The 227426-nt window shown below is 66.3% G+C and carries 206 protein-coding genes and 1 pseudogene (2 of these 207 cut by a window edge); 109 read left to right on the top strand and 98 right to left on the bottom strand.

The features are described from left to right. The 3 genes from AC3FKH_RS11425 to AC3FKH_RS11415 form a co-directional block, all read left to right on the top strand. Positions 1–282 carry the end of a response regulator gene (locus tag AC3FKH_RS11425; RefSeq protein ID WP_488675556.1) on the top strand. Its footprint begins 339 nt before the window's first position, so the window shows 282 of its 621 coding nt (coding positions 340–621); its start codon lies off the left edge, out of view; its stop codon occupies positions 280–282. A gap of 198 nt (positions 283–480) precedes the next feature. Then, a complete protein-coding gene (locus tag AC3FKH_RS11420) occupies positions 481–2223 on the top strand; it encodes a PQQ-dependent methanol/ethanol family dehydrogenase (protein ID WP_488675554.1) in 1743 nt (580 codons plus the stop codon). Positions 2224–2305: 82 nt separating this feature from the next. Beyond that, positions 2306–2629 carry a c-type cytochrome gene (locus tag AC3FKH_RS11415; protein WP_488675552.1) on the top strand — a complete coding sequence of 108 codons (324 nt, stop codon included), beginning with the start codon at positions 2306–2308 and terminating at the stop codon, positions 2627–2629. A gap of 224 nt (positions 2630–2853) precedes the next feature. Here AC3FKH_RS11415 and pqqE read toward each other — a convergent pair whose 3' ends face one another. Genes pqqE through pqqC form a run of 3 tightly spaced genes read right to left on the bottom strand, consistent with a single transcriptional unit; the run spans position 2854 to position 4953 of the window. Beyond that, positions 2854–4020 carry a pyrroloquinoline quinone biosynthesis protein PqqE gene (gene pqqE, locus AC3FKH_RS11410; RefSeq protein WP_488675550.1) on the bottom strand — a complete coding sequence of 389 codons (1167 nt, stop codon included), beginning with the start codon at positions 4018–4020 and terminating at the stop codon, positions 2854–2856. Beyond that, positions 3992–4264: a pyrroloquinoline quinone biosynthesis peptide chaperone PqqD gene (pqqD, locus tag AC3FKH_RS11405; protein ID WP_488675549.1), complete on the bottom strand. Its 273-nt coding sequence runs from the start codon at positions 4262–4264 to the stop codon at positions 3992–3994. Before pqqD ends, pqqE begins: the two co-directional genes overlap by 29 nt. Then, on the bottom strand, positions 4261–4953 hold the full coding sequence (gene pqqC / locus AC3FKH_RS11400; protein ID WP_488675548.1) for a pyrroloquinoline-quinone synthase PqqC: 693 nt from the start codon (positions 4951–4953) through the stop codon (positions 4261–4263). Before pqqC ends, pqqD begins: the two co-directional genes overlap by 4 nt. Positions 4954–5042: 89 nt before the next feature. On the opposite strand from pqqC, the gene AC3FKH_RS11395 reads away from it, so the two are divergent. Continuing rightward, entirely contained in the window at positions 5043–6095 is a 1053-nt protein-coding gene (locus AC3FKH_RS11395; RefSeq protein WP_488675547.1) for an RNA-guided endonuclease InsQ/TnpB family protein, read from the top strand. Positions 6096–6108: 13 nt separating this feature from the next. On the opposite strand, the gene pqqB is transcribed toward AC3FKH_RS11395, so the two are convergent. Next, on the bottom strand, positions 6109–7026 hold the full coding sequence (gene pqqB, locus AC3FKH_RS11390) for a pyrroloquinoline quinone biosynthesis protein PqqB (RefSeq protein ID WP_488675546.1): 918 nt from the start codon (positions 7024–7026) through the stop codon (positions 6109–6111). Positions 7027–7191: 165 nt separating this feature from the next. Next, positions 7192–7266 (bottom strand): pyrroloquinoline quinone precursor peptide PqqA, encoded by a 75-nt coding sequence (pqqA, locus tag AC3FKH_RS11385; RefSeq protein ID WP_009277446.1) that lies wholly within the window; start codon positions 7264–7266, stop codon positions 7192–7194. Positions 7267–7351: 85 nt separating this feature from the next. Here pqqA and AC3FKH_RS11380 point away from each other — a divergent pair, with 85 nt between their 5' ends. After that, the gene (locus AC3FKH_RS11380; RefSeq protein WP_488675545.1) at positions 7352–8299 is read left to right on the top strand and encodes an alpha/beta fold hydrolase; all 948 of its coding nucleotides are present in this window, start codon (positions 7352–7354) and stop codon (positions 8297–8299) included. Between the two features lie 23 nt (positions 8300–8322). Here AC3FKH_RS11380 and AC3FKH_RS11375 read toward each other — a convergent pair whose 3' ends face one another. Then, entirely contained in the window at positions 8323–10365 is a 2043-nt protein-coding gene (locus tag AC3FKH_RS11375; RefSeq protein ID WP_488675544.1) for a sigma-54-dependent Fis family transcriptional regulator, read from the bottom strand. A gap of 298 nt (positions 10366–10663) precedes the next feature. On the opposite strand from AC3FKH_RS11375, the gene pedF reads away from it, so the two are divergent. After that, positions 10664–11137 (top strand): cytochrome c-550 PedF, encoded by a 474-nt coding sequence (pedF, locus tag AC3FKH_RS11370; protein ID WP_483734545.1) that lies wholly within the window; start codon positions 10664–10666, stop codon positions 11135–11137. 102 nt (positions 11138–11239) lie between these two features. Further along, positions 11240–12124 (top strand): substrate-binding periplasmic protein, encoded by an 885-nt coding sequence (locus tag AC3FKH_RS11365; protein WP_488675543.1) that lies wholly within the window; start codon positions 11240–11242, stop codon positions 12122–12124. A gap of 43 nt (positions 12125–12167) precedes the next feature. On the opposite strand, the gene AC3FKH_RS11360 is transcribed toward AC3FKH_RS11365, so the two are convergent. Beyond that, entirely contained in the window at positions 12168–13295 is a 1128-nt protein-coding gene (locus AC3FKH_RS11360) for a porin (protein WP_488675541.1), read from the bottom strand. A 958-nt stretch (positions 13296–14253) separates the two neighbouring features. On the opposite strand from AC3FKH_RS11360, the gene AC3FKH_RS11355 reads away from it, so the two are divergent. The 10 genes from AC3FKH_RS11355 (at position 14254) to AC3FKH_RS11310 (ending at position 24566) form a co-directional block, all read left to right on the top strand. Beyond that, positions 14254–15291: a cytochrome D1 domain-containing protein gene (locus AC3FKH_RS11355; RefSeq protein WP_488675540.1), complete on the top strand. Its 1038-nt coding sequence runs from the start codon at positions 14254–14256 to the stop codon at positions 15289–15291. Then, positions 15278–15874 carry a cytochrome b gene (locus AC3FKH_RS11350; RefSeq protein WP_488675539.1) on the top strand — a complete coding sequence of 199 codons (597 nt, stop codon included), beginning with the start codon at positions 15278–15280 and terminating at the stop codon, positions 15872–15874. The genes AC3FKH_RS11355 and AC3FKH_RS11350 overlap by 14 nt, the downstream gene beginning before the upstream one ends. A 477-nt stretch (positions 15875–16351) precedes the next feature. Beyond that, positions 16352–17362 (top strand): thiamine pyrophosphate-dependent dehydrogenase E1 component subunit alpha, encoded by a 1011-nt coding sequence (locus AC3FKH_RS11345; protein ID WP_483734540.1) that lies wholly within the window; start codon positions 16352–16354, stop codon positions 17360–17362. Between the two features lie 31 nt (positions 17363–17393). Beyond that, positions 17394–18467 carry an alpha-ketoacid dehydrogenase subunit beta gene (locus tag AC3FKH_RS11340; protein WP_488675538.1) on the top strand — a complete coding sequence of 358 codons (1074 nt, stop codon included), beginning with the start codon at positions 17394–17396 and terminating at the stop codon, positions 18465–18467. Further along, positions 18464–18715: a lipoyl domain-containing protein gene (locus AC3FKH_RS11335; RefSeq protein ID WP_488675537.1), complete on the top strand. Its 252-nt coding sequence runs from the start codon at positions 18464–18466 to the stop codon at positions 18713–18715. The genes AC3FKH_RS11340 and AC3FKH_RS11335 overlap by 4 nt, the downstream gene beginning before the upstream one ends. Continuing rightward, the gene (locus AC3FKH_RS11330) at positions 18712–19428 is read left to right on the top strand and encodes a dihydrolipoamide acetyltransferase family protein (protein ID WP_488675536.1); all 717 of its coding nucleotides are present in this window, start codon (positions 18712–18714) and stop codon (positions 19426–19428) included. The genes AC3FKH_RS11335 and AC3FKH_RS11330 overlap by 4 nt, the downstream gene beginning before the upstream one ends. Next, positions 19428–20207: a lipoate--protein ligase family protein gene (locus tag AC3FKH_RS11325; RefSeq protein ID WP_488675534.1), complete on the top strand. Its 780-nt coding sequence runs from the start codon at positions 19428–19430 to the stop codon at positions 20205–20207. The genes AC3FKH_RS11330 and AC3FKH_RS11325 overlap by 1 nt, the downstream gene beginning before the upstream one ends. 75 nt (positions 20208–20282) lie before the next feature. After that, entirely contained in the window at positions 20283–20858 is a 576-nt protein-coding gene (locus AC3FKH_RS11320) for a gluconate 2-dehydrogenase subunit 3 family protein (RefSeq protein ID WP_488675532.1), read from the top strand. A 31-nt stretch (positions 20859–20889) separates the two neighbouring features. Beyond that, positions 20890–22470, top strand: a complete 1581-nt coding sequence (locus AC3FKH_RS11315) for a GMC family oxidoreductase (RefSeq protein ID WP_488675530.1) — start codon at positions 20890–20892, stop codon at positions 22468–22470. Positions 22471–22610: 140 nt separating this feature from the next. Further along, positions 22611–24566: a sigma-54-dependent Fis family transcriptional regulator gene (locus AC3FKH_RS11310; RefSeq protein WP_488675528.1), complete on the top strand. Its 1956-nt coding sequence runs from the start codon at positions 22611–22613 to the stop codon at positions 24564–24566. Positions 24567–24684: 118 nt separating this feature from the next. Here AC3FKH_RS11310 and AC3FKH_RS11305 read toward each other — a convergent pair whose 3' ends face one another. The 6 genes from AC3FKH_RS11305 to AC3FKH_RS11280 all read right to left on the bottom strand — a co-directional run bounded on the left by AC3FKH_RS11305 (position 24685) and on the right by AC3FKH_RS11280 (position 31369). Beyond that, positions 24685–25335 carry a phosphatase PAP2 family protein gene (locus AC3FKH_RS11305; RefSeq protein ID WP_488675526.1) on the bottom strand — a complete coding sequence of 217 codons (651 nt, stop codon included), beginning with the start codon at positions 25333–25335 and terminating at the stop codon, positions 24685–24687. 679 nt (positions 25336–26014) lie between these two features. Then, positions 26015–27823 carry an alpha,alpha-trehalase TreF gene (treF, locus tag AC3FKH_RS11300; RefSeq protein WP_488675525.1) on the bottom strand — a complete coding sequence of 603 codons (1809 nt, stop codon included), beginning with the start codon at positions 27821–27823 and terminating at the stop codon, positions 26015–26017. 13 nt (positions 27824–27836) lie between these two features. Next, on the bottom strand, positions 27837–28604 hold the full coding sequence (locus AC3FKH_RS11295) for an SDR family NAD(P)-dependent oxidoreductase (protein ID WP_488675523.1): 768 nt from the start codon (positions 28602–28604) through the stop codon (positions 27837–27839). A gap of 241 nt (positions 28605–28845) precedes the next feature. Continuing rightward, complete coding sequence (locus AC3FKH_RS11290; protein ID WP_488675521.1) at positions 28846–29706, bottom strand: c-type cytochrome; 861 nt, start codon at positions 29704–29706, stop codon at positions 28846–28848. A gap of 310 nt (positions 29707–30016) precedes the next feature. Continuing rightward, positions 30017–30307, bottom strand: coding sequence for a nucleotidyltransferase family protein (locus tag AC3FKH_RS11285; RefSeq protein ID WP_483734490.1), 291 nt, complete (start codon positions 30305–30307; stop codon positions 30017–30019). 147 nt (positions 30308–30454) lie between these two features. Continuing rightward, on the bottom strand, positions 30455–31369 hold the full coding sequence (locus AC3FKH_RS11280) for a LysR family transcriptional regulator (RefSeq protein WP_488675519.1): 915 nt from the start codon (positions 31367–31369) through the stop codon (positions 30455–30457). Positions 31370–31517: 148 nt separating this feature from the next. Here AC3FKH_RS11280 and AC3FKH_RS11275 point away from each other — a divergent pair, with 148 nt between their 5' ends. The 5 genes from AC3FKH_RS11275 to AC3FKH_RS11255 all read left to right on the top strand — a co-directional run bounded on the left by AC3FKH_RS11275 (position 31518) and on the right by AC3FKH_RS11255 (position 37629). Next, positions 31518–32966, top strand: coding sequence for an N-acyl-D-amino-acid deacylase family protein (locus AC3FKH_RS11275; RefSeq protein ID WP_488675645.1), 1449 nt, complete (start codon positions 31518–31520; stop codon positions 32964–32966). A gap of 48 nt (positions 32967–33014) precedes the next feature. Continuing rightward, entirely contained in the window at positions 33015–34379 is a 1365-nt protein-coding gene (locus AC3FKH_RS11270; RefSeq protein WP_488675517.1) for an MFS transporter, read from the top strand. Continuing rightward, positions 34379–35791 carry an AtzE family amidohydrolase gene (locus AC3FKH_RS11265; protein ID WP_488675515.1) on the top strand — a complete coding sequence of 471 codons (1413 nt, stop codon included), beginning with the start codon at positions 34379–34381 and terminating at the stop codon, positions 35789–35791. Before AC3FKH_RS11270 ends, AC3FKH_RS11265 begins: the two co-directional genes overlap by 1 nt. 253 nt (positions 35792–36044) lie before the next feature. Next, positions 36045–37103 (top strand): beta-keto acid cleavage family enzyme, encoded by a 1059-nt coding sequence (locus AC3FKH_RS11260; protein ID WP_483711645.1) that lies wholly within the window; start codon positions 36045–36047, stop codon positions 37101–37103. Between the two features lie 97 nt (positions 37104–37200). Further along, complete coding sequence (locus tag AC3FKH_RS11255) at positions 37201–37629, top strand: nuclear transport factor 2 family protein (protein WP_488675513.1); 429 nt, start codon at positions 37201–37203, stop codon at positions 37627–37629. Between the two features lie 75 nt (positions 37630–37704). Here the strand turns inward: AC3FKH_RS11255 and AC3FKH_RS11250 are convergent, their stop codons facing one another. The 8 genes from AC3FKH_RS11250 to senB all read right to left on the bottom strand — a co-directional run bounded on the left by AC3FKH_RS11250 (position 37705) and on the right by senB (position 45548). After that, positions 37705–39075, bottom strand: coding sequence for an MFS transporter (locus AC3FKH_RS11250; protein WP_488675511.1), 1371 nt, complete (start codon positions 39073–39075; stop codon positions 37705–37707). Between the two features lie 608 nt (positions 39076–39683). Further along, the gene (locus tag AC3FKH_RS11245; RefSeq protein WP_488675509.1) at positions 39684–40112 is read right to left on the bottom strand and encodes a PRC-barrel domain-containing protein; all 429 of its coding nucleotides are present in this window, start codon (positions 40110–40112) and stop codon (positions 39684–39686) included. An 81-nt stretch (positions 40113–40193) separates the two neighbouring features. Then, on the bottom strand, positions 40194–40949 hold the full coding sequence (gene phnE / locus AC3FKH_RS11240) for a phosphonate ABC transporter, permease protein PhnE (protein WP_488675508.1): 756 nt from the start codon (positions 40947–40949) through the stop codon (positions 40194–40196). A 36-nt stretch (positions 40950–40985) separates the two neighbouring features. Then, complete coding sequence (locus tag AC3FKH_RS11235; protein WP_488675506.1) at positions 40986–41807, bottom strand: PhnE/PtxC family ABC transporter permease; 822 nt, start codon at positions 41805–41807, stop codon at positions 40986–40988. Continuing rightward, positions 41804–42637 carry a phosphonate ABC transporter ATP-binding protein gene (locus tag AC3FKH_RS11230; protein WP_488675505.1) on the bottom strand — a complete coding sequence of 278 codons (834 nt, stop codon included), beginning with the start codon at positions 42635–42637 and terminating at the stop codon, positions 41804–41806. Before AC3FKH_RS11230 ends, AC3FKH_RS11235 begins: the two co-directional genes overlap by 4 nt. Positions 42638–42647: 10 nt before the next feature. Continuing rightward, positions 42648–43505, bottom strand: coding sequence for a putative selenate ABC transporter substrate-binding protein (locus AC3FKH_RS11225; RefSeq protein WP_488675643.1), 858 nt, complete (start codon positions 43503–43505; stop codon positions 42648–42650). Continuing rightward, entirely contained in the window at positions 43483–44538 is a 1056-nt protein-coding gene (gene selD / locus AC3FKH_RS11220) for a selenide, water dikinase SelD (protein WP_488675503.1), read from the bottom strand. Before selD ends, AC3FKH_RS11225 begins: the two co-directional genes overlap by 23 nt. After that, positions 44535–45548, bottom strand: a complete 1014-nt coding sequence (gene senB / locus AC3FKH_RS11215) for a selenoneine biosynthesis selenosugar synthase SenB (RefSeq protein WP_488675501.1) — start codon at positions 45546–45548, stop codon at positions 44535–44537. The genes selD and senB overlap by 4 nt, the downstream gene beginning before the upstream one ends. On the opposite strand from senB, the gene senA reads away from it, so the two are divergent. The 13 genes from senA to glmS all read left to right on the top strand — a co-directional run bounded on the left by senA (position 45547) and on the right by glmS (position 61006). Then, positions 45547–46746, top strand: coding sequence for a selenoneine synthase SenA (senA, locus tag AC3FKH_RS11210; protein WP_488675499.1), 1200 nt, complete (start codon positions 45547–45549; stop codon positions 46744–46746). The genes senB and senA overlap by 2 nt on opposite strands. A gap of 49 nt (positions 46747–46795) precedes the next feature. Then, positions 46796–47860 carry a VWA domain-containing protein gene (locus AC3FKH_RS11205; protein WP_488675498.1) on the top strand — a complete coding sequence of 355 codons (1065 nt, stop codon included), beginning with the start codon at positions 46796–46798 and terminating at the stop codon, positions 47858–47860. Positions 47861–48103: 243 nt separating this feature from the next. Further along, the gene (locus AC3FKH_RS11200; protein ID WP_488675497.1) at positions 48104–49096 is read left to right on the top strand and encodes a YihY/virulence factor BrkB family protein; all 993 of its coding nucleotides are present in this window, start codon (positions 48104–48106) and stop codon (positions 49094–49096) included. A 651-nt stretch (positions 49097–49747) separates the two neighbouring features. Next, positions 49748–50113, top strand: coding sequence for a hypothetical protein (locus AC3FKH_RS11195; RefSeq protein WP_488675655.1), 366 nt, complete (start codon positions 49748–49750; stop codon positions 50111–50113). A gap of 22 nt (positions 50114–50135) precedes the next feature. After that, complete coding sequence (gene wecB, locus AC3FKH_RS11190; protein WP_488675641.1) at positions 50136–51368, top strand: non-hydrolyzing UDP-N-acetylglucosamine 2-epimerase; 1233 nt, start codon at positions 50136–50138, stop codon at positions 51366–51368. Beyond that, positions 51365–51685 carry a hypothetical protein gene (locus AC3FKH_RS11185; protein ID WP_488675495.1) on the top strand — a complete coding sequence of 107 codons (321 nt, stop codon included), beginning with the start codon at positions 51365–51367 and terminating at the stop codon, positions 51683–51685. The genes wecB and AC3FKH_RS11185 overlap by 4 nt, the downstream gene beginning before the upstream one ends. 163 nt (positions 51686–51848) lie before the next feature. Beyond that, positions 51849–53618 carry a polysaccharide deacetylase family protein gene (locus tag AC3FKH_RS11180; protein ID WP_488675639.1) on the top strand — a complete coding sequence of 590 codons (1770 nt, stop codon included), beginning with the start codon at positions 51849–51851 and terminating at the stop codon, positions 53616–53618. 250 nt (positions 53619–53868) lie between these two features. Further along, positions 53869–55239 (top strand): glycosyltransferase family 2 protein, encoded by a 1371-nt coding sequence (locus AC3FKH_RS11175; protein WP_488675494.1) that lies wholly within the window; start codon positions 53869–53871, stop codon positions 55237–55239. Positions 55240–55254: 15 nt separating this feature from the next. Continuing rightward, complete coding sequence (locus AC3FKH_RS11170; protein WP_488675492.1) at positions 55255–56331, top strand: bactofilin family protein; 1077 nt, start codon at positions 55255–55257, stop codon at positions 56329–56331. Between the two features lie 142 nt (positions 56332–56473). Beyond that, the gene (locus AC3FKH_RS11165) at positions 56474–57328 is read left to right on the top strand and encodes a hypothetical protein (protein ID WP_488675490.1); all 855 of its coding nucleotides are present in this window, start codon (positions 56474–56476) and stop codon (positions 57326–57328) included. 153 nt (positions 57329–57481) lie between these two features. After that, on the top strand, positions 57482–58273 hold the full coding sequence (locus tag AC3FKH_RS11160; RefSeq protein ID WP_488675489.1) for a YaiO family outer membrane beta-barrel protein: 792 nt from the start codon (positions 57482–57484) through the stop codon (positions 58271–58273). A 2-nt stretch (positions 58274–58275) separates the two neighbouring features. Further along, positions 58276–59079: a hypothetical protein gene (locus AC3FKH_RS11155; protein ID WP_488675487.1), complete on the top strand. Its 804-nt coding sequence runs from the start codon at positions 58276–58278 to the stop codon at positions 59077–59079. A gap of 88 nt (positions 59080–59167) precedes the next feature. Then, the gene (gene glmS, locus AC3FKH_RS11150) at positions 59168–61006 is read left to right on the top strand and encodes a glutamine--fructose-6-phosphate transaminase (isomerizing) (RefSeq protein WP_488675485.1); all 1839 of its coding nucleotides are present in this window, start codon (positions 59168–59170) and stop codon (positions 61004–61006) included. 919 nt (positions 61007–61925) lie between these two features. Here glmS and AC3FKH_RS11145 read toward each other — a convergent pair. Further along, complete coding sequence (locus tag AC3FKH_RS11145; protein ID WP_488675483.1) at positions 61926–62300, bottom strand: hypothetical protein; 375 nt, start codon at positions 62298–62300, stop codon at positions 61926–61928. Between the two features lie 428 nt (positions 62301–62728). On the opposite strand from AC3FKH_RS11145, the gene AC3FKH_RS11140 reads away from it, so the two are divergent. Both AC3FKH_RS11140 and bcsZ read left to right on the top strand, forming a co-directional pair. Beyond that, positions 62729–64978 carry a glycosyltransferase gene (locus tag AC3FKH_RS11140; RefSeq protein ID WP_488675481.1) on the top strand — a complete coding sequence of 750 codons (2250 nt, stop codon included), beginning with the start codon at positions 62729–62731 and terminating at the stop codon, positions 64976–64978. A gap of 129 nt (positions 64979–65107) precedes the next feature. Continuing rightward, positions 65108–66268, top strand: coding sequence for a cellulose synthase complex periplasmic endoglucanase BcsZ (bcsZ, locus tag AC3FKH_RS11135; protein WP_488675479.1), 1161 nt, complete (start codon positions 65108–65110; stop codon positions 66266–66268). Positions 66269–66363: 95 nt separating this feature from the next. Here bcsZ and AC3FKH_RS11130 read toward each other — a convergent pair whose 3' ends face one another. The 3 genes from AC3FKH_RS11130 to AC3FKH_RS11120 form a co-directional block, all read right to left on the bottom strand. Then, positions 66364–67893 (bottom strand): argininosuccinate lyase, encoded by a 1530-nt coding sequence (locus AC3FKH_RS11130; protein ID WP_488675478.1) that lies wholly within the window; start codon positions 67891–67893, stop codon positions 66364–66366. Between the two features lie 146 nt (positions 67894–68039). After that, a complete protein-coding gene (locus AC3FKH_RS11125) occupies positions 68040–68165 on the bottom strand; it encodes a hypothetical protein (RefSeq protein ID WP_488675476.1) in 126 nt (41 codons plus the stop codon). A gap of 64 nt (positions 68166–68229) precedes the next feature. Further along, entirely contained in the window at positions 68230–68694 is a 465-nt protein-coding gene (locus tag AC3FKH_RS11120) for a response regulator (protein ID WP_488675475.1), read from the bottom strand. 401 nt (positions 68695–69095) lie between these two features. Here AC3FKH_RS11120 and AC3FKH_RS11115 point away from each other — a divergent pair, with 401 nt between their 5' ends. The 4 genes from AC3FKH_RS11115 (at position 69096) to AC3FKH_RS11100 (ending at position 71638) form a co-directional block, all read left to right on the top strand. Further along, positions 69096–69557, top strand: coding sequence for a fumarate hydratase (locus AC3FKH_RS11115; protein WP_488675474.1), 462 nt, complete (start codon positions 69096–69098; stop codon positions 69555–69557). Between the two features lie 206 nt (positions 69558–69763). Then, entirely contained in the window at positions 69764–70261 is a 498-nt protein-coding gene (locus AC3FKH_RS11110; protein ID WP_488675473.1) for a hypothetical protein, read from the top strand. Positions 70262–70513: 252 nt separating this feature from the next. Then, positions 70514–70672: a hypothetical protein gene (locus tag AC3FKH_RS11105; RefSeq protein ID WP_488675471.1), complete on the top strand. Its 159-nt coding sequence runs from the start codon at positions 70514–70516 to the stop codon at positions 70670–70672. Between the two features lie 177 nt (positions 70673–70849). Further along, positions 70850–71638 carry a COG4705 family protein gene (locus tag AC3FKH_RS11100; protein WP_488675469.1) on the top strand — a complete coding sequence of 263 codons (789 nt, stop codon included), beginning with the start codon at positions 70850–70852 and terminating at the stop codon, positions 71636–71638. Positions 71639–71661: 23 nt separating this feature from the next. Here AC3FKH_RS11100 and AC3FKH_RS11095 read toward each other — a convergent pair whose 3' ends face one another. From AC3FKH_RS11095 to phbB, 3 genes are all read right to left on the bottom strand, one after another. Next, entirely contained in the window at positions 71662–73002 is a 1341-nt protein-coding gene (locus AC3FKH_RS11095) for a type II toxin-antitoxin system HipA family toxin (protein WP_488675467.1), read from the bottom strand. Positions 73003–73007: 5 nt separating this feature from the next. Further along, the gene (locus tag AC3FKH_RS11090) at positions 73008–73256 is read right to left on the bottom strand and encodes a helix-turn-helix domain-containing protein (protein ID WP_488675466.1); all 249 of its coding nucleotides are present in this window, start codon (positions 73254–73256) and stop codon (positions 73008–73010) included. A 181-nt stretch (positions 73257–73437) separates the two neighbouring features. Then, complete coding sequence (gene phbB / locus AC3FKH_RS11085; RefSeq protein WP_488675464.1) at positions 73438–74181, bottom strand: acetoacetyl-CoA reductase; 744 nt, start codon at positions 74179–74181, stop codon at positions 73438–73440. A 385-nt stretch (positions 74182–74566) separates the two neighbouring features. Here phbB and AC3FKH_RS11080 point away from each other — a divergent pair, with 385 nt between their 5' ends. Continuing rightward, complete coding sequence (locus AC3FKH_RS11080) at positions 74567–75586, top strand: J domain-containing protein (RefSeq protein WP_488675462.1); 1020 nt, start codon at positions 74567–74569, stop codon at positions 75584–75586. A 108-nt stretch (positions 75587–75694) separates the two neighbouring features. On the opposite strand, the gene AC3FKH_RS11075 is transcribed toward AC3FKH_RS11080, so the two are convergent. The 4 genes from AC3FKH_RS11075 to AC3FKH_RS11060 all read right to left on the bottom strand — a co-directional run bounded on the left by AC3FKH_RS11075 (position 75695) and on the right by AC3FKH_RS11060 (position 80595). After that, positions 75695–76750 carry an alkene reductase gene (locus AC3FKH_RS11075; RefSeq protein WP_488675460.1) on the bottom strand — a complete coding sequence of 352 codons (1056 nt, stop codon included), beginning with the start codon at positions 76748–76750 and terminating at the stop codon, positions 75695–75697. 97 nt (positions 76751–76847) lie between these two features. Next, the gene (locus tag AC3FKH_RS11070) at positions 76848–77201 is read right to left on the bottom strand and encodes an ArsR/SmtB family transcription factor (RefSeq protein WP_488675459.1); all 354 of its coding nucleotides are present in this window, start codon (positions 77199–77201) and stop codon (positions 76848–76850) included. 84 nt (positions 77202–77285) lie between these two features. After that, positions 77286–78770, bottom strand: coding sequence for a Fic family protein (locus AC3FKH_RS11065; protein ID WP_488675457.1), 1485 nt, complete (start codon positions 78768–78770; stop codon positions 77286–77288). Positions 78771–79026: 256 nt separating this feature from the next. Next, positions 79027–80595 carry a fatty acid--CoA ligase gene (locus AC3FKH_RS11060; protein ID WP_488675455.1) on the bottom strand — a complete coding sequence of 523 codons (1569 nt, stop codon included), beginning with the start codon at positions 80593–80595 and terminating at the stop codon, positions 79027–79029. A 314-nt stretch (positions 80596–80909) separates the two neighbouring features. On the opposite strand from AC3FKH_RS11060, the gene AC3FKH_RS11055 reads away from it, so the two are divergent. From AC3FKH_RS11055 to AC3FKH_RS11045, 3 genes are all read left to right on the top strand, one after another. Beyond that, on the top strand, positions 80910–81233 hold the full coding sequence (locus AC3FKH_RS11055; protein ID WP_488675454.1) for a thioredoxin family protein: 324 nt from the start codon (positions 80910–80912) through the stop codon (positions 81231–81233). A gap of 210 nt (positions 81234–81443) precedes the next feature. Beyond that, entirely contained in the window at positions 81444–82577 is a 1134-nt protein-coding gene (locus AC3FKH_RS11050; RefSeq protein ID WP_488675452.1) for a response regulator, read from the top strand. Positions 82578–82580: 3 nt separating this feature from the next. Then, a complete protein-coding gene (locus AC3FKH_RS11045; RefSeq protein WP_488675451.1) occupies positions 82581–86429 on the top strand; it encodes a response regulator in 3849 nt (1282 codons plus the stop codon). Positions 86430–86460: 31 nt separating this feature from the next. Here the strand turns inward: AC3FKH_RS11045 and AC3FKH_RS11040 are convergent, their stop codons facing one another. From AC3FKH_RS11040 to AC3FKH_RS11030, 3 genes are all read right to left on the bottom strand, one after another. Further along, positions 86461–86838 carry a bleomycin resistance family protein gene (locus tag AC3FKH_RS11040; RefSeq protein ID WP_488675449.1) on the bottom strand — a complete coding sequence of 126 codons (378 nt, stop codon included), beginning with the start codon at positions 86836–86838 and terminating at the stop codon, positions 86461–86463. Positions 86839–86918: 80 nt separating this feature from the next. Continuing rightward, positions 86919–87113: a hypothetical protein gene (locus AC3FKH_RS11035; protein WP_488675448.1), complete on the bottom strand. Its 195-nt coding sequence runs from the start codon at positions 87111–87113 to the stop codon at positions 86919–86921. 71 nt (positions 87114–87184) lie between these two features. Continuing rightward, positions 87185–87529, bottom strand: coding sequence for a hypothetical protein (locus AC3FKH_RS11030; RefSeq protein WP_488675446.1), 345 nt, complete (start codon positions 87527–87529; stop codon positions 87185–87187). 351 nt (positions 87530–87880) lie between these two features. On the opposite strand from AC3FKH_RS11030, the gene AC3FKH_RS11025 reads away from it, so the two are divergent. Further along, positions 87881–88861 carry a helix-turn-helix domain-containing protein gene (locus tag AC3FKH_RS11025; protein ID WP_488675444.1) on the top strand — a complete coding sequence of 327 codons (981 nt, stop codon included), beginning with the start codon at positions 87881–87883 and terminating at the stop codon, positions 88859–88861. 28 nt (positions 88862–88889) lie between these two features. Here the strand turns inward: AC3FKH_RS11025 and AC3FKH_RS11020 are convergent, their stop codons facing one another. The 12 genes from AC3FKH_RS11020 to AC3FKH_RS10965 form a co-directional block, all read right to left on the bottom strand. Then, entirely contained in the window at positions 88890–90530 is a 1641-nt protein-coding gene (locus AC3FKH_RS11020) for an amidase (RefSeq protein WP_488675443.1), read from the bottom strand. A gap of 46 nt (positions 90531–90576) precedes the next feature. Then, positions 90577–92076: an aldehyde dehydrogenase family protein gene (locus tag AC3FKH_RS11015; protein WP_488675441.1), complete on the bottom strand. Its 1500-nt coding sequence runs from the start codon at positions 92074–92076 to the stop codon at positions 90577–90579. 32 nt (positions 92077–92108) lie between these two features. Then, positions 92109–92528 (bottom strand): c-type cytochrome, encoded by a 420-nt coding sequence (locus AC3FKH_RS11010; protein ID WP_488675440.1) that lies wholly within the window; start codon positions 92526–92528, stop codon positions 92109–92111. A gap of 1 nt (position 92529) precedes the next feature. Next, on the bottom strand, positions 92530–92985 hold the full coding sequence (locus AC3FKH_RS11005; protein ID WP_488675438.1) for a c-type cytochrome: 456 nt from the start codon (positions 92983–92985) through the stop codon (positions 92530–92532). Then, positions 92982–93497, bottom strand: coding sequence for a methylamine dehydrogenase light chain (locus AC3FKH_RS11000; RefSeq protein ID WP_488675436.1), 516 nt, complete (start codon positions 93495–93497; stop codon positions 92982–92984). Before AC3FKH_RS11000 ends, AC3FKH_RS11005 begins: the two co-directional genes overlap by 4 nt. Positions 93498–93516: 19 nt before the next feature. After that, positions 93517–94104 (bottom strand): methylamine dehydrogenase accessory protein MauD, encoded by a 588-nt coding sequence (gene mauD / locus AC3FKH_RS10995; RefSeq protein ID WP_488675434.1) that lies wholly within the window; start codon positions 94102–94104, stop codon positions 93517–93519. Between the two features lie 33 nt (positions 94105–94137). Then, positions 94138–94701, bottom strand: a complete 564-nt coding sequence (locus AC3FKH_RS10990) for a MauE/DoxX family redox-associated membrane protein (protein ID WP_488675432.1) — start codon at positions 94699–94701, stop codon at positions 94138–94140. Beyond that, on the bottom strand, positions 94698–95897 hold the full coding sequence (locus AC3FKH_RS10985) for an amine dehydrogenase large subunit (RefSeq protein WP_488675430.1): 1200 nt from the start codon (positions 95895–95897) through the stop codon (positions 94698–94700). The genes AC3FKH_RS10990 and AC3FKH_RS10985 overlap by 4 nt, the downstream gene beginning before the upstream one ends. Before the next feature lie 263 nt (positions 95898–96160). Beyond that, positions 96161–97624, bottom strand: coding sequence for an efflux transporter outer membrane subunit (locus AC3FKH_RS10980; RefSeq protein WP_488675428.1), 1464 nt, complete (start codon positions 97622–97624; stop codon positions 96161–96163). Beyond that, complete coding sequence (locus AC3FKH_RS10975; RefSeq protein ID WP_488675426.1) at positions 97621–98505, bottom strand: efflux RND transporter periplasmic adaptor subunit; 885 nt, start codon at positions 98503–98505, stop codon at positions 97621–97623. The genes AC3FKH_RS10980 and AC3FKH_RS10975 overlap by 4 nt, the downstream gene beginning before the upstream one ends. Then, a complete protein-coding gene (locus tag AC3FKH_RS10970) occupies positions 98502–98711 on the bottom strand; it encodes a DUF1656 domain-containing protein (protein WP_483711596.1) in 210 nt (69 codons plus the stop codon). Before AC3FKH_RS10970 ends, AC3FKH_RS10975 begins: the two co-directional genes overlap by 4 nt. Continuing rightward, a complete protein-coding gene (locus tag AC3FKH_RS10965; RefSeq protein WP_488675424.1) occupies positions 98701–100713 on the bottom strand; it encodes an FUSC family protein in 2013 nt (670 codons plus the stop codon). Before AC3FKH_RS10965 ends, AC3FKH_RS10970 begins: the two co-directional genes overlap by 11 nt. A 179-nt stretch (positions 100714–100892) precedes the next feature. Between AC3FKH_RS10965 and AC3FKH_RS10960 the strand changes: the two genes are divergently transcribed. Continuing rightward, entirely contained in the window at positions 100893–101801 is a 909-nt protein-coding gene (locus AC3FKH_RS10960; protein WP_488675422.1) for a LysR family transcriptional regulator, read from the top strand. A 50-nt stretch (positions 101802–101851) separates the two neighbouring features. On the opposite strand, the gene AC3FKH_RS10955 is transcribed toward AC3FKH_RS10960, so the two are convergent. Then, the gene (locus AC3FKH_RS10955; protein WP_488675420.1) at positions 101852–102493 is read right to left on the bottom strand and encodes a DUF1109 domain-containing protein; all 642 of its coding nucleotides are present in this window, start codon (positions 102491–102493) and stop codon (positions 101852–101854) included. Next, positions 102490–103062: a sigma-70 family RNA polymerase sigma factor gene (locus tag AC3FKH_RS10950; RefSeq protein ID WP_488675418.1), complete on the bottom strand. Its 573-nt coding sequence runs from the start codon at positions 103060–103062 to the stop codon at positions 102490–102492. The genes AC3FKH_RS10955 and AC3FKH_RS10950 overlap by 4 nt, the downstream gene beginning before the upstream one ends. Positions 103063–103353: 291 nt before the next feature. On the opposite strand from AC3FKH_RS10950, the gene AC3FKH_RS10945 reads away from it, so the two are divergent. The 3 genes from AC3FKH_RS10945 to AC3FKH_RS10935 all read left to right on the top strand — a co-directional run bounded on the left by AC3FKH_RS10945 (position 103354) and on the right by AC3FKH_RS10935 (position 105159). Beyond that, positions 103354–103656: a pentapeptide MXKDX repeat protein gene (locus AC3FKH_RS10945; RefSeq protein WP_488675416.1), complete on the top strand. Its 303-nt coding sequence runs from the start codon at positions 103354–103356 to the stop codon at positions 103654–103656. Between the two features lie 80 nt (positions 103657–103736). Next, positions 103737–104363, top strand: coding sequence for a cytochrome b/b6 domain-containing protein (locus AC3FKH_RS10940; RefSeq protein WP_488675414.1), 627 nt, complete (start codon positions 103737–103739; stop codon positions 104361–104363). A gap of 19 nt (positions 104364–104382) precedes the next feature. Further along, positions 104383–105159, top strand: coding sequence for a molybdopterin-dependent oxidoreductase (locus AC3FKH_RS10935; RefSeq protein WP_488675412.1), 777 nt, complete (start codon positions 104383–104385; stop codon positions 105157–105159). A gap of 16 nt (positions 105160–105175) precedes the next feature. On the opposite strand, the gene AC3FKH_RS10930 is transcribed toward AC3FKH_RS10935, so the two are convergent. The 7 genes from AC3FKH_RS10930 to argC form a co-directional block, all read right to left on the bottom strand. Then, positions 105176–105697 (bottom strand): hypothetical protein, encoded by a 522-nt coding sequence (locus AC3FKH_RS10930; RefSeq protein WP_488675410.1) that lies wholly within the window; start codon positions 105695–105697, stop codon positions 105176–105178. A gap of 120 nt (positions 105698–105817) precedes the next feature. Next, entirely contained in the window at positions 105818–106540 is a 723-nt protein-coding gene (gene pgl / locus AC3FKH_RS10925) for a 6-phosphogluconolactonase (protein WP_488675408.1), read from the bottom strand. Positions 106541–106850: 310 nt separating this feature from the next. After that, on the bottom strand, positions 106851–107192 hold the full coding sequence (locus AC3FKH_RS10920; protein WP_483714358.1) for a cupin domain-containing protein: 342 nt from the start codon (positions 107190–107192) through the stop codon (positions 106851–106853). Positions 107193–107316: 124 nt separating this feature from the next. Beyond that, the gene (gene adeC / locus AC3FKH_RS10915) at positions 107317–108786 is read right to left on the bottom strand and encodes an AdeC/AdeK/OprM family multidrug efflux complex outer membrane factor (RefSeq protein ID WP_488675406.1); all 1470 of its coding nucleotides are present in this window, start codon (positions 108784–108786) and stop codon (positions 107317–107319) included. Beyond that, on the bottom strand, positions 108783–111935 hold the full coding sequence (locus AC3FKH_RS10910; protein WP_488675404.1) for an efflux RND transporter permease subunit: 3153 nt from the start codon (positions 111933–111935) through the stop codon (positions 108783–108785). The genes adeC and AC3FKH_RS10910 overlap by 4 nt, the downstream gene beginning before the upstream one ends. 27 nt (positions 111936–111962) lie before the next feature. Further along, positions 111963–113141 (bottom strand): efflux RND transporter periplasmic adaptor subunit, encoded by a 1179-nt coding sequence (locus tag AC3FKH_RS10905; protein ID WP_488675403.1) that lies wholly within the window; start codon positions 113139–113141, stop codon positions 111963–111965. A gap of 598 nt (positions 113142–113739) precedes the next feature. Then, a complete protein-coding gene (argC, locus tag AC3FKH_RS10900) occupies positions 113740–114663 on the bottom strand; it encodes an N-acetyl-gamma-glutamyl-phosphate reductase (protein WP_488675401.1) in 924 nt (307 codons plus the stop codon). 135 nt (positions 114664–114798) lie between these two features. Between argC and AC3FKH_RS10895 the strand changes: the two genes are divergently transcribed. Further along, the gene (locus tag AC3FKH_RS10895; protein ID WP_488675400.1) at positions 114799–115683 is read left to right on the top strand and encodes a LysR family transcriptional regulator; all 885 of its coding nucleotides are present in this window, start codon (positions 114799–114801) and stop codon (positions 115681–115683) included. Positions 115684–115803: 120 nt separating this feature from the next. Then, entirely contained in the window at positions 115804–116307 is a 504-nt protein-coding gene (locus tag AC3FKH_RS10890) for a hypothetical protein (protein WP_488675398.1), read from the top strand. Positions 116308–116358: 51 nt separating this feature from the next. Here AC3FKH_RS10890 and AC3FKH_RS10885 read toward each other — a convergent pair whose 3' ends face one another. Genes AC3FKH_RS10885 through AC3FKH_RS10875 form a run of 3 tightly spaced genes read right to left on the bottom strand, consistent with a single transcriptional unit; the run spans position 116359 to position 117233 of the window. Continuing rightward, a complete protein-coding gene (locus tag AC3FKH_RS10885) occupies positions 116359–116619 on the bottom strand; it encodes a hypothetical protein (protein WP_488675396.1) in 261 nt (86 codons plus the stop codon). A gap of 44 nt (positions 116620–116663) precedes the next feature. Beyond that, positions 116664–116924: a hypothetical protein gene (locus AC3FKH_RS10880; protein WP_488675395.1), complete on the bottom strand. Its 261-nt coding sequence runs from the start codon at positions 116922–116924 to the stop codon at positions 116664–116666. A gap of 48 nt (positions 116925–116972) precedes the next feature. Next, positions 116973–117233: a hypothetical protein gene (locus tag AC3FKH_RS10875; RefSeq protein WP_488675394.1), complete on the bottom strand. Its 261-nt coding sequence runs from the start codon at positions 117231–117233 to the stop codon at positions 116973–116975. A gap of 309 nt (positions 117234–117542) precedes the next feature. Here AC3FKH_RS10875 and AC3FKH_RS10870 point away from each other — a divergent pair, with 309 nt between their 5' ends. Further along, entirely contained in the window at positions 117543–117941 is a 399-nt protein-coding gene (locus tag AC3FKH_RS10870; RefSeq protein ID WP_488675392.1) for a DUF1801 domain-containing protein, read from the top strand. 110 nt (positions 117942–118051) lie between these two features. Continuing rightward, positions 118052–118255, top strand: a complete 204-nt coding sequence (locus tag AC3FKH_RS10865) for a hypothetical protein (RefSeq protein WP_488675390.1) — start codon at positions 118052–118054, stop codon at positions 118253–118255. A gap of 30 nt (positions 118256–118285) precedes the next feature. Here the strand turns inward: AC3FKH_RS10865 and AC3FKH_RS10860 are convergent, their stop codons facing one another. From AC3FKH_RS10860 to AC3FKH_RS10845, 4 genes are all read right to left on the bottom strand, one after another. Continuing rightward, positions 118286–120202 (bottom strand): PAS domain-containing hybrid sensor histidine kinase/response regulator, encoded by a 1917-nt coding sequence (locus AC3FKH_RS10860; protein ID WP_488675388.1) that lies wholly within the window; start codon positions 120200–120202, stop codon positions 118286–118288. 405 nt (positions 120203–120607) lie between these two features. Continuing rightward, entirely contained in the window at positions 120608–121735 is a 1128-nt protein-coding gene (locus AC3FKH_RS10855; protein WP_488675386.1) for a DUF3300 domain-containing protein, read from the bottom strand. Then, a complete protein-coding gene (locus AC3FKH_RS10850; RefSeq protein WP_488675385.1) occupies positions 121732–122598 on the bottom strand; it encodes a DUF2950 domain-containing protein in 867 nt (288 codons plus the stop codon). Before AC3FKH_RS10850 ends, AC3FKH_RS10855 begins: the two co-directional genes overlap by 4 nt. A gap of 96 nt (positions 122599–122694) precedes the next feature. Beyond that, on the bottom strand, positions 122695–124137 hold the full coding sequence (locus AC3FKH_RS10845) for an anion permease (RefSeq protein ID WP_488675383.1): 1443 nt from the start codon (positions 124135–124137) through the stop codon (positions 122695–122697). 110 nt (positions 124138–124247) lie between these two features. Between AC3FKH_RS10845 and AC3FKH_RS10840 the strand changes: the two genes are divergently transcribed. From AC3FKH_RS10840 to AC3FKH_RS10815, 6 genes are all read left to right on the top strand, one after another. Next, positions 124248–124886, top strand: a complete 639-nt coding sequence (locus AC3FKH_RS10840; protein WP_488675637.1) for a 2Fe-2S iron-sulfur cluster-binding protein — start codon at positions 124248–124250, stop codon at positions 124884–124886. Between the two features lie 12 nt (positions 124887–124898). After that, positions 124899–126548, top strand: coding sequence for an FAD-binding protein (locus AC3FKH_RS10835; RefSeq protein WP_488675381.1), 1650 nt, complete (start codon positions 124899–124901; stop codon positions 126546–126548). A 19-nt stretch (positions 126549–126567) separates the two neighbouring features. After that, entirely contained in the window at positions 126568–127812 is a 1245-nt protein-coding gene (locus AC3FKH_RS10830) for a complex I 51 kDa subunit family protein (protein WP_488675380.1), read from the top strand. 106 nt (positions 127813–127918) lie between these two features. Then, positions 127919–129133 (top strand): monovalent cation:proton antiporter-2 (CPA2) family protein, encoded by a 1215-nt coding sequence (locus tag AC3FKH_RS10825; protein ID WP_488675378.1) that lies wholly within the window; start codon positions 127919–127921, stop codon positions 129131–129133. 322 nt (positions 129134–129455) lie between these two features. Then, complete coding sequence (gene aspA, locus AC3FKH_RS10820) at positions 129456–130883, top strand: aspartate ammonia-lyase (protein ID WP_488675376.1); 1428 nt, start codon at positions 129456–129458, stop codon at positions 130881–130883. Positions 130884–131028: 145 nt separating this feature from the next. Next, positions 131029–131799: a ferredoxin--NADP reductase gene (locus AC3FKH_RS10815; RefSeq protein ID WP_488675375.1), complete on the top strand. Its 771-nt coding sequence runs from the start codon at positions 131029–131031 to the stop codon at positions 131797–131799. A 68-nt stretch (positions 131800–131867) separates the two neighbouring features. Here the strand turns inward: AC3FKH_RS10815 and AC3FKH_RS10810 are convergent, their stop codons facing one another. Beyond that, the gene (locus tag AC3FKH_RS10810; RefSeq protein WP_488675373.1) at positions 131868–132788 is read right to left on the bottom strand and encodes a LysR family transcriptional regulator; all 921 of its coding nucleotides are present in this window, start codon (positions 132786–132788) and stop codon (positions 131868–131870) included. 220 nt (positions 132789–133008) lie between these two features. Here AC3FKH_RS10810 and AC3FKH_RS10805 point away from each other — a divergent pair, with 220 nt between their 5' ends. Both AC3FKH_RS10805 and AC3FKH_RS10800 read left to right on the top strand, forming a co-directional pair. Beyond that, positions 133009–134295, top strand: coding sequence for an MFS transporter (locus tag AC3FKH_RS10805; RefSeq protein ID WP_488675371.1), 1287 nt, complete (start codon positions 133009–133011; stop codon positions 134293–134295). A 116-nt stretch (positions 134296–134411) separates the two neighbouring features. Next, entirely contained in the window at positions 134412–135161 is a 750-nt protein-coding gene (locus AC3FKH_RS10800; protein ID WP_488675369.1) for a creatininase family protein, read from the top strand. Positions 135162–135238: 77 nt separating this feature from the next. Here the strand turns inward: AC3FKH_RS10800 and AC3FKH_RS10795 are convergent, their stop codons facing one another. Together AC3FKH_RS10795 and AC3FKH_RS10790 are read right to left on the bottom strand one after the other, a co-directional pair. Continuing rightward, positions 135239–136225 (bottom strand): Bug family tripartite tricarboxylate transporter substrate binding protein, encoded by a 987-nt coding sequence (locus tag AC3FKH_RS10795; RefSeq protein WP_488675367.1) that lies wholly within the window; start codon positions 136223–136225, stop codon positions 135239–135241. A gap of 112 nt (positions 136226–136337) precedes the next feature. After that, positions 136338–137798, bottom strand: coding sequence for an amidase (locus AC3FKH_RS10790; RefSeq protein WP_488675366.1), 1461 nt, complete (start codon positions 137796–137798; stop codon positions 136338–136340). Between the two features lie 129 nt (positions 137799–137927). Here AC3FKH_RS10790 and AC3FKH_RS10785 point away from each other — a divergent pair, with 129 nt between their 5' ends. Then, positions 137928–138851 (top strand): LysR family transcriptional regulator, encoded by a 924-nt coding sequence (locus tag AC3FKH_RS10785; protein WP_488675365.1) that lies wholly within the window; start codon positions 137928–137930, stop codon positions 138849–138851. 19 nt (positions 138852–138870) lie between these two features. Here AC3FKH_RS10785 and AC3FKH_RS10780 read toward each other — a convergent pair whose 3' ends face one another. Continuing rightward, complete coding sequence (locus AC3FKH_RS10780) at positions 138871–139305, bottom strand: VOC family protein (RefSeq protein ID WP_483714326.1); 435 nt, start codon at positions 139303–139305, stop codon at positions 138871–138873. Between the two features lie 143 nt (positions 139306–139448). Between AC3FKH_RS10780 and AC3FKH_RS10775 the strand changes: the two genes are divergently transcribed. After that, positions 139449–140324: a LysR family transcriptional regulator gene (locus AC3FKH_RS10775; RefSeq protein WP_488675363.1), complete on the top strand. Its 876-nt coding sequence runs from the start codon at positions 139449–139451 to the stop codon at positions 140322–140324. A gap of 102 nt (positions 140325–140426) precedes the next feature. After that, positions 140427–140933, top strand: coding sequence for a peptide-methionine (S)-S-oxide reductase MsrA (gene msrA / locus AC3FKH_RS10770; RefSeq protein ID WP_488675361.1), 507 nt, complete (start codon positions 140427–140429; stop codon positions 140931–140933). A 50-nt stretch (positions 140934–140983) separates the two neighbouring features. Here msrA and AC3FKH_RS10765 read toward each other — a convergent pair whose 3' ends face one another. Beyond that, a complete protein-coding gene (locus AC3FKH_RS10765; RefSeq protein ID WP_488675635.1) occupies positions 140984–142210 on the bottom strand; it encodes an NRAMP family divalent metal transporter in 1227 nt (408 codons plus the stop codon). 79 nt (positions 142211–142289) lie between these two features. Continuing rightward, entirely contained in the window at positions 142290–144158 is a 1869-nt protein-coding gene (locus AC3FKH_RS10760) for a RecQ family ATP-dependent DNA helicase (RefSeq protein WP_488675359.1), read from the bottom strand. Between the two features lie 131 nt (positions 144159–144289). Between AC3FKH_RS10760 and AC3FKH_RS10755 the strand changes: the two genes are divergently transcribed. Then, entirely contained in the window at positions 144290–144568 is a 279-nt protein-coding gene (locus tag AC3FKH_RS10755) for a hypothetical protein (protein ID WP_488675357.1), read from the top strand. Between the two features lie 30 nt (positions 144569–144598). On the opposite strand, the gene AC3FKH_RS10750 is transcribed toward AC3FKH_RS10755, so the two are convergent. From AC3FKH_RS10750 to AC3FKH_RS10730, 5 genes are all read right to left on the bottom strand, one after another. Then, positions 144599–146221, bottom strand: coding sequence for an AAA family ATPase (locus AC3FKH_RS10750; protein WP_488675354.1), 1623 nt, complete (start codon positions 146219–146221; stop codon positions 144599–144601). Positions 146222–146269: 48 nt separating this feature from the next. Then, positions 146270–146947 (bottom strand): alpha/beta hydrolase, encoded by a 678-nt coding sequence (locus AC3FKH_RS10745; protein ID WP_488675352.1) that lies wholly within the window; start codon positions 146945–146947, stop codon positions 146270–146272. Between the two features lie 93 nt (positions 146948–147040). Then, a complete protein-coding gene (locus tag AC3FKH_RS10740; RefSeq protein WP_488675350.1) occupies positions 147041–147352 on the bottom strand; it encodes a hypothetical protein in 312 nt (103 codons plus the stop codon). 111 nt (positions 147353–147463) lie between these two features. Next, entirely contained in the window at positions 147464–148288 is an 825-nt protein-coding gene (locus AC3FKH_RS10735; protein WP_488675348.1) for a CDP-diacylglycerol diphosphatase, read from the bottom strand. 99 nt (positions 148289–148387) lie between these two features. Beyond that, complete coding sequence (locus tag AC3FKH_RS10730) at positions 148388–148636, bottom strand: CDP-diacylglycerol pyrophosphatase (protein WP_483714314.1); 249 nt, start codon at positions 148634–148636, stop codon at positions 148388–148390. Positions 148637–148799: 163 nt separating this feature from the next. Here AC3FKH_RS10730 and phnC point away from each other — a divergent pair, with 163 nt between their 5' ends. The 5 genes from phnC (at position 148800) to AC3FKH_RS10705 (ending at position 152624) form a co-directional block, all read left to right on the top strand. Beyond that, positions 148800–149651 (top strand): phosphonate ABC transporter ATP-binding protein, encoded by an 852-nt coding sequence (phnC, locus tag AC3FKH_RS10725; protein ID WP_488675346.1) that lies wholly within the window; start codon positions 148800–148802, stop codon positions 149649–149651. Between the two features lie 75 nt (positions 149652–149726). Next, the gene (gene phnD, locus AC3FKH_RS10720; RefSeq protein WP_488675343.1) at positions 149727–150707 is read left to right on the top strand and encodes a phosphonate ABC transporter substrate-binding protein; all 981 of its coding nucleotides are present in this window, start codon (positions 149727–149729) and stop codon (positions 150705–150707) included. A gap of 79 nt (positions 150708–150786) precedes the next feature. Next, complete coding sequence (gene phnE / locus AC3FKH_RS10715; RefSeq protein ID WP_488675341.1) at positions 150787–151599, top strand: phosphonate ABC transporter, permease protein PhnE; 813 nt, start codon at positions 150787–150789, stop codon at positions 151597–151599. 36 nt (positions 151600–151635) lie between these two features. Next, positions 151636–152172: a phosphonate degradation HD-domain oxygenase gene (locus AC3FKH_RS10710; protein WP_488675339.1), complete on the top strand. Its 537-nt coding sequence runs from the start codon at positions 151636–151638 to the stop codon at positions 152170–152172. Continuing rightward, a complete protein-coding gene (locus AC3FKH_RS10705) occupies positions 152169–152624 on the top strand; it encodes a GNAT family N-acetyltransferase (protein ID WP_488675337.1) in 456 nt (151 codons plus the stop codon). The genes AC3FKH_RS10710 and AC3FKH_RS10705 overlap by 4 nt, the downstream gene beginning before the upstream one ends. Before the next feature lie 18 nt (positions 152625–152642). Here AC3FKH_RS10705 and phnN read toward each other — a convergent pair whose 3' ends face one another. The 4 genes from phnN to phnF all read right to left on the bottom strand — a co-directional run bounded on the left by phnN (position 152643) and on the right by phnF (position 155985). Then, on the bottom strand, positions 152643–153197 hold the full coding sequence (gene phnN, locus AC3FKH_RS10700) for a phosphonate metabolism protein/1,5-bisphosphokinase (PRPP-forming) PhnN (protein ID WP_488675634.1): 555 nt from the start codon (positions 153195–153197) through the stop codon (positions 152643–152645). Positions 153198–153205: 8 nt separating this feature from the next. Then, positions 153206–153925: a DUF1045 domain-containing protein gene (locus AC3FKH_RS10695; RefSeq protein WP_488675335.1), complete on the bottom strand. Its 720-nt coding sequence runs from the start codon at positions 153923–153925 to the stop codon at positions 153206–153208. Continuing rightward, positions 153922–155139 (bottom strand): alpha-D-ribose 1-methylphosphonate 5-triphosphate diphosphatase, encoded by a 1218-nt coding sequence (locus AC3FKH_RS10690; RefSeq protein ID WP_488675333.1) that lies wholly within the window; start codon positions 155137–155139, stop codon positions 153922–153924. The genes AC3FKH_RS10695 and AC3FKH_RS10690 overlap by 4 nt, the downstream gene beginning before the upstream one ends. A gap of 111 nt (positions 155140–155250) precedes the next feature. Continuing rightward, entirely contained in the window at positions 155251–155985 is a 735-nt protein-coding gene (gene phnF, locus AC3FKH_RS10685; RefSeq protein WP_483714306.1) for a phosphonate metabolism transcriptional regulator PhnF, read from the bottom strand. Positions 155986–156219: 234 nt separating this feature from the next. Between phnF and phnG the strand changes: the two genes are divergently transcribed. The 7 genes from phnG to AC3FKH_RS10650 are packed head-to-tail and all read left to right on the top strand — an operon-like array spanning position 156220 to position 162125. Further along, positions 156220–156705 (top strand): phosphonate C-P lyase system protein PhnG, encoded by a 486-nt coding sequence (gene phnG / locus AC3FKH_RS10680; protein WP_488675330.1) that lies wholly within the window; start codon positions 156220–156222, stop codon positions 156703–156705. Between the two features lies 1 nt (position 156706). Further along, on the top strand, positions 156707–157324 hold the full coding sequence (gene phnH / locus AC3FKH_RS10675; RefSeq protein WP_488675328.1) for a phosphonate C-P lyase system protein PhnH: 618 nt from the start codon (positions 156707–156709) through the stop codon (positions 157322–157324). 1 nt (position 157325) lies between these two features. Then, positions 157326–158462 carry a carbon-phosphorus lyase complex subunit gene (locus AC3FKH_RS10670; RefSeq protein WP_488675326.1) on the top strand — a complete coding sequence of 379 codons (1137 nt, stop codon included), beginning with the start codon at positions 157326–157328 and terminating at the stop codon, positions 158460–158462. Next, positions 158459–159355: an alpha-D-ribose 1-methylphosphonate 5-phosphate C-P-lyase PhnJ gene (locus AC3FKH_RS10665; protein WP_488675324.1), complete on the top strand. Its 897-nt coding sequence runs from the start codon at positions 158459–158461 to the stop codon at positions 159353–159355. Before AC3FKH_RS10670 ends, AC3FKH_RS10665 begins: the two co-directional genes overlap by 4 nt. After that, positions 159352–160128: a phosphonate C-P lyase system protein PhnK gene (gene phnK / locus AC3FKH_RS10660; RefSeq protein ID WP_483714299.1), complete on the top strand. Its 777-nt coding sequence runs from the start codon at positions 159352–159354 to the stop codon at positions 160126–160128. The genes AC3FKH_RS10665 and phnK overlap by 4 nt, the downstream gene beginning before the upstream one ends. A 2-nt stretch (positions 160129–160130) precedes the next feature. Then, positions 160131–160859, top strand: a complete 729-nt coding sequence (gene phnL, locus AC3FKH_RS10655) for a phosphonate C-P lyase system protein PhnL (protein WP_488675321.1) — start codon at positions 160131–160133, stop codon at positions 160857–160859. Positions 160860–160901: 42 nt separating this feature from the next. Then, on the top strand, positions 160902–162125 hold the full coding sequence (locus tag AC3FKH_RS10650; RefSeq protein ID WP_488675319.1) for an alpha-D-ribose 1-methylphosphonate 5-triphosphate diphosphatase: 1224 nt from the start codon (positions 160902–160904) through the stop codon (positions 162123–162125). A 65-nt stretch (positions 162126–162190) separates the two neighbouring features. On the opposite strand, the gene ppk2 is transcribed toward AC3FKH_RS10650, so the two are convergent. Together ppk2 and AC3FKH_RS10640 are read right to left on the bottom strand one after the other, a co-directional pair. After that, the gene (ppk2, locus tag AC3FKH_RS10645; protein ID WP_488675632.1) at positions 162191–162958 is read right to left on the bottom strand and encodes a polyphosphate kinase 2; all 768 of its coding nucleotides are present in this window, start codon (positions 162956–162958) and stop codon (positions 162191–162193) included. 369 nt (positions 162959–163327) lie between these two features. After that, on the bottom strand, positions 163328–163843 hold the full coding sequence (locus AC3FKH_RS10640; protein ID WP_483714294.1) for a hypothetical protein: 516 nt from the start codon (positions 163841–163843) through the stop codon (positions 163328–163330). 357 nt (positions 163844–164200) lie between these two features. Here AC3FKH_RS10640 and AC3FKH_RS10635 point away from each other — a divergent pair, with 357 nt between their 5' ends. The 4 genes from AC3FKH_RS10635 to gabD all read left to right on the top strand — a co-directional run bounded on the left by AC3FKH_RS10635 (position 164201) and on the right by gabD (position 169294). Continuing rightward, on the top strand, positions 164201–166444 hold the full coding sequence (locus AC3FKH_RS10635; protein ID WP_488675317.1) for an NADP-dependent isocitrate dehydrogenase: 2244 nt from the start codon (positions 164201–164203) through the stop codon (positions 166442–166444). A 244-nt stretch (positions 166445–166688) separates the two neighbouring features. Further along, entirely contained in the window at positions 166689–167078 is a 390-nt protein-coding gene (locus tag AC3FKH_RS10630; RefSeq protein WP_488675315.1) for a hypothetical protein, read from the top strand. Between the two features lie 273 nt (positions 167079–167351). Further along, on the top strand, positions 167352–167555 hold the full coding sequence (locus AC3FKH_RS10625) for a DUF3079 domain-containing protein (RefSeq protein WP_488675313.1): 204 nt from the start codon (positions 167352–167354) through the stop codon (positions 167553–167555). Between the two features lie 290 nt (positions 167556–167845). Next, positions 167846–169294 carry an NADP-dependent succinate-semialdehyde dehydrogenase gene (gene gabD / locus AC3FKH_RS10620; RefSeq protein ID WP_488675311.1) on the top strand — a complete coding sequence of 483 codons (1449 nt, stop codon included), beginning with the start codon at positions 167846–167848 and terminating at the stop codon, positions 169292–169294. Between the two features lie 21 nt (positions 169295–169315). On the opposite strand, the gene AC3FKH_RS10615 is transcribed toward gabD, so the two are convergent. The 4 genes from AC3FKH_RS10615 to AC3FKH_RS10600 form a co-directional block, all read right to left on the bottom strand. Next, entirely contained in the window at positions 169316–170173 is an 858-nt protein-coding gene (locus AC3FKH_RS10615) for a hypothetical protein (RefSeq protein ID WP_488675309.1), read from the bottom strand. A 91-nt stretch (positions 170174–170264) separates the two neighbouring features. After that, complete coding sequence (gene flhC, locus AC3FKH_RS10610; protein WP_488675307.1) at positions 170265–170897, bottom strand: flagellar transcriptional regulator FlhC; 633 nt, start codon at positions 170895–170897, stop codon at positions 170265–170267. Further along, positions 170894–171211 carry a flagellar transcriptional regulator FlhD gene (gene flhD, locus AC3FKH_RS10605; protein ID WP_488675306.1) on the bottom strand — a complete coding sequence of 106 codons (318 nt, stop codon included), beginning with the start codon at positions 171209–171211 and terminating at the stop codon, positions 170894–170896. Before flhD ends, flhC begins: the two co-directional genes overlap by 4 nt. Then, positions 171198–172121, bottom strand: coding sequence for a helix-turn-helix domain-containing protein (locus tag AC3FKH_RS10600; RefSeq protein ID WP_488675304.1), 924 nt, complete (start codon positions 172119–172121; stop codon positions 171198–171200). The genes flhD and AC3FKH_RS10600 overlap by 14 nt, the downstream gene beginning before the upstream one ends. A gap of 432 nt (positions 172122–172553) precedes the next feature. Between AC3FKH_RS10600 and AC3FKH_RS10595 the strand changes: the two genes are divergently transcribed. Both AC3FKH_RS10595 and AC3FKH_RS10590 read left to right on the top strand, forming a co-directional pair. Beyond that, complete coding sequence (locus tag AC3FKH_RS10595) at positions 172554–173762, top strand: EAL and HDOD domain-containing protein (RefSeq protein WP_488675302.1); 1209 nt, start codon at positions 172554–172556, stop codon at positions 173760–173762. A gap of 139 nt (positions 173763–173901) precedes the next feature. Then, positions 173902–174876 carry a tripartite tricarboxylate transporter substrate binding protein gene (locus AC3FKH_RS10590; RefSeq protein ID WP_488675300.1) on the top strand — a complete coding sequence of 325 codons (975 nt, stop codon included), beginning with the start codon at positions 173902–173904 and terminating at the stop codon, positions 174874–174876. A gap of 21 nt (positions 174877–174897) precedes the next feature. On the opposite strand, the gene AC3FKH_RS10585 is transcribed toward AC3FKH_RS10590, so the two are convergent. Together AC3FKH_RS10585 and AC3FKH_RS10580 are read right to left on the bottom strand one after the other, a co-directional pair. Further along, positions 174898–175737, bottom strand: a complete 840-nt coding sequence (locus tag AC3FKH_RS10585) for an IclR family transcriptional regulator (protein ID WP_488675299.1) — start codon at positions 175735–175737, stop codon at positions 174898–174900. Continuing rightward, positions 175734–176528, bottom strand: coding sequence for an IclR family transcriptional regulator (locus AC3FKH_RS10580; RefSeq protein WP_488675297.1), 795 nt, complete (start codon positions 176526–176528; stop codon positions 175734–175736). The genes AC3FKH_RS10585 and AC3FKH_RS10580 overlap by 4 nt, the downstream gene beginning before the upstream one ends. 330 nt (positions 176529–176858) lie before the next feature. Between AC3FKH_RS10580 and AC3FKH_RS10575 the strand changes: the two genes are divergently transcribed. The 4 genes from AC3FKH_RS10575 to AC3FKH_RS10560 all read left to right on the top strand — a co-directional run bounded on the left by AC3FKH_RS10575 (position 176859) and on the right by AC3FKH_RS10560 (position 181294). Further along, positions 176859–177818: an MBL fold metallo-hydrolase gene (locus AC3FKH_RS10575; protein ID WP_483714281.1), complete on the top strand. Its 960-nt coding sequence runs from the start codon at positions 176859–176861 to the stop codon at positions 177816–177818. A 56-nt stretch (positions 177819–177874) separates the two neighbouring features. Continuing rightward, on the top strand, positions 177875–179599 hold the full coding sequence (locus AC3FKH_RS10570; RefSeq protein ID WP_488675295.1) for an FAD-dependent oxidoreductase: 1725 nt from the start codon (positions 177875–177877) through the stop codon (positions 179597–179599). A gap of 31 nt (positions 179600–179630) precedes the next feature. Then, positions 179631–179867, top strand: coding sequence for a DUF2783 domain-containing protein (locus AC3FKH_RS10565; RefSeq protein ID WP_488675293.1), 237 nt, complete (start codon positions 179631–179633; stop codon positions 179865–179867). Positions 179868–179971: 104 nt separating this feature from the next. Then, complete coding sequence (locus AC3FKH_RS10560) at positions 179972–181294, top strand: MFS transporter (RefSeq protein ID WP_488675291.1); 1323 nt, start codon at positions 179972–179974, stop codon at positions 181292–181294. A 53-nt stretch (positions 181295–181347) separates the two neighbouring features. On the opposite strand, the gene AC3FKH_RS10555 is transcribed toward AC3FKH_RS10560, so the two are convergent. Continuing rightward, entirely contained in the window at positions 181348–181656 is a 309-nt protein-coding gene (locus AC3FKH_RS10555; RefSeq protein ID WP_488675290.1) for a hypothetical protein, read from the bottom strand. Positions 181657–181840: 184 nt separating this feature from the next. Between AC3FKH_RS10555 and AC3FKH_RS10550 the strand changes: the two genes are divergently transcribed. Beyond that, on the top strand, positions 181841–182065 hold the full coding sequence (locus tag AC3FKH_RS10550) for a DUF2188 domain-containing protein (protein WP_488675288.1): 225 nt from the start codon (positions 181841–181843) through the stop codon (positions 182063–182065). A gap of 58 nt (positions 182066–182123) precedes the next feature. Here AC3FKH_RS10550 and AC3FKH_RS10545 read toward each other — a convergent pair whose 3' ends face one another. Next, entirely contained in the window at positions 182124–182684 is a 561-nt protein-coding gene (locus AC3FKH_RS10545) for a BON domain-containing protein (protein ID WP_488675286.1), read from the bottom strand. A gap of 247 nt (positions 182685–182931) precedes the next feature. Here AC3FKH_RS10545 and AC3FKH_RS10540 point away from each other — a divergent pair, with 247 nt between their 5' ends. Genes AC3FKH_RS10540 through AC3FKH_RS10530 form a run of 3 tightly spaced genes read left to right on the top strand, consistent with a single transcriptional unit; the run spans position 182932 to position 184156 of the window. Beyond that, the gene (locus AC3FKH_RS10540) at positions 182932–183564 is read left to right on the top strand and encodes a DUF421 domain-containing protein (protein ID WP_488675285.1); all 633 of its coding nucleotides are present in this window, start codon (positions 182932–182934) and stop codon (positions 183562–183564) included. Positions 183565–183566: 2 nt separating this feature from the next. Beyond that, positions 183567–183797 carry a hypothetical protein gene (locus AC3FKH_RS10535; RefSeq protein WP_488675284.1) on the top strand — a complete coding sequence of 77 codons (231 nt, stop codon included), beginning with the start codon at positions 183567–183569 and terminating at the stop codon, positions 183795–183797. Next, positions 183794–184156: a hypothetical protein gene (locus AC3FKH_RS10530; protein ID WP_488675282.1), complete on the top strand. Its 363-nt coding sequence runs from the start codon at positions 183794–183796 to the stop codon at positions 184154–184156. The genes AC3FKH_RS10535 and AC3FKH_RS10530 overlap by 4 nt, the downstream gene beginning before the upstream one ends. A gap of 62 nt (positions 184157–184218) precedes the next feature. Here AC3FKH_RS10530 and AC3FKH_RS10525 read toward each other — a convergent pair whose 3' ends face one another. After that, the gene (locus tag AC3FKH_RS10525; RefSeq protein WP_488675280.1) at positions 184219–184494 is read right to left on the bottom strand and encodes a hypothetical protein; all 276 of its coding nucleotides are present in this window, start codon (positions 184492–184494) and stop codon (positions 184219–184221) included. A 388-nt stretch (positions 184495–184882) separates the two neighbouring features. On the opposite strand from AC3FKH_RS10525, the gene AC3FKH_RS10520 reads away from it, so the two are divergent. From AC3FKH_RS10520 to treY, 8 genes are all read left to right on the top strand, one after another. After that, positions 184883–188233: an alpha-1,4-glucan--maltose-1-phosphate maltosyltransferase gene (locus AC3FKH_RS10520; protein ID WP_488675279.1), complete on the top strand. Its 3351-nt coding sequence runs from the start codon at positions 184883–184885 to the stop codon at positions 188231–188233. 51 nt (positions 188234–188284) lie between these two features. Then, on the top strand, positions 188285–191662 hold the full coding sequence (treS, locus tag AC3FKH_RS10515; protein WP_488675276.1) for a maltose alpha-D-glucosyltransferase: 3378 nt from the start codon (positions 188285–188287) through the stop codon (positions 191660–191662). Next, entirely contained in the window at positions 191659–193911 is a 2253-nt protein-coding gene (gene glgB / locus AC3FKH_RS10510) for a 1,4-alpha-glucan branching protein GlgB (protein WP_488675274.1), read from the top strand. Before treS ends, glgB begins: the two co-directional genes overlap by 4 nt. A 2-nt stretch (positions 193912–193913) precedes the next feature. Then, positions 193914–196124, top strand: a complete 2211-nt coding sequence (glgX, locus tag AC3FKH_RS10505; protein WP_488675630.1) for a glycogen debranching protein GlgX — start codon at positions 193914–193916, stop codon at positions 196122–196124. Then, complete coding sequence (gene malQ / locus AC3FKH_RS10500; RefSeq protein ID WP_488675273.1) at positions 196121–198328, top strand: 4-alpha-glucanotransferase; 2208 nt, start codon at positions 196121–196123, stop codon at positions 198326–198328. The genes glgX and malQ overlap by 4 nt, the downstream gene beginning before the upstream one ends. 25 nt (positions 198329–198353) lie before the next feature. Beyond that, entirely contained in the window at positions 198354–200900 is a 2547-nt protein-coding gene (locus tag AC3FKH_RS10495; RefSeq protein WP_488675271.1) for a glycogen/starch/alpha-glucan phosphorylase, read from the top strand. 193 nt (positions 200901–201093) lie between these two features. Beyond that, positions 201094–203070 carry a malto-oligosyltrehalose trehalohydrolase gene (treZ, locus tag AC3FKH_RS10490; RefSeq protein WP_488675270.1) on the top strand — a complete coding sequence of 659 codons (1977 nt, stop codon included), beginning with the start codon at positions 201094–201096 and terminating at the stop codon, positions 203068–203070. Beyond that, on the top strand, positions 203045–205741 hold the full coding sequence (gene treY / locus AC3FKH_RS10485) for a malto-oligosyltrehalose synthase (RefSeq protein ID WP_488675268.1): 2697 nt from the start codon (positions 203045–203047) through the stop codon (positions 205739–205741). The genes treZ and treY overlap by 26 nt, the downstream gene beginning before the upstream one ends. 18 nt (positions 205742–205759) lie before the next feature. Here the strand turns inward: treY and AC3FKH_RS10480 are convergent, their stop codons facing one another. Further along, a complete protein-coding gene (locus AC3FKH_RS10480) occupies positions 205760–206335 on the bottom strand; it encodes a malto-oligosyltrehalose synthase (RefSeq protein ID WP_488675266.1) in 576 nt (191 codons plus the stop codon). Between the two features lie 388 nt (positions 206336–206723). Between AC3FKH_RS10480 and AC3FKH_RS10475 the strand changes: the two genes are divergently transcribed. From AC3FKH_RS10475 to AC3FKH_RS10465, 3 genes are read left to right on the top strand one after another with little or no spacing between them, the layout of a single operon-like run. Further along, a complete protein-coding gene (locus tag AC3FKH_RS10475; protein ID WP_488675265.1) occupies positions 206724–207095 on the top strand; it encodes a BON domain-containing protein in 372 nt (123 codons plus the stop codon). 14 nt (positions 207096–207109) lie between these two features. Further along, positions 207110–207328 carry a hypothetical protein gene (locus AC3FKH_RS10470; RefSeq protein ID WP_488675263.1) on the top strand — a complete coding sequence of 73 codons (219 nt, stop codon included), beginning with the start codon at positions 207110–207112 and terminating at the stop codon, positions 207326–207328. Positions 207329–207361: 33 nt separating this feature from the next. After that, positions 207362–207766 carry a hypothetical protein gene (locus AC3FKH_RS10465; protein ID WP_488675261.1) on the top strand — a complete coding sequence of 135 codons (405 nt, stop codon included), beginning with the start codon at positions 207362–207364 and terminating at the stop codon, positions 207764–207766. Between the two features lie 68 nt (positions 207767–207834). Here AC3FKH_RS10465 and AC3FKH_RS10460 read toward each other — a convergent pair whose 3' ends face one another. From AC3FKH_RS10460 to uvrA, 3 genes are all read right to left on the bottom strand, one after another. Next, the gene (locus AC3FKH_RS10460; protein WP_488675259.1) at positions 207835–208533 is read right to left on the bottom strand and encodes a BON domain-containing protein; all 699 of its coding nucleotides are present in this window, start codon (positions 208531–208533) and stop codon (positions 207835–207837) included. Positions 208534–208636: 103 nt separating this feature from the next. Beyond that, entirely contained in the window at positions 208637–208999 is a 363-nt protein-coding gene (locus tag AC3FKH_RS10455) for an endonuclease (RefSeq protein ID WP_488675257.1), read from the bottom strand. 172 nt (positions 209000–209171) lie between these two features. Then, the gene (uvrA, locus tag AC3FKH_RS10450) at positions 209172–215045 is read right to left on the bottom strand and encodes an excinuclease ABC subunit UvrA (RefSeq protein ID WP_488675255.1); all 5874 of its coding nucleotides are present in this window, start codon (positions 215043–215045) and stop codon (positions 209172–209174) included. 318 nt (positions 215046–215363) lie between these two features. Here uvrA and AC3FKH_RS10445 point away from each other — a divergent pair, with 318 nt between their 5' ends. Both AC3FKH_RS10445 and AC3FKH_RS10440 read left to right on the top strand, forming a co-directional pair. Further along, positions 215364–215828 (top strand): helix-turn-helix domain-containing protein, encoded by a 465-nt coding sequence (locus tag AC3FKH_RS10445; protein ID WP_488675253.1) that lies wholly within the window; start codon positions 215364–215366, stop codon positions 215826–215828. Then, positions 215825–216001 (top strand): annotated as a pseudogene (locus AC3FKH_RS10440) (PIN domain-containing protein); the annotation flags it as partial. The gene AC3FKH_RS10445 and the pseudogene AC3FKH_RS10440, both read left to right, overlap by 4 nt. Positions 216002–216102: 101 nt before the next feature. Here the strand turns inward: AC3FKH_RS10440 and ribA are convergent. Together ribA and AC3FKH_RS10430 are read right to left on the bottom strand one after the other, a co-directional pair. Next, complete coding sequence (gene ribA, locus AC3FKH_RS10435) at positions 216103–216699, bottom strand: GTP cyclohydrolase II (protein WP_483714250.1); 597 nt, start codon at positions 216697–216699, stop codon at positions 216103–216105. A gap of 154 nt (positions 216700–216853) precedes the next feature. After that, a complete protein-coding gene (locus AC3FKH_RS10430) occupies positions 216854–217324 on the bottom strand; it encodes an Lrp/AsnC family transcriptional regulator (RefSeq protein WP_488675251.1) in 471 nt (156 codons plus the stop codon). A gap of 153 nt (positions 217325–217477) precedes the next feature. Between AC3FKH_RS10430 and AC3FKH_RS10425 the strand changes: the two genes are divergently transcribed. Continuing rightward, on the top strand, positions 217478–217798 hold the full coding sequence (locus AC3FKH_RS10425; RefSeq protein ID WP_488675249.1) for an AsnC family transcriptional regulator: 321 nt from the start codon (positions 217478–217480) through the stop codon (positions 217796–217798). Between the two features lie 9 nt (positions 217799–217807). On the opposite strand, the gene AC3FKH_RS10420 is transcribed toward AC3FKH_RS10425, so the two are convergent. After that, positions 217808–218725 carry a LysR family transcriptional regulator gene (locus AC3FKH_RS10420; protein WP_488675247.1) on the bottom strand — a complete coding sequence of 306 codons (918 nt, stop codon included), beginning with the start codon at positions 218723–218725 and terminating at the stop codon, positions 217808–217810. A 135-nt stretch (positions 218726–218860) separates the two neighbouring features. Here AC3FKH_RS10420 and metE point away from each other — a divergent pair, with 135 nt between their 5' ends. Both metE and AC3FKH_RS10410 read left to right on the top strand, forming a co-directional pair. Next, positions 218861–221230, top strand: coding sequence for a 5-methyltetrahydropteroyltriglutamate--homocysteine S-methyltransferase (gene metE / locus AC3FKH_RS10415; protein ID WP_488675246.1), 2370 nt, complete (start codon positions 218861–218863; stop codon positions 221228–221230). 160 nt (positions 221231–221390) lie between these two features. Further along, positions 221391–223487: a TonB-dependent receptor family protein gene (locus AC3FKH_RS10410; protein ID WP_488675244.1), complete on the top strand. Its 2097-nt coding sequence runs from the start codon at positions 221391–221393 to the stop codon at positions 223485–223487. 78 nt (positions 223488–223565) lie between these two features. Here the strand turns inward: AC3FKH_RS10410 and AC3FKH_RS10405 are convergent, their stop codons facing one another. After that, positions 223566–224981, bottom strand: a complete 1416-nt coding sequence (locus AC3FKH_RS10405; protein ID WP_488675242.1) for a DUF1254 domain-containing protein — start codon at positions 224979–224981, stop codon at positions 223566–223568. Positions 224982–225240: 259 nt separating this feature from the next. Further along, positions 225241–225615: a short-chain fatty acid transporter gene (locus AC3FKH_RS10400; protein ID WP_488675240.1), complete on the bottom strand. Its 375-nt coding sequence runs from the start codon at positions 225613–225615 to the stop codon at positions 225241–225243. A 226-nt stretch (positions 225616–225841) separates the two neighbouring features. Here AC3FKH_RS10400 and AC3FKH_RS10395 point away from each other — a divergent pair, with 226 nt between their 5' ends. Further along, positions 225842–227426, top strand: partial view of an MBL fold metallo-hydrolase gene (locus tag AC3FKH_RS10395; protein WP_488675238.1) — the 5' portion only. Its footprint extends 107 nt past the window's final position; the window shows 1585 of its 1692 coding nt (coding positions 1–1585); it begins with the start codon at positions 225842–225844; its stop codon lies off the right edge, out of view.

Here is a 227426-nt window from a genome sequence, read left to right as displayed (position 1 = left end):
GTGGACGCGGTACGCAGGATCGCCGCAGGGCAGCAAGTGCTGTCCGATGACATCGCCGGCCTGGTCGACATGGGCGCGCAGCCGCCGCACTTCGCGCTGTCGCCGCGCGAATTCGACCTGTTCCGGCAGTTCGCGCGCGGCACCGCGATCGAGGACGTCGCCGCGCATTTCTGCCTCAGCACCAAGACCGTGGCCAACTACCAGACGCTAATCCGCAAGAAGATGGGGCTGGCCAACCGCGTCGAGATGCATCGCTATGCGGTGGCGCACGGATTTGGCTGATGGCGCGGCCACTGCAGGTTGTTCAGTTCTGGAGCAGATGCAACGCAATGTTGCGTGCTGACACGGCCGCCACGCCGCCATGCGGCGGCAATCGGCGGACTGGCGCGCAAATCCGATTGGCATGGGAATTGCCAACTGCGTCACTGGTTGCGGCGCAGTGGCGCACCGGTGGAAACGGAAAATAAAGAGGAGAAGACAATGAGGACCTTACGAGTAGTGGTGGCAGCCGCGGCTGCCGTGGCCACGCTGGCCGCGCAGGCGGCGGTGACCGATGCCATGATCGAGAACGATGCCAAGAGCCCCGGCGATGTGTTGTCATGGGGCATGGGGCCGCAAGGCCAGCGCTATTCCGGGCTGACGCGCATCAACGCCAAAAATGTCGGCAACCTGGTGCCGGCATGGTCGTTCTCGTTCGGTGGCGAGAAACAGCGCGGGCAGGAAGCCCAGCCGCTGATCCACGACGGCAAGATGTTTGTCACGGCGTCGTACTCGCGCATCTACGCGCTCGACCTGAAGACCGGTGCGAAGTTGTGGAAGTACGAGCAACGGCTGCCGGAAGGCATCATGCCGTGCTGCGACGTGGTCAACCGCGGCGCGGCGCTCTACGACAACCTGGTGATCTTCGGGACGCTGGATGCGCAGCTCGTGGCGCTTGATCAGAAGACTGGCAAGGTGGTTTGGAAGGAAAAGCTGGCGGACTATGCCGCGGGCTATTCGTACACGGCGGCGCCGCTGATCGTCAAGGGCATGGTGCTCACCGGCATTTCTGGCGGCGAATTCGGCGTGGTCGGCCGGGTCGAGGCGCGCGATGCCAAGAGCGGGCAGCTGGTGTGGTCGCGTCCGGTGGTCGAAGGCCACATGGGCTACAAGTACGACAAGGACGGCAACAAGACCGAGAACGGCGTGACCGGCACCGAGAACGCCAGCTGGCCCGGCGAGACCTGGAAGACCGGCGGCGCCGCCACCTGGCTCGGCGGCACCTATGATCCGTCGACGGGGCTGGTCTACTTCGGCACCGGCAACCCCGGCCCGTGGAACAGCCATATCCGCAAGGGCGACAACCTTTACTCGGCGTCGACGGTGGCCATCGATCCGGCCACCGGCAAGATCGTCTGGCACTACCAGAACACCCCGAACGATGGCTGGGACTTTGACGGCGTCAACGAGTTCGTGACCTTCGACCTGGACGGCAAGCGCATGGGCGGCAAGGCCGACCGCAACGGCTTCTTCTATGTCAACGACGCGACCAACGGCAAGCTGGTCAATGCGTTCCCGTTCGTGAAGAAGATCACCTGGGCCAGCGGCATCGACCTGAAGACCGGCCGGCCCAACTATATCGACGAAGGCCGCCCCGGCGACCCGGCCAGCGGCACCGACCCGAAGAAGGGCAAGTCCGTGCTGGCCGCGCCCGGCTTCCTGGGCGGCAAGAACCAGCAGCCGATGGCCTACAGCCCGCAGACCGGCCTGTTCTACGTGCCGGCCAACGAGTGGGCCATGGATATCTGGAACGAGCCCGTCAGCTACAAGAAGGGCGCCGCCTACCTCGGCGCCGGCTTCACCATCCATCCGCTGAACGAGGACTACATCGGCGCGCTGCGCGCGATCAACCCCAAGACCGGCAAGATCGTCTGGGAGGTCAAGAACAACGCGCCGCTGTGGGGCGGGGTCATGACCACCGCCGGCGGCCTGGTGTTCTGGGGTACGCCCGAAGGCTTCCTGAAGGCCGCCGACGCCAAGACCGGCAAGGAGCTCTGGAAGTTCCAGACCGGCAGTGGCGTGGTGGCGCCGCCGGTCACCTGGGAAGACAACGGCGAGCAATATGTGGCCGTGGTATCGGGCTGGGGCGGCGCCGTGCCGCTGTGGGGCGGGGAAGTCGCCAAGCGCGTGAACTTCCTGGAGCAGGGCGGTTCGGTGTGGGTGTTCAAGCTGCATAAGGGCTGAATCCGGGCCGCTTGATGGCTAGACAAGGGCGTCGCCACGGCGACGCCCTCTTACTTGCAACGTGATAGAGCGGGGAAGCGGTATGAAGAAGCAATGGATGGTATGCGTAGCGGCTTCGCTGCTGCTGCCTGGTGTGGTTCTGGCGGGCACGGCGGCCGATATGCAGCCCCTGGCGGACAAGAACGGATGCTTCGCCTGCCATGGCAGCCAAACGAAGCTTGTGGGTCCCGGCTTTGCGGAGGTGGCGGCCAGGTACAAGGGGGACAGCGAGGCGGCCGAGCGGCTCGGCAAGAAGATCCGCGAAGGCGGCAAGGGTGTGTGGGGGCCGGTTCCCATGCCGGCGCACGGCAACCTGGGGGAGGCGGATGCCAGGAAACTCGCGGAGTGGGTGCTGAGCGTTGGCTAGTGTCCTGAGTCAGAAATTCGTTGAAGAAATAAGTCTGCCGAGAAGGCGTGCGAGGCCAGGAGCCAAGCGCAGCAAGGCTGAAGCCTTGCGAGCATTGGCGACGACGCATCGCGCGACTTATCGGCTGACTGATTCAACGAATTTCTGCACCAGGACACCAGGTAAGGATTAGCGTGGGTTGTGGCACTACATCCGTAGTGCCAGCCCAGCCGGGGACCGACCCATCATTCGTTCCCGCGGCTCAGTCGCAGTGAATTGCCATCGCTGCGAAACACCATCGGCTGCAATTCGGTGTTCGGTTGCAAGGCTGCGAGCCGGCCCTGCAGCACGATCTCCCGGACCCTGCCATGTTCGCCGGAGCGCTCGCACACCGGATCGGTCGCGGCGGGGTCGCCGGTCAGCAATAGCGCCTGGCAGCGGCAACCGCCATGGTCTTCCTCGCGATGGTCGCATGACTTGCAGGGCTCCTGCATCCATCCGGTGCCACGGAAGCGGCGGAACGCCTCGCTGTCATGCCAGATCTCCCGCAGTCCGTGCGTGGTGACATTGGGCAACGCCAGGCCCGGCAGCATCCGCGCCGCATGGCACGGCAGCGCCGTCCCATCGGGCGCCACGCCAAGGAAGGTCGTGCCCCAGCCGTTCATGCACTTCTTGGGCTTGCCTTCGAAGTAGTCGGGCACCACGAACAGGATCTGGCACTGCCTGCCGATGCGCGCGCGGTATTGCCTGACCACGGACTCCGCTTCCAGCAATTGCTCCTGCGTCGGCATCAGCGCCAGGCGGTTGTGCCAGGCCCAGCCGTAGTACTGCGTGTTGGCCAGCTCCAGGTACTCGGCGCCCATCTGCAGCGCCATTTCGATGATGGTGCCGACATGCGGGAGGTTGTGCCGATGCAGCACGCAGTTCATCACCATCGGATAGCCGTGCGCCTTGATCAGCTTTGCCACGCGCTGCTTCAGGTCGAAGGTGCGGGTGCTGGACAGGAAGTCGTTGAGCTCGCGGGTGGAATCCTGGAAGGACAGCTGGATATGGTCCAGGCCCGCGTCGCGCAGCGCGGCGAGCCTGGCGTCGGTCAGGCCCACCCCGGAAGTGATGAGGTTGGTATAGAAGCCCAGGCCGTGCGCATGCCGCACCAGTTGTTCCAGGTCCTTGCGCAGCAGCGGCTCGCCGCCGGAGAAGCCGAGCTGCACCGCGCCGAGCGCGCGGGCCTGGGTGAAGACGTCGCACCATTGCGCAGTGTCGAGTTCAGCCGTGTGCCGGGCATAGTCGACCGGGTTGGAGCAGAACGCGCAGTGCAGCGGGCAGCGGTAGGTCAGCTCGGCCAGCAGCCACAGCGGCGGGCCGGGCTGCGCGGCAGGCCGATCAGACCAGCCAGCCGCGTTCGGTTGCATGTTTGACAAAGGCATGTACCTCCGGGGCGATGCCCTGCACGCCGAAAGCGGCCTGCAGGTCGTCGATCAGCATATCCAGCGTATGGCCGCCGTCGCAGCGCTGCAGGATCGCGGCAGCGCTGTCGTTGAGGGTGACCATGCCTTCCGGATACAGCAGCACCCATCTCTGCTGGGCGTCTTCCCACTGCAGGCGGAAGGTCCGGTGCAGGACGGGGCGGGCGAGTTCTGGCGGATTGGCGGTCATGGGCTGGCGAGCTGGATGGCGTCGAGCATCGACCAGAGTATGTCGAGCTTGAACTGCAGGATATCGAGGGCGCGCTGCTGTTGCTCCGGGGTGCGGAAGTAGCCCAGCGTCACGCGCAGGCCATGGTCGACATCGCGCTGCGCGAGCGGGATGCGCGAGCGGAAGTAATCCAGCCCGGCGGCCTCGATCCACGGGTAATGCGTGGGCCAGCCGGCCAGCCGCTCCTTGTGGATCTCGGGCGCGAACATCTCGGTGAGCGACGAGCAAACAGCTTCCTGCCACGGTGCGCGCCGCGCGAAGTTGACATAGGCGTCGACGGCGAAGCGCACGCCCGGCAGCACATGCCGATGGTCGAGCAAGGCCTCGCGCTCGAGCCCTGTGGCCTGCCCCAGCCGCAGCCAGGCCTCGATGCCACCGGGCTGTGTGTCGGTGCCGTCGTGGTCGAGGATGCGCACCACCCACTCGCGGCGCGTGTCGTGCTCGGGGCAGTTGGACAGGATGGCAGCGTCCTTCAGCGGGATATTGGCCTGATAGTAGAACCGGTTGGCGACCCAGGCGCGGATCTGTTCGGGCGAGCACTGGCCGGCCGCCATGCGCCGGTTGAAGGGGTGGTGGATGTGGTATCCGCTTTCCTTGGCGCGCAACCGGGCCTCGAACTCTGCCGGGCTTGATGCGGTGGAAGGTGTCATCAGATATGCTCCGAGAAACCCCGCCATGAATGGCGGGGAGTGAAAGGAGGGCCGCCGCCAGGCGGCATTCCCACGATAGAATTAGCGGCATGATTCTTGTCTATCGCTACAGGGTGAAGTCGCTCAGCGGTCTGCTCAACAAGCAGAGCCGGGCGGTGAACTACGTCTGGAACTTCTGCAATGACACGCAGAAGCACGCGCTCAAATGGGGCAGGAAGTGGCCGAGCGGGTTCGATCTGAACGTGCTGACCACCGGCAGCAGCAAGGAACTCGGCATCCATTCCGGCACGGTCAACGCGACTTGCGAGCAGTACGCGAAATCGCGCAGCCAGCATCGTCGTCCTTACCTGCGATACCGCGGCAGGAAGTGCCTCGGATGGGTGCCCCTGAAGGGCCGCGATCTGAAGCGGGAGGGCGAGGCGTTTCGCTTTGCCGGGAATACCTTCCGCGTGTTCAATAGCCGTCCGTTGCCCGAAGGCAAGATCAAGGACGGCACAAACTTTGCGCGGGATTCGCGCGGGAACTGGTTTCTCAACATCGTAATAGAAGTTGCCGAGGTGCCGGCACGTCCGATTCGAACCGGCGTCGGCATCGACCTTGGCCTGAAGGACTTCGCAACACTCTCGACGGGCGAGAAACTTCCCAATGACCGGTTTGGTCGGCATGCCGCCGAAAGACTGGCTAAAGCGCAGCGTGCACGCAAGCATAAGCGGCATATTGCGAAGCTGCATGCCAAGGTGGCGAATGCCCGCGCCGACTTCCAGCACAAGCTCGCGCTCGATCTCGTCCGGCGCTTCGACTACATCGCAGTCGGCAACGTGTCGGCTTCGAAACTCGCCAGGACCAGGATGGCGAAGAGCGTCTACGACGCATCCTGGTCGTCCTTCCGGGACAAGCTCCGCTACAAAGCGATTGCGCACGGGGCCACGTTTGAGGAAGTGAACGAAAGCGGTTCTACCCAGTCCTGCTCGGCGTGCGGTTCGAAAGACAGCACGGCGAGGCCGAGAGGTATCGCAGGACTGCGAATAAGAGAGTGGACCTGTAGTAGCTGTGGTGCCGTTCATGACCGTGATACCAATGCTGCGCTGAACATTCTCCGATGCGGACGTGCATCGCCAGGTGTGGGAATCCACTGCCTTTAGGCAGGGGAGGACGTCAAAGTGCGATCTCCATGCCGTCGTACGCCAGTTCGATGCCGTGCCGTGCCAGCACGGCGCGCTCCGGCGAGTCGTCCACCAGCACGGGATTGGTATTGTTGATGTGGATAAGGATCTTGCGGCTCGCGGGCAGCCGGTCGAGGACCTCGATCATGCCGCCGGCACCCGACAGCGGCAGGTGGCCCATGTCGGCGGCGGCCTTGGCGGAGAAGCCGAGCGACTGCATCTCGTCCTCGCGCCAGAACGTGCCGTCGACCAGCACGATGTCCGCGCTGCGCAGTTCGGCGAAGACGTGGTCCTCCACGCTGCCGAGGCCAGGCGCATAGAAGGCGCGGCGGCCGCTGCGCCGGTCCTCGATGCGCAGGCCGATGTTGTCACCCAGGCGCGGCGCATGGCGGCCGGGCGAGTAGGGCGGTGCCTTGCTCTGGAGCGGCACCGCGGTCAGCACGATGTCGTCCAGCTGTGCCAAGGAAAACGGCGTGCCGTCGCAGGGCAGGGTATGCGTCTGCAAGCCGCAGTAGTGCGACAGCAGGCGGGTCAGCGGGAACGCGGTGCCGAGGTCGTCAAGCACCGCGGCGGTGGCATAGAGCGGCAAGGCCTGACGGTGCTCGCGCAGCATCAGCAGGCCGGTGACGTGGTCGATCTGCGCATCCATCAACAGCACCGCGGCGATCGCCGTATCGCGCGGCGCGCGTGCCGGTTGCAGCGCGGGCGTCTGGCGCAACTGCTGCAGGATGTCGGGAGACGCGTTGACCAGGATCGAATCCGGTCCGTCGCCGGACAGCGCGATCGACGACTGCGTGCGCGGCGTGGCCCGCACGGTGCCGCGGCGCACGCCATCGCAGTTGTGGCAGTTGCAGTTCCACTGCGGAAAGCCGCCGCCGGCGGCCGAGCCGAGTACCCGGATGGTGGTCATGGCGCGAGCGAGTTGGGGTGGATCATGGTCGCAAGGGGCAGGCGCGCCGACCGTGCAGCCGGAGCCGATGCCTGCCCGGCTTCACGGTGTGGCGCCTGCGTACCGTGCGCCTGCGATCGCGGCGGTCATGCCGGGACGTTGACATGTCGCCGCGCGCAGCGCGCTTCAGCGGTTGGCGATATACATCGTGATTTCGAAGCCCAGCCGCAGCTCGGTATAGGCAGGCGTGGTCCAGTTCATGTCTCTCTCCTTGGTTGGCATGTTTAGTGATAATTCCTGTCTTGGCGCGGCAGGCTGGCTGCCGCCTCCCTGCAAGGCAACATCCATGCCCGACGTGCCGCTCGCATCCGACTGCTTCTACCTGCGTACAGCCGATGCGCAGCGCCTGCATGTGCGGCTGGCCGGGCCACCGGATGGCGAGCCATGGCTGGTCCTGCACGGCGGCCCCGGCAGCGGTTGCTCGGCGGCCATGGCGGGGTGGTTCGATCGGCAACGGCACCGGGTGGTGATGCCGGACCAGCGCGGTGCGGGCCAGTCGCGGCCGACGGGCTCCCTGCGCCGCAATAACGTGAGCGCGCTGCTTGCCGACCTGGAACAGCTGCGCCGGGCGCTGGGCATCAGGCGTTGGGGCGTGGTCGGTGGCTCCTGGGGAGCGGCGCTGGGGCTGGCCTATGCGGCAAAGTACCCGGACGCGGTAGCAGCGCTGGTATTGCGGGGGGCGTTCCTGACCGGACGCGATGACATCGGCAACCTGTTTGCGCCGCGCCGTGGCGGTCGCCGCATGCTGCAATGCATCAAGCCGTGCGGCGAGCGCGTGCCGGATGCCCGGGCCGGCCTGCTCACTGTGTCACGACTGTTGCAAAGTGGAACACCTGTCCAGAAACGGGACACCGCCGCGGCGTGGCGCGACAGTGAACGCGCCTTGCTGGGCCTGTCCGCGCGGCGGCAGTGGCGCCGCCAGCCGCTGCGCGGGCGCGAGGCGAAGGCAATGATCGCCAAGTACCGCATCCAGGCGCACTACCTGCGCAACCGGGCCGGGCTGGGCAAGCCGGGCCTGCTGCGGGCGGCACGGACGATTGCCGCGCAGGGCCTGCCGGTGACCCTGCTGCACGGACGGGCCGACGCGGTCTGCCGTCCCGCCAATGCCCGGCGCCTGCAGGCTGCCATGCCTGGCGCGCGCCTGGAGTGGGTCGACGGCGGGCACCTTGCCACAGGCGCACTGGGCAAGGCACTGGCCGCCGCGATCGCAGCGGCGCGCTGGCAGCCAGGGTGACGGCGGCGCGGAAATCGAAGGAATCAGCCTGGAGCTTGCGGCAGCCCGCGCGCCTCTTCCATCTTCCGGTACACCGTATTGCGCGAGATGCCCAGCGCCTTGGCCGCTGCCGAGATATTGCCGTGGTGCGCCTTGACGGTGGCGACGATGACCTGTGCCTCGACCTCGGCCAGCCGCGTCGGCTGCGTGGCCAGCTGCCCGCCCGGGCTAGCCGCGGACACCGTCAACCCCCGCATCATCTGCCCGCCCGGCGCCAGTCCCTCTTGCCGCTCGCGCAGGTCGTCCAGGAAGTCGTCGGGCAGGTGGTCCTCGGTGATCTCGGCTTCGCCTTCCGCCATCAGGCGCGCCGTGCGCAGCAGGTTGCCGAGCTGGCGCATATTGCCCGGCCAGTGATAGCGGCGGAACAGTGCCATCACCGCATCGCCGATCCGCGGTGGTTCACCGCCGCCCTGGCCCTGGTCCTGGCGCAGCAGCTTGCCCGCCACCACGTCGAGGTCGCTGCGCTCGCGCAGCGCCGGCAGGCGCACCACGAGCCCGTTCAGGCGGTAGTACAGGTCTTCGCGGAACTGGCCGCCGGCGACCATCTCGCGCAGGTTGCGGTTGGTGGCGCACACCACCAGGACATCGACCTGGATCACCTTGCTGCTGCCCAGCGGCTGGACCGCGCGTTCCTGCAGCGCGCGCAGCAGCCGCCCCTGCAGGTGCAGCGGCATGTCCCCGATCTCGTCGAGGAACAGGGTGCCGCCGTTGGCCAGCAGCATCTTGCCGATGCCGCCCTTCTTGCGGGCGCCGGTAAAGGCGCCTTCCTCGTAGCCGAACAGCTCCGACTCGATCAGGTTTTCCGGGATCGATGCGCAGTTCACTGCGATGAAAGGCCCCGCGTGCCGCGGGCTGTCGGCGTGGATGGCGCGTGCCATCAGTTCCTTGCCGGTGCCGGTCTCGCCCAGCACCATCACCGGGATGTCCTTGCCGATGACCTTGCGCAGCTTGCCGATCACGGTCCGGATCTGCGCGTCGCCGGTGTCCAGGTCGGCCAGCCCCTCGGGCCGGGCCGGCGCGGCATAAAGGCGGCGCGGCTCCGGGATGGCATTGGCGCTGCTTGCCGCGGCCGCGGCCGCGCCGGGCATCGAAGCGGCGCTGGACTTCCATTCCACGCGCGCGCTGACCTTGACGCCGCTCGGCAGCTGCAACTGCACGATGCCGGCCGGGGCGCCGCGCACCGCATCGAAGAGCAGGGACATCGGCATGCCGAACAGCGACGAAAAGGTATGCGCCTGCAGCGCCGCATTGGACAAGCCGAGCTGGAACTGGCCACTGCGGTTCGAGGACAGGAAGCGCCCGCCTGGCGTGAACGAGACGATGCCCTCGACCAGCGTGCCAAGGAACTCCGCGCGCGAATGGAAGCGGATGCACACCATGTCGCGGAACGCGTTGCCGAACAGCTGGTTCTCGATCATCTGCGCCGACATCCGCACCAGCGCCATGGTGTGCTTGTGGAAGCCACGCTGGTCGCCGGTCACATCGAGCGCGCCCACGGTCTTGCCGTAGGGGTCGAGGATAGTCATGCACGAGCAGGTCAGGAACTGGTTGGCCTCCAGGAAATGGTCGGCGCCGTGGACCAGCGTGGCGCGGTTTTCGGCCAGTGCGGTGCCGATGGCATTGGTGCCGCGACTCTCTTCCGACCAGTCCGCGCCCGCGCGCAGCGCCACCTTGTCGGCCCGGGCCAGGAAATCGTCGTCGCCCAGCGAGTGCAGGATCAAGCCGTCGGCGTCGGTCAGGATCACCATGCTCTGCGTGTTCACGATCTGGTCGTAGAGCGTTTCCATCACAGGCAGCGCGTAGGTGAACAGGGACTGGCTGCGTTCGATCCGCGTTTTCAGCTCGCTTTGCAGCACCGGGCAGAAGTCCGGCGACTCATAAGGGCGCAGGCCATACGAGGCGGAACGCTGGTGGGCCAGGGCAATCAGTTCGGCGCGCTCGGGCTGGCCGGCCAGATCGCCGGTAGGGGCGGTATTGCCGATATTGCCGGACTCGGCAGGTCGAACCGGCTCCGCTGGGATGGTCATGTCTGGGTCTCCTGTTGATAGTCGCCCGCGATCTGTTGCGCGGGTCGCTGTCGGCGCCTTCATCGCCATGCCCTGGCGTGCGCTCGACAGTGTTGCGCCATGTAGCAAAACGCTTGCCAGTGTGTGGCATTCCGGGACACCGCCGTGGCGATGGTGCACTGCACTCGCCCCAGGGGGTGCCGGAAAGCCTGCTGCCGGGCGGTATGGTAGCCCGCTACACCGTGCTACGGCCCGCTGGTATGGCTCTTGCGGAAATGGTGCCAAACAAAAACCCCATCCACCACTGTAGGAGACATCCATGAAAACGCAGCGCCGCCTGCTTGCCTTGTTCTCGCTCTGCGCCTTGCTGGGCGCCGCCCCGGCCGCATGGGCCCACGGCGATGTCACGCCGCAAGCGGTCGACACCAAGTCCTTACCACAGCTTGGCGACGAATGGCGTCCGGACAATCCCTATCGCGCCGGCGCCGAACAGCAGGAGGCCCAGCGGATCGGCAGCTCCGCCTATAACCAGAACTGCGCGCGCTGCCATGGCCTGGAAGCGGTGTCCGGCGGCATCGCCCCCGACCTGCGCAAGATCGACGGCGATTGCCTGTCGCTGGCCGACGCCAAGAAGAAGCAGGCCTGCATCAGCGAGATCTCGCAGTACTTCACCACCACCGTGCGCAAGGGCCGCACGCGCGACGGCCGTGTCTACATGCCGCCGTTTGACGGCGTGCTGAGCCAGGAGGCCGTGTGGGCGATCAAGACGTACCTGGAATCGCGGCGCGAGTAAGCCGGCGCGGTCCCGGCCGGCGAGCCGCTGGCGACCCCCTTTTCCACTTTTCCCCTTTTCCCTTTTTCAGCTTCCTTGTCCTTCAAGTTCAGGAGAGACCCCATGTCCCCGAGGCCCTGTCCGACCCCTGCCGAACCAACCGACATGCGGCGCAGGCTGTGCGGTGCCTTGCTGGCGGCCGGCGCGCTGCTGTGCGCCCCGCCGGCGCTGGCGGACCTGGCCAGGATCCGTCAGAACGGTACGCTGAAGGTGGCGGTCTACAAGGGTTTGCCACCGTTCTCGGCGGTCGCGGGCAGCCAGTACGCCGGCATCGACGTGGCCTTGGCCAGGGCCCTGGCCAGCGAGCTGGGTTTGCAGGTCTCGCTGTTGCCGTTCGATGCCGGCGATGACATGGCGGATGACCTGCGCTCGATGGTATGGCGCGGGCATTACCTTGGTTACGGCCCCGCGGACGTGATGTTGCATGTGCCGGTCGACCGTGCCTTCATCCGTGCCAATGACCAGGCCCTGATCTTCGCGCCTTATTACCGCGAAACGTTCGTGCTGGTGCGCGACCGCGAGCGCGTGCCGGACGTGCGCGGCCTGGAAGACCTGGCCGGCCAGGCCACCGGCGCAGCCGCCGGCTCGGCTGGCGCCAACGCCTTGTTGTCCGGCGCGGGCGGTGCGCTGCGTGACAAGGTCAGGATCTACCCCGAAGCCGACGACGCGCTGCGCGCGCTGTTTTCCGGTGACATTGCCGCTGCCATGGTGACCCGGGCGCAGTACGAGAGCGCGTTGAAAACCGCAAACCAGTCCACGTCGCGCTTTGCCACGGCAGACATCAGCTCACCGCTGTTGCCGCCGCGCGGATGGGCCGTCGGCATGGCCATCAAGGCGGGCGACAAGGCACTCGCCGAATCGCTGGAGGGTGCCATGGCGTCGCTGCGGCGCAAGGGAGAACTGGCCCGCATCTTCGCCAGCCATGGGGTGACCTTGCAGGAGCCATAGGAGCGGGCGGCCCGCCAGAGGCGCGGGCCGCGTCAAATGCCGGTCAGAACGAATGCTTGAGGCCGGCACCGGCCAGGAGGGTCTTCGCACCTGGCGCGGTACCGCCCGCGACGATGGAGGTCTTCAGGCCCTCGAGCGCATCGGCGGTCCCCACCGAGCCGGCATCGACATACGCCAGTTGCAGATACAGGGTGGTGCGCTTGGAGAACGAATAGTCGTTGCTCAGCACCACCGACCGGGTCGAGCTGTTGTGCGCGTCGCTCTTGTAGTGGCTGTAGTACCCGGCGAGCGTTGTCGTATTGTTGCCGTTCCAGCTGTAGTCGATCCCGGCGCCGCCCGACTGTACGTTGGAGATCCGGCCGCCGCTGGTTGAATTGTTGGTGACATCGATGTAGTTCAGCCTGCCGTTGAAGGCACCGCCGAACGGCACCGCGACGCCCGCGCTCCACAGACGGCTGACGGTCGCGCCGCTGGCGCTGTCCTTCATTGCCTGATAGCCGAGGGCAACGGTGGCGGGGCCGGAATAGGTGGCGCCGAGCGAGATCTCGTTGCCCTTGTTCATGCTGCCGGGGATCTCGCCGAACGAGTAGGCGGCGGCCACCCAGACCGGGCCGAAGTTGTTCGCGTATTGCACGGCGTTGCCGATGAACACGCCGACATCGTTGCCGCTGTTCGAACCCGCGTTCAAGGCATTGCCGGGGGAGGACAACTCGTTGTAGGCCCACACGTACAGGTTGGAGAACTGCTCCTTGAAGCCGCGCGCTTCGGTGCCGATGACACCGAGCAGGGCCGGGCTGTATTGGCGGCCCAGCGTGATCGTGCCCCAGTTGCCGGCGAGGCCGACGTTGGCCTCGCGACGGAAGAGTTCCGAGCCAAAGCCGGGTCCGCTGGTCAGTTGTCCGGTATCGCTGCTGAAATGGCCCTGGAGGTTGAAGGTGGCTTTCATTCCGCTGCCCAGGTCTTCGACGCCCTTGAGGCCCCAGATGCTTGGGCTGATGCCACCGGACCTCAACTCCGTGAGGCTGCCTGCGTTGTCTGCGCTTTTGTTGCGGAACTGGAGTCCGGAGTCGACGACGCCGTAGAGCGTCACCGAGGATTGCGCCATGGCCGTGCTGGCGGCACAGCTCATGATTGCGGCGGACAGGTATTTCTGAATGTCATTGCGCTGCATGAAGTCTCCTTTTTTGTTGAGACCGGGTGGGTCTCTATTGGTCTGAGTCGAGGTGCCAACGGCTTGATGCGATCGGCACCGGGGCGGGACTCAGCAATGTGCGTACCAAGGGGGGATTGAAGGCATGCCGGCTGCGTTTGCTCACGGCGTGAGGCGTGAAACGACGCGGTTCCCGGGCATGCGGTGGCGCAAGGGGTGTCGCTTTTTCATGCGACATTCGTCGCGCGCGAAGGTGGCAGGGGTGTCGCGTGGTGGAGCAGCGGGGGCGATGGGTGTTCTGTATTGAGACAGGGGGGCGGCGGCGCGTAGGCGGCAGGGGGGGGCTTCGGGGATGACTGGCTCGTCGCTCTTGGCATGCGCTGCTGTTTCGCCGGCGTAGCCGGCGACCTACTTTCTTGTCCGAGCGACAAGAAAGTAGGCAAAGAAACGCGTTTACTTGTCCTAGCGGACGAATATTGATCGTAGCGTGCGAAGAATTTCGTACGGGTACTCGCTTCAGAGCGTGCCCGGCTGCCTGCCGCGTGGAGCGCGTCCGTATGCAGGCTCTCCAACAATGATTGAACCAGCCCCGAAACTGTCCGTGGCCCGACACTGCCCGCGTTATCGCATCATCGCCTTCGGCTGCTGCGCGGCTCAGTAGTCGGTTGGTCAGGGGCATCATCGGCACTGGTGCCGGTGCTTCCGTATCTTCTCTTCTCTTCTCTTCTCTTCTCTTCTCTTCCCTTTCCCCGGTTTTCACTGAGTGCGCGCAGCGCAGCCGTAGGCATCCTTCCGATGGCGTGGTTGGAAGAGGCCACCAAACAATGGCCCGCTTTTTGCTGACAACGCATCGACACGCCACACCAAGATAAACGCGTGGTGCGGGCTGTCGGCACGCAAGTCCGCCAAAAAATGTCCTGATGAATCTGCCAAACAAAAAGCGAGCGACACCGTGAATTTCCTGATCCGTTGCATCGGCATGGCGGCTCTGGCCGGCCTCAGCGTGGGACCGGCATGCCAGGCGTATGCCGCCGAAGGCGAAGTTGCCTATGTCACCAATCAAGGGGGCGGCGTGACCGTGCTGGACATGGGCACGTTGAGGCCAGTCGCCGACATCGAGGTCGGACCAGATCCCCGCGGGCTGGCGGTTTCACCCGATGGCCGCTGGCTACTCACCGCCAACCAGGGGAGCTCCGACCTGTCGGTGGTCGACACCGGCACACGCAAGGAAGTCAGGCGCATCGCCATCGGCAAGAATGTCGAGTTCATGCGCATCTCCCCTGACGGCCGCCGCGCATTCGTGACCTACGAGCCCGCGTCGCGCGGCGGCCCCCAGGGCAGCGAGCGCAAAACCGGGAAGGAGGAAGCACCGGACGAAATCCCGGCCGAAGTGGCCGTCGTCGATCTCGGCCAATGGCGCATAGTCGGCCGCATCAAGGCATCCCGCGAAACCGAAGGCATCGAGTTCTCGCCGGACGGAAAACTGCTGGTGGTGGCCAACGAAGGCGACAATACGCTGGTCGCTTATGACCTCGCGACGTTTGAAAAAATCCGCTCGATCGATGTTTCACCGTTTGGCAGCCGGCCGCGCGGCATCAAGATGGCGCCCGATGGCAAGACCTATGTCGTCACGATGGAAAACTCGAACAACCTGCTGCTGCTGGACACCGCCTTCAGACCCATCAAGACGATACCGACCGAACGCGGCCCCTATGGCGTCGCCTTCGACCGCGACGGCCGTTATCTCTGGGTCGCCGCCAGCCGCGCCGACCGCCTGCAGGTCTTCGACGCCCGAAGCCTGGCCCCGGTCGCGGTGATTCCGGTTGGCAAGCGCTGCTGGCATTTCAGCTTCACCCCCGATGCGCAGAAACTGCTGCTCGCCTGCGGGCGCTCGAACAGCCTGCAGGTGATCGACCCGAAGCGCTATGAGGTCGTCGATACGCTGCAGGGCTACAAGATGCCGTGGGGCGTGGTCACCTATCCCATCTCGGTCGGGAGCCTCGATGCGCCACGCTAGCCGGGCAGGGGACGCGCACCGGGACGGCCCTGCCACGGCGCCGCGCGCATATGCGGCCGTTCAGATCGCCCTGCATTGGATCAATGCCCTGCTGCTGTTTGCCCTGGTTCCGCTGGGCTACTACATGACCAGCCTGGCGCGGGGAACGCCCGGAAAGGCCGAATGGGTGAATCTGCATAAATCGTTGGGGCTCACGGCCGCCCTCGTGATCGCATGGCGCATCATCGAGCGGATCCGGCGGCCCGTGCCGCGTCCCATGCCGGGGCTGCGCTGCTGGGAAGCGGAAGTCGCGCGCATCACGCACCGCGTGCTCTACATGTGCCTGGTCGTCATGCCGCTATCCGGCTATCTGGGATCGTCGTTCAACCAGTACGGCACACGCTTCTGGGGCTTGCCTCTGCCCCGTTGGGGCTGGGTCGACCCGACGCTGCAACACCTGTTCTACACGGTGCATGCCACGACTTCATACCTGCTGCTTGGGCTGGTCGTCCTGCATGTGGCTGGCGCGGTCAAGCACCAGTGGCTCGATGCGCTGGCGTGCACCCAGCGCATGCTGCCCGGCAGGCGCGATGCTTCCCGATAGGCCGCTCACGCCGGTCGGGTCGCTGCAACGCTAGATCGCGCCGACCGGAGCGTCGCGTTCCTCGAAGCCGCATTCGACGCGATCGGCCTTCGCCTGCGTGTGATAGTGGTCTGCCGGCCCATTCCGATAGCACCCATCTCCGTTCGCCTTGACGGATGCCAGCTTCACGGCGCGGCGGACCGCGTCCCTTTCCACAGACTTGATCGCAGTACCGGGCGCGCGTCATCCGATGCGGGCGAACTGAGACAAATGTCTCGCTGACCGCGACGTCTGTCTCGTCTCGCGGCTCGCCATCGCGGCCATCCGGCACGCCCCGCGAGCTGGGGTCGGATGGCTGCAATGCCTTGTCCAGCAACGGTTTGCAGGCGTTCCGGAGCACGCTGGGACGCCTCTGTTTGCTGCTGGCACCGCTCTTGCACTTATAGGCTATCCGGCACATCGGCCGGACACCGATACGAGAGCAAGAGGAGACATCGCATGGACCCCACACCGCAACATCTTCTGTGGATGTACGAGAAGATGATCGAGATCCGGCAGTACGAAGAGACCATGGCCAAGGTGTATCTGGAGGGCAAGCTGCCGCCGAAGATCCAGAAAGGCCTGGCTTTTGACATCGGGGCCGGCCCGGTTCCCGGCGAGATGCACCTGTCGGCCGGGCAGGAGCCGGTGGCCGTCGGCGTCTGCGCCCATCTGCGGCAGGAAGATACGGTGGTCGGCGCGCACCGCTCGCACCACTTTGCCATCGCCAAGGGCGTGCCGCTCGACGCGATGACGGCCGAGATGTTCGGCAAGGCCACCGGCCTGGGCCGCGGCAAGGGCGGCCATATGCACCTGTTCCATGCCGGGACCAAGTTCTCGTGCAGCGGCATCGTCGGCGCGAGCTCGCCCCAGGCCTGCGGCGCCGCACTGGCCGCGCGCAAGCTCGGCAAGGACTGGGTGGCGGTGTCCTTCTTTGGCGAGGGCGCCGCCAATCAGGGTTCTTTCCATGAGTCGCTGAACCTGGCGGCGCTGTGGAAACTGCCGGTGATCTTTGTCTGCGAGGACAACAAGTACGGCATCTCCGTGGAGAAGAGCGCCTCCACCGCCGTGCCGACCAACGAGATCCGGGCGGCCGGCTATGGCATGCCGGGCGTGCTGGTCGAACGCAATGACGCGGTAGCCGTCTACCGGGCGGCCGGCGAGGCGATTGCGCGCGCACGGCGCGGCGAAGGCCCCACGCTGATCGAAGTCAAGACCGACCGCTATCTGGGCCACTTCCAGGGCGACCCGGAAACCTATCGCCCGCGCGACGAGGCCAAGACCTTGCGCACCCATGACCCGATCCAGGTTCTCGGCGACGCCCTGCGCGCCGGCGACCTGCTCGACGCAGCGACCGAGGCCGGCATGCGCGCGGCCGTCGCCGCCCGGATCGAGGCCGCCTATGAATTCGGCCGCAACAGCCCCTACCCGGCCCCCGGCGACGCCCTGCAGCACGTCTTCGTGCAGTAAGCCGCGCCCCCCAACAAGACAGGAGACCACTATGCAAACGGCACAAGACGCGGGCCAGGGCACGCGCACGCTGACCATGGCCCAGGCCATCGCCGAGGCCATCGGCCAGGAGATGGAGCGCGATTCGCGCGTCTTCGCGATGGGCGAGGACATCGGCAAGTACGGCGGCATCTTCAGCGCCACCACCGGTCTGCTGGACCGCTTTGGCCCGGAGCGCATCATGGATACGCCGATTTCCGAAACGGCTTTCATGGGCGCGGCGATCGGCGCGGCCGCGGAAGGGCTGCGGCCGATCGCGGAGCTGATGTTCGTCGATTTCTTCGGCGTCTGCTTCGACCAGATCTACAACCACCTGGCCAAGAACACCTACATGTCCGGCGGGCGGATGGCGCTGCCGGCGGTAGTGATGACCGGCATCGGCGGCGGATACAACGATGCGGCCCAGCACTCGCAGTGCCTGTACGCCAGCTTTGCCCACATGCCGGGCATGAAGGTGGTGGTGCCGTCCAACGCCTATGACGCCAAGGGCCTGATGATCCAGGCCATCCGCGACGACAACCCGGTGGTGTTCTGCTACCACAAGGGCATCATGGGCCTGTCGTGGATGTCGTACTTCGAGGGCAGCACCAACGCGGTTCCCGAAGCGGCCTACGCCATTCCCTTCGGCCAGGCCCGCGTGGCCCGCAGCGGCCGCGACGTGACCATCGTCACGCTGTCGCAGATGGTGCAGAAATCGCTGCTGGCGGCCGAGCAGCTCGCCGCCGAAGGCATCGAGGCCGAGGTGATCGACCTGCGCACCATCGTGCCGCTTGACCGCGAAACCGTGCTGCGCTCGGTGGCCAAGACCGGCCGCCTGCTGGTGGCCGATGAGGACTATCTCAGCTTCGGCTTGTCCGGCGAGATCGCCGCCATCGTGGCCGAGAACCTCGACAGCGTGGCGTTGCGGGCCCCGGTGCGCCGGCTGGCCGTGCCCGACGTGCCGATCCCGTTCTCGCGCCCGCTCGAGCAGTTCGTGATTCCGCAGGTCGACAGCATCGCCGCCCAGGTGCGCGCGCTGGTGCAGCACCAACCCGTTTCCTATTCACTCAAGCGAGAAGCAGCATGATCGACGTACTGATGTCTGACGCCGTCTGGCAGGACGTGGAAGAGGGCACCGAGGCCCTGTTGCAGGAATGGTCGGTCCAGCCCGGCGACACCGTCGGCGCGGGCCAGGTGCTGGGCGTGGTCGAACTGGTCAAGACCACCCATGAGATCACGGCGCCGGCCGATGGGGTGGTTGCCGCGCTGGCCGTGGCGGCGCAGGACACCTTCGGCCGGGGCACCGTGCTGGCCCGGCTGGAGTCGGCATCATGAACCACAGCCTGGCTTCCGCCGCGGATGCCGGCGAGCGCCGCGTCGTCGCGCTCGCCGGCCTGCGCGGCGCCATCGCGCGCAGCATGGGCGCCGCGTGGCAGGTGCCGCGCGTGGCACAGTCGATCGAAGTGGACGCGACCCGGCTGGAGCTGGCGGTAGCGGCCCTGCAGCAACGTCTCGGACCCCAGTGCAAGGTCACGCTGACCGCCTTCGTGCTGCGCGCGGTGGCACTGACGCTGCGCGAGCACCCGCGCCTGAACGCCCGCGTGCTGGAGAAGGAGAAGGCGATCGATGTGCTGCCCGACATCAACATCGGCCTCGCCGTCAGCCTGGACGAAGGGCTGATGGTGCCCGTGCTGCGCAACGTGGATGCCATGCCGGTCGCGGACATTGCCGCGCAAAGCCGCCGCCTGGCGGAGGGCGCGCGCGCCGGCACGCTGTCGGCCGGCAGCTACCAGCACGGTACCTTCACCGTCACCAACCTGGGCATGACCGGCGTCGACAGCTTCACGCCCATCATCAACGTGCCGCAGGTCGCGATCCTGGGCGTGACGCGCGTCGCCAGGCGGGCGGTGGTCAGGGACGACAGCATCGCGATCGCACCGATGATGGGGCTGCACCTGGTGTTCGACCATCGCGCGGTGGACGGCTACCCCGCCGCGCGTTTCCTGACCGACCTGAAGACGCGGCTGGAAGCCGTCGAAGGCCTGTGATGCTCGCCCCCGCCTTTCTCGCCGACGGCATTCACTGTGCGCAGGAGCAGGACTGGAACCGCGCGCAGCTGGCGGTGCCTGTGCTGCGGCCGGCCGTACGCCTGTGGACCTATGCCGCCCCGGGCATTGTGCTCGGCCGCGCCCAGGCTGCCCTGCACCCACGGCTGGCGGGCGGCGCTGCGCCGGTGGTGGTGCGCGAATCCGGGGGCGGCGCGGTGCTGGCCGGGCCCTGGATGCTGTCCGCCTCGATCGTGCTGCCCGCGGATCACCCGCTGGTGGGAACCGGCACGGTCTCCAGCTATCGCTGGCTGGGCGTGCTGTACGCGGGGCTGTTGCGCGACCACGGCATTGCCGCCTATGCGGTACCGCCCGAGGAACTGCAGATGGCGCCGCCCGACCCGTCGCTCAAATGGGCTTGCTTCGGCTCGTTGTCGCCGTGGGAGGTGGTGGTCGGGCAGCGCAAGATCGTCGGGCTGGCGCAGGTGCGGCGGCGCACGGGTGTGCTGCTGACCTCGGGCACGCTGATCGCGCCGCCGGACTGGCCGCTGCTTTGCGCCATGGTCCAGGCGCCTCCCGCCGATGCCGAGCGCCTGCGCGCCTGCACGACGTCGTGTGCCGAGCAACTGGGCGCGCCACTGATGGCAACCGTGCTGGCCGAGGGCCTGCACCACATGCTGACTGACGTGCTCGGCGAGCATGAGGATTCGGGCCAGTCGCGGCGTCCACGCCAGGCGCCGCGTGCGGCGCCGGCCATCCTGTCCGCCACTGCGGGCCCGTGAGTCCGCATGACCACGCTGTGCAATTCAACAAAACAAGGCACGCCATGCGCGCGCCAGGATATGGAGACATCCAATATGAAACCCATGCCACCCGCCGGCTCCGCCATGCGCGTACTCGACAAGCGGCCCAAGGTATCGCGCCGGGGCTTTCTGCGCGGCAGCGGCCTGGCCGCGATCAGCGTCACGGTGATTCCCACCGCCGGCCTTGCGGCCACCGCGGATGTGGCGGCCCGGCAGAGCTTCCGCAGCCTGGGCGCCGCCACCGGCAACACCCTGGTACGCATGGCGCGCGACATCTATCCGCACGACAAGCTGGCCGACAAGTTCTACATCGAGGCCGTGGCGCCCTATGACGCGGCCGCGGCCGAGGACCCGGCGGTGCACACGCTGCTGACCGGAGGCGTGCAGAACCTGAACCAGCGCGCCAGGCAGCGCTACGGCGTGCCCTATGCCGAGGTGAAGACCGAGAACGAGCGCGTGGCGCTGCTCAGGGACATCGAGGCCACCCCGTTCTTCAAGAAGATCCAGGGCGACCTGGTCACCGGTCTCTACAACAACAAGAAGCTGTGGCCGCTGTTCGGCTACGAGGGCTCGTCATGGGAGCAGGGCGGCTACCTGCACCGCGGCTTTGACGATATCGACTGGCTCTGAGCCTCGGCATACAGAAAAGGAGACAAGCATCATGGCAGATCAGGCAAGGTTTTCTCTCGACGACGACAGCGTCGTCGTGATCGTGGGTTCGGGCGCGGGCGGCGGCACGCTGGCCAACGAGCTGGCGCAGCGCGGTGTCAAATGCGTGGTGCTGGAAGCGGGCAAGCACTATACGCAGGCCGATTTCGAGAACGACGAATGGGCGATGTTCAACAAGATTTCCTGGCTGGACAAGCGCATTTCGGCCGGCGGGTGGCACCACACCAGGACGTACCCGAATCTGCCGGCCTGGATCGTCAAGGCGGTGGGCGGCTCGACGGTGCACTGGTCCGGTGTTGCGCTGCGCTTCCAGGAGCACGATTTCCACACCAGGACCACCTATGGCGCCATCCAGGGGGCCAATGTGCTCGACTGGCCGATCACGCTGGCCGAGCTGGAGCCCTATTACGAGCTGGCCGAGAAGAAGATGGGGGTGTGCGGTACCAAGGCCAGCGGCCTGCCGCCCATGCCGCCGAACAACCACTACAAGGTGATCGAGGCGGGCGCGAGGAAAGTGGGCTACAAGCGCATCGTGCGTCCGGCCGCGTCGAACTCCCAGCCCTACGATGGCCGGCCCGGCTGCCAGCAGATCGGGTTCTGCATGCAGGGCTGCAAGATCGGCGCGAAATGGTCCACGCTCTACACCGAGGTGCCGCGCTCCCAGGCCACGGGCAAGGTCGAACTGCGGCCCGAGTCGATGGTGCTGCAGATCCAGCACGACAGGAAGGGGCGTGCGAATGGCGTGCTGTACGTCGACAGCAAGGGCCGCAAGCAGTTGCAGAAGGCGCGCGTGGTGTGCGTGGCGGGCAACTCGATCGAGTCGCCCAGGCTGCTGCTGAACTCGGCATCGGCCATGTTCCCCGACGGCCTGGCCAACTCATCGGGCCAGGTGGGCCGGAACTACATGAATCACGCCACCGCGGCGGCGGTGTCGATCCACAAGAAGCCGGTCTACATGTATCGCGGCTTCGATATCGCGGCGGTGGTGGCGGACGAGGTGCCGCTCAATACCAGGCGCGGCTTCGTCGGCGGCTATTACCTGGAAGGCCTCGCGATTCACCTGCCGTACACGGCCGCGTTCATGAAGCCGGGCGGCTGGGGGCGCGATTTCACCTCCGCCATGGAAATGTACGATCACATGAGCTGCGTCTGGGTCTGCGGCGAAGACCTGGCGCGCGAGCAGAACTCCATCACGCTGCATCCCACCGAGAAAGACCAGTACGGCCTGCCCGTACCCATCGTGACCAAGACCTACCACGAGAACGACGACAAGATCACGGCCCACGGCCTGGTCCAGTGGCGCAAGCTGTCCGAGGCGGTGGGCGCCACGCGCGTGATCGACATGCCGGCCTATCCGGCCAGCCACAATATGGGCACCAACCGCATGAGCGCGAAGGCCGGCGACGGCGTGGTCAACCGCTGGGGACAGGCGCACGACGTGAAGAACCTGTTCATTTCGGACGGCAGCCAGTTCACTTCCAGCTCGGCGGCCAACCCCACGCTCACCATCGTGGCGCTGGCAATCCGGCAGGCGGAGTACATTGCCGGGGCCCTGAAGCGGCAGGAGATCTGATCAGGCCCGTGCGGCCGCCGCACGTTGCGGCGGCCGGGCAAATGGATTAGCGTAGGGCCGCAACGGGCCCGCGCCAGGCCGGCAGCAGACCGGCCGCGCCGGCCCTGGACCCTTCCAACGCGGCGAACAAGGAGACAGTCGTGCAGCAAAAAGCACACCGCGACCATATCGAGCGGCTGCTCGCCTTTTCGCAGCAGCCGGGCGAAGCCCATGGCACGATCGAGCGCTCATGGCGGCGCTGCCTGGACGACTATGGCCGCGACCCCAGCCGCCCCGTGCCTGCCTATATCGTGGAGGCGGGCCGCCTGCGCGAGCACAAGGACCAGATCGAGGATTTCCTGAGCGTCGCCCGCGCCGGCATGGAGCAGCTCTACAAGCGCGTATCCGGCCTTGACTACGTGCTGCTGCTGACCGATGCCTGCGGCGTCGCGGTGGACTTCATCGGCAACGACCACCTGGACCGCGAACTCAAGCGCTCCGGCCTCTATCTGGGCGCCGACTGGAGCGAGGCGCGCGCCGGCACCTGCGCGGTCGGCACCTGCATCGTCGAGCAGGCGCCGGTAACCTGTCACCAGACCGACCACTTCGACGCCTGCCACATCACGCTCACCTGCAACAGTGCGCCGCTGTTCGATCCCACCGGTGGCTTCCTGGGCGTGCTCGACGTATCGGCGCTGACGGCGCCGGCGCCGCGGGAAGGGCAGCACCTTGCGCTGCAGATGACCGCCATGTACGCGCAGATGATCGAGGATGCGAACTTCCTGCGCTATTTCCGCGACCAGTGGATCCTGCGGCTCGGTTCCACCTGGTCGCTGGTCGACGTCGACAGCGAAATCATGGTGGCCTTCGACGCCGACGGCGTGATCCGCGGCATCAACAGCGGCGGGCGGCGCAAGCTGCGGCTCGAAAGCGATGCGCGGGCCGATGTGCGCGGCCACCTGCTGACCGAGGTGTTTCGCGAGGACATGAGCGAGCTGTGGCGCATTGCGCGTGCCGGCACGTCGTCCGAGCGCACCGCGGTACGGATGTTCGACCACGGTCTGTACTACGCAACGGGGATTCCGCCGCGCGGCGCGCCGGGCAAGCCGTCCATGCCGTCCGCCACGGCGGCGCAGGCGGCGCTGCCGAGCGCCGAGGCCAGCGCCGCCCTGGAAGCCCTGGGCGCCGACGACCCGCAGATGCAGCGGCTGATCCTGCAGGCCAAGCGTCTTGCGAACAAACCGCTGAATATCCTGGTGCAGGGCGAGACCGGTACCGGCAAGGAAGTCCTGGCCAAGGCCCTGCACATGGCCAGCGAGCGCCGCGGCAAGGCCTTTGTCGCCGTCAACTGCGCCGCGATTCCCGAATCGCTGATCGAGAGCGAACTGTTCGGCTACATGCCGGGCACCTTTACCGGCGCGCGTACCAAGGGCATGCGCGGCCTGATCGCGCAATCGGATGGTGGCACCTTGTTCCTCGACGAGATTGGCGACATGCCGCTCCACCTGCAGAGCCGGCTGCTGCGCGTGCTGTCGGAGCGCGAGGTCATGCCACTGGGCTCGGAGAAGCCGATCCCGGTCGACCTGCGCGTGATTGCCGCCTCATACCGCGACCTGCGCCAATTGATTGCCGAGCAGCGCTTCCGCGAGGATCTCTACTACCGGCTGTGCGGCGCCACCTTGCACCTGCCCACGCTGCGCGAGCGGCGCGACAAGGACTACCTGATCGCGCGCATTGTCGAGGACGAGGCGCGCCAGCTCGATATGCGCGTGGAACTGGCGCCCGCCGCGCTCGCGTTGTTGCGAAACCATTCATGGCACGGCAATGTCCGGCAATTGCGGAACGTGCTGCGCTTTGCGCTGGCCATGAGCGACAACGGTCTGATCGACATCGATGCATTACCGCCGGAAATTCTGGAGAGCACGAGGGACAGCACCGCAGGCGTGGTTTTAGCCACGGACGATGTCCCGCCGGCCAATGAGCGTGAAGCCCTGCTGGCAGCCCTGCGCCGCAACAAGTGGCGGATTACCCAGGTTGCCACGGATCTCGGCATCGCGCGCGCCACCGTCTATCGCCAGATGGAACGCTTCGGCATCGTCGCTCCGAACCGCCAGTAGGGCTGCATGTGCTAGCGCGTTGGCAGCAGCACGAACTCCCGGGGGCGGCGAAGCCCAATGCGTTCCGTTGACCAAGTAATAGGTGAACAGACTGTGGCTAGCGAGGTTACTTTAGGCCTTAAGCAACATTGGAATCCGAGGTACGTAAAACAGGACTCGCAACGTGGGTTTCAGGTAAAGAACGCTTTTGGAGGCGTTGCGCACCGATTCCAGACAGCAGACCCAGCAGCATGCCGGCGCTCAAGTCCAGAGCCACATGTTGTCGAACCTGGATGACCGTATAAAGGATGGCCAGACCCCACACAAAACCAGCAAGTGTGACCCAAACGTTCTTCGTTTTCGACAACGCCCACACGCACAAAACGGTCAGGGCGGCATGCAGAGAGGGCAGGCAGTTGCAACGGCTGTCCCATGTTTGCATCCAGACCAGGAGCTGCGCACTGATGGTTTTGTCAACGATAGTTGGGTAATGTAGCGTCGTGGGCCACAGCAAGAATATGGTTCCTGCAACCACCCCGCTGGCCTGCAGGGCACGAGTCAGCCAGCGCAGGGTTGGTGTGTCAACGACCAGGTAGGTCAGTGGAACCATAATAAAGAATGACAGGTATATCCATACACCTGCTGGATTGAACGGAATGGCCCTGTCCAGGAACGTTTCCGGCAGCACCGTTTGTGACGATGGGGTGAAAGTACATAGCAGGATGTACAGTAATCCAACGGGCCCCCAGCCCCGCAGCTGCTGAATTAAGCGACTGCGCAAGTCAATCATGTCATCTCCTTTGCTGGAACAATTCATCGACGTTTTGTTGAGGTAATGTATTTTGGTCGGCTCCCGATCCATCGATAATCGGTCCAGTTGTTCGCTATTTGTGGCGACTATTTCGCAATGATAATCCACTGGGCGAAGTCGCCACTGTCCATCTGAGCCCGGGAATCCTTGTCGTTGCACCAGATTTGACCAGGGTGCTTCGGCAACGCGTGATACGGCCAAACCGATCTATTTCAGCGAATCAATCCAGCCAGGGATTGGCCAACACATTCCGGTAGATCCGGTGATCGCGGCTGCTCGACGCGCGCATGTAGCTCCAGTCGAGCGTCGCAGAACGCTGACGTAAACGGTCTGCCCAGGCCGCCAATGGCGGGCGGTTTGCTGAGCGCGCGCCGCAGGATCTCGCACACCTTTTCCCCATCGAGTGCCCGTGCTGGGCGGCTTCGATCCGCAGTCGTGCCTTGAACCGAAATCGGGAGACTCCCAAGTCGGTGCGAGGCGGAAGTCACGATGTCCATCCATTGAACTCTATAAACATAAGCTTAATTATGTCTAAAATTATGTATCGATAGTTAGATATACAATGGTTTACGTAGTAATATTTGTAATCGTTCGGTGAGATGGGCCGCGGAACTTGCAGGCTGCGCGCAAAGCCCGCCAGTCCCACGAGTGAAGCAATCTATTCCCCCCTCTGACCTCTGTCGCCGTCGTTCCCGCACTTGACCGCGCACATCCCCGCTGCGGGATGAACTGCATAGTCCCGCAGCAGCGCGCCAACCACGCCGTTCGTCCAACCGAATCCATCCTGCAGGGGATACTCGCCGCCGCTGCCGCCCACCACGCGCGGGCCCAACCTGTTCAGACGGTATTTCTCCACGAGCTTGCATTCGCGCGAGTACAGGTCCCCGACGGTGTGCAGCCAGCGGGAGGCGATATCGTCGGCCAGTTCCGTGTGGCCGTAGCGGCGCAGACCTTGCACAGCGATCCACTGGAGCGGCGCCCAGCCGTTGGGACGATCCCATTGCTGGCCGGACGCGTGTTCAGTGGTCGCGATGCCGCCCGGCGCGAGGAGCCGGGAAGCGATGGTGTCGGCCACGCGGGCCGCACGGTCCGGGTCGGGCAGACCGAGGTAGAGCGGCATGGCCGTCGCGGCGGTGAGACGGCTGGAGCGAGCGTTGCGCTGCCAGTCGTAGTCGAACCAGGCGCCGGCGGCGTCGTCCCACATGGTGGCATCGATGGCGGCTCGACGAGCGTCGGCCATGGACTGGTAACGATGGGCGGCGGCAGTGTCACCGCTCGCCTCGCTCAGCCTGGCGATGCGGCGCTCGGCGTACCAGAGCAGCGCATTCAGGTCGACTGGCAGCAGTGCCGTGGTGCGGATGGTGGCGAGGTCTGCCGGGTCGACGAGCCAGCGAGAACTGAAGTCCCAGCCCGATTCGGCCGCCGCGCGCAGATCGCGGTACACCTGGTGGCAAGGGCGTGTGGTTCGGGCGGCTGTGGCGATGTCCTCGGCGTAGGCCTCCTCTCGCGGATGGGCGTGGTCATCCCAGTAGCGGTTGAGCGGGGCGCCGGCAACAGTGCGCACCGCGCGACGGTGTGCGCATCCGGGCGAGAGGCTGCCGGCGCCATCCATCCAGAAGGCGTGCTCGCGGCGAAGCTGGGGGAGGTAAAGGGGCGCCGAGCGGACGGCGTGGGCGTCGAACAGGTCGGTCATCAGCGCAAATACCGGCGGCTGGGAGCGGCTCAGGTAATACGAGCGAGTGCCGTTGGGCACGTGGCCATAGGTGTCGATGAGGTAGGCGAAGTTGTCCGCCATCGCTCGCAGAAGCGCGTGCCGGCCGCTGGCGGCGAGCCCCAGCATCGTGAAGTACGAGTCCCAGTAGTACAGTTCGGCGAAGCGGCCGCCCGGCACGACGTAGGACTTCGGTAGCGGCAGCAGCGAGCTGAACGCCGGGTGGTCGGTCGGCTGGCGCGTCAGCACGGGCCAAAGCCCGTGGATGTGGTCGAGCAGGGTGCTGGCGGGGTCGGAGACGTAGTGACTGGCATGGACCGTCTCGATCGTAAAGTTTGCGCCCACGAAATCCGCCAGTGAGAACCCCGCGTCATCGAGCCGTGCGCGGTAGTCGGCCAGGATCTCATCGGGCGGGCGGCGCGGCACGCAATCGGGAAAGGTCTTGCTGTCGGCAAACACGTCGCTGCGCTGCACGGCGACAAAGAACTCCGCGTAGCGCTCGGCAGGCGATAGCGGGTCGGCCTGCGCACATCCGCCGAGGGCATGTGGGCTGGGTGTCGACAGCCGCGTGACCAGCGGCGCGTGCGCGTGGTGGCCATGCGCGTCCCTGGCTGGCCGCGCGCCGTTGCCATCGGGAGCGGGATGGCCGGCGCTGGGCGTGGCGGAGACCGTGCGCTCGGCACCTGCCGTGGCGGCGTGGGCGACCGGCGCGACATGCGGGGCAGGATCCTGATCCCGCTGCGGCGCGGCGTTCACGTTCGATTCTCCGTCACTGTTCTGCATAGTTCCAGAGTAGGCCGCCGTCGACATACACGGTGGTGCCTGTCATGTAGTCGGCATCGTCGCTCGCGAGAAAGGCTGCTACGGCGGCCACGTCGGCCGGCTGGCCCAGGCGCCCGAGCGGGACGTTGGCAATGAGCGCGGACAACTTGCGCTGGTCTTGCAGCAGGGTCCGGTTGATCGGCGTCTGAATGGCGCCCGGCGCGATATTGTTGACGGTGATCCCAAACGGCGCCAATTCGATCGCCAGATTGCGCATCAGCATGCGCAAGCCGCCTTTGCTGACGCAGTAGCTGGTGAAGTGCGGGAACGGCAGGTCCTCGTGGACCGAGCTGATGTTGATGACCTTGCCGCCGCGTCCCGCTTCGCGCAGATGGCGAACGAAGGCCTGCGTCAGGAAGAATGGTCCCTTCAGGTTGGTGTCGAGCACGCGGTCGTAGTCCGACTCGGTAATGTCCGCAAACGGTGCGCGGATTTCGATGCCGGCGTTGTTGACGATGATGTGCAGCGGTCCGGCCACTGCCACCGCCCGCTCGACGACGTCGGCGGCTTGGGCGGCGCTGGACAGGTCGGCCGCCACCACCCATGCCCGCCGCCCAATGGCGCGTACGGCTTGCGCGGCTTTCTCCGCCGCATCGTTGGTCTTGTGCACTGCGGCTACGATGTCGGCGCCCTCGCTCGCCAGCCGCTCTACGATTCCCCGCCCGATACCGCCGGCAGCGCCTGTGACAAGCGCGGTTTTTCCCTGCAATCGCATGGTTGACTCCACCTTGTGGCGGCCATCCGTGGGCGGCCGGACTCCCGATAAGAGACGCTCGTCGGCGGGTGGAAGTTCTATGCTTGCGGTGCGTGTCCCGCTCGCGCGCTAAATCCTCGGGAAAACACGCAAAAAATGTTCCTGCACCAAAGTATTGTTCCGCGCGTGGGTTGCTCGGTAAGAACCGCAGGCGATTGTCGACCGGCGCGTCTGGTCAACGCAGGCGCTGCGATGTGCTGGCTCACTGCTTGCCCGCAAACGGCTGCGGCTTGAGCGTCCCCAGGTAGGCGACCAACGCGTCCATGTCGGCATCGTTGATGTTCTTGTACCAGTCGAACGCCATTGGCGGCTTGTAGTGCACGCCGTCCTTGCCGGTCCCGCGGATGGCCTGCGCGATCTGCGCCTTGGTCCAGCCCTTGAGCCCGCTTTCATGCGGCGTCAGGTTGCGAGAGACGCTTTCTCCCCAGGGGCCCTTGAATACCTGGCCGCCGGCACCCAGGCGCGCGTGCACCAGCATGCCTTTTTCGTCGCGCGGCGTATGACAATCCATGCAGTGACCGATGTCGGCGAGGTATTGCCCGTACCTGATCGTCTGGCTGGGAGAGGGCGCCTGAAGGCTCTGGACGGCGGGGCCGTAATTTGGCGGTAACGGGATGTTGTAGCTGGACTTGGCAACGGCGTTCTTCACCGGCGGTTGGGCGCGCAGGTAGGCGATGATTGCCGCGAGGTCCGCATCCGACATGCGCCGGTAGAACGCGATGGGCATGGGCGGCCCGATGACGCTGCCGTCCGGCCGGATGCCTTCGCGGATCGCCTTGGCGAGCTGTGCATCGGTCCATTTGCCGATGCCGGTCTCGGGGTCGGGCGTGATATTGGCAGCGTAGGCCTTGAACGGCGGCTCGTCGAAGACCATGCCCCCGGACAGGCCCCGGGCGGCCAGCGGTTCGCCTTTGTCGCCTCGGGCAGCGTGGCAATTGCCGCACGCCACCACACCCTCCATCAGGTACTTGCCGCGCGCGAAGAGCTTATCGTCCTGGGCGTCGGCCGCGCCGATCCGCACGGCGAGCAGCAAGCCCGCGGCCAACCGCAAATACGTCCCCATGACGCCTCCCTGTTATTGCAAGTGGGCCATGTGCCCAAGCATGTTTTGTTGGCGGAGTATAGGTAGCTTCCGCCCGAACACAATCATCCGATCGGTTGATCCGGAAGACCGGGTGTCGGGTGTGGCAAGGCAGGCCGGGAGTTGCCAGTGGACGACGTGGGAGGCTAGTGGGCGGAAATGACAGCGGAAGGCTCCACTGACAATGTCTGCGGCTTTGGTGCTTCCTCCAAGCCGTTCGTGTAGTGCGCAATTCGCTCAATTGCCTCCAGAATATGCTCGAGATAATCGCCCAGCCTCTGTTTATCTCGACTCATATCGGCACCGCTTCGGCAAGGACGGTCGCGCGGAACTTCTCAGGCAGCGCCTTTGGTGTCAGGACGTCCACGGGCACGCCCAGCAATTGAAGCAGCTCGTGGCGGATAGCGCCAATGTCCAGAAGCGTGGTCTCCGGGGTTGGGTCGACCAAGATATCAAGGTCGCTGCCTTCGGCGTCATCACCGTGAACCACAGAGCCGAAAACCCGCGGGTTGCAAGCACGGTGGGCTGCCACCACGCGGCGGATGGCGTCACGATGGGATGCGAGCGCAAAGGATGGCTTCATGCTGGTGTTCCTGGACGGGCGACTTGAGCCTAGTATCGGCAAACCTGACGTGGCGCGCCGAGCGAACGGTGCCGGCGACTGTACAAATATACAGCAGTGATCGACCACGAACCACAGCGAGTCCCAAGCGCGTTGCGGCACTTAGTTTCAAGAAGCATTCAATGCCCCCGACTCGCCGGCACAGGCCGCCAACAGCATCTCGCAGAATTCACCCGACAACGGAGACATCGACATCGTCTTGTGCCGGATGAGCCCGATGCGCCGGCGAATCTCGGGCTCGACGATCGGCACGGCGCGCACATGGGCGCCCGGCAGCGCGGAGAGCGCCAGCGACGGCACGATAGCGCAGCCCAGGCCGGCCTCGACCAGCGCCATCAGGCACGACACGTGCTCCACTTCGTAGAACCAGCGCAGGCTCAGCGCCTCCTGTCCCAGCAGCAGTTCCAGCAACAGGCGATTGCCGGAATCGCGCCCGCCGATGACCAGCCGCGCGTCCTTGAGATCGCGCAGCGACAGGCGTTCGGCACGGGCCAGCGGATGGTCCTGATGCACGGCGACCACGAACTGGTCCGCCAGCAGCGGCGTGAAGGCGAGATCGTCGTCCTCGCCCGGGTCCATGCTGATGCCGAACTCGGCAATGCCGGCGCGCACCTGCCCGACCACGAAGTCGTGGTTGCCGTCGAACATCTGCACCCCGATGTGCGGATAGCGTTCGGCATAACGCCGAAGCACCGGTGGCAGCACGCGCGTGAGCACCGTCGGGATGCTGGCGAGGCGTATCTTGCCGAAGCGCTTCTCGGCGATCTCCTGGATCGACGACAGCATCAGCCCAAGCTGCGCCATCTGCTGGCGCGCCATCGGCAGGAAATGGCGCCCGACCCCGGTCAGCTCGATGCTGCGCGTGGTGCGGTGGAACAACTCGACGCCGAGCGTCTGTTCGAGCTTCTGGATGCGGCGCGACAGGCCGGGCTGTGTCAGGTGCAGCTTGTCGGCGGCACGCTGGAAGTTGCCTAGTTCAGCCACCAGCACGAAGGCCTCAAGTTCGGCGTTTTCGACTCTCATAGCGAATTCTCATGAATCTCAAACAGACCCGCATTGGACGCGGGAAACGTGGTTGGCGACCATTGTCACCGGAATCGAAGGGCGTGAGAACCAGTTGCTCCGTCCCGGGAATAGAAGGCAGTGGGAGACAGCAATGGAATTCGAGGGGATGGCGTTCGATACCATCATCCGTGGCGGTGACGTGATCGACGGCAGCGGCGCATGCCGCTTTCGGGCTGACGTGGGCATTCGCGGGGAGCGCATCGCCGCCATCGGCGACCTGGGCCGCGCCACGGCCGGGCATGAGGTCGACGCGACCGGACAGATCGTGGCGCCCGGTTTCATCGACAGTCACACCCACGACGATGCCTTCGTGCTGACCGACCCCGGCGTCGAGCCAAAGATTTGCCAGGGCGTGACCACCGTCATCGCGGGCAACTGCGGCATCAGCCTTGCGCCGCTTCAGGCGACCCGCGAAGTTCCGCAGCCGCTGGACCTGCTCGGCGCATGGACGGAATTCCGCTTCGCCTCGTTTGCGGCCTATCTCGACGCGCTCGACGCCGCCCCCGCCGCCGTCAATACGGCCGCGCTCGTCGGCCATTCGACCCTGCGGGTGCGGCACATGGATGACCTGGCGCGCGAAGCCACGCCCGCGGAAATCGAACGCATGGCCGCCGACGTCGCCGAGGGCATGGCCGCAGGCGCGTTCGGCGTGTCGTCGGGCACCTTCTATCCGCCCGCGGCCGCCGCGAGCCAGCAGGAGCTGATCGACGTGTGCGCGCCGCTGCGCACGACCGGCGGCGTGTTTGCCACCCACCTGCGCGACGAGACCGTGGACATCTTGCCCTCGCTCGAAGAGGCGTTCGCGATCGGCCGCGCGCTGGCCGTGCCGGTGGTGCTTTCGCATCACAAGGTTGCGGGCAAGGAAAACCACGGACGCTCGGTCGAGACGCTTGCGCGCATCGACGCGCAGCGCACGCTGCAGCCGCTGTGCCTGGACTGCCACCCGTACCCGGCCACCTCGACGATGCTGCGTGCGGATCGCATCCGCCAGTCCTCGCGCGTGATGCTCGCATGGTCGAAGGCGCGCCCCGATCTCGCGGGGCGCGACTTCGCCGAGATCCTGCCGATGTTCGGCAATTCGGTGGACGCCGCCATCGAGGCCTTGCGCCCGGCCGGCGCGATCTATTTCGTGATGGACGAGCGCGATGTCGAGCGTATTTTCCAGCATGAGCAGACGATGGTCGGGTCGGATGGCCTGCCCAACGATGCGCGTCCGCACCCGCGCCTGTGGGGCACGTTCCCGCGCGTGCTGGGGCACTTCTCGCGCGAGCGCAAGCTGTTCCCGCTGGAGACGGCGGTGCGCAAGATGACCGGCCTCACGGCCGAACAGTTCGGCCTCGACGGGCGCGGCTTCGTGGCCAGCGGCCATTTCGCCGATCTCGTCGTGTTCGATCCGGCGCGCGTGATCGATCGCGCCACGTTCGTCGAACCGACGTTGCGTCCGGAGGGCATCGCGCACGTCTGGGTGAATGGCGTACAGGTGCTCGACAACGCGTGTCCGACGGGCGCGCGTCCCGGCCGCGCGCTGCGGCGCGCACCCGCCAGCCGCTCGTAACGCTTCTTCCCGACCACGGGCAAAATCAAACCTATTACGGAGACACCCATGGCAATCTCGAACGGCGCACAGGGTGCGCCCGGCGTCCAGGCGGCCTCGCGTGCCACGCTCGGCACCGACCGCCCGCACGGCACGCACAGCACGCACGAGGCCGACGCGCTCTACCGCAAGGTCAGCCGGCGCATCATCCCGCTGATCCTGGTCTGCTACTTCTTTGGCTATCTCGACCGCGTCAACGTCGGCTTCGCCAAGTTGCAGATGGTGGGGGACCTGGGCCTCAGCGAAGCCGCCTACGGCGTGGGCGCGGGGCTGTTCTTCCTCGGCTACCTGCTGCTGCAGGTGCCGGCCGGCTATCTGGTGAACCGCATCGGCGTGAAGAAATGCCTGGCCGGTTCGATGCTGGCGTGGGGTGTCGTTTCAGTTGCCACGCTGGCGACCGTCGACCAGACTTCGTTCTACGCGCTGCGCTTCCTGCTCGGCATCACCGAGGCCAGCTTCTTCCCCGCGGTCATTGCCTATTTCAGCGTGTGGTTCCCGTCGCGGCGCCTGTCCAAGGTCATGGCCATGCTGTTCCTGGCGATGCCGCTTGGCGTGATCGTGGGCGGGCCGCTGTCGGGCTGGATCATGGACGCCACGCACGGCGGCCTGGGCCTGAAAGGGTGGCAGTGGATGTTCCTGGTCGAAGGCCTGCCGGCGGTGCTGCTTGGCCTTTACCTGCACGCGAGCGTGACCGAGCGCGTCGAGGACGCCAACTGGCTCAGCGATGCCGAGAAGCGCATCGTGCAGCAGGAGATGGCGCAGGAGTCGGCCGGCAAGCGCACGAGCCTGGGTCCCGCGCTGCGCGAGCCAACGCTGTGGCTGCTGTTCGTGACGTCATTCCTCTACAACGTGGGCAACTACGGCCTGGTGTTCTGGATGCCGACGATGATCAAGGCGCTCGGCAACCTGTCCAACTTCGAGATCGGCGCGATCAGCGCGATCCCGTACCTGGTCGCCTCGGTGGCCATGGTGCTCAACGCGCAGCACTCGGTCAGGACCGGCGAACGCCGCTGGCACACCGCCGTGCCGATGTTCGTCGGCGGCGTGGCGCTGCTTGCCAGCGTGGGCGTGCATGCGCAGCCGGTGCTGGCCGTGATGTGCCTGACCGTCGGCGTGGCCGGCATCATGAGCACGCTGGCGATGTTCTGGAGCCTGCCCTCGCGCATCCTCGCGGGCACGGCGGCGGCCGGCGGCGCGGGCCTGGTCAACATCGGCGCTGCCGTGGCCGGCTTCGTCGGCCCTTCGATCATGGGCTATCTCAAGGGGCTGACCGGCAGCACGGAAGTCGGGGTGGCGCTGCTTGCCGTCACGTTGTTTGCGGCCGGCGCGCTGATCCTGTCGATTCCGCGCCGCTTCATGCTGCGCGGCGCGTGATGGCGCGCACCAACACGGAGGCCGGCATGACGGCGAGCCCGGATTCTCTCAATGCGCGCAGCCTGGCGGAGCAGGTGCGTGCCGGGCAATTGAAGGCGCAAGACGTTACCGCCGCGGCGCTGCGCGCCATCGAGGCTGGCAACCGCGCGCTCAACGCTTGCGCCGAGACCTATGGCGCCGAGGCGCTCGCCGCGGCGCGCCGCGTGGACGAGCGCGTGGCGGCGGACATGGAGGTGGGGCCGCTTGCGGGCGTGCCGTTCCTGGTCAAGAGCAATTTCGACGTGGCGGGCCATGTCACGGTGGCCGGCTCGCCGGCACGCCTGGCCCGCGCCGCCGCCACTGATGACGCCTTCGCGGTGGCGCAACTGCGCCGCGCGGGCGCGATACTGATCGGCACCACGCACATGGACGAACTGGCGTGCGGCGCGACTGGCGAGAATCCGCACTTCGGCGCGGTGTGCAACCCGCACGACACGGCCCGCATGACGGGCGGCTCGTCGAGCGGCTCGGCCGCCGCCGTGGCCGCCGGGTTTGTGCCGCTTGCGCTCGGCAGCGACACCAACGGTTCGATCCGGGCACCGGCCGCGCTGTGCGGCGTGTGGGGCGTGAAGCCGACCTTCGGCCGGCTCTCGCGCAGCGGCTGCGTGCCTTACGCGGACTCGCTCGATGTCATCGGCGGCTTCGCGCGCGATGTCGACGATCTCGCGCTGCTCTACGACGTGCTGCAAGGGCACGACCCTCGCGACCCTCGGCAGGAACGCGTGCGCGGGAGCATGCCGGACGCCGGGGAGGGTGATGCCGCCGGTCTGCGCGTGGGCATCCTTGGCGGCTACTTTGCGGCCTATGCCGACGCGCAGGCGCAGCGCACGGTACAGCTGGCGGGAGCCGCGTTCCGTGACGTGCGCGACATTTCCTTCGACATCGCCACCGTCGACGCGGTGCGCCAGGCCGCGTTGGTCGTTTCCAACTGCGAAGTCGCGGCGGCCCATTCGGCGCTGCTCGATGTGCCCGAGCATCAATGCTCGTCGCGCCTGCGTTCGCGCCTGGCAGCAGGCGCACAGTATCCCGCCGCAACCTATGCCGAGGCGCTCGCACGGCAAGCGGCGTGGCGCAGCGAATTCGCGGCGCTGTTCGCGCAATGCGACATCCTGCTGGCCGCCGCCACGCCTTATGCCGCGCCGCGCTTCGACACCCTTTCGATCGACGTGAACGGCCATGCGCTTGAACCGGCGAAGACGCTGGGCATGCTCACGCAGCCGATCTCGTTCGCGGGATTACCGGTGGTCACGATGCCCGTGGCCGATGCGGCATCGCCGCTGCCGCGCGGCGTGCAGGTGATCGCCGCGCCGTGGCACGAGGACCACTGCTTCGCCGCCGCGCGACGCATCGTCGAACATCTCGCCCCACGCTGATTTGCCCTCCGCAAAGGCCTGTGGCCAGGCCGGATCGTGCGGTCCTGGCGCCTTTGCCGTGGAACAGAGCAGGCGGGGGTATCGGCTCGGGGGGAAGGCATTTTCTCCGAGCTTCTTGAGCCGTGGCCGCCGGATGTCCCGGTTAGTTAAGTCGATGTCCCTATATGTCAAATGACATGGCTCGTCTTGGCAAATAATGACTGCGTGGGAGCCGGGTCGGTCCGGTTCCGTAATCTCCCTTCCCGGACTTGCCATGAACTTCCTTGACGGACACCTGTTCCCCGAAAACCAGCAACCCCTGATCATCACGGCCGCGCCCTATGCCCCGTCGTGGATGCCGTCGGACTTCCCCGGCGAAATCCCCGTCACCATGGAAGAGCAAATCCAGAAGGCAGTGGATTGCTACAACGCTGGCGCCACCGTGCTGCACCTGCATGTGCGCGAACTGGATGGCAAGGGCTCCAAGCGCCTGTCCAAGTTCAACGAGCTCATCGCCGGCGTTCGTGCGCGCGTTCCCGAGATGATCATCCAGGTCGGCGGTTCCATCAGCTTCGCTCCGGAAACCGAAGGCGCGGCTGCAAAGTGGCTCTCCGACGATACCCGCCACATGCTCGCCGAACTCGATCCGAAGCCGGACCAGGTGACGGTCACGGTCAATACGTCGCAGATGAACGTCCTTGAGCAGTTCGACCACCGCGACATCGCGGGCAGCTCGATGGAAGATCCCGCGGTCTTCAATGCCTACAAGGAAATGACCGTGCCGGCGCAGCCGGGCTGGGTCGAGGAACACGTCCGCCGCCTGACCGCCGCGGGGATCCAGAGCGCGTTCCAGTGCTACAACGTCAACAGCTTCGAGTCGGTGGAACGGCTGATGCGCCGCGGCATCTACAAGGGCCCGCTGGTCATGAACTGGGTGGCGATTGGCGGCGGCATGGATTCGCCGACGGTCTACAGCCTGGCCAACTTCATGCGCGGTGTGCCGGACGGGGCCGTGGTGACGGTGGAAAGCTCGGTGCTCAACGTGCTGCCGGTCAATACCATGGGCATTGCGATGGGGCTGCACGTTCGCTGTGGCACGGAAGACAATCTCTGGAACCAGACGCGTACGCAAAAGATTGGCACGGCGGCGCAAGTCGAGCAGCTCGTGCGCATCTCGCGTGAACTGAGCCGCCCGATCGCGACCGCCAAGGAAGCGCGAGAAATGTCCAAGATCGGCGTGTTCTATGACACGGTCGAGGAATCGCTGCAGGCCAACGGCTTCGCGCCCAACCGGAACGGTGGCCGTCAGGGCTATCTGCAAAAGGCCGCCTGACCGGGCGCGCATTCCTGCATGCCAGGGCTTGTCCGGGCCGGACGCTTTTGCCGGCCGGACAAGCGTTACCGGCCACACAACCGGGGTAATGAAAACAATGAATATCGCTGAGCGTCTGCACCACGTCATGGCTGCCGAGCAAACCGTGACGCGCTTGTACTACACCCTCGACCGCAGTGACTATGCTGGTGCCTCCCGTTGCTTCGTGCCCGACGGCATCTGGGAGCGCAGCGGTAATGCGCTCCATGGACACGAGCAGATCCTCGCTTCCCTGAACAAGCGGCCCGCGACGCTGCTGACGCGACACTATGTCAGCAATTTCCTGGTCCTTGAACATAGCGGATCCCGCGCCAAGGTTGCCTTCAACCTGGCCGTCTATCGCTCCGACAAGGGCGAAGCGCCAGCGCTGCCCGTGGCCGGCACGGTACCGGCCATGCTGGCCGAGGTGGAATGCGAGTTGACCTGCAGCGAACAGGGCGACTGGCTGATCCAGCGCCTCGATCCCTTGATCACGTTCACGGCATGACGTAGCGGCGTCGCCGGTGCAGATGCTACGGGTTCCCGTAGCATCTGTATCGGGCCTGGGGCCCAGCCCAGCCGGTCATGTCACGTGCCGCGTTGTTCCACTGTCGTGCGCGATGCCCGGATCATCGTACTCGCGCGAGATGTCCTTCCTGGTGTAGTCACGCAATTGCGAAGCGGCAAACACGCTGAGTGCGGCACACACCAGCACGTAGATAGCAATCGCATATCCGGTGTGGTAGCGGGCGAACAGCGCCGTCGCGATCAGCGGCGCGGGGCCGCCAGCGATCACCGAGGCAAGCTGGTAGCCCATCGAGGCACCGCTGTAACGCAAGCGTCCGGTGAAGGTCTCGGCGATCAACGCCGCCTGCGGGCCGTACATCATCGCGTGCGGAACCAGCGAGAGCACGATCGCGGCGAATACCCACATCGGATTGCGGGTGTCGACCATCGCGAAGAACACGAAGCCGAACACGCCCACCGCCAACGCGCCCGCGATATACATGCGGCGCCGTCCCCACACGTCCGACAGGTGCCCGAAGAACGGGATCGTGAAAAACTCGAGTACGGCCGCGGCCAGCACGGCGGTCAACAGCAGGTCGCGCGACATGCCCAGTGTCATGACGCCATAGGTGAACACAAAAGCCGTGAAGATATAGAAGGGCGCCTGCTCGGCCATGCGGACCAGGGCCGACAGGATGATGTCCTTCGGCTGGCGACGAATCACCTCCAGCATCGGCGTCTTCTCGATCCGGTGCTCGGCCAGCAGCCGCGCGAAGACCGGTGTTTCGAGGACGGTGAGCCGGATATAGAGCCCGATCGCGACCAGCGCGATGCTGAGCAGGAACGGTACGCGCCAGCCCCAGCTCAGGAACTGGTCACCGGCCAGCCAGCTCATCGCCAGCACCGCCAGGTTGGCCAGGAACAATCCCGCCGGCACGCCGAATTGCGGCCAGGATGCGACCAGGCCGCGATGCGCATCGGAACGCGCCCATTCCATCGACATCAGGACCGAGCCGCCCCATTCGCCGCCCACGCCTACGCCCTGGATAAAGCGCAACACCGTCAGCGCCACCGCGCCCCAGATGCCGATCCGTGCATAGGAAGGCACGAACGCCACGGCAAACGTCGCCAGCCCCATCAGCAGCAGCGTGGCCACCAGCGTGGCCTTGCGACCGATGCGGTCGCCGTAATGGCCGAAGATGGCAGCGCCGATTGGCCGCGCGATAAAGCCGACGGCGTAGATCAGGAACGCCTGCAGCGTCCCGACGAGCGGATCGGATTCTGGAAAGTACAGCTTGGCGAACACGAGGCCGGTGACTGTGCTGTACAGGAAGAAGTCATACCACTCGATCGTGGTGCCGACTGTGCTGGCGATCACGGCGCGGCGCAACTGGCGCCGTGCCTCCGATTCAGTGAGGGGCATCGCTCCGGTTTGCGCGGGATCCATTTGCATATCCCCAATAGGCGATATACCGGTATAGACAGCCGACGTCTGAAGGCGTTCCCGCCGGACCTTTCTCGTTGAAAACGCCTTCAGCTTCGTACTCGCGAGCCAGATGCAGGGAACGCGTCGCTGTCATTTATGACAGTAGACCGGATGCATTCCGCGCAGGCATCACAATGCGCGCGACGAGCTGAGCGTCGCCACGCGGATCGAAGCGGTCATCAAGGCCGCCGCAACCGGCATCATCAAGCCCCAGGCAGGCAGCCCTCACGGGGCGATCCACGCCGAATGCGGCAGTGCTGTCTACTGTTACGAATGACAGTAGGCAGTCGGTTTCCGCAAAATCCCCATCGGTCGAGCAGGTAGCCAACCGGCTGCGATGCGCAAGACAACGCCACGCCGAGTGTCCGCCATGCGCTTGAAGAGCGAACCCGTCGGCGACACTGCTCCGCCGTGGAGCTGCTTCGCAGCGAAGCCGCATAGGTCCCACGTGCGGCGACGGTAGGGGACAGGTTTGTCATTTCTGCACCGTGCGCTCACTCACCCTTCAAGACTTGCCTGAAGCCCCTGTGGCCCCGCAGGTTCCCGGCTACGGGGTCGAACGTCGACGATCAGGAACCCGGCTGGACCAGCCAGTACGGCTCGCGCTCATAGTAGCGATGCACATCGATGGCCCATTGTTCATCGGCCATGCTGGGCCAGTTGTCCTTGTGAAAGCCCGGTCCGTACTTGATGCGGTTGGCGCTGAGGCCCACGCGGAAACATTTGGCGTCCGTGTCCATGACCAGCGCGCTCCACGGAATGGCATGCAGCGTCTCGCCCATGCGCAGGAAGCCGCCAGTCGCCAGGACCACGTAGGCGACGCTGCCGTGTGGGACGTCGATCATGATCTCCTTGATATCGCCAACGTATTCGTTGTCGGTTGAGTAGACCCGGGTCGCGTCGAAGCTTGATGCCGCCATGATTTCCGGTCCGGGACCCTTGCCAACGCCGCTGCCCACGATCGCGGCGCCCAGGTCCGAGGTGAGATAGCGATCCATGGCGGGTCTCCGAAACGGTTGCTGGTTCCCTGACGGAGCAACCTGCATGCCTGCTGGCCAATGACTTTGGCCAGCGCCGCGTCATGCGTGCCGGTCTACCCGCATGACCGCGCTGGCGGCGTCGACCACAGCCGCCAGCGCAAGCATGGCGATGATCACCGTGCAAGCCTGGGGCAGGCGGAACAGCGACAGCTCGAAATACAGCATCTGCCCGAGCCCGCCGGCGCCGACAAAGCCAAGGATCGCCGCCATGCGGATATTCGTTTCCCAGCGGTACAGGATGTAGGCCAGGAACTGGGGCCATACGCCGGGCAGCGTCCCATACACGAACACCAGCGCTGCCGGGCTGCCGCCTTCCTTCAGCGCGCGCGCGGGCGCCGGCGGCGCATTCTCGAGCGCCTCGGCGAACAGGCGGCCGAGCACGCCCGCCGTGTGCATGGCGAGGGCGAGGGTGCCGGCAAACGGCCCAAGGCCGACTGCCAGCACGGCCAAGGCGGCCCATACCAGCTCCGGAATCGAGCGCAACAGGTTCAGCAGCAAGCGCGACAACGCGCGCAGCGCATCGCCGTAAAGGCCGCAAGCCGGCAGCGCCAGGCCAAAGCCCAGCACCGCCGCGCACAGCGTGCCCACGGCGGACACGGCGAGTGTTTCGAGCATGCTGACTGCGGTCTTTGCCAGGTAGGCGGACGACAGGTCCGGCGGGAAGAACGTCAGGAGGAAGTGCGCCATCTCGGCCGCAGCGTCCGCCGAAAAGAGCTGGCCCAGATCGAGCGACAGGTACGCAAAGCTGCCCGACACCGCGGCGGCCACCGCGATCAGGGTGAGCAGGCATCGCATGCAGAATTGGGCGGCCCTGGCCTTGTTCGCCATGATTCAGTCGAGCAGCTTGCGCAGCCGCGCGCTGAGCGCGTCCGCCAGCAGCACCAGCAGCAGGAACACCAGCAGGATGGTCGCGGCTTCGCCGCCGTTAAGCAGCTTCATGGCCTGGTCCATCAACTGCCCCAGCCCGCCGGCGCCCACGAAACCCATGACCACCGAAGCGCGGATGGCACATTCCCAGCGGTAGACCGTGTACGAGACCAGTTCCTGCGCGGCATGGGGAATCAGGCCATAGAACAGGGCCGGCAGGCGTCCGCTCCCGCTGGCAAGCAGGGCATGCACGGCGTGTTTGTCACTGGATTCCAGGATCTCGGCATAGACTTTTGCCAGCATGCCGCCATAGGTGATGGCCAGGGCGAGGACGCCCGCGGCCGCGCCCAGGCCGAGGGCGCGCACGAAGACCAGCGCCCATACCAGTTCCGGCACGCCGCGCAGCAGCAGCACCAGGGCGCGCACGCCGGCGCGCACCGCCATGCGCGGCTTGTGTCCCGTGCCAGGGCCGATGCGCGACACGGAAAGGCTGCTCGTCAGGGCCACGGCCAGCGGTGCCGCCACGACAAAGGCGAGCGCAATCCCCGCGGTGGCGATCGCCAGTGTTTCGAGCGTGGCCTTGACTACAAGGCCGAGAAATTCGCCCGACACCTCGGGCGGCAGGAAATTGCGCACGAAAGCGCCTACCACCTTGAGGTTGCCGGCGTCGAACAAGGTGGAAGGGCTGAACTGGGACAGCCGCAGCAATGGCCACAGCACGAGCAGCGCGAGCACGAGTCCGCTGGCGCGCCGCAGCGCATGGGGATCGCGCGGGTGGGCGGTCATCGGCACGCCGGCCTGGATGGGGTGCCGTCGCCGCGCGCGCCTGTGGCGACGCTGATCAGGGGCTGTCCGCCTTGCACCGGCGGCGTCGTGCTTTCGGAGGCATAGAGTTCGCGCAGCAGGGCATCGGTCACGCGTGCGGCCGGCAGGTCGAAGGCAATCTCGCCCGCCTTCAGGCCGACGATGCGGGGAAACCAGCGCAGCGCCAGGTCCACGGCATGCAGGCTGGCCACCAGGGCCACGGCGCGCGTATCCGCTTCCTTGCGCAGTTCGCCCAGGGTCAGGTTGGCCAGCACCGGGTCCATGGCCGAGACCGGCTCGTCCGCCAGGATCAGTTCGGGCCGCTGGTAAAGGACGCGGGCCACCCCCACGCGCTGCAACTGGCCACCCGAGAGCTGGTCGCACCGGTCGAACAGGCGATCGGCCAGCTCCAGGCGGGCGAGCTGTTCGGCGGCGCCATCGATGTCGGCCGGATAGACCAGCGACAACAACGATTTCCAGGCGGGCCACAGGCCCAGGCGGCCGGCCAGGATGGCGGTGATCACGCGCTGGCGCGGCGGCATCGGCGGGGCCTGGTGGACCATGCCGATGCGGCAGCGCAGTTGCCGCAGGCGCGCGGCGGACAGCGCCCAGGGGCTTTGCTCCAGTACCTCGACCCGGCCTTCGCCGGGCCGCAGCGACGTGGCCAGCAATCGCAGCAAGGAAGTCTTGCCGGCGCCGGACGGACCGATGATGGCGATCGGCTCGCCGCGGCTGGCTGCCAGCGTGATCTGGCTCAGCGCGCGTTGTCCGTTGGCGTAACGGATGCTGGCGGCATCCAGGCGGAAACTCATCAGGCCCGCATTACTGGATAAGGCCGGCGGCGCGGGCGGCGGTCTCGATCCCGGCGTAGTTTTCCGCGCGGGTGGGGATGTACTTGACGGTCCGCTGCAAGGCCATGATCTCGCGCTGCTCGGGATTGGCGGGGTCAAGCCGCAGGAACGCGTCGGTCAGCTTCTTGCGCAGGGCCGGATCGAGCCCGCCGCGCACGGTCCAGTTGTAGTCGAAGTAGGGCGGCGTCACGGCAAAGACCCGGACCTTGGCGGGATCCACCTTGTGCTGCTCCACCAGCTTGTCCCATACCGAGGCGTTGAGCACGCCGGCGTCGGCCTTGCCGGCCTGCACGAACGCCACCGTCGCATCGTGGGCGCCCGAATAGGCGACGGTCTTGAAGTCCTTGTCCGGATTGATGCCGGCCTCCAGCAGGAAGTGCCGCGGCATCAGGTGGCCTGACGTCGACGACGGCGCGCCGAAGGCGAAGGTGTGCCCCTTGAGGTCGGCCAGCGACTTGATCGCGCTGTTGGCGGTGATGAACTTGCTGGTGAACGCGGCATCTTCCTGGCGCTGGACGATGGGGATGGTGGCCCCCTTTGTCCGGATCTTGCTCTGGACGTAGGTAAAGCCGCCCAGCCAGGCCATGTCGATCTTGCCGGTGGCCAGCGATTCGACCACCGCGGCGTAGTCCGTGACGGGCACGAACTGCACCTTCATGCCGGTTTCCTTCTCCAGGTAGTGGCCGAGCGGCGCGAACTTGCGCTGCAGTTCGGTCGGGGATTCGTCGGGGATGGCCGAGACCCGCAGGACCGACTGGGCACTGGCGAGACCGGCAAAGCCCAGCAGGGCGAGCGCGGCAAGGCGCTTAAGCAACGGCAACACGGGCATCTCCATGAGTCATCTCTCCGATCACTGCAGCGTCCGCGAAGCCTTCGCGGCGAAAGATTTCCAGGACCTCGTCCACGGCATCCGGTGCGCACGACACCAGCAAGCCGCCGCTGGTCTGGGGGTCGGTCAGCAGCGCCTGCTGGCTGGGCGTGACAGAGGTGGACAAGTCCACCTCGCCGCCGTAGCTGGCCCAGTTGCGCCCCGAGGCGCCGGTCACCAGCCCCTCGGCGGCCATGCGCTCGACGCGCGGCAGCAAGGGAATGCGCGCCATGTCGAGTCGGGCGCCGATGCCCGCGCCACGGCACAGCTCCAGCAAGTGGCCGAGCAGGCCAAAGCCCGTCACGTCGGTCAGCGCGTGGACGCCCGGGACTTCGGCCAGCAGCCGGCCGGGCGTGTTGAGCCGGGTGGTGCAGGCAATCAGTTCCTGGTAGCCGTCGGCATCGAGCTTGTCCTTCTTCACCGCGGCGGACAGCACGCCCACGCCCAACGGCTTGCCAAGGACCAGCTTGTCGCCCGGGCGGGCGCCGCTGTTCTTCTTGACCCGATCCGGATGCACCAGGCCCAGTACCACCAGCCCGTAGATCGGCTCAAGGGAATCGATGGTGTGGCCGCCCGCGACCGGGATGCCCGCCTGGGCGCAGACCGATTCGCCCCCTTCGAGGATCTTGCCGATGACCTCGGGCGGCAGCTTCTCGATGGGCATGCCGACCAGCGCCAGTGCCATGATCGGCGTCCCGCCCATGGCGTAGACGTCGGAGATGGCGTTGGTGGCGGCAATGCGCCCGAAGTCGTACGGATCGTCCACTACCGGCATGAAGAAATCGGTAGTGGCGATCAGGGCCTGGGTGTCATTGAGCTTGTAGACCGCGGCGTCATCGCTGGTTTCCTTGCCGACCAGCAGGGCCGCCGGCGCCGGGAAGCCAACCGAATTCCTGAGGATTTCGGATAGCACGCCGGGCGCGATCTTGCATCCGCATCCGCCGCCGTGGGAGAAGGCGGTGAGCTTGATCTTGGTGTTGTCTGGCTGGGTCACTGCAGGGCTCCGGGTGATTCTGGTTTCAAGGCGTCGGCGACAAGTTTACTCACTTCCGCGCGTTCGCGGGCCGGCGCGAACAGCGGCGCCCGCAGTGCGCATTGCTGGCGCAGGCGGGTCAGGAACCCGGCGTCGCGGCTGGCGCGCTCCAGCACCCGCGCCAGTTGCGCGGCGTCACCGACCGGAAAATAGCCTTCGTAGTCACCGCCGAGCATGCCGATATTGCCCGGAATACGGCTGGCCACCACCGGCACGCCGCTGGCGACGGCCTCGATGATCACGTTGGCGCCACCTTCCATGACACTGGAGACCACCATGACCCGGGCTTCCCGGATGTGCTGGCGGGTTTGGTCATGGGGCAGGTTCCCGAGCCAGACATAGCGCCGCGGGCCGGGCCAGGCCTGGGTCTCCAGCGCCAGGGCGGCCTGCTCATACGCCTTGTCCAGCGCGCCGCCGATCTGGATCAGGCGCACGCGCGAATCGTCGGGGAGCAGCGCCAGGGCGCGCATGGGCGTCAGGGGATCCTTTTCCGCCCGCATATGGCCGACCACCACGACATCGAAGTGATCCTCGCTGGGCGCGGTGGGTGTGCATGCCGGCGCCGATTGGTAGATCACCCGGCACTTGCCGCGCTGGGCGTCCGGTAACTCGGCCAGCCCTTCTTGCTGCAGCACCACCAGGTGCGTGGCGAGTTCAAGCGAACGCCGGGCACAGGCATCGGTGCGGATATCGCGGTACAGATCGGTGCCGGTCAGCACGACGATCCGCGGACGGTCGGGACAGGCCCCCGCGAAGCTGGCAATGGACTCGGCCGAGCGGCGCGCGTGCAGGGCGATCAGGCAGTCGGGCAAGGCGCCGCCGGGGCTGGCCGCCAACCATTCCGCGGCCAGTGTGACCGCATAGTCTTCCTGCAGGAACCGGGACCAGCGATGGGCGGTTTGCCAGTTGCCGTTGTTGGCTTTGCGCAGCGCCGGACTGATAATCGCGACGTTGGCCTTGGGAGGACGCATGACGACAGGTTCCGAGGGGGCGGTAGCAAGAAGGATAAACAAGTTCGGGCTCGATGCGGCGTTTGCCGGGGCGCACCGGCGCACCTGGGCCGTGCTTCAGGGCCTGTCGCCGTCGCAGTGGCATGTTCCCTACGATGCGGGAATCAATCCGCCCTTGTGGGAATATGCCCATATCGCCTGGTTCACGGAGCAATGGGTGCTGCGCGAGCCGCGTGCAGGGCAGGACGGCCGCTGGATCGCCAGCCTCCCTTCCATGCTGCCGGACGCCGACCGCCTGTTCGATTCCATGCGCGTCGCCCACCAGGATCGATGGCATCTGGCGCTGCCCCCGCTCCCCGAGATTCGCGACTACGCTGCCGCCGTGCTGGCGCACGTTCGCGCCAGGCTCGCCGCATCGGACGATACCGACGCGGCGCTCTATTTTTACCGGCTCGCCTTGTTCCACGAAGACATGCATGCGGAGGCGCTGACCTATATGCGCCAGACGCTGGACTATCCGCTGCATGCCCCGCTGGCCATGCCTGCCATGGCGCCGGACTCGGGGCCGGTCGCCGCAGGCGGCGACACGTTCCTGATGGGGACGTCCGATGGCGACGGCTTTGCCTTCGACAACGAGAAGTGGGCTCACCCGGTCCGCGTCGCGCCTTTCCGCATCGATCAAAGTTGCGTGAGCAATGCCGCCTTCGCGGAGTTCGTCGCCGCCGGCGGCTACCGCGACCCTCGGTGGTGGTCCGACGACGGACGCGCATGGCTGCGGCAGAGCGGCCTGACGCATCCGGTGCGCTGGCGCGAGACGGACGGCGGGACCGCGCGGCAATGGGCGCTGCGCTGGTTCGGGCAATGGGTGCCGCTGCCGCCGGAACAGCCGGTGTGTCACGTCAATGCCCACGAGGCCGAAGCCTATTGCCGCTGGGCCGGCAAGCGCTTGCCTGCGGAGTCCGAATGGGAATATGCGGCCACGCACGACCTGATCCAGTGGGGCGGCGCCGTGTGGGAATGGATGGCGGATCCGTTCGTGCCCTATGCAGGCTTCTCGCCCGACCCCTACCAGGAGTATTCCGCCCCCTGGTTCCGCACGCATCGCTCCGTTCGTGGCGGATCGTTCGCCACGGATGCCCGCATGCAGCATCCTCGCTACCGGAATTTCTACCTGCCGGGCCGCAGCGATCTCTTTGTCGGATTCCGCTGCTGCGGTTGAGGGCGCAGGGGCGGTAAGATCATCTGACTCACGCGCCAAGGAGCATCGGATGCGGTTTCTCTGGCCACACATGCTCTGGCTGCTGGCCTTGCTTCCCCTGCTGTCAGCGGCCTACCTGTACCTGATTTCGCGACGCAAGAAGTACGCGCTGGTGTACGCCAGCCTTGCGCTGCCGCGGGCAGCGCTGGGTCGCAGGCAACGGCTGCGGCGCCACATCCCGCCGCTGCTGCTGCTGGTCTCGCTGGGCGCAGCCCTGCTGGCTTGCGCCCGGCCCATGGCGACCCTTACGCTGCCGTCCGACACCATCACGCTGGTACTGGCCATGGACGTCTCGCGCAGCATGGCGGCGACGGATGTCGCCCCCACGCGGATCAGCGCGGCCCAGCAAGCTGCCCGGGAGCTGATTGTCGGGCTGCCGGCCAGCGTGCGCCTGGGTATTGTTTCGTTTGCCGCGACGGCGATCGTCATCCTGCCGCCCACCGACAACCGGCAGGACATGCTCGACGCGGTCGATCGCTTTCAACTGCAGCAGGGCACGGCCACAGGCAGCGGACTGATCCAGGCGCTGGCCGTGTTGTTACCCGACGATGGCATCGATCTGGAAGCGATTCTCTTCAGTGGCGAGTCGCTCGCGCCCGGCGCTGCAGGAAGATCGCTGACGGAGGCCGCCGCGGCGGATGCCGTCCGCAAGCGCGAGCAGGAAGGGCGGACCACCCAGCCGGGCGCTTACCGGCACGGCGCGGTGATCCTGCTCAGCGATGGCCGCCGTACCACCGGCCCCGACCCGCTGGACGCCGCGCGCATGGCCGCCCAGCGCGGCGTGCGCGTCTTTACCGTGGGCTTCGGTGCGCCCCCGGATAGCAGTGAGGCGGCATCGGGCATGGACTTCACCATGCAGCCGGATGAATCCACCTTGCGCTCCGTCGCGATGCTCACGGAAGGCGAATACTTCGCGGCGGGGTCTGCCGCGGACCTGAAGCAGGTGTATCGCCAGTTGAGCGCGCGCTTCGTGCTGGAGCGCAAGGAAATCGAGATCAGTGCCTTGCTGGCGGCAGCTTCCGCCTTGCTGCTGGTGGTAGCGTGCGCTTTGTCGCTGCTGTGGTTCCGGCGGTGAACTTGGCCGCCAGCGCCGGGCGGCGAAGGGGGGCGGTTTATCGGCATTTGTCCAATCCCGATAAATCATCGCTGCCAATTAAATGGCGATAGATGCTCCGGCCGCCATCGGTGTCGGGGACCATGCCGAGGCAAGTGATGCCCGGCGAACGCAGCGGACGCGGCCGGAAACGAAGGGCGCCTGAGGGAAAGGCGCAGGCAAATATCCGGTGCCCGGCGCGCCGGCTCAGGGAACGGTTGTTGCTTGAGCATGGCCATTGCCCATTGTCAGTTTCGTCTCCGTTTGGCGAATGCCCGCGTGATTTTCCCTGGACACCTTTCACTTCGAGCCGCCGCGGAGCTCATCCGTGACAGCGTCAACTCATGGATCGATGACTACGCGCCGAGCATGGGCGCGGCCCTCGCTTACTACACGGTGTTTTCGATTGCGCCCTTGCTGGTGATTGTCATCACCGTCGCCGGCGTCATATTTGGCACGGATGCGGCACGTAATCAGGTGGTCGGTGAATTGACCGGCCTTATCGGCGATCAAGGGGCAGAGGCGATACAAGAGATGCTGGTGGCGGTCAGCAAGCCAGCCGCCAGTACGCTGACGGCCGTCCTCGGCGTACTGACCCTGCTGGTTGGCGCGACGACCGTCTTTGCCGAACTGCAGTCAGCGCTCGACCGCATCTGGCGGGTCCCGCAGCGACAGAAGACATCAGGACTGTTCTCGCTGATCCGCGCGCGACTGCTTTCCTTCGGCATGATCCTGGGCATCGGGTTCCTGCTGGTGGTGTCGTTGCTGTTCAGCGCTGCCCTTTCCGCCCTGGGGAGGGAATGGGGGCCGCTGCTCGGCATCAACGAAGCGGTCGGACATGTCCTGGACAGCATCGTCAGCCTGGTTCTGCTCACCGTGGTGTTCGCGATGATCTACAAGATCATGCCGCGCACGAAGATACGCTGGTTCGACGTGTGGCTCGGTGCGGCGGTGACCGCCGTGTTGTTTACGCTGGGAAAGTTCCTGATCGGCTTGTATATCGGGAAAACCGCCGTAGCCAGCGGTTATGGCGCGGCGGGATCACTGGTGGTCCTGCTGGTGTGGGTGTATTACGCTGCGCAGATATTTCTTCTTGGGGCGGAATTCACCTGGCACTTCGCGCGCCGATTCGGCTCTTTAAAGCACAGTGATCCGCAGTCACAAGTGCTTGATCAGGATTCCACACAGGAGGCGGAGCGCCCCGGACTTCCCCATTAACTGGGCTGTCCGTAATGGGGCCGTTCTGGCCGAGATCCCTCGCTACGCCGGATCTATGCTTATTACGACCATCGCGGGGAGGTCGCGCGAAAGCAGTTCGCGCGCACATAAGAACCTCGTGCAGGGCTCTTATTGCCTCTTTCGCAGGCCGACTCAGCCGACCGGGCGACGAGCATAGCAGTTTTTTAAGGCGAGTACCGCTTCTCGGCATAAATAAGACGTCGTCAAGGCAGACCCACTGCTCGCCTTATGCAGACCCCGCTACAGGCGCCTCGAGCACAGAAAGCGCGCCGTTTTGGGCATTCCAAGAGACGCATCCACGACCCCGCGGTCCACGGAAATCACCGATGGCAAGCTCATAACGCGGAATTTAATAATGGACTATCTCTAAATACCTTTACATTTTTTCCACCAATTAATTAGTGGTCTTGCACGAACATTGAAGTTTTGTTTTGAAAAAAGCACTAATATTTTTTACCTGTTTGCATATACGGACGAAGAGGTTTGTGAAGTATTTACATGGAAGGCATGCGGGTCGGATATACGAGCGCCTGAAGGGGCGTATCAAGTTTGATACGGAATCGGCCAGAAAACCATTCTTGACGAAAATGATTGGAACTACGATCCGTGCATTCCGACTGGCGACGGTACATGGAACAAGCTCTTGTTCTTCCAGAAAAATCAAGAGGGAGTTGTCCTCTTTTCGTGTCGATGGCGGCACGCCTTCTCGCGTCCCGTCGTTTCACGGTCAACGTGGTGGTATTGGCCAGGAATCATTTTGACGTTCCACGCGTGATACGAAACGAACCGGAAGTCGCCTATGAGCCGGGCATTCGAGAACCGGAATCGCCCAGTGGCAGCCAGATTTCTGTGCATGGCACAAGCTTCGCTAACTGCCTCGGTATGCTGCCCTCCAGTTTGGATATCCGCGGGTATGTAGGCGGCGCGAGTGCGGTGCATCCAAGGCTTTCATGCATCCCATGCTCACGAACCGAAGATCAACATACCTCGGCGTAATCGCTGGAGGAGGAGTTTTGTCATGCAGAAGGTTCTCGCAGTGTTTGGGACGCGCCCCGAAGCCATCAAGATGGCACCGCTCATTCACCGGCTGCAGCGTTCGCCTGACTTCGACTTGCGGGTATGCGTGACTGGCCAGCATCGGCAGCTGCTTGACCAGGTGCTTCAGCTCTTCAAGATCGTGCCGGACTTTGACCTCAACGTGATCTGCAAAAGCCAAAGCCTTTCCGACATCACCACGCGCGTGCTGGCTGGCGTCCAGACGGTTCTTGAGGAATACACGCCTGACACGATGCTGGTTCACGGAGATACCACCACGACATTGGCGGCGACGCTGGCGGGGTTCTATCGGAGCGTCCCGGTCGGCCATGTCGAGGCCGGATTGCGAACCGGCGACCTGACCGCGCCCTGGCCCGAGGAAATGAACCGGCGCGTGACGGACATCATGGCATCGTGGCATTTCGCGCCGACGCAGCAGGCGCATGACACGCTGTTGCGCGAAGGGGTCAACCCGATCCGCGTCCGGTTGACTGGCAATACAGGCATTGACGCCCTGCTCGAGGTCAAGCAGCAGATCGACGCCGATTCGCAAACGCGCGCGCGCCTGGCCGACAGTTTTCCGTTCCTGGATGAATCGCTACGGATGGTGCTGGTGACCGGGCATCGGCGCGAAAACTTTGGCGCGCCGTTCGAGCGCTTCTGTACCGCGCTGCGCATGCTCGCCGATCGGAACAAGGACATCCAGGTCGTCTATCCGGTCCACCTGAATCCCCGGGTACGCGAGCCGGTCAATGCCATCCTGAGCCAGCATCCCCGGATTCACCTGATCGATCCGCAGGACTATCAGCCGTTCGTGTTCCTCATGTCGGCCGCTTACCTGATCGTGACGGACTCGGGCGGGATCCAGGAAGAGGCGCCGGCTCTCGGCAAGCCGGTTGTCGTGACGCGTGAGACCACGGAGCGCCCCGAAGCGGTGGTGGCCGGTACGGCGCGCCTGGTGGGAACGGATACCGACCGGATCGTCCTGGCTGTCGAATTGCTGCTGCGTGATCACGAGGTGTATTCCCGCATGTCGCGTGCCCACAATCCCTTTGGAGACGGGCGTGCCAGCGAGCGAATTATCAGTGCCCTGCAACAACCTGTTAAGGCGATGTGTACCGCCGCCTTCTCTCGCGCGATGCACGCGGAGCCCGTTACGGACCCGCGCGTCATCCAGCTGGACGGCAACACCGCAACCTGGAGGAAAACATCATGAAATCTGCAGCGACCTTGGCGGCCATCCTTGTTGCTGGCGTGTGGGCCGCGGGGCCAGCGCACGCCCAATTGTCGCCGGAGGCGGCCGCGGTGATGTCCGGGCCGATTCTCTATCTTCCCGCAAGCCCGTCCGATCCGGGCGGGGTGATTGGCTACGACCACGACCGGCAGTTCGTCGGTGTCGAAGCCGACGACCATGGCACGAACAAGGCAAAGCGCGCCAAGCTGATAAAGAAGCCCAACAAGGCCGTGGCGGGTCCGAAGGTCAACGCCAGCACTTACGCGCTGTCGACTGCCCCGGGGCAGGTCAAGAAGTAAGAGGACCTGTGGCGCCCGGCTTAACACAGATGTTCGGGGACGTCTGCCATGGCTGACATTCAGCTCCTGGCATATCCGGCCTCGGTTTCCGCTTCGCGCTCTGGAGACGATCGTGCTTCATAAACTGCGTTTGATGTTGCTGCGACTCAGCACCGTGGTGTTCATGGTGCTGCTGGTGGCCGCCATGGGACCCGCCCGAGCCGCCACCAACCTGATTGCCATGGTGGTACCCGACAACTATTCGGCAACCGATCCGCGCATCACCGCGTGGCTCGACGCCGCACTGGAGGAGGGGCTGCAGATCAAGCTGGTCACCGACTCGCAAGTGCTTCAGGGCATCACGCCGGCCCAGTACCCCGGCATGATCCTGCCGGACCAGGTGCATCCCAACGCCAGCGATGCCATGGTGACGGCGATCGAGACGTATGCGAATCAAGGCGGCAATGTGATGCTCGTCTACGATTTCGGCGCGCTGACCACAACCGGCTTCTATGCTTCGCAACGCAGCCGGTTCAGCAACCTGGCTGGCGTGAACTACGTTCTCTACGACCAGTACGGCGGCAACATGATCGGTCTCGGCCCGATTACCGGGCTGAGCAGCACCTTGCGCGCCATCCAGGTTCCCCCCGGCAAGTCCATGGCCTGGACGACCACATCGTCCAGTGACCCGGTGGAAGGTGTCTCGGGCTATGTCTATGGCTTCCTGACCTACCCAAGCTACGTCACGCAGGGGGCTTACACGGGCAAGGCTTTCCTGACTTCGCCAAACTTCGGGCTGGTTGCCGGCCTGCGTTCGTTCGGTTCCGGCCAGGTGCTTTTCGTCAATCTGCCGCTCACGTACCTGAAGGGACAGACCGACGGCATGCTGATGCACGGGTTCGTGCGCTACTTCGGTGAAACCATGATGGCCATGCCACGGCTCTCGGCACAGCCCAAAGGCCTGGCCGGTCTGGTGCTGAACTGGCACTTCTGCGCGGGCGACCAGATCGCGCCAGCCTACCAGCTCAAGAACTGGGGCATCTTCAACAATGGCCCGTTCTCCATCGTGATCACCGCCGGACCGGACCAGATCAACTTCGGCGACGGCAAGGGGGTGAACCTTTCCAACAACGCCTCGGCGAAGCAACTGGTCGCTTACCTGATGAGCAAGGGGCACCATATTGGCGACCATGGCGGCTGGATCCACGACTACTACGGGGACAACGCCAGCGAGACCAACCAGTCGACGTTCCAGCAGTACCTGGTGCTAAACAAGCAGAGCGTTTCTGCGGTGACAGGGATGAATACCGTCGAGTATGCGGCGCCACAAGGCAACACGCCGCAGTGGTCGCTCAACTGGCTGGAACAGAACGGTGACACCGGCTACTACTTCGTCGGCCATACCGGCATGGCGCCCACGCGCAGCTACCGCAATGGCGCCTTGCTGAACCAGACCATTCGCGCGTTCCCGGTCGTGCCGTTCGGATCGAACGCGACGTTCGAGGAGTTCGAGGACTTCAACGTTCCGGCCGCCAGCATCAGCACCTGGTACAGCCAGCTGACGGACTTCGTCGTGAAGAACCGCACCAGCCGGCTGATCTACATGCATCCACTCGGCGCGGTGGACTACCGGGGCGTGCTCAATGGCCTCTTCTCCTATGCCAACAGCCTCAAGGGGCAGGGCGTGTTCAAGTGGTACACCATCAACGAACTCGCCGTGTTTGGGCAGCGGCGCCAGCAAACCACCTGGCAATCGACTGACATGGGCAACAGCTGGAGCTTCCAGGCAAGCAACCCGGCCGGGTTGACCGACATCACCTGGGTGCTGCCGAAGATTGCCTACACGCAGCCGGTCGTGACCCAGGGTGCCGCAACCGTGACGTGGGACTCGACCAACTGGCTGGTTACGGCAGGTGCCGGCAATGCCGTGGCGTTCACCAGCGGCAAGCAATGACAGCACCATCCGTCTGCCGGACGGCAAGGTAACGCCGTCCGGCGCCTTCCCCGGACACAGTGGATGACTCATGCCTCGATCACTTAGCACTATCCTGCTGCTGGGAGCGGTGTTTTCCGCGATGGTCCATTCTTCGCCGAGCGCCGCCGAGCCGCACGCTACACACGCGGTTGTTGCGAGAAGGGTGGCACCGGCCGACATCGCGCAAAGCGACAGGTTGCCGGCAGGCCCGGTGAAGGACACGGCAGCGATGGTCGCTGTGCGACAGCCTGCGGGCAGCTTCAAGGACGAGCCCGACGATACCCTCGAACAGCCACCTGCCCCGGTGTTTGAACAGCCGGCGACCGGTACGAAAGCGGGTCACATCGCTGTGTCGACGATGACGGGGCTGCTGACCCTGATCATGATCCTCATTGTGCTTTACGCAGTGAGGCACTACATCTTCACGCTGAACCGGCTGTTCGGCCGGCAGCGGCATCCGTATCTCGATATCGATGTCGCGGAATGGCCGTCGCTGACCGTCATGATCGCCGCGCACAACGAGGAAGCGGTGATCGCCGGCTCCTTGCAGTGCCTGCTGCGGACGGACTATCCGGCGGACCGGCTGACGATCATGCCGGTCAATGACCGCTCGAACGACCGCACGCGCGAGATTATCGAAGGATTCGCTGCGCGGCATCCCGGCCGCATCCAGCCGTTTCACCGGATCGCCGGGAAGCCCGGCAAGGCTGCCGCGCTCAAGGATGCGAGCGAGACCGTCAAGACCGACATCATTGTCGTCTTCGATGCCGACTACCTGCCCCCGGTCGGCCTACTCAAGCAACTAGTGGCCCCGTTCTTCGATCCCGAGGTCGGCGCGACCATGGGCCGGGTCGTGCCACTGAACCTGGGCAGCAACCTGCTGACGAGATTGCTCGACATGGAGCGCTCCGGTGGCTACCAGGTGGACCAGCAGGCGCGCATGAACCTCTGGCTCGTGCCCCAGTATGGCGGTACGGTCGGTGGCGTCCGCGTGCGCGCGCTGCGCAGCGTGGGTGGCTGGCACGATGACGTGCTGGCCGAAGACACCGACCTGACGTACCGGCTGCTGCTGGGAAACTGGAAGACGATCTACCAGAACTGGGCCGAATGCTACGAAGAGGTCCCCGAAGCATGGCCGGTCCGCATCCGGCAGATCATGCGCTGGACCAAGGGCCATAACCAGTCGTTCTACCGTCACGCCCGCCATGTGGCTGCATGTCCGGGGCACGGACTGCTGGAACGCCTGGATGGCGTGGCGCTGCTCGCCATCTACACCATGGCACCGGTCATGCTGCTGGGCTGGGCGCTGACGATCTTCCTGTTCTACACGAGCGGCTTCGCGCTGCATAGCACGCTCATCCTGCTCGCGCTGATGTCTTACGGCACGCTGGGCAACTTCGCGGCATTCTTCGAGATTGCAGCGGCCGTTCACCTCGACGGCGGCCGCGAACGCATCCGCTTGCTGCCCTTCAACTATTTCGGATTCATCGTGAGTGCCTTCACGATCGCGAGAGCCATGTTCGACCAGGTGATCGTCGACGTCCTGTTTCAACGCAAGCTGTATTGGGACAAGACCAAACGCTACCGCCAGGGCGGCTGAAAAGGAGCTGAAAAAATGTGGCCAATCCTGCTGGTCGTCCTGACCTTCCTGGCTTTCGGTCTGCCCCTGGCGCCGGCCTACGTGGAATGGCGGCGGCGCCGTGACATCTCGCCGCTGGCGATCGATGGTGAGCTGACGCTGGACGTCCGCGCCGTAGCGACCGAGTTCCGCGCCATGCTGGATGCCAATCCGGGCGATATGGCCAGGGCAGGGGCGTTGCGCGACGACGTGCTGGAAGTCGGCGCCGACTGGGTACCGACATCCTCGGAGATGGCGCGCAAGCGCTGCGATCGCGTGCTGCTGGCCCAGGGCGACCTGGAGTTGCCGGACAACTTCACCTTTACGCGCGACCTCTATGCGAAGCGCAATGTCCACAGCGGGGAATGGAACCACCTGCGCGTGGTGGTGGCCGAAGGCGGCCTGGTCCTTCGCGAGGGCAGCGTGCTGGACCACTGGGCGCATGCGCGCACGGCGCACGTCGCGGCGAACTGCAGCTTGATTGGTCCGTTGGCGGCCTTGCAGGGCGTTGTCGTGGAAGAGGGGTGCAAGTTCACCTCGCTGGCGGGAAGCACGATCCGTTTCGGCAATCCTGATCATCACAAGGAAGCCACCGTCAATGGCCAGCGCCGGCCTGTGGTGGAGCCCCGGGAGCGAACGGGCGCGGGACCATCCGCGGATCTCGGCCGCCGCATCATGGAGCATGACTATTATCTTCCGCCCGACATCCGCTACGACGGAGACCTGATCGTCCACGGCAACCTGAAGATCGGAAGCGGGACGCGGATTGCGGGGAGTGTCAAGGCAACCGGGTCCATCCGGGTTGGGGCGCGCGTCCGCATCGACGGCACGCTGGTGTGCGGTACCGCGCTTTATGTCGCACCGTGCTGTGCCATCATGGGCCCCGTTGCCGCGGAAGAGTCGGCCAGCATTGCCGAGAACTGCCTGATAGGTCTCTTGTCCAGACCCACCTCGCTGGCCGCCCCCGAGGTCTATGTCTGGAGTGGGACGACGGTGCATGGCGCGGTGAGCGCGATTGTCGGAGGAAGGGTAATGCCGGCCACCACGGCTTCGCCGAGCGACGAGCATGAATAGATTCTGCGGGCTCCTTCTCCTTTGCGCTTCGATGCTCTGTCTGAATGGCTACGCCGCGGAACTGCGCCTGACCGGATACCAGCGGCCCGACGGTGCCATCACGACCTACTATGGCGGTGACTCGGTCGATCCCTACTTTGCCATGAAAGCGCTGCTGGCCGCGTCGGACATCGGCCTGGACAGCAACGCCGCGGCACGCCGGTGGATCAACTGGCTGATGCCGCGGCAGCTGAAGAGCGGACAGTTCGAGCGCTACTGCCTGACGCGCGGCCGCTTTGCCTCCTGCCGCCGCGCGGACGCGGACGACGCCCTGCTTGCCACCTGGATGGAGCTGCTGGTCCGGTTTTCACCGCCCGGCGGCATGCCGCCGGCGTGGAAACGGAGCTTCGACAAGGCGAGCCGCTATCTCGACAGTTTGCGAGATCCGCAACTTGGGGTTTTCCATATTGCCGCAGACCTGCCTGTTTCCCTCATGATGGACAACATTGAGATCTACAGCGCATTCAGGGCCGTGGGCAAATACTCGCAAGACGCCGAGGACACCGAAGCTGCGGAGAAGTGGATGCAGAAGGCCGGCCAACTCGAGCAGAACATCATGAAAGTGTTCTGGCGGCCGGGTTTTGGCTATCAGGTCAGCACCCAGGAGCGCGACAAGGTCGAATTCTATCCAGACACCGTTGCGCAGATATTTCCTATCCTTGCTGGGGTAGCGCCCGATGACCAGCCGGCCGCGGTGCGTTACGCGGCCTGGATGGCGCAACACCGCTTTGTCTGGCTGCAGTTGCCGGAGACCGATTTTCCCTGGGGCCTGGTGGCCCAGGTGGCAGACAAGATGGGGGATCAGGATGCCATTACCTGCTGGCGCGTACGCGCGACCCAGTTCCGGCACGGGACGCACTGGAACGTCCTGGAAGAGGCGCTATTCCAGGCTTTTGTAGCCCGATTGACACCGGAACAGGCCCTCGCGCCTGTACCGGCCGGCTTGCGATGTCGTTAGCCCGTCAGACGGGCTGATCCGTAACTATCAAGCAGGGCTCCCCAGAGTTGAGCCGTAGGCATTGGGGCCATGACACTGGAGGGTGATGACAATATGCGCCACGGAAAGCTGCGGGGAATCCATGCCGCCCACGGAAGCCGAAACCGGCTTGCCATGCTGGGCATGCTGATGGCAGTGACGTCAACCAATGCCTTTGCCCAGGTGGAAGGCACCGGGCCGCGCACCTTCGCGCCGCTGCTGACCGGTTTTATCGAGGGCGGCCTCGGGCACGCCAATCTGACCGGCGATAACCCAAGCTGGAACGACCAGTACCTGCGGGGCGGTGTCAACCTGACGCCCAAGGATTACGTGACCGGCGAGATCAGCCACCAGAGCCACTTCGGCGATCAGGGCACGTTTTTTGGCCTGGGCTACACGCGGACGTTCAATGAGGACTGGTACGCGTTCCTCAGTGGCGGCACCAGTGCGGGCGGCTTCTTCCTGCCGGATTACCGGTTTGACGGGATGCTGTTTCGCAAGCTACTGCCCAAGAAGAACCTGGTGGCGGGCCTGGGCTTTACTTACTACAAGGCCAAGGAGGTCTATGACGACAAGACCTTGCTGGTTGGCCTGACCTACTACTTCGACCAGCCCTTCATCGTCCAGGTCCTCGGGCGGTTCAACCGCAGCGACCCTGGCAATGTCCGGTCCAATCGCGGCGTCATTGCGTTGACTTATGGCCGCGACAAGGAGCAGTTCCTCACCTTCAAGTACGAAGGTGGCAATGAAGCGTATCAACTGACTGGCCAGCAGACCTTGCTGAATGATTTCAACAGCCAGGAATTTACGCTGACGTGGCGCAAATGGATCACCAAGACATGGGGGGTCAATTTGCGCGCGATCTACTATGAAAACCCGTCTTACAAGCGCAAGCAAGCGGAGGCGGGGGTCTTCGTGGAGTTCTAGCCATGATGCATGCATCCACGCCACTTTCGGCCGCCCCCGACAAGGGCGAGTCCCTGGGCCGTACCGTGATCAGTGTCGCACGGCACCGGTCGCTGGATCGCCTGAGTCTTTCGGCGCCGACCATAGCCGGTATCCTGCTGGTTCCATTGCTGTTCAATGCGATCGAATGGATGCTGCATGACGACCTCAGCGCTGCCTGGGCAGGCACCTTTGCCTTCTGGCTCGACAAGCTCGAAATCCAGGGCGCCGTCACGGAGCGGCTGACCAGCGTGGCGGGGCTCGACTTGTCGCTGCCACACCTCGACGTGGTGGCCGGGCTGCCGGACGTGGTGACGTGGCGCATGTCGGCGGTGCTGACGGTCCTTGGCGGCCTGCTTACCTTGCGCATGCCTGACAGGATGCTGCCGCTGCGCTATTTCCTGCTGTTCGGCATCCTGATCCAGTTCACGGCGCTCGCCTTCTTTGCCTTCATGCCCGAGAAGTTTCCCTACACGGTGAGCAGCTTTATCGACAACGGGATGAAGGCCGCGGTCGGCTTCCTGATCGTCCTGCCCTGGGCGCATGCGCTGGTCTACTACATCTTCGATTATTCATGGGCGAAGAAGATTGCCCTGACCGTTATCACGCTGGTCTTTGTGGCTGTCGCGGTCCCATTGCAGCTGATGCTGCATGTCTACATCGTGCAGAAGTTCTCGATGTTGTGGCTGCCCGTGTTGTCGTTCCTGTTCGGCCCGACGCTCGTCATCTTTTCCTGTATCGCGTTGTACGGGTGGGGGATGAGCTGGCAGCGACTAAGGGGTCGATAGGGACCGGCAGAGGAAGAGGGGCAGGGTGCATGGCGGCGGGCACCCGCGGCATCGAAGTGAATGTCTCGCGCCGCAGGGAGTACCCGTCATGTGTGGCATCGTCGGCGCGATCTCGTCGCGCAATATCGTCCCGGTCCTGGTGGAAGGCCTGCGCCGGCTGGAGTACCGCGGCTACGATTCCTGCGGCCTGGCCGTAGTGCTCGAAGGCGCGCTCCAGCGCGCCCGCACCGTATTGCGCGTGGCGGAGCTGGATGCGCAGAGTCAGGCCTCCCGGCTGGTCGGGCAAGTCGGCGTGGCGCATACCCGCTGGGCTACCCATGGCAAGCCGGACACCGTCAACGCCCACCCGCACATCTCGTGCGAGACCATTGCGCTGGTGCACAACGGCATCATCGAGAACTACGAGTCCTTGCGCGAGGAGTTGCGCGCAGCGGGCTACCGCTTTGAATCGCAGACCGACACGGAAGTGGTGGCGCACCTGGTCCACCAGGCCTACACGTGTCCGGACAACCCCACGCGCGGCGACCTGTTTGCATCGGTGCGCGCGATCACCCGGCGCCTGCACGGCGCCTACGCCATTGCGGTGGTCTCGAAGGACCAGCCTGACCGCCTGGTCGGCGCGCGGTCCGGCTCGCCACTGGTGGTGGCGCTCGGCGAGAACGAGGCCTTCCTCGCGTCCGATGCCATGGCAGTCGCCGGTACCGCCAACCGCGTGATCTACCTGGAAGAGGGCGATGTCATGGAACTCACGCTCGACGGCGTGAAGATCCATGATGCGGCCGACCACGCCGTCGAGCGCGAAGTGCGCGAGGTGAGGGCGAGCGCCACGGCGGTGGAGCTGGGGGCATACCGCCATTTCATGCAGAAAGAGATCTTCGAGCAGCCACGCGCGCTCAGCGATACGATCCATGGCGTCGAGGCCATCCGCCCGGAGCTGTTCGGTGACTGTGCGGCGCAGACGTTCGCGCGGATCGACAGCGTGCTGGTGCTGGCCTGTGGCACCAGCTACTACTCGGGCTGCACCGCCAAGTACTGGCTGGAATCGATCGCCCGGATCCCGACCCAGGTGGAAGTGGCCAGCGAGTATCGCTATCGCCAGACCGTGCCCAATCCTAACGCTCTGGTGGTGGTGATCTCCCAATCCGGCGAGACCGCCGATACGCTGGCCGCATTGCGCCACGCCCGGGAACTGGGGCACGTGCACACGCTGGCGGTCTGCAACGTGGCGACCAGCGCGATGGTGCGCGAGACCGCGATGCGCTTCCTGACGCGGGCCGGCGTCGAGATAGGCGTGGCTTCGACCAAGGCGTTCACGACGCAGCTCGCCGCACTGTACATCCTGACGCTGACACTGGCGAAGGCGCGCGGGCTGCTCGACGAAGCAGCGGAAGCGTCCGCACTGGCCAACCTGCGCCGCCTGCCGGCCGCGCTGGGCGGCGTGCTGGCCCTGGAGCCGCAGATCATCGCCTGGGCCGAGGACTTTGCAAGACGAGAGAACGCGCTGTTCCTGGGCCGGGGCCTGCACTACCCGATCGCCCTGGAAGGCGCGCTCAAGCTCAAGGAGATTTCGTATATCCATGCCGAGGCCTATCCGGCGGGAGAACTGAAGCATGGCCCGCTGGCGCTGGTCACCGAGGCGATGCCGGTGGTCACCGTAGCGCCGAATGACGCGCTGCTCGAGAAGCTCAAGTCGAACATGCAGGAGGTGCGCGCGCGCGGCGGCCGCCTCTATGTGTTTGCGGACAGCGACTCGGGGATCGGCTCGGGCGACGGTATCCACGTCATCCGGCTGCCCGAGCACGGCGGCGAGCTGTCACCGATCCTGCACGCGGTGCCGATGCAGCTGCTCGCCTACCACACCGCCTGCATCCGCGGTACGGATGTCGACAAGCCGCGGAACCTGGCGAAATCGGTGACGGTGGAGTGATTGGGGGGCTTAAAAGGGTTGTTGTTGTTCGGCGAATTGCGGGGCGGTGTTCTTGGCATGCGCGGCCGTTTCGCCGGCGTAGCCGGCGACCTACTTTCTTGTCCGAGCGACAAGAAAGTAGGCAAAGAAACGCGTCGCTTACCCTAACGGGCGAATATTGATCGTAGTGTGCGAGGAATTTCGTACGGGTATTCGCTTCAGAGTCTGCCCCGCTGCCTGCCGCGTGGAGCGCGCCCCTATGCAGGCTCTCCAACAATGATTGAACGAGCCCCGAAACTGTCCGTGGCCCGACACTGCCACCGTTATCGCATCATCGCCTTCGGCTGCTACGCGGCTCACTAGTCGGCAGGCGGGACGACATCGACGGCGCAGATGCTGGTGCTTCCATTTCTGAGATCAACTCTGAACAAAAAAGGCGGACCGACGCCGGGGAAACGCCGGTCCGGGCTGGGTCGACAAGCAAAAGTCCGCACAATTGCCGTAACCCAGATTCAAGCGATTGTTTGGTCTCATCCGGCTTTCGCTAAATGTAATGCCCCGTGCCCGGCAAGCTATGCTTTGATGAACACAAAACGTTCGTCATCCAACGGAGCATGGCCCGCCCCTGATCGCGGATCCCATCCGGCGCCAGGCATTGCGCGGCCGGCGAGCGAATCAGCAGTCGAGGAGCATCTCTGATAAGGCCCGGCGAAGCTGTCCCGTTTTATCGGCGCGTCTTGTTTGGGGAAGGCTTCATTCCGGTGCCAGGTCCGAAAGAGCCTGCGTCGGTCCGGGGAGGGAGCGGGCACATCAAGAGGGCGGATGGCCTGCGTCTAGCACTCGGGCATGCCTGAATAATATTCGCCCGGATCAGCGAGGCGTTCGTTCAGAACGTATTCATTCTGAACGCCTATTCGCTCCACCGACATAACAGGCATCATCACTTGGTCTGGTCGGGCGGCTCGTCATCCGTCGATGCCTCGAGCAAGTGCCCGTATGCATCAATTTCCTTTTGCGTTCGCGCCTGGCTTTCCGCGATCTTCGCGGGCGTCACTTCGCCGTCGATAAATTCGACCGACACCCGTTTCACGCGCGGGTCCTTGTCGACGATCCCTTGCAAGACCTTGTCGAACAGCTTTTCTCCGGCACGCAGGCCCAGTGGCTGCGGCACCAGCACCTTGACGAGCAGGATCTCGTTATCACCAGTGCCTTGCGCCGCCTCAGCGAGTGCGGATCGCAGGTAGCTTTTCAGTTTCAGGACACTCAGTTCACCGGGTATCCCGATATGCGATACCCGAATCGATTTCTTGGCCATGCCGGTTGCTAACGCGTATTGTCGAAGAGCGGAATATACCGCACGGCCGCGCAGTGCAGGTCGCTGCCTGAGCAGCTTGCCGAAGCGCCAAGGGCAGCGCCGTGCCGGGTCCGCGCAATGTTCGGTAGGCCACATCGCAGGTCCCCGCGCGGTTCCGTCCTTCCCTATCCTCATTGCTGATGAGTCCGGCCCCTGTCCACCTTGTCGTCGAGGGTGAGCGCAGGCCATCGGGCCACACCATCGGGAAGATGGGCTGATCGTTGTCGCCATATCCCTCGGCCATGCCGGTATCTGTGCACCGGCTTGCCTGATACGTGCCGTCACGTAGACCGAAGCCCGTCCACGCCATAACAAGACTCAATGCTCGAACGATCCGCGTCGACGCGAGGCCATGGTCCCGTGCCGCGCAAGGCTGGAGAGGAAAGGTGATGGCCGCACAGACGGATGGGCAGGCGTCGACAGATGCTCCGGGACTCGGTCCCCGCTTTGCACTGGAAAGGCCGGCACTGTCTGTCCGGATCCTGGTGGCCGCCTATATCCTCAGCGGCATCATCTATTTCATCTGGCGTAGCGGCACCTTCAACCCGGAAGCGATGGGGTTGTCGCTGGCCCTGTACGCCGCCGAGCTGTTCGGCTTCGTGAACGGCCTGTGCTACGTGATGATGACCTTCCGGATGAGCGTCCGGGAGGCGCCGCCTGCGCTGAGCGGCGTCAGCGTCGATGTCTTCGTGCCGACCTATGACGAGTCCGCGGAGCTCGTGCGCAGGACGCTGCTGGCCGCCAAGAACATCCAGTACCCCCATGTGACGTGGCTGCTCGATGACGGCAATCGGGACGAAATGCGCAAGCTGGCGGCGCAACTCGACTGCAAGTATCTCGCGCGCGGCGTGAATGCAAACGGCAAGGCAGGCAATCTCAATCACGCATTGCTATACAGTGGCGGCGAATTCGTCGCGATCTTCGATACCGACCACGCCCCGCGCAAGGACTTCCTGTCCAAGACGCTCGGATACTTCTCCGATCCGGAGGTGGCGTTCGTGCAGACGCCCCAGGACTTCTACAATGTCGACGCCTTCAGCCATCGTGTTGCCGGCGAGGCGGTCTGGAGCGAACAGTCGGTGTTCTACAAGGTGATCCAGCGCGGCAAGGACACCTGGAACGCCAGCTTCCTCTGCGGCAGCTGCGTGCTGCTGCGCAGGTCCGCGCTCGAAGCCGTCGGCGGCTTTGCGGTCGACACGGTGACCGAGGATATCCATACGTCGATCCGGCTCCACAAAAAGGGGTTCCGCTCGGTCTACCACGCCGAGTCGCTCGCCTATGGCCTGGCGCCCCACAACATCGATACCTACCTGAGCCAGCGCATACGCTGGGGCACGGGCGCCATGCAGGTGCTGCGGCGCGAGGGCGTGGTCTTCAGCCGCGGCCTGAGCCTTGGGCAGCGGCTGAATTACCTGGCGTCCATGCTGATCTATTTCGAGGGCTGGCAGAAGCTGGTCTTCTTCCTGACGCCGCCGGCGGTGCTGGGCTTCGGCATGCTGCCGATCATCGGCTCGACGTGGACCTTCTTCGCGATCTTCTCGGTCTACTACCTGGCTTCCCTGCTGGTCTTCCTGGAGCTGGGCAGGGGCTACGTCTCGTTCCTGCTCAACGAGCAATACGGCATGGCGCGCTTTTTCGCGTTCATGCTGACGATCACGGGCCTGTTCCGCAGGAGGGTGTCGTTCGCCGTGACCTGCAAGGACTTCAACAAGCGCGGCAGGACGTGGCTGTGGCTGGCCCCCTCGCTCGGCGTCGGCGTGCTGAACGTCGCTTGCATTCCGGCTGGCATTGCCCGCATGGTGCAGGACGAGATTCCGCTGGGCGCCGGGATCATCTCGATTTTCTGGGCAAGCGTGACGGTCTGGACAGCGATCCTGCTGGCGCGATTCAGCCTGCGGGTCGGCAGCCGGGCCGGCGGGGATTACCGCTTTCCGCTGCGCATTCCGCTGACGCTCACCATGCAGAACCAGTCGTTCTTTGGGCTGACCGTGGACCTGTCGGCAAGCAGCGCGCTCTACCGTGGCGAAGTCGTGCCGGCACTACCCCGCGAGGCCAAGGTGGATGTGGAGGTGCACCTGCCCAATGCCGTGGTCCGCTGTGATGCGGCTGCCACCTTCACGTCCCGGCAAGGCGTCTCCGGGGAGGAGGATTGCCTGATCGAGCTGCACCTGCAGTGGGCGTCTCCCGAAGCGCGACGGATGCTTGATACCTTCCTGTTCGGCAGCAGCCTCCAGTTCGAGATGGGCCGGTTGCGCGAACGGCAGGCGCCGCCATTGGCGCGGCTGGCGAGCGCGCTGCGGCGCGATGCCAGCCTGCCGCCCAACGACGAGATCTGGGAGCCGGGCCTGCTGTCGCAGCAAGGCAGCGATGCCTCCTCGCCGATTGCCGTCGCCTACGCGAAGGGCGAGGCCGGGCATGCGCTGTCGATGATCGCGAGCGGCATGGCCTTCGACGTGCGCGCGGATACGGTGCTGCGCCAGCGCATCGCGGGGCGGCAGTCCGAGCAGCACATCAGCCTGAGTCCGGCGGGCATGCTGGAAACCCCGACCGGCGCGATCCATCTCTACAACGCCGCGCCCGCCACGCTGGCGCGGCAACCACAGCAACCACGGCAACCACGGCAACCACGGCAACAATAGGGCCGTTCCAGGGAGGGGGGCTGGTGTGGTGCTTGCGCCGGCTTGCCAGCAAGTTGTGTTGCCAGCGGCCGCGCGCCCCGCCAGAATCGTGTGACCACATTCTGGCAACCTCACCGGGGAGGGCCGTGCATGAACCGCAGCCGGCGGCACTGGATCGCGAGCACCCTGGCATTTTCCGCGGGCATCGGGTGCCGCATACGATTCGCGCGGGCCGTCTCCCAGCCCTCGTGGACGCTGTGGGATCGCTATGCCAGCGACGCCCTCAGTTCGGACGGACGCGTCATCGAGCACGCCCGCGAGGCCCGCACGACATCCGAGGGCCAGGCCTATGCCTTGTTCTTTGCGCTGGTCGCCAATGACAAGGCTCGCTTCGACCTGCTGCTGGACTGGACGCTGAACCACCTCTGGACTGACCGCGCACAACCGCCGGCATGGCTGTGGGGGCAGCGCAAGGACGGCAACTGGGGCACCCTCGACAGCAATACCGCGACCGATGCCGAACTCTGGATGGCGTACACCTTGCTGGAGGCGGCGCGCCTGTGGGAGCGCCCGGCATGCCGGCAACTGGGCACGGAAATGCTTGCCGCCATCCGGTCCAGCGACATGGCGCGCCTGGCTGACGGGAGCTTTATCCTGATCCCCGGTAAAAGCGGATTTCGCCTGGCCGAGCGGACCTACCTGCTGAATCCGAGCTACGCCCCGGTGCAGCTGTTGCGCCGTCTTGCCTCGCACCAGCCGGAGGGGCCCTGGCAGTCGGTCGCCGCGAACCAGGTCAAGCTGCTGGCCCAAAGCGCTCCTGCCGGCTACGCGCCGGACTGGTGCCGTTTCAGGGACGGCGCCGGCTTTTCGATCGAGCCATCCAAAGGTCCGACCGGCGGCTATGACGCCATCAGGACGTACCTTTGGGCAGGCATGCTGAATCCGGCAGATCCGTCCGCCGCGCAACTGCTGAACGCGCTGGGCGGCATGGCGAAGACGTTTGCCGCCAGCGGCCGGGTGCCGCACTACGTGAACGTGCAGACGGGGGAAGTGTTCGGCGAGGGCCCCGCCGGATTCTCTGCCGCCGTCTATCCGTTCCTGGTTGCCGCGGGACAGGCGCCACTCGCCGACAGGCTGCGGCTGAAAATGGAAAGCGATATCGAGCGCCAGTGGCCGTCGCTTGGCTATTACGACAGGAATCTCCTGCTGTTTGCCGCGGGGTGGGCGCAGCAGCGATACCGGTTCGACGCGGACGGCTTCCTGCAGCAGGAAGCACTTCCTGCCAGGGTGTCAGCCTTCGGAGGCCGATAGCCATTCGAAAGCGGGGCGGTCGCGTGTGGCGTGCCGGCCAAGGTGGTCCGCTCGCGCCAGCATGGCGAGCGGTATCTCGGGTAACGGGGCCGGGCCTACTTCAGCAGCTTGCTGAAGTCCCGGTCCAGCCGGGCCAGCGATGCGTCGATGGCGCCGCGCGTGGCCTGGATCCAGGCATCCTGCTGGGCAAGCCGCTGGTCTGCCTCTTTCAGCATGCGTGCCATCTCCGCAGGTTGCGGTCCGCCGCGCGTGACGCGGTGGCTGACGATCGCGACCGGATCCAGCGCCGCGCGAAATTCCGTCTCGCTCATCGGGAAGTCGGTATTGCTGCTGTAGTCGCGCACGGACTCGGCGTAGATGCGCCGCGCCTCGGCGTAGGGGAACGCGCTCGGCCGGATGTCATGCGCCTTTGCATACTCGACGAGTGCCGAGGCGAAATGGTGGCCGACGCGGAATGGCAGCTTGTACTTGCGCATGAGTTCGTCGGCGAGTTCCTGCGATGCGGTCCAGTCGCTGTCGAGTTCCTCCAGCGCGCGCTTCGGGTCGATGACGAGGGCCTGCATGATCCTGTCCCAGCCCTGCAATACGCGGATCGCGCTGTCGACCATCTCGCCGTTGACGACGGCGTCCTTGGCATCCGACATGCCCGGCGGCATGTTGTGCGCGCGCATGACCGGCCCCATCGCCAGTGTCAGCGCGGTCGAGGCGCGCTCCCGCGTGGAATTCAGCAGCCCGGGATTCTGCTTCTGCGGCATCGCGCTCGACACATAGGTATTGCCGCCACCTTCGCGCAGGAGAATCCAGGGGCGCGGCTGGGCATACTGCGTCATGACGTCCTCGACGAAGCTGCCGGCGTGCAGCGCGATGCTGGTCACGATCGATGCCGCCTCGACCGGCAGGTCCACGGCGCTGATCTGCGACGCGTCATAGGCATTGTCGACCAGCGCGGAAAATCCGAGGTAGCTCGCCATCCTGGTTCGATTCAGCGGCCAGCCGGTGCCGTTCAGCACCGTGGTGCCCATCGGCGAGCGGTCGATGCGGCGATAGGCCTCGCGGATGCGCTCGGCATCGCGGTCCAGCCCCGCCGTCATACCCAGCAGGTAATGCCCGTAGCTGTTCGGCTGCGCCGCCACGCCATTGGTGTAGTTGGGCACGATGGTGCCGGCATGTTTCCTGGCCAGTCCGACAATGGTGGCGGAAGTCTTGTTCAGCTGATCGGCCAGCGCCAGCATTTTCTCGCGCAGCATCGCCGCGCGCACCGTGGCAAGCATGTCCTGGCTGGAGCGTCCGGCGTGCAACAGCGTGACTTCCTGGCCGGCCGCCTGGATCATCAGCGGCTCGAACGTGATCACGGTGGAAGGGCGCTTGCCGCCGGGCTTGTCGCCGTTGGCCAGCACGGTTGCAACCGCGCCGGCGACTTTCGGCGCCAGCGACTTGTCCAGCAGGCCTTCGTCGGTGTTGATGACGGCGGACGCCTTGTTGATCTCGCCGAGCCAGTAGAAGGCGTCATGGTGAGCGTTGTCGGCGGCCAGTGCGGCATGCGGGAGTATCGACGCGGCAACAGCGATGAAGCCGGACGACTTCAGGATGCGGGAGGCGTTGTGCTTCCAACGTGCAAGGGGCATGGCTTGTCCTGGGTGCTGGTGGGGTTGAAGGCCTCGACGTATCCGATCCCGGCCACGGTATTACGTAGCATGTATTCTCGGGTAAGAGTCGGTAGCGCGAGTATTGTCTCTTGCTACGGGCCCCGGGCGCCAGGCGCTTATCCCCGTCAGTAGACCATGACGACAAAGCCGTGGCTGGAGATTGCCGAGAATTTGTATTGAATGCGATGGACCGTCAGGTAGGCCATATAGTCGCTGGCCAGGGCCGCGGTGGAAAAGACAGTCTTTTGCATGAGATGCCTCGTCGTGGAGGAAGGTGCTTGCGATCGGTGAAACGTCAGGTTCGTCAGAGCCCGATCAGGCCATCAGTTCATCGACTTCGATTGCCAGCATGGTGCAAACCACCTGTTCGAACGTGGCAAGGGAGACAGACCTCGGCAGTACGTGCGAGATGCCGGGCCGCGCATGAACCGGCGCGTGCAGCCACATATTGTCGGACAGGATCAGCAGGCGCTTCGGCACCAGCATTTCGTTGATGTTCCGGAGCACGCGCAAGCTGCTTCGCAAATCCGCCGCGATGCCGAAAACCAGAAGGTCCGGCTCCCGCATGGAGGCGCCCAACATCAGCAGGTCCTCCGGATCGAGGGACTCCACCACGTCGAGCGTTTTGACGTTTCGCAGCATCTGGAGCATGCCCTGCCGGAACAATGCAGTGTCGTCGATGACCACTGCCCGGCCGATGTCACGACACGGCCATGCTTGCGGTTCCGTTTGCTCGGCGAGTAGCGCGGGCGTGGCGGCACATGCATTCGTCTTGTCCATGGTCTCTTCCAGTTTCGTTCTTGGAGCACTGCTGGCGCACAAGAGAAACAGCAACGGACGTGCCAGCCTGTCGAAGGGGCCGTTTGTGGCCCGAGGCAGCGGGATCTTCGCCGAACTTCCGCGAAAACGGCCACTGGTGCGAATGGCGGCACGCCGCCAGGGTGTTACGTGTAACGTAACACGTTCCCTGTTTTTCGCCCGGCTCCTTGGGGACGCGGCCGCCATTGCGCGAGCGTGTCGCGTTGTACGCCATCGAAAAAGTTCGCACCAGGGGCAGGTGATGGAAATCCGGTTGCGGGGCGTGTGCGAGCCATTCCGAAATCCGTTATCCGTTAAAGCCGATTCAGGGCAGAGCGTTTCAGCGGTTATACTCCGCGCTCCACAACCAACGGGTAATAAATATGGTCGTAGCAACCAAAGCCGCCGCTCCGAAGGCCGCAGTCGCCAAGAGCAAGCCTGCCGCGAAGAAAATCGCCGCACCGAAGCAAAAGGCCAGCGTGCTGGCACGCGAAGCCGTGGCGGCAAAGAAGCGCCTGCTGAAGCTGCGCGCCGACACGAAGAAGGCCATCGAAGCGGCCAAGCGCGAAGTCGCCCAGGCTGCCGAAGCCGCCAAGTCGGCGCTGCGTTTCGAGAAGCAGGCCGCCAAGGACAAGCTCGCGGCGAAGAAGGCAAAGACCGCCGGCGCCGCCAAGGCCACGCGCAAGACCGCCGCCACCAAGGCTGCGCCGAAGAAGGCCGCGCCCGCCAAGGCTGCCGTGAAAGCCGCGCCGAAGAAGGCCGCTGCAAAGCCTGCTGCACCGAAGCGTGCCGCGGTGAAGAAGGCAGCGCCGAAGGCCGCCGCGACGCCCCAGGCTTCGGCCTGATGCTTGCCTCGGCCGGCTAGTCATTCACCTGCCGGCCCATTGACGCCAGAAGGGCGCACGGTCACCGCCCAGGTCCCTGTACCGCGGGACCGTGCATCGAACCCCCTGGCTCAATCTGCTTTACGCTGTATCGCCCAAACGCGTTTCCCACGCCGCCGGGCGATGCAAGACTGAAAAATCTTTCCGCGTCCCGCGCGACAAGACGGATGCAAGATACCGACGACACGCTTCCCGAGGACGAATCCTCCGCGATTCACGAGCCTCGACTCTGGCGAGACAAGGGCTGGACGGCCCGGGTGATCAAGAACGAGGATGGCGATGGCTGGGCGGTCGAGATGATCCGCGACGGCAGCGCCGAACCCGCCCTGGTCGGTCCGTGGACCATGGGACGCAACAAGGTCGATCCGAAGCCGCTCGATGCCACCGCCCACCAGACGCTGGTGAAGACCGCGGCGGAAGTCATCCGCCGGCACGAGCAGCAGCTGCACGCGCAACTCAACAAGCAGTGCCATATCGAAACCGGATCGGGAGCGCTGACGGTCAGGCTGGTTGTCACGCCTGACGAGTTCGAGCCTTACGGCACGCTCACGGCTGTCGACGCCTTTGGCGAGGTGGTCGCCACCGTCAAGGTCGCACCTGATTTCCGGCTGACACGCGAGCGCGCCGCCCGCTGGGCAGCGGATGGCTTCGGCCGGGTGGCCTGAGACCTTTCGCGATCCAGGAAGTCGATCCAGGCGGTTCTCTGACGGCCCACGCTCCGCTACCCCGGCAGATCTCGGGGCGGCCCCGCACACGTCCCATCGCATTGTGTGCGCGATGCCACACGCAATGGCTCCATGCTCGCCGGCCAGCCGTTATATAAAGAACCTGACGGGTCCAGATAATAAAAAACGCTGCTGCTCGCTGCGGCTATGCCGGGGGATTCTGACCCGATACGGCAATTTGCGAGGGGCGTCGTGAGCGAAAACGTCAAGACCAGCGTGCTGTCCGTCGCCTTGCTGGGGGCGATCTTCTACGGCCTGATCACCGTGTTGGGCTTTGAATCCACGATTTCCGACATCGGCAGCCGGCTCATGCAGGCCGCGAGCCAGCTGATGTACCGGCTATTGCTTTAAGCCGCGATCGCGGGACGGTTTTCTACCGGATCAAAGAAGACACGCCAGCAGGGCCAGGACCGTTACAAACCTTCACAAGGCTTGCTGAACCTTCGATCGTCGTGGAATCCAACAAGGAGACGAGCAGCCAACGTGAGCTGCGCTCGCGCCCTGTTGCGCGGCTTACGGAGTCTTCCCATGCATTCCATCTCCCGGCATCCGATCGACGACGCCATCAGCAAGGTTCCGGCAGTAACGCTCGGCTTCTGGGTCATCAAGATCGCCGCAACGACGCTCGGCGAAACCGGGGGCGACTGGCTGACGATGTCGCTCAAACTCGGCTATCTCATCGGTTCCCTGATCTTTCTTGCCGCCTTCGTGGTGTTGGTCTCGGCGCAGATCCGTGCGCGCCGGTTTTATCCATGGTTGTTCTGGACCACGATCGTCGCCACGACGACGCTTGGGACGACGCTCGCGGATTTCTGCGATCGTTCGCTGGGCGTGGGTTATGCAGGCGGCGTGGCGATCGTCGCTGCGGGCCTGCTGGCCAGCCTTGGAAGCTGGTACCGCGTGGAGGGCACGGTTTCGATGGATAGCGTCGTGAGCGCGCGTGCCGAATGGTTCTACTGGATCACCATCCTGTTCTCGCAGACGCTCGGTACCGCGCTCGGCGACTGGGTGGCCGGCGAGGATAGGGGCGGCCTTGGGCTCGGCTATGAGGTCGGCGCGGCAATCTTCGGGGGCGGGCTCGTCATCGTGGCCGTGCTTTGGCTATGGCCCCGTGTTTCGCGTACCGCGTTGTTCTGGGTCGCGTTCGTGCTCACGCGCCCGCTCGGCGCAACACTGGGCGACCTGCTCGACAAGCCCGTTGCACAAGGCGGCCTGCACTTCAGCCGGTTCTACGCGTCTGGCGTGTTGATCGCCTTCATCGCGGGCTGCATCCTGCTGATCCCGCAGCGTGCGGCGCGCCGGGCGGCTTCGCCATAGTGTCGATGCGGGCGCCAAGGGGCCTAAGCGGATTCCGTCTCTTCCAGACGCTTCGCCGATGCCTGAAGGCCCTCGAAAATCCGGTCGGAAACCCGGGCCGGGAATCCGGCAGGGAGGCTTTCTGCCACGCTCGAAATCACCGAAGGAACTTTGGCAAGCAGATCCCGAAGGATCGGCTCCGCGGTTTCGCCGGCATAACACCTGGCAGCCATGGCATTGAAATGGCGGCGCCGGATATCTTTCAGGTGGTAGTGGCGGTTTTTGCCATCCACTGCCATGGCCAGCTTGGCCTTGTGGTAAGAGATGTGATTCGGCCCGTCGCCGATAATCGGCCAGGCAGACAAGACATCGTAGAGTGGCGTGAGGGTGTAGCGCCCGCCTGGCAGCATATGGATGCTGAAGTTCTTGGCGTGTCCGTCGGTTGCGGCCAGCAACCAGAACAGGATTTGCGCGGACAGGAACGTCTCGAGATCCTGGTCAGGCGTCTGCGATTGCCGCAGGATTCCCGTGATGTCGACCATCCCGGGTCCGCCTTCTGCTTCGTATTTCAGATGCGGAGGCACGCCGAGCGCCTGGCAAAAGTCCTCCTGTGGCAATCGCATGATCCAGTTGCCGCTGCGATGTAGCTGCCGGTCGAACCGCTCTACGACCAGCACCTTTTGCTTGCCGAAAGACTCTATCTCGCAATCGGGCACCGGAAGCCCGAACGCCCTGACCAGCTGCATGCAGAGCCATTCGTTCTCTACCGAAGTCGTCAAGTCCGCCTTGCGGTTGCCGACCAGGCCGAGCGGCAGCTTGACAATATGCGTGGTCGGCGTGGCGCCATGCGGAAGCAGCCACCGGCCTTCATGGCGGAGCAGGGCGGTTTTTTCCTGGGCGCCGGCAATGGAGATGCGGAAATCCTCGTCTTCCTTCAGCGTACCGGGCCCCGTCGTCGTGACCGTGTTCTGTAGCAGTCTTTCGATGTCGGCATTGGACAGCGGGGTGCCTTCGATCCGGTCGACATGCTGCGGCGCCTCATCTTCCTTGAGCAACTGAACGGCGCCCACGCAATCGCGCCCAATCGCTTCCAACAAGTCGAAGGCATCGGTGGAGCCGGTCTGAAACCGGGTGGCCAGCCGCCTGCGGATGTTGTCGTTATCTGGCAGGAGGTTGTCAAAGTAGTTTCGGACCCGCTCCCCCTTCAAAGGCGAGTCATCAACGCCAAACGGTAGCGACAGGGACAAGGGACGGCCCGCGGCCGATTCCATCCAGTCTTTGTCGTACTGGAGCTCCATCGGACTGTGCGCCGGGATGCGCCAGGTGCCGACCCGAAGACCGTTGGCCCAGACTGAAAGCGCCCGGGTGTGTGACTTTCTTCCCACTGCGCTTACCAGTCCGTCTTTTCGGTTGCGGGGGCGGTGTCTTTGGACTGGATGATGAGTTCCAGTCCATAAAGGTTCACCAAAGCCAGCAGTTGTTCCGCTGAAATAGCTTTAGGCACCAGTTCCAGGGCGGACAGCCGGCTTTGGCTCAGCCCCAGCCTGGTTGCGGCCTGGCCTTGTGTGAGTTTGCTGGCCCGACGCGCCGAGCGCAGAATCTGGCCCAGTTGGGGAGTCGTCGAAAGCACTTGCGTCATAGGGAATACCTGCTATACGGATAAATCTATGTTAGCTGCATTGCAGGTAAAAGCAAGTTACCTGTATTGCGCGTATTCAAGATTTACCCGTATTGCAGGTACGGGGCGATTGATGGCGATGCGGCGCGCAGCCATGGGCAGGCCGACCCGTACAGGATGGCTCGCCCAGGATGCTTCGGCTTCAGTCCATATGCTGTCCGCCGTTCATGGCGAGATTGGCCCCGGTGAGATAGGCCGCATCGTCGGAGCACAGGAAAGCCACCAGTCCTGCCACCTCTTCGGGCTTGCCGAGGCGCCCCATGGGAATCTGCGGCAGGATCTTGCTGTCCATGACGTCTTTCGGCACGGCCATCACCATCTTGGTGGCCAGATAACCCGGTGACACCGTGTTGACCGTCACGCCCTTCCTGGCGACTTCGAGGGCCAGTGCCTTGGTGAATCCGTGCATGCCGGCTTTTGCGGCGGAATAGTTGGTCTGGCCGAAGGCGCCTTTGGAGCCGTTGACCGACGAGATGTTGATAATGCGGCCCCAGCCGCGCTCGACCATGCCCTCGCAAAGTGGCTTGGTGACATTGAACACGGAATCGAGGTTGGTCCTCATCACCGCGTCCCAGTCGGGCTTGCCCATTTTCTTGAAGGCCATGTCGCGCGTGATGCCGGCATTGTTCACGAGGATGTCCACGTGGCCCACGTCACCCAGGATTTTCGCCATGCATGCCTGGCAGCTTTCGAAGTCGGCCACATCGACTTCGTATGCACCCATTTCGCGACCGTTCGCTGCCATGGTGGCGAGCCATTCCCGGACCTTGGTATTGCCCGGCGAATGCGTCACCACAACCTTATGGCCCGCGTCATGCAGGCGAATGGAAATTGCCTCTCCCAGGCCACCCATGCCGCCCGTAACGACTGCGATTTTCTTCGTCATGCTGATTTCTCCTCTGAGAGCTAAAAGACCCCGAGCCTGCGAAGCTCGCAGGCCGACTTGAATGGACCGACAACGGTGATACCCCTGCGCGGAAGTGTGCTGGCCTCTAGGTGATCCGCGACGCCTCCAAATAACGGCCCTGACGGTTCCACCGAGTGCTCTCTTGTAAAAATTTCCGGCGATCGAGGAGGTTGATCTTAGCGAGGGTTATGGACATCCGGGATGTCCGGAATGCGCGCCTTGTGGCGATGCGGCAAACGCGACGCTGACGGTGTCCGCAGCATGCAACGCGTGATTTTTTATTAACTCAGCGCAGGCAAGCGAGATTCCCTTGTCACGTCGCGGGCGGTAAAATCGACGCGACCATTATGCGCCGGCCGCGAGAATGCATACCCATTACGATAATCTGAAGATTTCTCGTGACGCCCCGCCCGAGGTTATTCGCGCGGCATACAAGGCATTAAGTCAAAAGCACCATCCGGACCGGAACCGCGATTCGTCCGACTCCCATCGGGTCATGACGATTATCAACTCGGCTTACGAGGTCCTGATGGACCCCGCCAGGCGCGCCCAGCACGATGCCTGGATTCTGGCGCAGGAAAAGGCCGCCGCGTCTGCGTCGGTCCGTGCCGCGCAGCGCGCACGGCCGGCTTCCTCGGCCTCCGGGGCATCCAATGGGCCGGCATCCAGGTCGGGTTCGGCGGCGCGCCAAGCCTCTGCCGCTAACGCGGCTTCGACAGCCGCCCGGGCCTCCGGGAATTCCAAGGGCATGACCAGGCCGGCAGGGAACCGCACGGTTTCAAAGTCGCTGTTCGTGCTGGTGGTGGCGGGGGTCGCGATTTACCTGATCATTCCGACTTCGCGCACGCCGGTGGAGAACTCCGGGCAGTCCGCGACGTGGACACCACTGGCCGCGACGGTGCCGGCAACGCCCGCCGAGTCGCACACGCTTTCCGCCACGCCGGGAAAGCCGCCAGAAGCGCTGCCTCGCTATGCACGCCAGCCCGCGGCGCCGAACGGCCAGTCGTGGCCGGCATGGTCCAGCTACGTTCCCGGCTATCCGATCCGCAAGACGGGTGGATTGTCGTCGCTGACGGTCGACAACTCGCGCAACCCGTCCGATGTCTTTCTGAAGGTGTTCTCGCTCGAAGGGGGCAGCCCGGTCCCGGTGCGTTTCGCGTTGATCAAGGCGGGCGCGTCCTTCGAGTTTTCCAATATGGCTTCGGGCAACTTCGATGTTCGCTTCATGGACCTGGATACCGGGAAGCTCTCCAGGTCGGAGCCCTTCGAGCTGGAAGAAATCTCCGAAGGCAATGGCACGCGATACAGCCGGATGTCGCTCACCCTGAATACCGCGCGCAGCGGCAATGCACGAACCCAGGCAATCGGCGAAAGCGAGTTTTAGACGGGGCGTCGAGTAGCGCAGAGGCGCTCGCCAAGGGGAGGGGATCCCCCTGGCTGTTCTGACTGGCGGCCGCCCGAAGGGCAGCCGCGACCGGGCCTGCCGGTTTGGTCAGGCAAGCGCCGGGTAGTCCGTATAGCCTTCTGCACCCGGGTGATAGAACGTCTCCGGGCGCGGCGCATTGAGCGATGCATCGAGCTTGAGGCGACGCGGCAGGTCCGGGTTGGCGATGAACAACTGGCCGAATGCAACGGCATCGGCTTCACCGGCGGCCAGCACGCGCTCGGCGGTCTGCTTGGTCATCTTTTCGTTGGCGATGTAGACGCCGCCGAACGCTGCCTTCAGCGCCGGACCGTGGCGATTGTCGCCCAATGCCTCGCGCGAGCAGATAAACGCGATGCCACGCTTGCCGAGTTCGCGCGCGACGTAGCCGAACGTCGCGGCCAGGTCGGAATCACCCATCGTATGCACGTCGCCGCGCGGCGACAGGTGCACGCCGACACGGTTGGCGCCCCACACCTCGATGCAGGCGTCGGTCACTTCCAGCAGCAGCCGCGCGCGATTCTCGATGGGGCCGCCGTAGGCGTCCGTCCGCTTGTTGGTGGAATCCTGCAGGAACTGGTCAAGCAGGTAGCCGTTGGCGCCGTGGACTTCAACGCCGTCGAAGCCCGCTTTCCTCGCGTTCTCGGCGCCGTGGCGGTAGGCCGCGACCACGCCCGCGATTTCCTCGGTTTCCAGCGCGCGCGGCGTGACATAGGCGCGCTGCGGGCGCACCAGGCTCACATGGCCGTCCGCCGCGATGGCGCTCGGCGCCACCGGCAGTTCGCCGTCCAGGAAGATCGGGTCGGAGATCCGGCCGACGTGCCAGAGCTGCAGGAAGATGCGGCCGCCGGCGGCGTGGACGGCGTCGGTCACCTGCTTCCAGCCCGCGACCTGCGCCTCGGTCCAGATGCCCGGCGTGTCGGCATAGCCTACGCCCTGCGGGGTCACCGCGGTGGCTTCGGAAATGATCAGGCCGGCCGAAGCGCGCTGCACGTAGTACTCGGTCATCAAGGCGTTCGGCACGCGCTCGCCGCCTACGGCGCGTGAACGCGTCAGCGGCGCCATGATGACGCGGTTGGGAAGGTCGAGGTCGCCGATGCGGATGGGGTCGAAGAGAGTAGGCATGAGGTCTTGGTTTTCGTCGGGAGGGAAGAACGCACGGGTCTGTGCAATGGCAAGACGCGGGTAGCGCCGGGCCGGTACGAATCAGAGCGTCAGGGCGTCAGAGGTCCTGATGGATATGGTCGAGAAAGGCCTGGATCGTCTCTTCGTCACGCTTGAAGAAAACCCATTGGCCAATGCGCCGGCCACGGATCAGCCCGGCACGCTGCAGCGTCGCGAGATGTGCCGAGACCGTCGACTGCGACAGCCCGCAGTGCGCGTCGATCAGCCCCGCGCAGACGCCCATGTCGAGCGGGTACTCCTGCGCGGCGAAGTACGCTTCCGGCGTGCGCAGGCAGGCCAGGATGTTCCGCCGCACCGGATTGGCCAGGGCCTTGTGGATGGCATCCACGTCGATCCCGGGCTTGGCAGGGGCGTTGTCCGGCGCGGGTTGTTTCGGTGATTCGCGAACCATATATCGGGAAGCTGCAAACTGTATATCGCGACTATACGATATAAGCGGAGGGTCTGCATGACCCCTTGACGGGTGCGGGTTTGTTCAATCCTCGTCGACGTTGTCCAGCACCGCGCGGACGGCTGCCTCGATCACATCGAAGCTGGCTTCCGGCACGCGTCCGGCGTACCGCTTGCGCTTTTTCTGCGAGATGTTGCCGCCCCCGGACAGGCAAAGGGTGACCAGCGTCGCCAGGTCGTTGCCGCGGATATCGACCTGATCGTTCACGCGGCGCATCACGTGGTCGTAGCGCTGCAGGAAAGCGGTTTCCTGGCGCAACTCCACGTCGAGCGCCTGAGCGGCCATGCGGAAGCCGAACTCCACGCAGGCGGTGGCATCCCAATAGCGGAAAATCGTGTCGTCTGTCCTGAATTCGAAGCGGTAGTCGCCTTCGTCGATCCAGGTCACCTTCACGCGCTCGCGCGCGGGTTTTGAAAAGGTCTGCAGCGTGGCGAGGTAGTCTGCTTCATTGCGCTTCATGGCTACCGACACCGGCAGCAGCAAGCCCTTTGCCAACTTGCCGGACGCGCACAGGGCCTTGTGGAAAAGAAAACGCGACAGGCGGCCATTGCCGTCCATGAACGGGTGGATGAAGACAAAGCCGAACGAGGCGACGCTGGCGGCCACGATCGGGTCGGTCTGGCGCGGCACGTCATTGGCGAACACCATCCATGCGTCCATCAGCGGCGCGACGACTTCCGGCCAGGGCGGTACATAGGTGACGCCGCTGGCGCCGCGCCCGGGGCCGCGCAACCAGTTTTGCTCGTGTCGGAACTGGCTGGCCTGGTCGAAAGGGTTGGTGACGGTCGAGGACTGCAGCTCGGCCAGATATTCCTCGGTCAGCCGCTGGCCCTCGTGCGCCTGATGAAGCAATTGCACGAACGCGCGCGATTTTTCCTCGCTCGGCGTTTCGTGCTCGATGGCATAGGAGTCCTCTGTTTCATGGAGGTAGGCCCAGGCCAGCGCACGGTCGAGCATGGCCGGACCCAGACTTGACAGGAACTGGTCAGCGCGGCCCAGGATATCTGAGGCTATGGCCGCTTCAATGGCCGGCGTGCGCCGCACTGTCGGACAGTACTCCAGCGGACCAAGGCCATTGAAATTCACGCGCCACCTGGGATCGCGATGCGCTTGCCCAGTGAGGTAGCGCGTGCCATCGAACACGTCCACATAGCCGACGGTGATCTCCGGCCGCTCGGGCAGTGCTTCGCCGTTGAAGTGTTCCCAAAGAAAGGCGGCGATGCGGATGTACTGGCCGTTCGGGGTCTGGCGTACTGCGGCGAGCATACGGTCTGCCGGGATGCGGCGAAGCGCCTGCGCCAGGATCTGCAGATTGACGCCTTCATGCTTGAGGGCGAACAGGACGTGGTCGAGCGCGTCGCCGGAACCCGGCGCGACATGCGCGGGGATTGCCAGCAGCCCGTTTGCAGGCATGACCTTGGTGACCGGCCGGACTTCAGCAGGTACCTCGGTGGCAAACGCGCTCAGGCCCAGTTCGCGCCGCAAGAACTCATATCCGACTGCGCTCATTTTTTTCTCAGCAGATCATGTTTTTTGCCATTTTGGCACGGTCGCCTGATTTTTTTCCAATTTGTGGCCCATCGGGCGCTCCGCGGCAGTTGGAGGATATTCCGCCGACATTACAGATTTTTCTCACGGCCCACGGATTATTGTCATACCCGTCGCATCGGCACGTTTTTTTGTCAGACGAGTATGTGAAGAGGGCTGCCCAATTGCCCGGGCAGCCCTTGAAATCCTTAGGCCGGTAACACCGCTCGTGCCGCCATCAGCCGGCGCGGAGCATATGCTTCTGGATCTTGCCGCTCGTGGTCTTGGGCAGCGCGTCCAGGAAATGGTAGCGGCGCGGCCGCTTGTAGGCGGCCAGCCGGTCCCCTTGCAGCAGGTACGCATCAAGCTGTTCGGCACTGACCTGCGCGTCCGGGCGCTTGACGACATAGGCGCCGACCACCTGGCCCCAGGTCGCATCCGATTCCCCGAGGACCGCGACCTCCAGCACGGCGGGATGCTCGATCAGCGCGTCTTCCACTTCCCGCGGGTAAACGTTCTCGGCGCCCGAGTTGATCATGTAGTCGATACGATCGCGGATCCAGAGGTAGCCGTCGTGGTCCAGGCTGCCCAGGTCGCCGGTGTGGTACCAGCCATGGGCCAGCGCCCGTGCGTTGGCATCGGGCCGGTTCAGGTAGCCGCGCATCATGCACGGACCGCGCACCAGGACTTCGCCCACCTCGCCGGGTTCGCATCGCAGGAATGGATCGGTCGGCTCGCCGTCGTCGCGCAGGCGGGCCACCACCAGGTCGTGGCCCAGCGACGGCAGGCCTGCCGAGCCCGCGTGGCTCAGTTGCTCGTGCGGGTAGAGCACGGACATGCAGGGGCCCATCTCGGTCGTGCCGTAGACCTGCACCAGGCCGGCGCCGATCTTGCGATCCCATTCGCGGATCAGGTGCGGGGCCATCGAGGCGCCGCCATACTCCACCAGCCGCAGCGAAGACAGGTCGCGCCGCTCCGCGTCGGGATGGTTCAGCAGCATGCCAACCATGGTCGGCGCCGCGAAGAAGTGCGTGACGCGCTCGGCCTCGACCAGTGCCCAGGCCTCGCCCGCATCAAAACGCCGCTGCAGCACCTGCGTGGCGCCGAGTTGCAGCCGGGGCAGGAAGCTTGTGTGCAGCTCGGCGGTGTGGTTGAGCGGAGCCACCGACAGGCCCACGTCCTCGCGCGTCAGCCCCATCGCCTGATGCATCATCGCGTTGTGGAACAGCTTGCTGCGATGGGTGTGGACCACACCCTTGGGCCGGCCCGTGGTGCCGCTGGTGTACATGAGGATGCATGGATCCTCTTCGTGCACCATGACCTCCGGCGCCGTGGCGGGCTGGCCGGCGGCCAGCGTGGACAGGTGGTGCGTGGCAAACGACGGCGCCTCGCCGTCGTCCGCATAGATCCGCAGCGGCGTGCCGGTGGCTTGCGCCGCGGCCTTTTCCGCGACCGCCGCGACTTCGTGCTCGAACACCAGCGCCCGGGCCTTGCCATCGTTCAGGATGTAGGCCAGTTCCTGTGCGGCCAGGCGATAGTTGACCGGGTTGAACACCGCGCCGATGCGGGCGCAGGCCAGCAGCGTGAAGACGAAGGCCGGTGTGTTGTAGAGGAAGGCCGCTACGACGTCGCCCTTGCCAAGGCCCACCGAGAGCAGGGCATTGGCGTGGCGATTGACTTCGGCATCCAGGCCGGCATAGGTCCACGCGCGCCGTGCCGTACCGGTGCCGGTGACCAGCGCGGTCTTGCGCGGCAGGTAGCGCGCGGGCCAGGAAAGGGTGTCGCCAAGCGTCAGGCCGTCAGTCAACTTTGTGCTCCAGGGGCTCGGGCAAGCGTGCCCGTACGCCCGTTTCGTTCGCGAGAATCGCGAACTATAAGGCGGGGATTACCTGGATGTGAAATAACGATTTCCTCTTTTCTTATGCTTGAAGCGGCACGCTGGCGACTGGCGTTGTTGAAATTGCGTATCGGGGCGCCGATCCGGCCATGCGCGGGGCGAGGAAGCTGGCCTGAAGGGCGGTGGCATGGCAGACTCCGCCGCCGGTACGGTAGTTGCTTCGCAGCAGGCAACCAGCCGCCTGCATGGAAAGACATAGCCCCGCTTCCGGAGGAGACGCTGCGATGCCAATGACCGACCAATACCTTTCCGACGCGCCCGCGCGTGCGGAGATCGACGCCCTGCCAGGTGCCACGGTGCTTGAATTCGGCACCGGCTGGTGCGGCTATTGCCAGGGTGCCCAGCCGGCGCTGGCCCAGGCCTTTGCCAGCTACCCCGGCCTGCGGCACATCAAGGTGGAAGACGGCAGCGGCCGCCCGCTCGGGCGCTCGTTCCGGGTCAAGCTGTGGCCTACGCTGGTGTTCCTGCGCGATGGCCAGGAGGTATCGCGCCTGGTCAGGCCCGCCGATGCCGCGCCCATTCTGGAGGCCATGGCGGGCATTGCCTGAGCCCGCCCGGCTTGCCGGGCACCCCCGCAGGATAGATAAGCGTGCTTGCAATCCCCGCTTCAGGAGGGAACAGGTTTCGCTCGTTCCGGCCGATTCTTCGATTGGCGAACCCTGCGGGTGGCAGCACTCCCCGTGGGCGCCTGGTCCCTGAATCCGGCACATGGCTGCTTCGCACATCAGCGAGCCGGCCGGCCAATCCTAAGCCTGAACATGAGCGCCGACAGCCCCGAGCAGCGACCCACCGTCCTAATCGTCGACGACATTCCGGAGAACATTGCCGCCATGGTGGCAATGCTGCAGGACCAGTACCGCGTGCGCGTGGCCAACCGTGGCGCCAAGGCGCTGCAGCTGGCCGCGTCGTCGGCGCCGGACCTGATCCTGATGGACGTATCGATGCCGGAGATGGATGGCTATGAAACCTGCCGCCATCTCAAGGCCAACCCGGCCACCGCGCATGTCCCGGTGATCTTCCTGACCGCCCGCACGGACGAACGCGATGAAGCGCGCGGGTTCGAGGTCGGCGCGGTCGACTACATCATGAAGCCGGTCAGCCCGCCCGTGGCCCGCGCCCGCATTGCCAGCCAGCTCACGCTCAAGCAGGCGCACGATTTCCTGCGCGACCGGTCGGCGTACCTGGAAGCCGAGGTTCAGCGGCGCACGCGTGAAATCACGCAGATCGAAGACGCCACCATCATTGCGCTGGCCGCGCTGGCCGAAACCCGCGACAACGAGACCGGCAACCATATCCGCCGGACCCAGCACTACGTCAGGGCCCTGGCCCGCGCGCTGCGCCACGACCCGCGCTTCAGCGCGCAGCTGGACGACCGCACCATCGACCTGCTGTTCAAGTCCGCGCCGCTGCACGATATCGGCAAGGTCGGCATTCCGGATCGGATCCTGCTCAAGCCGGGCAAGCTGACCGCGGACGAATTCGAGACCATGAAGTCCCACACACTGCTGGGACGCGATGCCATTGCCGATGCCGAGGCCCAGTGCGGCACGGGCGATTCCTTCCTGCGCTATGCGCGCGAAATCGCCCAGTACCACCATGAGAAATGGGATGGCACCGGCTATCCGGAGGGGCTTGCCGGCGATGCCATTCCCGTGTCGGCCCGCCTGATGGCGCTGGCCGATGTCTATGACGCGCTGATTTCACGGCGCGTCTACAAGCCGGCCTTCTCGCACCAGGAAGCCGTGCGCATCCTCCTGGAAGGCCGCGGCCGGCATTTCGACCCTGGCATGGTCGACGCATTCGAGCGCATTGCCGACGAATTCCACGCCATTGCGCTGCGCTTTGCCGATCCCGCGCACGCGCCGCAGCGCCAGGCCGCGCCCGCCATCTGAACGATGTCCAAGCCCGATTCCCACGCAGGCTTCTGGCTGCGCGGCTCGCTGCCGGCCTACGGCGCGCTGCTGATCCTGGCGGTCTGGCTGGTGGCGTTCGCCGCTATGTCGATGGTGCGCCAGAACGAGCAGGCCAGCGTCGGTGCGCGCCTGGGTGCCACCGTGAACACCACCGCGCGACAGCTTGAGACCTGGGCCGCCGACCAGCGCCGCCGCGCCGTCTCCATGAGCACGCTGGACGAGACAGTCCGCCTGGCGCGGCCGCTGCTGGCCAAGGGCGCGCAGCCCAGTCCCGAACAATTGCGCGACTTCGTCAACTGGATCACGCCGCTGTACCGCTCCAACGGTTATATCGGCTACGGCCTGATCACGATGGATAACCGCATACTGGTGTCCGACCTGGTCGAGCGCAACGGCAAGACGCTGCAGCCCGAAGCCGCCGCCACCGCGACGCGTGCGCGTGAAAACGGTGCGTCGGTGTCGGCGCCGTACCCGGGGCCGCTGCTCCAGGACGGACCGGTCGGGCCGGCGGGCCACAGTCCGTTCCAGATCGTGTGTTCGCGCCTGTGGGACCATGATCGTGTGGTCGGCGCGCTATGCCTGCGCATCGATCCATATGCCGTGATGCTGCAGATCCTCAAGGCCGCGCGCTTCGGCAACTCGGGCGAGCTATATGTGATCGACCGCGACGGCCGCCTCAGTTCGCCGAGCCGGTTCGACGAGACGCTGGCCGGACAGGGGCTGCTCCAGCCCGGCGATGCTTCCATGTTCAACCTGCGCCTGCGCGTGCCGACCGATCTGGGCAACGGCCGCTGGCGTGCCGCCGATGACGCGCCGCTCACGAGCATGGCGCAGCAAGTGCTGCAATCGGAAACCCTGCAGCTGGGCTTTGGCTACCGCGACTACCGCGGCCAGCGCGCGGCCGGGGCGGGGCTATGGATACCGGCACTGGGATGCGGGCTGATCCTGGAGCAGGACATGGAGGAGGCGCTCAGCTCCTACCTGTCCACGCGCACCGTGGTGGCCAGCATGGCGGGCGCCATCATGCTGCTGATCGCCGTGGCGGCCTGGGCCCTGCGCAAGAGCCAGCACAAGCTGGCGCAGAGCGAAGAGCGGCTGCGGGCCTTGCTGGACCATTCGCCGGCCATCATGCACCTGAAGGACCGCAACCATGCCTTCCTGCAGCTCAATCCGTCCCTGGAGGCATTGCTCGGACAGGAGCGGGATGCGCTTCTGGGCAAGACCGACCGCGAGCTGGCGGTCATGCCCGGCGGCACGCAGGAGCGCTGGGAGATCGAGGAACGCGTGATGGCCACCGGCCAGGCCGAAGAGCAGATCTACGCGCTGGCCTCGCCGGAAGGCACCCGCCAGCTGCGGATGATGCGTTTCCCGGTGCAGGACCCGACCAGCAAGGCCGTGGTGGGCGTGGGCGCGGTAGGCATCGATATTACCGAGCAGGAGCGTGCCAACCGCGAACTGAAGGAGATGTCGCAGACGCTCGAGCACAAGGTGTGGGAGCGCACCCGCGAGCTGGCCGTGGCCAACGCGGAGCTGGCCAAGGCCAAGAACGAAGCCGAGTCCGCCGCCCAGGCCAAGGCCAGCTTCCTGGCCAATATGAGCCACGAGATCCGGACGCCGATGAACGCCGTGATCGGCATGGCGCACCTGGCGCTCAGCACCCATCTGGACTCACAGCAGCGCGACTACATCGAGAAGATCCAGCGTGCGGGCCAGCACCTGCTCGGCATCCTGAACGACATCCTCGACCTGTCGAAGATCGAGGCCGGCAAGCTGGAGATCGAGCAGATCGATTTCTCGCTGGAGCGCCTGCTGCGCACGGTGGGCGACCTGGTCAGCGAACGCGCCGCCGCCAAGCAACTGGAACTGGTGGTCGATGTACAGCCGGACGTGCCCGATTCACTGCGCGGCGATCCGCTGCGCATCCGCCAGGTGCTGATCAACTTCACCACCAATGCGGTCAAGTTCACCGAGCGCGGCGAGATTGCCATCCGCGTCGCGCGCTGCGCCGGCGAACAAGCCGAGACGCGGGTCCGGCTGCATTTCGAGGTGCGCGATACGGGCATCGGTATCGATGCCGATGCCATGCCGCGGCTGTTCCGCAGCTTCGAACAGGCCGACAGCTCCACCACGCGTCAATATGGCGGCAGCGGCCTGGGGCTGGCCATCAGCCAGCGCCTGGTTACGCTCATGGGCGGCACGATCGGCGTGCAGAGCGAGGCCGGCAAGGGCAGTACGTTCTGGTTCGAGCTGTCGCTGCTGCCGGGCACCAGGCGGGCGCCGGCATTGCTGGTGCAACCGGAGCTCGCGGGGCGCCGCCTGCTGGTGGTCGATGACCACGGCTATGCGCGCCAGGTGATTGCGTCCATGCTGCGCGGCTTTGGCTTCCGCGCGGACGAAGCCGAATCGGGCGAAAAGGCGCTGGCCGCCATCCAGCATGCGGACGCCATATCGGATCCTTACCATGCGGTCTACATCGACTGGCGCATGCCCGGGCTGGACGGCATCGAAACCGTGCGCAGGCTGGCCGCGATGTCCTTGCAGGGCCAGCGTCCGCGCCCGCTGATGATTACCGCCAACGGCCGCGAAGAAGTCGTGCGCGAAGGTGAGCGCAATGGCTTCGAGACCACGCTGCACAAGCCCGTCAGCCCGTCGGTCCTGTTCGACGCGACCATGCGCGTGCTGGCGTCGGAGCCGGGGCGCCTGGCCGACCGGGGCGCGCCGAAGTCCGTGACGGGGCCAAGCTGGACGCTGCCGCATGCCCGCGTGCTGCTGGTCGAAGACAACGAGATCAACCGCGAGGTCGCCACCCACCTGCTACAGCAGGCCGGCATCACGCCCGATACGGCGGCGAACGGTGCGATCGCACTCGAACTGCTGGCCGGCCAGGACTACGACCTGGTGCTGATGGACATGCAGATGCCGGTCATGGACGGCTTCGAAGCCACGCGCCACATCCGCGCCAATCCGCGGCTGGCGTCGATGCCGGTGGTGGCGATGACGGCCAACGCGTTGCCCGAAGACCGCAACCACTCCCTGGCCGCGGGCATGGACGACCATATCCCCAAGCCCATCAGTCCCGCCACCTTCTTCACGACCCTGCACCGCTGGCTGACCGGCACGCCGTCAAGGACCGGCGCGGGCGCGCAGGAGGCCTTAGGCTGGCATGACCGTCCGCTGGCCGTGCAGGACGCCGTAGTGGCACGCCCAGGACCTGACGCGGGGGATGCCGCGCCGGACTGGACCCTGGCATTGGCTGCCACCGGTCTGGTCGATGTCGATGGCGCCGTCGCCCGGGTGGGCGGGAGCATCGACACGTTCCTCCAGTTGCTGAAACGCCTGCTTTCGGGCTATGCCCGCACACCGGCGCAGATCGCCGCGCTGCTGCGGGGCGGCGAGCGTACCGAGGCCGCGCGCCTGGCGCACGCGCTGGCCGGCCTGGCCGGCAACCTTGGCGCCAGGCACGTGGCGGGGGCCTCGGCATCGCTGGAGTGCGCGCTGATGGGAATGGCGGCGGAAGATCCGTTCGCTTTGCTACAGGCACTGGAACAGGCGCATGCCAGCCTGTGCGAAGCCCTGCGCCAGCACCTGCCGCCGGAAACCCCGGAACCGGCCGCTCCGCTTGCCACCCAGTCCCCCAGCACGGCGGACGTGCTCGACCATCTGCGCCGCCAGCTGACCGATGGCGCCAGCGAGGCCAGCCTGACGCTTGCGGCCAACCGCCAGCGGCTGGCGCAGGCGTTGGATGCCGATCGCTTCCGCCGCCTGTGCGAGGCGGTGGAGAACTATGACTTCGAAGGTGCGGTCGAGATTTTGGAGGACGGCAAGCGCTAGCGACGCGGCCCCAGTGGCCCGGGCCGGTCGTTCAGCCCAGTTCCTGCCCCACCATCATCCGATGCCCGTCCGGCGTGGCCACCACCATTTCCCGCATGCCCCACGGCTTGTCGGCGGGTGGCTGCAGGATGATGGCGCCGCGCGGCGCCAGTTCGGCGTGCAGCGCGTCGATGTCGTCGACATGGAGGTAGGCGAAATAGCTGTGGTCGCCGGTCTGCGATGGCGGCAGTGCATCCGGGCAATGCCCGAGCATGACGCGTACGCTGCCGCGGCGCAGTGCCCGCCAGTTATCGCCATCCTGCCAGTCGGTGGAAAAGCCCAGCACGGACTGGAAATACTCGACGTTGCGCGAGAGGTCCGGTACTGCCAGAACGTAGGCGTAGGCGCGCAGTTCGGGGGCGTTGGTCATGCGGCGATCCTTGCGTAGGGGCTCCAGGATAGCGCAGTCCGGCAGGGTGGCTACAGCGGCGCCGTGCGGCACCGCGCTGATCAGCCGTGGTGCGGGGCGCCAGGCGCGCTCGCCGCCGTGGCTCCGGTCGAACGGTGGTGGGTGTCGGTGCACGGATGCGCCGCTCGCGCCGCCGCGCGACCGCGCTCGATGACGGCCCAGTCGGGGCCGGCCAGGGCGGGCCACGCCGCCGTGACAGCCGCGGCGCCAAGCAGCGCCAGCAGGATGGTCTTCATTGCGATCTCTGGAAGGAACTGTGCGCGCAGGCGTCGTGGCAGACGAGGCCTGCGCCATGGATACGTTTCGCTTACGCGTTGGCGTCTGCGAAGGCTGCGCCATGTGCGGGCGGCGCGGACACGCCGGAGCGGTCCATGCCAGCGAGGTTCAGGCCGGCACCCGCGCTGTGGCCGCCGTCGGTGAAGGCGTCGCGCTTGTCAGTGACGTGGCCGCCGTCGGTGAACGGGTCGCGCTTGCCGATGGCGTTGGCGCCGTCCGTGAACGGGTCGGGCTTGCCCTGGCGCATGACGTAGCCGTAGCGGTCACCGGAGATGCCGCGGTCCTGCATGCCTTGGGCGGCGGCCTGGCCGGCGATCGCGCTGGCACCAAGGGTGATGGCCGAAAGGAGGAGGGCGTTGAGAGTCTTGTTGTGCATGGTTGCTGCTTCTTCTGACTGATTTCAGGCGGCATTCCCCGTGGGACTGGTGGGGGCGCGGGGCGGCGGATCTGCCGCCCTGCATGCCGTCCGGGTCGCCTTGTGAGCGGTGCCGTAGTGTTTTTTGTGCGGCACGGAAGCAAGTGTAGTCACGCGCAGCTATTCCGATGATGATTTAAACGTCGATATACAAGTCGTTTTTTTCATCGTCCATGTCTGGCCCGCTCCGCGCCCTCAGGGTTACCCCGCTACGTTGGCGGGCGTGCCGTTCGCTACAGTGGAGCGTTGCACCTGCGCCAGACAAGGTGGCTCGAGCCACCGCCTGCGGGTACAGCGTTCCAGGCCGCCCCCATGAATCCTCCGACGCTCACATCCCAGTCCTTGCCCGAAGCCGCTGCCGTGCGCGCCTTGCGCCACGTCGTGGCCGACGACGCGCATGCGGCGGCCGTCGAGCTGGACGGCTGGCAGCAGCGCTACCAGCAGCTCACGCCGGGCGCGTTTCGCGCCGAGATGTCGCAGGTGACCTATGGCGACGTCCATGTCTTCCGCGAGCAGACTTCACAGAGCCTGCTGGAAGAAGGGGAGGCCGCAAAGGGCTATGTCGCACTCGCCTTGCCCGATATGCAATGCCAGGGCGGCTGGTTTTCCGGCTACGCCATGGATGGGCAGACCTTGCTGTGGGGGCCGTCGATGGCCATGCGCACGCCGCAGCAACTGGACCTGGCCGGCCTGACCGTACCATTGCCGGCACTCCAGCGCGCCGTGGCACAGGCCGGGGGCGAGCCGGAGCGGCTCGATCGCATGCCGCCCGTGCGACCGGTCACGAAGCGCGCGGGCCGGGAGTTCCGGGCGGTGCTGCTGTCAGTCCTGGCCACCGCAGCGATGGATGCCGAGGTGTTCAGCAACCGCTTTGTCGAAAGCGCGATGCGCGATGCCTTGCTGCTCGCCGCAGCGGTGGTCCTGGTCGGGGAAGGGAATGCCGGGATCGAACCCTTGCCAACCGCTCCTGCGCGGCGCCGGCTGGTGGCCGACGCCTACCAGATGATCCGCAGCGCGCCGGAGCAGCCGTGGAGCATCCTGTCGCTGTGCGAACGCCTGGGCGTGTCGCGGCGGACGCTGCAGTACAGCTTCAACGAGGTCACCGGCCTGTCGCCGCTCGATTTCGTGCGCGCGGTGCGGATGAATGGCGTGCGCCGGGTGCTTCGCGCCGGCGTGGCGGACTCGGTCGGCGCGGCCGCGGCAAGCTTCGGCTTCCAGCATCTGCCGCGATTTGCCGCGCAGTACCGCGCGTTCTTCGGCGAACTGCCGTCAGCCACGCTGGCGCGTCGCTGAACGGCGTCTCGCACGAGCGTCCTGCCGTTCAGGCGATGACCGCCCGTGGCAGATGGCGGCCCACCCAGTCCCGTTCCTGCTCGTAAGCCCGTGCCACACGCAGCACGCTGAGGTCGTCTCGCGGGCGGCCAATCAGCTGCATGCCCATCGGCAGGCCGTTCTGGCCGAAGCCGACCGGCACGCTGATCGCCGGGCAGCCTGACAGCGTCCAGGGAAACACGACTTCCATCCAGCGGTGGTAAGTGTCCATCTGGCGGCCCGCGATCTCTTTCGGCCACGGTTGGCGCACGTCGAACGGGAACACCTGCGCGGTTGGCACGGCAATGTAGTCGAAGCTCGCAAAGACGTGCTCGAGCGCCTGGTACCACGCGCTGCGATCGGCGCTGGCGGCGTAGATGTCCTCCGCGCTGAGCTTCAGTGCGCCCTCGATTTCCCAGATGGCCTCCGGCTTGAGCATGGCGCGCCTGGCCGGGTCCTTGTAGAACGGCAGCATGCCGTTGCCGACCAGGAAGTGGCGGTGCACCAGCCACGTCTTCCACAGGCGCTCCGGCGAAAACGGCGGCTTGATCTTTTCGACACTGACGCCGAACGCCGGAAACGCCTGCAGTGCCTGCTCGCACAGCGGCAGGATGCCGTCTTCCATCGGCAGATAGCCGTCCCAGTCGCCAAGCCAGGCCACGCGCTTGCCCTTGAGGTCGGCCGACAGCGCCGCCATGACGTTCTCCGGCGTCAGCGTCGCAAGCACCGGGTCCGCCGCGAGCGCCTGTGGCGTGCGCGGATCGGGGCCGGCCTGCGTGGCCAGCAGCAGCGCCACGTCGGCCACGGTGCGGCCCATCGGACCTTCGTAGCCGAGTTGCTGGAGGAAGACCTCGGGCGTGGGGCCATAAGGAACGCGGCCCACGGACGGGCGGAAGCCATAGACATTGCAGAACCCGGCCGGATTGCGCAGCGAGCCGCCGAAATCGCTGCCGTCGGCCACCGGCAGCAGCCGCATGGCCAGCGCGGCCGCCGCGCCGCCGCTGCTGCCGCCGGCCGTGCGCGTGCTGTCATACGGATTGCGCGTGGCGCCATAGACCGGGTTGAAGGTCTGCGAGCCCAGGCCGAACTCCGGCGTATTGGTCTTGCCAAGCAGGATCGCGCCGGCCTTGCGCGCACGTTCGACGATGATGGCGTCCGTCGCCGGCACGTTGTCCTTGAAGATCGGCGAGCCGAACGTGGTGCGGATGCCACGTGTAAGTGCCAGGTCCTTGGGCGCCTGCGGCATGCCGTGCATCCAGCCGGCCACCTTGCCGGCCGCCAGCGCTTCATCGGCGGCGGCGGCTTCCTGCATCAGCACGTCGCGCCCGCGCAGCGCCACGATGGCGTTGGTCACCGGGTTGACGTGGTCGATATGGGCCAGGTAGGCCGTCATGACCTGCCGGCAGGACAGGCGGCCGCCGCGGATCTCGCGCGAAAGCTGCCACGCCGGCATCAGCACGATGGGGTCGGGCGTGCCGCCTCCTGTGGTCGGGCCGGCCGTGGCAGGTGACGCCCCGGCGGGCGCTGCATTGGCCGTTCGGCTGGCCATGGCGGCCACGGCAACCGTGGAAACCGCGGCGCCGGCAAGGTGGCTCAGCCACTGGCGCCGGCCGGTCAGCGGGGAAGACGTGGCGGGGGCAGTATCGTTCATGGTGTGTGCTGGCATGGATCAGAACCGGTTGGCAGGCGCGCGGCGCTTACACCGCGATCATGACCGATTTGGTTTCGGTGTAGTGGTCGAACACGGAGCGGCCCATCTCGCGGCCCAGCCCCGATTGCTTGAAGCCGCCGAACGGCATGGCGTTGTCGAGCAGGTTGTGGCAGTTGACCCAGACCGTGCCGGCCTTGATGCGCGGCACCAGCCGGTGCACGCGCGACAGGTCGTTGGACCAGACCGACGCGGCCAGCCCGAACGGCGTGCCGTTGGCGCGACCCACGACTTCGTCGATCTCGTCGTACGGCAGCGCGACCACCACGGGGCCGAAGATTTCCTCCTGCACCACGGACGAGGTCTCGGGGGCATGCGCCAGCACCGTCGGCTTGAAGAAGTGGCCACGCGGCAGGTCCGCGTTGCCGCCGCACACCAGTTGAGCACCGGCATCGACGCCGGCCTGCACATAGCCCGCCACGCGTTTGCGCTGGCGGCGCGACACCAGCGGACCCATGCCGGTGTCGGGCTCCACGCCCGGCCCCAGGCGCAGGCTGTTGGCAATGTCGGCCAGGGCCTGCACCGTCGCATCGAACTTCGCGCGCGGCAGGTACAGGCGCGACCCGGCGGTGCAGACCTGGCCCTGGTTGAAGAAGATGGCCTGTGCGGCGCCCGCGGCGGCGGCTTCGGGCGACATATCGTCGAGCATGATGACGGGCGACTTGCCGCCAAGCTCCAGCGTCACGCGCGCCAGGCGCTGCATGGCTGCGCCGCCGACCAGCTTGCCGACTTCCGTCGAGCCGGTGAAGGCAATCTTGTCGACATCCGGATGGCCGACCAGCGCCGCGCCGCAGTGCGCGCCGTCGCCGGTGACGATATTGACCACGCCCGCCGGATAGCCGGCTTCGATGACCAGTTCGCCCAGGCGCAGCGCCGACAGCGGCGTTTCCTCGGCCGGCTTGAGCACCACGGTGCAGCCGCAGGCCAGCGCCGGGCCGAGCTTCCACGCAGCCATCAGCAGCGGGAAATTCCACGGAATGATGGCGCCGACCACGCCCACGGCTTCCTGCCGCGTGAACGCGACGAACTCGCGCTCGCGCACCAGCGGCACGGACACGTCCAGGCTTTCGCCATGCAGCTTGGTGGCCCAGCCGGCCATATAGCGCAGGAAGCCGGCCGCACCGGCCACGTCGATGGCGCGTGCCATGGTCGCGGGCTTGCCGTTGTCCAGCGCCTCGATCTGCGCCAGTTCCTCGGCGTTGGCTTCGACCAGGTCGGCCAGGCGCAGCAGCAGGCGTTCGCGGTCAGATGGCCGCATGGCGTGCCACGGGCCCTGTTCAAAGGCCTTGCGTGCGGCCTGCACCGCGGCGTCGACATCGGCGGCGCCTGCGGCCGGCACTTCAGCCAGCGTGGTCTCGGTAGCCGGGTCCTCCGTTGTGAAGACGGCGCCGTCGGCAGCGGCGCACCACTGGCCGTCGATCAGCATGCGCTTCGGGCGTTGCAGGAAGGCGCGGGTGGCGGGGCTAAGCAGTTCGGTGCGGGTATCCATGGGTCTCCTCGGGTCTTGTTGAGTGTCGGGTTTCAGCGGCTCGTGCCGAGAATGGCGGCGCGGTGCGCGGCCACGTCGTCAAGCCGGTCATTGCGGTCGCGCATGACTTCTTCGGTGGTGAATGGGGCGATGTCCTGGCGGCCTGTCAGCGCGGGCAGCATCCAGTTCATCAGCTCGGCGATCTCGCTATTTGTCAGCGATGAGCCGGACGTGCCGGGCACCTGAATCAGGAAGGCGCGCCCGGCAGCGGTGGCCAGCAGTTGCGGCACGGTGACGCGCATGTCCGGAATCCCGGCCGCGGGCTTGCCGGAGCCGTCCGGCAGGTGACAGCCGGAACAGTGCAGCACGTAGCTGGCGTGACCGCGCTGCAGCTGGCCTTCTGCGTGCGCGGCGCCTGCCATCAGTACGGTGGCCAGCGATGCGAGGGCCAGGCGGAGCGCGGCGTGCCACATATCAGTTCGCCGCGTCGCGCAGCTTGCGCACGGCGCCCGGGGTCTTGCGGGCGGCGCGTGCCTGTGCCAGCGCATCGGTGCCCACCGTGGCCGCTTCCAGGCCATTCTGCGTGCCGAGCCAGGCCAGCACGGCGGCCAGCGAGGCATCGGGCAACGTGCCGAAGGCCGGCATCACGCCGTTGAACGATTGACCCTGCGATTCGATCGGGCCGGCCATGCCATGCACGAGCACATTGGCCAGGTAGCTCTGGCCCACAGGGGAGCCCAGGCGCTCGCGCAGGGCATTAGCCAGCGGCGGCGCCACGCCCGGGATGCCGCTGGCATCGTTGTTGTGGCAGGCGGCGCAGTTGGCGGCAAACACATCCTTGCCTTGCGCGGCGAGATCCGCGGCGCTTGCCGTGGCTGCCGCGCCTGCGAGCGCGAATGCCAGATAGAGGGGATGCAGTCGGGACTTCATTCTTGCACTCCGAGAATGATCGAGGTGGTGCAATGGAACATGGTGCTGGAGTTGCTCATGCACCAGTTGACGTCGTTGTGCACGCCGAGCTTGTAGCCGGGGCGTTCGCGCTCGTTGGTGTTGCACTCGCAGCGCCCGCACGTGGTTTTGCCGCAGCAGTCGTTGTAGCTGACCATGTAGTCCTTGCCGTCGGCTGGGTTGCGGCAGGTGCCGACCCACGACACGCGCGACGGCTCCGTGCCCGGCGGACAGGTGGTGGAACTGCCGCCGCAGCACGAGCACAGGAAGCCGTCCACGGCGCAGTACTTCCAGTAATCACAGGAGGTCTCGTCCACGGCCTTGCCAGTCCTGGCGCCATGCGCCGCCGCGGCATGGGCGCTGCGGTCGAACGGCAGTACCGGCAGTGCCACCGTGCCCACCATGGCCTTGCCGAGCGTGGCCAGCACGCTGCGGCGCCCGGTGCGCTGCGCGGCCCGGCGGGTCTGGCGTTCGAAAAGCTTGTCAAACCACATCGTCGTGTCTCCTTGCCGCTCAGGCATGCGTTTCCAGGAACTGCTGGACGGACGCCACGTTCATGTCCATGGCCGTGAACAGGCTTTCGAGCTGTTCGCGGGAATTGACCAGCCCCTTGGCGCGTAGCGTTCCCTGCTGGTCCAGCAGCACCGCATAGGGCAGCTTGCCGATCTGCAGGTGCATGCCCAGCTCGCGCGACAGCACGTAGTCGAATTCGCCCAGTCCGGCCTGGCGCAGGAAGGCCAGGTGCTCGGGCTGCTCGCCGTCGGATGCCAGCACCACGCGCAGCCACCTGCCTTCGCTGGCGCGGATCGACTTCAGGACGGGAATCAGCTTCTTGCAGACTGGGCAGGTCGGCGACAGGAAGAACAGCAGCGTGCTGGCCGGCTGCGTGCCGCCCACGGTGACGGCCGTGCCGCGCACGTCCTGCAAGGCAAACGGCGACAGCGGCTGGCCCACGCGCGGACCGGCGTCGATCATCAGCGCGCCCATCGGGGCCACGCGTTCATACAGGATGCCGACCTGGCGCGCGAGCGCGTAGAGCCCGAACAGCAGCGCCAGCACGGCGATCCACAGCACGATATTGGCAATGACAAGTGCAGTCATGACAGTCTCACGAAGAATGAAGGGGGAAAAGAATCAGGCGCGCACCGGACCACGGGCGCGGCCGGCATTGACCAGGAGTTGCGTGGCGCCGAGCCACATGACCAGCAGCGCCAGCGCGATAAAGCCCGCGGCGGCGAAGTCGAGCGCAGCCATGGAGCGACCGTTGCCGGCGCTTGCCGACGCAGCGGCGATGACCAGCACCGCCAGCAGCGCGGCGTTGCGCCACAGCAAGCCGCCGGACAGCGGCATGCTGTCGTCCGCGCCGCCGCAGCCGCAGCGGATATCGCGCCGGCCCCGCAGCAGGTTGATGGCCACGGCGCCGGTTGCCACGCCGGCCACCGCGATGGCGGTCAATGCCGAAGCCGCCTGCAGCGGCATCAGCGCCAGCAGCAGCACGGCTATGGCTTCGAGGCCGAGATAGGCGAATGCCACGGGGCGCGACCATGCGGCCGGCACCAGGCGGTATGCATCGACCGCGGCATGGAAGCGGTCCGGCTCGCGCAGCTTGGGCACCACCGAAAGCAGCAGCACGAGCGCGGCGGCCGCGCTGCAGGCCGCGGTGACGACCGGGTCGCCGATCAGGTCCTGGGCGGTCATTGGTGCGCCTCCAGTTGCACCGAGTTCTCGCTCACGTTGTCCATGCGCGCCACGGGCTTCAGGTTGCGCGCGGGATCCAGCGCGACCACGCCGGCCTTGGCGGCATCGAGCGCGTAGACGACCGGCTGGCTGCCTTGCGTGATGGTCATGGCCAGCGCGTTCTGCCCCGGCGCACGCGCCACGCGTTTCTGCCGGGCCAGGTCGACGGTCCAGATCTCGGTTGCCGGACTCTTGTGCGAGCCCTCGCGGCTGCGTGGGTGCATGCCGACATAGAGCCGCTGCGTGGCCGCGTGCAGCGTGAAGAGCTGGTAGCCGCCCGGCTTCCAGCCACCCTTGACATCGGCGTCGGACACGATTGGCCACGGCTTGCCGAAGGCGGGTGCCTCGCCCGACAGGTCGGCCGTGTAGACGTTGCCGTTGAAGGAGACGAAGTACAGCGTGTCGCCGATGCGTTCCGAGTGCAGGAAGACCGGGTCGGCGTCGGGATCGAACATGCGCGCGCTGCGCTTCTGGCCGGTGGGCTGGCCTTGCGCGTCGTGCGAGACGGTCAGCAGGCCGCCATCGCTGCACAGCGTGCGAAAGCGCTGGCTCGATGCGGCCGTGGCAAAGATGCCCCAGCAGCCCGGCGTCTGTGTCTCCGCGACGAACTTGCCCGCCTGCAGGTCGACGATGCTGACCGAAGTGGCCGGCGTGGCGTTCTGCACGTACAGGAAGTGCCCGTCAGCCGACACCGCGATGATGCCGCGGTAGTTCAGCGACTGCGCATGGCGCGGCGGGATCACGATCTCGCTGCGGTAGGCGAGCGTGTCGGCATCATAGATGCTGACGACATCAGTGCGCTCGCCGCGCGTCAGTCGCGGGTAGTAGGTCGAGACAACGTAGAGTGAACGCTTGTCGGGCGACAGCACGGACTGGCCGCCGAAGCCCGTGGGCAGCAGGCCGAGGTACTTCATCTTGCTGCCATCGACCACGTGCAGCCGGCCGTCCACCATATGGCGGAAGGCCACGTCGGAGATATACAGGCGGTTCTCGTCGGCGGGCGGCAGCGGGGCCACCGTCAGGGTCTCGGGCGGGAGGTCTTCGGCCACCGCGGCGCCGGCGCCAAGCGTCGCGGCAAGCAAGAAGGGAATCAGGCGCCGGGCCTTGCGCCCGGCTTCCCGCGGCGCACGCGCTGGCGTGCTGCTGGCGTCAATCACGACTGGCTCCTGTCTGGGCTGGAATGGAGCCAGTCTATGAACGGCGGCCGGTCAGGCGTTAGCCGGGATCGGCAATCGGCATACCGGGGGAATTACTGAGTCGGGCCGTGGGAGTGGCGCAGCGGAAAGGGGTTCCATGCGCCGGAATGGCGCAGGATTCGGCTTCAGGCAGGGCTGGAGGGATCACCGGAAGGGGTGCTGCACCGTGCGCAAGCATGGCGGCGACTGGCGGACTATCCGTTTTTGGCAACGTGTGCGAGGCGTTAGTCCGGCGCTGCGCCGCTGGCGGCATGCGAATTCGGACGAGTTGCCTGCTGCCACCCCCCTCCAAGCGCCAGGAACAGATCGATCTGCCGCATGGCCACCAGGCTGTCCGATTCCGCTACGGCGGCCTCGGCATCGGCCAGCGTCCGTTCCGCATCCAGCCGTGCCAGATAAGGAGTACGGCCAGCCTCATGGCGCCGCCGTTCCTGCCGCGCCGCATCCGCGGCCTGGTCGCGCGCAAGCCGCAGCGCCTGCTGGCGCTCCAGCGCGCGCGTGTAGGCGCTGAGCGCGGTTTCCGTCTCCTGCAGGGCCCGCAGCACCACGCCATCAAAGTGCGCCAGCGCCGCATCCGCGCCGGCTTCCATGCGGGCAATGCGCGGCCGCACGCCATTGGTCGGGAAATTCCAGCTCAGCATCGGGCCGAGGCTCCAGCGTGCCGTAGGCCCGCTGCCGAGGTCGCTCAGCAGTCCGGTCAGGCCGGCCGACGCGCCGATCCGGATGCTCGGATACAGGTCGGCCGTGGCTACGCCGATCTTGGCCGTGGCGGCGGCCAGTTCGCGTTCGGCCTGGCGGATGTCGGGCCGGCGCTTGAGCAGCGCGGCGCCGTCGCCCACTGGCAGCGGCTGCTTCAGTACCGGTTCTTCATGGCATTCGATGTCCTGTGGCGCCAGCGCCGCCGGCGCCTTGCCGAGCACCAGCGCCAGCCTGAACCTGGCCGCTTCGCGAGCAGCCTCCAGCGGGGGCAGGGCGGCGCGCAACGCATCGGCGCGCGCCCGGGCGCGGATGGCATCGGTGGGCTCGGCCCGGCCGGCGGCCGCCAGCCTTTGCGTGGCGTCGGCCGCGCGCGCCTGCAGCGCGATCTGCTCGCGCGCAACTTCCAGTTCGTGGCTGGCCGCGCAACCCTGCACGTACGCCCGGACCGTTTGCGCAACCACGCCGACGCGGGCGAGGTCCAGGGCGGCCTCGCTGGCCTGCACGTTCGCATGCGCGGCTTCGTCGGCCCGCGCGAGCTTGCCGAAGAAATCGATGAGGTAGGACACGCCCGGGCCGATATCGCCCAGATTGAAGACCGGCGGCTTCGTGGTCTGCAGATAACTCTCCCCCGAGAGCTGGGCGCGCGCCATGCTCGCGCCGATGCCGCCCTGCGGCAGGTTCTCGGCCTCGACCTCATGGAACGCGGCCGCGGCCCGGCGCAGGTTGGCCGACGCCACGCGGAGGTCGGTATTGGCCGCCAGTGCTTCGCGCACCAGGCGGTCGAGGCGCGGGTCGTCATAGAGCTGCCACCACGCGTCGGGAACGGGGCCGACCGATACTGCCGGGCTGGATCCGCCCGTCAGCGGACCGTTGGCGTCGGCCGTGCGGACCGCAGCATGGTCGGGGACGTGGTAATCGGGTCCGACCGTGGTGCAGGCAAACAGCAGCGGGACTAGCGGCGCCAGCCAGGCGCAATGCCAGGTCTTCACGGCCTGCGCTCCGCGGACGGTTGCTGCACGGATACCGTGGCCGTGCGTCCCGACACCAGGCGTACGTCGGCGGGGATCGCCTCCAGCGTGATGCGCACCGGCACGCGCTGCGCCAGCCTTACCCAGTTGAACGTCGGGTTCACGTTGGGCAGCAGGTTCGAACCGGCGCTGCGGTCGCGGTCCTCGATACCGGCCGCAATGCTCTGCACATGCCCGCGCAGGTGGCGCGGCTCGCCCATGATGTGCACATCCACCGGGCTGCCGATGCGGATGCGGTGCAGCTTGGTTTCCTCGAAATAGCCTTCCACATGAAACGACGCCGCATCGACCATGGACAAGACCGGCCGGCCTGTCGAGACATAGTCGCCCAGACGCGGCAGGCGGTCATTGAGGGAGCCATCGGCGGGGCTCAGCACGCGGGTGCGCTCCAGGTTCAGGCGGGCCAGGCGCACGCTGGCGTCGGCCTGGGCGAGCGCGGCTTCGGCTTGTTCGACGCGGGCGCGGCCCTGTTCGGCGACTTCGCCGGCGACCAGGCCATCGAGCGACCGGTTGCGCGCGGATTCGCGCCGCGCCTGCGCCAGCGTCGCGCGCAGGGCGGCGGCGTTGGCCGTGGCCTGCTGCAGCGCCAGCGCGTAGCGGTCGCGATCGATCTCGAACAGCACGTCGCCGCGCCGCACCGGCTGGTTGTCGCGCACCAGCACGCGCGTCACCAGTCCCGACACATCGGGGGCAATCTGGACGATATCGGCGCGCACGTGGCCATCGCGCGTCCAGGGTGCGGCCGTGTAGTAATCCCACAGGTGCCGCAGCACAAGGACAGCGGCTACGACGGCCACCAGCGTGGGCAGCAGCTTGAGGAGGGAACGAGTTCTTGGTGTCATGTCGGCAGCTTGAGACCGAGGGCGACCACGCCGCCCAGGACAATCACATAGAGGCAGAGATTGAAGAGAGAGCGATGCCACACGTGCCGGTAGAAGCCCACGCGCGCCAGCAGCAGGCGCACGCACGTCGTGAGCGCGAAGGCGGCGAGCATCACCACCAGCAGGGCCGGCACGAATACGCCGTACAGGTCGATTTCAGTGTTCAACGTGGGCTCCCGAGGCGGGCGTGGCGGGCATTGCGGGCTCATGCAGCGTGACGCGCAGGACCACCAGCGCGGCAATGGCGTCGTCATGATTGCCGGGCAGTGCGCCGACCTGCGCCATGGCCGCATCGATGCTGCCCGGCAGCGCGGCGGACGTCGCTACGGCGTCCACGTGGCGAAGGCGTGCGCGGTAGTGGCGCGCCACCAGCGCCAGCACGCGCCGCACCGGACGTCGCGCGGCCGAAGGCATGGACGGCAGCGCGCGTCGCAGCGCCAGCGCGCAAAAGCCCACATGCAGCTCGCTGAAACCATCGGGGCCCGCGCGGCTGGCGCCGAGCCGCGGGACCAGCTGGCCGAGTCGGTCCAGCATGCGCGCGCCAAGCTTCGCGTCATGGTCGGCGCCAGGCCAGGCGGCAGCGCCGGCCAGGTCCTGCCAGCTGGCGCGGATCAGCCGGTGCGCGGCCACGCTGGCGCCGAACGGTCGCGTCGCCAGCGCCCACAGCGGCGCGAACAGCATGGCGGCGGCATTGGCCAGGCTGCCGTTGAAGGTGCCGAGGAAATTGGCGTCGTAGACGCTCTGGATATTGGCGAACGAAGCGGTGTTCACCGACAGCAGCATCGCGATCAGGTTGAAGCCCGGACGGGCGATCAACATGCCGATGCCCAGGTAGGGCACGGCCAGCATCCCCGCCAGCGTCTCGAAGCTCTGCGCGTGCGGCACCACCAGGAACAGGTAGAACGAGGCCACCACCAGGCAAACGGCGCTCCAGCGCAGGAAGGAGCGCGCCACCGGCCGCGGCTCGTCGATGGTGGCAAAAAAACAGCAGGCAATGGACGCCACCGCGACCGCGCCGGCGCCCTCGGTCCATCCGGAAAAGATCCAGAGCAACCCGGCACAGAACACGGCCAGGCCCGTGGAGACAGCACCGAACAACAGCATGCCGTGGTCATGATGGTGGGCGTTCCTGGCTGGCACGGCGTCCGCGGCCGGCATCGCGCTGAGCGTCGGAAACGGCCGGTCGGGCCGGTCGCCGATACCGTGCTGCAACGCTGCGCAGTCGCTGCATAGTGCGGCCAGCCGGGCGAGCTGGCTGCTTGCCGCCGTCAGCAGGCGTTCATGCCAGGCATCCGCCGCGGCATCAGCCAGTGCGGTTCGGTCGATCTGCGGTGCAGTTCCCGTCATCCCCGAGCGCAGCCACTGCGACAGCGCGGCCAGCACGAGCGAGAGCGAGTCGGGTACGCCGGCCGGATGCCTGCGCAGTGCTTGCAGCACCGCCGACAGCGCGGACAGCAGCGGCATCAGCGCGGTCATGCGCGCGCGCAGCGCACGGGCATGGCGCAGCGACGCGGCGCTCTCGGTGTCGTAGGAAAGCTGGGCCATCAACTGGTCCAGCGCCAGGATGTCGGCCGCGAGCCGGTGGCGGCCGGCGTCGGCGCGCGGGTTCGCGCACAGGATGTCGTCCGCCCAGGCGGCGGCGTCCGCGAGCCAGCTCGCCGCGCGGGCGCGCAAGGCCGGCGCCACCTTGGCGGGCAGGAGGATCGACCCGACCAGCCCCGCGCAGACAATGCCGATCACGATTTCCTCGATGCGCGCCACGGCGACATCGAAGATCTGCGCGGGCTGGTCCACCGCCGGCAGCGCCACGATCGGCAGCGTATAGGCCGCCAGCAGGAACACATAGGCGCGCGGCGACCGCTGCAGCGTGGACAGGTAGACCAGCGCTACGATCCACAGCGAGATGGCGGCCATCAGCACGATCGGCATATTGACCAGCAGCGGCACGGTGGCCACGGCCGCTGCCGCGCCCAGCACCGTCCCGGCCACGCGGTAGGCGGCCTTGGAACGCGTGGCGCCGGTCAGCGGATGCGAGACGAAATACACCGTCGCCATGGCCCAGTAGGGCCGCGGCAGGCCGAGGGCCAGCGCGATATAGAGCGCGAGCATCGCGGCCAGGAATGCCTTCAGCGAGAACAGCCACTGTCGGGCAATTGGCCGCATCGCCATGGGTGGGAATCGCACAGTTCGTGATTGGGGGCGCATCGTGTGCCGCCTGGCCGGTCTGGTTGCCGGCTGCAGGCGCAAGCGAAGCGTGGAAGCGAAGTGTAGTCAAATGGCGCGCATTCCAATCATGATTTAAAATTCCATACTTCATTCCATATTTTCATGGAAGTGCCGAATTCGCCATGCCCATCGATATCCGTGCCCTGCGCTACTTTGTTGAAACCGCGCGCCTGAGGAGTTTCACGCAAGCGGCGACCTCGCTGTTTGTCACGCAGTCGACCATCAGCAAGATGGTGCGGCAGTTGGAAGACGAGGTCGGGCAGCCCTTGCTGATCCGGGAAGGCAAGACCGTGCGGCTGACCGACGTGGGCCGCGTGGTGTATGACCGCGGCCAGGAGGCGCTTGGTGTCGTGCACCGGTTGACACTTGAGGTAGCGGATCTGTCTTCCCTGGGCCGTGGCCAGTTGACCGTGGGCATTCCACCGATGGTCAACCTGTTCTTCTCGCCGGCGGTGAGCGCCTTCCGCAAGCGCTATCCGAACCTGGAGCTGAGCCTGGCCGAGCATGGCGGCCATCTGGTGGAACAGATGGTGGCCAGCGGGGCGCTGGAAGTGGGCGCCACGGTGCTACCGGTGGACAGCGGGCTGGAACTGGCCACGCAGACGTTCGCCAAGTACCCGATCTGGGCGGTGGGGCCGCGCAAGGCACCGTGGGCGCGCGGGAAGACCGTGAGCCTGGCGGCGCTGAGCGACGAGCCGCTGGTGTTGCTGACCGAGGAATTTTCGCTGACGCACAAGTTGCGGCTGGCGTTCCTGGAGGCACGCATCGAGCCGCGCGTGGTGGCGCAGAGCGGCCACTGGGATTTTCTGGCTTCGATGGCGGCGGCGGGGCTGGGGACTACGTTCCTGCCGCAGCCGTTCCTGGCCCGTCTGCAGGACCGCGACAACCTGGCCGTGGCCCGGCTGACCGAGCCGGACATGGACTGGGCGCTGGCGCATGCCTGGCTGCCGGGCCGGTATCTGTCGCATGCCGCCAGGGCCTGGCTGGCGGTGTGCGAGGAGGTGCTGGGCGGAAACGGGGTGTCGTCCTGAGCATCTCGCCAGTGCCGCGGTCTGTCTCGCGAATCATGCAGGACGGAGACTCACCACCGAAGCAGGCGCGGCGCCAGCAGGGCACCGATTGCGGCAGGCACCAGCATGCCGAGGACGTACCATACGCCCCAGAACGCGACGCCCATCTCCGGACAGTGCAGGCAATAAGCCAGCGTCGCGACCGCGCCGGACAGCAGGCCGCCCGCGGCACCTGCCAGCCGCAACCGCGTCGGCGCCAGTCCGCGCAAGGCCCAGAACACGGCAATGAATACCGGCACGGACAGCATGGCGATATTGAACGGACAGACGCGCCAGGTTTCTCCAAGCACCGCCGCGGCGCGTTCGCCGGCCGGTGTCCGGGCCAGCACATAGAGTGCTGCCAGCCAGACGGCCGCAAAGGGCACGGTAACGCCCGGCCAGCAGGCGCCGGTTGCCATGCCGGGACGCGCCAGCCGCGTCGCCATCCACAAGGCGCCCAATGCCAGCGAGAGCGGCAGCGTCACCTTGGCCCAGAACAGCGGGGTGGCGGCGACCTCGGCCAGGTCGGCGCGAAAATGCAGCGTGGTGGCCACCAGCACGGTCGCCAATGCCGCGCCCGCCGCCACGGCCAGGCCAAAGCGTCGCCCGACCGCGTGGCGGTCCACGGGCGCGACGCCCGTGGCCAGCATGGCAATCAAGTCGTCTGTCTTCATCGCGTTCCTCGAATCTTCGCCGCGAGCGCCTTCAGCCCGCGATGCACGCCAACCTTCACCGCCGATTCCGACATCCCGGTCATCTTCGCGGCCTCGCTGACGGACAATCCCTCCAGTTTGACGTGCACGATCGGCAAGCGCTGACGGTCCGGTAGCTGCTCGAGCAGGAGGTTCAGGTCCCGCTTCGCCTGTGCAGGCTCCAGGTCCGGCGCTGCCAGCACGTCCTGCGCCGAATCCAGCGGATCGCTCAGGGCATCGTGTCGCGCATACGCGCGAAAATGGTCCGCGAGCTTGTACCGGGCAATGGCATGCACCCACGCCGTGAGCGGTTGTCCCGGCAGGTAGGTATGGCGCGCGTTATGCACGGCCAGCAGGACTTCCTGCGTCAGGTCCTCGACGTCGCCCGCTTGCTGCGGGAGCCGGTTGCGGAAGTAGCCCCGCAACATGGTGGCCAGTTCGGTGAGACATTGCGCGTACGCCATCTGGTCGCCGGCCAAGCCGCTCGTAAACAGGTCGAGCAGGCGAGCCTCCCGCCTTTTCAGCGCATCCTGTTCGACAGTTCGCTCCATCGATCGATTTGGTTACACCGAGCCACTTGGATGGCGCGAATTCTACGCTGCGGCGGCGGTTATGCGTGTTGCAAGGCGCACGGACGATGGGGTGGTTCCGCGCAGTGGCAGCACTGGCCGCATGCCTAAGAACCAAAAAATCTCCAACCGCTGTAACCGGACCCGCTCCTGCCGCGAATTTCCCATCAGACGCACACAGACCGTGTGAATCTGGCACCCGCCGGCACGGCGTGGCGCGATGTTCCATCCACCGGGACGCCCCGGTCCAACGCTAGGCAACGAGGAGTCAAGATGAACAAGATCGCTATCGCCGTGGTTTCCGCAGCGTTCCTGATTGGCGGCACCACCGCATACGCCCAGACCGGCGGGTCGATGGCCAAGGATTCGATGGCCAAGGACTCGATGTCGAAGGACAGCATGTCGAAGGACACGATGTCCAAGGACGCCATGTCCAAGGACGCCATGTCGAAGGACAGCATGTCCAAGGACAACATGTCCAAGGACGGCATGCACAAGGACAAGACGGGCAAATCGAAGTCGCACGACAAGATGGGCAAGGAAGGCGATGCCATGTCCGGCGGCATGAACAAGTAGCACTGGACCGGGCAAGCTTGACCAGGCGCCGTGCGCGGCAACCTGTCGTGCACGGTGGCAGGATTCCTGAGGAGGCCGACATGGAACTCTCGCATGACGCTGTCGATGCCCGCGCTGCCCCGCGCAGGATCCAGCCCGGGTGGCTGCGACTCTCGCACTGGCTCAACGCGCTGGCCGCCGTGGTGATGATGCTGTCGGGCTGGCGCATCTACAACGCTTCACCCGTGTTCGCCGGGTTTCGCTTCCCGGCCGACATCACGCTGGGCGGATGGCTGGGTGGCGCACTGCTCTGGCATTTCGCGGCCATGTGGCTGCTGTTTTTCAACGGGCTGTTCTACCTGGCGATGAACGTCGCCACGGGGCGGTTTGCCCGCAAGTTCTTTCCGCTGAGCCCGCGCGCCGTGCGGGAGGACCTGGTTGCCGCGCTGCGGGGACGTCTTTCTCATGCGGACCTGAGCCACTACAACGCCGTGCAGAAACTCGCCTACCTGCTGGTGATGATCGTGCTGCTCGTGCTGGTGCTTTCCGGCATCGCCATCTGGAAGCCCGTGCAATTCCCGCTGCTGCGCGAACTGATGGGCGGCTACGACTTCGCGCGTGTGGTCCATTTCTGCGCCATGTCGTTGCTTGCCGCCTTTGTCGTCGTGCATATCGTGATGGTGGCGCTCGTGCCGCGCAGCCTGCTGACAATGATTCGCGGACGCTGACATAACCGGAGCCTGAATCGTGAATCCGAGACCTTCCCCACGAACGGCCGTCGACCGCGCGTCGCTGATCATCGATGTGCGTCGGGAACTCGACGCACCGTCGCGCCGCCTGTTCGGCAAGCGCCTGCTCACGCTGGGCGGCCTGGCCATGCTCACCGGCTGCAGCCTGAGCGACGATGCCTCCGTCGAGACCTTTCTCTCGCGTGTGTCGCGCTTCAACGACAAGGTGCAGGCCTGGCTGTTCGACCCGAACCGCCTCGCGCCGACCTATACCGAAGCGCAGATCACACGCCCGTTTCCGTTCAACGCGTTCTACGGCATCGATGAGGTCACCGTGGTCAACGGCGACGACTTCCGGCTCAAGGTCGGTGGACTGGTGCGGGAAAAGAAGAGCTGGACCCTGGCGGAACTCTACGCGCTTCCCCTGGCCGAGCAGATCACGCGGCATATCTGCGTGGAGGGCTGGAGTGCCATCGGGCGTTGGGGCGGCACGCCGTTTGCCGGCTTCCTGAAGCGGATCGGCGCCGATACCAGCGCGAAGTATGTGGGGTTCCGGTGTGCCGACGACTATTACGAGAGCATCGACATGGCGACGGCGCTGCATCCGCAAACCTTGCTGACGTTCACGTATGACGGCGAACGCCTGCCGCCCAAATATGGCTATCCGATGAAGCTTCGGATGCCGACCAAGCTCGGCTACAAGAATCCCAAGCACATCATGGAGCTGTTCGTCACCAACACCTACCCCGGCGGCTACTGGGAGGACCAGGGCTACAACTGGTTCGGCGGATCCTGAAAAAGGGTGGAGGCCTTCAGGAGCCGATGCCTTCCATACACCGGCCAGGCGGGACGTGCAGCGTCACCAGCGGCTCCTGGCCGGCCATGTAGCGGTAGTCCAGCGTCACGCCAAGCTTGCCGAGCACCGGCACATCCGGGTTCCGGCAGATGCCGCGTTCAAGGATGGGCCTGGCCGAGACCATGAAGTTCCGGGTGTCCTCGCGCCGCGGATCCACGCCCGACACCTGCAGGTGAAACTCGACGACCTTGCCGGCCCGCACGGCGCAGCCGGCCAGGCGCGTGGAATCGTCGAGCACCATCGGTGCCATCCGTGCCAGTTCCGCGCAGGCCATGCCGAGTTGCCGCTCGGCGTCGCGCGCGGTCAGCCGGGTCACGCCCGACATGCCGCTTGGCTTGCCGCGTACGGTGCCCAGCAGCAGGCTCGCCAGTTCGGACAGCGGCGGGGCGGCCATGCCAGGTGAAGATGTTGCGCCGATAAAGAGGGCCAGCAGGCTAATGGCCAGCGGCTTGACGACTGGGTGACCAGGGAAGGGCATGGGGCGCAATGCATTCGGAAGCATCCCGGAACGGGCGATGCCACTGTAGCGCGCGCCGTAGCCAATTGTTGTCAGGCTCTGTCCTACGCCGCAACAGCCTTCGCCGGCACAGCGGCCGGGCTATTGCGTCCAGTAGACATCCACCGGCGTGCTGTCCTGGTGGAGCAGGTAGCTGACCGGCAGCATCGGCGTGGGCTCCATGGTGGCGGCATCGAATACCTGTTTCTTCCACGGGCCACTGAAGCTCAGCAAGACGCGGCGTGCGCCCAGCAGCGCGCTCAGGTTCAGGCTGACGCGGCGGTGCGGCGCGGCGCGCGGGTTCAGCGCAAGATATCCCGCCGGCTCGGTCAGCGACAGCCCAACAGGCAGTTCCGGGGCATCCGCGAACAGCGAAGCCGTGTGCCCGTCGTCGCCCATGGCCAGGACGACCACATCGGGCTGGCGGTAATTGCGGTTCAGCTCGGAAACCACGGCCGACGGATCGATTTCGTCGATTTCCATGCAGAACGACGGCACCGGAGGATGGAAGGAGGCGCGCGACGCGTCTTCCCGCAACAGCGCGTCGCAGACCAGGCGCGCATTGCTGTCGTCGTGGCCAAGGGGCACCATGCGCTCGTCGACGAGCATCACGCTGATGCGATCCCACGGCAGCGCCCGTTGCTGCAGCGCCTTGAACAGCGGCAACGGCAGGCGGTCGCCCGCGATGGCCAGGCAAGCATGTTCCTGGCTGGCCAGCGTGCGCTCCAGCTCGCACGCCACGGCTCGCGCCATGGCATCGGCATGGGCGCAGGCATCGTTCAATTCGATCTGGCGCATGGCTTCCTCCCTGTTGGTGGCGAGCATGGCGGGACGCAACCTGCCATGGCCGCTGGCGGCGGGACAGCGCTGTCATGCGGCTGTACCGGCGCAATGACCGGGTCGCGCCTTGGCCCGGATCGGCTGGCTGCCGGGCTCAACGCTGTTGGTGGATTCGATTCTATGTGCCAAACGGTGCGGCGCACAATGCGGCGTGCGCTGACATGGCGCGCAAGACGCTCGTTGCAGCCGAATCGCGCTCAATTATGCGCAAAGCCGCACAAAATCGCGACGCGTAGCGCGTATGAAGGCCGCAGCGACGCCCGGCCGGGCCGCTGCTGCAGCGCGAGAAAGCGGCTCAGGAAGCGCCGCGGCCGACCAGCACAACGGTGACGAGCAAGGACGTATTGGTGATCGCCGTGACATCGTGGGCAGCCGACGCGCCAAGGTACAGCAAGTCGCCCGGATGCAGCCGGCGCTGGCTGCCGTCGATGCCGATTTCCGCTTCGCCTTCCAGGCACTGGATGGTCGACGGTCCGGCGACCGCATGCGTGCCTACATGCTTGCCCGCCGGCAGCACCATGCGCATCACTTCCAGCTGCGGTTCCTTGAACAGCGCGGCGCTTGGCGTCTGCGCGAGCTGCTTGCCCAGCGGCAGCACGCTGGCGACTTCACCGGAAGACAGGTGGGGCAGGGACATGGCGGGGCTCCTCGTGGCGGTGTGGCGTTTGTGAAAGGCCTCAGGTCATTGTAGGAGCCCGCGTCGCGCCGCCAGCTTTGGGCAACGCCGGCCCGCCAACATGGCGCGGGCCGGCCAGCGCCGTTCAGGACGACGGCCCCGGCGCGGCAGGGGGCGCCGCGTCGGTAGCGCTGCGGGTTTCGTCATGCCAGCCACCCCCGAGCGCCTTGTACAGGTTGACCTCGCTGGTCAGCTGCTCCTGCCGCGCGACGATCAGCAGCTGCTGCGCGTTGTAGAGCGAGCGCTGCGCGTCCAGCACCGCCAGGTAGCTGTCCACGCCCGTGCGGTAGCGGCGATCGGCGAGGTTGTAGGCGTCCTGCGCCGCTTCGACAAAACGCACCTGCGCTTCCAGCTGGCTCATGTACGTGCCCCGCGCGGCCAGGCCGTCGGCGACCTCGCGGAAGGCCGTCTGCACGGTGCGTTCGTACTGTGCGACGTTGATGTCCTTCTGGATGCTGGCGTAGTCCAGGCTGGCCTTGAGGCTGCCCGCCGTGAACAGCGGCAGGCTGATCTGCGGCTGGAACAGCCAGGTGCCCGAGCCGCCCGCAAACAGGCCCGACAGCTGGTTGCTGGCGGTGCCGGCCGAAGCCGTCAGCGCAATGCGCGGGAAGAACGCCGCGCGCGCCGCGCCGATATTGGCGTTGGCGGACCGCAGGCGGTGCTCGGCAGCGAGCACGTCGGGCCGGTTCTGGAGCAGGTCGGACGGCAACCCGGGGGGGACATCGGCCGTGAGCTTGTCCTGCAGGCCAAGCGGCGGCGGCAGGTCCGCCGGCATGCCGGTGCCCAGCAGCAGCACGATGGCGTTCTCGTCCTGCGCCACCAGCCGCGTGTAGCGCGCCAGGCTCGCGCGCGCATTCTCTACGGCGGTCTGGGACTGCCGCAGGTCCAGGCGCGAGGCAATGCCTTCCTCGTAGCTGCGCCGCGTCAGGCCATAGCTGCGCTCGTAGTTGGCCAGGGTATCGCGCGTCAGCGCCAGCAGCGCCTCGTCGGCGCGCTGCGCCAGGTAGGCATTGGCCACGCTGGCCACCAGTGCGATCTGCGCGCTGCGGCGCGTCTCGTCGCTGGCGAAGTACTGTTCCAGCGCCGCTTCGCTGAGGCTGCGGATGCGGCCGAACAGGTCGAGTTCCCATGCGGTCGTGCCCAGCGATATCCCGTACTGGCTCGCGATCATGCGCCGGCCGGTGGTGGACAGGTCGGCGGGAATGCGCTGGCGCGTTTCCTGCGCGGCGACGCCGACGGCGGGGAACAGGTCGGCGCGTTCGATCCGGTATTGCGCGCGGAACGCTTCCACGTTCAGCGCGGCCACGCGCAGGTCGCGGTTGTTCTCCAGCGCGACCTCGATCAGGCGGCGCAGCCGCGCATCGGCGAAGAAGTCGTGCCAGCCGAGATCCACGGCGCGCACCTGCTGCGCCTGCGCCATGGCGTCAGCCGCCGGATAGGCCGTGCCTTGCGGATACGCTTGCGCGACCGGCAGGTCCGGTTGATGGTAGGCGGGGATCAAGCTGCAGCCGGCCAGCAGGGCGGCTGCAGCAGCGCAGGTCAGGGTCTGGTTCATGGCAGCGCGCCTTTCTCCGCGGGGCCATCGGGCCGGGTCGGCTTGCGCTTGCGTTCGACCAGCGCATTGACCACCACAAAGAACAACGGCACCCAGAAGATCGCGAGCACCGTGGCGGTAATCATGCCGCCGATCACGCCGGTGCCGATGGCGTGCTGGCTGCCCGCGCCGGCCCCGGTCGAGACTGCCAGCGGGAACACGCCCAGCATGAAGGCCAGCGAGGTCATCACGATCGGGCGCAAACGCATGCGGCAGGCTTCGATCGCGGCATCCACCAGGCTCTTGCCGTGCTCGTGCAGGCTCTTGGCGAACTCCACGATCAGGATGGCGTTCTTGGCCGACAGGCCGATGGTGGTCAGCAGGCCGACCTGGAAGAACACGTCGTTGGACAAGCCGCGGCCCATGGTGGCTAGCAGCGCGCCGATCACGCCTAGCGGCACCACCAGCATCACCGAAAACGGGATCGTCCAGCTTTCATACAAGGCCGCCAGGCACAGGAACACCACCAGCAGCGACAGCCCATACAGCGCTGGCGCCTGCGAGCCCGACAGCCGTTCTTCATAGGACAGCCCGGTCCAGGCGTAGCCCACGCCCGGTGGCATCTGCTTCATGATTTCCTCGATCGCCTTCATCGCCTCGCCCGAGCTTCGGCCAGCGGCCGGCTCGCCCAGCACTTCCACCGCCGGCACGCCGTTATAGCGCTGCAGCTTCGGCGACCCGTAATCCCACTTGCCTTCGGCAAACGCGGAGAACGGCACCATCTCGCCCTTGTCGTTGCGCACGAACCATTTGTCGACATCGTCGGGGTTCATGCGCGAATCCGGACGTCCCTGCACGTAGACGCGCTTGACCCGGCCACGGTCGATAAAGTCGTTCACATAGCTGGAACCCCAGGCGATCGTCACCGTGCTGTTGATGTCGGCCAGCGAGAGCCCCAGCGCGCGCGCCTTTTCATCGTCGATGACGAGCTGGTACTGCGGCTGGTCATTGAGGCCGTTGGGGCGCACGCGCTGCAGCATCGGGTCTTTCGCGGCCAGCCCCAGGAACTTGTCGCGCGCGTTCATCAGGGCCTGGTGGCCCAGGCCGGCCTGGTCCTGCAGGTACAGGTCGAAGCCGGTGGCATTGCCCAGTTCCTGCACGGCCGGCGGGGCGAACGCGAACGACATGGAGTCGCGGAAAGTTGCGAACTTGCGCTGCGCCCGCGCCGCCAGGTCGAAGACGCTGGTGTGGTCGCCGCTGCGCTCCTCCCACGGCTTGAGCAGGATGAAGGCAAGGCCGGAGTTCTGGCCGCGGCCCGCGAAGTTGAAGCCGCTCACGGTGAAGAGCGAGTCCACCACGCCGCCTTCGTCCTTGAGCAGGTAGTCACGCATTTCGTTGAGTACCTTCTGCGTGCGTTCGGCAGTGGCCCCCGGCGGCGTCTGCACCTGCGCGTAGAGCACGCCCTGGTCTTCATCGGGCAGGAACGACGTGGGAATGCGCGTGAACAGGAAGGCCATCACCGCGAGGATGGCCAGGTAGATCAGCACGAACGGCAGGCGGCGCTTCAGGATGGTCGATACCCCGCGCTCATACCCTTGCGTGGTCACGATGAACTTGCGGTTGAACCAGCCATAGAAACCGCCCTTGTTCTCGCCATGGTCGCCTTTCTCGATCGGCTGCAGCATGGTGGCGCACAGCGCCGGCGTCAGCACCAGCGCGACCAGCACCGACAGCACCATGGACGAGACGATGGTGATGGAGAACTGCCGGTAGATCACGCCGGTCGAGCCGCCGAAGAACGCCATCGGCAGGAACACCGCCGACAGCACCATGGCAATGCCGACCAGCGCGCCCTGGATCTGTCCCATGGACCGCCGCGCCGCCTCCCTGGGGGGCAGGCCGTCCTCGGCCATCACCCGCTCGACGTTTTCCACGACCACGATCGCGTCGTCCACCAGCAGGCCGATGGCCAGCACCATGCCGAACATCGTCAAGGTGTTGATGGTGTACCCGAACGCGGCCAGCACGCCGAACGTGCCCAGCAGCACCACCGGCACGGCGATGGTCGGGATCAGCGTGGCACGGACGTTCTGCAGGAACAGGTACATCACCAGGAACACCAGCGCGATCGCTTCCATCAGCGTCTTCACCACCTCCTTGATCGAGCCCGAGATCACCGGCGAGGTGTCGTACGGGTAGACCACCTTCATGCCGGCGGGGAAGAATGGCTCCAGGCCGTCGAGCGTCTTGCGGATGGCGCGCACCGTCTCAAGCGCGTTGGCGCCGGCGGCCAGCCGCACGGCAATGCCCGAGGCCGGCTGGCCGTTGTACTGTGCGTTGATGTTGTAGTCCTGGCCGCCCAGGCCAACCTCGGCCACATCCTTCAGGCGCACCTGAGAGCCATCCGGGTTGACCTTGAGCAGGATGTTGCCGAACTGCTCGCTGGTCTGCAGGCGGGTCTTGCCGATCACGCTGGCGTTGAGCTGCTGGCCCCTGACCGCGGGCAGGCCGCCAAGCTGGCCCGAGGCGACCTGGACATTCTGCGCCTTGATGGCATTGCTCACGTCCAGCGGCGTGAGCTGGTAGCTGTTGAGCCGGGCCGGGTCGATCCAGACCCGCATGGCGTACTGCGAGCCGAACACCTGGAAGTCGCCGACGCCATAGGTGCGCGACAGCGGGTCCTGGATATTCGAGACGATGTAGTTCGACAAGTCTTCCCGCGTGATCTTGGGATCGGTGGAGATCAGGCCGACGATCAGCAGGAAGTTGCGCACCGACTTCGTCACGCGGATGCCTTGCTGCTGCACTTCCTGCGGCAGCAGCGGCTGCGCGAGCGCAAGCTTGTTCTGCACCTGCACCTGGGCGATATCGGGGTTGGTGCCTTGCTCGAACGTGACCGTGATGGTCATGCTGCCGTCCGCGTTGCTTTCCGACGAGATGTAGCGCAGGCGGTCCAGGCCGTTGAGCTGCTGCTCGATCACCTGCACCACCGTGTCCTGCACGGTTTCGGCCGAGGCGCCCGGGTAGTTGACCGAGATGGCGATGGTCGGCGGCGCAATGGCCGGATACTGGCTGATCGGCAGCGAGCGGATCGACAGCACGCCGGCCAGCATGATGACCAGCGCGATCACCCACGCAAAGATGGGCCGATCGATAAAGAAATTGGACATGAATGCTCCCTTGCCCTGGTGGTGCCCTCAGGGCTTGGCCGCGACCGCAGCGGATGAGCCGGAGGCAGCCGACTCAGCCGACGCAGCGGCGGGCGGGTTGCCTGGCCCGCTGCCGGCCTCGGCCACGCGGACCTTCGCGCCGGGCTTGACGAACTGCAGGCCCTCGACGATGACGCGGTCGCCGGCCTTGAGGCCGTCCGCCACCAGCCATTTGTCGCCGATCACGCGGTCGGTGCGGATCGGGCGCAACTCCACCTCGTCCTTGGCGTTGACCACCAGCGCCGTGGCCTGGCCCTTCATGTCGCGCGTCACGCCCTGTTGCGGCACGAGCAGGCCATCGGCTTTCACGCCGTCGCGCAGGCGCGCGTGGACGAACATGCCGGGCAGCAGTTCATGACGCGGATTTGGGAACACGGCGCGCAGCGTGACCGAGCCCGTGCCCTGGTCCACGGCGACCTCCGAGAACTCCAGCCGGCCGACTTCCGGATATTTGGTGCCGTCCTCCAGCACCAGGTTGACCTGCGCCGCGTTGGCGCCGGCGCTTTGCAGGGTGCCGTTGGCGAGCTCGCGCCGCAGCCGCAGCAGCGATGCCGAGGGCTGGGTCACGTCGACGTAGATCGGATCGATCTGCTGCACCACCGACAGGGCCCCGGCCTGGCCGTTGGTCACCAGCGCGCCCTCGGTCACGTTGGAGCGTCCGATGCGCCCCGAAATCGGCGCCAGCACCCTGGTATAGCGCAGGTTGATCTGGGCGCGGTCCACGGTCGCCTGCGCCTGCAGCCAGGCGGCCCTGGCCTCGTCGTACTGCTGCTTGCTGACGGCCTCGTCGCCCACCAGGCGCCCATAGCGCTCGGCCAGCAGCTTCGCCGATTCCAGCGAGGCCTTGGCGCTCTTGTAGGTCGCGTCATAGGTGGAAGGGTCGATCTGGTAGAGCTGCTGGCCCTGCGTCACGTCGCTGCCTTCCTTGAACAGCCGGCGCAGGATGATGCCATCCACCTGTGGCCGGACTTCGGCAATGCGGAAGGCCGAGGTACGGCCCGGCAACTGCGTGTCCAGCGTGACCGGTTCGGTCTTGAGCGTGACCACACTGACCTGCGGCGGGGGTGGGGCAGCGGCCTCCTTCTTGCCGCCGCATCCGGCGAGCGCCGAAAGGGCGATGGCCAGCGTAACCGGAACCCAGGCCCGGCAGCCGCGTGATCGTTGCATTGCGATTTCCTGCGAAAGAATCCTGCGAGTCATGATGTCGGCGTGCCGGAGCCGGGCAGGGCGGCGAGCGTCATGCTCGGGACCGTTTCCCCGAACCGACCGGGGCAGGCCATCGGGATGCAGCAAGTCCCGCCGCGGCCCTGCGTAGCCGAGAAGTCTATCCCGACTTGCGGAAACCTTCCGGCCGATTATCGGCTTTCCATATTTCAGATTCTTTCAAGGAATTTTTAGGGCACGGCCACGGATGCGTTTGCGCGAAAACGCTGCGCCTGCCCGAGATTGCCCCGACGCAGCGCAAGGTCCGGCCGGCCCGACGCCCCAATCGGACGCGTACCCGGCATCAGCACCGGAAGCGTTGCGTATGCCGCACTTTTATGCATGTTTTTTTCCGGAGCGCTGCGATCTGGTATCGAGGTATCACCCGTCCGGGGGTGTCTTTGCGCACGGCGGCCTGTGAGAATCCGGCACTGAGAGACTCCACTCAAGTCCTCAAGCCCTTATGCCCGTGCTCTGCACGGGCTTTTTCTTTGTCGTCGCCAACGTTCGAGGGGGAGGCCGAGGACCTGATTCCCAGATTCGGCCGGATTGATCGCTACGACTACGCGAGCATCAGGTTCAGGTTTTGAATCGCGGCGCCCGAGGCGCCCTTTCCAAGATTGTCGAACACCGCAGACAGAAGGACGTGGCCGTGCTCGCTGCCAGGAAATACGCTCAGGCGCATCTCGTCCGTCCCGTTCAGCAGTTGCGGATCCAGATGCTTCATGGCGCACGATTCTTCCAGCGACAAGACATGGACGTGTTCCGCGCTCGCATAGTGGCGCGCGAGGCAGGCGTGCAACGTAACGCCATTCACGCCCGGTGCCAGCAGCCGCAACGCCAGCGGGACCGTCAGCACGATGCCCTGGCGGAACGCGCCGTATGCCGGGACGAAAACGGGAGGCTGCGCGAGCCCGGCGTGCTGCCGGATTTCCGGCGTGTGCTTGTGCGCGAGTTCCAGGCCATAGACCTGATATGAAGGCGCGTCAGCGGCTCCAGGCCCCTCATGTTCGTCCACGCCGGCTCGTCCGCGTCCGGAGTAGCCGGATACCGCATGAATGCTGATGGGGTAATCGCCCGGTATGAGCCCAGCCTGCACCAGCGGGCGCAGCAGGCCAATCGCACCGGTCGGATAGCAGCCGGGGTTGGTGACCCGACGTGCGTTGGCAATGCTCTCGGCCTGTTCCGGCGTCATCTCCGGAAATCCGTAAGTCCAGTCCGGATGTGTACGGTGGGCGGAGCTTGCATCGATGACGCGAACCGCAGGATTGACAATGGCGGCCACTGCCTCGCGCGCGGCAGCGTCCGGCAAACAGAGGATGGCGATGTCGCAGGCGTTGAGGGCTTCTGTGCGACGCCGCAAATCTTTGCGCTCCGCAGCAGCCAGCGTCATTAGCCTGATGTCGGTCCGATTACGCAGCCGTTCGTGGATCAGCAACCCGGTGGTGCCTTGGTCGCCGTCGATGAAAACTACGGGAGAGCTCATGGGTGAAAGACTCCGATGATGTTGGATTGCAGGAAGCAGAACGAAGAACGAGCCCTATATTGGGCTGAACGCTACAATAGAGAAAGTTGAATTTCATGACCTCTACATTCAGCTTTTCTGAATCAGGACGCCCCTATGCGAGAGATCAGCCTGGACCGCTTGCGTACCCTGGTCGCGATTGCGGACCGGGGCTCATTTGCCGACGCGGCGCGTGCGTTGCATCTGGCCCCGCCAACAGTCAGCCTCCATATCGCTGATCTTGAAGAACGCATTGGTGCTCCGCTGCTGTCGCGCAAGCGCGGGCAGGTCAGGCCGTCGGCGATAGGAGAGGTGCTGGTGGAGCGCGCGCGCCGACTGCTGGCCGATGCGGAGCAGGCGCTGGACGATATTCAACGCCAGGTGCAGGGACTCGAAGGGCGCGTGCGGATCGGTGCGTCCACTGGCGCGATTGCGCACTTGTTACCGCAAGCACTCGAGGTACTGCGCCAGCACCATCCCGCTATCGACATTCAGATTGCCGTGTTGACGTCCCAGGAAACGTTGTCCCGACTGGCGGATGGGACGCTGGACGTAGGGCTGGTCGCACTGCCTCAGCCGCCGGTGGCAGGACTCGTGATCAAACCTTGGCGGCGCGACCCCGTGATGGCCTTTGTGCCGGCGCATTGGCAATGCCCGGCTCGCGTCACGCCTGAATGGCTCGCTGCTCAACCGCTCATTCTCAATGACGCGACCACGCGTCTTTCCCGTCTGACTGCGGAGTGGTTCGCGACCGGTGGGTATCAGCCTGCGCCGCGCATCCAACTTAACTACAACGACGCGATCAAGAGTCTGGTCGCGGCCGGTTACGGCGCCTCGCTGTTGCCGCATGAGGCAACGGCGCCATTACCTGACCCGCGCATTGTCATGCGTCCGCTGCGCCCGGCGTTGTGGCGTCGGCTCGGCGTTGCCCATCGAGCGGGGTACGTCGAGCGCACCACGCAGCACGTATTGGATATGTTGCGGGATCTGCGATTGGTGTAGCCGTCGCGGGCATATTTCCTGCCAGAATCAAGCCTGGAGCACGGTGAGAATCGTGATGAGCGGGGATGAGCGCCGTTGCAGATATCGATCAGTTGCTCGCAATCCACCGGAACCAGAAAAATGAAGACTTTTATGCGCTTCTTTACGGTTGTCCATGGGCTGATGGCAGTGCTCTTCACCTGCGCGGCGCTGATGTTGATTGCGATTGCTGCTCGCATTGGATTGACCGTGTTTGCCAGTCAATGGGACCAGGCAAGCGCGCTATCCGTCATTGAAGCTTTGGGGTTGCTGGCAGGCGCCGTTGTCGCATTGCAGATCGCCGAGACCATCGTTGAGGAAGAGGTCATCCGGGAGGCTGACGTGAGCGCGCCGACACGGGTACGGCGTTTCATGTCGCGATTCCTGGTGGTGGTCGTCGTCGCGCTTGCCATCGAAGGGCTGGTGGCGACCTTCAAGGCGCTGCACCACGATCCGTCGCAGCTTCGCTATGCGGCTGGGCTGATTGCATCGACCGCCTTGCTGCTCGGCTCCTGGGGGCTGTTCGTTCACCTGAACCGGTCCGCCGAAGAGCTGGAGCCGGAGGCCATGGCGGAAGCGAAACGCGAAGACAAGAAAGTGCAGTAGCGTTGTTTCCCTCTCCCGCAAGCGGGAGAGGGACGCAAACAGGCTGGAGTTTCAGTGCTGCAGGGCCTGCACGATGCCACCCACATTGTTGAGGGTATTCGTCATCGTCTTCAGATCGACATTGGTGCGGCTCGATGCATCGACCTGCGTAACCGGCGCAAAGATCGTATTCGGGCTGGCGAACGACACGCCGCTGCCACCAGTGATGGCGTTGACGCCGGAGTTCACGAAGATGCTGCCGCCGCGCACGGCGCCCATCTTGGCGTGGTCGAGGTCTTGTTCGAGCGAGAGGTTCTGGATGGTCAAGGACATGATGGTCTCCTGGGTAGGCTGAGATTGCGCTGGTTGGGTGTGGATTAGTGCTGCAGGGCCGCGACCATGCCGCCCAGGTTGTTGATGGTGTTCGTCACGCTCTTCATATCGACGCTGGTGCGGTTCGATGCATCGACCTGCGTAACAGGTGCGAAGATCGTGTTCGGGCTGGCGAACGAAACGCCGCTGCCACCGGTAATGGCGTTGACGCCGGAGTTCACGAAGATGCTGCCGCCGCGCACGGCGCCCATCTTGGCGTGGTCAAGGTCTTGTTCGAGCGAGAGGTTCTGGATGGTCAAGGACATGATGGTCTCCTGGGGTAGGCTGGATCAACGAGATGAGAGGGACTGGATTTAGTGCTGCGCGGCCTGCACGATGCCACCAACGTTGTTGAGCAGGTTGCTGATGCTCGTGAGGTCGATGTTGGTGCGGGTCGAGGCATCGACCTGCGTGACCGGCGCCACGATGATGTTGGGGCTGGCGAAGGACACGCCGGCGCCGCCGAGGATCGCGTTGACGCCATTGTTCAGGAACAGGCTGCCGCCGCGCACGGCGCCCATGTTTGCATGGTCCAGGTCTTGTTCGAGGGGCAGGTTCTGGATGGTGAGGGACATGATGTACTCCTTGGGTAGGCTGGTCTGGCTTGGGTTAGAGAGCATCTGGTGTTGCGCTCGAGGTCATATACGCATGGGGTGTGCCAACCCGCGGACCAGACCCGAAGATTATTTTCAAGTCCTTGAAGATAAAGAGAAAAATGCGGCAAGCGCACGAAAAACTGCCGCCCGCTTGCGGCGGCGCATGTCTGAGGGCGCCAAACACATCACGGGACCGCTGTCTGCCGGACACCGACACCCGGCGCGCGACCGAGCCGTGGGAGGCTTCGGGAAGGCTAGAATGTGCGTCTTGGCTTCAGGAGCGCGGACATGAAGAACCTCGAGGTGCAGGACGGCAGGTCTCCTTCCCAACTGATCGACGAGAGAATCCGTGAGCTGGGCGACTGGCGCGGCGAAATGCTCGCCCGCATCCGCAAGCTCATCCGGGCCGCGGATCCGGAGGTGGTCGAAGAGTGGAAGTGGCGGGGCGTTCCGGTGTGGTCGCACGCCGGCATCCTCTGTACCGGAGAGACCTACAAGAACGTCGTGAAGATGACTTTCGCCAAAGGGGCGTCGCTGCCGGACCCTTCGCAGCTTTTCAATTCGAGCCTGGAAGGGAATACCCGGCGCGCGATCGATCTGCACGAGGGCGAGGACATCGACGAGACGGCGCTGAAGGCACTGATCCAGGCCGCCGTGGCGCTGAACCAGTCGAAGCCCCGGCGCTGACCGCCGGCCTGGCCACAATCGCCGCGAGCGTGGCCCGTCAAGGCCGCCGCCAATGAATACCTCAGCGCACGCGCGACAACAGGGTCGGCATCAGCACGAACGACCTGGTCGTGCTGTATGCGGACACGGCGCGCGTGGTCGCGGCTGCCGCCGGCGCAGTCGTCAGTGCCAGGGCGTATCCGGAGAGCGGGATGGTGGTGCTGCACGTGGCCGAGTTCGACCAGCGTGGACCGTTGCATGAGGCCCTGGCCAGGCAGTTCCCCACCGCGAGGTTCGACTTGCCAGTGACGTATTTCCCGCGCAAGCCGAAGTGAAGGCGGAAACAGCCAGGGTTCGCCCGGACGTCACCTGGCAGGATCGCCGCCGGCGCTGCGCAGGATCTCGGCCAGCGCATCGATATCGACCGGCTTGACGATGTGTCCGTGAAAGCCGGCCTGCGACGTTTCTTCCTTGATGCCAGGCTCGCCAAAACCCGTGAGCGCGTAGAAACGGGTATGGTGCAGGTGCGCGTAGTCGCGCAGTTCGCGCATGAGTTCGAAGCCGTCCATGTCGGGCATGGCAAGGTCAATCAGCGCCACGTCCGGCGTGAAGTCTTCCACGCTGCGCAGGGCCGTGACGCCGTCATAGGCCACCCTGATGGCATGGCCGGTCATCTGGAGCAGCAGCCCCATGCTGTCGGCCGCATCGCGATTGTCGTCGACCACCAGGATGTTGAGCCCGGCACGGGTACGGGCGATGAACGGCGCAGCAGATGTGTGCCGCTCGGTGACGATCGGCAGCCGGACGCTGAACGTGCTGCCCAGGCCGACGCCCGGGCTCGCCGCCGTAATCGAGCCTTCGTGCAGCTCGATGATCGACCGGCACAACGACAATCCAATACCGAGTCCGCCAGTGCCGGTCTGACCCGGATGGCCGCCCTGCACGAACAGGTTGAACACTTTTGACAGGGCCTCCTGAGCGATGCCGCAACCCTGGTCGTTAATGGAAACCTGCCCGGTGCGCCCATTGAGCTGGGTGCGCAGCGTGATCGTGGTCCCTTCCGGCGAAAACTTGGACGCGTTGATCAGCAGGTTCTGCAGCACTTGCGCCAGCCGCGTGAGATCGCCGAAGACATGGAATTCCACGTTGTCCGGATCCATGACGATGCGCTGCGCCCTGGCGTCGAGTGCCGGCGCGCTTCCCTCGACGGCGGCCGCGATGACCTCGCGGATGGCAATCACCGAACGGCGCAGTTCGAGCTTGCCGGCGGCGATGCGGCCAACGTCGAGCAGGTCGTCCACGAGCCGGGTGAGGTGCCTCAACTGGCGCGCAACGATGCCGAGATTGGCCCTGACCAGCGCTTCGTCCCCGGGCCCCCGTTCCATGACGGACGTGGCGCTGTAGATCGGGGCCAGCGGGTTGCGCAGTTCGTGGGCCAGGGTGGCAAGGAATTCCTTCATGCGTTGCGCCGAGGCTTCAACCTCTTCGAGCTTCTTGCGCTCGCTCATGTCGCGGGTCACTTTCGCGAAGCCGCGCAGCTGGCGATGCTCGTCGTAGATGGCTGTGAGCGTGACATTGGCCCAGAGCAGCGAGCCGTCCTTGCGGACCCGCCAGCCTTCGTCCTGTACGCTGCCATCCTCGCGGGCTCGCTGGATCAGCCTTTCCGGCTTGCCGGCCGCGATATCCTCGGGCAGGTAGAACGCGGAAAAATGCCGGCCGACGATTTCGCTGCTCAGGTAGCCCTTGATTTGCGCCGCGCCGGCGTTCCAGCTGACGACATGGCCGTGCGGGTCGAGCATGAAGATCGCGTAGTCCTTGACGTTCAGCACCAGCAGCCGGAACGTCTCGTCGCTTTCCCGCAGCTTGGCCGCGCCTTTCATCTGCTCGGTCATGTCCCGCGTGACCTTGGCAAAGCCGATCACTTCACCGGCCTCGTTGTGCAAGGCGGTGATCAGGACATTGGCCCAGAAGCGGGTGCCGTCCTTGCGGACGCGCCAGCCTTCGTCTTCCAGGCGGCCATGCCGGCGGGCCAGCTCCAGTTCCTTCTGCGGCCACCCACGGGCGATGGCGTCTTCGGTATAGAAACGCGAGAAATGCGAGCCAATGATCTCCGCTGCCTCATACCCCTTGATGCGTTGCGCACCCCGGTTCCAGCTCATGACCGTGCCGTCCGTGTCGAGCAGGAAAATTGCGTAGTCGGCAATCGTTTCGACGAGCGTGCGGAAGATATCGTGCCGCTCGGGCGCGACGACGGGGCTGGCGGGAGGGCCGGATGGCGACATGGAGGGATAAGCGATAGGGCTGCCGCAATAGTGGCCCAAAGCAGGCCGGTCTGCTGTCCGGTGCCATCCTACAATGCCGGCGCGGTTTGTGGTGTTCCGCATGCTCGGGGTGTGGCCGATTCGCAGTTCCTGTCACGCGTCGGCATCCGGCACCTGTTCTGAACCCTGGCCCGATGCCAGCCCGATCGCGGGCATCGGGTTGTGCCCCGGACCGGGTATCGCAACGATCACCCGTCATGGTTTGCCGATCCGATGCCGCTTATGCCTTGCGGCATCCCCGCGACCGAAAAGGCGTTCGGACTGGTGCGCCGCCTGTTTGACGCAGCGGCAGGCGACATCGCGGCGGCCAGGGCAAGCGCCGGCCGGCCAGGGTAGGCGGGCATGGCCCGCCGGCGCTAGCGTGGGCTACCGGCGGCCGCCGCCGCGTCCTCCCCGCCCGCCGCCAAATCCGCCACCGCGGCCCGCGCCGGACCCCAGGCTGGAGCTGCCCCGATTGAAGTCCCGCTGCACGGCACCGCCGCCAGCGCCCACGCCCTGGAAGCCATTGTCCCGGCCTCCGCCCGCGTCGCGTCCACGAAAGCCGCTGCGGCCCGACGCGCCGGCCGTGCTGCGGCCAAACTTCTCGCGCGTGGCATTGTCGCGGTAGGCAACGCCCTGGCGGTGCCGCGCGTCATGCTGCCAGCGGTCGCCCTGGAGCTTGCTCGCGTCGAAGTTGCGGTCGATGTTCCTGGCCTTGTGGTGCTCCACATGGACTCCGCCGTTGTTCCAGTCGCAGTTGCCGAAGATCGCAACGGCGGCGGCCAGGCCGATGCCAAAGGCGATGCCGCTGCCGATAGCGGCGCCGGGCGGGTAGTAGGCGCCATAGGGCGGCCAGTAGTAATACGGATAAGCCGGATAGCCCCAGCCGCCGTAGACGACGGCCGGATCGTAGACCGGCACATAGACCACGTCCGGGTTGGCGGGCTCGATGCGCACGATGGTCTGCGGCGCGCCGGCCGCGCCGGCCGTTTCGACAGTCACGGTCTGCTGCGGCCCCGACTCCAGGTGCCCAGCTTGCCGCGCACGCGCGCGCAAGCGCTGCACGGCATCGAACACGTCCTTTTGCTGGGCCAGGAAGGCATCGCCCAGCTTCTGGGTCCAGTCGAGCTTGTCGCTCATCGGTTCCAGGATCTGCGGGAACGCCACCAGCGACTTCACGCTGACATCCCACGTTTCGCCCTGTGCCGCCTTGACCGCCGCGTCGCCCTTGAGGTTCGGGCGTGCCTTGACCCAGCGCGCGGCAAGCGTGACTTCCAGCGGGTAGGTCGAAGCCATCAGGACCTGCGCAAGCAGGGGATCCGGGTAAAGCGCGATCGGCGCGACCATGGCCTCGATCTCTTCGGCCTGGTAGGGCGCCGGCTCGCCCTGCGCCGGCTGGGCAGGCCCGCCGGGCAGCGCGGGCGCAGGCCCCGTGGAAGATGGCGGCGCAGCGGTCTGGCATGCGCCCAGCATCAGCACGGCACAACATGCGGTGGTGAGGATGCGCGGCCTCATGGCGACACCTTTTTCCAGCCGGGCGCCGGATCGAAGGAGTTCGTCGCCGCGGCCTTGCCGGCGGTGCCGGGGCCAAGGTCGCGCTGGTAGACCTGCCCGTTGTGGTTGACGATGAAGCTCATCACGCCCGTGTCGCCATAGCGGACCGGCCACGCCATGACCGCGAAGCCGCCGAACAGCCTGCCGTCGACCACGTAGTTCAAGGCCCCGCCGTCGCCGTGCGGCCCTTGCGCGGTCAACAGCTTGTACTGGTAGCCGTGGTAGCCCTCTGGGCTGGCGTTGCGCGCGCCCGCGTCGCGGAAGGCGGGGCCGAGCGGGCTGGGCGCCTCCTGCGGGCCGGTCGGCCAGTAAAGCCCATCATGCTTGCCGGGGGAGCTGGACAGCATGCTGGCATAGACCATCCGCTTCTCGTCGTCATGGGTGGTCTGCGCGTACTCGTCCTGCGCGTCGCAGATGGCCTGCAGGGTCTGGATCACGGCCAGTTCGTTCCGGCCGATGCGGCGCACGCGCATTTCGCGGGCGCCGGCCTGGGTGTCGAACTGCCATCCCTTGCCCGACCGGACCAGCGGCACGGGCAGGGTCCAGCCGTCGTTGCCCACGGCGATCGTGGCGCGCTTGCCGGTTTGCTGGACGCGGTGCGACACCGCCCAGGCACTGTCGAAGCGGCTCCGGACGCCGGCGCCGGCCGGTGGGATGATGTCGCGATAGTTGGCGCCCAGCATGCCCTGCATCGCGGCCTCGTCATTGTCGCGGATGGCCTTGCCGAAGGCGTTCATGGCAGCGTCCGGGGTGTCGAAATACTGCGCTGCCAGGGCATGCGTGGCGGCCAGGCCGAGCAGGCACGTACAGCCCAGTGCAGCCATGGACTTCCTCAGGTTTCCCGATGGTCTCTTCATAATCCCCAGTCTGTGGTCACGAAGCTCTGTCCGGCGCAGTGCCACGCCGGCGACGGTGCCGCCTCAAAGCAGTAGGGGCACGCCGATCAATAGAAAGGCGGCGATGTAGATGACGCCAAAGATCGCACCGAGCCTCCAGTAGTCGCCGGCCGGCAGGTAGCCGCTGCCGAAGTACACGGGGCTGGGGCCGGTCCCGTAGGGTGTGAGGATGCCCATGATGCCGAGCGTCAGCGCCAGCATCAGGGCAAAGGACGGCAGGTGCATGCCGGTGATGGTCGAGCCGACGCTGAGCATGACCGGAAGCATCGCGGTGGCGTGGGCGGTGACGCTGGCGAATAGGTAGTGGGTGAAAAAGAAGATCAGCACCAGGATCACCGCCGCGGTCAGCGGAGAAAAGCCGCTCATATGGGTCGCCATGGTGTCGGCGAACCATTTGACGAAGCCCGTGCGGCTCAGGCCATCGGCCAGCGCGATCAGCGTGGCGAACCAGGCCAGCGTGTTCCAGGCCTGCTTGTTGGCGAGCATGTCGTCCCAGGTCACGACTCCGGCGATCAGCATGATGCTGATGACCAGCATCGCCGCCGTGGTCGCGTTGACATGCTTGTCCCCGAAGATCCATAGCGCCAGCGCGATCAGCACGAGCACGCCCAGCAGCCATTCGCGGCGGCTGGGTGGCCCCATCTTGCGCAGCTCTTCCGCGGCCCAGGCCGGCACCTCGTTGCCTTGCTTCACCTCCGGTGGATACAGCACGTAGGCGAGCAGCGGCACCGCCAGCAACAGCAGGATCCCGACCGGTGCGAACGCCAAGAACCACTGCATCCAGCTCAGGTCGACCTGCACCGTTTTGCGGATCAGTTCGGCCGCCAGCAAGTTCGGCGCCAGCGCGGTCAGGAACATCGAACTCGTCACGCAGGTGCTGGCAATGGCGGTCCACATGATGTACGAGCCGATCCGCCGCGCCGACGGATCATTCGGCTTCGAGTCATAGAGCGGCGGCAGGTTGCGGATAACGGGAAAGATTGTGCCGCCGCTGCGCGCCGTATTGGACGGCGTAAACGGTGCCAGCAAGGCGTCGGCCATCATCACCGCGTAGCCCAGCGTCAGCGTCTTGCGGCCCATGGCGCGCACCAGCAGCAGGGCAATGCGCCTGCCCAGGCCAGTCTTCTCGTACCCGAGGGCAAACATGAAGGCCCCGAAAATCAGCCATACGGTGCTGTTGGCGAAGCCGGAAAGCGCCCAGGCCAGCGACGCGTTGCCTGGATTGAAACCCGGCTTGGCGAGTTGTTCGGGACTGAAGAACACCCATTCGTCGAGCACCGCGACCAGCGTCACGGCAATCAGCCCGATGGCCGCGCCTGGCAGGGGCTCCAGCATCAGGCCGACGATCACGCCGACGAAGATCGCGAAGTAATACCAGGCGTGCTGGGCAAGGCCGTCCGGCGCCGGGATCAGGGCAAGCACGATCGCGGCAAGCACGGGGGCAAGAGGTTTCCAGTAAGCACCCATGCGACGCTCCCTTTGCAAAAACCTCCGCTGTGCTAAGGTTTATATGACCTTTTCGGCGGAAACGCCAGGATGGCGCCTACGGCGCCTGCGACAGGGGCGAGACGATGGGACTGGTTCGTATGAGCATCGAAGGACGCCCGGTCGAGGCGCCCGCCAATTGCTCCATCCTGCAGGCGTTCATGCATGCCGGCGAAACGCTGGTCGAAGGCGTCGGCTGCATGGGCCAGGGCGTATGCGGTTCCTGCCGCGTCATGGTGCGGCGCACCGGCGAGCCCGACGTGAAGACCGCGCTGGCCTGCGAGACGCTGGTCGAGGACGGCATGCAGGTCGCCTTCCTGGACTACTTCACGGAATCGGAGCGGCACGTCTACCGCATCGAGGAGGTCGGCGACAGCTGGGACGCACTGAGCACGATCGCCGGCGTGTTTCCGGAGGCTGCGCATTGCCGCCACTGCAGCGGCTGCGATCGCGCCTGTCCGAAGGGCCTCGAAGTACAAGAGGGCGTGCGCAGCGCCGTGGAAGGCAGGCTGACCGCGGCGAGCCGCGTGTTCGACGAATGCGTCATGTGCAACCTCTGCACGCTGGCCTGCCCGGAACATATCCGCCCCAACCATCTAGGCCTGTTCGTGCGGCGCATGATCGCCGCGCAGACGCTGCGCCCGGCCAACCTGATGCGGCGGCTGCAGCAGATCGAGAGCGGCCAGGTGGCCATAGATTTCGACGCGCCCGGCGCGCGGCCACCGGCCTGAGGGAGACCGATCATGCCAGCGGGCATTCCCTACGAAGACGCGCGCAGCCGCTACCGCCCCGGCGTGGCGGCGACGATGCGGGGCGAAGAGATCGCCATCGATGAACTCCTCAAGGGCTACCACCCCGATCACGGGTCCAATGCGCGCGTGGCGCTGGCGGTCGGCGTCAATCGCGGTGACCCATGCCAGCCGGATCTGGCGCGCAGCCTGCAGGCCAATGCGCTGATCGACGACGTCGACATGGCCGGCGCGCAGCTGGTCTCGACCGATGTGCTGGTCATCGGCGGCGGCGGTGGCGGCTGCGCCGCCGCGCTGACCGCGGCGGGGCAGGGCGCGAAGGTGATCCTGGCCACCAAGCTGCGCCTGGGCGACAGCAATACCGTGATGGCGGAAGGCGGCATCCAGGCCGCCATTGGCGAGGACGACAGCCCGCAGCTCCATTTCGAGGACACGCTGCGCGCCGGGCATTTCCGCGGCGATCCCGAACTGGTCGCGCAGATGGTGATGGACGGGCCCGACGTGGTCCGCTGGCTGATCAAGCTGGGCATGATGTTCGACCAGGAAGAGGAGCGGCCCTTCGGCGGCAACCTGTTGCGCAAGAAACCGGGCGGCGCCTCGGCCGCGCGGATCCTTTCCTATCGCGACTACACCGGCCTGGAAATGATGCGTGTGCTGCGCGAGGCCGTCGACATGGAACCCGGCGTCGCGGTGTGGAACCGCTGCCCGGCGGTCGAGCTGCTGTCCGACGAGCGGGGCCGCTGCGCCGGAGCCGTGCTCTACAACCTGGAGTGGCGCACCTTCGTGCTGGTGCGCGCGCGCGCCGTGATCCTGGCCACCGGTGGAGCGGGGCGCCTGCACCTGAATGCGTTTCCGACCTCCAACCATTACGGCGCCACGGCCGATGGGCTGGTGCTGGCCTACCGGCTCGGAGCGCGCCTGCGCGAACTCGACTCGTTCCAGTACCACCCGACCGGCATCGCCTATCCGCCGCACCTGGCCGGCGGCCTGATCTCGGAAGCGGCACGCTCGGCCGGCGCGAAGCTGCTCAATGGAGAGGGCGAGCGCTTTGTCGACGAACTCAAGCCGCGCGACGTGGTGGCCTCGGCAATCCTGCGGGAATGCGCGCAGGGGCGGGGTATCGTGCGCGGCGAACAGGTCGGGGTGTTCCTCGATACACCGACACTGGAAATGGAGAACCCCGGCATCCTTGAAAAGCGGCTCGTGACCCTGCGCCACCTGGCGCGCAAGTGCGGGCAGGATGCCGCGCAGGAGCCCTTCCTGGTCTATCCGACCCTGCACTACCAGAACGGCGGCGTTGCCATCGACAAGACCGGTGCGACCAGCGTGCCGGGGCTGTATTGCGTCGGCGAGGTCACGGGCGGCATCCATGGCCGCAACCGGCTGATGGGCAATGCCTTGCTCGACATCCTGAGCATGGGCCGGCGCGCCGGCGCCGATGCCGCGCGGAGCAAAGGAAGCCTGATGGTGGCGCGCGCGGGAATCGGCCATGTGCATGCGTGGCAGCGCGAACTGACGCTGGCCGGGCTGCCCCTGCACGTCAAGGCGCCCCAGCTCTTCCCGGGGTATGCGCATTTCGACCTGCGCGTCGATGCCGGACTGAACGCCGGCGCCCGTGGCCGGGCAGTCGGCGGCATGCGGTGATCGGTCCACGGAGCGCACGATGGATAGCTTGAATCAGGTACTGCTCAACGAGGACATCCGGGTCGGCGCGGACCTGGGGGCGTGGCTTGCGCGCGGCGGCGGCGAAGGCCTGGCCGCAGCGCTGCGCGATCCGGGAGCCATCCTTGCCGTCATCGAGCAGGCGGACCTGCGCGGCATGGGGGGCGCGGGTTTTGCCACGCATCGCAAATGGGCGCCTGTAGCCGCCGTGGCGGATGGCGACAAATACATCATCTGCAATGGCAACGAGGACGAGCCGGGCACCTTCAAGGACCGGTTCCTGCTCGAGCACACCCCGCACCAGGTGATCGAGGGCGCGCTGATCGCCGCGGCCGCGACCCGCGCCAATCATGTGGTGCTGTACGTCAACCCGCATCAGCCGGTGTCGCTCGAAATGGCCCGCGAGGCGGTCCGGCAATGGCACGCGCATCCGCTGTTCGCGGAACTTGCGCGGGTGGTCGGCGGGGCTGTATCGCTTGGCGTGGTGCCAAGTTCGGGCCTGTATATCGGCGGCGAGGAAACCGCGGTGATCGCCAGTGTCGAGGGCGGCTTCCCGTTCCCGCGCCGCAAGCCGCCTTTTCCCGCCCAGCATGGCGTGCATGGCGCGCCGACGGTCGTGAACAACACCGAGACGCTGGCCCATGTGCCGGGCATCCTGCGCCACGGGGCACAGTGGTACCGGGACCTGGGCATCGGCCATGCCGCCGGCACCAAGCTGTATTCGCTCTCGGGCGATGTCCTGCGGCCCGGCCTGTACGAACTGCCGATGGGTACCAGCCTGGAGACCCTGGTGTTCCGGCACGGCGGCGGCATGCTGCAGGGCAAGGAGTTCAAGGCCGTGTTCACGGGCGGCCCGTCCAATACCTTGCTGACCAAGCGCGACCTGGACGTGGCGCTGGACTTCGACTCGGTCCGCCAAAGGCGTTCGCGCCTGGGAACGGGGGCCATGATCGTGGTCTCGGAAGGGACCAGCATCGTGCGCAAGGTGGCCGAGTACGTGAGCTTCTTCGCGCAGGGTTCCTGCGGCCAGTGCCCGCCGTGCAAGGGCGGGACCTTCCAGTTGATGCGACTGCTCAACCGCATCGATACCGGCCGCGGCGTGCGAGCGGACCTGGCAGCGCTGGAAAACCTGTGCCGCATCCTGCCCGGCAGCGGACGCTGCGGCCTGATTGACGGCGCGGTGACCGTGGTGGACAGTTCGCTCCATCAGTTCCGGGACGAATACGATGCGCTGCTGATGGCTTAAGGCAAGGGAGGCGCGTGCCGGCGCACCGTGGCGGCCACCGATATCTATTGGCGCGCTGCAATACCGTCTAGAATTCGCCCATCCGACACGAACGGGAAAGCGAATCATGGGTCTCCTCGTTGACGCCGTGCTATTCCTGGCCGCTGCCCTGGTTGCGGTACCGATATCTGTAAGACTGGGGTTCGGCTCCGTGCTGGGCTATCTGGTTGCCGGCGTGGCGATCGGGCCTTCGGTTCTCGGCCTGGTCACGGAGGTGGACCCGGTTTTCCATGTATCCGAACTCGGCATCGTGCTGATGATGTTCGTCATCGGTATCGAGATGGATGTCCGGACGCTGTGGAAGATGCGGCAGTCGATCTTCGGCTACGGCGGGATCCAGGTCGCGCTGTGCGCGGCACTATTGGCGATCGCTTTCATCAGCTTCGGCGTCAACTGGCGCGTCGGCATTGCCGCGGGATTTGCGCTGTCGCTGTCGTCCACGGCCATGGTCATTGCGATTCTGGAGCAACAGGGCCTGATGCACACGCGCCTTGGCCAGACCAGCTTCGGGATCCTGCTGTTCCAGGACATCGCCGCGATCCCGATGATCGCGCTGTTGCCGTTGCTGTCGCCCGTGCCGGCCGCAAATACCTCGAATGACGGCTGGAGTGTCGCGCTCAAGGCCCTGGCCATGCTGGCCGCGGTCATCGTGATCGGCAGTTTGCTATTGCGTTATGTGCTGCCTTTTATCCGGCGCAGCGGCACCCGGGACACGCTGACGGTATTCGCGCTGCTCTGGGTGATCGGCATTGCGCTGCTGATGCACCATGTCCACCTGTCGATGTCGCTGGGCGCGTTCGTGGCCGGTGTGCTGCTGGCCGGGTCCGATTGCCGCGAGGAAATCGAAACGGATATCGCGCCATTCAAAGGCGTGCTGCTCGGCTTGTTCTTCATGGCCGTGGGCATGTCCATCGATTTTGGCGTGCTGGCAAGGAACCCGCTGCTTGTCGCGGTACTGGTTTTCCTGCTGGTTGGCACCAAGCTGGGGGCCTTGCTGTATCTGGCAAAACGGTTCCAGGTGCCGCAGCGCGAGCGCTTGTATTTCGCGATCCTGATCTCGCAGGGCGGAGAATTTGCGTTTGTCGTCATGGCCGCTGCGGAGTCGTCGCGACTGGTCAATAGCGAGCAGATGTCCATCGTCACTGCAGTGGTGGCGCTATCCATGGCCGCCACGCCGCTATTGATGATGGCCCAGCGCGGTATGGCACGCCGGAAACAGGGCGATTCGTACCGGGTTGGGGAAAAGCCGGCTGGGGAGGCGCACGATGTGGATTTGCGGTGATGGGCTGGCTTTTGCGCCGGTGCGGGTTGCTCGACGCGTTACATAACGCCGATTTCTGTAGCAACGTGGAAAATTTTATTTAACACGCATAATACGTCTTATGTTAAATAGATCATGCAGATAAGCATTGCATCAGACAGATTGACCGTTCGGCGCCCGGACACTGCCGCGCTGTAACGCTCTGCTCCTGTTTATGCTGATTGGGCATAACGAGAAACGAGGCAGCACAAATCCATGAAATCTCCGCATTGGCTGTGGTGCCAGTGTGGCCGGATCCATAGACTGTGTTTCCCAGCATTGCCTCTACGCAAGGAGCGTAACCATGACCGCCGGACTCTTCAGAATCGAACATGATCTCCTGGGGGACCGCGAGGTTCCAGTCCAGGCCTACTACGGTGTACACACCCTGCGCGCGGTAGAAAATTTTCCGATCACAGGCACCCCGATTTCCATCTACCCCGAACTGATCAAGGCGCTGGCCGCAATCAAGCAGGCCGCTGCACAGGCCAACCATGAGCTGGGCCTGCTCGACACGGCCCGTTGCGATGCCATCGTCGGTGCCTGCCAGGAGCTGATTGGCGGAAAGCTGCATGACCAGTTCGTCGTCGATGTGATTCAGGGCGGCGCCGGCACCTCGACCAACATGAACGCCAACGAGGTCATCGCCAACCGCGCCCTCGAATTGCTCGGATACCAGCGTGGCGAGTACCAGCACCTGCACCCGAACGAGCACGTCAACATCGGGCAGAGCACGAACGATGTCTACCCCAGCGCCCTCAAGGTCGCGACGTGGTTTGGCATCATCGGACTGGTAGACGCCATGGCGGTGCTGCGGCGCGCCTTCGAAGCCAAGGCCGACGAGTTTGCCCACATCATCAAGATGGGACGCACCCAGCTGCAGGATGCCGTGCCGATGACGCTGGGCCAGGAATTCAGCACCTACGCCGTGATGCTCGGAGAGGATGAGGCCCGCCTGCGCGAAGCCGCCATGCTGATTTGCGAGATCAACCTGGGCGCGACGGCCATCGGCACGGGCATCACCGCACATCCTTCGTATGCCCCGGTGGTGCTGCGGCGGCTGCGCGAAATCACGGGCATCCCTCTGGAAACCGCGCCCAATCTCATTGAAGCGACACAGGACTGCGGCGCTTTCGTGCAGCTTTCCGGCGTGCTGAAGCGCGTTGCCGTGAAGCTTTCAAAGACGTGCAACGACCTGCGGCTGCTGTCGAGCGGTCCGCGCGCGGGGCTGGGCGAGATCAACCTGCCGCCGATGCAGGCCGGCTCCAGCATCATGCCCGGCAAGGTGAATCCCGTGATTCCCGAAGTCGTGAATCAAATCGCCTTCGAGGTCATCGGCAATGACATCACGGTCAGCTTTGCGGCCGAGGCTGGCCAGCTTCAGCTCAATGCGTTCGAGCCGATCATCGCGCACAGCCTGTTCAAAAGCATCAGCCATCTGCGCAACGGCTGCCTGACGCTTGCCGAGCGCTGTGTCAAAGGCATCACCGCGAATGCCGACCGACTGCGCGCCACGGTCGAGAACTCGATCGGCGTCGTGACGGCGCTCAACCCGTACATCGGCTATGCGAATGCTACGGCCGTTGCCCAGGAAGCCCATGCCACGGGCGGCAGCGTGTATGAGATTGTCTTGCGCAAGGGCTTGCTGTCGAAGGAAGAACTCGACCGGATCCTGCGGCCCGAGACGCTGACGCAACCGGTGCCGCTGGACTTGCACGGTAAATTGCATTGAGCACGATCACCGCGGCAGCCGGAGCGTTTCCCACATAGACGACGCCGGTAGGCGTATAAGCCCCCCCTCCTCTGTTCCCGGCTTCTGCGCCCTCCCCGGATTCGCGTTAACATTCCGCAGTCCCCGCACCCGGCTTGACTTCCTCATGAGCAACCTCAACCAGCAATCGGTACTTACCGTTCACCACTGGACAGACACGCTGTTCAGCTTTACCTGCACCCGCGATCCCGGTTTTCGCTTCGAGAATGGCCAGTTCGCCATGGTCGGCCTGGAAGTCAATGGCCGCCCCTTGTTGCGCGCCTACAGTATTGCCAGCGCCAATTACGAAGAGACGCTGGAGTTCTTCAGCATCAAGGTTCCGGGCGGTCCGTTGACGTCCCGCTTGCAGCACCTGAAAGTCGGCGACCCGGTTTTCGTCGGCAAAAAGCCGACCGGCACCTTGCTGGTCGACAATCTGTTGCCAGGCAAGACGCTATGGTTGCTCGCCACCGGCACTGGCCTGGCTCCGTTTCTCTCGATCATCCGCGACCCGGAGGTGTACGAGCGCTACGACAAGATCGTGTTGACCCATACCTGCCGGTATGTGGAAGAGCTGGCCTATCAGGAACTGATTTCAGAGCACCTGCCGCAGCACGAATACCTCGGTGAACTGGTACGCGAGAAGCTGGTCTATTTCCCGACCGTCACCCGCGAGGATTTCCACACCCGCGGCCGGATTACCGAACTGATCGAGACCGGCGAGCTGTTCGACCGGCTGGAGGTCGGGCCCTTTTCGACCGAACGCGATCGCGTCATGCTGTGCGGCAGCCCGGACATGCTCAAGGAGATTCGCGTCCTGCTCGAAGCGCGCGGTTTCGTGGAAGGCAACATGAACCACCCGGGCCATTTCGTGCTGGAAAAGGCCTTTGTTGGGTAGGCTTCAGGCTTGTCGGTGTCGAAAGCATGGGAGATCGCCGGCGAGAAAGACGTCCGGCGGAATCCCGTTCATTCTCTTTCGCCGGAAAACATCGTCATTCGCTGCGAGATATGGTCCAGCAGCGCCAGCGCCGCCGCCGGCAAAGGGCGACCGGCCTTGACCAGCAACCGCGCCTGGGTTCCCTGGAAAAGCGGATGGTCAAGCGGCACCACAGCGAGGGTGCCGGCCGCGATCTCCCGATACGCGGCGAACTCGCCGATCAGCGTCATGAAGTTCTCGTAGGCGACGAACTGCTTGAGCGCGGTGAGGGAATTGCTCACCAGCGTCGGGCGAATCCGGATGTTCTCGGCAAACTCCAGCATCTGCAGTGCGTGCCCGACGCCGAACGACGGCGGCATCATCGCCAGCGGATAGGACTGCAGGTCCCCAATGCTGGCCGGGCCGCCCCGCAAGGCCAGCGGATGGTCGCGACGCAGCAGCAGCACCACGGGCTGCAATGCGCTCGCCCGATACGCGATGCGCGGATGCGGCGGCGGATTGTAGGCCAGGCCGATGTGCGCGCGGCTTTCCGCGACTTCGTCCAGCACGTCATCCACCGGGAGGATATCCAGCCGGATGTCGAGCTCGGGATATTGCGCGCAGAACGGCGCCAGGACTTCATTGACCAGCGGATCCACATAGCCCTCGCTCATCGCCAGGTGAACCTCGCCTTGCCGCAGCCCCTGCAGCGCGTGCAACTCGTCTTCGAGCTTCTCCTGGTGCGATCGGTAGCCGCGCCAGAACTCGATCAGGTGCGCGGCCGCAGCCGTCGGACGCAGTCCCCGCGGCTCGCGCTCGAACAGCATCGCCCCTAGCTCTTCTTCCAATAGCCGGATCTGGCGCGTGATGACGGACGGCGAGGTGTTGAGGCTGTCCGCCGCCCCACGGATGGTCCCGTGTACCAGCACCTCCCGGAAATACCGCAAGCGCTGCTGATTGATCTCACGCATTCTGCAATGTCCGCAGGACCGATGTGTGTCGGGAACACTCACCTTACCCGAACCACGCGGCTTGCGCGCACCATGGCTTGCCGTCTTGCGACGTGCCAGCCACCTGCGTTGCTCAAAAGGCAACAACCTGTGAACACAGTTGCTGTTTGCCGGAACACTCCGCGCTGTCACGATCCGTTTCCAGAAGACGCCATTCACAGGCGATACCAAGGAGACAGGCATGTTTGCAAACCCGACCGCAAGCGCCGTTGACAGCGCGACCGCGCTTTACAGCAAGATCAACTGGCGGCTGCTTCCCTTCCTGCTGATCTGCTACCTGTTCGCCTACCTTGACCGGGTCAACGTGGGCTTTGCCAAACTGCAGATGCAGAGCGATCTTGGCTTCTCCGATGCGGCGTACGGCGTCGGCGCGGGCATCTTCTTCATCGGCTATGTGCTGTTCGAAATACCGAGCAACCTGATGCTGCCTCGCATTGGCGCACGCAAGACGTTCAGCCGCATCCTGGTGCTGTGGGGCATCACCTCCGCCTGCATGCTGTTCGTGCGCAATGTGCCGATGTTCTATGCCATGCGCTTCCTGCTGGGCATCTTCGAGGCGGGCTTCGCCCCGGGGATGATCTACTACCTGTCCTGCTGGTATGGTCCGCAACGCATGGCCCGGGCCATCGCCATTGTCTTCCTGGCGGGGCCGATCGGTGGCATCATCGGCGGCCCGGCCTCGGCGTGGCTGATGACGACGCTCGCCGGCACCGCCGGCCTGGCCGGCTGGCAGTGGATGTTCCTCATCGAGGGCCTGCCCTGCATCCTGCTCGGCATTCTGTCGCTCCGGTTCGTGCCAAACCGCCCGGCGGACGCCACCTGGCTGACCACGCAGGAACAGCGCCTGCTCGAAGCCAAACTGGGGGTTCCTGTCGGCCACAAGCACGCCTTCAGGGCCGTGGCCCGGGACGCGCGCGTCTATGTGCTGGCACTGGCCTACTTCTGCCTGATTGCCGCGATCTATGCCATCAGCTTCTGGCTCCCGAGCCTGATCAAGGTGCTCGGCGTGTCCGACACGGTGCAGCTTGGCTGGTACTCGGCCATCCCCTACGTCGCCGCCGCGTTTGGCATGTATTTCATGGGGCGCAGGTCCGACCGGGTAGGCGAGCGACGCATCCACTGCGCGGTACCCGCCATGGCGGCCGGGCTGTTGCTGGGCGCATCGACACTGGCCGGTGGGAGTCTCGCCGTCTCGCTGGTCTTGCTCACCCTCGCCACGATGTGCCTGTGGATGGCCTACACCGTGTTCTGGGCCATGCCCGCCGAGTACATCAAGGGCCCGGCGGCAGCCGGTGGCATCGCGCTGATCAACACGATCGGATTGTCGGGCGGCTTCTGGGGCCCGGCCATCATCGGGTGGGCCAAGACGGCCACCGGCACCCTGCACGCCGGCTTGCTCGTGCTTGCCTTCCTGCCATTGGCCGCGGCGCTGATCATTCTGGCGAACAAGCTGCCCGCAAAGCGGTAATCAACCTGGAAGCAGCGCGCGCTGGCTGCCGTTCAACCGGGAAACCGGGTCGCCAGGGTGCGCTGCCATGTCAAACTGTCCGACTCTGTTGGAGCGGGCAAGGAAGGAGTCACAACATGCTTTTACATCTGTCGACCTGGTCTGAAATCGAGCGGTTCCTGCAGCGTAGCCGCACCATCGTCATCCCGATCGGTTCCAACGAGCAGCATGGGCCCACCGGCCTGCTCGGGACTGACTGGCTGTGCCCGGAGATCATTGCCCGAGAAGCCGAAAAGGCGGCCGACATCCTGGTCGGGCCGACGTTCAATATCGGCATGGCCCAGCATCACCTGGGCTTTCCGGGCACCATCAGCCTGCGCCCGTCCACCTTTATTGCCGCGATCGGTGACTGGACACGCTCGCTGGTGGGCCATGGCTTCGAGAAGATCCTGTTTCTCAACGGGCACGGCGGCAATATCGCCTCGATCGAAGCCGCGTTCTCCGAGATCTACGCCGAGGCAAGCTTTGGCCGGCGACGCGCGGGTTTCGCCCTGAAGCTCTGCAACTGGTGGGACCTGGATGGCGTGGGCGACCTGGCGCGCGAGCAGTTTCCGAGCGGCCATGGGTCGCACGCCACCCCCTCGGAAATCGCCATTACGCAATGGGCCTTCCCCGAAGCCATCAAGCACGCCGACTACGCGCCACGAATCGCCCCGTCAGGCCCGATCCGCGACGCACTCGACTTCCGCGCGCGCTACCCCGACGGCCGCATCGGCTCCGACCCGGGACAGGCCACTCCGGAGAAAGGCGAGGCACTCGTCATGCTGGCCGCGCAAAGCCTGGCGCGAGAACTGGAAAGCTTCGGCAGGGAGCCCATTCCGGCCTGATGGCGTCCGTGACGACTGCCGAGGGGTGAGAAAATCCACTGGCTAGCAGATCCGCAATGCCTCGCCCCCCTGCTCCCCTACTCCGCCCGGATGTCCGCGCGCGCCGCCACGGCGCGCATTTCCGGCAATTCCTTCTCGACCCGCGCCTTGACCGCCGCGCCATTGCCATAAGCCGGTGTCAGCCCCAGTTCGACCATCCGCGTCCGGGTCGCCGGCGCATTGGCGACCTCCTCCAACGCCTTCTCCAGCTTCTGCTGCACCGGTGCAGGCAGCCCGGCCGGTGCCATCAAGGCAAACCACGTGCCCATCTGGAAGCCCGGGTAGCCGCTTTCCGCCACCGTGGGCACTTGCGGCAACGCCGGCAGCCGCTGCGCCGACAGCACCGCCAGCGGCTTGATCTTGCCGCCCTTGATCAGCGGCAGGCTGGCCACCACGGTGTCCACCGCGACCTGCACCTGGCCGCCGGCCAGCGCGGTCAGGCTGGGTGCGCTGCCATTGAACGGGACATGGACCATGCGCGTGCCGGTGGCTGCCTTCAGCATCTCCCCGCCGAAATGGACCGACGAACCCGCGCCGAAGGAGCCATAGGAAAACTTGTCGGGATTCGCCTTCGCCTGGGTCACGAGATCCTTCAGCGAATTGACGGGGATACCGGGGTTGGCCACCAGTACCAGGCTCATGTCCGCGACCAGTCCCAGCGGCGCAAAGCTCTTGACCGGGTCGTACGCCAGGTTGTGCCGGATCGCCGGGTTCAGTGTCAGCGTGGTGCTCGCGGCGAGCAGCAGCGTGTAACCGTCCGGCGTGGCCTTCGCGACTTGCGTGGCACCGATCACCGTGCTGGCCCCTGGCTTGTTTTCCACCACCACGGATTGCCCAAGCTTCTCGCTCAGGCCGACCGCCAGCAAGCGGCCCAGCACGTCGGTCGCGCCGCCGGCCGCAAAAGGCACCACGAGCCGGATCGGATGCTCGGGCCAGTGGGCCCCCTGCGCCGCGGCCGGCGTCGTGGCCAGCGCGGCGGCCAGGCCGGCGCATGCAAGGAACAGCTTCGTGGGCGTTGCGGTCATCGTTCAACTCCTGCCTGCAGTTTTTTGGGGGGAAAGCGGGGGAAATCGGAAGAAAGCGAAGCAATGCGGTTGGCGGTGGCCCACCCGCTCGACAAACTTGACGCCTTGAGGCCTACCCCAGCAACGGGCTGCGCAGGCTGGAGAAGCCGCTCGCCTGGTCATAGGCATGGCCGAGCTGCAGCACCGCGGCGTCGGTCTGCGCAGGTCCGATGATCTGGATGCCGGCAGGCAGCCCCTGGCGGCTGAAACCCGCTGGCGCCGCCAGGGCCGGCAGTCCCGCCATGGTCGCCGGCACCACGGCCTGCATCCACCGGTGATAGGTGTCCATGTCGCGGCCGTCGATGGCGTGCGGCCAGTCCAGCTCGGCGTCGAACGGGAAGACCTGCGCGGCCGGCATGACCAGGTAGTCGAAGCGCTCGAACAGCGAGCGCAATGCCTGGTACCACGCGCTGCGCTCGCTCATGGCCTCATACACGCGCGGACCGGGCAGCGCCAGCCCGCGTTCGATTTCCCAGACGGCCTCCGGCTTGAGCTGGGCGCGCCTGGCGGGATCACGGTAGAGCGCGTGGTTGGCGCCCGCCACGGAAAAGCTGCGCAGGTCGATCCACGCCTGCCAGAGGCGCTCCAGGTCGAAGTCCGGCAGCGCAGCGTCGACCGTGCAGCCCAGCGCACGCAGGTGACCAAGCGCCATGACGCACGTGTCGAGCAAGCCGGCTTCGGTTGGCAAATGGCCGCCAAGGTCGCCGAGCCAGCCGATGCGCACGCCCGTCCACTCTCTCTCCGGCGGCAGGACGAAACTGCCGGGGGCCTCGGCGCGGCGCGTCAGCGGCAGGCGCGCGTCGAACCCCGCCTGCACCGACAGCAGCAGCGCCAGGTCCGGCACATTGCGCGCCATCGGCCCCGCCACGCTGAATTGCTGGAAGAAGACCTCGTCGGCCGGTCCGTGCGGCACGCAGCCGAACGAGGTGCGCAGGCCATAGACATGGTTGAACGCCGCCGGCGTGCGCAGCGATCCCATCATGTCCGAGCCATCGGCCACCGGCAGCATGCGCAGCGCCACCGCGACGGCCGCACCGCCGCTGCTGCCGCCGGCCGAGCGCGCCGGCTCCCATGCGTTGCGGGTGGTGCCATAGACAGGGTTGTACGTATGGCCGCCCAGCCCGAACTCGGGCGAATTGGTGCGGCCGACGAACAGCGCGCCGCCGGCGCGCATGCGCTCGAAAATCACGGCGTCGGTCTGGGTGACCTGCCCCGCGAAGATCGGCGACCCCTTGGTGGTGACCATGCCGGCGGCCGGCGAGATGTCCTTGGGCGCCTGCGGGAAGCCGTGCAACGGGCCGCGGCCGGCGCCCCGGGCGAGTTCGTCGTCGAGTCCTGCCGCCTGCTTGCGCAGCGTGTCCCGGTCCACCGGCGCGACGATGGCGTTGACGCGCGGATTGTGGCGGTCGATCTGCGCCAGGTACGCATCGAGCACCTCCACGCACGACACCTCGCGCGCCTGGATGGCCCGTGACAGGGCAACGGCGTCGAGTTCGACGATGGAATCGGGCGGGGTGCCGGGAATCGCGTTCATGGAAGCCTGTCTCCTCTGTCCTTGTGTCAGGAAAGAGCATAGGGGCGGCGTGGGTTTCCCACAATCGACGATTTTTTCAAATACCCTTGCATAAAACGCAAACCCAGCAACCTGCCCCAAACATCACCGATGCTCTCGCACCGCCTGCAGGACACCTCGCTGCGCTATTTCCTGGAAGTCGTCCGCACCGGTTCGCTGACCGACGCGGCGCACCGGCTCAACGTCACCGTGTCCGCGGTGAGCCGCCAGGTGGCGGCCATGGAAGCCTTGCTGGGCGTGCCCCTGTTCGAGCGCCGTCCGCGCGGCATGGTGGCCAGCGCCGCAGGCGAGTTGCTGGCCGCCTATGCGCTGCGCAATGCGCTGGAGGCCGATCGGGTGGTGACGGAGATCGCCGCGCTGCAGGGCCTGCGGCGCGGGCGCGTGCGGGTGGCCAGTTCCGCGGGATTCGCGATCGAGTTCCTGCCGCGCGCCATTGCCGACTTCCGCGAGCGCTATCCGGGCTTGCACTTCCATGTGCGCGTGGCCCCGCCGGCGGAGGTCACGGGCATCGTGCTGCATGGCGACGCGGATATCGGCATTACGTACAGCCGGGCCGCCGAGCAAGGGATCCGGGTCGAACACCGCCAGGCGGCGCCGGTGATTGCCATCATGCGGCCCGACCATCCGCTGGCGCGGTTTCGAAGCCTCACGCTGGCGCAAATGCAGCCGTATCCGCTGGCGCTGCCGGAAGGCGACAACACCGTGCGCCAGCTCTTCGACATTGCCTGCGGCGAACGCGGCATCGCCTTCGAGCCGGTGCTGGTGAGCAACCAGTTCGAGACCCTGACCAGCTTCGTGCTGCACGGCGGCGGGCTGTCGATTTCGGGCGGGGTGACGGTGGGCGACCGCCTGCGCCGCGGCGAACTGCACGCCGCGACGATCCGCGAACGCGGCATGAAAAGCCGCGCAATTGAACTGCAGTCCCTGGCCGGGCGGACCTTGCCCGATGGCGTACGGGCTTTCCTCGGCTTCGTGCGTGACCGGCTGGTGGAGGAAGCCGTCCTCGCCGCCTGAGTGCGCCCGCGCGGCCGGCTTACTTCGCGAACAGCGAGGACATGTCGGCAAACGCCTTCAGCTCCAGCGCGTTGCCTGACGGGTCCAGGAAGAACATGGTGGCCTGCTCGCCGACCTCGCCCTTGAAGCGGATATGCGGTTCGATGACGAATTTCACGCCGGCCGCGGCAAGACGGTCCGCCGCGGCTTGCCAGGCTTCCATCGACAGCACGGCGCCGAAATGGCGCACGGGCACGGCGTGGCCGTCCACGGCACTGGTGCCATGGTGCCCGCATTCCTCGGGCGACAGGTGCGCCACGATCTGGTGGCCGTAGAAGTTGAAGTCGATCCACGCGTCCGAACTGCGGCCTTCGGGGCAGCCGAGCAAGGCGCCGTAGAACTCGCGCGCGCTGGCAAGGTCGTGGACCGGGAAGGCCAGGTGGAACGGGGGAATGACGGCAGTGGTGGCGCTCATGGTTCGGGGGCTCTCGACGATGGAAACGTTGGAAGGAGGCTGGCCCAGGCCGGGCCGGCGCAGAGCACAAGTCTATGCATGACGAATGATGATGAAAAGCGATATATTTTCACGCTGAGCCACATCGAAATTGATCAATCGGCATGCTGCGAGAACTACGCACATTTATCGCCGTCGCCCGGCACGGCACCTTTGCCGGCGCTGGCGCACGGATCGGGCTGACCCAATCGGCGGTCAGCGCGCAGATCCACCGGCTGGAAGAGGAATTGGGTTTTCCGCTGTTCGACCGCACCGGGCGCTCGGCCCGCCTCAATGCCGCGGGCCGGGACACGCTCGGACTCGCCGAGGAACTGGTCGCGCTGTATGAACGGATCGGCCACCAGGGACCCGATGCGCAAGGCGGCATGGTGCGCATCGGCGCCATTGCGTCGGCGCAGGTGACTTTCCTGCCCGATGCCATCGCCCGCTTCCGGGCCGAACTGCCGGGGTGCCGCGTGCGCATGGTGCCGGGCGTCTCGCTGAGCCTGCTGGGCCAGGTCGATGCCGGCGACATCGATATCGCGGTGCTGATCCGGCCGCCCTATGCGCTGCCGGCAGAACTGGACTGGCGCCCGTTGCTGCGCGAGCCGTTCGAGCTGCTGGTGCCGCCGGCCATGGCCCACTGCGACTGGCGCGACGCCATCCAGTCGGCGCCGTTCATCCGCTACGACCGCGGATCGTTCGGGGGCCGGCTGGTCGACCAGTTCCTGCGCCAGCAGCGCGTGGTGGTGCAGGAAGCGGTCGAACTCGACGAACTGGAAGGTATCGTGCAACTCGTGGCGCGCGGGCTGGGCGTGGGGCTGTCCCCGCGCACGTATGCCACGGCGCCATGGCCGCCGGGCGTCGTGGCGCTGCCGCTGGGTGCGGATACGTTCTATCGCGAGGTCGGCCTGGTCGAGCGGGCGCCGCACAGCCGCCAGCCCGTCGCCAGCCGGCTCGCGGAGCGCATTGCCGAAGCCGCGCGGGCACTGCCCGGATAGCGTTACTGTCCGGCTACCGCCAGAATAGAACCCTCTGCGCAAGCCCGACCGGGGAATGACCTGGCGCGTGCGGGCAACGCAACCGAATCAAAGGACCCAACCATGACCACACAATCCGAAATCGCCATCCTGGCAGGCGGCTGCTTCTGGGGCATGCAAGACCTGCTGCGGCGGTATCCGGGCATACTCGCCACGCGCGTGGGCTACACCGGCGGCGACGTGCCGAACGCCACCTACCGTCACCACGGCACCCACGCGGAAGCCATCGAGATCGCCTTCGACCCCGAGCAGATCAGCTATCGCCAGATCCTGGAGTTCTTCTTCCAGATCCACGATCCGACCACGAAGAACCGCCAGGGCAATGACATCGGCACGAGCTACCGGTCCGCCATCTTCTATCGCGACGAGGCCCAGAAACGGGTGGCGGAAGACACGATTGCCGATGTCGATGCGTCCGGACTGTGGCCCGGCAAGGTCGTGACCGAGGTCGCGCCCGCGGGCCCGTTCTGGGAAGCCGAGCCGGAACACCAGGACTATCTGGAGCGTTATCCCAACGGCTACACCTGCCATTTCATCCGGCCCGGCTGGAAGCTTCCCAAGCGCGGCTGACGCCACCATGGTCCTGCGCGGCGCGACCTTCAAGCGCGCGTCGCGCTGGCTCAAAGGGCAACCACCACGCTCACCAGCAGTGAAGCCCACATCAGCGCCGTCGCGAGCCACGCGAGGGAGTTCACCAGTGCCGGCGTGCGGAACTCTCCCACGACAGCCTTGCGTCGAGACATCAGCTGAAGAATTACCATGGCGGGCGCCGCGGCGACACCGTTCAGGACCGCACTCCACACCAGCATTTTCGCGGGCTCGATGGGCAACCAGCACAGCGTGGTGCCGATGAGCATCGTGATGGCGATCACCGCGTAGAAACTCCTGGCCGATAGCGGCTTCTCTTCCAGGCTGCGTCGCCAGCGCAGCGCCTCGGCGGCCGCATAGCCGACGGATCCGGCCAGGACGGGGACGGCAAGCAGGCCGGTGCCGATAATGCCCAGGCTGAACAGCAGCACTGCCCACTTTCCGGCTACCGGCTCCAGCGCCTTCGCCGCGGCTGCCGAACTGTCGATGTCCAGGACGCCGGCCTGATGCAGGGCATAGGAAGCGGTGATCATGATGCAAAGCGCGATGGCCGCGGACACGACCATGCCCGCGACGGTGTCCACGTTGATGCGACGGAACTGCTCGCTGGCCTGCTCGGGCGCATCTTGAAGCGGCAACGCGGCACCATCCATCCCTATCTCCTCGACTTCGCAGGCGGCCTGCCAGACGAACAGATAGGGGCTGATGGTGGTGCCCAGCACGGCAACGACTATAGCCAAATAACTGCCGGAGAACTCGAAGCGCGGCCACACCGCTGCCAGGGCGGCTTCGCGCCAGTCAATGTGGAGCAGGAACATCGCTGCGACGTACACCAGCAGCGAGAGACTGAGCCATCGGAGATAGTTCGCGTACTTCCGGTACGGGACGAACAGTTGCAGACCCAGGGACACCGCTGCGAAGACCACCGTGTAGAGCCAGCGCGAGCCGCCCGCCACCAGCGCCAGGGCGTCGCCCATGGCCGCCAGGTCCGCGCCGACATTGAGCGTGTTGGCAACGACCAGCAAGACCACGAAGCCGTACGCGAGCGGTCGCGACTGATGGCGGCGAATATTGGCTACGACGCCCCGCCCGGAAATGCGGCCCAGCCTGGCGCAGACCAGTTGTATGGCGATCATCAGCGGGAGCGTCAACAGCACGCTCCAGAGCAAGCCATTGCCGAACTGCGCGCCGGCCTGGGCATAGGTAACGATGCCGCTGGGATCATCGTCAGCCGCGCCGGTCACCAGGCCCGGCCCCATGAGCTTGTACCAGGGTACGTTGCCGTCGGGTTTTGTTCCGGCTGCGGCCCCTGCTTCGGCAACCACGCCTGTGTCGGGCTTATCCACGATCGGCTCCCCGGTTGGCAACGCTCGCCGTGCCACGGCGCTGGCCCGCACGACGCAGATACCGCGGCAGGAAGCGGCGCACGCCGTCATCGGGAAAGCGTACTTCCACCCACTCCGCGGACACGGCGACCACCGTGCCCGCACCGAAGCGCCGGGCGCGCACCTCGTCGCCCTCGGCGAATGGGGCCGTCGTGCTGGGCAACACCGCCTGATCAACGTTGCTCTGATGCGCCGTGGCCTCTGCGAGGCGCCGGCAACTATCGCAGGTGCCGCAGCGCTCGGGCCCTTCGGTTTCGTCGTAGTACTCCAGCAGCAGCTTCCAGCGACAACGTCCGCTATGCGCATAGTCGAGCATGGCCTGCAGCGTCTCGCGGTCTTCGCGGCTGCGCGCGAGGTAGCGCGCGGCGATGTTCTCGATGTCCCCGGCCTGGCCGTCGCGCAAGGAGAACCGACCGTCGCGGCCACGCTTCACGATGCCGAAGTCCGCCAGCATTCTCATGCCCGCCTGCAACCGGCGGGCGCCAATCTGCGGCAGCGCGGTCCGCATTGCCGGCAGGGCCATGGGAGTGCCCCGCAAGGCCGTTGCCATTTGCCGCAGGTCGGAGGCCGCCGGATAGCGGTTTGCCAGGAAGAAATGGTGGATGCGCTTGTCCTTCTCGTCGAAAACCAGCGTACAGCGCGCGGTCCGGCCGTCGCGACCGGCTCTCCCGGACTCCTGGTAATAGGCATCGAGGCTACCCGGACACTGCGCATGGACGATGAAACGCACGTCGGGTTTGTCGATGCCCATGCCGAAGGCGTTGGTCGCGACCATCACGTCCGCGCGCCCCGCCATGAACGCCTGCTGTGCCTCGCGGCGCTGGGCGGCCGTGCGACGGCCATGATAGAGCGCCACGCTTTTCCCTGCCTGCTGCAGGTCGCCGTAAAGTTGCTCCGCCAGCGCGACGGTGGCGGTGTAGACAATGCCCGCGCCGCGTCCGGCCGCTACCTGTCGCAGTACGGCCTCCAGCCGCTCGGACTCTCCGGACACATGCTCGACCGAATAGACGAGGTTTGGCCGGAACAGCGGCGCTCGCACGATGCAGGGCTTGCGCATGCGCAGGTGGGTGGCGATGTCCTTGACGACGGCGTCTGTCGCCGTGGCGGTAAGCGCCAGGATGGTCGGTCGCGACAATGCCATGGCGGCATCGCCCAGCCCAAGATAAGCCGTTCGAAAATCGTGTCCCCATTGCGAGATGCAATGCGCTTCATCCACCACGAACAAGCGGACGTCGTTGCGGCGCACGGCTTCCATGACCGCCCTGTCCTCGAGTTGCTCCGGCGTCGTCAGCAAGATGCGCTCGCCCCCTCGAGCGAGGCTGTCCAGCGCGGCATCCCCGACGGCACTGTTGACTACCGCGGGCGGCAGATCCAGGCGATCCAGCTTGCCTGCCTGGTCCTGCATCAATGCAATGAGCGGTGAAACGACCACGGTGAGTCCTTGCTGCAACAGCGCAGGCAACTGGAAACACAGAGACTTACCGCTGCCGGTCGGCATGATGGCGATCGTGTCGTGGCCCTGCAGCACACTGGCAAGGACGTCGGCCTGCCCGGGACGCAGGTGCGTTACGCCAAAGCGGTCACGCAGGATCTGCATCAGGGCGCGCGGCAACGTCTGCGGCATGGGCGTCGGAAGAAAGTATCTCCCTGAGCCAGCAATATCCGTGCCGCTGGTGCATTGGCTTGCGTCCCTTGCAGGGACTCGGGCGGACCATGGCGCGCAGCGTTGGAAGGCACCCTTTTTTGTCCGTTCTGGCCCGAACTTACATTTCCGAGCCAGCAGAGCCGTTCGGGCTGTCTGCAATGCGCGGATTACGAACATCCCGCGACCATTTCAATTTGCCGGGAATTTCACTAGCCTGATTTTCCTGGGAGGCTTGCGCGAATCACTTTTCCACAGCACGGATATACGCGCACGCATCACCGCACAACGAAAAAACTGGAGACGAGATCGTGCGTTCAGTATTTCATCCAGCCAGTCCGGAAAAGGTCGCCGCGAAGGAACTGCAGCAGATGCGCCTCACCCTGTTCCAGTCGGAGCGCCGCCTGCTCAATGCGCAGATGCAGGCGGCTTACTACCGCGATATCGTCGCCTTCATGGAGGATGTCGCCTCAAGCGGACTGGAAAGCGTCGTCGACAGGCGCGCTGCGCCGGCGCAACCTGCCCCTGATCTCCCTGACCCGTCCTTGCTCGAATCCGCGACGGTCCCCATTGCCCCCGTCGCGGCGTAATGAGCCTGGCCACGCGATTGTCCGGCCCGGCTACTCAATCGCGCGGAACTGCGCGCAGAGCCGGAACACGTCTTCGGTCAGCGCGATCTGCTTTGCCTTGACGTAGCGCGTCGCGAGTTTCATCAGTTCCTTGATGTCGCGTCCGCTCGCGTTCGGATAGGCAGCGGTCAGGGCCTCCACCAGTGCATCGCACAGTGCCGCGCCGCACTGCTCGGCCTGCAGGCGCCACAGGCGTGCCGCATCGTCCCGGCCCGGGGTCTCGTAGTGGATCGTGGCGATGCAGCGCGACAGGATGGCGTCGTCGACATCGCCGGTACGGTTCGTGGTCATGAACAGCAGGCCGCTGAAATATTCCAGCGTGCGCAGGAATTCCGCGACGATGGCGTTGTGCTCCAGGTCGTTGTCGCGGCGGCGGATATAGACATCGGCCTCGTCGAGCAGCAGCACCGCATTCCAGCGCATGGCACGGCGCAGGATTTCCATGAGCGATGCGCCCACCGAAGCCGCGGTCGTGCCGAGCTGCCCCGAATGCACGCGATACAGCGGCTTGCCGACGACTTCCGCATACACCTCCGCAGTCAGTGTCTTGCCGAGTCCGGGCGCTCCCTGGCAGAGGATGGTCGTGCCGCCCGACTTGCCGGGCACGAAGTCCTGCACCAGCACGTCCATGTGCGAGGTCAGGATATCGATCAGGTCGCGATGGTGATCCGGCAGCACCAGCTTGTCGCGCAGTTCGGGCCGGTAGCGGTATTCGGTCAGGTGCTGGACATGCACCCAGACGTTCTGGTGCCACTCCAGGTGGAACAGGTTGACGTAGCCGTGCAGCGGCACTTTCTCGAAGCCGCTGGGGACGCCGGCCCTGCGCCAGAACTCGGCATCACAGGCCACTTCGAAACGGCGTTCGAGCCGTTCCTCGTCATTGATGCAGCGTGCGGCCACGCCGTCGCCAAGGCGCGCCAGCGCGACGTTGCCCTTGCCCTCGACGGTGAAGGCGGCGCCCGTCGCGATGAACTGCGCGCCAAAGCGGCGCTGGTAGCGCACGAAGCGCTGCGCGTGCAGCTCGTACTCCTGCCGGAATTCCGCGCATTCCTTGAAGAAGCCGAAGTCGGCCAGCAATTCGGGGATGGTGCGGTCGACGATCTCGTCGCGCGTGATGACGATCGATGTCGTCATGCCCCCTCTGCGGCGGGTCGGATCGGTAAGTGTCGAGTTGGCGGACTGCATGGTGTTTGCCAGCATGTCGATGGCGACATATGGCATGCCCTGCTCCGGCTCCACATGGCGGATACGCACGACCAGCCACGGCAGCAGCACGCCATCGCGGCCGCGCTGGTACAGCCACCCATCGATGGCATCGCGCGACAGATAGGCGACCAGCCCCGCCACCAGCATCTCCAGGCCCGGTATGGTGCGCGCCTGCGGCGCGTTGTAGATGTTGTCGAGCGCCAGCATCTGGAACAGCAATTCACGCTCGTTCTGCGCCTTGCTCAGTGTGTAGAGCGAACTCAGCGACTGTGCATCGAACAGGCGCGCCGACACCAGCATGTTGCCGTGGCAGAGCCCGTGCTCCCTGAGTTGCCGCGCCAGTGGCGATTCGGCCTCGATCATTGCGAGCAGCGGATGGATCAGGGACTGCGGGATTTCGAAGTTCATGGGTTGCGCTCCGTTAGCGTCGTACCCCCCGGGCCACGCAACGGTGCGCTATGCCAGGAAGAAGCGGATGGCCTCGCCGACCACGGCCGGCTGGATGGCATGCGGGCCGTCGAACTCGACATATTCGACATCGTAGCCGGCCGCCTTCAGCCTGGTGGCATGGGTCCGTCCGCTGGTCTGCACCGGCAATTGCTCGTCGCTCAATCCATGCGCGATGAAGACCCTGGGCGTGCCCTCCTGCATGAACACGGACATGAAACCGCCCGAAAAGGCGATCACGTGGCTGGCGATATCGCCATTGGTAATGCCGATCGAGAGCGCGTAGCTCGCTCCATCCGAAAAACCGGCAAACGCGAGCCGGTCGCGACGGATCGGGTAACGCGCCCCGACCGCCGCCAGTGCGTGATGCAGTTGCTGCAGGTCGGGACCGTTGCCGCCAATCACGATGTCCCACGTGGGAAAGGTCGAATGCGGCGCGAGGATGAGGAATCTGTGCGCATCCGCATGGGGTTCGATAAACGGCAGCACCTTCTCCGGAAACCCGCCCGCACCGTGGAACATGATCCACAGCGGCACCGGCGCATCCGCCTGGATGCCTTCGGGCACGTACAGGACGGCGTCACGTTCGCCGGCGACGCCAAGTCGATGGCGGCCCGGCGGCAATGGCAGGTCCGACGGACTGGCGTGCGTAAAGGCCATCCGGCCAAGCAACGAAGGATCGAACATGGCGGAAACCGGGCAAGGATCATATGGTGATATGTAATATATCACCATATTGTGCGCAAGGCGACCTTTGGAGTCAGTTGCCCGGTGGCGCCATCAATGCGTGCGATCTTGCTGATAAACGACGCGCTGGCCGTCGGCGTTGGCCGCTGCCACCGCTTCGATGGCCGCGCTTTCGGGCAAGGGCCCGGTCAGGCTCAGTTCGATCTGGTCACCGGGCATCGGGCGCGCCAGCAGGAGCCGTTCGTGGTGGTGGCAATACAGCGCGAAGCTGACGCCACGGCGCACCGCATGCGTGGCCCCGGCGCAGAAGCGGCCGACGCAGATCGGGCAGTTCCAGTGCCAGGCACCCGGCGCGGACTCCGGCGCATGGGCGTAGCACTGGATGAATTGTGATGGTGTCGCCATGAAATCCCCGCGGTTTCTCGGGACGAGATGCTCACCAGCGTAGGACAAAGGCGCCGGGGTCGCGGCCCTTTTTCGGCAGGATTTGACCGGACACCATCCCAATGTCTGACATCACTGCGGTGTCCGGCCGAGGCGGCACGCACGATCCAGGAAATCGCTGGCATGGCCGGTGCTGCCGGATGCACCGTCGACGGGCTGATCCACCACCAGGAAGCCGGACGGGCCTTCGCGCCCCGGCACATAGCTGACGAATACCCCGCGGTCCGCGATGCGTGCCGGCTCGCCAAGGCTCGACCGGACCGCGTCGAAGGCATTGATGCGCAGCGTGTGGTCGGATGACGGGATCAGCACGGCACGCACCGGCTTGCCCTGGAAGCGGAAATCGCCCCAGCCTTCGCTGGCTTTAGCTGCGTTCTCGGCAACAAACGCGCGCGCGGCCTCGCTGATGCAGTCGAGATGGATGTGAAGCTGGTCCTGGCTGCGCGATGCGCGGGAGTTCACCGCCAGGCCGACCAGGTTGTCGGGAACGGGCTGGCCGATGGCCTGGCTGACGATATCGCGCGCTTCCCAGCCGAACGCCCACTGGTTCTGGGCCTTGTCATCGTCCCACAGCTTCGGATCGTCCACGCCTGTCACCCTATGGTCCGGGATCACAAGGTAATGGCTGGGGCCGATGGCGTCCTTATAGAGCACCAGACCGCGTTCGCGGTCAACCACGGCGCAGTCGGCATGTCGCTCCCGTTCCGGCATCAGGCAGCGTTGCTGCACGTGTTTCCACAGGCTGTCCCGCGTCATGCCCGGCAGCCACAGGTCTTCCTGGCGGCATTGGGCGGTCAGCGCGAGCGTGGAAAGCGCAATCCATGCGGCCCCGGCCATGCCGCGGCGCAGCCACGGACGACGGGAGTCGCGCTTCGGTTCGGGAGGCAATGCAGGCATGGCGGCAATCATCGCATGGCAACGGCATGCAGCATGAATAGCATCATGCGGTGACGGCACCATGACCAGGAGGCGCCAGCAGGACCCGTGCGCTAACGGCTAGTAGCGCCCGTATCGGCCGCCATAGAACGAGCCACTGCGCGGATTGGAGATGATGAATGCGCGGCTTCGCGCCCACGTTTGGGCAGCGAGGAAGACTTCAGGTTCGCGCTGGCTCCAGTCGCTCACCATCAGCGGGTCCGCGCCGTCTTCCGACGTCGGATAAACAGCCGCCCTGTGAAGGGCTGCCTGTCCGGGAGTGCCCGGTACCGTAATCATACGAATCGTCACGCGCATCAGCGATTGCATCGAAGCCCGATTGAGGAGGATTCTGTAAAGCGATTATGACCGTTGCGTGACGAAATTCAACTACACGTTTTCTCTCCCTTTCCTTGCGGCAGCCCTGTCATTCGTCATCGTTCTGTCATGGCTGGCAGCCAGAATGCGCACGTCATTCAAGCAAGGGAGTCAGATGATGCATGCCATCGAAGTGCGCGGCCTGACCAAGTCGTTCCGCGCAGACCGCAAGGCGCTTGACGATGTCACGCTGCACGTCGCGCCCGGCGAAATGGTCGCACTGCTGGGCGCTTCGGGCTCCGGCAAGTCTACGCTGCTGCGACACATCGCCGGCTTTGTTACCAGCGATGCGCGCTGCGGCGAGATCCTCGTGAACGGCCGCACCGTCCAGAGCCACGGACGCCTCGCGCGCAACGTACGCAGCGTTCGCTCGGAAATCGGTTTTGTGTTTCAGCAGTTCAACCTGGTCGGGCGCTTGCCGGTCATGACCAATGTGCTGGTCGGCATGCTCTCGCGCCTGCCGAAGTGGCGCAGCCTGTTGCGCCTGTTCAAGGCCGACGAGATCCAGGCGGGCCTCGATGCGCTTGCCCAGGTTGGTATAGACGACTATGCGTTCCAACGGGCCTCGACGCTGTCGGGCGGCCAGCAGCAGCGCGCCGCCATCGCCCGCACGCTGGTGCAGAACGCCCGCGTGATCCTGGCCGACGAGCCGATCGCCTCGCTGGACCCGGAATCGTCGCGCCGCGTGATGTCGTTGCTGTCGCAGATCAACCGCACGCGCCAGGTTGCCGTGGTGGTATCGCTGCACCAGGTCGACGTGGCCATGCGCTACTGCCCGCGCGTGGTCGCGCTGCGCCATGGCAAGGTCGTCTACGACGGCCCGTCCGCCGCGCTGACGCCCCACATGCTGCGCGAACTGTACGGTACCGAGGCGGAAGAACTGCTGCACGACACCCTGGACCGCGAGCCGGAAAGCGTAGCCGTTGCCGCGCCCGTGCTGGCACCCATGAATCTCGCGACGGCCTGAAAGCGGTCGCGCGTCGCTCTTTTTTCAGACGTCCCCAGGACGTTCTCCACATCGAATTCCAAACGGAGTCATCCCATGCTTCGCAGAACTTTTCTCGCCGTGGTGGCATCGGGCGTGGTCGCCATGCCCGCTTTTGCGCAGGACGCCAAGACGCTGAACATTGGCTTTATCTCGACGGAGTCGTCGTCGAACCTGAAGTCGGCCTGGCAGCCGCTGATCGATGACCTCAGCAAGTCGCTGGGCGTCACCATCAAGCCGTTCTTTGCCTCGGACTACGCCGGCATCATCGAAGGCATGCGCTTCAACAAGGTGCAGATCGCATGGTTCGGCAACAAGTCCGCCATGGAAGCCGTGGACCGCGCCAACGGCGAAGTCTTCGCCTCGGTGATCGACAAGGACGGCAACCCGGGCTACTGGTCGCTGCTGATCGTCAACAAGGACAGCGACCTCAAGAGCGTCGAAGACGTCATCAAGCGCGGCAAGGAACTGAGCTATGGTGCCGGCGACCCGAACTCGACCTCGGGCACGGCCGTGCCGGGTTACTACCTTTGGGCCGCCAACAAGGTCGAGCCGAAGACGCTGTTCAAGGCCGTGCGCATCAGCAACCACGAAACCAATCTGCTGTCGGTGCTGAACAAGCAGGTCGACGTGGCCGTCAACAACACCGAGAACTTCGAGCGCTACCGCATCAACACGGGCAAGAACCCGTATGACCAGGTGCGTGTGTTGTGGAAGTCCCCGCTGATCCCGGCGGATCCGCTGGTCTACCGCAAGGACCTGCCGGCCGACATGAAGAAGAAGATCCAGACCTTCTTCGTCAACTACGGCAAGGGTGCCGATGCCGCACGCGAGAAGCAGGTGCTGGCCACGCTGACCTACCAGGGCTTCCGTCCTTCCAGCGACGCGCAACTGGTGCCGATCCGCCAGATCGAACTGGCCAAGGAGAAGGCGCGCATCGAGACCGACACCACGCTGGCCGGCGCCGACAAGCAGAAGCAGCTTGCCGACGTATCGCGCCGCCTGGCCGAACTCGACAAGGCTGTCAGCACGCAGTAACCACCCTGGCGGCTGGCGCGCGCACATGCCGCCAGCCGCCGCATCTTGTCTCGTCTTCTTGCCACATTGGATTGTCCCCATGACCGCCACCACCCAGCGCGCCCGGCCGCCCTCCCCAAACAGCCAGGCCCGGCCGCCGCGCACGCCGCTTTCCGTGATGCTGATCTGGGCGATCGTGCTGGCCATGCTGGTCCTGTCGTGGAACGGCGCCGACATGCGTCCGCTGGACCTATTGCGCGATTCCGGCAACATGGCAAAGTTTGCCGCCGACTTCTTCCCGCCTGATTTCCGCGACTGGCGCCACTACCTGGACGAAATGCTCGTGACCGTGCAGATCGCCGTGTGGGGCACGGCCATCGCCGTCTTCATGGCCGTGCCGTTCGGCCTGCTGTGCTCGGCCAATATCGTGCCGGCATGGGTCTACCAGCCGGCGCGCCGCCTCATGGACGCGTGCCGCGCCATCAACGAGATGGTCTTCGCCATGCTGTTCATCGTGGCCGTTGGCCTGGGTCCTTTCGCCGGCGTGCTGGCGCTTTGGATCCACACCACCGGCGTACTGGCCAAGCTTTTCGCCGAGGCCGTCGAGGCCATTGATCCGCGCCCGGTCGAAGGCGTGCGCGCCACCGGTGCGGGGCCGCTCGAAGAGATCGTCTATGGCGTGATTCCGCAGGTGCTGCCGCTGTGGCTGTCGTTCGCGCTGTACCGCTTCGAGTCGAACGTGCGTTCGGCTTCGGTGGTGGGCATCGTCGGCGCCGGCGGGATCGGGACCGTGCTGTGGGAAATCATCCGCAGTTTCCAGTACGGGCAGACGTGTGCCGTGATGATCATTATCATTGTGTTCGTGATCGCGATCGACGTGGTCTCGGCGCAGATCCGCAAAGTGCTGGTCTGACCTCACGAACTCAAGTCCCACCTCTTGCAGAATGCCATGCTGACCCTGCCCCGCATCGAATCCCTGTTTGCCAGCCACGGCACCGCCTACTACGGCGGCGAGGCCATCAGCCAGACCGCCCACGCGCTGCAATGCGCGCAACTGGCCGAACAGGCCGGCGAACCGGAAGCGCTGATCGTCGCCGCGCTGCTGCACGACGTCGGCCACCTCATGCTGGCCGAAAGCAGCACCACCGACATGCGGCACCAGGAAGCCGCCGCCGACGCGCTGGCCGGACTCTTTGACGCGGCCGTCACCGAGCCGATCCGCTTGCACGTCGCCGCCAAGCGCTACCTGTGCACGGTGGATGCGGGCTACTTCGGCACGCTGTCGCCGGCGTCGGTCCACAGCCTGGCCCTGCAGGGCGGCCCGTACGACGCGACCCAGGCCGCCACGTTCGCCGCGGGCCCGCATGCCGACGCAGCGGTGCGGCTGCGCCGCTACGACGACCTGGCCAAGGTGGTGGACTTGCCCACGCCTTCGCTCGCCCACTACCTCGACATGGCCGCACGCTGCACGCGCGCCGCGGCATGAGCGATCCGGCGATGACGCTGCGCGAGGTGCGGGGCAGCGACGAAGAGCTTCAGCAGCTTGCCGCCCTGCTCGCGACCATGGACAACGAGCCGGAACTGCCGCTCGCCACCCTGCGCGAGCGCTTCGCGGCGATGCGGGCGTTCCCGTCCTATCGCTGCTACCTCATGGTCGATGCGAATGGCGTGCCGGCGGGCACCTTCAGCCTGCTGCTGTTTCCGGTCATGGTCCACGACGGACGTCCGGAAGCCATCGTCGAAGGCGTGGTGGTCGCCCCCGCCATGCGCGGCACGGGCGTCGGCAAGGCCATGATGCTTGAAGCCATGCGGCTGGCGCGTGAAGGCGGGGCGTGCAAGCTGGCCCTCTCCTCGAGCGCGCGCCGCCTGCGCGCCCATGCGTTCTATCGGGGGCTCGGGTTCACCGAGCACGGCATCAGCTTCAGTACGGCGCTATAGGCGCTGGCGGCTACGCAGTCAGACCCCGACCAGGCGCGCGAAGGCTTCCGTCGAGTCGGCCAGTGCGCCGCTATTGTCAATCTCCACCAGCCGGCATTGCGCCGGCACGGCAAAGTCTTCCGTCGCGCGTGCCAGTCGCCGCGCGATCGCCTCTTCCGATTCCCGGCCGCGCTGGCGCAGGCGTGCCGCCAGCACTTCCGGCTTGACGCGGACATGGACGGCGCATAGCGCCGGATAGCGCGCCACCGCATGCGGCAGGTACTCGCGCGAGCCGTTGACGATGACCTTCAGGCCGCGCGCCAGCCACGGCTCGATCTCCACGCCGATGCCGTAGTGCAGGCCATGGCTGCGCCAGTGCAACGCCAGGCAGCCCAGGCCGGCCCGGCGCTCAAACTCGCCAGTGGTCAGGGAGACGGAGGCCTCGTTGGCGTCCGCATCACGCGTGATGTAGCGATGGGCCACGACCACGCGGTCTTCCGGCCCCAGCCGCGAATGCAGCGCGCGCAGCAGCGAATCCTTGCCGCTGCCTGAAGGTCCCATCACGTAGAAAAGACCGTTGCCATCGATGCGCATGGGTTGGCTCACGGTTCGAGATAGGCGGTGCCAACGCCGTCCACCACGCCGCCGTCGAAGCGGTAGTGCCTGCCGACGACGAAGTCTTCGCCGGCTTTCGGCTGCACGAAGACGCTCACACCGTCCACGTGCAACGGCGCTTGCAGCAGCGTGCGGCAATCGGCGGACAGCCTGGCAAGCGCGGCGTCGGCCTCCCCTGGCGTCAGCATGCCGGTCAGCGTGATATGGAATTTGAAGGTGTCGAAGACATAGGGGTAGCCCCATATCTCCAGCATCTGGCGCTGCGCGGGCGTGAGTTGATCGGGCTTGCGGCGGGCCAGTTCCTCGGCAGTGGCCTGTGCGCGGAACGGTTCGAAGGCCTGTACGCAGGCATCGGCCAGTGCGTGTGTCGCACGGGCGCCGGCGGTGTTCTCGTCCAGGCACCAGGCAAGGAACCCGCGCAGCGAGTGCAAGACCAGCGGCGCATCGAACGCGGCGTGTTCGCGGGCAAAGGCGCGGGCCGCGGCGTCCAGCATCGGTGCCGACGTGCCCGCGGCCAGCCTGAACGGCGGCTTCAGGGTGGCGTGCAGGCCGTAGTGCGCTGGTGCGTCAATCCACGCCTGCGGCCGGTCCGGGTCAGGCAGCGCGGTGCCGGTGTCGGCGTCGCGGCCGAGCCACTGGCTGCCGAAGGCGCGGTACGGTTCGCCGGGGGCGAGGTAGATGGCGTAGCGATGCGCTTGCATGATCACGCCGCCTTGCTGTCGTTGCCGGCGAACCGGGCATCGGAGATGTCGATGACGGGCAGCGACATGGCGGCGTGCCTGACCTCGCCGCCAACGATTGTTGCGACGACACGCGGCAGGCCGGGCTGGCGGTCATCGACCATGATCGCGTCGGCGCGCAGGCCCGGGGCCAGCGTGCCGCGATCGCGCAGGCCCGCGGCACGCGCCGGATTGCGCGAGACCAGCTTCCAGGCGGCCGGAAGATCCGCCACCCCGAGCTGCACCAGCCGGAACGCGGCCTGCAGGGGCGCCGGATAGTAGTAGTCGGACGCGAGCACCGTGCACAGGCCGGCCGATACCATTTCCGTGGCATTGGGCGCGCCGGTGTGGCTGGTGCCACGCACCACATTGGGCGCGCCGAACACGACATCGTCGCCGAGCTGGCGCGCCAGGCGCGCGGTCTCGACCGTCATCGGGAACTCCGCAATGCGGCAGCCTTGCCGGTGGTAGTGCTGCCGCGTGGCGAGGTCCGGGTCGTCATGCGACGCCACGGGCAGGCCCGCATTGCAGGCTGCCGCAACCAGCCGGGACATCGCGGCCGGCACGTCCTGTGCGTGGCGGCTGGCCGTGCGCAGGCGATTGCAGAACGTCTCCATGTCGCACTCCGCGCGCTCCGCGTACTGCAGGACCTTGCGCTCGTCGCCGATGCGGCGGGCCATGGTCGGCAGGTGGTCGTTGATCGCCAGCAGCCCGACGCGCCCCGCCTCCATCCAGGCCAGCGCGGTTTCCACGCCATCGAGGTGATAGGCCTCGAAACGCAGGTGTACCTTGTGCGAGGCACCTAGCACCGGCTCGAGTTGGGCCAGCGCTTCGAACATCCGCAGCGCGTAGGCCTCGCCGCGCAGGCCGCCTTCCCACGACAGCGTCACGCCGTGGAACTCCGTCGTGATGCCGTGCGCAAGCAACTGTCGATCGACGTCGAGCAGCGCGCCCGCATAGGGAAAGCTCACGCCGGGGCGCGGCATCACGGCACGCTCGAAGGCATCGCCATGGATATCGACGATGCCGGGGAGCACGAGCAAGTCGCCTGCATCGAGGCAAGTCCCCGCCTGCGGCACCTGTTGCGCCACGCAGCCGTCGTGGAACCCGAGCGTGGCCGGGACGATGCCGCCCGTGCCGAGTACGCGGCGGCTGGTGATCCCCGCAAGCGGGGGCGTAGTGGATGGGCTAGTGATAGGCATGGTCGATACGTTAGCGCCGGCGCGTGACAGCCAGATGTCTAGACCAATGCTTCAGATCGAGATCGTTCCTGGCCGTCATGAAGGTGCTCCCGATGCGCGTGGCTCGATGGGCTATTCGTTGTCGGAAACGGTGAGCTGCACCCAGTCACCGGCAAAACGGGTCATGCTGTACTGCAATGGCGCGCCGTCGATATCGACGTTCAGCGCTTCCACCTGCAGCACGGGGCGTGTCTTGGGCTGGTTGAGCAACCGCGCAACGGGTGCGGTGGGCATCGATGCGGTGATGCGCGACCATTTGCGCGTGTAGTCGGCAATGCCGAAATGCGCCAGCCCGCGCGAGATCGACAGCTTTTCGCGCACTTGCTCGGCCAGGCCGGGAAAGCGCTTGTTGTCGAAGTAATGGTCGGCGACGTCGATGGTGCGGTCTTCCGCCTTGCCGATCATCTGTACGTGCAGGATATCCGCCGTGCGCGGCAGGCCAAGGTGCTTTGCCATGTCGGGCGCACGCATGACGCGGCTGTCCAGGATCTCGATATGGCCGCGCATGCCCTGTGCCGCAAGGTTCTGCGAAAAGCGCGTGCGGCGCCCGATCGCATAGTCGATCGCGTGTTCCTGCACGAAGGTGCCGCGGCCCTGCTCGATCCGCACCAGCCCGTTCAGTTCCAGCTCGCCCATGGCGCGGCGGATGGTGTGGCGGTTGACCGCGAAGCGGCTGGCCAGCTCCGGCTCCGGCGGCAGTTGTTCACCGGGGCCATAGAGCTTGTTGCGGATGTCTTCCGCCAGTGCCTCGCCAATCTGGCGCCATACCGCAACGCCGGAACCCCGTTCGACTTCTCGATCAGACATTGTCTTGCCTTGCCCTTTGTCATCAAGCATTCACCGGAGCGGATTCCACTAGAGGCATGCAAAGACTTCCCCGCATCAATCCGTTCCATCCCCGCAATTGTGCCTCAGCCCCGGCGCGCAACGTTCGAGTCCGAGCATTGGGCGGGTCCGTCACAAAAGCTTCATACCCGTGTGTTCTAGTGTCGCCGTGTTGAGACTGCTAACATCTAAACGTATAGACGTATAGGGGTGACAATGGAACACGATACCACGGCGGATGCCAACGCCGCCCGCGCTGCCTGGCTGCGCATCCTGGCGCTGGCGCAGCCGGATGCGCTCGATGCGGCCTACGCGCAGCTTTCCCGGCAGGACGCCCTGCCCGCCTATCGGCTGCTGCGCAAGCCGGAAGCCGGCATGGCCATGGTGCGCGCCCGTGCGGGCGGCACCGGTGCGCAGTTCAACCTGGGCGAAATCTCGGTGACGCGCTGCGCCGTCGTGCTCGAAGGCGGTGCCGACGGCGGCACGGCGGGCGTTGCCTACGTGCAAGGGCGCGGCACGCGCCATGCCGAGCAGGCGGCCGTGCTGGACGCCCTGCTCCAGCGCGCGGACTGGCACCGGCGCGTGCACGACGTGGTGCTCGCGCCGCTCGCCCGGGCTCACGCCGAGCGCGCGGCCAGTCGCGCGGGCGTTGCCGCACAGACGCGCGTGGAGTTTTTCACCATGGTTCGCGGAGAAGACTGACATGCAAACGCTTCAAACAACCTCCGCCGCCGCGAGCGCAGCATTGCTGCCCGGCTTCGGCAACCCGGTCGAAGACGCCCAGCAGGTATTCCGCCACACGCTGGATGCCATGGCACGGCCTGGCACCGTGCAGCCGCTACCGGTGACCAGCGGCGTGCCGGAAGGCCTCTCGCCGGCCCAGGCCGCGCTGCTCCTGACCCTGGCGGACGCCGACACACCGGTCTGGTTGCCAGCGGGCGTGCCCGCCGCGGTGCGCGCCTTCCTGCGTTTCCACTGCGGCTGCCCGCTGGTGGACGACGTGGGCGCCGCTACCTTTGTCTGCGTGCCCCCCGGCCACGCCCAGCCGCCGCTGTCCGCTTGCGCGCAGGGCGAGGCCACCTATCCGGACCGGTCCGCCACGCTCATCGTGGAAGTCGCGTCGCTTGACGACGGCGAAGCGCTCTCGCTGCGCGGCCCTGGCATCGAGACCACCCAAGCGCTTCGCGTGACGGGCCTGCCCGGAGACTTCCGCGTGCAATGGGGCGCCAACCATGCCGCATTCCCGCTGGGCGTCGACCTGCTGCTGACCAGCGGCGACCAATTCTGCGCGCTGCCCCGCACCACGCAACTGGAGGACTGACATGTACGTAGCCGTCAAAGGGGGCGAACGTGCCATCCTCAATTCCTACCAGATGCTCGATACCTACCGCCGTGGCGACACCGCGGTGCCCGAGCTGACGCTGGCGCAGATCCGCGAGCAGATGCCGCTGGCGGTCTCGCGCGTGATGGCCGAGGGTTCCCTATACGATCCGCACCTGGCCGCGCTGGCGCTCAAGCAAGCCGCTGGGGACCAGATCGAAGCGATCTTCCTGCTGCGCGCCTACCGCACCACGCTGCCGCGCTTCGGCTACACCCAGGCGGTCGACACGGGCAAGATGCGCCTGGAACGCCGGATTTCCTCGACCTTCAAGGACGTTCCGGGCGGACAGGTACTCGGCCCGACCTACGACTACACGCAGCGCCTGCTGGACTTCTCGCTCGAAGCCGAACGCGATCCGGCGCCGCTGCCACCGTCGCCCGAACCGCTGGCCTCCGACATGCCGCGCGTGACCGCGCTGCTCGAAGCCGATGAACTGGTCGAGGCCGATGCCATCCCTGCCGGCGACCCGGCCCCGCCGGACCTGACCCGCGAGCCGCTGACGCTGCCGGCGGGCCGCGCCGCGCGGCTGCAGAACCTGGCACGCGCGGATGAAGGCTTCCTGCTGTCGATGGGGTACTCCACGCAACGCGGCTACGGCAACTCGCACCCGTTCGCGGCCGAGATCCGCTATGGCACGGCCGAAGTCGAGCTGTTCGTGGAAGAGCTTGGCTTTGCGGTGACGATCGGCGAAGTCGAGCTGACCGAATGCCAGATGGTCAGCCAGTTCACCGGCAACGCCAGCGAGGCCCCGCGCTTCACGCGCGGCTACGGCCTGGTGTTCGGCTACGGCGAACGCAAGGCCATGTCGATGGCGCTGGCCGACCGCGCCATGCGCGCCGGCGAGCTTGGCGAAGCCGCCGACGCGCCGGCCAATGACGTGGAATTCATGCTGTACCACAGCGACAACGTCGAGGCCTCCGGCTTCGTGCAGCACCTGAAGCTGCCCCACTACGTGGACTTCCAGGCCAACCTGGAACTGCTGCGCCGGCTGCGCGCGGAACAGGAAGCGGCCCGGCCCGATGCGGTGCCTGCCGCAGCTGCGTCCGATACCCAGCCTCAGGAGGAGACGCTGGCATGAGTCAGACCAACGCTACCGCCGCGCCGGCCACCGTGGCCCGCGACGACCACTACAACTTCGGCTACCTCGACGAGTCGACCAAGCGCATGCTGCGCCGCGCGCTGCTCAAGGCAGTCGCCATCCCCGGCTACCAGGTACCGTTCGGCAGCCGCGAAATGCCGCTGCCGTATGGCTGGGGCACGGGCGGCATCCAGGTCACGGCCGCCATCATCGGCACGCAGGACGTGCTCAAGGTGATCGACCAGGGATCGGACGACACCACCAACGCCATCAATATCCGCCGCTTCTTCGGCCGCGTGACGGGCGTGAAGACCACCGAGCGCACGGCCGAGGCCAGCATCATCCAGACCCGCCACCGCATTCCCGAGTCGCCGTTGCACGCGGGCCAGGTGATGGTGTTCCAGGTGCCGATTCCCGAGCCGCTGCGCTGGCTGGAACCGAGCGAGCGCGAGACCCGCACCATGCATGCGCTGGCCGAGTATGGCTCGATGCACGTCAAGCTGTACGAAGACATCGCCCATCACGGCCATATCGCCACGACCTACGACTATCCCGTAATCGTCAACCAGCGCTACATGATGCGGCCGTCGCCGATTCCCAAGTTCGACAACCCGAAGCTCGATCGCAGCCCCGCGCTGATGCTGTTCGGCGCCGGGCGCGAGAAGCGCGTCTATGCGGTACCGCCGTACACTTCGGTCAAGAGCCTCGATTTCGTCGACCACCCGTTCACGGTCGAGAAATGGAGCCACTGCTGCGCCCAGTGCGGTGCGACCGACAGCTTCCTCGACGAGATCATTACCGATGACGCTGGCACGCGCATGTTCGTGTGCTCGGACACCGAGTATTGCGGCGACCGCGTCGCCGCGCAGCAGGCTGAAGGAGCCGCACAATGAGCGCCACGCCACTGCTTTCCGTCCGCGGCCTCACGCGCACCTGGGACGGCGTACATGGCTGCCACGACGTGAATTTCGATCTCTACCCCGGCGAAGTGCTGTGCGTGGTGGGCGAATCGGGCTCGGGCAAGAGCACGCTGCTGCAAGCCCTGTCGATGCAGGCGCCGCCGCAGCGCGGCACCGTCAGCTATGACATGCGCGAAAGCGGCCTGACCGACCTGGCCACGCTTTCCAGCGCGCGCATGCGCCTGCTGGCGCGGACCGACTGGGGCTTCGTGCGCCAGCATGCGCGAGACGGGCTGCGCATGCAGGTCAGCGCCGGCGCCAACATCGCCGAACGGCTGATGGCCGTCGGCGAACGCCACTACGGCGACCTGCGCGAGATCGCCGGTGCATGGCTGGAGAAGATGGAAATCGACCTGGCGCGCCTGGACGACGTACCGTCCACGTTCTCGGGCGGCATGCAGCAGCGCCTGCAGATCGCGCGCAACCTGGTCACGCATCCGCGGCTGGTGTTCATGGACGAGCCGACGGCGTCGCTCGATGTCTCGGTGCAGGCGCGCCTGCTGGACCTGCTGCGCCGCCTGGTGACCGATCTCGACCTGGCCGCCATCCTGGTCACGCACGACCTGGCCGTGGCCCGCCTGCTGGCGCATCGCACACTGGTCATGCAAGGCGGCCGCGTGGTGGAACAAGGCCTGACCGACCAGATCCTCGACGACCCGCAGCATCCGTACACGCAGCTGCTGGTTTCGTCCATCCTGCAGGGCTGACCATGACACAAGCCGAACCCAAGCAAGCCATGATCGAGGTCCGCGGCCTCGGCAAGATGTTCACGCTGCACAACCAGGGCGGCATCCGCCTGCCCGTGCTGCGCGCCATTGATTTCGATGCGGCAGCCGGCGAATGCCTGGTTCTGTCCGGGCCGTCCGGCACCGGCAAGAGCACGCTGCTGCGCTGCCTGTATGGCAACTACCTGGCCACCGAAGGCACGATCCGCCTGCGCGATGCCGCTGCGCCGGACGCGCCGTGGATCATGCTCAGCCATGCGCCCGAGCAGGTCATCCTGAAGCTGCGCCGCGACGTGATCGGCTATGTCAGCCAGTTCCTGCGCGCCATTCCGCGCGTGGCGGCGCTCGATGTCGTGGCCGACCCGCTGCAGCAGCGCGGCACCGGCCGCGACGAGGCCCGTGCCCGCGCCGCCGCACTGCTGGAGCGGCTGAACCTGCCGCGCCGCTTGTGGGATCTGCCCCCGGCCACGTTCTCGGGAGGCGAACAGCAGCGCGTGAACATCGCGCGCGGGCTGATCGGCGGACACCCGATCCTGCTGCTCGACGAGCCGACGGCCTCGCTCGACGCCGACAACCGCGCCGTGGTGGTGGCGCTGATCCGCGAGGCCCTGGCTGAGGGCCGCTGCCTGATCGGCATCTTCCACGACGACGCCGTGCGCGAAGCCGTCGCGACGCGCCTGCTGCCGCTGCAGCCGGCCACGGCCATCGCCTGAATTGCCTGCCTACCGAAACAGGAACCGGAATTGGAACTGGAAATGTCTTCCACCTACCTGACGCACGCCACACTTGTCCTGCCCGACCGCGTGCTGCATGACAGCGCGCTGCTGATCGAGCATGGCCGCATTGCCGCCATCGAGCCTGCACCGCATGCCGTGCCCGCCTCCGCACAGGTCGTCGACCTGCATGGCCACACCGTGATGCCCGGCCTGATCGACGTCCACTCCGATGCCATCGAGAAGGAAGCGGAACCACGCGCGGGTGTGATGTTCCCGCTTGACTTCGCCGTGGCACAGGTCGACCGCCGCAATGCAGCGGCCGGCATCACCACGCCGTACCACGCGCTGTCGTTCGCCAGCAACCAGTTCGGCGTGCGCAACAACGAGACCGCTTCCACGCTGGTGCGCGCCGTCGCTGCGTACCGCAGCCACAGCCTCGTGGACAACCGCATCCATTGCCGCTACGAGGTGACTGATGCCTCTGCCGTGCCGGTGCTTGAAGCGCTGATGGCGGAAGGCGTGGTTGACCTGCTCTCGGTCATGGACCATTCGCCCGGACAAGGCCAGTTCAAGACGCTGGACGCCTACCTGTCGTACATGATGGGCAACCACGGCATGAGCCGCGAGGAAGCCGTCGGCGCCGCGCAAAGGAAAACCGCGCAGCTCGAAGGCGCCAACGAGCGCGTGCAGCGCCTGCTGGCGGCGGCGCAGGCCCTGCAGATCCCGACCGCCAGCCACGATGACGATTCGCCGCAGCGCATTGCCGCCATGCATGCGCTGGGCGTGCGCATGAGCGAGTTCCCGATCAATGTCGAGACCGCGCAAGCAGCGGCAGATCGCGCGCTGCCGACGATCCTGGGGGCACCCAATGTGTTGCGCGGCCAGAGCCAGAGCGGTTCGATGCGCGCGATCGATGCCATCCATGCCGGCGTCGGCCATATCCTTTGTTCGGATTACCAGCCATCGACCCTGATCGCCGCCGCCTTCGCCGCGGCGCAACAGGCGGAACTGCCGCTGAACGAAGCGCTCGCGCTGGTCACGTCCAATCCGGCCGATGCCTGCCTGCTGAACGACCGCGGCCGATTGGTGGCGGGCGCGCGCGCCGACGTGATTGCCGTGGCGGCCATCGCCGGCCAGCCGCTGGTGACGCATACCTGGTGCGCCGGCCGGCTGGTGTTTTCGGCCGGCTATCCGGTGGTGCAGCATGCGCGCGCCCATGCGTCGGTGGCGGTGCCGCGGACGGCTGAACGGGAGATTGCCTGACGTGGCGCGGCTACCGCACCGCCCGCTGGAGCGGGTGTAGCCGGCGCTCGATCGATGGTGATGGGCTAGAAGCGCTCGGGCACGCGCCGGTACGCGTGGCTCGGCTCCTTGTAGCCCTCCGGCTTCTGCCGGGCCGGCAGTTTTGGCTTCTTGCGCGGAATCGCTTCGTAGGGAATGCGGTCGAGGAGATGGCTGATGATGTTCAGCCGGGCGCGCCGCTTGTCGTCGGAGCGGGTCACGAACCACGGCGATTCGTCGGTGTCGGTGGCCGCGAACATGGCATCGCGCGCGCGGGAATAGTCATACCAGCGCGAGTACGACTTGAGGTCCATGTCGGTCAGCTTCCAGGTCTTGCGCTGGTCGGTGATGCGGTCCTCCAGCCTGCGTGTCTGCTCTTCCTCGCTGACTTCCAGCCAGTATTTGAGCAACACCACGCCCGACTGGATGATGGCCCGCTCGACCAGAGGTACACCTCGCAAGAAGACGTCCACCTGCTCCTCGCTGCAGAATCCCATGACCCGTTCCACGCCCGCCCGGTTGTACCAGCTGCGGTCGAAGATCACGATCTCTCCGGCGGCGGGCAGGTGAGGGATATAGCGCTGCACGTACATCTGGCTCTTCTCGCGGTCGGTCGGCGCCGGCAGCGCCACCACGCGAAACACGCGCGGGCTCACGCGCTCTGTCATGGCCTTGATCACCCCGCCCTTGCCGGCGCCGTCGCGGCCTTCGAACAGGATGCAGACCTTGGCGCCGGTCGCCTTGACCCAGTCCTGCAGCTTGACCAGCTCGACATGCAGCCGGAACAGCTCCTCGTCATACTGCTTGCCGGTCATCTTCCCGCCGGCGGCGCCGGCATGGTCTGCATCGCGCTCGCCCTGCTTCTTTTTGCCCATACCCAGTCTCCCGTGGATGACCGGCCGTGCCGGCCCACTTGTTACTTTGGTGCCTCGGAAGCCATAGGGCAAGTCTTCGTTGCGCTGCCGGGCGGCGCACGCCCCTGGTATCAGGCGTATGCGCAGGCTGCAGGTGACCGGGACCGGGCCGTGTGCCGGGCCGATTCACGCAGACTCATTCGTGTCCGTCTTGCGGCGACCGCTTGGCGGGTCCGGCCGTGATATCGCCCGCCAGCCAGATGCGCGCGGTGGCTTCGCCGGCCCGCGTGAGCGGTGTCGGAGAGCTCGACGCCAGACGCATCGCCGGCTTTACTTGCTGCCGTCGCGAGCATCGCCGCCCAGCGGGTCCACGATGATCATGGTGCGGTCCAGTACGCCCCGGTCATCGAAATAGGCGCTGAAGTGCGCCGGCTGGTAACCGGCGACGTAGAGACGGTACGACCACGCCTCGCGCTTCATCAACGGGTAATACTGCACCGGTTCACGCGGCGAGCCGAAGCGTTCGGCGACATCGCGCTTGGTCCAGACGCCGGGACGCGCGCTGTAGATCTCCTCCTCCGTCAGCATCTGGCGGAAGTTCGTCAGCTTGCCGCCGGCATCGAAGTCGGCCGCGTACACGGCGAAGCCCAGCGGCTGCTTCGAGTAGATCCAGCGGCTGCGGCCGTCATTGAGCGGGAAGGTCTCCGTAGGCTGGCCAAAGGCATCGCGCACGCTGGCCTGCGTGCTGCCGATCATCTTCTGGCCGGTCTCGACCGGCTGCAGTGTTGCGCACGCGCCCAGCACGAGCGCGGCGGCTGCCAGCCAACTGCCATTTCGGAATTGCATGACCTTTCTCCAGTGTCGGCCAGCGCCGTGGCGCCGGTGGCCCACGAGCTGAGCATAGTCCTCCGGCAGTGGCTTTGCCGGACGGCCCTACGGGTAAACACCTGCAGCACCTAGAATATTCCGGTCAAGGCGGCGCGAACGCGAAAATTCCGTCCTGGCCATCGGAAGTGACCTGATTGTCACGCGATTTTCGCACCAAAATTGGGCGGATTGGCGATTCCAGCGCAAGAAATGCGCTGGAAGTCAGCCGCCCGAAAGCAAAGTCAGGCAAAATTCTGTGTTTGCCGGGCGGCTGATTGGTCCAGCTACCGGCGCGTGGTTCTATTCTTTGACATCCCCCCGATCAAGAGGCAAGCAATGAGTACGCAGCAACCCACCATCATTTACACCCTGACTGACGAAGCCCCCCTGCTGGCGACCAGTGCTTTCCTACCCATCATCCGCACGTTTACCAAGCCGGCCGGCGTTGAAGTCACGACCAGCGACATCTCCGTTGCCGGCCGTATCCTGGGCGAGTTCCCCGAGTTCCTGTCCGAAGAGCAGCGCGTGCCGGACAACCTCGCCGAACTGGGCCGCCTGACCCAGCTGGACGACACCAACATCATCAAGCTGCCGAACATCAGCGCATCGGTGTTCCAGCTGATGAGCGCCATCAAGGAACTGCAGGGCAAGGGCTACAAGATCCCGGATTACCCCGAAGACCCGAAGACCGAGGAAGAAAAGGCCATCCAGAAGCGCTACTCCAAGTGCCTGGGCAGCGCCGTGAACCCGGTCCTGCGCGAGGGCAACTCCGATCGCCGCGCCCCGGCCGCCGTCAAGAACTACGCGCGCAAGCACCCGCACAGCATGGGCGAGTGGAGCATGGCCTCGCGCACGCACGTGGCCCACATGAAGCACGGCGACTTCTACCACGGCGAGAAGTCCATCACCCTGGACAAGGCGCGTGAAGTGCGCATGGAACTGCTGACCAAGAGCGGCAAGACCATCGTGCTCAAGCCGAAAGTTTCGCTGCTGGCCGGCGAGATCGTCGACAGCATGTTCATGAGCAAGAAGGCCCTGCTGGCCTTCTACGAAGACCAGATGGAAGACGCGCGCAAGACCGGCGTGATGCTGAGCCTGCACGTCAAGGCGACGATGATGAAGGTGTCGCACCCGATCGTGTTCGGCCACGCCGTCAAGGTCTTCTACAAGGACGCTTTCGCCAAGCACCAGAAGCTGTTCGACGAACTGGGCGTGAACGTCAATAACGGCCTGGTGGACCTGTACACCAAGATCGAGACGCTGCCGGAATCCAAGAAGGAAGAAGTCATCCGTGACATGCACGCGTGCCACGAACATCGTCCGGAACTGGCGATGGTGGACTCGGCCAAGGGCATTTCGAACCTGCACGCGCCGAACGACGTGATCGTCGACGCCTCGATGCCGGCCATGATCCGTATCGGCGGCAAGATGTGGGGCGCCGATGGCCGCACCAAGGACACCAAGTGCCTGATCCCGGAATCGACCTTCGCCCGCATCTATCAGGAAATCATCAACTTCTGCAAGACCAACGGCGCCTTTGATCCGGTCACGATGGGCACCGTCCCCAACGTAGGCCTGATGGCGCAGAAGGCCGAAGAGTACGGCTCGCACGACAAGACCTTCGAGATCGCCGAAGACGGCGAAGCCCGCATCGTCGACAACGCCACCGGCGAAGTGCTGACGGCGCTGACGCAACTGGTTGAGCAGGGCGACATCTGGCGCATGTGCCAGGTCAAGGACGCGCCGATCCGCGACTGGGTCAAGCTGGCCGTGACGCGCGCGCGCAACTCTGGCATGCCGGCGGTGTTCTGGCTGGACCCGTACCGTCCGCACGAGGCCGAACTGATCAAGAAGGTCGAGACCTACCTGAAGGACTATGACACCAAGGGCCTCGAGATCCATATCATGTCGCAGGTTCGCGCCATGCGTTACACGCTCGAGCGCGTAATCCGTGGCCTGGACACCATCTCGGTGACCGGCAACATCCTGCGCGACTACCTGACCGACCTGTTCCCGATCATGGAACTGGGCACCAGCGCCAAGATGCTGTCGATCGTCCCGCTGATGGCCGGTGGCGGCATGTACGAGACCGGCGCAGGCGGTTCGGCGCCGAAGCACGTGCAGCAACTCGTGGAAGAAAACCACCTGCGCTGGGACTCGCTCGGTGAATTCCTGGCGCTGGCCGTGTCGCTGGAAGAGCTGGGCATCAAGTCGGGCAACGACAAGGCCAAGGTCCTGGCCAAGACGCTGGACGCCGCTACCGGCAAGCTGCTGGACAACGCCAAGAGCCCTTCGCCCAAGACCGGCCAGCTCGACAACCGTGGCAGCCAGTTCTACCTGGCCATGTACTGGGCCCAGGAACTCGCCGCGCAAACCGAAGACGCCGGCCTGGCCGCGACGTTCGCGCCGCTCGCCAAGCAGCTCACCGAAAATGAGAAGACCATTATTGGCGAACTGTCGGACGTACAAGGCAAGCCCGTGGACATCGGCGGCTACTACATGCCGGACGCGGAAAAGCTGTCCGCCATCATGCGCCCGAGCAAGACGCTGAACGCAGCCCTGGCATCGGTCCAGGCCTGATCGGCACATCCGATCCCGCAGGCGCCGCCAGGTGCCTGCCTGAAGCCGGAGGTTGGCATCCCGATGCCGCCTCCGGCTTTTTTTTGAGGTTCTTCGGCGAATTGCCAAGCACGACGTCCCCGAAGAGACCTTTTCCGGCCGCCTTGCCACCACGCACGGTGATCGCTGATCATTCAAATTTATTGAACAAACAATCCTAATCCAGCCTCGAATAGACCGCGACACCCGGCCTATATTTCCGTACATGAACGACGCACCTCAAAAAGCAATCGTTCTGAAAAATTCAACCAACCCGGAGATCATCATGTCGCGCGCTATCGTTGTCCGTACCGTTGCATCCGCCCTCCTCGTTTCGCTCGCTGCCGCGGTCGGCACGGTGTACGCAGCCCCGTCCACGAGCACCCATGCCGGAGACCGTTACGGCTACGAATTCCGCGTCGGCAATGCCAATCCGTACAGCGATGGTGCCCGCAATGTGGCCGACACCCACCCCGGCGACCGCTACGGTTACCAGTTCCGGACGGCAGACCCGTACACCGACGGCGCCCGTACAGTGGCCGGCCTTGATCGCGGCGGTGTTTCGAGCAGCCCGGCGCGCGGCTTCGATCCTTACAGCGACGGCGCGCACGCCTGAAACACACCACATCCACCGAAACTGGAGGCAATCATGACCCTTCGTGACAATGCACTGATCCTGGGCGGGTGGGTGATGCTCTGCCTCGGCAGCGGCGTGCTGATGAAGCTGGCAGCCCAAGCCCTTGCTTTCTGAGCCGTCACGCGCCTTCAGGCTGAAGGCGCGACGCCACCCTCGTCGGACTTGATCTTCGGCAAACCATGTAGCCGCCCGGCGCGCCATACTGATCGCAACATTTTCGTGACATCAGCACAGCGTTCCGTCCCCCGCATCATGGCAAAGAAATTCCCAATCCACCCGAGCCATCCCGAACGCATCTGCTGGGGTTGCGACAAGTATTGCCCGGTCGACGCCATGGGCTGTGGCAATGGCTCCAGCCGCACCCAACATCCCGCCGAACTGCTCGGCGATGACTGGCTGGAATTTGGCGAATGGGGCATCGAGTCCGATCAACCCAAGGCAGTTGATTTGCGTTAGCGCAATCACAGCCCGGCACGCCTCCTCAACGCCTGTAGCTTCCCTCCCGCCGCCGTCCATCGGCGATGGCTATCCCGCATCCCTGTTCCGCCGTCGTGGCGCGATCCATGCATGAACCATGGCATCCGGGCATTTCCGGGCCGGGCTTGCGCTAGCCATCCACAACTCCCGCACACCACAAAGCATCACAAGCGCTACGCCAGGCCAGCCCGCCCCCAATGTCTGGCGGCGATTACAATGCCTGAATCGCGCCAACCCCTCCCGGCAGTCTTTTCAATGGACGAACGACCATGCTGAAGCTCCAAGACCCCACCCTGCTGCGCCAGCAGTGCTATCTCGACGGACGCTGGACCGACGGCGAACGCCACATTGACGTGACCAACCCCGCCACCGGCGAACGCGTGGCGCAGGTGCCGCAGCTCGGCGCCGCGGAAGCCCGCCAGGCGGTCGAGGCCGCCAGCCGCGCGCTGCCGGCCTGGCGCGCGCGCGTGGCCAAGGAGCGCTCGGCGCTGCTGCGCAAGTGGTTCGAGCTGATCCTGGCCAACCAGGATGACCTGGCCCGCATCATGACCGCCGAGCAGGGCAAGCCGTTTGCCGAGGCCAAGGGCGAGATCGCCTATGCTGCGTCGTTCATTGAATGGTTTGCCGAGGAAGGCAAGCGCGTCTACGGGGAAACGATTCCGGCGCCGATCAGCACGCAGCGCATTGTCGTGACCAAGGAGCCGGTGGGCGTGTGCGCGGCGATCACGCCGTGGAACTTTCCGGCGGCCATGATCACCCGCAAGGCCGGCCCGGCATTGGCCGCCGGCTGCACCATGGTGGTCAAGCCGGCGTCGCAAACACCGCTGACCGCGCTGGCGCTTGCCGTGCTGGCGGAACGCGCCGGCATCCCGGCCGGGGTGCTGTCCGTGGTAACCGGGTCGGCGAGTGCCATCGGCGGCGAACTGAGCAGCAACCCGCTGGTGCGCAAGCTGACCTTCACGGGCTCCACCGAGGTCGGCCGCGTGCTGATGGCGCAGACCGCATCGACCATCAAGAAGGTATCGATGGAACTCGGCGGCAATGCGCCCTTTATCGTGTTCGATGATGCCGACCTGGACGCCGCGGTCGAAGGCGCCATCATCTCCAAGTACCGGAACGCGGGCCAGACCTGCGTCTGCGCGAACCGGATCTACGTCCAGGACAAAGTCTACGACGCGTTTGCCGAGAAGCTGGTCGCGGCGGTCGCCAGGCTCAAAGTCGGCAATGGCATGGACGAAGGCGTGCGCATCGGGCCGCTGATCGACGACAAGGCCGTAGCCAAGGTCGAAGAGCATATCGCCGACGCCCTTGGCAAGGGCGCGCGCGTGCTGGAGGGCGGCCACCGGCACGCGCTTGGCCACACATTCTTCGAGCCGACCATCCTGGCCGACGTCGCGCCCGGCATGCTGGTGGCGCGTGAGGAGACCTTTGGCCCGCTGGCGCCGCTGTTTCGCTTCAAGACCGAAGACGATGTCGTGGCCATGGCCAACGACACGGAGTTCGGCCTGGCCAGCTACTTCTATGCACGCGATCTCGGCCGCGTCTGGCGTGTCTCGGAACGGCTCGAGTACGGCATGGTCGGCGTGAACACCGGGCTGATTTCGAACGAGGTCGCGCCGTTCGGTGGCGTGAAACAGTCCGGCGTGGGCCGCGAGGGCTCGCACTACGGCATCGAGGACTACCTCGTGATCAAGTACACCTGCATGGCGGGCATCTGAGCGAAGCCCGCCTCCTCGCGTTCAGCGTTTGCCGTTGGCGCAGGCCACGTTGCGGGCCAGGTCGGGCCAGTCGCCGGCGCCCGGCAGGCAGGTCTTGCGGAACCGTTCGAGCTGGTCGTGGAAGCGCCGCATCAGCTCGAACTGGTACGACGCGCTCTCGAAAGTGAAGCGGGTGCCAAACTCATAGAGCGCGCCTTCGGCAGCGTGCGACAGCCGCTCCAGCCGCTGGGCCAGGGCGCGCCCTTCCACGCTGCGATGCCGCCGCAGCCGCCAGCTCAGGGCCTCCTGGCCATCCTCCAGCAGGCTCTGGTCGAGATAGCCCAGGCGGCCCGCCGCGGCGCGCGCCTCGTACATCGCGGACAGGTAGGCACAGACCACCGACAAGCGCTGGTTCATCTCTCCCTCGCGCAGCAACAGGTCGCGCGCGCAGGCCCGCAAGTGCTCGGCGGTGCCATGGTCGCTCTGCGCGCCTGCCTGGCGCGCGTACTCCACCACCGGACGGATGCCCAGGGACAGTCCCGGCGGCAGTACGCTCGTGATGCATTCGGCCAGTTGGTTCTGCAGGGCGCCGTCCAGTTCGCAGCAGGTTCCGCAGTCGGCGTCGAGATAGAAATCCAGGCTGATCCACCGGCCCGGTCCCGTGGTGATCACGGTGCGGACCGGCTTGTGGCCGGCGCTTTCCAGCACCTCCAGGCCAACCTGTACGCAACGTTCCCGCTCATCGTCGCCACCCAACGCGTTGACGATGTCGCGCGATCTCGTGGGCCCGAGGAACTCGGTGCGCGTGATCGGGTGCATCGTCGGTCCGAGCCGGTGCGATGCGCCGGCACGCGCTGGCAGCAGCAGTGTCTCGGGGTAGCTGGTTCCATTGACTGTCATTGGACCTCCGGTGTCAGTGGGGCGGCCCGGACTTCCGGGCGTGTATCCAGTAGCAGCGATGCCGGGGGCAATCGCGATCGTACCGCTGCGCTCATAGGACGGGCACCATGTCGAATGCCGGTCCCGCGACGGCGGGCAGGTTACCGAGGATGGACGAGGCGGGCTCCGCCACGCTGACCGGGGGCGGGCGGCGCGCCCCGCGGCGCACCCGTGATGGAGGCTCGCACAGGCTGCAGATAAACGAGCCCTGCGGTTCATGGGCATGCGTGACATAGCGGCCGCCGCAGCAACGACACGTGGACAACTGCAGCAACCCGCCTTCGCGAAAGCGCACCAGCGTCCAGAAGCGCGTGAAGCTGATCAGACACGCCTCGTCGCTGGCGCGCATATGGCCCGCATAGACGCGGTAGCTGTTGAGCACCGCGCGTATGCCTGGCAGCCCCGCCCGCTGCTGCATGAACTCATGGACGTTCAGCAGGTACGACGCGTGCGCGTTGGGCCGCCAGGTCACGAACCAGTCAGCCGAGAACGGCAGCATGCCTTTTGGCGGCGATCCCCCCGTCAGCTCCCGATACAGCCGGTACACGCGGCTGCGTGACAGCGCCACTTCCGCTTCCACGACCTGGGGCCGGGCCCCGAGGCCGATCAGCTCGATCGCAAGCTGGGTGTCGCTGGCATCCTGCAGTGCACTGCGTGCCGGTGCAGATTGCGCGGTGGTTTTCATCGTCCCTCCTCCAGGGCTTGCGCGGCCAACACGATGGCCGTATGCATATTGCACAACTCGTGCCGCGGCCGGATGCCCGCCAGCGCTTCGAGCAACGAACAGTTGTCAAGGCGGAAGCGGCACAGCACCATGCTCGAGCGCGCAAGACCCAGCAATTGCGCCGGCGTCAACGCCAGCAGTGCCCGCGCCACCTCTTTGCGGATGCCGAGCCTCAACAGGGCCTCGGGCTCGTTCTGGCGCATCAGCCGCTGCACCAGCAGCAGATAGGCCAGATTGACGTCCTTGATCTCACCTACCAGGTCACTGCTGTCCATTGCCAGCCTCCCAAGCGAAAGGAATTATCTTCACACTGTCCGCATGCCGGGCCCCGGCGGCGGATTGGGGCAAGGCCCGAGCCGTCCACGCCTGAGCGGACACCATTGCTCCCGCTCCCTGCGCCGGCACGCGCTGTTCGCCCGCACGCCCGCCAGTGGAAGCAAGACCTACCGCAGAGATCGCCGGACGGGCGGCAATGGCGCGCAGCCCTGCCTTGTCGACCAGCGCCACGCTGCGGTGCTTGACCCGGATCAGACCGGCCTCCGCAAGCCGGGAAAACTGACGGCTGACCGTCTCGAGGGTCAGGCCGATATAGCTGCCGATTTCTTCGCGACTCATGCGAAGGATGAACTCGCTCGATGAAAAGCCGCGCGCCGACTGTCCTTCGGAGATCCACAGCAGGAACGTCACGAGGCGCTCTTCCGCTGTCATCAGCGCAAGCAGGGTCTGCAACGCGCGCGTCCGCTGCGCGTGGCGGTCCAGTGCCAGGAACACCCGGCTGGCGAAGATCGGCGTGCTCGCCGCCCGCGTGCGCAGGGTTTCCACAGGGATCATGCAAACCTTGGTGTCTTCCAGCGCCGTCGCATAAGAGGCGTACTGGCGGCGGCCGATGCTGTCCAGGCCGACCATTTCGCCGGGGAAATGGAATCCGACCACTTGTGTGCGTCCGTCTTCCGTGGCCACATGCGTCTTGATCGTACCCACGCGGATCGCGAACACGGCCGCCACCGCATCGCCGAGCAGATAAAGCGGCTCGCCCTTGCGCAAACGAACCACGCGCTGGGCGAGCATGTCGGCCAGTTCGATGCCGCCGGGCGCACGCTCGCCAACCAGGCAGAAGCGCGCCATGGAGCATCCGGCACAGCACGGGATCGAATCAGGCGGTGGCGGGCAGGTTGTCAGGTTCATGGTGGGCGCCTCGGAAAAAGAAAATCTCAGGGAAAGGTTTCCGGCGACCCTTCGGAGGTGGTTCCTAGTCAATTGGATTAGCTACGGAAATCAAATCACGAAAACCTTAAATTGAATTCTATTGACGTGTACCCACAGAACAATCTGTAGTTTCTGAATATCCATTAGGAGTTTTCCTACTCTACTGCGGCAAAGTCCTCGGCGGCCCTCAGAAAAGGCCGGAAAGCCCCGCCACGCCGGCATTGTTGGCGCGGATCAAGGACGTTGCGGAAACCCCTTCCTATCATCGCGGCGATTTCTTATTGATTCCTGCCGCTTCAGATTCGAAATTGATTTTCGCAGTGCCATTAAAGGGCGCCGTGAAATGCATTCTGCGCATTCGGCACATAAATCCGCATCAGGAAATTGCCGGCTTCCTTCTGGAATATTCCCATGCAAGACCCGCTTCCCGCCTTGTCCGACCTGGCCATGCCCGGTCCTCGCGATGCCGAGGTGCTGCACTTCGGGCGCCAGGCCATCGTGAGTGCCGCCGGCGACCCGCAGGCCTATGAGTTGCTGTACCGCGAAGCCGGCCGAAACTGGGCGAACGTCCTCGACGACACCGCGGCAACCGCCCACGTGATCGCGCGGGCGCTGGGCGGCACGGGCCTGGACTGGACCTTGCGCAAGCATGCGGGTTTCGTGAACCTTGGTCGCCAGCTGCTGCTCGACGATCTGCTGTTGCTGGTCCCGCCGGGGCACTTCGTGCTTGAAGTGCTCGAAAGCGTGTCCATGGATGCCTGCGTGTTGCGCAGGCTGGCGTGGCTGCGAGAGGCCGGCTACCGCCTGGCCCTCGACGACGTCGCGGCGCTGACCGACGATGTTCGCAAGGCGCTGCCGGCCGTCGACTTCGTCAAGATCGATTTCCGGCTTGCCCGGCGCACCGATCTTCCGCGCCTGGCCGAGGCGGTGCTGAACGCGGACCGCCTGTTGATTGGCGAGAAGATCGAAACCGCCGACGACTTCGCACTCGCGCAACAGCTTGGATTTCACCTGTTCCAGGGCTTCCACTTTGCGCGCCCCGAACCCTTGACGGCGCCATGGCCACACCTGGATCACGGCGCGCTGGCGCGGCTGCATGCGCTGCTGATCCAAGGCGCGGACACCGACGCACTGCTGGCCGCACTGCATGCCGCTCCTGGCATGGTGGCCCAGTTGCTGCGGCTTTCGGTCGCGACCGGCGTGCAGCCGGGCGTCGGCTTTGCCAGCGTGCGCGGGCTGCTGGCGGCGATTGGTCCCGACAGCCTGCTCCGCTGGGTGCGGCTGCTGCAGATTTCCGATGGATTCCGCCTGCCCGGCGAACCGAGCGTGCGCAGTCAGGCGGCACACCGGCGCGGGACCTTCATGGAACAGGCGGCGCGCCGGGTCCGCCCGCACGATACGGCGTTCGCCGAAGCTGCCTTCCTGACCGGCGTACTGTCGCTGGCCCCGCTGCCGCCCCACGGTACGCGGCGCGATATCCAGGACACATTTCCAGTGACCCGGACCATCCGGGATGCCGTTCTACACGGGCATGGCGAGCTGGGCGCGCTGCTGAAGGCCGCCCAGGTTTACGAGTGCGGCGGTGATGCCATGGCCATGCTGGGCCTGCCCATCACGTAACGGCCTCACGCCGCGCGGCGGCGAAACTTCGCCATCACGCAGCCCCAAACCCCGCCTTTGCCAATTCGAAACCCGCGTCCCTGCGCGCTGCGACACACTGCCGCTTTCCATCGCAAAAACATGACAAGGGGAGACAGCGATGAAGAGCTGGTTCAAGCATGCGGCCGCAGGGCTGCTGGTTTCACTGGCAGCTGCCGGCAGCGCTTTCGCGGCGTACCCGGATAAGCCGGTGCGGCTGGTGGTGCCGTTCCCGCCGGGCGGCGCCACGGACCTGCTGGCGCGCGAGATCGGCAACGCACTGTCGGTGCGGCTGGGACAACCGGTCGTGGTCGACAACCGTCCGGGCGCCGGTGGCAATCTCGCAGCGATTGCCGTGGCGCGTGCCCCGGCCGACGGCTATACGCTGTTGTTCGGCACCTTCGGCTCGCTGGCCGTCAACAAGAGCCTCTACGACAAGCCTGGCTACGATCCGCTCAAGGATTTCGCCCCGGTGGCCTCCGTCGCCTATCTGCCCAACGTGCTGGTCGTGCACCCGTCGGTGCCCGCGCGGACCGTGCCGGAGTTGCTGGCGCTGGCGCGCAAGGAGCCCGGCAAGCTGACCTATGGCTCCTTCGGCAACGGTTCGTCGTCCCATCTGGCGGGTGAACTGTTCACGCACATGGCCGGGGTCGAGATCACGCATATCCCGTACAAGGGCAGCGCCGCGTCCATGACGGACCTGATCGGGGGCCGCCTGACCATGATGTTCGACAGCGTATCGACCGCGTTGCCGTATATCCGCGACGGCCGCGTGCGCCCGCTGGCGGTCACCACGCAGAAGGCGTCGGAACAGTTGCCCGGGGTGCCGACGATGGCGGCTGCCGGCGTACCGGGGTACGAACTGACCGCCTGGTTCGGCGTCGTGGCGCCGGCCGGCACGCCGAAGGCCGTAGTCGACCGGCTCAATGCCGAGATCGTGGCTTCACTGAAGCAGCCGGAAATGGCCAGCAAGCTGGCGAGCCAGGGCACGGTGCCGTTCCCGGCCACGCCCGCCCAGTTCGGCAGCTATATCCGGGCCCAGTACGAGAAATGGGATGGGCTGATCAAGTCAGCCCATATCCGCGTGGACCAATAAGCCGGTCCGCCGCCAACACGCTCAGGCCGGCGCCTGCATGGCGCCAAAGCGCCACGAAAGCCGGTGCGCCGCCTGGCGCACCAGTCCGGCGGTGGCACCTTGCGTGCCGCTGTCGAAACTGCCGGTCGAGCCCATCACCGCCACCACCAGGGCCAGGCTGCCGGTATGGTCGAACACCGGCGCGGCGAGCGTGTCGATGCCGGGCACAGGCCGGCTCAGCGCGTTGTCGACCTGCTCGCGGCGCACTTGCGCAAGACGGCCGGCATAGCCCAACGCAAGCCTCCCGTCATCGCCAAGCACCGCGGACGGCGCGGCGCCCGCCATGCGCAGGTCGTCGCGCGCAAGCAGGCCAGCCAGCACGTTCTCGGGCAAGTACGCCGCCATGGTGCGGCCGATCGCGGTATGGACCAGCGACAGGACCGTGCCGACGCGCAGGCTCACATGCTGCGGACGTGCCGATTCCTCCAGCCGCACCACGGTAGGTCCCATCGGCCCAAGCACCGCCATCGCCACGCTCAGGCCCGTGGCGACTGCAAGTTCGATGATTTCCGGTTCGGCTTCGCGCGTGGGCGACAGGCGCTGCAGGGCGATCAGTCCCAGTTCCAGGCTCAGCGGTCCGCACAGGAAGTTGCCCGCCGCATCGCGCGCGAGCAGGCCGGTCTTCTGCAGGCTGACCAGGTGCGGAAAGGCCTTGGCCGGCGCCATGCCGGCAGCCTGTGCCAGGTCGCGCAGCGACAGCGGCCGGCCCGCCTCCACCAGGGCCGCCAGCAATTGTCCGGTACTGTCGAGCGACTGTATGCCGCGCTGGGGCTTGCCGGCATCGCCGGTCCGGTCATCGTTCGGGGTCGCTCGCGTACTCATGCTTGTCCCAGGTGCGTGCCGATGGCACGGGCAGTCGCCCGCAGCGCCGCCGCCACCGGTCCCTGCCAGTCCACGTCGATGGTGCCGGTGGAGCCGACGATGGTCAGCACCAGCCGCAGCGCGCCGCTCGCATCGAGCACCGGCACGCTCAGGCTGCTGATGGCCGGGCTCGGCGCGTCGATGCTGCGTTCGATGCCGCGTGCGCGAATGGCTTCGAGCTTGGCATCGAATGCGGCGCGATCCGCGGCGCTCGCCTGCGGCAGCTGCTGCCGCCAGCTCGCCTCCCAATCCGCGCGCGGCCGGAACGCGCAATAGACGCGACCCGTTGCGGTAGCGGCCAGCGCCATCACGGTGCCGACGTGCAGGTTTACGTGCAGCGGCGCCGCGGCCGGCACATAGCGCACGATGGCGGGCCCCTGCGGCCCGGCAATGCTGATGGCCACGCTGAACCCGGTGGCCTCGGCCAGTTCATCCACCCGCGGCACGGCGGCGCGGTAGGCGGGGTCGGAATCCAGGTGCATCATGCCGAGCTGCAGCGACAGCGGGCCCGGCTCGTACCGGCCCGACAAATGGTCGCGCTTGATCAGCCCGAGCCGCGTCAGGCTGACCAGGTACGCATGGGCCTGCGCCGGCGCCAGTTCCGCCGCATCCGCCAGTTCGGCGAGCATCATCGGCGCCCGCGCGGCCGCGAGCGCACCCAGGAAACGGCCGGCGACTTCCACGCTCTGGATGCCGCGCTGCACCTTCTCCTCGCGCTCTGCCTGCGCCGCCTTGCGCCCCGCTGTTGCCATCGTGCTCTCCGGAAAGCCCAGATATTAATCGAACGTCACCGGGGTCAGCCCTCCCGATCGGTGTTTACCCGCGATTCGTCGCTACAACCCCATAATTATCCATAGGCTAATCGCTTAGCTATTGATTAATTTATGATGGTTTCCTAAGATGGCACTACCCCGTCGCGCAGCGCAACGTACGCGCCGCGACCCGATCCAGATCCAAGAACGGGGCGAGACAGCCGCGCAATACCGCGCAATACCGCGCAATACCGCGCAATACCGCGCAATACCGCGCATAGGCACGCGCATGCCGCTGTCCCGCCCGCCCCCATGAAAAGGACTGACAGCATGAGCAAGGCATTCGCATCCCAGGCCGACCTGGAAGCCAAGCAGATCACCTTCACCCAGTTGTCCGAGAACGCCTATGCCTACACGGCCGAAGGCGACCCGAACTCCGGCGTGATCATCGGCGACGATGGCGTGATCATCATCGACACCACGGCCACCCCGGCCATGGCGCAGGACCTGATCGCCAGGATCCGCTCGGTCACCGACAAACCGATCAAGTACGTCGTGCTCTCGCACTACCACGCGGTGCGCGTGCTGGGCGCGTCCGCGTACTTCGCCGAAGGCGCGCAGCAGATCATCGCCAGCCGCGGCACCTACGAAATGATCGTGGAGCGTGGCGAAGCCGACATGAAGTCGGAAATCGAACGCTTCCCGCGCCTGTTCGCCGGCGTCGAGACCGTGCCGGGCCTGACCTGGCCCACGCTGGTGTTCGAGAAGGAAATCACGCTGTTCCTGGGCAAGCTGGAGGTGCGCATTGCCCACCTCGGCTCGGGCCATACCAAGGGCGACACCGTGGTGTGGCTGCCGTCGCAGAAGGTGCTGTTCTCGGGCGACCTGGTCGAGTACGACGCGGCCTGCTACTGCGGCGACGCCCAGCTTGCCGAATGGCCGGCCACGCTCGACGCGCTGGCTGCGCTGCAGCCCGAGAAGCTGGTGCCTGGCCGTGGCCCGGCGCTGACCACGCCCGAAGACGTCAGCAAGGGCATTGCCTATACCAAGGACTTCGTCACCACGCTGTTCCAGGCCGGCAAGGAAGCCGTGGCCGACAAGCTCGACCTGAAGGCCGCCATGGCCCACACGCGCCGCGCGATGGACCCGAAGTTCGGCCAGGTGTTCATCTATGAACACTGCCTGCCGTTCGATGTGTCGCGCGCGTTCGACGAAGCCAGCGGCATCCGCCATCCGCGCATCTGGACCGCGCAGCGCGACAAGGACATGTGGGCCGCGCTGCAGGACTGAGGCGCGCACCTCACGACAAGACAGAACACTGAACGAGAGTGGACGGAGACCTAGGCATGACCATCGATTACCAGCGCCTGTCATTCGAGTACCAGCCCTGCGCGGAACAGCGCGACGGGCAAGCGGGCGGCACGGTTCATCCCGTTGTCGTGGTCGGCGCCGGGCCCATCGGCCTGGCTACCGCGATCGACCTGGCGCAACGCGGCGTGCGCGTGGTGCTGGTCGACGACGACTGCACGCTGTCGACCGGATCGCGCGCCATCTGCTTTGCCAAGCGGACGCTGGACATCTTTGACCGCCTGGGATGCGGCCAGCGCATGGTCGACACCGGCATCAGCTGGAACGTCGGCCGCGTGTTCCTGCGCGACCAGCAGGTCTACAGCTTTGACCTGCTGCCCGAGGCGGGCCATCACCGCCCTGCCTTCATCAACCTCCAGCAGTATTACGTCGAAGGCTACCTGCTCGAACGCGCGCTGGAATTGCCTGACATCGAGATCCGCTGGCGCAACAAGGTCGTCGGGCTCGAACAACGCCAATCAGGCACGGCCGACGAGAACGCCGCGCTGACGATTGAAACGCCGGACGGCTGCTACACGCTGGCAGCGCGCTACGTGGTGGCGGCGGACGGCTCGCGCAGCCCGGTCCGCAAGCTGCTCGGCCTGGACAGCAAGGGCCGTACCTTCAAGGACCGCTTCCTGATCGCCGACGTGAAGATGGAAGCGGATTTTCCGACCGAGCGCTGGTTCTGGTTCGACCCGCCCTTCCACCCGAACCAGTCGGTGCTGCTGCACCGCCAGCCCGACAATGTCTGGCGCATCGACTTCCAGCTCGGCTGGGATGCCGACCCCGTCCTGGAGAAAGCGCCCGAGCGCGTGATCCCGCGCGTGCAGGCACTGCTGGGCCCCGACGCGAAATTCACGCTGGAATGGGTCAGCGTCTATACGTTCTCGTGCCTGCGCATGGACAGCTTCCGCCACGGCAACGTGCTGTTCGCTGGCGATTCCGCGCACGGGGTCTCGCCGTTCGGCGCGCGCGGCGCCAACAGCGGCGTGCAGGACGCCGAGAACCTGGCCTGGAAGCTTGCCTACGTGCTGCAGGGCCGCGCCGCGGACAGCCTGCTCGACACCTACGCCAGCGAACGCGAGTACGCCGCCGACGAGAACCTGCTGAACTCCACCCGCGCGACGGATTTCATCACGCCCAAGAGCCCGGTGAGCCGGCTGTTCCGCGATGCCGTGCTCGGCCTGTCCCGTCGCCATGCCTTTGCACGCGGCCTGGTCAACAGCGGCCGACTGTCGGTGCCGGCAGTGCTGCACGGATCGCCGCTCAACTCGCCCGACGCGGACGGTCTGGGCGGCACCATGGTGCCCGGCGCGGCCTGCGTGGACGCCCCGGTTTCCGATGCGCATGGCGCGGGCTGGCTGCTCCAGCATCTCGGTGGAGAGTTCACCGGGATGGTGTTCGGCACGCCGGACAGCCTCGACAGCGACAGCCGCGCCGCCCTCGGCCAACTGGAGCAGTCCGGCTTGCCGATTCGCCTCCTGTACCTCGGCACGCCGGCGCAGCCTGCGTCCGGCAGCGCTGTCCTGCGCGATGATGAAGGGCTTGCGGCGCAGCGCTACAGCGCCGCACCGGGCACGTTCTACCTGATCCGCCCGGACCAGCATGTTTGCGCACGCTGGCGCAAGATCGACGCGCAATACATTGGCGATGCGCTGGCACGCGCCAGCGGGGCGCATCTGCCTGGCAGTGCGAAGCAACCGGCCGCCATGGCGGCATAAGCCGACGGACACAACATTCGGAGACCACGCCATGCCAAGCCAAACCGAGGCACACGCGCTCAACACCCAACCCAACCTGGCCCGCCCTGACGACTTCTACGAAGCGCTGATCGACATGCATCGCGACCTGGACGACGCGCAGAGCCAGGCCGCCAACGCCCAGCTCATCCTGCTGCTCGCCAACCATATCGGCGATCACCAGGTGCTGCTCGCGGCCATGCAGGCCGCCCGCGAAGGCATCGCCGGCAACACCACCGCCGCAAGCTGACCCTGCGGGCACGCGCACGCGTGCCCCACCCTTTCCCGCCGGACCCGTAGCGAAGGCCTGCCAAAAGGCTTGCGCGGGGTGGCGCTCACACCGGAGACAATGCAATGAGCAATCTGGCCTCAGGGGCGATTGCGGCCCCCGCTTACGCCGCGCATGACGAAGACGCGCTATACCGCAAGATCTGGCTGCGCCTGATCCCGTTCCTGTTCGTGTGCTACGTGGTTTCATTCCTGGACCGCATCAACATCGGCTTTGCCCAGTTGCAGATGAAGCAGGACCTGGGCTTCAGCGACGCCATGTACGGCCTGGGCGCCGCGGTGTTCTACGTCGGCTACGTGCTGTGCGAGGTGCCCAGCAATATGCTGCTGGCACGCTTTGGGGCGCGCCGCACGTTCACGCGCATCATGGTGCTGTGGGGCGTGGCCTCGGTCGCGATGATGGCCGTGTCCTCGCCGGCGCAGTTCTATACGCTGCGCTTCCTGCTCGGCGTGTTCGAAGCGGGCTTCTTTCCCGGCATCGTGCTCTACCTGACCTACTGGTTCCCGGCCAAGCGGCGCGCCGCCGTGATGGCCATCTTCTTCGCGGGCGTCGCCGTTGCCGGTGTGCTGGGCGGGCTGGTGTCGGGCTGGATCATGCGCGACATGGCCGGCGTACTCGGCATGCAGGGCTGGAAGTGGATGTTCGCGATCGAAGGCGCACCGGCCATCGCGCTCGGCGTGCTCGCCGCCTTTGTCCTGGTCGATGAACCGCGCCAGGCAAGCTGGCTCACCGACAGTGAGAAGGCATTCCTGACACGGGCCCGCACCGAAGGCCATGACATCAAGGCGCATTCGCTGCAGGCGCTGCTGCAAGTCCTGCGCAACCCGCGCATCTACCTGTTCGCGTTCATCTACTTTTCGCTGACCTGTGGCTCGCTGGCACTGAGCTTCTGGATGCCGCTGATGATCCGCGACTTCGGCGTCACCGATGTGGTCTCGATCAGCCTCTATTCGGTCGTGCCCAATGCGGTGGGCGCGATCGGCCTGATCCTGATCGCACGGCATTCCGACCGCAGCGGCGAGCGCCACCGGCATTTCCTGCTGTGCACGGCAGGCGGCGCACTGGCGCTGGCCGCGCTCACACTGCACCTGCATAGCCTGGCCGCGATGCTGGCCATCCTGTCCGTGGCCGCGGTCCTGATCTTTGCCGCGCTGCCGGTGTTCTGGTCGCTGCCGCCCAGCCATCTGCCCGCCAGCGGCGCAGCAGCCGGCATTGCCTTCATCAGCAGCGTGGGGATTACCAGCGGTATCGTCAGCCCTTGGGTGATCGGGCAAATCAAGGTGCAGACCGGAAGCCTCGACAATGCGCTATACCTGCTGGCTGCGTTGCTGCTGGCGAGCGGCCTGTCGATGTGGCTTGGCGTGCCACGCCAGCCGGATCAATCTTGACGTCCAGTGGCCGCGCCTGGCCGGCCTCCTGCGGGTTGCGGACGGGGATTCCACTAATGCGGATGGCTGCAAGGAACCACGCCGGCGATTTCCTCGCGCATGACTTCCACCACGTCGTCGATCTCCAGCCCTTCCGCGGTGACCAGCACTTCCTGTCCACGGCTGATCGCATAGACCACGCCGCGCCAGTGCCCGGAGGCAACGACTTCGCTAAGGCGGATGTCGAACTCCGTGTCCTGGTCCTGGCTGTAGACCGTTACCAGGTCCCCGATCTGGGGCATCCAGCCGACTTCGCCGTCGAAAGCGCGGGCCACCACAGTCACTGGAGACTGTGTCAGTCCCCGCGCAAAACTCGCACGCATGGCTAGCTCCTTTACAGGCGATTTCCAGTCCAGCTTACAAGAGCAAGCCCAAATGACCAGATATTTTCGACCGTAAGTCGCCTTTGCTGCTCCTGGCTTGTCAGAGGGTGACCGATAGACAGCGGCGCCAACTAGGCCACAATGAAAGAGCCGACGCCTTGCGCCGGCGCCTCAGGAGACAAAGATGGGCAGCAACCTACACGTCGTGCCTTACGAAAATGGGTGGGACGTCATTCACGAAGGCGCGCGTTACGCGGAATCCCACCACGCGACGCAGGAGGCCGCGATCCACGCCGCCACCTCGCTGGCGCGGCGCAAGAAGGTTGAACTGCTGATTCATGCGAAGGACGGCAGCGTGCGGGCGCGCAGCAGCTATGCGGGCCGCGACCTTAGCGCCATTGCCGGCTAGGCAGCCTCGCCACGCGAGCCGGTCGCACCGGGTCATGCCGGGGCGGCCGGCTTTTTCTTCAGGACGACGGTTTTCCCGGCTCGCCACGGCAGACGCGCAACCGATTGACCAGGTCGCGCACGCCAAAGACGTCGTCCACGATATCCTCGACACGGTACTTCTGCAGACGGTCTGGCACACTCCCTTCGAGCCTGACCACGCCGCTGTCCACGTGGACTTCGACGTCGCGTACATCGAGGCGGCCACTGCGCGTCAGGCGGTCACAGATGTCCTCCAGGATCCGCGCATCGCTGCGCTGATATCCGCGCGGCCCCACTGGCCGGTAGCGCGGCGAAGTCCCCTGTCCGCTATGCGACGCGCGTTCATTGAATCCCGTGAACTGCTGATAAGCCTGCCCGGATCTGTAGCCCTCCGAAGGCTCCTGCTGGGGCGCCGGCCGCACGCGTGGCCATTGCCGGCCTTCCTCGCGTAGCCCCGCGAACTCGGCGGGATCCACCGGCTGGTCGTAATCGAAGACGCCATACGCCCCCACGTAATGGCTGCGCCAGTCGGCATCTTCGGGCAGCGGTCCTTCACGCCACGGCGTGTCCGGTAAGGCGGGGCGGCGGCTTCGGTCCATATCTGTCTCCGGCGGTCACTGCGGGAACACAGGTCCTGCCATGCAAGATGGACGCCACATTGTCCGGCGCGGGTCCGGTCCTGCGCGCATGCTGGTGCGCGGCAGGAATTACAAGATCCATTGCGCCCTTGCACGTACATTCTTCTGCCCTGGGTGTCCATGCAGCGGCAGCGAGCGACGATGTGCCTGACACGGCTGGCACGGAAACTGCCGCCGCGTCAGTCATCGGCAACCAACGCAATGTGCAATGGATTCACTGACCGGCCTCATTCTCGCCCTGATGGGAGAAGGCGACCACCTCACGTGGTGGCAGGGCGCAGTGCGCGCCTTCGTGGTCTTCCTGGCCACCTGGCTGCTGCTGCGCGTGGCCGGGCGCCGCGCGTTTGCCCAGAAAACCGCGTTCGACCTGTGCGTGGTGCTGCTGCTGGGCGCGGTGCTATCGCGCGCCATCATCGGCGCGACCGCCCTGGCGACCGCGTTTGCGGCGTCCCTCACGCTGGTGCTGATGCATCGGGCGGTCGGATGGCTGTCGTCGCGCTACGCCGCGTTCGACCGCATTACGAGCGGCTACGCGATCGACCTGATCGACGACGGCCATGTCGACCGGGCGCGCATCGCGCAGGCCATGGTCAGCGAGGAAGACCTGAAGGCCAACCTGCGCGCGACGCTGCAGAAGGAATCGCTGGAGGGCGTCACCCGCGTGGTGCTGGAGCGCGATGGCGCCCTGACCTTCGTGCGTGAAGCGAAAAAGCCATCGGCGACCGATGGCCGCGCGAAGCAGGCCCATGCCAGCGACAAAGACTCGCCAGCCTCACGGCATACCGTTGAAAACGCCGACAAGGTCAATGGCACGTCGGTCTCCCGCTGCTCCGGACGGTGAGCATGCCCCGGGGCCCGCACCTGCACCGACCTGCCTTCGCGCCGCCATCCGCGCCCGGCCCAGTGCCAGGCAACGGCGTGCGGCGCATCACCGTGCGCGAGGCCGCCGCCGATTGGGCGCTGGGGCGGCTGTGCCACTACTGCGAACTGGCCCGACGTGGCAACACCAGCCGTGGCTGCCAGAACACCAGCGCCGTACTCTCGTCGCCTGACGACAACCGGAGACCGACATGAAACGGACCCTCGCCACCACTGCACTGGTGATCGGCGCCGCGCTTTGCCTGCCCGCCTTTGGCCAGCAAGCCCCGGCATCCCCCAATGCGCCAAACCCGAGCGCCCCGCCAGCCCCAGAAGGCGCGGGCACCTCTCGCAACGCGCCCGCCATGGCAGCCCCTGGCTCGACCGACATGCAAAGCGGCACCGGCATGGCATCGGACCAGCCAAAGCACAAGGCCAAGAAGCACAGCAGCACGCAATCCGGCACCACCGCGCGCTACAAGAAGCCACGCGAGCAAGGCACGCCGCCCGCGCCGACAGCCGAGGCCCCGAGCGGCCCGAAGGGGGACACGCCTGACCCGCTGCCGAAGCAGTAATCCGCGCGCAGCGCGAACAGCGGTGCGTCCCGTGCCGAATGGCGCGCGCGACGCACCGTTGCTCACCCGGGCCGCCGGGCACCGGCACGTGCGGTGTCTTGCCAGGCCTTGGTGGCCTTGCGCATGCCGCGCACGTTCATGGCGACCAGCGCGACCTGCAGCACCATCAGCGCGTACGCGTCGCCCTGCCAGCCCCATGCGATCCACAGGACATTGCTGAACAGGAACACCCAGAACCCGGCACGCCGGCGCGCGCCGGAGCGCGATCCCACCAGCCACGTCCCCATCACGGTGGCCACCATGGCAGGCCATTGCATCGCTTCCAGCCAGTCCTGCATGGTTTCCCTCCGTGCGTGTCCGGCCCCGGACCGAGCATGAATCGTACCCATCCGCCCCCCGCCGGCTCGGCGACACGCAATGCACGCGCCGTGCAGTCAACGCAATTTTTGCAATGCCGGCCGAGCTGGCGGAAGTTTTTACACGCCGCACATCGTTGCTGCGTCGCGCCTGCCGCAGCAAGCCTTGGCGTTGTTGCCCTTGCCCACGCCCGGATATGCCGGACTGCCTGCTGGCAGGCGCAGCGCTTGGCACGCGCTTCGCATGGCTCTGTCTAATTTCATCCCGCTTGGGATGTGGGGCATGCGGGCCGGTATCGGTATCGGCTGAATCGGTATTGGCGCCGGATGCCGGCCTGCCCTTGTTGGCCAACAGCCAAGGGAATACTACGTGCGGATCTGCCTGCTCAATATCGACCGAATCACCGACCTCTCCGATGCCCAGCACGACACGCTCCGGCGCGTCGCCGCGCTGGGATTCGACCATGTCCTGCTGTCTGGCCGCGCCGCTGTCCTGCCTGGAGACCACGACACGCTGTCCGCGCTGGCGGCACTCTGCGCGGATAGCGTGCGGCAAGGCCTCACCCCGTTGCTCGATGTCTCGCTGGACCGCTTCCCGGAACATGGCACCGGTATCGACCCGGCATGGATCGACCGCGCCGCGCCGGCCTTCACGCCGCACGATACCGACAACCACCTGCCAGGGGTGCGCCTGCGGTGGCAGTCGCCCGCGGTGGCTGCAGCGCTGGTGGAGTGGTGGGCCACGCAGCTGCGCGCGGCACTCGCGGCCGGCGTTGCCGGCTTCTGCCTGCGTGCGCCGGCGCGGGTGCCCGGCCGATGCTGGACCACGCTGACCACCGCGCTGCGCGGCGATGGCCTCGCGCCGCAAGGCCCGCGCCCGATTCTCCTGGTCTGGACGCCGGGCCTGACGCCGGCACAACTCGACAACCTGATGCCGGAGCAGTTCGACGGCGCCTTCTGCTCGCTGCCATGGTGGGACTTCCGCAGCCCGTGGCTGACCGAGGAGATGGCGCGCCTGCGTCCGTTCGGGCGCGTGCTGGCGGCGCCATCGCAGTCGCCGGCCAGCCAGGACGCGTTGTCCGCCCGACGCGCCTTGTGGACCGCCGCCGCGATCGGCGATGGCCTGCTGGTGCCCGAGGGCTTCGAGACCGGCGGCACGAATGCCCATGATCCCCTGGCCGATGATGGCGGCGCCCGGGACGGCGCGCCGTACGACATCACGCATGAAGTGCTGCAGGCCAACGCCTGGCTGGCCACGCGCCCGTCCGCTCCGGCGGTGTCGGTCAGGCTGCTGAGCGGGCCCGACGCCGCGCTGACCGTGCTGGCGCGGCTGCAGGCGCCGGACAGCCGCGACGGCGACAGCGCCGCCCTGACGGAATCCGCGCTGACGATCGTGATCAACCCGGACACGCAGGAACCCGGCACGCTCGGCGTCGACCGCGTGCTGGCGACGCTGCCGGCTGCGTCGTCCCGACTGGCGTTGTCGGACGGCGGCCCCGGCGGCAGCATGGACCCGGACGCCGCACTCGATGCGCTGGCCGACATGACGCTGGCCCCCGCCGACATCCGACTTTATCGCGCCGTCCCCGCGCACACCCGCCATGCCCCGCGCCTGCCGCAGCCCGGCGACGCCGTCAGCGCGAGCGGCCTGGGCAGCGTGGTGGCCGCGCTTGAGGCGCCGCGCATTGCGATCGAAGCGGTCGAGCCTGCGTGCGATAACGGTCGCTTCCCGGTGCGCCGCGTGGTCGGCGAGCGCGTCGAGGTCAGTGCGGATATCTGGATGGATGGCCACGACAAGCTGGCCGCCGCCGTCCTGTGGCGCGCGCCGGGCGAGGACGCCTGGCACGAAGCGCCAATGCGCCCGCTGGTCAATGACCGCTGGGTCGGCAGTTTCCCGCTGGTCGGGCTGGGCCGCCACGCGTTCACGGTGGAAGCCTGGCGCGACACCTTTGCCAGCTGGCTCGACGAGATCGGAAAGAAGCGCGCGGCAGGCGTGGATATTTCGCTGGAGATCGAGGAAGGGGCACGGCTCGTGGCCGACGCCCTGATGCCCGCGCAGGGCGACACGCCGCCCGACAGCGAGTTGTCCGCGCTGGTCGATGAACTGACCGCCAGCGCCGGCGACGACAACGCGCGGCTCGATATCCTGCTGTCGCCGCGTACCGCCGCGGCCATGCATGCCGCCATGCAGAAGCCTGAGGGACGCCCGTTCGCGAGCCGGCATCCGGTGCCGATGCCCGTGGAAGCGGAACGGCTGGCCAGCCGCTTTGCAAGCTGGTACGAGCTGTTCCCGCGCTCCGCCAGCAACGACGAAAGCCGCCACGGCACCTTCGATGATGTGATCGCCCGACTGCCGTCGATCCGCGCAATGGGCTTCGACGTGCTGTACTTCACGCCCATCCACCCGATCGGCAAAACCCATCGCAAGGGCCGCAACAACAGCCTGCGCGCACGGCCCGACGACCCGGGCAGCCCGTACGCCATCGGCGCCGACGATGGCGGCCACGATGCCCTGCACGCCCAGCTCGGCACCTTCGAGGACTTCGAGCGCCTGCGCATTGCCGCTGCCGCGGCTGGGCTGGAACTGGCGCTCGACTTCGCGATCCAGTGCTCGCCGGACCATCCGTGGCTCAGGCAGCATCCGGAATGGTTCACGCGCCGTCCGGACGGTTCGCTGCGCTATGCCGAGAACCCGCCGAAGAAGTACGAGGACATCGTCAACGTCGACTTCTACGCGGCGGCGCCCGCGGCCGCCGCGCTGTGGCAGGCGCTGCGCGACGTGGTGATGTTCTGGGTCGAGCGCGGCGTGCGCATTTTCCGCGTGGACAATCCGCACACCAAGCCGCTGCCGTTCTGGGAATGGATGATTGCCGACGTGCGCGCACGGTACCCCGACACCATCTTCCTGGCCGAAGCCTTCACGCGCCCCAAGATGATGGCGCGGCTGGCCAAGCTGGGCTTCAGCCAGTCCTATACGTACTTCACATGGCGCAATACGCGCGCCGAGCTGGCCGAGTACATGACCGAGCTGACGCAAGGCCCGCTGCGCGAGTTCTTCCGGCCGCATTTCTTCGTCAACACGCCCGATATCAACCCGTACTTCCTGCACCGCGGCGCTCGCCCGGCCTTCCTGATCCGCGCGGCGCTGGCCACGCTGCTGTCGGGGCTGTGGGGCATGTACAGCGGCTTCGAGCTGTGCGAGTCCGCGCCGCTCGTGCTCGACGGCAAGGAGCGCGAGGAATACCTGGACTCCGAAAAATACCAGCTGCGCGCGCGCAACTGGCACCAGCCGGGCAACATCGCGGCCGAGATCACGCGGCTGAACCACATCCGCCTGGGCCACCCTGCGCTGCAGAGCCACCTGGGGCTGCGCATCTATCCGGCCGGCAATGACGCGGTGCTGTACTTCGCGCGCTTCGTTCCGGGCACGGGCTCGACCTTCGGCGACGACGTGCTGCTGGCCGCGATCAGCATGGACCCGTTCGCCGCGCAGGAAGCCACCGTCGATATCCCGCTGTGGGAATGGGGCCTGCCCGACCACGGCAGCGTCGCCGTGCAGGACCTGATGGACGAGCACCGCTTCGCGTGGCACGGCAAGCGCCAGCGCATCCGGCTCGATCCGGCGCGGCTGCCGTTTGCACTGTGGCACCTGACCCCGATCGGGCAGCCGGTACGGCGCGACGCCATCCCGTCGCCGGCTTACGATCCGCACGGCGCGTAGCGCGGCGACAGACACTGGCATACCTGGCAGAACCAAGGCACGGAGACACGGATGAAACGCCTGACCGAACCCGCCAACGCCCTGCTGCTCAATGCCGATCCGCTCTGGTACAAGGACGCCGTCATCTACCAGCTCCACATCAAGTCTTTCTACGACGCGAATGGCGATGGCGTCGGCGATTTCGCCGGCCTGCTGGCCAAGCTGGACTACCTGGTCGACCTTGGCGTCGACACCATCTGGCTGCTGCCGTTCTACCCGTCGCCGCGCCGCGACGACGGCTACGATATCGCCGACTACCGCAGCGTGCATCCCGACTACGGCACGCTGGCCGAAGCGCGCCGCTTCGTGGCGGCGGCCCATGCGCGCGGCATCCGCGTGATCACGGAACTGGTCATCAACCACACCTCGGACCAGCATCCGTGGTTCCAGCGCGCGCGCAAGGCCAAGCCAGGCTCCGCCGCGCGCCGCTACTACGTCTGGGCCGACAACGACCAGGCCTACGCCGGCACGCGCATCATCTTTTGCGACACGGAAAAGTCCAACTGGAGCTGGGACGCCGTGGCGGGCGCGTACTTCTGGCACCGCTTCTATTCGCACCAGCCGGACCTGAACTTCGACAACCCGCAGGTGATGAACGAAGTGCTTTCGGTCATGCGCTTCTGGCTGGACATCGGCGTGGACGGGCTGCGCCTGGACGCCGTGCCCTATCTGGTGGAGCGCGAAGGCACCAGCAACGAGAACCTGCCCGAGACCCACGCGGTCATCCGCCATGTGCGCGCCCATCTGGATTCGCATTACCACGGCCGCATATTGCTGGCCGAAGCCAATATGTGGCCCGAGGACGCGCAGCAATATTTCGGCCGCACGAGCGCGGATACGAGCACGGGCGATCGCGGCGACGAATGCCACATGGCCTTCCACTTCCCGCTGATGCCGCGCATGTACATGGCGATCGCGCGCGAGGACCGGTTCCCGATCACCGACATCATGCGCCAGACGCCGGAGCTGCCCACCGACTGCCAGTGGGCCATCTTCCTGCGCAACCACGACGAGCTGACGCTGGAGATGGTGACCAGCAGCGAGCGCGACTATCTCTGGGAGGTCTACGCCTCCGACCGGCGCGCGCGCATCAACCTTGGCATCCGGCGCAGGCTGGCCCCGCTGATGGAACGCGACCGTCGCCGCATCGAGCTGATGAACAGCCTGCTGTTTTCCATGCCCGGCACGCCGGTGATCTACTACGGCGACGAGATCGGCATGGGCGACAACATCCACCTCGGCGACCGCGACGGGGTGCGCACGCCGATGCAGTGGTCGCCGGACCGCAATGGCGGCTTCTCGCACGCCGACCCCGAACGCCTGGTGCTGCCACCGCTGCAGGGGCCGCTCTATGGCTATGAGGCGGTCAATGTCGAAGCGCAGGCGCGCGATCCGCATTCGCTGCTCAACTGGATGCGCCGCATGCTGGCGCTGCGGCGCAAGCACCGCGCCTTCGGGCGCGGCACGCTGCGCTTCCTGTTCCCCGGCAACCGCAAGATCCTGGCCTACCTGCGCGAGTACGAGGACGAGCACATCCTGTGCGTGGCCAACCTGTCGCGCGCGCCGCAGGCCGTCGAACTCGACCTGGCCAGCTTCAATGGCCGCGTGCCCGTGGAGATGATGGGGGCCACGCCGTTCCCGGCCATCGGCACGCTCACCTACCTGCTCACGCTGCCGCCGTACGGCTTCTACTGGTTCGTACTCAGCGACGAGGCACATCCGCCCGCGTGGCACGTGAGCGCGCCTGAACAATTGCCTGACCAGATCACGCTGGTCCTGCAGAACAAGGGGCGGCTCGAACTGACCGAGGCATCGCGCCAGATCCTGAACGCGGAAGTGCTGCCGCCCTATATCCGCCGCCGGCGCTGGTTCGGGGCCAAGGACGAGAGCATCCACAGCGCCTCGCTTGCATACCTGTTGCCGTTTGCGCGCGGCGCCGCGGGCGAAGAGATCTATCTTGGCGAAGTCGAGGTCCGGCTATCCGGCGGGCGCACCGAGCGCTACCAGCTGCCGGTGGGGCTGCTGTGGGACCGCGAGAGCGCCGATGGCGTGTCCCAGCTTGCGCATGGGCTGTCGATGGCCCGCGTGCGTCAGGGCAGCCGCATCGGCCTGGCCACCGATGGCTTCGTGCTGGAGCCGTTCGCGCGCGAGGTGATCCAGGCCTTGCGCGCCGGCGTCGAGCTGCACGGCCCGCAGGAAACCATCCGCTTCCGTGCGGAGCCGGGCTTGTCGGCGCTCCAGCCAGAACAGGAAGAGATCCAGTGGATGTCGGCCGAGCAGTCCAACAGCTCGCTGTCCTACGACAGCACCGCCGTGCTCAAGCTGGTGCGGCGCCTGTCGGGTGGCATGCACCCGGAAGTCGAGATGACGCGCTACCTGACGGCGCAGGGCTATCCGCATTCGGCGCCGCTGCTCGGCGAAGTGTCGCGCACCGGCAGTGACGGCATTGCGCACACGCTGATGCTGGTGCAGGGCTATATCCTCAACCAGGGCAATGGCTGGGACTGGACGCTGGACTACCTGAGCCGCGTGATCGACGACGCGCTCCCCGCCGAGGAAAACCATGACGAGTTCACCGAGGCCATGAACGGCTACGTCGCCATGGCCGGCACGCTCGGGCGCCGGCTGGCCGAGCTGCATGCCGTGCTGGCGCGGCCCACGGACGACCCGGCCTTCGCGCCGCAAGCCGCCACCGAGGCGGAAACGGCGCAGTGGGCCGAACAGGCGATGGCGGCCCTGTCGCGCGCGCTCGCGCTGCTCGAAAAGCGTCCGCACGACGATCCGAAATCCGCCAGCAAGCGTTTCGAGGTCGATGTCGACACGCTGATGAAGGCCCGCAAAGCCCTGCCCGAACTGGTGGCGCGGCTTGCGGCCGCCGCGCCCGGAAGCCTGCAGACCCGCATCCATGGCGACTTCCACCTGGGCCAGGTGCTGATCGCGCAGAACGACACCTACCTCGTCGACTTCGAAGGCGAGCCGGGGCTGCCGCTCGACTGGCGGCGACGCAAGACTTCGCCGCTGCGCGACGTGGCCGGATTGCTGCGTTCGATCGATTACGCCGCGGCCACGGTCGGCACCGACCGCCAGGAGCGCACCCATGCCGAACTGCCTCCGGCGCTGGCCGAGCGGCGCAGCGGGCTGCTGGAGCGATTCCGCTCGACCGCCAGCGACGCATTCCTGGCCTGCTACAGCCAGCACATGGAGGGCTCCGGTGCGCCCTGGGTGCAGGCGGAGCAGCTCCAGCCGCTGCTCGACCTGTTCCTGCTGGAGCGCGCCGCCTACGAAGTCGAATATGAAGCCGCCAACCGCGTGGCGTGGATCGACCTGCCCGCCAGCGGACTTGCGCGCATGGTGCGCAAGCTGCTGGCCGCGAACCTGGAGGCCCAATGAGCCGCGTCGACATCCAGGCCGCCGGGCGCCGGTCCGATACCCTCCCCGATGACGCGCTGAATGCGCTGCTGGCGGGCCGCCACGGCGACCCGTTCGCCGTGCTGGGGCCGCACCAGGACGGCGATACGCTGGTGGTGCGCGCCTGCGTACCGGGCGCGCAAGCCGTGACGCTGACCGATGCGCAGGGTACGCCGCTGGCGGACATGACGGCCCTGCACGATGGCGGCGTGTTCAGCGGACGCATTGCCGCCGGCAACCCGGATTACCAGTTGCGGCTGCGCTGGCCCGACGGCCAGACCCAGCTCAGCCGCGACCCCTATGCCTTCGGCCTGCTGCTCGGCGAACTGGACCTGCACCTGATCGCCGAGGGGCGGCACTTCGAGCTGGGTTCCTGCCTGGGCGCGCAGTGGCGCCGGATCGACGGCGTCGAGGGCGTGCGCTTTGCCGTGTGGGCACCCAATGCGCGGCGCGTATCGGTGATCGGCGACTTCAACGGCTGGAACCCTGCCCGTCACCCGATGCGCCTGCGCCAACCGAGCGGGGTCTGGGAGCTGTTCATCCCGGCGGCCATGGGCGCAAAGCCCGGCTGTCACTACAAGTTCGACCTGCTCGACCCGCACGGCGCCGAACTGCCCGACAAGGCGGACCCGCTCGCGCTGGCCACCGAGCCGCCCCCGGCCACCGCATCGGTCGTGGCCGAGCCCGCGGTGTCCGCCCCGCCCTTCCCCTGGCAGGACGATGACTGGATGCGCCTGCGCAATGCCGTCGAGCCGTACGCGGCGCCGCTGTCGATCTATGAAGTCCATGCCGGGTCCTGGCTGCGAGCGGCCAATGATCCCGCGCACGGCTGGGACATCCTGGCCGAGCGGCTGATTCCCTACGTCTGCGAACTCGGCTTCACGCACATCGAGCTGTTGCCGGTGACCGAGCACCCGTTCGGCGGCTCATGGGGCTACCAGCCGCTGTCGCTCTACGCGCCCACGGCACGCCTCGGGCCGCCGCAGGCGTTCGCGGCATTCATCGACCGTTGCCACCGCAGCGGCATCGGCATCATCCTGGACTGGGTGCCGGCGCATTTCCCGACCGATCCGCACGGGCTCGCGCATTTCGACGGCACCGCGCTCTACGAACACCAGGACCCGCGCGAAGGCTTCCACCAGGACTGGAACACGCTCGTCTACAACCTCGGCCGCAATGAAGTGCGCGGTTTCCTGCTGGCCGGCGCGCTGCACTGGCTCGAGCACTTCCACATCGACGGGCTGCGCGTGGATGCGGTGGCGTCCATGCTCTATCGCGACTACAGCCGTGCGGCTGGCCAGTGGGTGCCCAACCGCTTCGGCGGCCGCGAAAACCTGGAGGCCGTGGCGTTCCTGCGCGAACTCAACACGGTCGTGCATGAGCGCTGCCCCGGCGCGCTGACCATCGCCGAGGAGTCGACCGCGTGGCCCGGCGTCACGGCCAGCACCGCCAGCGGCGGGCTCGGCTTCGACTTCAAGTGGAACATGGGCTGGATGCACGATACGCTGCGCTACCTGGCGCTGGACCCGATCCATCGCGCCTGGCACCACCAGGACATGACATTCGGGACGGTCTACGCCTGGTCCGAGGCCTTCGTGCTGCCGCTGTCGCACGACGAGGTCGTGCACGGCAAGGGCTCGATGATCGGCAAGGCCCCCGGCGACGACTGGCAGCGCTTTGCCGGCCTGCGTGCGTACTACGGGTTCATGTGGGCGCACCCTGGCAAGAAACTGCTGTTCATGGGCGGCGAACTGGCGCAGTGGCAGGAATGGAACCACGATGCGGAACTCGACTGGGCGCTGCTCGACCACCCGATGCACCGTGGCGTCCACACGCTGGTGCGCGACCTCAATGCGCTGTACCGCGAACTGCCCGCGCTGCACGAACTCGACCATTCGCCCACGGGATTCCAGTGGGTGGTCGGCGACGATCACCAGAACAGCGTCTTTGCCTGGCTGCGCCGCCCCGCGCCAGGCAGCGGCGACGTGGTGCTGGCTGTGGCCAACATGACACCGGTGCCGCGCCACGGCTACCGCGTCGGCGTGCCCTTTACCGGCAGCTGGCACGAACGCCTGAATACCGATGCGGCCTGCTATGGCGGCAGCAATGTCGGCAATGAGGGCGCGCTCCTGGCCGAGCCCGTGCCGGCGCATGGGCAGGAGGCTTCCCTGTCGCTCACCCTGCCGCCGCTGGGCATGCTGGTACTCCAGCATGCCGGCGCGCAGGCATGACCATGGCGCTCCAGCCCGCGGACCGCCTGCTGGCCGGCAAGCCTTATCCGCTCGGCGCCCACTGGGACGGGCTCGGGGTGAATTTCGCCGTGTTTTCGGCCAATGCCTCGCGCATCGACCTGTGCCTGTTCTCCGGCAACGGGCGCAAGGAACTCTTGCGCATGCCGCTGCCCGAATGCACCGACGAAGTCTGGCACGGCTACCTGCCCAACGCCGCGCTGGGCACGCTGTACGGATACCGTGCCTTCGGGCCGTATGACCCGGTGCGCGGCCACCGCTTCAACGCGCACAAGCTGCTGCTCGATCCTTACGCGCGCCAGCTCAGCGGACCGGTGCGGTGGTCCGACGCATTGTTCGGCTACCGCCTGCACAGCGCGCGCGGCGACCTGACGCCCGACCGCCGCGACAGCGCCCCGACCATGCCCAAGGCCGTGGTGGTCGACGAGAGCTTCCACTGGGGCAACGACCGGCCGCCCGACGTCCCGTGGCGCGACACGGTCATTTACGAGGCGCATCTGCGCGGGGTGTCGATGCTGCGCGAAGATGTCCTGCCGCACCAGCGCGGCACGTTCGCCGCGCTGTGCGATCCTCGTTTCCTGGACCACCTGCTGAGCCTGGGCGTCACCGCCGTGGAGTTGCTGCCGGTGCATGCCATCCTGCAGGACCGCTTCCTGCTGGAGCGCGGCCTGCGCAACTACTGGGGCTACAACACGCTGGCGTACTTCGCGCCGGAGCCGTCCTACCTGGCCACAAGCCAGCTCCACGAACTCAAGGTCGCGGTGCGGCGGCTGCACGCGGCCGGCATCGAAGTCATCCTCGACGTGGTCTACAACCACACCTGCGAAGGCAATGAATTCGGCCCGACGGTGTCGTGGCGCGGGCTGGACAACGCCAGCTACTACCACCTCGTGCCCGGCGACGAACGTCACTACCTCAACGACACCGGCTGCGGCAACATGCTCAACCTGCCCCATCCGCGCGTGCTGCAGATGGTGCTGGATTCGCTGCGCTACTGGGTCGAGTGCTACCACGTCGACGGCTTCCGCTTCGACCTGGGCACCACGCTCGGCCGCGAGCAGAACGGCTTCGACCCGGGCGCCACGTTTTTCGGTGCGGTGCTGCAGGACCCGGTGCTCAGCCGCGTCAAGCTGATCTCCGAGCCGTGGGACCTCGGCCCGGGCGGGTACCAGCTCGGCAACCAGCCGCCCGGCTTCGCCGAGTGGAACGACAAGTTCCGCGACACCGTGCGGCGCTTCTGGCGCGGCGACGCCGGCCAGCGCGGCGAACTGGCGGCGCGGCTGGCCGGCTCGGCCGACCTGTTCGATCGCCGCTACCGGCGGCCGTGGTCGAGCATCAACTTCATCACCGCGCATGACGGCTTCACGCTGGCCGACCTGGTCAGCTACAACGGAAAACACAACGAAGCCAACGGCGAAGACAACCGCGACGGCACCGACAACAACCACAGCGCGAACTGGAGCCTGGACGGCAACGTCGAAGGCCCCACGGACGATCCCGCCATCCTCGAACTGCGCGCGCGCGTGGCCCGGACCATGATGGCCACGCTGTTGCTGGCCCAGGGCACGCCGATGCTGACCGCCGGCGACGAGTGGGGCCGCAGCCAGGACGGCAACAACAATGCGTACTGCCAGGACAATGCGCTGTCCTGGCTGGACTGGAAGCAGGCGCAGACGCCCGAAGGCCAGACCCTGCAGGAGATGGTGCGCCGCCTGCTGTCGCTGCGGCGCCGGCTGTACGCCATCGGCGTCCACCGCTTCGCGCACGGCAACCATGAGCCGGTGCCGGGCATCGGCGATATTGCGTGGTTCGACGCGGAGGGGCAGCCGCCGAGCCCCGACGCCTGGGCCGACCCTGAAATCCGCACGCTCGCGCTGCGCCGGGCGGAACGCCCGGAACCGGCCCGGCGCGCCGTGCGCAACGGCCAGGGAGGGCCGGTGCAGGTGACGCTGTTGCTGCTCAATGCCAGCGACACGGATGCGGTGTTCCACCTGCCCGAGCCCGCGCTGGACTGGCAGTTGCTCTTTGACAGCAGCCAGCCGGAACTGCCCGAAGCCGGCCGGTCGGCGGCCGGCGTGACGTTGCAGGCCGTGCCCGCCCACGCCCTGGTCCTGCTCGCCGCCCAGGCCGAGCCGCAGCGGCATGCGCGCCCGGCCGTCCCGCCACCCAGCCCCCCGCAGGAGCCAAACGCATGACCGCGCCGACCGTCTCTGCGTTGCACGCGCTGGCACGGCGCGCCGGCCTGCAGCCGCACTGGCTCGATGCCTGGGGCCACCCGCAGCAGGTCGCGGATGCGACGCTGCGCCGCCTGCTGCAAGGCCTGGCGCTGGCCTGCGACACGCCCGCCCAGTGCCGTGCCTCCGGGGCACGGATGGACGCCGAGGACGCGGCCCTTGGCCTGCCCCCGCTGATCACGGCGGACCAGGGGCAGCCCGCCGCGGTGCCCTGGCGCGATGGCGCCGAAGCGCGGCCGTACCGGATCGAGCTGGAAGACGGCGGCGAGCTCGACGGCACGGCGGAGCCCGCCGCGGACGGGACGCTGTGCCTCGCCCCGGTCCCCGCATGCGGCTACCACCGCCTGCGCATTGGCGATGCGCAGACCGTGCTGGCCGTGGCCCCGCAACGCTGCTTTGGCGTGGACGATGCGCTGCGCGCAGCGGGCCGCGGCTCGACCTTGGCGGCAGGCGAACGCGCGTGGGGCCTGGCGGTGCAGCTCTATGGCCTGCGCCGCGGCGCGCCAACCGGCATGGGCGACCTGTCGGCCCTGGCGCAGTGCTGCCAGGCCGCCGCCGCCGAGCACGCCGATGCGGTGGCGATCAATCCGCTTCATGCGGGCTTTGCCGCGCTGCCGGAGCGCTACAGCCCTTATTCGCCGTCCAGCCGGCTGTTCCACAATCCGCTCTATGCGGACCCCGCCGCCGTCTTCGGACAAGACGCGGTCGACCGCGCCATCGCGGCGCTGAGCGCCGGCGCGGCCTTCGCGCAGCACGAGGCCCGCAGCGAGATCGACTGGCCGCACCTGTCGCGGCTGCGCCTGTCCGTGCTGCGCTGGTTGTGGGAACACCGCGGGCAGTTGCTGCCGCCATCGGCGCTGGATGCATGTGCGGCGTTCCGCGCGCGCGGCGGCACCGCGCTGCATGCGCACGCGTGCTATGAAGCGATTCAGGCCGCACGCCTGGCCGAAGCGGCCAACGGCATGAACGCCAACGGTGCGGCGGACTGGCGCTGCTGGCCGGTGACGCTGCGCTCACCCGCCGATACGGCCGTGACCGCATTCGCGATGGCCCACCCGCAGGAAATCGACTACCACGCGTTCCTGCAATGGCTGGCCGACGACGGACGCGCGCGCGCGCAGCAGGCCGCGCGCGATGCAGGCATGGCGATCGGCGTGATTGCCGACCTGGCCGTGGGGGCGGACCCCGGCGGCAGCCAGGCATGGTCGCGCCAGCAGGACTTCCTGGACGGCTTCCACGCCGGCGCGCCGCCCGATGTCTACAACCCGCACGGACAGGACTGGGGCGTCACGGTGTTTTCGCCGCGAAGCCTGCACCGGCACGGCTATGGTGCCTTCATCGAGATGCTGCGCGCCAACCTGGCCCATGCCGGCGGCTTGCGCATCGATCATGTGCTGGGCCTGGCGCGCATGTGGCTGGTGCCCGCCGGCGCGTCGGCACGCGACGGGGCGTATCTCGAATTTCCGCTGCAGATCCTGTTGCGGCTGGTGGCGCTGGAATCATGGCGGCACCGCGCCATCATCATCGGCGAGAACCTGGGCACGGTGCCGGCGCACCTGGACAGCGCGCTGGCCGCGCGCGGCGTGCTTGGCATCGACGTACTGTGGTTCGCGCGTGCCGCACCGGCATTGCCGGAAGCAGACGGCACCGAACCCGATGCACCGGCCGAAGCGGCGCCGCCGTTCCTGCGCGCCGAGGACTGGCCCAGGCATGCGGTCGCGACGACCTCGACCCACGACCTGCCGACGGTCGCAGGCTGGTGGCAAGGACGGGACCTGGCATGGCGCGAACGCCTTGGCTTGCTCGCGGCAGACGAAACGCCCCAGGGCGCGCGTGACGCGCGTGTGCGCGAGCGCACCGCACTGTGGCAAGCGCTGCGCGACGCTGGCCTTGCCGGCGCGGACATGCCCGGCCCGGAACATCCGCCGCTTGACACCGTGCTGGCCTGGCTTGGCCGCACGCGCACGCCGCTGCGCCTGTTGCCATTGGAGGATCTCCTTGGCGTGGCCGAACAAGCCAACCTGCCCGGCACCACCGCCGGTCATCCCAACTGGCAGCGCAGGCTCGATGCCGATGTGCGGTGGCTGTTCGATACGCCGGCCCTGCGTGCACGGGCACGCGCGGTGCGCCACGGCCAGCTGCCCGGCGCGGCGCGCGCGCGCTGAGCCGCCTTGATACGGAGCTCGCCCCATGACGGAAGCCAGCCGGTCCGAACATGCCGACGATACCCGCACCGCCCTGTCGAGTGCCACGATCCGCCGCGCCTTCCTGGACCATGTGTTCCACACCCAGGGCAAGCCGCCGGAGCATGCCAGCCAGAACGACCTCTACCAGGCGCTCGCGCATACGGTGCGCGACCGGCTCGTGCAGCGCTGGATCAGCACCGCCGAGGCCTACCTTGACCAGCCGTCGCGCACCGTCGCCTACCTGTCCGCCGAGTTCCTGATGGGCCCGCACCTCGGCAACAACCTGATCAACCTGGGCATCTACAGCGAGGTGGAGGCCGCGATGCAGGCGCTCGGGCTGAACCTGGAGCAGATTCTCGCGCAGGAGATCGAGCCCGGGCTCGGCAACGGCGGCCTGGGGCGGCTGGCCGCCTGCTTCATGGATTCGCTGGCCACGCTGGAGATCCCGGCGCTGGGCTACGGTATCCGCTACGAATACGGCATCTTCCAGCAGGCCATCATCGACGGCATGCAGGTCGAGAAGACCGATAGCTGGCTGCGCCATGGCAACCCGTGGGAGATCCAGCGCTCGGAATGGGCGGTGCAGGTGCGCCTGGGCGGCCATACCGAGCACTACACCGACGACCGCGGGCACTATCGCGTGCGCTGGGTGCCGGCCAAGACGGTGGTGGGCGTGCCGTTCGATTCGCCGATCCTCGGCTACCGCGTCAATACCGTCAACACGCTGCGGCTGTGGCGCGCCGATGCCACCGAGGCGTTCGACTTCCCGACCTTCAATCGCGGCGACTACCTTGGCGCGGTCAGCAAGAAGATCACCTCGGAAAACCTGACCAAGGTGCTTTATCCGAACGACGAGACCGAACAGGGCAAGGAGCTGCGGCTGGAACAGCAGTACTTCTTCGTCGCGTGCTCGCTGCAGGACATGCTGCGCCTGCTGGCGGCCGACCGCATGCCGGTGTCGCGCTTCCACGAAAAATTCGCGGTCCAGCTCAACGACACGCACCCAGCGGTCGGCATTGCCGAGCTGATGCGCCTGCTCGTGGACGAGCATGACCTGCCCTGGGAAGAGGCCTGGGACGTCACGCGCCGCGCCTTCGCGTATACGAACCACACGCTGTTGCCCGAAGCACTGGAGCAATGGCCGCTGCCATTGTTCGGCCGCGTGCTGCCGCGCCATCTCGAAATCATCTTCGAGATCAACACGCGCTTCCTGGAAGCGGTCCGCATCCGCTTCTATGGCGACGACTCGCGCCTTGCGCGCCTGTCGCTGATCAACGAGCATGGCGAGCGGCATGTGCGCATGGCGCACCTGGCATGCGTCGGCAGTCACGCCATCAATGGCGTGGCGGAACTGCACTCGCGCCTGATGCGCGAAGACGTGCTCAAGGACTTCCACGACATGTGGCCGGAGAAATTCACCAGCATCACCAACGGTGTCACGCCGCGTCGCTGGCTGGCATTGTCGAACCCGCGCCTGTCGCGGCTGGTGACCGATGCCATCGGCGAGGGCTGGGTCACCGACCTGGAGCGGCTGCGCGTGCTGGAGCCCTTCGCCGACGACGCGGGGTTCCGCGAGCAATGGCAGGCCGTGCGGCACGCCAACAAGGTGACGCTGGCCGAACTGGTGCGCGACAGCACGGGCGTGGTCATCGACCCGTCGTCGATGTTCGACGTCATGGTCAAGCGCATCCACGAGTACAAGCGCCAGCACCTGGCCGTGCTGCATATCATCGCGCTCTATCACAGGATCAAGTCCGCCCCCAATCTCGACCTGGCGCCACGCACGTTCCTGTTCGCCGGCAAGGCCGCGCCGGGCTACCAGTATGCCAAGCTGATGATCCGCTTCATCACCAGCGTGGCCGACGTCGTGAACCGCGACCCGCAGGTGCGGGACCGGCTCAAGGTGGTATTCCTGCCCAACTTCAACGTCACCTACGGTCAACGCATCTATCCGGCCGCGGACCTGTCGGAGCAGATTTCGCTGGCCGGCAAGGAAGCGTCGGGCACCGGCAACATGAAGCTCGCCATGAACGGCGCGCTGACCATCGGCACCATGGACGGCGCCAATATCGAGTTGTGCAATGCCGTCGGCACCGACAATTTCTTCGGCTTCGGGCTGACCGCCCCCGAGGTCTACGCCCTGCGCGCGGCGGGCTACGATCCGGCGCTCTACTACCACCGCAATCCTGAACTGCGCGCGGTGATCGACCTGATCGAGCAGGGCTTCTTCTCGCATGGCGATCCCGCGGTCTTCCGTCAGCTGTTCGACGGGCATCCGCGGCATGACCCGTACCTGCTGCTGGCTGATTTCGACGCTTATATCGCCTGCCAGCAGCGCGTCTGCGAAAACTATATGCAGCCGCAGCGCTGGCAGCGCATGTCGGTGCTGTCGTGTGCGCGCTCCGGGCACTTCTCGTCGGACCGTGCCATCCGCGAGTACTGCGAACAGATCTGGAAGGTCAGGTCCGTGCCGGTTCACCTGCTGCACCGCGCCAGCGGCACGCGGCCGCATGCGGACGGCCGCATGCATGCCGCGGACAAGGACCGTTAGCGCCATGCAGGTTCTACAAGGCCGCGCGCGGATGCGCCTCCCGACCATGCAACGGCAAGCCCGCCGCGCGGCCTGCCGCGCCCCCTGGCCTGGCATGGACTTCGCAACGCCGAAGCGATGCCCAGGCGCCTGCTGCCTTCCGCCTTCCACAAACGGTCCGCGCCCTTCCGGCCACCACTGTCTGGAGCTGATCTTGAACCCGCATTCGTTTTTCCTCGGAACCGGTGCCACCTCGGCAACGCCCCGGCTGTCGCCGCTGGACAGCTTTTCGGCTGGCGCACCGCAGGTGCCCGCGGCCAACGACGATCCGCACGGCTATGCGTTTGGCCCGGTATGGCTGCCCGAGGGCCGCATCGGTTTCCGGCTGTGGGCACCGGACGCCGCCCAGCGTGGCGAGTCGGTGCGGCTGGAGATCGCGGGCATGGGGCCGGTGCACATGACGCCAGGCGGTGACGGCTGGTTCAGCGCCGTCGTGCCGTGCGGCAATGGCACCCGCTACTGGTTCCGGCTCGATGACGGCACGGCCTTTCCCGATCCGGCTTCGCGATGGCAGCCCGGCGACGTGCATGGTCCCAGTGTCGCGTGCCAGCCCAAGGCCGTCACCTATCCGTGGACGTGCCCGGACTGGCGCGGGCGGCCGTGGCACGAGGCCGTGATCTGCGAGCTTCACGTTGGCCTGTGCGGCGGCTACACGGGCGCCATGCAGCAACTGCAGCGGCTATCGGCACTCGGGTTCACCGCCGTGGAACTGATGCCGCTCGCCGAGTTCCCCGGCGCACGCAACTGGGGCTATGACGGCGTGCTGCCGTTTGCGCCCGAATCCGGCTATGGCACGCCGGACCAGTTGCGCGCGCTGGTGGATCATGCGCACGGCCTTGGCATGATGGTGCTGCTCGACGTGGTCTATAACCACTTCGGACCTGAAGGCAACTACCTGCACCACTATGCGAGCGCCTTCTTCCGGGACGACCGGACGACGCCGTGGGGACCCGCGATCGATTTCCGACGTCCGGAAGTGCGCCGCTTCTTTACCGAGAACGCGCGCTACTGGCTGGAAGAATTCCGCTTTGACGGCCTGCGCCTGGACGCCGTGCATGCCATCGACGACGAAGGCTGGCTGACGACGCTGCCGTCGGACCTGCGCGCATCGCCGGGCGTGGCCGGGCGCCATGTCCATCTCGTGCTGGAGAACGACCACAACGACACGTCGCGCCTTTCGGCCGGGTTCGATGCCCAGTGGAATGATGACGCGCACCATGCGATGCATGTGCTGCTGACCGGCGAGCACGACGGCTACTATCGCGACTACGCCGCAGAGCCCCGGCGCGACGGCCCGTCGAGCCTGTCTTCGCCGCTGCGGCACCTGGCCCGCGTACTGGCCGAAGGCTTCGCCTACCAGGGCGAAGTGTCGCCGTTCCGCTCGGCCGCCGGAGATTCGCGCGCGCCGGTCCGGCGCGGCCAGCCCAGCGGCCACCTGCCGCCCACGGCCTTTGTCTCGTTCCTGCAGAACCACGACCAGATCGGCAACCGCGCCTTCGGCGAGCGGCTAGCCACGCTGGCCGACGCCGATGCGCTGCGCGCCGCGGTGGCGCTGCAGCTGCTCTGCCCGCAGGTGCCGCTGGTGTTCATGGGCGAGGAATGCGGGGCGCAGACGCCGTTCTACTATTTCACCAGCCATCCGCCGGCACTGGCCGAGGCCGTGCGCCAGGGGCGCAGGCAGGAGTTCGCCAGCGTGGCGGCGTTCGGCGACGAGGCGCGGGCGCAGGAGATCCCCGATCCCAACGACCCGGCAACGTTCGAAGCCTCGCGACCGCCGATGGACATCGAGAACGACTGGTCCCGCTACTATCGCCGGCTGCTTGCGATCCGCCAGGAATGGCTCATGCACCGGCTGCCGCGCGCCCGCAGCGCGGGCGTCGACGTGCTGGGACGCGCCGCGCTGCGCGCACGCTGGCGCCTGGGCGACGGCGCATGCCTGTCGATCTGGCTGAACCTTGGCCGGCAGGCCGTGACCTGCCAGCCGCCAGCGCCCGTCTACGCCATGCTTCACGAAACCGCCGTTGGCCACGCCGATGCGCTGGCCAGCGGATCGCTGCCCGCGCTGAGCTGCATCGCCGTGCTGTCCGGCCACGGCAAGCCAGGCCATGGCGTCGACGTCAGCGCCCGCTGACCGGACTGCGGAGCCAGGCGCGCCAGGCGCGACGTTAGCGCCGCGCGCCACCGCGCGCCTGCAACTGCACCCTGGCTTCACGCTCGCGGACGCAGTGGGCGTGGTCGGCTACTACGCGGCGCTCGGCGTCAGCCACCTCTATCTCTCGCCGGTGTGCGAGGCGCGGCCGGGCTCCACGCACGGCTATGACGTCACCGATTTCACGCGTGTGCGCGCCGAGCTTGGCGGCGAGACCGCGCTGCGTGCGCTGGCCCATCGCGCGCGGGCCGCCGGTCTCGGGCTGATCCTCGACATCGTGCCCAACCACATGGCCGCCGACGCGACGCACAACGCGTGGTGGCGCGACGTGCTGGCGTACGGGCAGGACAGTCCACACGCCGCCTGCTTCGATATCGACTGGCAGCCGCCCGATCCGACGCTTCATGGCAAGGTGCTGGTACCCGTGCTCGGGCAGCCATACTGGGAAACGCTATCGCGCGGCGATCTGCGCGTGACCCCGGCAGCGGGGAGCGATACGCCAACGCTGCGCTACTTCGAGCACGATTTTCCGTTGGCCCCCGACGACGTCCTCAACAACGCCGCGGACCGTCCGGACTGGTTCGATGCCACGCACGGTGCCGGCCGCGACCGCCTGCATGCCTTGCTGGAGCGCCAGCACTACCGCCTGGCCTGGTGGCGCACGGCGGCAACGGCGCTCAACCGGCGGCGCTTCTTCGAGATCAGCGACCTGGTCGGCATCCGGCAGGAAGACGAGGCCGTTTTCGCCGCTACGCATGCACTGGTCTTCCGCTTGCTGCGCGAAGGCCTGATCGATGGCGTGCGGGTCGATCACGTCGACGGACTCGCCGACCCCGCGGCCTATTGCCGCCAGCTGCGTGCACGCCTGGATGCGCATGCGGCCCATCGGCCCTGCGCGCCCGCCCGCGCGCGCCCATGGCTGGTGGTCGAGAAAATCCTGGCCCCGGGCGAGATCCTGCCCGCCGACTGGGAAGTCGACGGCACCACCGGCTATGACTTCATGGATCAGGTCAGCGGCGTGCTGCACACCGAGGCCGGCGCCGTCCCGCTTGCGGCGTTGTGGCTACGGGCCGGCGGCCGGCCCGCGAGCTATCCGGCCGCCTTCGCCGATGCGCGCCGCCAGATCCTGCAGCATCACCTGGTCGCGGAGCTCGAAGGCGCCTGCGCGCGTCTGCACGCTTGCGCGGCGGGCGCGCCCTCCACGCGTGACCTGACCCGGCCAGCGCTGCGGCAGGCATTGGCCGCGCTGCTGGAAGTCATCCCCGTCTATCGGACATACCTCGACGGCGCACCTTCGTGCCGTGACGCTGCCGCGCTTCATGCCGAACAGGCAATGCTCGACACGGCATCCCGTAACGCCCGGGCCACGCTCGCACCGGAACAGGCAGCGGCGCTCGACTTCATCCTGGCCTGCCTGCACACCGCTGGGCCAGTCGCCAGCGCGCCGGCGCAGGCGCGGCGCCGTGTGCAGCAACTGATGCCGGCGCTAGCCGCCAAGGCTGGCGAAGACACCGCGTTCTACCGCTACGGGCCGCTGCTGTCGCGCAACGAGGTCGGCAGCCATCCAGCTGTGCTGGCCCTCTCGCCGGAAGACTTCCATGCCGCCATGGCCGTGCGGCGCCGGACGTTTCCGCATGCGATGCTGGCAACCGCGACGCATGATCACAAGCGTGGCGAAGACGCGCGCATGCGCCTGGCCGTGTTGAGCGAGCTGCCGCAGGAGTGGGCCGCAGCCGTGCACGCCTGCGAGGCCGATGGCGCGCGGCTGCTGGCGTCGCTGCCGCGCGCTCCGGACCCTGCCGACCGGTTGATGCTGTACCAGACGCTGGTCGGCGCCTGGCCCATGCAGGCCGATGCGCTGGCGCGCCCTGAGGCGATGGCGGCATTCCTGCAGCGCATCGGGCAGTGGCAGCGCAAAGCCATTCGCGAAGCCAAGCTGCACGGCAACTGGACTCAACCGGACCCCGGCTACGAAGACGTTTGCGACGCCTTCCTCCACGGGCTTGCCGCGGACTGGCCGCATGGCGGCCCGCTGGTGTCGATCGGCCGGTTCGCGACACGCGCTGCCCCGGCCGGCGCCATGAACAGCCTTGCGCAGGCCTTGATCCAGCTCACGGCGCCGGGCGTGCCGGACCGCTACCAGGGTTGCGAAGACTGGGACCTGAGCCTGGTCGATCCGGACAACCGCCGGCCGCCCGACTATGGGCGCCTGCAGGCGCAACTCGACGACGGCGGCGCGGGATGGGACGCATGGCTGCCGCACTGGCGGGACGGGCGTGTGAAACAGCAACTATTGCGGCACGTGCTGGCGGCACGCCGTGCGCAGCCAGCGCTGTTCCTGGAGGGCGACTACCAGCCGCGCTTGGCGCAGGGTCCGCTGGCGGACCATGTGCTCGCCTTTGCGCGCACGCTTGGCGGCCGCGAAGCGTTGACCGTGGTATCACGCCTTGGCGCTGCAGTCATCGGAAATGACCTGCCCCGCATCCCGCCGGCCCGTTGGGACCACACCTCGCTCGATGTGGGCAAGCGGCCGTTGGCAAGCCGGGTGGATGTCCTGACAGGACAAACTCTCATGGCCGGGAAGGACGGCACGCTGCCGCTGCGCGAAGTGCTTGCCGGGCTGCCTGTGGCACTGCTGCTGCAGCAGGCCTAGCGGTACAGGCGCTGCCCTTCACAAGGCGCGCGCGATACCCGGCGTGCGCTGGCGAGCGAGGGGCGTGAGCGGTGGGTCCGCCCGCGCCTCGGTGGGCGATGCGCCCTGCTGCTGCGGCAGGTACGGCCGGATCACCAGCGCCACGTAGTCGTCCTCCTTCGGCGTGACGACGATGTACGCCAGGCCCGACATCACCAGGCCAACCTCGCCGAGTTCGGTGGAGATGCGTGCGACGATGAAGCGTTGCAGCAAGCGCGGATCGATCGAGTTGTCGATCGCCAGGGCCGCTGTGCAGATGGTCAGGAAGCAGCGCTCCACTTCCTGGCAGACCACTACCACCTCGTCGAGCGCATAGCCGGACTGGCTTGCGCGCACCAGCACCGAGACACCTGTGCTTGGCGCGGCCCGGTGCCAACCCGATTTGACCTTGAAGGAAGGAAGCGTCAGCCCCGAGCCAGTGTCATGCGCGACGGTGTTGAAGCGCTGCGAGAAGGCCGACGGCGTCATGGCAAGCAGTTGCCGCTCGACCGGAGTCGACGACACCGCCACGGACGAGGCGAGAACAAGGGAAGACAGGACGGCGGCCAGATGCATAGCTTCCTCCCAATCGGTGAGCCGCTTTTTCCCCCGGGCCGGCCGCCTGGACGTCACCCCGCGAACGTTCAAGGCCAGCATCGTTCTTCACTATAGACGCGGCTGCACGCAATTGCCGCGCCACATCCGGGGGCGCCGCGCGTCGGCGCCACCACCTTCCTGCCGCCTGTCCCGACGCCCATGCAGTTTCTTCAGCCGCGGTAAAAAGTACTGCAGCGCTGCGGCGTTCGCGCCATCTGGGCGAGCGCCTGCGTTGTAGTTGGCGCAGGAATGAAGCTTGCAGAGATAGGGGCAAGGGCCGGCCCGGTGCCGGGTCATGCGGCCGTGGCCGCGGCTGTCGCTGCATGTCGCCTGGAGCACGGGCTGCCCGTCATCCGGAGGACTCGCCATGAACACATGTCTGCGCGCCAAGCTTGCCACGCCAGCCGTTGCAGCCGCGCTGCTGTTCGCCGGCAGCGCTATCCAGGCCGCGCCTACCGATCCGGTCGCAGTGCCCTCATCGCCTGGCCGGACCGCCGAACCCCGTGACACCCAGGCCAGCAGTGACCGTGACATCACCACGGAAGTCCGGGCGCGGCTGGCGTCAAGCCGGGCCATCGACCCCGCCAATATCCGCGTCAGCACGACCGACGGCGTGGTGCGGCTCGAGGGCACTGTGCGCGACGACGCGCAACGCGCGCGGGTAATGGACATGGCTCGCGGCGTCCGCGGCGTCACCGCGGTATCCGATGAAATGAAGGCCCGCACCGACCACTTTTGAGGAGGCCAGCGACAATGCATACGCACCGTCAGCACGAGCACGACAACCAGCATGACCTGAAGCGGTCCACCCACAAGGGTCCCGATGTCGACCATGAGCGCGGCAAGCCCGGCCGTGAGCCCCGCCGCAACGTGGAACGCGAGCATGACGTTCCCGACGAAAACGGCGAGCCGCCGTCAGTGCGTCGCGGTGGCAATCCCGAAGCCAAGGAGCCGCCGGTCGAGAACACCTGAACATCTGAAATCTGAAAGCAACCGGAGAGCAGGATGAGCAAGACCGTACGAACCGGAGGACGCGCCGACAAGCGGGCGTCCGCGGCGTCACGCCCGCAACCCGGCAGCGCCCCCAGCGCGTCCACGCGCGCGCGCAATGAGGAACGCAAGCGCAGCGACGCGCGCAGTTCCAGGGAGGCCAGGGAGGCGACGGGCGGCAATGTGCCCAGCACGCTCGACCCTGACCTGACCGAGCCGGCCGAGGATATCGACGCCGAACTGAAGCAGATCGACCATGATCGCCATGAGCCGCCCGACGAAGAAGCGCTTCCCGAGGAACTGATCAGCGAAGACGTCGAGCGAGCGGTGGAGCGCCTGCCCGCTGACGTACCGGTCGACAAGGCCGACCGCACCGACGAACGTGAGGAGCGTCCGCCTTCGCCACCGAAAATCGGCTAGATAAAAGTAAAAGCGCCCCGGCATCGCCGGGGCGCTTCAGTGATGGCTTCAGGTCGAGTGAAAACGGCCTACTCCGACGCCAGCATGCCGTAGCGGTGCACGTGGATATGGTTTCGCACATCGCGTACGCCGAACACCGACTCCGCAACGTCTTCAATCTCGTACTTGCTGCGCCGGTCGTTCACCGTGCCCTCCATCGTCACCACGCCGTCGTGGACATGGACCGTTACTTCGCTCACATCGAGCCCGTGTTCATGCGCGAGCCGCGTGCACACATCGTCGTGGATGCGGTCATCGGCGCGCTGATAGTTGCGCGGGCCTTCGCCGCGGCGGTATCCCGGGTCGCCGCGCCCGTACTGGCGGCGTTGGCGCTCCCGCTCGCGTTGTTCATCGATCCCGCACTGGAGATAGCGGCCCGGCTCCTGGCGCGGATCAAGGCGGGCATCCTCGTACTGGTGGCGCATGGGAGCCCCGTACCGGGGTCTGTTCCACCCTTCGGCATATTCGCCGCCCCACCACCGCTCATCGCGCATGCCTTCCTGCCGGTCCTCCATGCCACGCCCGGCTTCGCGCGGCAACCGCTCTTCAGGGTTGCCATGCTGTGCGGACAGATGGCGCATGCGTTCGCTGCGCGCATGCGCCGGCAAATTGCTGTAGCCCTGCTCATTGCTGCCGTACTTGCGCTGGGCCGGCCTGCGCAGGTAATCGTCATCGCCGCGCGGGAAGTCGTCATCACGGCGGCGATCGGGATAATCGCTTCGTCTCATTGGTTGATCTCCTTTGCCTGCGCCGGCGCCATGGCAATGATTTCAAGCAGCGGTAAGAACGACCACGTGAGGCGGCGACGCGTCAGCGGCCGCCCCGGGACACTCAGGCCCCGTCCAGGAAGTTGCTTGGGCGCCCCATGGGCCGGCCAAGGTCCGGGCTGATCCACTGCGCGCCGTTGCCATACGGGTCAGGCATCCGCTGCTGCATGGTGCCCGGCATATTGACGTCTGGTTGCATCGGCATGGCGCCAGGCTGTGCCGGCATGGTGGAAGGCTGCGATTCGGGAGCCAGGTCCTGGCGCGTCGTCGCATTGGTGCCCTGCGTATAAGGATCGAACTTGTCGCCTACGCGTGCGCCCTGCGTATAGGGGTCGCGCGGCGCTGCGGGCGTCTGTGCCATGGCAGGAATCGCCGCCGCGGCGAGCACCGCGGCCCATAAGGCGCGGCTCGGTCGTAGATGCTTCATGGTTACCTCCGTTCGCGTGCAACAGTGCGCGCGTGTCGCCTTTCTCTAGCGAAAGGCATGCCCGGCGCGGAGGTGAAGTGGTGCAAGTGGTGCACCTAATCCGGAAGCAGAACCCGGAACTGTCTCGACAGGGCCGCCGGACGACCCTGTCGAGGCATCGGCATGCCGGCTTTCAGCCGACGCTGGCGCGTGCCGGCTCCTCGGTACGTGCCAGCACGGGCACCAGCGCCGCCCCGGTGTGGCTGGCGGGCAGGCGCGACAGCGACTCCGGATCGGTCGCGCCGACAATGGTGCCGCCGCCTGCGCCGCCTTCGGGGCCCAGGTCGATGATCCAGTCGGCCTCGGCGATCACGTCGAGGTCATGCTCGATCACCACCACGCTGTGACCACCGTCGGTGAGCCGGTGCAGCACGCGGATCAGGCGCGCCACGTCGGCCATGTGAAGGCCTACGGTCGGCTCGTCCAGTACGTACAGCGTATGGGGCGCCTTCTGCCCGCGCCGCGTGATGTCATCGCGCACCTTGCTCAGTTCCGTGACCAGCTTGATGCGCTGCGCTTCGCCCCCCGACAGCGTGGGGGACGGCTGGCCGAGCGTCAGGTAGCCCAGGCCCACGTCCTTCATCAGCTGCAGCGGATGAGCGATGTTCGACATCGCGGAGAAAAACTCCACCGCTTCGTCGATCTCCATCGTCAGCACTTCGCCGATGTTCTTGCCGCGCCAGGTCACGGCCAGGGTCTCGGGGTTGAAGCGCTGGCCGTGGCAGACATCGCATGGCACCTTGACGTCCGGCAGGAAGCTCATGCCGATGGTGCGCACGCCCTGGCCCTCGCAGGCCGGGCACCGGCCGTCGCCCGTATTGAACGAGAAGCGCGACGCGGTGTAGCCGCGCGCACGCGCTTCCAGCGTGTCGGCGAACAGGCGGCGAATGGTGTCCCACACACCGATATACGTGGCCGGACACGAGCGCGGCGTCTTGCCAATGGGGGTCTGGTCGACCTCCAGCACGCGGTCGATCGATTCCCAACCCGTGATCGCGTCGCAGCCGTACCAGTCGTGCTCGACCTTCAGCGCCTTCTTCTCTGTCCGGGCGCCCTTGGCGCCGGCCGCCTGCTGCGCGGCATTGCGTGCGCGGCGCGTGGCCGGCGACGACATCACCGAACGGCCCACCGCATCGAGCAGGTTGGTCATCAGCACATCGCGCGCCAAGGTAGACTTGCCCGAACCGCTGACGCCGGTGATCGCGACCAGGCGCGCCAGCGGAACGCGCGCCGTGACATCGCGCAGGTTGTGCAGCGACGCCCCGTGGACGGTCAGCCATTCGGGCGGATCGGCGGGCTTGCCGGCCGCGCCGGGCCTGACCGTGCGCCGCGCCTGCAGCGGATGGACCATGGGCCGGGCCAGGAACTGCCCTGTGGTGGAATCCGCGGCGGCGGCCAGGTCCGCCACACCGCCCTGCGCCACCAGCGTGCCGCCACGCTTGCCCGCGCCCGGACCGATATCGATGATGTGGTCGGCACGACGGATGGTGTCTTCGTCGTGCTCCACGACCACCAGCGTATTGCCCTTGTCGCCGAGCTTGCGCAGCGCATCGAGCAGGATCTTGTTGTCGCGCGGGTGCAGGCCGATGGTCGGTTCGTCCAGCACATAGCACACCCCCTGCAAGTTGCTGCCGAGCTGCGCGGCCAGGCGGATGCGCTGTGCCTCGCCGCCGGACAGGCTCGGCGCGGCACGGTCCAGGCTCAGGTAGCCAAGCCCGACTTCCTCCAGGAACTGCAGGCGGCTGCCGATCTCGCTGATGACATCGCGCGCAATGTCGGCGTCGCGTCCGGTGAGGCGCAGGCCATCGACCCAGCGGCGGGTGTCCGACACCGTCCACTGCGCCACGTCGACAATCGCGTTCTCGTCGAACGTCACGGCGCGCGCGACCAGGTTCAGGCGCGTACCGTGGCAGTCCGGGCATGGGGTATCGCCCACGCCTTCCGGCTCCTGCTCCTCGGACGGCAGGCTCTGCTCGCGGCCGCGGTCATCGCCGGCCAGTACGGTGTCGTCGAACACCGCGCGCTGCTCGCGCGTGAGCGTCAGGCCCGTGCCCACGCAGGTGGTGCACCAGCCATGCTTGCTGTTGTACGAGAACATGCGCGGGTCCAGCTCGGGGTAGCTGGTGCCGCAGACGGGGCAGGCGCGCCTGGTCGAGAATACCTTGACCTCGCCCACATGCGCGGTGCCGTCGCCGCCATGCATGGCGTCGTGCAGGCCGTCGAGCGGCGCCAGCAGGTGCATCACGCCCTTGCCGGCTTCGAGCGCTTGCGCGAGCAAGGCGCGCAACTGCCCTTCGTTGTCGGGCGAAATCACCAGGTCGCCCACGGGCAGCTCGATGGTGTGCTCGCGGAAGCGGTCCAGACGTGGCCATGGATCGACCGGCAGGAATTCGCCGTCCACGCGCAGGTGCGTGTTGCCGCGCGCCTTCGCCCATTTGGCAAGATCCGTATAGACGCCCTTGCGGTTCACCACCAGCGGCGCGAGGAAGCCGACATGCTCGCCGCGATGGTCGCGCAGAAGCTGAGCCGCGATGGAGTCAGGACTTTGCGAGGTCACTGGCGCGCCGTCATGCACGCAGTGCTGAATGCCCAGCTTCACATACAGCAAGCGCAGGAAGTGCCAGACTTCCGACGTGGTCGCGACCGTGCTCTTGCGGCCGCCGCGCGACAGGCGCTGCTCGATCGCAACGGTCGGCGGAATGCCGTAGACCGCATCGACCTCCGGGCGGCCCGCCGGCTGCACGATCGAACGCGCATAGGCATTGAGCGACTCCAGGTAGCGGCGCTGCCCTTCGTGGAACAGGATGTCGAACGCGAGCGTCGACTTGCCCGAACCCGACACGCCTGTCACCACGTTGAACTTGCCGTGCGGAATATCGACGTTGAGCGATTTCAGGTTATGTTCGTGCGCGTTGACGATGCGCACCACGTCCTCGCCTTCGATCACGCGGCGTGCGCGCCGGGCCTGCAGTGCGGCTTGCAGCGGCACGCCGTCGCTTTCGGCGCGCTCGGCGGCCAGCGTCCCGGCCTCGCCCAGCGCGGCGTCGTAGTGGATCAGCGCCTGGCCGGTATGCGACTCCGCGCAGCCCTTGACATCGTCCGGCGTGCCCGTGCAGACCACCCGGCCGCCGGCATCGCCACCTTCCGGGCCGAGGTCGATCAGCCAGTCGGCGGCGCGGACCACGTCAAGGTTGTGCTCGATCACCACCAGCGAGTGGCCGCCGTCCAGCAGCTTGCCGAACGCGCGCATCAGCTTGGCGATGTCGTCGAAATGGAGGCCCGTGGTGGGCTCGTCGAACATGAACAGGCGCTTGGGCGATGTGTCAGGACGGATCACCCGGCCCTTGGGCTGCGCCGCCTGCGCGGCTTCGGCCAGGAAGCCCGCGAGCTTGAGGCGCTGCGCCTCGCCGCCCGACAGCGTCGGCACGGGCTGGCCGAGCTTCACGTACTCGAGGCCGACATCGACGATGGGTTGCAGCACGCGCAGCACCGCCGCGTCGCCGGCGAAATAGGTGGCGGCCTCGGACACGGTCAGTTCGAGCACGTCGGCCACGCTCAGCGCGCGCGGCGGCTGCCCCGGCACGGTGCGCTCGATCTTCACCTCCAGCACTTCGGGACGGTAGCGGGTGCCGTCGCAATCCGGGCAGCGCAGGTAGACGTCGCTGAGGAATTGCATCTCGACGTGCTCGAAGCCCGAGCCGCCGCAGGTCGGGCAGCGCCCGTCGCCCGAGTTAAAGCTGAAGGTGCCGGCCGTATAGCTGCGCTGTATCGCCATCGGCGCCTTGGCGAAGATCTTCCGGATCTCGTCGAATGCGCCCACGTAGCTGGCCGGATTGGAACGCGCGGTCTTGCCGATCGGCGACTGGTCGACGAACACCACGTCATCGACGAGGTCCGCGCCACGCAGCGCGCGGTGCGCGCCGGGCGATTCCGTGGCCTTGCCGAAATGGCGCGCCATGGCGGGATACAGCACGTCCTGCAGCAGCGTGGATTTGCCCGAACCGGACACGCCTGTCACGCACACCAGCCGCTGCAGGGGGATGTCCACCGTCACGTCCTGCAGGTTGTGCTCGGTCGCGCCTTCCAGCACGATGCGCGGCACGGTGTCATCCACCGGGCGACGCTGCCAGTGCGAAGCGTCGGCCACGCGCTTGCGTCCGCCCAGGTAGTCGCCGGTGAGCGTGCCCGCGGCGCGGATGTCCTTGGGCGTGCCATCGAAGATGATGGTGCCACCACGTTCGCCCGGGCCGGGGCCCATGTCGATCAGTCGGTCGGCGGCCAGCATCACCGACGGGTCGTGTTCGACCACCACGAGCGTGTTGCCGGCATCGCGCAGGCGGTGCATGGCCCCGACAATGCGGTTCAGGTCGCGCGGGTGCAGGCCGATGCTAGGCTCGTCCAGCACGAACAGCGTGTTGACCAGCGAGGTGCCGAGTGCCGTGGTCAGGTTGATGCGCTGGACCTCGCCGCCGGACAGCGTGCGGCTCTGGCGGTCGAGCGTCAGGTAGCCCAGGCCCACGTCGCACAAATACCTAAGTCGTGTGCGGACTTCGGCCAGCAGCAGCTTGAGCGCATCGTCGAGCATGCTGCTCGATAGCGTCAGGTCATCGAAGAAACGGCGGATGCGCGCGATCGGCATCAGCATCAGGTCATGCACGGTCAGGCCGGGCAATGCCTCGAGCTGCGTGCGGTCCCAGTCCACGCCGCGCGGCAGGAAGCGCCGGTCCGGCGCCAGCACGGTGTCGGCATTGTCCTTCGAGCCCAGCCGCCACAGCAGCGATTCGGTCTTCAGGCGCGCGCCGCCACAGGTTTCGCACGGCGTGTAGCTGCGGTACTTGGACAGCAGCACGCGGATATGCATCTTGTACGCCTTGGACTCCAGGTAGCTGAAGAAGCGCATGACGCCGTACCACTGCTTGTTCCACTGGCCATTCCAGTCGGGCGAGCCATGCACGACCCAGTGACGCTGGGCATCGGTCAGCTCCGACCACGGCGTGTCGCGCGGGATGTCGGCCTTGATGGCGTAGCGCATCAGGTCGTCCTGGCACTCCTTCCACGCCGGCGTCTGCATCGGCTTGATGGCGCCCTGGCGCAGGCTTTTGCGCACGTCCGGAATGACCAGCCCGAGGTCCACGCCGATCACGCGGCCAAACCCGCGGCAGGTCTCGCAGGCCCCATAGGCGGAGTTGAACGAGAACAGCGCCGGCTGCGGATCGGCATAGCGCAAGTCGCTGTCGGGGCTGTGCAGCCCAGTGGAAAAGCGCCAGATGGGGCCCTCGCCTTCCTCGGCCAGGACATAGATGTTGACGCGGCCGCCGCCACGCCGCAGCGAGGCTTCGATCGCTTCCACCGCGCGCTCCTTTTCGACCGACCCGATGCGGAAGCGATCGGCCACCACGTCGAGCATCTTGCGCGTCCCGGTCGGCGATTCGACCACGCGCTGCGCCTGCACGCGCGTATAGCCGCTGACCGACAGCCATTGCTGGACTTCCTCTTCGGTGGTCGACTCCGGCAGCTCGACCGGGAACGTCACGACCAGGCGCGCATCGTGGTGCGGCTGGCCGTCGGCCGTGCGGGAGAGCAGTTCCGCATAGATCGTTTCCGGCGAATCGTGCCGCACGGGCTGTGCGGTCTGCCGGTCGAACAGTTCCGCGGCGCGCGCATAGAGCAGCTTCAGGTGGTCGTTCAGCTCGGTCATCGTCCCGACCGTCGAGCGCGAACTGCGCACCGGGTTGGTCTGGTCGATCGCAATGGCCGGCGGGACGCCATCCACGCGCTCCACCTGCGGACGGTCCATGCGGTCGAGGAACTGGCGCGCGTAGGCGCTGAACGTTTCCACGTAGCGCCGCTGGCCCTCCGCATAGAGTGTGTCGAACACCAGGCTGGACTTGCCCGACCCGGAGGGGCCGGTCACCACAGTCATCTCGCCGGGGCGGAGATCGAGGTCGACATCCTTGAGGTTGTGCTGGCGGGCGCCCCGAATACGGATCAGCTGCTTGCTCGACACGTTTTTCTCTTTTGGATCAAATAGTTAGTCGGCCAACGGGCGTGCCGGGCCGCGCGAGAAAAATACCTTAGCACAGCGGTGGGCGAGCGCATGCACGCCCTTTCGGGGCCACTCCAAGCTCGCGGAACCCGCGCCGCCCAACCACTGTATATCCATACAGTTTAACACTCTGGAAAGGAACAAGACACGCTTCTTGCGGCATCAGCGGAAAGCACTATCGTGACGTCATCGACAACTCGGTGCGTTTCGTTTATTGCGAATTTCGTTTGTTTCGAATAGAGTGTGTGGGCTGCCGCTGAAACCTACGAGATTCCGAAAATGACCGCCAACCTGACTACCATGAGCCTTCCCGGAGAAAAGGAAGTCCAGGCCGCCGGACTGGGCCAGCGCATGCTGGCCGCCTACCTGGCGACCGGCTTCGATATTCAGAAGATCCAGATCTTCGACGACAGGAATGAACCCCATCAGATCGAGTTGCCGACCACCGCGCTCCGGCTGCTGGTGGATATCCTGGCTCAACTGGCCGACGGCAACGCCGTGCAGGTCGTTCCGGTTCATGCGGAACTGACCACCCAGGAAGCGGCCGATCTGCTCAATGTCTCGCGGCCGTACCTGGTCAAACTGCTTGAAGACGGCGCGCTGCCCTTCCACAAGACCGGCAAGCACCGGCGAGTGCGTTTTCACGACCTGATGGAGTACAAGCAAAAACGCGATCGGGTCAGTACCGATGCAATGACCGAGCTCGCGGCACAGGCACAAGCATTGGGAATGGGCTACGAGTGAGGCATTCCACATTTACGGTCTTGTACGATGCCTGCGTCCTCTACCCGGCGCCGCTGCGCGATTTGCTCGTTTGGCTGGCGCTTTCGGGGCGCTTCCGCGCGCGCTGGACCGCGCGCATCCATGAGGAATGGAAACGCAATCTGCTGAAGAACCGGCCGGAGTCGCGCAGCCAGCTCTCAAGCTATCTGGAAACCTTGCTAAGGCAAGGCCTGCCGCGCACGGTGCGCGGTGTGCAACCCTACGGGCCAACCTTGCAGCCGGCCCGGCGCAATGCTCAGTCCAGCAAATGTCCCATCCGTGACCGCTTGGTCGCCAGGTATTTTTCGTTTTCGGCGTTGGCAGGGACGATATGCCGCAACTGCTCTTTCACGACGATGCCGGCCTTCTCGAGTGCATCGGCCTTGAGGGGGTTATTGCTCATCAGGCGCACGGACTTCACGCCCCACTGGTGCAGCAGGTCGGCGGCGAACGCATAGTTGCGTGCGTCGATGGCCTGGCCGAGTGCCAGGTTGGCGTCGACCGTATCGAGCCCGGTGTCTTGCAGCGCGTAGGCGCGGATCTTCTCGGCCAGGCCGATGCCACGGCCTTCGTGTCCACGCAGGTACAGCAGGATGCCGCGCCCTTCGGCGGCGATCTTCTCCATCGCCAGTTCCAGTTGTGGGCCGCAATCGCAGCGACAGGATCCGAACACGTCACCGGTCAGGCACTCCGAATGCATGCGGATCAGCACATCTTCGCCCGTGATGTCTCCCACGCTGAGGGCAAGGTGCTCGGTGCCCGAATCTACGCCCTTGAAGGCGTGTGCGGTGAATTCGCCGAATCGGGTGGGCAGGCGCGCCGAATCGATCAGCGTAATTTCTGTGTCGTTCATACCGGTATTCAAGGAAATCAGGGGCCGGCCAGGCCGGCGCCGCTCGATATTATGAGCGGAATTGTATCTTGGCGCTTGCCGACGGCGCCCACAGGCGCTTTGAACGCCTTGTTCAGAAGCCTGCAATGGCCTGATCCATGTGGCCGGAATCGGCCTATGGCGCGACGGATGGCTCTCTTTTCAAGGTGCGCAATATGAAGGTCGAATGGCTGTGGCGCAGCCCCGGCAGCTTGTAGAGCTTGTGCCGCAGGAACTCCTCATACCCCTCGGTGCCGGCCACGGCTACCTTGATCAGGTAGTCATACTCGCCCGTCAGCAGATGGGCCTCCAGCACTTCCGGCAATTCGGCCAGCGCCTTGCCGAAACGGTCGAACATTTCGTCGTCATGGCGCTCCAGCGTGACCTCGATCAGGACCGTATCCGGCAGGCCCAGCGCCTTCTGGTTCAGCAGCGCCGCATAGCCTTCGATCACGCCGCTTTCCTCCAGCGCGCGCACGCGGTTCCAGCACGGCGTGGCGGACAGGCCAACCTGCTCCGCGAGCCTGGCATTCGACAACCGGCCATCGCGCCGCAATTCGCGCAGGATGCGGCGGTCGATTTCGTCGAGCTTGGGGACAGATGGCACGGAATATCTCCATAAAAGGGATCATCTTTTGGGTATTCTATTTCATGAAGATGATTCTTCTCCATAAGTCGCCATTTTGCAGGAATTTCAGAAGCTCATTTTGCCGGCCGGCTGGTAAATTTACCTGACCGATACCCTTGCTTCCCACGTCACATGCCCGCCACCTCACGACCGACCCTGCAACTCGATCTCCGCCTGAGCGACGATGATCTGCTTGGCGCCATGGAATGGGTCCTGGCCAATGCGCGCCGCACTGGCCTGTCCCTGCAGCAGTTGCAATTTGATGCCTCCGCCCGGCATCGGGCAAATGCCACGCTGACCGCGGCCGATGCCGACCTGCTGCACCTCTTCGTCCGACGCCTTGGCAACGGCATGGACGTGGAGGTCTTGACGGCGGATTTCGGGGACGACGAACCCGGCGACTACGCCGCCGTCCCGGCTACCTTCGCATCCGCCCTGGCCCTGCACGCCTGACTTGCCGCTTCAAACCGGCAGCAACTCGATGCCGTCCAGTTGGGCGGCGCAGATATCCCGGACGATCGACACGAAGTCCGCCACATAGGGCCGCTGCGAGATGGCGGCCGGAACCGTGGCGTACAACTCGCTCCACAGCCCTTTCGTCCCAATGCGTTTGGCCAGCACGTAATCGTGGTCGACGTAGTTCTTCACGCCCCAGTTCGGCAACGCCGCCACGCCGCGCCGGCTGGCGACCAGTTGAAGCACGGCCACGGTCAGCTCGGCGGTACGCCGCTGCAGGTGGATTCCCGCCGGTTCCAGCACCTCGCGGATCAGGTCGATACGCGCCTCGGGCACCGGATAGGTGATCAGCGTCTCACCCTCCAGGTCGGCCGCCTCGATACGCCGCTTGTTGCGCAGCCGATGCTCGTTGGCCAGCACGGCCAGGATCTCGAAGCGGAACAGCGGCGCGACTTCCAGACCGCGTCGCGTCGCCGGCATGGAGCCGATCACCATGTCGGCCCGCCCTTCGCCCAGCAAGGCGATCGGATCCGCGTGAAAGCCCGCCACGAGGTCGACTTCCACTTCCGGCCAGCGCCGGCGGAACTCGTCCATCACCGGCATCAGCCAGTCAAAGCAGGTGTGGCACTCCAGCACTACCCGCAGCTCGCCTCGTGTATCGCCCTTGAGCCGCTCGATATCGCGATCGGCTGCACTGACGGCGGCCAGCACCTCGCGCGCCAGCGCCAGCAGGCGTTCGCCCGCTGGCGTGAAGCGCAGCCCCTGGCGCGTGCGGTCGAACAGCGGCAGCCCGTAGTGCGCCTCGATCGCCTTGATCTGGTGGGACAGCGCCGACTGGCTCACGTGCACGCGCTCGGCGGCTGTCGCCAGCTTGCCCGATTCCGCGATCGCCACCAGCGAGCGGAAATGCCTGACCTCGATCACCGCTGGCCCCTTGCGCCGGCAAGCTGCCGGCTCCTGATATGAAATAGATTCATACTTTGTTTAAAACATGTCGCTTGATTCATTTTACGGTGAAACCGACACTGTGCGCCAGACAAGACCTTTGGGAGCATCGTCATGGCACGCACACACATCCTTGGATTTCCGCGCATTGGCGCGCGCCGAGAACTGAAATTCGCACAGGAATCGTTCTGGCGCGGCGAAAGCACGGAAGCGGACCTGCGCACGGTGGCGGCCACGCTGCGCAGCCGCCACTGGCAACTGCAGGCGGACAGCGGCCTGGACACGGTCGCCACGGGCGACTTCGCGTACTACGACCAGATGCTGAGCCTGACTACGCTGCTTGGCGCGCTGCCGCGCCGCTTCGGCTTTGATGCGGCCGGCCTGACGCTGGCCCAGTACTTTGAACTGGCCCGTGGCAACCGCGAGCAGCCGGCGATGGAAATGACCAAGTGGTTCGATACGAACTATCACTACCTGGTGCCCGAACTGGACTCGGCCACCCGCTTCGACGGCGGCCCTGACTGGTTCTTCGAGGAGATTGAAGAAGCGCTGGCGCTTGGCCTGAAGGCGCGGCCGGTGCTGATCGGGCCGGTCACCTATTTGTGGCTGTCCAAGACGCATGAAGCGGGGTTCGGCAAGCTGTCGCTGCTGCCGCAACTGGCGCAGGCCTACCAGCGCATTCTTGCCCGCCTGAAGGCCCGTGGCATCGAGTGGGTGCAGATCGACGAGCCGGCGCTGAGCCTGGACCTCGACGCGGACTGGCTGAACGCCTTTGACCAGGCCTACGCCTTGCTGGCCCAATCCGGCGTGAAGCTGCTGCTGGCCACCTATTTCGACAGCGCGGCCGATCATGCCGCCCGCGCGGCCACGCTGCCCGTGCAAGGCTTCCATATCGACCTGGTACGCGCACCGGCCCAGCTCGACGCCTGGCGCCAGGCGCTTCCCGCCAATGCCGTGCTGTCCGTCGGCGTGATCGACGGCCGCAATATCTGGCGTACCGACCTGCGCCGTGCGCTCGACACGCTGCGGCCGTTGCACGCCGAACTGGGCGAGCGCCTGTGGGTCGCGCCGTCGTGCTCCCTGCTGCATGTGCCGGTATCGCTCGAACATGAAGTGCGCCTCGATGCCGAGCTGAAATCGTGGCTGGCCTTTGCCACGGAGAAGCTTGGCGAACTGCGCGTGCTGGGCACGGCGCTGAACCAGGGCGAGGCCACCGTCGCCGCCCACCTCGATGCATCGGCCGCGGTCCAGGCTTCGCGCCGCCAGTCGCGCCGCGTGGTCAATCCGCGTGTGCAGCAGCGCCTGGCCGCAGTCACGCCTGACATGGCCGAGCGCGCCAGTCCGTTCGATGCGCGTATCGAACGCCAGCGCCCGTCCCTGCAACTGCCGCTGCTGCCCACCACCACGATCGGCTCGTTCCCGCAGACCGCCGCCATCCGCCAGACCCGTGCAGCGTTCAAGCGCGGCGACATCGGTGCGCTGGAGTACTTGCAGCGCATCCGTGGCGACATCGAGTTGGCCGTGCGCAAGCAGGAAGCGCTGGGCCTGGACGTGCTGGTCCACGGCGAAGCCGAGCGCAACGACATGGTCGAATACTTCGGCGAGCAGCTGTGCGGCTACGCCTTCACGGAAAACGGATGGGTGCAGAGCTACGGCTCGCGCTGCGTCAAGCCGCCCGTCATCTACGGCGACGTGTACCGTCCCGAGCCGATGACCGTGGACACGGCGCGCTATGCCCAGTCGCTGACCGACCGCCCGATGAAAGGCATGCTGACCGGCCCGGTCACCATGCTGCAGTGGTCGTTCGTGCGCGACGACCAGCCGCGTGCCGATACCGCGCGCCAGCTGGCACTGGCGATCCGCGACGAGGTGTGCGACCTGGAGCAGGCCGGCATCCGCGTGATCCAGATCGACGAGCCGGCGCTGCGCGAGGGCCTGCCGCTGCGCCGCGCCGACTGGGATGCCTACCTGGCCTGGGCAGTAAATGCCTTCCGGCTGTCGGCAGCTGGCGTGGCGGACCAGACCCAGATCCACACCCATATGTGCTATGCGGAGTTCAATGACATCCTGCCGTCGATCGCTGCCATGGACGCGGACGTGATCACTATCGAGACCTCGCGCTCAGCCATGGAACTGCTGGAAGGGTTCGGCGATTTCGATTACCCGAACGAGATCGGACCGGGCGTCTATGACATCCACTCGCCCCGCGTACCGTCGGTGGAGGCCATGGAAACGCTGCTCGACCGCGCCTGCGAAGTCGTGCCGCCGCAGCGCCTGTGGGTCAACCCCGACTGCGGATTGAAGACGCGCGGCTGGGAAGAAACCGAGGCCGCGCTGGCCAATATGGTGTCGGCGGCCCGCAAGCTGCGCAGCCGCCTGGCCGGCCACGACGCACCGGCATGGCAGCGCGTATCGCGCCAGCAGGCGGTGCCGGCGGCACATCGTCACAGCGCGGACTGCGGCTGCAACGCGCGTGCGGCCTGAGCGCCGCCCGGCCCCGGACTGTGACCGCGGCGCCGCCTGTGCGGCGCTGTGTCACATAGCCGTAGCGGCCCGTGCTCCGTATCCTTGCCGGCTGTCGAATTACACTCAGAGCACCGGCGTCCGTTCCTGGCGGATGCCGATGTGCCGGCAAAGGGAAATCATGAGAAGAGCCAGACACTGGCGGCGTGCTGCAGCGCTGCCAGCCGCCGCATTGACCGGCGCTGCCATTGCGCAGTCCGTTCCTGTCACCGGTGCGGAGCCGGTCACGCTGCCCACTGTCACCGCCACGGCCAAGGCCGAAGGCTCGCTGACCGCGCCGGGCGTAGCCAGGCAGCGCGAAACGCTGTACCAGTCGGCCGGCTCGGTCGGCTTTGTCGATGCGGAAAGCTACGCCAACACCTACGCCAGCAACTTGCGCGATGTCCTCAAGGACGCCCCCGGCGTCTACGTGCAGGAGCGCTACGGCCAGGAATTGCGGCTTTCGATCCGCGGCTCCGGCATTGCGCGCGGCTTCCACACGCGCGGCCTGGAGATCCTGCAGGACGGCGTGCCGACCAACTTCGCCGATGGCAGCGGCGACTTCTACCAGATCGACCCGATCGGCCTGAGCGCGGCCGAGGTCTACAAGGGCGGCAACGGCCTGGCGTACGGCAGTTCCACGCTCGGGGGCGCCATCAATTTCACCACGCCTACGGCCTCCACGGTGGAGGCGCCCAACCAGGTGCGCGTCGACGGCGGCAGCTTCGGCACCGTGCGCGCGGCCGGCCAGGTCTCCCGCCAGAACGGCAACTTCGATTTCCTCGCCAACCTGAGCGTGGACCACTCGGAAGGCTATCGGGACCACGAGCGCGGGCAGTATGAGCAGCTCAACGCCAACTTCGGCTATCGCTTCAGCCCGACGGTCGAAACCCGCTTCTATGTCGGCGCTTATGTCGTGGACCAGCTCCTGCCCGGCACGCTGTCGCTGCAAGAGGCGTTGAACACCCCGACCAAGGCGTCCGCCAGCGCGCTGGCCGGCGACCAGGCGCGCAATACGCGTACCGAGCGGCTGGCCAACGTCACCACGGTCAAGCTCGACAGCGGCCAGCTCGATTTCTCCACGTGGGTCATCCACAAGAGCCTGTACCACCCGATCTTCCAGGTCGTCGACCAGGACTACTGGACCTATGGCTTCGCGCCGCGCTATACCGGCACGCAGACGGTAGGCGGCATGCGCAACCAGGTCATCGCCGGGGCCAGGTTCTTCGGCGGCAACAATGACGCGCGCCAGTACGTCAACGTCTCGGGCAACCGCGGCGCCCAGACGCTCGATGCCAGGCAGGATGCCTACAACTACGAGGCCTACCTGGAAGACCGCCTCTACGTGGTGCCCACCGTCGCGCTGATGGCCGGTGCCAAGGCCTACTACAACGAGCGCCGCTACAAGGACTTCGGCGGCCTGGCCGCCAACCCCGTGCCCAAGGCCGACGACACCAGCTACAGCGGCGTGAACCCCAAGTTCGGCGTGCTGTGGGAGCCCGTCAAGGACGTGCAGGCCTTTGCCGACATCACGCGCAGCGCCGATGTGCCGGATTTCACTGACCTGAACCAGACCATCAGCACCACCACGCAATTCGTCCCGCTCTCCGCACAGCACGGCTGGACCCTGGAGCTGGGCACGCGCGGGCGCCGCGAGCGCCTGGCCTGGGATCTCACGCTGTACCGCTCGCTGGTGCGCGACCAGTTGCTGCAGTACACGACCAACCCCAACGTACCGGCCGCCACCTTCAATGCCAACCGCACCACGCTGCAGGGCGTGGAACTGGGCTTGAGCGCCGACCTGCTGCAGAACGTCGCCACCACGGCCGACAAGGTCACGCTGTCGCAACTGTGGAACTACAGTGATTTCCGCTTCGACAACGATCCGCAATACGGCAACAACCGCATTGCCGGCGTGCCCCAGCACGTGCTGCGCACCACGCTCGCGTACAGCCAGGCGTCGGGGCTGCGCATCGCCGGCACGATCGACTGGGTGCCGACGGGCGCCTTCGTCGACTACGCGAACACCCTGAAGGTGCCATCGTACGTGCTGTTTGGCGTGCAAGCCAGCTACGACTTCAAGCAGGGCCTGACGGTCTTCCTGGATGCGCGCAACCTTGGCAACAAGCGCTACGTGAGCGATTTCAGCACGGTCACCGATGCGCGCACGGCCAATACGGCAGTGTTCTATCCCGGCACCGGGCGCGCGCTCTATGCAGGCGTGCGCTACAAGTTCTGACCGGATTGCTGCGGCAAATCCAGGTAAAAAGGCCGCGTCCCCGGGACGCGGCCTTTTCTTTTGCGGCCAGCAACGGCATCAGTTTGCGCGTTCCACCGGAGGCGGCATCCACGTGCCGTCGAGCAGCGCCTGCTCCGGCCAGTACGCGCGCAGGGTCATGTTGAGCGCATCGGGCGGGGCCGGCAGCCAGTTGGCCACCCTGCCGCGTTCGGGACGCTCATGCTGGATATAGATATCGAGCGAGCCGTCGCGGTTGTAGCGCAGGCGGTCGCGGCTGCCGATGGCATAGCGCCCGATGGGGTTCTCGACGAAGGCCTGGCGCTGGTTGTACAGCGACAGCGACCAAAATGCCTTGGCGGGCGGCAGCTGGTCCTTGGCGAAGTGCAGGACATAGCTGGTACTGCCCTGCAGCGACTTGCCCGCGGCGTCGGTCCGGGTCGAGGCATAGATCGCATCTTCCGGCAGGTTGGCGCCAAGCCCGACCATGGCAGTGACCGCGCGGCGCCCGTAGTTGGCACCGTAGTTGCCCAGGTCCCGGTGCATGACCCAGCCATTGCCGGCGTCGGCGTTGCCGCGGCGGGACATCTCGTAGATCCCCTGCAGCGCCGCGGTCGCGCCTTCCTGCACGGCCCGCGCGGTGGCGGGTTCAAGCACCGTGGTCTTGAACGGCACGCCCGGCTCCAGCCCCATGCGGCGAATTTTCTCCACCATGGGGGCGTCCGCCGGGGCGGGCGGATTGGCGGGCAACAGGCTTGCAAAGCGGCTGAAGAACGCCTGCGCGTCCATGGCCGCGACCTGCTCGACCGGCGGGGATTGCGTGTCCAGCGTCGGCGAAGGCGCTGCCGGCTTCACCGGCGCCGCGCGTACGCCCATCTGCCACGCGGACAGCGGCGTCAGCCGGTACTGGTCCTGCAGGCGGTGCACGGCAGGGAAATCCTTCTTGCCGTTGGCCTGGGTGCGCCCGATCAGCCAGACCATGGCCGTGGGCGACTTGATCTGCTTCATGCCCTTGGGCAGCGGACCTTCCCAGCCCGGACCGGTGATGACGAAGTTGCCGCGCTGCGTGCCGGTGGTGCGCTTGCCGGGCGAGGCGAAGACGTTGGTCCACGCGTCCATCAGCGGCATCAGGTAGTAGCGGCCGCGGGTGTCGGGCACCGACAGCACCACCGGCTCCTTGGACAGGTCCAGCCAGGCCGACGAATACAGCGTGTCGGCATTGGGGGTGACCACTTCGGTGAAGCTGGCGTCCGGGAAGGTGCGCTTGTGGCTGAAGGTATTGGGCGGCGTGCGCAGGCTCATCAGCTCGCGCGTCACGTCCATCAGCACCAGCGGGTAGGCGTAGGTGAAGACTTCGGCGGACAGCGCCTTCATGGCCTGGTTCGACGGCGGCTGCTCGGCGGCAACCGTCGCGACAGGTTCATGCGTGGTGGAGCAGGCGCCGAGCAGGAGGGCGAGCGCCGCGACGCCCGCCATATGGCGGATGGAAGGATTCATGACCCCGATTCCCTGATTTGTTCTTGGCGGCCTTCTTGCGGGGTCGACCATGGCGTGAGCCAAGTTACCCCGGAGGCGCATCTATTCCGACCGAATCATGTCCGCCCACCCTGTATGTGTCAATTCCTATGAAGCGGGGATGCGAGGGGAAGCGAACCAAGCGGCGCCGGAAGGGCGCCCTTGCCCATCAACTGTAGGCCTGCTGCAACAGATTGCAATCCGGTGCGCAGACCTTCGCGAAAGGTCTGCCGCGAGGGCCTCAATAGCGCAGCTGCACGTCGTCGACGCGGGCCGTGCGCCCGTTGTAGAGGCAGGTGAAGCGGAATCCGATCGAGGCCTGGCTGTTGTCCGGTTCGAACGTGCCTTCGCCCGTGACTGCGGCCATGCCGCCGGGGCGCGGGCTGACCTGTTCGCGGTCTTCCAGCAGGAAGAGGCTGCCGGGCTCGGGGTGTCCCCTTTTCACATTGCTGGTAACGGCCTGCTCGCAAGCGTCGGCTGCCACCTTCGGCACGATCCTGGGCTCCGGCGCCGGGTGCGACGCGGGCCGGGTCGCCAGCTGCGGCGGCGTCTCGCAAGCGGCCAGCAGCAACGCGAAGGCGAGGCATAGGTACGAGGCTCGGGACACAGCGGACATCCTCCTAAAAGTGCAGTACAGCAATCAGATTAGGTCTTCCTGGCCGGAAATGCCAAATGCACAACTCTGCACCGGCGCGGCCATACGGAAATCCCCGGGGCGGAGCGAAGCGGCCATCGCCGCTACACTATGGGGCTGCCTGCCACGAAACATCGCACGAACCTAGCACCGGCGCCAGACCGGTCCTGCCACATCCAGCCGCGCGGCCCCGCCGCGCGCCGACACAATGACAACGACCGAGACAACCCCGATCCAGCCCGCCAAGCCGTCCACCCTGTTGCGCGCCGCCGCCAGCCTGCTGGTGGTGCGCGATGGCGCGCAGGGCATGGAAATCCTGCTGGTCCGCCGCGTCGAGCGTGCCAACGACCGCAGCAGTGGCGCCTATGTATTTCCTGGCGGCACCCTGGATCCGCAAGACGAGGCCCTGCATCGCCATGCCGCGGGGCTCGACGATGCCGCTGCGAGCGAGCGCCTGAACCTGCCGGCCAAGGGCCTGGACTTCTACCTGGCGGCCGTGCGCGAATGCTTTGAAGAAGCCGGCTTGCTGCTGGCTTACCACCGCGACGGCGAGATGCTGGCGCCGGGCCACCTCGATGCCGCCCAGCAGGACTTCCTGCGCCAGGCGGTGCAGCGCGGCGGCCCCGGGCTGGCGCACGCTTGCGCGGAACTGGGCCTGCGGCTGGCGCCGGACCGCCTGGCCTACCACAGCTACTGGCTCACGCCGCCCGGCCTGCCCAAGCGCTTCGACACGCGATTCTTCGTCGCGATCGCGCCCACCGGCCAGGTCGCGATCCACGACGGCATGGAGATCGTCGAGCACCGCTGGATCCGCCCCGGCGAAGCCGCGGACCCGGCCAGCGGCCTGCCGATGATGCATGTCACGCGCCGCACGCTGCAGTCTATTGCCCACTTCGAGACGGCGCACGACTGCTTTGCCAGCACCGCGAAGTTGCGCGACATCGCCTGCATCATGCCGCGGCTGGCCACCGGCGCGGCCGGCGTGCGGCCGGTCATGCCCAACGAATCGAGCTATGCGGAGATCGGCCGCATCGACCCGGAAGGCAGGACCCACGCGCGTTACGAGCTGGCCCCCGGCGAGCCCGTGCAGCTATCGGAGCGGGTCTGGCGCGTCACGGCCAATAACGGCAGCGTCATGACAGGCCCCGGCACCAATACTTACCTGGTCGGCGGTGGCGCACGCAATGAGTGGGCCGTGATCGATCCGGGCCCCGATGATGCCGCCCATGTCCAGGCCGTGCTGGCGGCCGCGCCGGGCCCGATTCGCTGGATCGTGGTCACGCACACGCATCTGGACCATTCGCCCGCGACCCCCGCGCTGCAGGCCGCCACCGGCGCCATGGTGCTCGGCCGGGCCGCACCGGCGACCCAATGGCAGGACACTGGCTTTGTCGCCACGCGCGAGCTGCAGCATGGCGAGCGCCTCGCCATTGGCGACGATTGCACGCTGCGCGTCATCCATACGCCGGGCCATGCGTCGAACCATCTTTGCTATTTGCTCGAGGAAGAAAAGACCCTCTTCACCGGCGACCATGTGATGCAGGGTTCCACGGTCGTGATTGCCCCGCCCGATGGCGATATGCGCGCCTACATCGATTCGCTGGCCGCCCTGCAGGAAGAAGACCTGGAATGGCTGGCGCCGGGCCACGGCTTCCTGATCGCACGCCCGCAGGAAGCCATCCGCCTGCTGATGCGGCATCGCCTGCATCGCGAGGCCAAGGTCGTCAACGCGCTGCGCGATCTCGGCCCGGCCCCAATCGAGGCCCTGCTGCCGCGCGTCTATGACGACGTGC

Source organism: Cupriavidus sp. 21MJTG02-4 (assembly GCF_057798975.1).
This window is presented reverse-complemented; position numbering and strand designations above follow the sequence as displayed.

Coding starts and splice junctions, on each gene's coding strand:
- AC3FKH_RS11420 (WP_488675554.1), top strand. CDS start 481: ATGAGGACCTTACGAGTAGTGGTGGCAGCCGCGGCTGCCGTGGCCACG.
- AC3FKH_RS11415 (WP_488675552.1), top strand. CDS start 2,306: ATGAAGAAGCAATGGATGGTATGCGTAGCGGCTTCGCTGCTGCTGCCT.
- pqqE (WP_488675550.1), bottom strand. CDS start 4,020: ATGCAACCGAACGCGGCTGGCTGGTCTGATCGGCCTGCCGCGCAGCCC.
- pqqD (WP_488675549.1), bottom strand. CDS start 4,264: ATGACCGCCAATCCGCCAGAACTCGCCCGCCCCGTCCTGCACCGGACC.
- pqqC (WP_488675548.1), bottom strand. CDS start 4,953: ATGACACCTTCCACCGCATCAAGCCCGGCAGAGTTCGAGGCCCGGTTG.
- AC3FKH_RS11395 (WP_488675547.1), top strand. CDS start 5,043: ATGATTCTTGTCTATCGCTACAGGGTGAAGTCGCTCAGCGGTCTGCTC.
- pqqB (WP_488675546.1), bottom strand. CDS start 7,026: ATGACCACCATCCGGGTACTCGGCTCGGCCGCCGGCGGCGGCTTTCCG.
- AC3FKH_RS11380 (WP_488675545.1), top strand. CDS start 7,352: ATGCCCGACGTGCCGCTCGCATCCGACTGCTTCTACCTGCGTACAGCC.
- AC3FKH_RS11375 (WP_488675544.1), bottom strand. CDS start 10,365: ATGACCATCCCAGCGGAGCCGGTTCGACCTGCCGAGTCCGGCAATATC.
- pedF (WP_483734545.1), top strand. CDS start 10,664: ATGAAAACGCAGCGCCGCCTGCTTGCCTTGTTCTCGCTCTGCGCCTTG.
- AC3FKH_RS11365 (WP_488675543.1), top strand. CDS start 11,240: ATGTCCCCGAGGCCCTGTCCGACCCCTGCCGAACCAACCGACATGCGG.
- AC3FKH_RS11360 (WP_488675541.1), bottom strand. CDS start 13,295: ATGCAGCGCAATGACATTCAGAAATACCTGTCCGCCGCAATCATGAGC.
- AC3FKH_RS11355 (WP_488675540.1), top strand. CDS start 14,254: ATGGCGGCTCTGGCCGGCCTCAGCGTGGGACCGGCATGCCAGGCGTAT.
- AC3FKH_RS11350 (WP_488675539.1), top strand. CDS start 15,278: ATGCGCCACGCTAGCCGGGCAGGGGACGCGCACCGGGACGGCCCTGCC.
- AC3FKH_RS11345 (WP_483734540.1), top strand. CDS start 16,352: ATGGACCCCACACCGCAACATCTTCTGTGGATGTACGAGAAGATGATC.
- AC3FKH_RS11340 (WP_488675538.1), top strand. CDS start 17,394: ATGCAAACGGCACAAGACGCGGGCCAGGGCACGCGCACGCTGACCATG.
- AC3FKH_RS11335 (WP_488675537.1), top strand. CDS start 18,464: ATGATCGACGTACTGATGTCTGACGCCGTCTGGCAGGACGTGGAAGAG.
- AC3FKH_RS11330 (WP_488675536.1), top strand. CDS start 18,712: ATGAACCACAGCCTGGCTTCCGCCGCGGATGCCGGCGAGCGCCGCGTC.
- AC3FKH_RS11325 (WP_488675534.1), top strand. CDS start 19,428: ATGCTCGCCCCCGCCTTTCTCGCCGACGGCATTCACTGTGCGCAGGAG.
- AC3FKH_RS11320 (WP_488675532.1), top strand. CDS start 20,283: ATGAAACCCATGCCACCCGCCGGCTCCGCCATGCGCGTACTCGACAAG.
- AC3FKH_RS11315 (WP_488675530.1), top strand. CDS start 20,890: ATGGCAGATCAGGCAAGGTTTTCTCTCGACGACGACAGCGTCGTCGTG.
- AC3FKH_RS11305 (WP_488675526.1), bottom strand. CDS start 25,335: ATGATTGACTTGCGCAGTCGCTTAATTCAGCAGCTGCGGGGCTGGGGG.
- AC3FKH_RS11295 (WP_488675523.1), bottom strand. CDS start 28,604: ATGCGATTGCAGGGAAAAACCGCGCTTGTCACAGGCGCTGCCGGCGGT.
- AC3FKH_RS11290 (WP_488675521.1), bottom strand. CDS start 29,706: ATGGGGACGTATTTGCGGTTGGCCGCGGGCTTGCTGCTCGCCGTGCGG.
- AC3FKH_RS11285 (WP_483734490.1), bottom strand. CDS start 30,307: ATGAAGCCATCCTTTGCGCTCGCATCCCATCGTGACGCCATCCGCCGC.
- AC3FKH_RS11280 (WP_488675519.1), bottom strand. CDS start 31,369: ATGAGAGTCGAAAACGCCGAACTTGAGGCCTTCGTGCTGGTGGCTGAA.
- AC3FKH_RS11275 (WP_488675645.1), top strand. CDS start 31,518: ATGGCGTTCGATACCATCATCCGTGGCGGTGACGTGATCGACGGCAGC.
- AC3FKH_RS11270 (WP_488675517.1), top strand. CDS start 33,015: ATGGCAATCTCGAACGGCGCACAGGGTGCGCCCGGCGTCCAGGCGGCC.
- AC3FKH_RS11265 (WP_488675515.1), top strand. CDS start 34,379: ATGGCGCGCACCAACACGGAGGCCGGCATGACGGCGAGCCCGGATTCT.
- AC3FKH_RS11260 (WP_483711645.1), top strand. CDS start 36,045: ATGAACTTCCTTGACGGACACCTGTTCCCCGAAAACCAGCAACCCCTG.
- AC3FKH_RS11255 (WP_488675513.1), top strand. CDS start 37,201: ATGAATATCGCTGAGCGTCTGCACCACGTCATGGCTGCCGAGCAAACC.
- AC3FKH_RS11250 (WP_488675511.1), bottom strand. CDS start 39,075: ATGGATCCCGCGCAAACCGGAGCGATGCCCCTCACTGAATCGGAGGCA.
- AC3FKH_RS11245 (WP_488675509.1), bottom strand. CDS start 40,112: ATGGATCGCTATCTCACCTCGGACCTGGGCGCCGCGATCGTGGGCAGC.
- phnE (WP_488675508.1), bottom strand. CDS start 40,949: ATGCGATGCCTGCTCACCCTGATCGCGGTGGCCGCCGCGGTGTCGGGC.
- AC3FKH_RS11235 (WP_488675506.1), bottom strand. CDS start 41,807: ATGACCGCCCACCCGCGCGATCCCCATGCGCTGCGGCGCGCCAGCGGA.
- AC3FKH_RS11230 (WP_488675505.1), bottom strand. CDS start 42,637: ATGAGTTTCCGCCTGGATGCCGCCAGCATCCGTTACGCCAACGGACAA.
- AC3FKH_RS11225 (WP_488675643.1), bottom strand. CDS start 43,505: ATGCCCGTGTTGCCGTTGCTTAAGCGCCTTGCCGCGCTCGCCCTGCTG.
- senA (WP_488675499.1), top strand. CDS start 45,547: ATGACGACAGGTTCCGAGGGGGCGGTAGCAAGAAGGATAAACAAGTTC.
- senB (WP_488675501.1), bottom strand. CDS start 45,548: ATGCGTCCTCCCAAGGCCAACGTCGCGATTATCAGTCCGGCGCTGCGC.
- AC3FKH_RS11205 (WP_488675498.1), top strand. CDS start 46,796: ATGCGGTTTCTCTGGCCACACATGCTCTGGCTGCTGGCCTTGCTTCCC.
- AC3FKH_RS11195 (WP_488675655.1), top strand. CDS start 49,748: ATGGAACAAGCTCTTGTTCTTCCAGAAAAATCAAGAGGGAGTTGTCCT.
- wecB (WP_488675641.1), top strand. CDS start 50,136: ATGCAGAAGGTTCTCGCAGTGTTTGGGACGCGCCCCGAAGCCATCAAG.
- AC3FKH_RS11185 (WP_488675495.1), top strand. CDS start 51,365: ATGAAATCTGCAGCGACCTTGGCGGCCATCCTTGTTGCTGGCGTGTGG.
- AC3FKH_RS11180 (WP_488675639.1), top strand. CDS start 51,849: ATGGTGCTGCTGGTGGCCGCCATGGGACCCGCCCGAGCCGCCACCAAC.
- AC3FKH_RS11175 (WP_488675494.1), top strand. CDS start 53,869: ATGGTCGCTGTGCGACAGCCTGCGGGCAGCTTCAAGGACGAGCCCGAC.
- AC3FKH_RS11170 (WP_488675492.1), top strand. CDS start 55,255: ATGTGGCCAATCCTGCTGGTCGTCCTGACCTTCCTGGCTTTCGGTCTG.
- AC3FKH_RS11165 (WP_488675490.1), top strand. CDS start 56,474: ATGAAAGCGCTGCTGGCCGCGTCGGACATCGGCCTGGACAGCAACGCC.
- AC3FKH_RS11160 (WP_488675489.1), top strand. CDS start 57,482: ATGCTGGGCATGCTGATGGCAGTGACGTCAACCAATGCCTTTGCCCAG.
- AC3FKH_RS11155 (WP_488675487.1), top strand. CDS start 58,276: ATGATGCATGCATCCACGCCACTTTCGGCCGCCCCCGACAAGGGCGAG.
- glmS (WP_488675485.1), top strand. CDS start 59,168: ATGTGTGGCATCGTCGGCGCGATCTCGTCGCGCAATATCGTCCCGGTC.
- AC3FKH_RS11145 (WP_488675483.1), bottom strand. CDS start 62,300: ATGGCCAAGAAATCGATTCGGGTATCGCATATCGGGATACCCGGTGAA.
- AC3FKH_RS11140 (WP_488675481.1), top strand. CDS start 62,729: ATGGCCGCACAGACGGATGGGCAGGCGTCGACAGATGCTCCGGGACTC.
- bcsZ (WP_488675479.1), top strand. CDS start 65,108: ATGAACCGCAGCCGGCGGCACTGGATCGCGAGCACCCTGGCATTTTCC.
- AC3FKH_RS11130 (WP_488675478.1), bottom strand. CDS start 67,893: ATGCCCCTTGCACGTTGGAAGCACAACGCCTCCCGCATCCTGAAGTCG.
- AC3FKH_RS11125 (WP_488675476.1), bottom strand. CDS start 68,165: ATGCAAAAGACTGTCTTTTCCACCGCGGCCCTGGCCAGCGACTATATG.
- AC3FKH_RS11120 (WP_488675475.1), bottom strand. CDS start 68,694: ATGGACAAGACGAATGCATGTGCCGCCACGCCCGCGCTACTCGCCGAG.
- AC3FKH_RS11115 (WP_488675474.1), top strand. CDS start 69,096: ATGGTCGTAGCAACCAAAGCCGCCGCTCCGAAGGCCGCAGTCGCCAAG.
- AC3FKH_RS11110 (WP_488675473.1), top strand. CDS start 69,764: ATGCAAGATACCGACGACACGCTTCCCGAGGACGAATCCTCCGCGATT.
- AC3FKH_RS11100 (WP_488675469.1), top strand. CDS start 70,850: ATGCATTCCATCTCCCGGCATCCGATCGACGACGCCATCAGCAAGGTT.
- AC3FKH_RS11090 (WP_488675466.1), bottom strand. CDS start 73,256: ATGACGCAAGTGCTTTCGACGACTCCCCAACTGGGCCAGATTCTGCGC.
- phbB (WP_488675464.1), bottom strand. CDS start 74,181: ATGACGAAGAAAATCGCAGTCGTTACGGGCGGCATGGGTGGCCTGGGA.
- AC3FKH_RS11080 (WP_488675462.1), top strand. CDS start 74,567: ATGCATACCCATTACGATAATCTGAAGATTTCTCGTGACGCCCCGCCC.
- AC3FKH_RS11075 (WP_488675460.1), bottom strand. CDS start 76,750: ATGCCTACTCTCTTCGACCCCATCCGCATCGGCGACCTCGACCTTCCC.
- AC3FKH_RS11070 (WP_488675459.1), bottom strand. CDS start 77,201: ATGGTTCGCGAATCACCGAAACAACCCGCGCCGGACAACGCCCCTGCC.
- AC3FKH_RS11065 (WP_488675457.1), bottom strand. CDS start 78,770: ATGAGCGCAGTCGGATATGAGTTCTTGCGGCGCGAACTGGGCCTGAGC.
- AC3FKH_RS11055 (WP_488675454.1), top strand. CDS start 80,910: ATGCCAATGACCGACCAATACCTTTCCGACGCGCCCGCGCGTGCGGAG.
- AC3FKH_RS11050 (WP_488675452.1), top strand. CDS start 81,444: ATGAGCGCCGACAGCCCCGAGCAGCGACCCACCGTCCTAATCGTCGAC.
- AC3FKH_RS11045 (WP_488675451.1), top strand. CDS start 82,581: ATGTCCAAGCCCGATTCCCACGCAGGCTTCTGGCTGCGCGGCTCGCTG.
- AC3FKH_RS11040 (WP_488675449.1), bottom strand. CDS start 86,838: ATGACCAACGCCCCCGAACTGCGCGCCTACGCCTACGTTCTGGCAGTA.
- AC3FKH_RS11035 (WP_488675448.1), bottom strand. CDS start 87,113: ATGAAGACCATCCTGCTGGCGCTGCTTGGCGCCGCGGCTGTCACGGCG.
- AC3FKH_RS11030 (WP_488675446.1), bottom strand. CDS start 87,529: ATGCACAACAAGACTCTCAACGCCCTCCTCCTTTCGGCCATCACCCTT.
- AC3FKH_RS11025 (WP_488675444.1), top strand. CDS start 87,881: ATGAATCCTCCGACGCTCACATCCCAGTCCTTGCCCGAAGCCGCTGCC.
- AC3FKH_RS11020 (WP_488675443.1), bottom strand. CDS start 90,530: ATGAACGATACTGCCCCCGCCACGTCTTCCCCGCTGACCGGCCGGCGC.
- AC3FKH_RS11015 (WP_488675441.1), bottom strand. CDS start 92,076: ATGGATACCCGCACCGAACTGCTTAGCCCCGCCACCCGCGCCTTCCTG.
- AC3FKH_RS11010 (WP_488675440.1), bottom strand. CDS start 92,528: ATGTGGCACGCCGCGCTCCGCCTGGCCCTCGCATCGCTGGCCACCGTA.
- AC3FKH_RS11005 (WP_488675438.1), bottom strand. CDS start 92,985: ATGAAGTCCCGACTGCATCCCCTCTATCTGGCATTCGCGCTCGCAGGC.
- AC3FKH_RS11000 (WP_488675436.1), bottom strand. CDS start 93,497: ATGTGGTTTGACAAGCTTTTCGAACGCCAGACCCGCCGGGCCGCGCAG.
- mauD (WP_488675434.1), bottom strand. CDS start 94,104: ATGACTGCACTTGTCATTGCCAATATCGTGCTGTGGATCGCCGTGCTG.
- AC3FKH_RS10990 (WP_488675432.1), bottom strand. CDS start 94,701: ATGACCGCCCAGGACCTGATCGGCGACCCGGTCGTCACCGCGGCCTGC.
- AC3FKH_RS10975 (WP_488675426.1), bottom strand. CDS start 98,505: ATGACACCAAGAACTCGTTCCCTCCTCAAGCTGCTGCCCACGCTGGTG.
- AC3FKH_RS10965 (WP_488675424.1), bottom strand. CDS start 100,713: ATGGCGATGCGGCCAATTGCCCGACAGTGGCTGTTCTCGCTGAAGGCA.
- AC3FKH_RS10960 (WP_488675422.1), top strand. CDS start 100,893: ATGCCCATCGATATCCGTGCCCTGCGCTACTTTGTTGAAACCGCGCGC.
- AC3FKH_RS10955 (WP_488675420.1), bottom strand. CDS start 102,493: ATGAAGACAGACGACTTGATTGCCATGCTGGCCACGGGCGTCGCGCCC.
- AC3FKH_RS10950 (WP_488675418.1), bottom strand. CDS start 103,062: ATGGAGCGAACTGTCGAACAGGATGCGCTGAAAAGGCGGGAGGCTCGC.
- AC3FKH_RS10945 (WP_488675416.1), top strand. CDS start 103,354: ATGAACAAGATCGCTATCGCCGTGGTTTCCGCAGCGTTCCTGATTGGC.
- AC3FKH_RS10940 (WP_488675414.1), top strand. CDS start 103,737: ATGGAACTCTCGCATGACGCTGTCGATGCCCGCGCTGCCCCGCGCAGG.
- AC3FKH_RS10930 (WP_488675410.1), bottom strand. CDS start 105,697: ATGCCCTTCCCTGGTCACCCAGTCGTCAAGCCGCTGGCCATTAGCCTG.
- pgl (WP_488675408.1), bottom strand. CDS start 106,540: ATGCTCGCCACCAACAGGGAGGAAGCCATGCGCCAGATCGAATTGAAC.
- AC3FKH_RS10920 (WP_483714358.1), bottom strand. CDS start 107,192: ATGTCCCTGCCCCACCTGTCTTCCGGTGAAGTCGCCAGCGTGCTGCCG.
- adeC (WP_488675406.1), bottom strand. CDS start 108,786: ATGAACCAGACCCTGACCTGCGCTGCTGCAGCCGCCCTGCTGGCCGGC.
- AC3FKH_RS10910 (WP_488675404.1), bottom strand. CDS start 111,935: ATGTCCAATTTCTTTATCGATCGGCCCATCTTTGCGTGGGTGATCGCG.
- AC3FKH_RS10905 (WP_488675403.1), bottom strand. CDS start 113,141: ATGCAACGATCACGCGGCTGCCGGGCCTGGGTTCCGGTTACGCTGGCC.
- argC (WP_488675401.1), bottom strand. CDS start 114,663: ATGAGCTCTCCCGTAGTTTTCATCGACGGCGACCAAGGCACCACCGGG.
- AC3FKH_RS10895 (WP_488675400.1), top strand. CDS start 114,799: ATGCGAGAGATCAGCCTGGACCGCTTGCGTACCCTGGTCGCGATTGCG.
- AC3FKH_RS10890 (WP_488675398.1), top strand. CDS start 115,804: ATGAAGACTTTTATGCGCTTCTTTACGGTTGTCCATGGGCTGATGGCA.
- AC3FKH_RS10885 (WP_488675396.1), bottom strand. CDS start 116,619: ATGTCCTTGACCATCCAGAACCTCTCGCTCGAACAAGACCTCGACCAC.
- AC3FKH_RS10880 (WP_488675395.1), bottom strand. CDS start 116,924: ATGTCCTTGACCATCCAGAACCTCTCGCTCGAACAAGACCTTGACCAC.
- AC3FKH_RS10875 (WP_488675394.1), bottom strand. CDS start 117,233: ATGTCCCTCACCATCCAGAACCTGCCCCTCGAACAAGACCTGGACCAT.
- AC3FKH_RS10870 (WP_488675392.1), top strand. CDS start 117,543: ATGAAGAACCTCGAGGTGCAGGACGGCAGGTCTCCTTCCCAACTGATC.
- AC3FKH_RS10860 (WP_488675388.1), bottom strand. CDS start 120,202: ATGTCGCCATCCGGCCCTCCCGCCAGCCCCGTCGTCGCGCCCGAGCGG.
- AC3FKH_RS10855 (WP_488675386.1), bottom strand. CDS start 121,735: ATGAGGCCGCGCATCCTCACCACCGCATGTTGTGCCGTGCTGATGCTG.
- AC3FKH_RS10850 (WP_488675385.1), bottom strand. CDS start 122,598: ATGGCTGCACTGGGCTGTACGTGCCTGCTCGGCCTGGCCGCCACGCAT.
- AC3FKH_RS10845 (WP_488675383.1), bottom strand. CDS start 124,137: ATGGGTGCTTACTGGAAACCTCTTGCCCCCGTGCTTGCCGCGATCGTG.
- AC3FKH_RS10835 (WP_488675381.1), top strand. CDS start 124,899: ATGCCAGCGGGCATTCCCTACGAAGACGCGCGCAGCCGCTACCGCCCC.
- AC3FKH_RS10830 (WP_488675380.1), top strand. CDS start 126,568: ATGGATAGCTTGAATCAGGTACTGCTCAACGAGGACATCCGGGTCGGC.
- AC3FKH_RS10825 (WP_488675378.1), top strand. CDS start 127,919: ATGGGTCTCCTCGTTGACGCCGTGCTATTCCTGGCCGCTGCCCTGGTT.
- aspA (WP_488675376.1), top strand. CDS start 129,456: ATGACCGCCGGACTCTTCAGAATCGAACATGATCTCCTGGGGGACCGC.
- AC3FKH_RS10815 (WP_488675375.1), top strand. CDS start 131,029: ATGAGCAACCTCAACCAGCAATCGGTACTTACCGTTCACCACTGGACA.
- AC3FKH_RS10810 (WP_488675373.1), bottom strand. CDS start 132,788: ATGCGTGAGATCAATCAGCAGCGCTTGCGGTATTTCCGGGAGGTGCTG.
- AC3FKH_RS10805 (WP_488675371.1), top strand. CDS start 133,009: ATGTTTGCAAACCCGACCGCAAGCGCCGTTGACAGCGCGACCGCGCTT.
- AC3FKH_RS10800 (WP_488675369.1), top strand. CDS start 134,412: ATGCTTTTACATCTGTCGACCTGGTCTGAAATCGAGCGGTTCCTGCAG.
- AC3FKH_RS10795 (WP_488675367.1), bottom strand. CDS start 136,225: ATGACCGCAACGCCCACGAAGCTGTTCCTTGCATGCGCCGGCCTGGCC.
- AC3FKH_RS10790 (WP_488675366.1), bottom strand. CDS start 137,798: ATGAACGCGATTCCCGGCACCCCGCCCGATTCCATCGTCGAACTCGAC.
- AC3FKH_RS10785 (WP_488675365.1), top strand. CDS start 137,928: ATGCTCTCGCACCGCCTGCAGGACACCTCGCTGCGCTATTTCCTGGAA.
- AC3FKH_RS10780 (WP_483714326.1), bottom strand. CDS start 139,305: ATGAGCGCCACCACTGCCGTCATTCCCCCGTTCCACCTGGCCTTCCCG.
- AC3FKH_RS10775 (WP_488675363.1), top strand. CDS start 139,449: ATGCTGCGAGAACTACGCACATTTATCGCCGTCGCCCGGCACGGCACC.
- msrA (WP_488675361.1), top strand. CDS start 140,427: ATGACCACACAATCCGAAATCGCCATCCTGGCAGGCGGCTGCTTCTGG.
- AC3FKH_RS10765 (WP_488675635.1), bottom strand. CDS start 142,210: ATGGGGCCGGGCCTGGTGACCGGCGCGGCTGACGATGATCCCAGCGGC.
- AC3FKH_RS10760 (WP_488675359.1), bottom strand. CDS start 144,158: ATGTTCGTAATCCGCGCATTGCAGACAGCCCGAACGGCTCTGCTGGCT.
- AC3FKH_RS10750 (WP_488675354.1), bottom strand. CDS start 146,221: ATGAACTTCGAAATCCCGCAGTCCCTGATCCATCCGCTGCTCGCAATG.
- AC3FKH_RS10745 (WP_488675352.1), bottom strand. CDS start 146,947: ATGTTCGATCCTTCGTTGCTTGGCCGGATGGCCTTTACGCACGCCAGT.
- AC3FKH_RS10740 (WP_488675350.1), bottom strand. CDS start 147,352: ATGGCGACACCATCACAATTCATCCAGTGCTACGCCCATGCGCCGGAG.
- AC3FKH_RS10735 (WP_488675348.1), bottom strand. CDS start 148,288: ATGCCTGCATTGCCTCCCGAACCGAAGCGCGACTCCCGTCGTCCGTGG.
- AC3FKH_RS10730 (WP_483714314.1), bottom strand. CDS start 148,636: ATGCAATCGCTGATGCGCGTGACGATTCGTATGATTACGGTACCGGGC.
- phnC (WP_488675346.1), top strand. CDS start 148,800: ATGATGCATGCCATCGAAGTGCGCGGCCTGACCAAGTCGTTCCGCGCA.
- phnD (WP_488675343.1), top strand. CDS start 149,727: ATGCTTCGCAGAACTTTTCTCGCCGTGGTGGCATCGGGCGTGGTCGCC.
- phnE (WP_488675341.1), top strand. CDS start 150,787: ATGACCGCCACCACCCAGCGCGCCCGGCCGCCCTCCCCAAACAGCCAG.
- AC3FKH_RS10710 (WP_488675339.1), top strand. CDS start 151,636: ATGCTGACCCTGCCCCGCATCGAATCCCTGTTTGCCAGCCACGGCACC.
- AC3FKH_RS10705 (WP_488675337.1), top strand. CDS start 152,169: ATGAGCGATCCGGCGATGACGCTGCGCGAGGTGCGGGGCAGCGACGAA.
- phnN (WP_488675634.1), bottom strand. CDS start 153,197: ATGCGCATCGATGGCAACGGTCTTTTCTACGTGATGGGACCTTCAGGC.
- AC3FKH_RS10690 (WP_488675333.1), bottom strand. CDS start 155,139: ATGCCTATCACTAGCCCATCCACTACGCCCCCGCTTGCGGGGATCACC.
- phnF (WP_483714306.1), bottom strand. CDS start 155,985: ATGTCTGATCGAGAAGTCGAACGGGGTTCCGGCGTTGCGGTATGGCGC.
- phnG (WP_488675330.1), top strand. CDS start 156,220: ATGGAACACGATACCACGGCGGATGCCAACGCCGCCCGCGCTGCCTGG.
- phnH (WP_488675328.1), top strand. CDS start 156,707: ATGCAAACGCTTCAAACAACCTCCGCCGCCGCGAGCGCAGCATTGCTG.
- AC3FKH_RS10670 (WP_488675326.1), top strand. CDS start 157,326: ATGTACGTAGCCGTCAAAGGGGGCGAACGTGCCATCCTCAATTCCTAC.
- AC3FKH_RS10665 (WP_488675324.1), top strand. CDS start 158,459: ATGAGTCAGACCAACGCTACCGCCGCGCCGGCCACCGTGGCCCGCGAC.
- phnK (WP_483714299.1), top strand. CDS start 159,352: ATGAGCGCCACGCCACTGCTTTCCGTCCGCGGCCTCACGCGCACCTGG.
- phnL (WP_488675321.1), top strand. CDS start 160,131: ATGACACAAGCCGAACCCAAGCAAGCCATGATCGAGGTCCGCGGCCTC.
- AC3FKH_RS10650 (WP_488675319.1), top strand. CDS start 160,902: ATGTCTTCCACCTACCTGACGCACGCCACACTTGTCCTGCCCGACCGC.
- ppk2 (WP_488675632.1), bottom strand. CDS start 162,958: ATGACCGGCAAGCAGTATGACGAGGAGCTGTTCCGGCTGCATGTCGAG.
- AC3FKH_RS10640 (WP_483714294.1), bottom strand. CDS start 163,843: ATGCAATTCCGAAATGGCAGTTGGCTGGCAGCCGCCGCGCTCGTGCTG.
- AC3FKH_RS10635 (WP_488675317.1), top strand. CDS start 164,201: ATGAGTACGCAGCAACCCACCATCATTTACACCCTGACTGACGAAGCC.
- AC3FKH_RS10630 (WP_488675315.1), top strand. CDS start 166,689: ATGAACGACGCACCTCAAAAAGCAATCGTTCTGAAAAATTCAACCAAC.
- AC3FKH_RS10625 (WP_488675313.1), top strand. CDS start 167,352: ATGGCAAAGAAATTCCCAATCCACCCGAGCCATCCCGAACGCATCTGC.
- gabD (WP_488675311.1), top strand. CDS start 167,846: ATGCTGAAGCTCCAAGACCCCACCCTGCTGCGCCAGCAGTGCTATCTC.
- AC3FKH_RS10615 (WP_488675309.1), bottom strand. CDS start 170,173: ATGACAGTCAATGGAACCAGCTACCCCGAGACACTGCTGCTGCCAGCG.
- flhC (WP_488675307.1), bottom strand. CDS start 170,897: ATGAAAACCACCGCGCAATCTGCACCGGCACGCAGTGCACTGCAGGAT.
- flhD (WP_488675306.1), bottom strand. CDS start 171,211: ATGGACAGCAGTGACCTGGTAGGTGAGATCAAGGACGTCAATCTGGCC.
- AC3FKH_RS10600 (WP_488675304.1), bottom strand. CDS start 172,121: ATGAACCTGACAACCTGCCCGCCACCGCCTGATTCGATCCCGTGCTGT.
- AC3FKH_RS10595 (WP_488675302.1), top strand. CDS start 172,554: ATGCAAGACCCGCTTCCCGCCTTGTCCGACCTGGCCATGCCCGGTCCT.
- AC3FKH_RS10590 (WP_488675300.1), top strand. CDS start 173,902: ATGAAGAGCTGGTTCAAGCATGCGGCCGCAGGGCTGCTGGTTTCACTG.
- AC3FKH_RS10585 (WP_488675299.1), bottom strand. CDS start 175,737: ATGAGTACGCGAGCGACCCCGAACGATGACCGGACCGGCGATGCCGGC.
- AC3FKH_RS10580 (WP_488675297.1), bottom strand. CDS start 176,528: ATGGCAACAGCGGGGCGCAAGGCGGCGCAGGCAGAGCGCGAGGAGAAG.
- AC3FKH_RS10575 (WP_483714281.1), top strand. CDS start 176,859: ATGAGCAAGGCATTCGCATCCCAGGCCGACCTGGAAGCCAAGCAGATC.
- AC3FKH_RS10570 (WP_488675295.1), top strand. CDS start 177,875: ATGACCATCGATTACCAGCGCCTGTCATTCGAGTACCAGCCCTGCGCG.
- AC3FKH_RS10565 (WP_488675293.1), top strand. CDS start 179,631: ATGCCAAGCCAAACCGAGGCACACGCGCTCAACACCCAACCCAACCTG.
- AC3FKH_RS10560 (WP_488675291.1), top strand. CDS start 179,972: ATGAGCAATCTGGCCTCAGGGGCGATTGCGGCCCCCGCTTACGCCGCG.
- AC3FKH_RS10555 (WP_488675290.1), bottom strand. CDS start 181,656: ATGCGTGCGAGTTTTGCGCGGGGACTGACACAGTCTCCAGTGACTGTG.
- AC3FKH_RS10550 (WP_488675288.1), top strand. CDS start 181,841: ATGGGCAGCAACCTACACGTCGTGCCTTACGAAAATGGGTGGGACGTC.
- AC3FKH_RS10545 (WP_488675286.1), bottom strand. CDS start 182,684: ATGGACCGAAGCCGCCGCCCCGCCTTACCGGACACGCCGTGGCGTGAA.
- AC3FKH_RS10540 (WP_488675285.1), top strand. CDS start 182,932: ATGGATTCACTGACCGGCCTCATTCTCGCCCTGATGGGAGAAGGCGAC.
- AC3FKH_RS10535 (WP_488675284.1), top strand. CDS start 183,567: ATGCCCCGGGGCCCGCACCTGCACCGACCTGCCTTCGCGCCGCCATCC.
- AC3FKH_RS10530 (WP_488675282.1), top strand. CDS start 183,794: ATGAAACGGACCCTCGCCACCACTGCACTGGTGATCGGCGCCGCGCTT.
- AC3FKH_RS10525 (WP_488675280.1), bottom strand. CDS start 184,494: ATGCAGGACTGGCTGGAAGCGATGCAATGGCCTGCCATGGTGGCCACC.
- treS (WP_488675276.1), top strand. CDS start 188,285: ATGAAACGCCTGACCGAACCCGCCAACGCCCTGCTGCTCAATGCCGAT.
- glgB (WP_488675274.1), top strand. CDS start 191,659: ATGAGCCGCGTCGACATCCAGGCCGCCGGGCGCCGGTCCGATACCCTC.
- glgX (WP_488675630.1), top strand. CDS start 193,914: ATGGCGCTCCAGCCCGCGGACCGCCTGCTGGCCGGCAAGCCTTATCCG.
- malQ (WP_488675273.1), top strand. CDS start 196,121: ATGACCGCGCCGACCGTCTCTGCGTTGCACGCGCTGGCACGGCGCGCC.
- AC3FKH_RS10495 (WP_488675271.1), top strand. CDS start 198,354: ATGACGGAAGCCAGCCGGTCCGAACATGCCGACGATACCCGCACCGCC.
- treY (WP_488675268.1), top strand. CDS start 203,045: ATGGCGTCGACGTCAGCGCCCGCTGACCGGACTGCGGAGCCAGGCGCG.
- AC3FKH_RS10480 (WP_488675266.1), bottom strand. CDS start 206,335: ATGCATCTGGCCGCCGTCCTGTCTTCCCTTGTTCTCGCCTCGTCCGTG.
- AC3FKH_RS10475 (WP_488675265.1), top strand. CDS start 206,724: ATGAACACATGTCTGCGCGCCAAGCTTGCCACGCCAGCCGTTGCAGCC.
- AC3FKH_RS10470 (WP_488675263.1), top strand. CDS start 207,110: ATGCATACGCACCGTCAGCACGAGCACGACAACCAGCATGACCTGAAG.
- AC3FKH_RS10465 (WP_488675261.1), top strand. CDS start 207,362: ATGAGCAAGACCGTACGAACCGGAGGACGCGCCGACAAGCGGGCGTCC.
- AC3FKH_RS10460 (WP_488675259.1), bottom strand. CDS start 208,533: ATGAGACGAAGCGATTATCCCGATCGCCGCCGTGATGACGACTTCCCG.
- AC3FKH_RS10455 (WP_488675257.1), bottom strand. CDS start 208,999: ATGAAGCATCTACGACCGAGCCGCGCCTTATGGGCCGCGGTGCTCGCC.
- AC3FKH_RS10445 (WP_488675253.1), top strand. CDS start 215,364: ATGACCGCCAACCTGACTACCATGAGCCTTCCCGGAGAAAAGGAAGTC.
- ribA (WP_483714250.1), bottom strand. CDS start 216,699: ATGAACGACACAGAAATTACGCTGATCGATTCGGCGCGCCTGCCCACC.
- AC3FKH_RS10425 (WP_488675249.1), top strand. CDS start 217,478: ATGCCCGCCACCTCACGACCGACCCTGCAACTCGATCTCCGCCTGAGC.
- metE (WP_488675246.1), top strand. CDS start 218,861: ATGGCACGCACACACATCCTTGGATTTCCGCGCATTGGCGCGCGCCGA.
- AC3FKH_RS10410 (WP_488675244.1), top strand. CDS start 221,391: ATGAGAAGAGCCAGACACTGGCGGCGTGCTGCAGCGCTGCCAGCCGCC.
- AC3FKH_RS10405 (WP_488675242.1), bottom strand. CDS start 224,981: ATGAATCCTTCCATCCGCCATATGGCGGGCGTCGCGGCGCTCGCCCTC.
- AC3FKH_RS10400 (WP_488675240.1), bottom strand. CDS start 225,615: ATGTCCGCTGTGTCCCGAGCCTCGTACCTATGCCTCGCCTTCGCGTTG.